Origin of the sequence: Streptomyces humi (assembly GCF_001005085.2) — a bacterium.
GTDB classification, from domain to species: domain Bacteria; phylum Actinomycetota; class Actinomycetes; order Streptomycetales; family Streptomycetaceae; genus Streptomyces; species Streptomyces humi.
In genome coordinates this window covers 1-216,268 of sequence record NZ_LBMU02000016.1, presented here as the reverse complement: position 1 = coordinate 216,268, position 216,268 = coordinate 1, and the positions used below count along the sequence as shown (strand labels likewise).

Annotated in this window: 199 protein-coding genes, 7 tRNA genes and 2 pseudogenes; 142 read left to right on the top strand and 66 right to left on the bottom strand. The window is 71.0% G+C overall.

Annotated elements, in window-relative coordinates:
* Nucleotides 1-124: 124 nt before the first annotated feature.
* A complete protein-coding gene (locus AAW13_RS06460) occupies nt 125-706 on the top strand; it encodes a hypothetical protein (protein ID WP_046734847.1) in 582 nt (193 codons plus the stop codon).
* Between the two features lie 45 nt (nt 707-751).
* On the opposite strand, the gene AAW13_RS06455 is transcribed toward AAW13_RS06460, so the two are convergent.
* Nucleotides 752-1,057 carry a ferredoxin gene (locus AAW13_RS06455; RefSeq protein WP_046734848.1) on the bottom strand — a complete coding sequence of 102 codons (306 nt, stop codon included), beginning with the start codon at nt 1,055-1,057 and terminating at the stop codon, nt 752-754.
* 535 nt (nt 1,058-1,592) lie between these two features.
* Here AAW13_RS06455 and arc point away from each other — a divergent pair.
* The 6 genes from arc (at nt 1,593) to prcA (ending at nt 7,525) form a co-directional block, all read left to right on the top strand.
* Nucleotides 1,593-3,359 carry a proteasome ATPase gene (arc, locus tag AAW13_RS06445; RefSeq protein WP_071659450.1) on the top strand — a complete coding sequence of 589 codons (1,767 nt, stop codon included), beginning with the start codon at nt 1,593-1,595 and terminating at the stop codon, nt 3,357-3,359.
* A gap of 244 nt (nt 3,360-3,603) precedes the next feature.
* Nucleotides 3,604-5,115, top strand: a complete 1,512-nt coding sequence (gene dop, locus AAW13_RS06440) for a depupylase/deamidase Dop (protein ID WP_338059040.1) — start codon at nt 3,604-3,606, stop codon at nt 5,113-5,115.
* Nucleotides 5,116-5,303: 188 nt separating this feature from the next.
* On the top strand, nt 5,304-5,522 hold the full coding sequence (locus tag AAW13_RS06435; protein WP_046726768.1) for a ubiquitin-like protein Pup: 219 nt from the start codon (nt 5,304-5,306) through the stop codon (nt 5,520-5,522).
* Nucleotides 5,512-5,907 carry an endonuclease domain-containing protein gene (locus tag AAW13_RS47735; protein WP_079178722.1) on the top strand — a complete coding sequence of 132 codons (396 nt, stop codon included), beginning with the start codon at nt 5,512-5,514 and terminating at the stop codon, nt 5,905-5,907. The genes AAW13_RS06435 and AAW13_RS47735 overlap by 11 nt, the downstream gene beginning before the upstream one ends.
* Nucleotides 5,859-6,704 (top strand): proteasome subunit beta, encoded by an 846-nt coding sequence (gene prcB / locus AAW13_RS06425; RefSeq protein ID WP_046726742.1) that lies wholly within the window; start codon nt 5,859-5,861, stop codon nt 6,702-6,704. Before AAW13_RS47735 ends, prcB begins: the two co-directional genes overlap by 49 nt.
* 71 nt (nt 6,705-6,775) lie before the next feature.
* Nucleotides 6,776-7,525 (top strand): proteasome subunit alpha, encoded by a 750-nt coding sequence (prcA, locus tag AAW13_RS06420; RefSeq protein ID WP_046726741.1) that lies wholly within the window; start codon nt 6,776-6,778, stop codon nt 7,523-7,525.
* 65 nt (nt 7,526-7,590) lie between these two features.
* On the opposite strand, the gene AAW13_RS06415 is transcribed toward prcA, so the two are convergent.
* The gene (locus tag AAW13_RS06415) at nt 7,591-8,607 is read right to left on the bottom strand and encodes a LacI family DNA-binding transcriptional regulator (RefSeq protein ID WP_046726740.1); all 1,017 of its coding nucleotides are present in this window, start codon (nt 8,605-8,607) and stop codon (nt 7,591-7,593) included.
* A gap of 88 nt (nt 8,608-8,695) precedes the next feature.
* Here AAW13_RS06415 and AAW13_RS06410 point away from each other — a divergent pair, with 88 nt between their 5' ends.
* The 11 genes from AAW13_RS06410 (at nt 8,696) to AAW13_RS06360 (ending at nt 20,098) form a co-directional block, all read left to right on the top strand.
* Nucleotides 8,696-9,955, top strand: coding sequence for an MFS transporter (locus AAW13_RS06410; protein WP_046726739.1), 1,260 nt, complete (start codon nt 8,696-8,698; stop codon nt 9,953-9,955).
* Nucleotides 9,956-9,964: 9 nt separating this feature from the next.
* The gene (gene pafA / locus AAW13_RS06405; RefSeq protein ID WP_028801611.1) at nt 9,965-11,326 is read left to right on the top strand and encodes a Pup--protein ligase; all 1,362 of its coding nucleotides are present in this window, start codon (nt 9,965-9,967) and stop codon (nt 11,324-11,326) included.
* Nucleotides 11,327-11,440: 114 nt separating this feature from the next.
* A complete protein-coding gene (locus AAW13_RS06400; RefSeq protein ID WP_046726738.1) occupies nt 11,441-12,442 on the top strand; it encodes an FKBP-type peptidyl-prolyl cis-trans isomerase in 1,002 nt (333 codons plus the stop codon).
* 74 nt (nt 12,443-12,516) lie between these two features.
* A complete protein-coding gene (locus tag AAW13_RS06395; protein WP_046726737.1) occupies nt 12,517-12,888 on the top strand; it encodes an FKBP-type peptidyl-prolyl cis-trans isomerase in 372 nt (123 codons plus the stop codon).
* A 202-nt stretch (nt 12,889-13,090) separates the two neighbouring features.
* Entirely contained in the window at nt 13,091-14,044 is a 954-nt protein-coding gene (locus AAW13_RS06390; protein WP_046726736.1) for a helix-turn-helix transcriptional regulator, read from the top strand.
* A 19-nt stretch (nt 14,045-14,063) separates the two neighbouring features.
* Entirely contained in the window at nt 14,064-15,074 is a 1,011-nt protein-coding gene (locus AAW13_RS06385; RefSeq protein ID WP_046726735.1) for a helix-turn-helix transcriptional regulator, read from the top strand.
* Between the two features lie 55 nt (nt 15,075-15,129).
* Nucleotides 15,130-15,423: a hypothetical protein gene (locus AAW13_RS06380; protein WP_071659449.1), complete on the top strand. Its 294-nt coding sequence runs from the start codon at nt 15,130-15,132 to the stop codon at nt 15,421-15,423.
* A gap of 9 nt (nt 15,424-15,432) precedes the next feature.
* Entirely contained in the window at nt 15,433-15,627 is a 195-nt protein-coding gene (locus AAW13_RS06375; RefSeq protein ID WP_046726734.1) for a hypothetical protein, read from the top strand.
* A 260-nt stretch (nt 15,628-15,887) separates the two neighbouring features.
* The gene (gene tatA, locus AAW13_RS06370; protein ID WP_046726733.1) at nt 15,888-16,166 is read left to right on the top strand and encodes a Sec-independent protein translocase subunit TatA; all 279 of its coding nucleotides are present in this window, start codon (nt 15,888-15,890) and stop codon (nt 16,164-16,166) included.
* Nucleotides 16,167-16,213: 47 nt separating this feature from the next.
* On the top strand, nt 16,214-17,158 hold the full coding sequence (gene tatC / locus AAW13_RS06365; RefSeq protein WP_071659448.1) for a twin-arginine translocase subunit TatC: 945 nt from the start codon (nt 16,214-16,216) through the stop codon (nt 17,156-17,158).
* An 84-nt stretch (nt 17,159-17,242) separates the two neighbouring features.
* Nucleotides 17,243-20,098 (top strand): DEAD/DEAH box helicase, encoded by a 2,856-nt coding sequence (locus tag AAW13_RS06360; protein ID WP_046726731.1) that lies wholly within the window; start codon nt 17,243-17,245, stop codon nt 20,096-20,098.
* On the opposite strand, the gene atzF is transcribed toward AAW13_RS06360, so the two are convergent.
* Genes atzF through AAW13_RS06340 form a run of 4 tightly spaced genes read right to left on the bottom strand, consistent with a single transcriptional unit; the run spans nt 20,080 to nt 26,785 of the window.
* Nucleotides 20,080-21,825 carry an allophanate hydrolase gene (atzF, locus tag AAW13_RS06355; RefSeq protein ID WP_079178721.1) on the bottom strand — a complete coding sequence of 582 codons (1,746 nt, stop codon included), beginning with the start codon at nt 21,823-21,825 and terminating at the stop codon, nt 20,080-20,082. The two genes, AAW13_RS06360 and atzF, sit on opposite strands and share 19 nt — an antisense overlap.
* A gap of 18 nt (nt 21,826-21,843) precedes the next feature.
* Nucleotides 21,844-25,353: a 5-oxoprolinase/urea amidolyase family protein gene (locus AAW13_RS06350; RefSeq protein ID WP_046726730.1), complete on the bottom strand. Its 3,510-nt coding sequence runs from the start codon at nt 25,351-25,353 to the stop codon at nt 21,844-21,846.
* On the bottom strand, nt 25,350-25,964 hold the full coding sequence (locus AAW13_RS06345) for an urea amidolyase associated protein UAAP2 (RefSeq protein WP_046726729.1): 615 nt from the start codon (nt 25,962-25,964) through the stop codon (nt 25,350-25,352). Before AAW13_RS06345 ends, AAW13_RS06350 begins: the two co-directional genes overlap by 4 nt.
* On the bottom strand, nt 25,961-26,785 hold the full coding sequence (locus AAW13_RS06340; RefSeq protein ID WP_046726728.1) for an urea amidolyase associated protein UAAP1: 825 nt from the start codon (nt 26,783-26,785) through the stop codon (nt 25,961-25,963). Before AAW13_RS06340 ends, AAW13_RS06345 begins: the two co-directional genes overlap by 4 nt.
* Before the next feature lie 294 nt (nt 26,786-27,079).
* On the opposite strand from AAW13_RS06340, the gene AAW13_RS06330 reads away from it, so the two are divergent.
* The 6 genes from AAW13_RS06330 (at nt 27,080) to AAW13_RS06305 (ending at nt 32,675) form a co-directional block, all read left to right on the top strand.
* Nucleotides 27,080-27,754, top strand: a complete 675-nt coding sequence (locus AAW13_RS06330) for a TetR/AcrR family transcriptional regulator (RefSeq protein ID WP_046726727.1) — start codon at nt 27,080-27,082, stop codon at nt 27,752-27,754.
* A gap of 322 nt (nt 27,755-28,076) precedes the next feature.
* The gene (locus AAW13_RS06325) at nt 28,077-29,699 is read left to right on the top strand and encodes a sensor histidine kinase (protein WP_079178720.1); all 1,623 of its coding nucleotides are present in this window, start codon (nt 28,077-28,079) and stop codon (nt 29,697-29,699) included.
* Nucleotides 29,696-30,103 carry a roadblock/LC7 domain-containing protein gene (locus tag AAW13_RS06320; protein ID WP_046726726.1) on the top strand — a complete coding sequence of 136 codons (408 nt, stop codon included), beginning with the start codon at nt 29,696-29,698 and terminating at the stop codon, nt 30,101-30,103. The genes AAW13_RS06325 and AAW13_RS06320 overlap by 4 nt, the downstream gene beginning before the upstream one ends.
* A complete protein-coding gene (locus AAW13_RS06315) occupies nt 30,100-30,528 on the top strand; it encodes a DUF742 domain-containing protein (RefSeq protein WP_046726725.1) in 429 nt (142 codons plus the stop codon). The genes AAW13_RS06320 and AAW13_RS06315 overlap by 4 nt, the downstream gene beginning before the upstream one ends.
* On the top strand, nt 30,509-31,129 hold the full coding sequence (locus AAW13_RS06310; protein WP_046726724.1) for a GTP-binding protein: 621 nt from the start codon (nt 30,509-30,511) through the stop codon (nt 31,127-31,129). The genes AAW13_RS06315 and AAW13_RS06310 overlap by 20 nt, the downstream gene beginning before the upstream one ends.
* Nucleotides 31,130-31,151: 22 nt before the next feature.
* Nucleotides 31,152-32,675: a cytochrome P450 gene (locus AAW13_RS06305; protein ID WP_046726723.1), complete on the top strand. Its 1,524-nt coding sequence runs from the start codon at nt 31,152-31,154 to the stop codon at nt 32,673-32,675.
* On the opposite strand, the gene AAW13_RS06300 is transcribed toward AAW13_RS06305, so the two are convergent.
* Together AAW13_RS06300 and AAW13_RS06295 are read right to left on the bottom strand one after the other, a co-directional pair.
* Entirely contained in the window at nt 32,672-33,616 is a 945-nt protein-coding gene (locus AAW13_RS06300) for a pseudouridine synthase (protein ID WP_046726722.1), read from the bottom strand. The genes AAW13_RS06305 and AAW13_RS06300 overlap by 4 nt on opposite strands.
* Before the next feature lie 105 nt (nt 33,617-33,721).
* Entirely contained in the window at nt 33,722-35,251 is a 1,530-nt protein-coding gene (locus AAW13_RS06295) for an amino acid permease (protein ID WP_046726721.1), read from the bottom strand.
* Nucleotides 35,252-35,461: 210 nt separating this feature from the next.
* On the opposite strand from AAW13_RS06295, the gene AAW13_RS06290 reads away from it, so the two are divergent.
* The 3 genes from AAW13_RS06290 (at nt 35,462) to AAW13_RS06280 (ending at nt 38,060) form a co-directional block, all read left to right on the top strand.
* Nucleotides 35,462-36,094, top strand: a complete 633-nt coding sequence (locus AAW13_RS06290) for a PadR family transcriptional regulator (protein WP_046726720.1) — start codon at nt 35,462-35,464, stop codon at nt 36,092-36,094.
* A gap of 179 nt (nt 36,095-36,273) precedes the next feature.
* On the top strand, nt 36,274-37,287 hold the full coding sequence (locus AAW13_RS06285) for an ABC transporter ATP-binding protein (RefSeq protein WP_046726719.1): 1,014 nt from the start codon (nt 36,274-36,276) through the stop codon (nt 37,285-37,287).
* On the top strand, nt 37,284-38,060 hold the full coding sequence (locus tag AAW13_RS06280; protein ID WP_046726718.1) for an ABC transporter permease: 777 nt from the start codon (nt 37,284-37,286) through the stop codon (nt 38,058-38,060). Before AAW13_RS06285 ends, AAW13_RS06280 begins: the two co-directional genes overlap by 4 nt.
* 60 nt (nt 38,061-38,120) lie before the next feature.
* On the opposite strand, the gene AAW13_RS06275 is transcribed toward AAW13_RS06280, so the two are convergent.
* A complete protein-coding gene (locus AAW13_RS06275) occupies nt 38,121-38,966 on the bottom strand; it encodes a siderophore-interacting protein (protein WP_046726717.1) in 846 nt (281 codons plus the stop codon).
* A gap of 126 nt (nt 38,967-39,092) precedes the next feature.
* Nucleotides 39,093-40,022, bottom strand: coding sequence for a 5'-3' exonuclease (locus AAW13_RS06270; RefSeq protein ID WP_240528547.1), 930 nt, complete (start codon nt 40,020-40,022; stop codon nt 39,093-39,095).
* Nucleotides 40,023-40,232: 210 nt separating this feature from the next.
* Here AAW13_RS06270 and AAW13_RS06265 point away from each other — a divergent pair, with 210 nt between their 5' ends.
* The 3 genes from AAW13_RS06265 (at nt 40,233) to AAW13_RS06255 (ending at nt 44,002) form a co-directional block, all read left to right on the top strand.
* A complete protein-coding gene (locus AAW13_RS06265) occupies nt 40,233-41,306 on the top strand; it encodes a quaternary amine ABC transporter ATP-binding protein (RefSeq protein WP_046726716.1) in 1,074 nt (357 codons plus the stop codon).
* Nucleotides 41,299-43,086, top strand: coding sequence for an ABC transporter permease/substrate binding protein (locus AAW13_RS06260; RefSeq protein ID WP_046726715.1), 1,788 nt, complete (start codon nt 41,299-41,301; stop codon nt 43,084-43,086). The genes AAW13_RS06265 and AAW13_RS06260 overlap by 8 nt, the downstream gene beginning before the upstream one ends.
* Before the next feature lie 343 nt (nt 43,087-43,429).
* On the top strand, nt 43,430-44,002 hold the full coding sequence (locus AAW13_RS06255; RefSeq protein WP_046726714.1) for a helix-turn-helix domain-containing protein: 573 nt from the start codon (nt 43,430-43,432) through the stop codon (nt 44,000-44,002).
* A 27-nt stretch (nt 44,003-44,029) separates the two neighbouring features.
* On the opposite strand, the gene AAW13_RS06250 is transcribed toward AAW13_RS06255, so the two are convergent.
* The gene (locus tag AAW13_RS06250; RefSeq protein WP_046726713.1) at nt 44,030-45,145 is read right to left on the bottom strand and encodes a TDT family transporter; all 1,116 of its coding nucleotides are present in this window, start codon (nt 45,143-45,145) and stop codon (nt 44,030-44,032) included.
* A gap of 70 nt (nt 45,146-45,215) precedes the next feature.
* Between AAW13_RS06250 and AAW13_RS06245 the strand changes: the two genes are divergently transcribed.
* The 3 genes from AAW13_RS06245 to AAW13_RS06235 all read left to right on the top strand — a co-directional run bounded on the left by AAW13_RS06245 (nt 45,216) and on the right by AAW13_RS06235 (nt 47,799).
* Nucleotides 45,216-46,136, top strand: coding sequence for a LysR family transcriptional regulator (locus tag AAW13_RS06245; protein ID WP_046726712.1), 921 nt, complete (start codon nt 45,216-45,218; stop codon nt 46,134-46,136).
* Nucleotides 46,137-46,171: 35 nt separating this feature from the next.
* Entirely contained in the window at nt 46,172-46,771 is a 600-nt protein-coding gene (locus AAW13_RS06240; protein WP_240528545.1) for a hypothetical protein, read from the top strand.
* Between the two features lie 71 nt (nt 46,772-46,842).
* Nucleotides 46,843-47,799, top strand: coding sequence for an aminoglycoside phosphotransferase family protein (locus AAW13_RS06235; RefSeq protein ID WP_046726710.1), 957 nt, complete (start codon nt 46,843-46,845; stop codon nt 47,797-47,799).
* Here AAW13_RS06235 and AAW13_RS06230 read toward each other — a convergent pair.
* Both AAW13_RS06230 and AAW13_RS06225 read right to left on the bottom strand, forming a co-directional pair.
* On the bottom strand, nt 47,783-48,472 hold the full coding sequence (locus tag AAW13_RS06230) for a gamma-glutamyl-gamma-aminobutyrate hydrolase family protein (RefSeq protein ID WP_046726709.1): 690 nt from the start codon (nt 48,470-48,472) through the stop codon (nt 47,783-47,785). The genes AAW13_RS06235 and AAW13_RS06230 overlap by 17 nt on opposite strands.
* Nucleotides 48,473-48,530: 58 nt before the next feature.
* A complete protein-coding gene (locus tag AAW13_RS06225) occupies nt 48,531-49,265 on the bottom strand; it encodes a FadR/GntR family transcriptional regulator (RefSeq protein ID WP_046726708.1) in 735 nt (244 codons plus the stop codon).
* Between the two features lie 107 nt (nt 49,266-49,372).
* On the opposite strand from AAW13_RS06225, the gene AAW13_RS06220 reads away from it, so the two are divergent.
* Genes AAW13_RS06220 through AAW13_RS06210 form a run of 3 tightly spaced genes read left to right on the top strand, consistent with a single transcriptional unit; the run spans nt 49,373 to nt 52,907 of the window.
* Nucleotides 49,373-50,731 carry a glutamine synthetase family protein gene (locus tag AAW13_RS06220; RefSeq protein WP_046726707.1) on the top strand — a complete coding sequence of 453 codons (1,359 nt, stop codon included), beginning with the start codon at nt 49,373-49,375 and terminating at the stop codon, nt 50,729-50,731.
* Nucleotides 50,732-50,739: 8 nt separating this feature from the next.
* Entirely contained in the window at nt 50,740-52,119 is a 1,380-nt protein-coding gene (locus tag AAW13_RS06215; protein WP_079178719.1) for an aldehyde dehydrogenase family protein, read from the top strand.
* Nucleotides 52,116-52,907 carry a 3-oxoacyl-ACP reductase gene (locus AAW13_RS06210; RefSeq protein ID WP_046726705.1) on the top strand — a complete coding sequence of 264 codons (792 nt, stop codon included), beginning with the start codon at nt 52,116-52,118 and terminating at the stop codon, nt 52,905-52,907. Before AAW13_RS06215 ends, AAW13_RS06210 begins: the two co-directional genes overlap by 4 nt.
* Nucleotides 52,908-52,970: 63 nt before the next feature.
* Here the strand turns inward: AAW13_RS06210 and AAW13_RS06205 are convergent, their stop codons facing one another.
* Nucleotides 52,971-54,173, bottom strand: coding sequence for an amino acid deaminase/aldolase (locus AAW13_RS06205; RefSeq protein WP_046726704.1), 1,203 nt, complete (start codon nt 54,171-54,173; stop codon nt 52,971-52,973).
* Between the two features lie 1,989 nt (nt 54,174-56,162).
* Between AAW13_RS06205 and AAW13_RS06200 the strand changes: the two genes are divergently transcribed.
* Together AAW13_RS06200 and mycP are read left to right on the top strand one after the other, a co-directional pair.
* Nucleotides 56,163-56,915, top strand: a complete 753-nt coding sequence (locus AAW13_RS06200; protein WP_338059039.1) for a hypothetical protein — start codon at nt 56,163-56,165, stop codon at nt 56,913-56,915.
* Nucleotides 56,912-58,084, top strand: a complete 1,173-nt coding sequence (gene mycP / locus AAW13_RS06195) for a type VII secretion-associated serine protease mycosin (protein WP_046726703.1) — start codon at nt 56,912-56,914, stop codon at nt 58,082-58,084. The genes AAW13_RS06200 and mycP overlap by 4 nt, the downstream gene beginning before the upstream one ends.
* A gap of 152 nt (nt 58,085-58,236) precedes the next feature.
* Here mycP and AAW13_RS06190 read toward each other — a convergent pair whose 3' ends face one another.
* A complete protein-coding gene (locus tag AAW13_RS06190) occupies nt 58,237-59,271 on the bottom strand; it encodes a serine hydrolase (protein WP_046726702.1) in 1,035 nt (344 codons plus the stop codon).
* Nucleotides 59,272-59,421: 150 nt separating this feature from the next.
* On the opposite strand from AAW13_RS06190, the gene AAW13_RS06185 reads away from it, so the two are divergent.
* Nucleotides 59,422-60,153, top strand: a complete 732-nt coding sequence (locus AAW13_RS06185) for an SseB family protein (protein ID WP_046726701.1) — start codon at nt 59,422-59,424, stop codon at nt 60,151-60,153.
* An 8-nt stretch (nt 60,154-60,161) separates the two neighbouring features.
* On the opposite strand, the gene AAW13_RS06180 is transcribed toward AAW13_RS06185, so the two are convergent.
* Nucleotides 60,162-60,536: a DUF1844 domain-containing protein gene (locus AAW13_RS06180; protein ID WP_046726700.1), complete on the bottom strand. Its 375-nt coding sequence runs from the start codon at nt 60,534-60,536 to the stop codon at nt 60,162-60,164.
* Nucleotides 60,537-60,935: 399 nt separating this feature from the next.
* On the opposite strand from AAW13_RS06180, the gene infC reads away from it, so the two are divergent.
* The 10 genes from infC to AAW13_RS06130 all read left to right on the top strand — a co-directional run bounded on the left by infC (nt 60,936) and on the right by AAW13_RS06130 (nt 72,012).
* Nucleotides 60,936-61,592 carry a translation initiation factor IF-3 gene (gene infC / locus AAW13_RS06175; protein ID WP_079178725.1) on the top strand — a complete coding sequence of 219 codons (657 nt, stop codon included), beginning with the start codon at nt 60,936-60,938 and terminating at the stop codon, nt 61,590-61,592.
* Nucleotides 61,593-61,727: 135 nt separating this feature from the next.
* Nucleotides 61,728-61,922, top strand: coding sequence for a 50S ribosomal protein L35 (gene rpmI / locus AAW13_RS06170; RefSeq protein ID WP_046726698.1), 195 nt, complete (start codon nt 61,728-61,730; stop codon nt 61,920-61,922).
* Between the two features lie 100 nt (nt 61,923-62,022).
* Complete coding sequence (gene rplT, locus AAW13_RS06165; RefSeq protein ID WP_020938960.1) at nt 62,023-62,406, top strand: 50S ribosomal protein L20; 384 nt, start codon at nt 62,023-62,025, stop codon at nt 62,404-62,406.
* Between the two features lie 179 nt (nt 62,407-62,585).
* On the top strand, nt 62,586-63,440 hold the full coding sequence (locus AAW13_RS06160; RefSeq protein ID WP_046726697.1) for a TrmH family RNA methyltransferase: 855 nt from the start codon (nt 62,586-62,588) through the stop codon (nt 63,438-63,440).
* A gap of 54 nt (nt 63,441-63,494) precedes the next feature.
* Nucleotides 63,495-64,640, top strand: coding sequence for a sensor histidine kinase (locus tag AAW13_RS06155; protein ID WP_046726696.1), 1,146 nt, complete (start codon nt 63,495-63,497; stop codon nt 64,638-64,640).
* A 135-nt stretch (nt 64,641-64,775) separates the two neighbouring features.
* A complete protein-coding gene (gene pheS, locus AAW13_RS06150) occupies nt 64,776-65,897 on the top strand; it encodes a phenylalanine--tRNA ligase subunit alpha (protein ID WP_046726695.1) in 1,122 nt (373 codons plus the stop codon).
* Nucleotides 65,897-68,410: a phenylalanine--tRNA ligase subunit beta gene (gene pheT, locus AAW13_RS06145; RefSeq protein ID WP_046726694.1), complete on the top strand. Its 2,514-nt coding sequence runs from the start codon at nt 65,897-65,899 to the stop codon at nt 68,408-68,410. Before pheS ends, pheT begins: the two co-directional genes overlap by 1 nt.
* Before the next feature lie 321 nt (nt 68,411-68,731).
* On the top strand, nt 68,732-69,856 hold the full coding sequence (locus tag AAW13_RS06140) for a PP2C family protein-serine/threonine phosphatase (protein WP_079178724.1): 1,125 nt from the start codon (nt 68,732-68,734) through the stop codon (nt 69,854-69,856).
* Between the two features lie 204 nt (nt 69,857-70,060).
* On the top strand, nt 70,061-71,410 hold the full coding sequence (locus AAW13_RS06135; RefSeq protein ID WP_046726693.1) for an NsdA family TPR-like regulatory protein: 1,350 nt from the start codon (nt 70,061-70,063) through the stop codon (nt 71,408-71,410).
* 56 nt (nt 71,411-71,466) lie between these two features.
* On the top strand, nt 71,467-72,012 hold the full coding sequence (locus tag AAW13_RS06130) for an NUDIX hydrolase (protein ID WP_071659445.1): 546 nt from the start codon (nt 71,467-71,469) through the stop codon (nt 72,010-72,012).
* On the opposite strand, the gene AAW13_RS06125 is transcribed toward AAW13_RS06130, so the two are convergent.
* Together AAW13_RS06125 and AAW13_RS06120 are read right to left on the bottom strand one after the other, a co-directional pair.
* A complete protein-coding gene (locus AAW13_RS06125; protein ID WP_046726691.1) occupies nt 72,009-72,266 on the bottom strand; it encodes a hypothetical protein in 258 nt (85 codons plus the stop codon). The genes AAW13_RS06130 and AAW13_RS06125 overlap by 4 nt on opposite strands.
* Nucleotides 72,267-72,485: 219 nt before the next feature.
* Entirely contained in the window at nt 72,486-73,346 is an 861-nt protein-coding gene (locus AAW13_RS06120; RefSeq protein ID WP_046726690.1) for a 3-hydroxybutyryl-CoA dehydrogenase, read from the bottom strand.
* Between the two features lie 166 nt (nt 73,347-73,512).
* On the opposite strand from AAW13_RS06120, the gene AAW13_RS06115 reads away from it, so the two are divergent.
* Entirely contained in the window at nt 73,513-74,742 is a 1,230-nt protein-coding gene (locus AAW13_RS06115) for a glycoside hydrolase family 10-like protein (protein WP_046726689.1), read from the top strand.
* Between the two features lie 21 nt (nt 74,743-74,763).
* On the opposite strand, the gene AAW13_RS06110 is transcribed toward AAW13_RS06115, so the two are convergent.
* Both AAW13_RS06110 and AAW13_RS06105 read right to left on the bottom strand, forming a co-directional pair.
* A complete protein-coding gene (locus tag AAW13_RS06110) occupies nt 74,764-74,964 on the bottom strand; it encodes a DUF1918 domain-containing protein (protein ID WP_046726688.1) in 201 nt (66 codons plus the stop codon).
* 13 nt (nt 74,965-74,977) lie between these two features.
* The gene (locus tag AAW13_RS06105; protein WP_046726687.1) at nt 74,978-75,919 is read right to left on the bottom strand and encodes a DMT family transporter; all 942 of its coding nucleotides are present in this window, start codon (nt 75,917-75,919) and stop codon (nt 74,978-74,980) included.
* Here AAW13_RS06105 and AAW13_RS06100 point away from each other — a divergent pair.
* From AAW13_RS06100 to AAW13_RS06090, 3 genes are all read left to right on the top strand, one after another.
* A complete protein-coding gene (locus tag AAW13_RS06100) occupies nt 75,918-77,363 on the top strand; it encodes an aminotransferase-like domain-containing protein (RefSeq protein ID WP_206306160.1) in 1,446 nt (481 codons plus the stop codon). The two genes, AAW13_RS06105 and AAW13_RS06100, sit on opposite strands and share 2 nt — an antisense overlap.
* Nucleotides 77,364-77,414: 51 nt before the next feature.
* Entirely contained in the window at nt 77,415-77,861 is a 447-nt protein-coding gene (locus AAW13_RS06095) for a GNAT family N-acetyltransferase (protein WP_046726685.1), read from the top strand.
* Between the two features lie 116 nt (nt 77,862-77,977).
* Nucleotides 77,978-78,571 (top strand): histidine phosphatase family protein, encoded by a 594-nt coding sequence (locus AAW13_RS06090; protein WP_046726684.1) that lies wholly within the window; start codon nt 77,978-77,980, stop codon nt 78,569-78,571.
* 64 nt (nt 78,572-78,635) lie between these two features.
* Here the strand turns inward: AAW13_RS06090 and AAW13_RS06085 are convergent, their stop codons facing one another.
* Nucleotides 78,636-79,079, bottom strand: a complete 444-nt coding sequence (locus AAW13_RS06085) for a DUF6314 family protein (RefSeq protein WP_046726683.1) — start codon at nt 79,077-79,079, stop codon at nt 78,636-78,638.
* 163 nt (nt 79,080-79,242) lie between these two features.
* Between AAW13_RS06085 and AAW13_RS06080 the strand changes: the two genes are divergently transcribed.
* Complete coding sequence (locus AAW13_RS06080) at nt 79,243-81,738, top strand: alpha-L-arabinofuranosidase C-terminal domain-containing protein (protein ID WP_046726682.1); 2,496 nt, start codon at nt 79,243-79,245, stop codon at nt 81,736-81,738.
* On the opposite strand, the gene AAW13_RS06075 is transcribed toward AAW13_RS06080, so the two are convergent.
* On the bottom strand, nt 81,725-82,165 hold the full coding sequence (locus AAW13_RS06075) for a carboxymuconolactone decarboxylase family protein (protein WP_046726760.1): 441 nt from the start codon (nt 82,163-82,165) through the stop codon (nt 81,725-81,727). The genes AAW13_RS06080 and AAW13_RS06075 overlap by 14 nt on opposite strands.
* 241 nt (nt 82,166-82,406) lie before the next feature.
* Entirely contained in the window at nt 82,407-83,315 is a 909-nt protein-coding gene (locus tag AAW13_RS06070; protein ID WP_046726759.1) for a LysR family transcriptional regulator, read from the bottom strand.
* Nucleotides 83,316-83,396: 81 nt separating this feature from the next.
* Here AAW13_RS06070 and AAW13_RS06065 point away from each other — a divergent pair, with 81 nt between their 5' ends.
* The 11 genes from AAW13_RS06065 to AAW13_RS06015 all read left to right on the top strand — a co-directional run bounded on the left by AAW13_RS06065 (nt 83,397) and on the right by AAW13_RS06015 (nt 95,020).
* Nucleotides 83,397-84,308: a DMT family transporter gene (locus AAW13_RS06065; protein ID WP_046726758.1), complete on the top strand. Its 912-nt coding sequence runs from the start codon at nt 83,397-83,399 to the stop codon at nt 84,306-84,308.
* Between the two features lie 195 nt (nt 84,309-84,503).
* Nucleotides 84,504-87,140 (top strand): YfhO family protein, encoded by a 2,637-nt coding sequence (locus tag AAW13_RS06060; RefSeq protein WP_079178718.1) that lies wholly within the window; start codon nt 84,504-84,506, stop codon nt 87,138-87,140.
* Nucleotides 87,141-87,165: 25 nt separating this feature from the next.
* Nucleotides 87,166-88,140, top strand: coding sequence for a glycosyltransferase family 2 protein (locus tag AAW13_RS06055; protein WP_046726680.1), 975 nt, complete (start codon nt 87,166-87,168; stop codon nt 88,138-88,140).
* Nucleotides 88,140-88,559, top strand: a complete 420-nt coding sequence (locus AAW13_RS06050; protein WP_046726679.1) for a GtrA family protein — start codon at nt 88,140-88,142, stop codon at nt 88,557-88,559. Before AAW13_RS06055 ends, AAW13_RS06050 begins: the two co-directional genes overlap by 1 nt.
* A gap of 203 nt (nt 88,560-88,762) precedes the next feature.
* Nucleotides 88,763-89,791, top strand: coding sequence for an N-acetyl-gamma-glutamyl-phosphate reductase (argC, locus tag AAW13_RS06045; RefSeq protein ID WP_046726757.1), 1,029 nt, complete (start codon nt 88,763-88,765; stop codon nt 89,789-89,791).
* A complete protein-coding gene (gene argJ / locus AAW13_RS06040) occupies nt 89,788-90,939 on the top strand; it encodes a bifunctional glutamate N-acetyltransferase/amino-acid acetyltransferase ArgJ (RefSeq protein WP_046726678.1) in 1,152 nt (383 codons plus the stop codon). The genes argC and argJ overlap by 4 nt, the downstream gene beginning before the upstream one ends.
* Nucleotides 90,936-91,838 (top strand): acetylglutamate kinase, encoded by a 903-nt coding sequence (argB, locus tag AAW13_RS06035; RefSeq protein WP_046726677.1) that lies wholly within the window; start codon nt 90,936-90,938, stop codon nt 91,836-91,838. Before argJ ends, argB begins: the two co-directional genes overlap by 4 nt.
* Complete coding sequence (locus AAW13_RS06030) at nt 91,835-93,031, top strand: acetylornithine transaminase (protein WP_046726676.1); 1,197 nt, start codon at nt 91,835-91,837, stop codon at nt 93,029-93,031. Before argB ends, AAW13_RS06030 begins: the two co-directional genes overlap by 4 nt.
* A 7-nt stretch (nt 93,032-93,038) precedes the next feature.
* Nucleotides 93,039-93,584 (top strand): arginine repressor, encoded by a 546-nt coding sequence (locus AAW13_RS06025; RefSeq protein ID WP_046726675.1) that lies wholly within the window; start codon nt 93,039-93,041, stop codon nt 93,582-93,584.
* Between the two features lie 109 nt (nt 93,585-93,693).
* Nucleotides 93,694-94,281: an RNA polymerase sigma factor gene (locus tag AAW13_RS06020; protein ID WP_046726674.1), complete on the top strand. Its 588-nt coding sequence runs from the start codon at nt 93,694-93,696 to the stop codon at nt 94,279-94,281.
* Nucleotides 94,271-95,020 carry a zf-HC2 domain-containing protein gene (locus AAW13_RS06015; protein ID WP_046726673.1) on the top strand — a complete coding sequence of 250 codons (750 nt, stop codon included), beginning with the start codon at nt 94,271-94,273 and terminating at the stop codon, nt 95,018-95,020. The genes AAW13_RS06020 and AAW13_RS06015 overlap by 11 nt, the downstream gene beginning before the upstream one ends.
* Nucleotide 95,021: 1 nt before the next feature.
* On the opposite strand, the gene AAW13_RS06010 is transcribed toward AAW13_RS06015, so the two are convergent.
* The 8 genes from AAW13_RS06010 to AAW13_RS05975 form a co-directional block, all read right to left on the bottom strand.
* Nucleotides 95,022-95,843, bottom strand: coding sequence for a serine/threonine-protein kinase (locus tag AAW13_RS06010; protein ID WP_046726672.1), 822 nt, complete (start codon nt 95,841-95,843; stop codon nt 95,022-95,024).
* Nucleotides 95,840-97,618 carry an ABC transporter ATP-binding protein gene (locus AAW13_RS06005; protein ID WP_046726671.1) on the bottom strand — a complete coding sequence of 593 codons (1,779 nt, stop codon included), beginning with the start codon at nt 97,616-97,618 and terminating at the stop codon, nt 95,840-95,842. The genes AAW13_RS06010 and AAW13_RS06005 overlap by 4 nt, the downstream gene beginning before the upstream one ends.
* Nucleotides 97,619-97,687: 69 nt before the next feature.
* Nucleotides 97,688-97,879, bottom strand: a complete 192-nt coding sequence (locus AAW13_RS06000; RefSeq protein WP_046726670.1) for a hypothetical protein — start codon at nt 97,877-97,879, stop codon at nt 97,688-97,690.
* Nucleotides 97,880-97,983: 104 nt separating this feature from the next.
* Nucleotides 97,984-98,724, bottom strand: coding sequence for an FAD:protein FMN transferase (locus tag AAW13_RS05995; protein WP_420855438.1), 741 nt, complete (start codon nt 98,722-98,724; stop codon nt 97,984-97,986).
* 55 nt (nt 98,725-98,779) lie between these two features.
* Nucleotides 98,780-99,607, bottom strand: a complete 828-nt coding sequence (locus tag AAW13_RS05990; RefSeq protein WP_206306159.1) for an FMN-binding protein — start codon at nt 99,605-99,607, stop codon at nt 98,780-98,782.
* A 46-nt stretch (nt 99,608-99,653) separates the two neighbouring features.
* Nucleotides 99,654-101,036 carry a ferredoxin reductase family protein gene (locus tag AAW13_RS05985; RefSeq protein WP_046726668.1) on the bottom strand — a complete coding sequence of 461 codons (1,383 nt, stop codon included), beginning with the start codon at nt 101,034-101,036 and terminating at the stop codon, nt 99,654-99,656.
* 59 nt (nt 101,037-101,095) lie between these two features.
* Nucleotides 101,096-101,626, bottom strand: coding sequence for an FMN-binding protein (locus AAW13_RS05980; RefSeq protein ID WP_046726667.1), 531 nt, complete (start codon nt 101,624-101,626; stop codon nt 101,096-101,098).
* Between the two features lie 10 nt (nt 101,627-101,636).
* Complete coding sequence (locus tag AAW13_RS05975; protein ID WP_046726666.1) at nt 101,637-102,992, bottom strand: ferredoxin reductase family protein; 1,356 nt, start codon at nt 102,990-102,992, stop codon at nt 101,637-101,639.
* Nucleotides 102,993-103,142: 150 nt separating this feature from the next.
* On the opposite strand from AAW13_RS05975, the gene AAW13_RS05970 reads away from it, so the two are divergent.
* A complete protein-coding gene (locus AAW13_RS05970) occupies nt 103,143-103,883 on the top strand; it encodes a response regulator transcription factor (protein WP_046726755.1) in 741 nt (246 codons plus the stop codon).
* Nucleotides 103,880-105,373, top strand: coding sequence for a sensor histidine kinase (locus AAW13_RS05965; RefSeq protein ID WP_046726665.1), 1,494 nt, complete (start codon nt 103,880-103,882; stop codon nt 105,371-105,373). Before AAW13_RS05970 ends, AAW13_RS05965 begins: the two co-directional genes overlap by 4 nt.
* Nucleotides 105,374-105,451: 78 nt before the next feature.
* On the opposite strand, the gene AAW13_RS05960 is transcribed toward AAW13_RS05965, so the two are convergent.
* The 3 genes from AAW13_RS05960 to AAW13_RS05950 all read right to left on the bottom strand — a co-directional run bounded on the left by AAW13_RS05960 (nt 105,452) and on the right by AAW13_RS05950 (nt 107,733).
* Entirely contained in the window at nt 105,452-106,156 is a 705-nt protein-coding gene (locus AAW13_RS05960) for a L,D-transpeptidase family protein (RefSeq protein WP_046726664.1), read from the bottom strand.
* A gap of 3 nt (nt 106,157-106,159) precedes the next feature.
* Nucleotides 106,160-106,747 (bottom strand): pyridoxamine 5'-phosphate oxidase family protein, encoded by a 588-nt coding sequence (locus AAW13_RS05955; protein ID WP_046726663.1) that lies wholly within the window; start codon nt 106,745-106,747, stop codon nt 106,160-106,162.
* A gap of 119 nt (nt 106,748-106,866) precedes the next feature.
* On the bottom strand, nt 106,867-107,733 hold the full coding sequence (locus tag AAW13_RS05950; RefSeq protein WP_046726662.1) for a hypothetical protein: 867 nt from the start codon (nt 107,731-107,733) through the stop codon (nt 106,867-106,869).
* A 189-nt stretch (nt 107,734-107,922) separates the two neighbouring features.
* Between AAW13_RS05950 and AAW13_RS05945 the strand changes: the two genes are divergently transcribed.
* The 5 genes from AAW13_RS05945 to AAW13_RS05925 all read left to right on the top strand — a co-directional run bounded on the left by AAW13_RS05945 (nt 107,923) and on the right by AAW13_RS05925 (nt 113,955).
* Complete coding sequence (locus AAW13_RS05945) at nt 107,923-109,119, top strand: argininosuccinate synthase (RefSeq protein ID WP_046726661.1); 1,197 nt, start codon at nt 107,923-107,925, stop codon at nt 109,117-109,119.
* Nucleotides 109,120-109,218: 99 nt separating this feature from the next.
* Nucleotides 109,219-110,652, top strand: coding sequence for an argininosuccinate lyase (argH, locus tag AAW13_RS05940; RefSeq protein WP_046726660.1), 1,434 nt, complete (start codon nt 109,219-109,221; stop codon nt 110,650-110,652).
* Nucleotides 110,653-110,824: 172 nt separating this feature from the next.
* Nucleotides 110,825-111,796, top strand: a complete 972-nt coding sequence (locus AAW13_RS05935) for an aldo/keto reductase (RefSeq protein WP_046726659.1) — start codon at nt 110,825-110,827, stop codon at nt 111,794-111,796.
* 87 nt (nt 111,797-111,883) lie between these two features.
* On the top strand, nt 111,884-112,435 hold the full coding sequence (locus tag AAW13_RS05930) for a TetR/AcrR family transcriptional regulator (RefSeq protein ID WP_046726658.1): 552 nt from the start codon (nt 111,884-111,886) through the stop codon (nt 112,433-112,435).
* Nucleotides 112,432-113,955: an MFS transporter gene (locus AAW13_RS05925; RefSeq protein WP_046726657.1), complete on the top strand. Its 1,524-nt coding sequence runs from the start codon at nt 112,432-112,434 to the stop codon at nt 113,953-113,955. Before AAW13_RS05930 ends, AAW13_RS05925 begins: the two co-directional genes overlap by 4 nt.
* 70 nt (nt 113,956-114,025) lie before the next feature.
* Here the strand turns inward: AAW13_RS05925 and AAW13_RS05920 are convergent, their stop codons facing one another.
* Nucleotides 114,026-115,666: a multicopper oxidase family protein gene (locus AAW13_RS05920; RefSeq protein WP_046726656.1), complete on the bottom strand. Its 1,641-nt coding sequence runs from the start codon at nt 115,664-115,666 to the stop codon at nt 114,026-114,028.
* A gap of 191 nt (nt 115,667-115,857) precedes the next feature.
* Nucleotides 115,858-116,529, bottom strand: coding sequence for a 1-acyl-sn-glycerol-3-phosphate acyltransferase (locus AAW13_RS05915; protein ID WP_046726655.1), 672 nt, complete (start codon nt 116,527-116,529; stop codon nt 115,858-115,860).
* A gap of 321 nt (nt 116,530-116,850) precedes the next feature.
* Between AAW13_RS05915 and AAW13_RS05910 the strand changes: the two genes are divergently transcribed.
* From AAW13_RS05910 to AAW13_RS05900, 3 genes are all read left to right on the top strand, one after another.
* A complete protein-coding gene (locus AAW13_RS05910) occupies nt 116,851-118,032 on the top strand; it encodes a glycerophosphodiester phosphodiesterase (protein ID WP_046726654.1) in 1,182 nt (393 codons plus the stop codon).
* 74 nt (nt 118,033-118,106) lie between these two features.
* Nucleotides 118,107-118,613 carry an RNA polymerase sigma factor gene (locus AAW13_RS05905; RefSeq protein ID WP_046726653.1) on the top strand — a complete coding sequence of 169 codons (507 nt, stop codon included), beginning with the start codon at nt 118,107-118,109 and terminating at the stop codon, nt 118,611-118,613.
* Between the two features lie 44 nt (nt 118,614-118,657).
* Nucleotides 118,658-119,155, top strand: a complete 498-nt coding sequence (locus tag AAW13_RS05900) for a GNAT family N-acetyltransferase (RefSeq protein ID WP_046726652.1) — start codon at nt 118,658-118,660, stop codon at nt 119,153-119,155.
* A 117-nt stretch (nt 119,156-119,272) separates the two neighbouring features.
* On the opposite strand, the gene AAW13_RS05895 is transcribed toward AAW13_RS05900, so the two are convergent.
* Complete coding sequence (locus AAW13_RS05895) at nt 119,273-119,692, bottom strand: hypothetical protein (protein WP_046726651.1); 420 nt, start codon at nt 119,690-119,692, stop codon at nt 119,273-119,275.
* Nucleotide 119,693: 1 nt separating this feature from the next.
* A complete protein-coding gene (locus tag AAW13_RS05890) occupies nt 119,694-120,053 on the bottom strand; it encodes a hypothetical protein (protein ID WP_046726650.1) in 360 nt (119 codons plus the stop codon).
* Between the two features lie 69 nt (nt 120,054-120,122).
* On the opposite strand from AAW13_RS05890, the gene AAW13_RS05885 reads away from it, so the two are divergent.
* The 9 genes and pseudogenes from AAW13_RS05885 to AAW13_RS05845 all read left to right on the top strand — a co-directional run bounded on the left by AAW13_RS05885 (nt 120,123) and on the right by AAW13_RS05845 (nt 132,775).
* Nucleotides 120,123-120,770: an HAD family hydrolase gene (locus tag AAW13_RS05885; protein ID WP_046726649.1), complete on the top strand. Its 648-nt coding sequence runs from the start codon at nt 120,123-120,125 to the stop codon at nt 120,768-120,770.
* Nucleotides 120,771-121,143: 373 nt separating this feature from the next.
* Nucleotides 121,144-122,178 carry a methionine ABC transporter ATP-binding protein gene (locus AAW13_RS05880; RefSeq protein ID WP_046726648.1) on the top strand — a complete coding sequence of 345 codons (1,035 nt, stop codon included), beginning with the start codon at nt 121,144-121,146 and terminating at the stop codon, nt 122,176-122,178.
* A gap of 20 nt (nt 122,179-122,198) precedes the next feature.
* Nucleotides 122,199-122,909, top strand: coding sequence for a methionine ABC transporter permease (locus tag AAW13_RS05875; protein ID WP_046726647.1), 711 nt, complete (start codon nt 122,199-122,201; stop codon nt 122,907-122,909).
* A gap of 65 nt (nt 122,910-122,974) precedes the next feature.
* Entirely contained in the window at nt 122,975-123,811 is an 837-nt protein-coding gene (locus AAW13_RS05870; RefSeq protein WP_046726646.1) for a MetQ/NlpA family ABC transporter substrate-binding protein, read from the top strand.
* Nucleotides 123,812-124,015: 204 nt separating this feature from the next.
* Entirely contained in the window at nt 124,016-124,645 is a 630-nt protein-coding gene (locus tag AAW13_RS05865; RefSeq protein ID WP_046726645.1) for a GNAT family N-acetyltransferase, read from the top strand.
* 114 nt (nt 124,646-124,759) lie between these two features.
* Nucleotides 124,760-125,986, top strand: a complete 1,227-nt coding sequence (cbiE, locus tag AAW13_RS05860) for a precorrin-6y C5,15-methyltransferase (decarboxylating) subunit CbiE (RefSeq protein ID WP_046726644.1) — start codon at nt 124,760-124,762, stop codon at nt 125,984-125,986.
* Between the two features lie 344 nt (nt 125,987-126,330).
* Entirely contained in the window at nt 126,331-130,326 is a 3,996-nt protein-coding gene (cobT, locus tag AAW13_RS05855; protein ID WP_046726643.1) for a nicotinate-nucleotide--dimethylbenzimidazole phosphoribosyltransferase, read from the top strand.
* A gap of 258 nt (nt 130,327-130,584) precedes the next feature.
* Nucleotides 130,585-131,805: pseudogene (cobA, locus tag AAW13_RS05850) on the top strand (uroporphyrinogen-III C-methyltransferase); the annotation flags it as partial.
* A gap of 151 nt (nt 131,806-131,956) precedes the next feature.
* On the top strand, nt 131,957-132,775 hold the full coding sequence (locus AAW13_RS05845; protein WP_046726642.1) for a TrmH family RNA methyltransferase: 819 nt from the start codon (nt 131,957-131,959) through the stop codon (nt 132,773-132,775).
* Between the two features lie 14 nt (nt 132,776-132,789).
* On the opposite strand, the gene AAW13_RS05840 is transcribed toward AAW13_RS05845, so the two are convergent.
* Complete coding sequence (locus AAW13_RS05840) at nt 132,790-134,103, bottom strand: serine/threonine-protein kinase (RefSeq protein ID WP_046726641.1); 1,314 nt, start codon at nt 134,101-134,103, stop codon at nt 132,790-132,792.
* Between the two features lie 196 nt (nt 134,104-134,299).
* Here AAW13_RS05840 and AAW13_RS46555 point away from each other — a divergent pair.
* From AAW13_RS46555 to AAW13_RS05825, 4 genes and pseudogenes are all read left to right on the top strand, one after another.
* Nucleotides 134,300-134,618, top strand: a pseudogene (locus AAW13_RS46555) (hypothetical protein).
* A gap of 198 nt (nt 134,619-134,816) precedes the next feature.
* A complete protein-coding gene (locus tag AAW13_RS44715; RefSeq protein WP_046726640.1) occupies nt 134,817-134,993 on the top strand; it encodes a hypothetical protein in 177 nt (58 codons plus the stop codon).
* Nucleotides 134,994-135,491: 498 nt separating this feature from the next.
* A complete protein-coding gene (locus AAW13_RS05830; RefSeq protein ID WP_046726639.1) occupies nt 135,492-136,415 on the top strand; it encodes a phosphotransferase in 924 nt (307 codons plus the stop codon).
* Nucleotides 136,416-136,558: 143 nt separating this feature from the next.
* Nucleotides 136,559-136,861 (top strand): TFIIB-type zinc ribbon-containing protein, encoded by a 303-nt coding sequence (locus tag AAW13_RS05825; RefSeq protein WP_071659444.1) that lies wholly within the window; start codon nt 136,559-136,561, stop codon nt 136,859-136,861.
* Between the two features lie 52 nt (nt 136,862-136,913).
* Here AAW13_RS05825 and AAW13_RS05820 read toward each other — a convergent pair.
* From AAW13_RS05820 to AAW13_RS05800, 5 genes are all read right to left on the bottom strand, one after another.
* Nucleotides 136,914-136,985, bottom strand: a tRNA-Val gene (locus tag AAW13_RS05820).
* 34 nt (nt 136,986-137,019) lie between these two features.
* Nucleotides 137,020-137,091, bottom strand: a tRNA-Val gene (locus tag AAW13_RS05815).
* A 19-nt stretch (nt 137,092-137,110) separates the two neighbouring features.
* Nucleotides 137,111-137,182, bottom strand: a tRNA-Val gene (locus AAW13_RS05810).
* A gap of 1 nt (nt 137,183) precedes the next feature.
* A tRNA-Cys gene (locus AAW13_RS05805) sits at nt 137,184-137,257 on the bottom strand.
* A 38-nt stretch (nt 137,258-137,295) separates the two neighbouring features.
* Nucleotides 137,296-137,368 (bottom strand) — tRNA-Gly (locus AAW13_RS05800).
* A 178-nt stretch (nt 137,369-137,546) separates the two neighbouring features.
* Between AAW13_RS05800 and AAW13_RS05795 the strand changes: the two genes are divergently transcribed.
* From AAW13_RS05795 to AAW13_RS05785, 3 genes are read left to right on the top strand one after another with little or no spacing between them, the layout of a single operon-like run.
* Entirely contained in the window at nt 137,547-138,590 is a 1,044-nt protein-coding gene (locus tag AAW13_RS05795; protein WP_046726637.1) for a chorismate-binding protein, read from the top strand.
* A complete protein-coding gene (locus AAW13_RS05790) occupies nt 138,587-139,408 on the top strand; it encodes an aminotransferase class IV (RefSeq protein WP_046726636.1) in 822 nt (273 codons plus the stop codon). Before AAW13_RS05795 ends, AAW13_RS05790 begins: the two co-directional genes overlap by 4 nt.
* 54 nt (nt 139,409-139,462) lie before the next feature.
* Complete coding sequence (locus tag AAW13_RS05785; RefSeq protein WP_046726635.1) at nt 139,463-140,287, top strand: GNAT family N-acetyltransferase; 825 nt, start codon at nt 139,463-139,465, stop codon at nt 140,285-140,287.
* A 142-nt stretch (nt 140,288-140,429) separates the two neighbouring features.
* Here the strand turns inward: AAW13_RS05785 and AAW13_RS05780 are convergent, their stop codons facing one another.
* The gene (locus AAW13_RS05780) at nt 140,430-140,948 is read right to left on the bottom strand and encodes a DsbA family protein (protein WP_046726634.1); all 519 of its coding nucleotides are present in this window, start codon (nt 140,946-140,948) and stop codon (nt 140,430-140,432) included.
* Between the two features lie 491 nt (nt 140,949-141,439).
* On the opposite strand from AAW13_RS05780, the gene AAW13_RS05775 reads away from it, so the two are divergent.
* Together AAW13_RS05775 and AAW13_RS45770 are read left to right on the top strand one after the other, a co-directional pair.
* Complete coding sequence (locus AAW13_RS05775; RefSeq protein ID WP_046726633.1) at nt 141,440-141,886, top strand: hypothetical protein; 447 nt, start codon at nt 141,440-141,442, stop codon at nt 141,884-141,886.
* 236 nt (nt 141,887-142,122) lie between these two features.
* A complete protein-coding gene (locus AAW13_RS45770) occupies nt 142,123-142,275 on the top strand; it encodes a hypothetical protein (protein WP_167391682.1) in 153 nt (50 codons plus the stop codon).
* Between the two features lie 96 nt (nt 142,276-142,371).
* On the opposite strand, the gene AAW13_RS05770 is transcribed toward AAW13_RS45770, so the two are convergent.
* Both AAW13_RS05770 and AAW13_RS05765 read right to left on the bottom strand, forming a co-directional pair.
* Nucleotides 142,372-142,932: a CGNR zinc finger domain-containing protein gene (locus tag AAW13_RS05770; protein ID WP_046726632.1), complete on the bottom strand. Its 561-nt coding sequence runs from the start codon at nt 142,930-142,932 to the stop codon at nt 142,372-142,374.
* A 314-nt stretch (nt 142,933-143,246) separates the two neighbouring features.
* Nucleotides 143,247-143,660 (bottom strand): SsgA family sporulation/cell division regulator, encoded by a 414-nt coding sequence (locus tag AAW13_RS05765; RefSeq protein WP_004002642.1) that lies wholly within the window; start codon nt 143,658-143,660, stop codon nt 143,247-143,249.
* Between the two features lie 191 nt (nt 143,661-143,851).
* Here AAW13_RS05765 and AAW13_RS05760 point away from each other — a divergent pair, with 191 nt between their 5' ends.
* The 9 genes from AAW13_RS05760 to AAW13_RS05720 all read left to right on the top strand — a co-directional run bounded on the left by AAW13_RS05760 (nt 143,852) and on the right by AAW13_RS05720 (nt 152,535).
* A complete protein-coding gene (locus AAW13_RS05760; RefSeq protein WP_046726631.1) occupies nt 143,852-144,313 on the top strand; it encodes a TIGR02611 family protein in 462 nt (153 codons plus the stop codon).
* Between the two features lie 75 nt (nt 144,314-144,388).
* Nucleotides 144,389-144,460: transfer RNA gene (locus AAW13_RS05755), tRNA-Val, on the top strand.
* Between the two features lie 837 nt (nt 144,461-145,297).
* Nucleotides 145,298-146,584, top strand: coding sequence for an ABC transporter substrate-binding protein (locus AAW13_RS05750; protein ID WP_046726630.1), 1,287 nt, complete (start codon nt 145,298-145,300; stop codon nt 146,582-146,584).
* 11 nt (nt 146,585-146,595) lie between these two features.
* Complete coding sequence (locus AAW13_RS05745; RefSeq protein WP_046726629.1) at nt 146,596-147,555, top strand: carbohydrate ABC transporter permease; 960 nt, start codon at nt 146,596-146,598, stop codon at nt 147,553-147,555.
* On the top strand, nt 147,552-148,427 hold the full coding sequence (locus AAW13_RS05740; RefSeq protein WP_046726628.1) for a carbohydrate ABC transporter permease: 876 nt from the start codon (nt 147,552-147,554) through the stop codon (nt 148,425-148,427). Before AAW13_RS05745 ends, AAW13_RS05740 begins: the two co-directional genes overlap by 4 nt.
* 7 nt (nt 148,428-148,434) lie before the next feature.
* Nucleotides 148,435-149,016: a hypothetical protein gene (locus tag AAW13_RS05735; protein ID WP_046726627.1), complete on the top strand. Its 582-nt coding sequence runs from the start codon at nt 148,435-148,437 to the stop codon at nt 149,014-149,016.
* 100 nt (nt 149,017-149,116) lie between these two features.
* Entirely contained in the window at nt 149,117-151,855 is a 2,739-nt protein-coding gene (locus tag AAW13_RS05730) for an exo-rhamnogalacturonan lyase family protein (protein ID WP_046726626.1), read from the top strand.
* Between the two features lie 119 nt (nt 151,856-151,974).
* Nucleotides 151,975-152,421 (top strand): SRPBCC family protein, encoded by a 447-nt coding sequence (locus AAW13_RS05725; RefSeq protein WP_046726625.1) that lies wholly within the window; start codon nt 151,975-151,977, stop codon nt 152,419-152,421.
* A gap of 39 nt (nt 152,422-152,460) precedes the next feature.
* Nucleotides 152,461-152,535, top strand: a tRNA-Val gene (locus AAW13_RS05720).
* Here the strand turns inward: AAW13_RS05720 and AAW13_RS47730 are convergent.
* The 3 genes from AAW13_RS47730 to AAW13_RS05705 form a co-directional block, all read right to left on the bottom strand.
* A complete protein-coding gene (locus tag AAW13_RS47730) occupies nt 152,492-154,207 on the bottom strand; it encodes a recombinase family protein (RefSeq protein ID WP_420855437.1) in 1,716 nt (571 codons plus the stop codon). The genes AAW13_RS05720 and AAW13_RS47730 overlap by 44 nt on opposite strands.
* Nucleotides 154,208-154,391: 184 nt before the next feature.
* A complete protein-coding gene (locus AAW13_RS05710; protein ID WP_046726623.1) occupies nt 154,392-155,243 on the bottom strand; it encodes a replication-relaxation family protein in 852 nt (283 codons plus the stop codon).
* 306 nt (nt 155,244-155,549) lie between these two features.
* Nucleotides 155,550-156,248 carry a hypothetical protein gene (locus AAW13_RS05705; RefSeq protein WP_240528543.1) on the bottom strand — a complete coding sequence of 233 codons (699 nt, stop codon included), beginning with the start codon at nt 156,246-156,248 and terminating at the stop codon, nt 155,550-155,552.
* A gap of 125 nt (nt 156,249-156,373) precedes the next feature.
* Here AAW13_RS05705 and AAW13_RS05700 point away from each other — a divergent pair, with 125 nt between their 5' ends.
* Nucleotides 156,374-156,799 (top strand): hypothetical protein, encoded by a 426-nt coding sequence (locus AAW13_RS05700; protein ID WP_206306158.1) that lies wholly within the window; start codon nt 156,374-156,376, stop codon nt 156,797-156,799.
* Here the strand turns inward: AAW13_RS05700 and AAW13_RS05695 are convergent.
* From AAW13_RS05695 to AAW13_RS05685, 3 genes are all read right to left on the bottom strand, one after another.
* Nucleotides 156,796-157,611 carry an alpha/beta hydrolase gene (locus AAW13_RS05695; RefSeq protein ID WP_046726622.1) on the bottom strand — a complete coding sequence of 272 codons (816 nt, stop codon included), beginning with the start codon at nt 157,609-157,611 and terminating at the stop codon, nt 156,796-156,798. The genes AAW13_RS05700 and AAW13_RS05695 overlap by 4 nt on opposite strands.
* 68 nt (nt 157,612-157,679) lie before the next feature.
* Nucleotides 157,680-159,302, bottom strand: coding sequence for a hypothetical protein (locus AAW13_RS05690; RefSeq protein ID WP_052768415.1), 1,623 nt, complete (start codon nt 159,300-159,302; stop codon nt 157,680-157,682).
* 7 nt (nt 159,303-159,309) lie between these two features.
* Nucleotides 159,310-159,570, bottom strand: a complete 261-nt coding sequence (locus tag AAW13_RS05685) for a helix-turn-helix domain-containing protein (protein WP_046726750.1) — start codon at nt 159,568-159,570, stop codon at nt 159,310-159,312.
* Between the two features lie 280 nt (nt 159,571-159,850).
* On the opposite strand from AAW13_RS05685, the gene AAW13_RS05680 reads away from it, so the two are divergent.
* The 4 genes from AAW13_RS05680 (at nt 159,851) to AAW13_RS05665 (ending at nt 163,915) form a co-directional block, all read left to right on the top strand.
* Nucleotides 159,851-160,969, top strand: a complete 1,119-nt coding sequence (locus AAW13_RS05680; RefSeq protein WP_046726621.1) for a hypothetical protein — start codon at nt 159,851-159,853, stop codon at nt 160,967-160,969.
* Nucleotides 160,970-161,147: 178 nt separating this feature from the next.
* Entirely contained in the window at nt 161,148-162,053 is a 906-nt protein-coding gene (locus tag AAW13_RS45495) for a nucleotidyltransferase-like protein (RefSeq protein WP_071659443.1), read from the top strand.
* Nucleotides 162,029-162,697 (top strand): Cap15 family cyclic dinucleotide receptor domain-containing protein, encoded by a 669-nt coding sequence (locus AAW13_RS05670; RefSeq protein ID WP_240528542.1) that lies wholly within the window; start codon nt 162,029-162,031, stop codon nt 162,695-162,697. The genes AAW13_RS45495 and AAW13_RS05670 overlap by 25 nt, the downstream gene beginning before the upstream one ends.
* Before the next feature lie 108 nt (nt 162,698-162,805).
* On the top strand, nt 162,806-163,915 hold the full coding sequence (locus AAW13_RS05665) for a hypothetical protein (protein WP_046726620.1): 1,110 nt from the start codon (nt 162,806-162,808) through the stop codon (nt 163,913-163,915).
* A 232-nt stretch (nt 163,916-164,147) separates the two neighbouring features.
* Here AAW13_RS05665 and AAW13_RS45490 read toward each other — a convergent pair whose 3' ends face one another.
* Together AAW13_RS45490 and AAW13_RS46335 are read right to left on the bottom strand one after the other, a co-directional pair.
* The gene (locus AAW13_RS45490) at nt 164,148-164,330 is read right to left on the bottom strand and encodes a hypothetical protein (RefSeq protein ID WP_143144981.1); all 183 of its coding nucleotides are present in this window, start codon (nt 164,328-164,330) and stop codon (nt 164,148-164,150) included.
* A 143-nt stretch (nt 164,331-164,473) separates the two neighbouring features.
* Entirely contained in the window at nt 164,474-164,710 is a 237-nt protein-coding gene (locus AAW13_RS46335) for a hypothetical protein (protein WP_206306157.1), read from the bottom strand.
* Nucleotides 164,711-165,603: 893 nt separating this feature from the next.
* On the opposite strand from AAW13_RS46335, the gene AAW13_RS45765 reads away from it, so the two are divergent.
* Nucleotides 165,604-166,086 (top strand): DUF2207 family protein, encoded by a 483-nt coding sequence (locus AAW13_RS45765; protein ID WP_046726619.1) that lies wholly within the window; start codon nt 165,604-165,606, stop codon nt 166,084-166,086.
* A 36-nt stretch (nt 166,087-166,122) separates the two neighbouring features.
* Here AAW13_RS45765 and AAW13_RS05650 read toward each other — a convergent pair whose 3' ends face one another.
* Complete coding sequence (locus AAW13_RS05650; RefSeq protein ID WP_046726618.1) at nt 166,123-166,848, bottom strand: 3'-5' exonuclease; 726 nt, start codon at nt 166,846-166,848, stop codon at nt 166,123-166,125.
* A 169-nt stretch (nt 166,849-167,017) separates the two neighbouring features.
* On the opposite strand from AAW13_RS05650, the gene AAW13_RS05645 reads away from it, so the two are divergent.
* The 3 genes from AAW13_RS05645 (at nt 167,018) to thrS (ending at nt 170,904) form a co-directional block, all read left to right on the top strand.
* On the top strand, nt 167,018-167,584 hold the full coding sequence (locus tag AAW13_RS05645; RefSeq protein ID WP_046726617.1) for a DUF4365 domain-containing protein: 567 nt from the start codon (nt 167,018-167,020) through the stop codon (nt 167,582-167,584).
* Nucleotides 167,581-168,816 (top strand): hypothetical protein, encoded by a 1,236-nt coding sequence (locus AAW13_RS05640; RefSeq protein WP_046726616.1) that lies wholly within the window; start codon nt 167,581-167,583, stop codon nt 168,814-168,816. Before AAW13_RS05645 ends, AAW13_RS05640 begins: the two co-directional genes overlap by 4 nt.
* A 111-nt stretch (nt 168,817-168,927) precedes the next feature.
* The gene (gene thrS / locus AAW13_RS05635; RefSeq protein WP_046726615.1) at nt 168,928-170,904 is read left to right on the top strand and encodes a threonine--tRNA ligase; all 1,977 of its coding nucleotides are present in this window, start codon (nt 168,928-168,930) and stop codon (nt 170,902-170,904) included.
* A gap of 31 nt (nt 170,905-170,935) precedes the next feature.
* Here the strand turns inward: thrS and AAW13_RS05630 are convergent, their stop codons facing one another.
* A complete protein-coding gene (locus AAW13_RS05630; RefSeq protein ID WP_046726614.1) occupies nt 170,936-171,595 on the bottom strand; it encodes a potassium channel family protein in 660 nt (219 codons plus the stop codon).
* Nucleotides 171,596-171,662: 67 nt separating this feature from the next.
* Here AAW13_RS05630 and AAW13_RS05625 point away from each other — a divergent pair, with 67 nt between their 5' ends.
* Nucleotides 171,663-172,223, top strand: a complete 561-nt coding sequence (locus tag AAW13_RS05625; protein WP_071659441.1) for an HIT family protein — start codon at nt 171,663-171,665, stop codon at nt 172,221-172,223.
* A 163-nt stretch (nt 172,224-172,386) separates the two neighbouring features.
* On the opposite strand, the gene AAW13_RS05620 is transcribed toward AAW13_RS05625, so the two are convergent.
* Both AAW13_RS05620 and AAW13_RS05615 read right to left on the bottom strand, forming a co-directional pair.
* Nucleotides 172,387-174,030: a hypothetical protein gene (locus tag AAW13_RS05620; RefSeq protein WP_046726612.1), complete on the bottom strand. Its 1,644-nt coding sequence runs from the start codon at nt 174,028-174,030 to the stop codon at nt 172,387-172,389.
* A gap of 150 nt (nt 174,031-174,180) precedes the next feature.
* Nucleotides 174,181-176,379, bottom strand: coding sequence for an elongation factor G-like protein EF-G2 (locus tag AAW13_RS05615; protein ID WP_046726611.1), 2,199 nt, complete (start codon nt 176,377-176,379; stop codon nt 174,181-174,183).
* A gap of 280 nt (nt 176,380-176,659) precedes the next feature.
* Between AAW13_RS05615 and pgsA the strand changes: the two genes are divergently transcribed.
* The 15 genes from pgsA to AAW13_RS05530 all read left to right on the top strand — a co-directional run bounded on the left by pgsA (nt 176,660) and on the right by AAW13_RS05530 (nt 192,017).
* Nucleotides 176,660-177,337: a phosphatidylinositol phosphate synthase gene (pgsA, locus tag AAW13_RS05610; protein WP_046726610.1), complete on the top strand. Its 678-nt coding sequence runs from the start codon at nt 176,660-176,662 to the stop codon at nt 177,335-177,337.
* Nucleotides 177,334-178,242 carry a phosphatidylinositol mannoside acyltransferase gene (locus AAW13_RS05605; protein ID WP_046726609.1) on the top strand — a complete coding sequence of 303 codons (909 nt, stop codon included), beginning with the start codon at nt 177,334-177,336 and terminating at the stop codon, nt 178,240-178,242. Before pgsA ends, AAW13_RS05605 begins: the two co-directional genes overlap by 4 nt.
* Complete coding sequence (locus AAW13_RS05600) at nt 178,239-179,399, top strand: glycosyltransferase family 4 protein (protein WP_046726608.1); 1,161 nt, start codon at nt 178,239-178,241, stop codon at nt 179,397-179,399. The genes AAW13_RS05605 and AAW13_RS05600 overlap by 4 nt, the downstream gene beginning before the upstream one ends.
* A gap of 116 nt (nt 179,400-179,515) precedes the next feature.
* Nucleotides 179,516-180,058, top strand: a complete 543-nt coding sequence (locus AAW13_RS05595) for a membrane protein (protein WP_046726607.1) — start codon at nt 179,516-179,518, stop codon at nt 180,056-180,058.
* Nucleotides 180,059-180,164: 106 nt separating this feature from the next.
* Complete coding sequence (gene pdxS, locus AAW13_RS05590; protein WP_046726606.1) at nt 180,165-181,070, top strand: pyridoxal 5'-phosphate synthase lyase subunit PdxS; 906 nt, start codon at nt 180,165-180,167, stop codon at nt 181,068-181,070.
* A gap of 6 nt (nt 181,071-181,076) precedes the next feature.
* Nucleotides 181,077-181,679 carry a pyridoxal 5'-phosphate synthase glutaminase subunit PdxT gene (gene pdxT / locus AAW13_RS05585; protein ID WP_046726605.1) on the top strand — a complete coding sequence of 201 codons (603 nt, stop codon included), beginning with the start codon at nt 181,077-181,079 and terminating at the stop codon, nt 181,677-181,679.
* A 51-nt stretch (nt 181,680-181,730) separates the two neighbouring features.
* The gene (locus AAW13_RS05580) at nt 181,731-182,483 is read left to right on the top strand and encodes a YebC/PmpR family DNA-binding transcriptional regulator (protein ID WP_046726604.1); all 753 of its coding nucleotides are present in this window, start codon (nt 181,731-181,733) and stop codon (nt 182,481-182,483) included.
* Between the two features lie 125 nt (nt 182,484-182,608).
* Nucleotides 182,609-183,148, top strand: coding sequence for a crossover junction endodeoxyribonuclease RuvC (gene ruvC, locus AAW13_RS05575; protein WP_046726603.1), 540 nt, complete (start codon nt 182,609-182,611; stop codon nt 183,146-183,148).
* On the top strand, nt 183,145-183,750 hold the full coding sequence (ruvA, locus tag AAW13_RS05570) for a Holliday junction branch migration protein RuvA (protein ID WP_046726602.1): 606 nt from the start codon (nt 183,145-183,147) through the stop codon (nt 183,748-183,750). The genes ruvC and ruvA overlap by 4 nt, the downstream gene beginning before the upstream one ends.
* Nucleotides 183,751-183,777: 27 nt before the next feature.
* Complete coding sequence (gene ruvB / locus AAW13_RS05565) at nt 183,778-184,851, top strand: Holliday junction branch migration DNA helicase RuvB (protein WP_046726601.1); 1,074 nt, start codon at nt 183,778-183,780, stop codon at nt 184,849-184,851.
* Nucleotides 184,852-185,103: 252 nt separating this feature from the next.
* A complete protein-coding gene (gene yajC / locus AAW13_RS05560) occupies nt 185,104-185,628 on the top strand; it encodes a preprotein translocase subunit YajC (RefSeq protein WP_046726600.1) in 525 nt (174 codons plus the stop codon).
* 144 nt (nt 185,629-185,772) lie between these two features.
* The gene (secD, locus tag AAW13_RS05550) at nt 185,773-187,572 is read left to right on the top strand and encodes a protein translocase subunit SecD (protein ID WP_167391681.1); all 1,800 of its coding nucleotides are present in this window, start codon (nt 185,773-185,775) and stop codon (nt 187,570-187,572) included.
* 3 nt (nt 187,573-187,575) lie between these two features.
* Complete coding sequence (secF, locus tag AAW13_RS05545) at nt 187,576-188,679, top strand: protein translocase subunit SecF (RefSeq protein WP_046726598.1); 1,104 nt, start codon at nt 187,576-187,578, stop codon at nt 188,677-188,679.
* Nucleotides 188,676-189,224, top strand: coding sequence for an adenine phosphoribosyltransferase (locus AAW13_RS05540; RefSeq protein ID WP_046726597.1), 549 nt, complete (start codon nt 188,676-188,678; stop codon nt 189,222-189,224). The genes secF and AAW13_RS05540 overlap by 4 nt, the downstream gene beginning before the upstream one ends.
* A 228-nt stretch (nt 189,225-189,452) precedes the next feature.
* Nucleotides 189,453-192,017, top strand: coding sequence for a RelA/SpoT family protein (locus AAW13_RS05530; RefSeq protein WP_046726596.1), 2,565 nt, complete (start codon nt 189,453-189,455; stop codon nt 192,015-192,017).
* A 73-nt stretch (nt 192,018-192,090) separates the two neighbouring features.
* Here AAW13_RS05530 and AAW13_RS05525 read toward each other — a convergent pair whose 3' ends face one another.
* A complete protein-coding gene (locus AAW13_RS05525) occupies nt 192,091-193,320 on the bottom strand; it encodes a DUF349 domain-containing protein (RefSeq protein WP_046726595.1) in 1,230 nt (409 codons plus the stop codon).
* A gap of 135 nt (nt 193,321-193,455) precedes the next feature.
* Nucleotides 193,456-194,277, bottom strand: a complete 822-nt coding sequence (locus tag AAW13_RS05520) for a peptidylprolyl isomerase (protein ID WP_046726594.1) — start codon at nt 194,275-194,277, stop codon at nt 193,456-193,458.
* 178 nt (nt 194,278-194,455) lie between these two features.
* Here AAW13_RS05520 and AAW13_RS05515 point away from each other — a divergent pair, with 178 nt between their 5' ends.
* Together AAW13_RS05515 and hisS are read left to right on the top strand one after the other, a co-directional pair.
* The gene (locus AAW13_RS05515; protein WP_046726593.1) at nt 194,456-195,169 is read left to right on the top strand and encodes an MBL fold metallo-hydrolase; all 714 of its coding nucleotides are present in this window, start codon (nt 194,456-194,458) and stop codon (nt 195,167-195,169) included.
* 13 nt (nt 195,170-195,182) lie between these two features.
* Nucleotides 195,183-196,445, top strand: a complete 1,263-nt coding sequence (gene hisS, locus AAW13_RS05510) for a histidine--tRNA ligase (RefSeq protein ID WP_046726592.1) — start codon at nt 195,183-195,185, stop codon at nt 196,443-196,445.
* A gap of 30 nt (nt 196,446-196,475) precedes the next feature.
* On the opposite strand, the gene AAW13_RS05505 is transcribed toward hisS, so the two are convergent.
* Genes AAW13_RS05505 through AAW13_RS05490 form a run of 4 tightly spaced genes read right to left on the bottom strand, consistent with a single transcriptional unit; the run spans nt 196,476 to nt 200,009 of the window.
* Nucleotides 196,476-197,099, bottom strand: a complete 624-nt coding sequence (locus AAW13_RS05505) for a response regulator (RefSeq protein ID WP_046726591.1) — start codon at nt 197,097-197,099, stop codon at nt 196,476-196,478.
* Nucleotides 197,096-198,331: a sensor histidine kinase gene (locus AAW13_RS05500; RefSeq protein WP_079178716.1), complete on the bottom strand. Its 1,236-nt coding sequence runs from the start codon at nt 198,329-198,331 to the stop codon at nt 197,096-197,098. Before AAW13_RS05500 ends, AAW13_RS05505 begins: the two co-directional genes overlap by 4 nt.
* Nucleotides 198,289-199,146: an ABC transporter permease gene (locus AAW13_RS05495; protein WP_046726590.1), complete on the bottom strand. Its 858-nt coding sequence runs from the start codon at nt 199,144-199,146 to the stop codon at nt 198,289-198,291. The genes AAW13_RS05500 and AAW13_RS05495 overlap by 43 nt, the downstream gene beginning before the upstream one ends.
* Nucleotides 199,143-200,009 carry an ABC transporter ATP-binding protein gene (locus tag AAW13_RS05490; protein WP_046726589.1) on the bottom strand — a complete coding sequence of 289 codons (867 nt, stop codon included), beginning with the start codon at nt 200,007-200,009 and terminating at the stop codon, nt 199,143-199,145. Before AAW13_RS05490 ends, AAW13_RS05495 begins: the two co-directional genes overlap by 4 nt.
* 145 nt (nt 200,010-200,154) lie before the next feature.
* Here AAW13_RS05490 and AAW13_RS05485 point away from each other — a divergent pair, with 145 nt between their 5' ends.
* The 3 genes from AAW13_RS05485 (at nt 200,155) to rpsD (ending at nt 203,146) form a co-directional block, all read left to right on the top strand.
* Complete coding sequence (locus AAW13_RS05485) at nt 200,155-200,811, top strand: vitamin K epoxide reductase family protein (RefSeq protein WP_046726588.1); 657 nt, start codon at nt 200,155-200,157, stop codon at nt 200,809-200,811.
* A gap of 55 nt (nt 200,812-200,866) precedes the next feature.
* Complete coding sequence (locus AAW13_RS05480; protein ID WP_046726587.1) at nt 200,867-202,222, top strand: replication-associated recombination protein A; 1,356 nt, start codon at nt 200,867-200,869, stop codon at nt 202,220-202,222.
* A gap of 309 nt (nt 202,223-202,531) precedes the next feature.
* Complete coding sequence (rpsD, locus tag AAW13_RS05475; RefSeq protein WP_046726586.1) at nt 202,532-203,146, top strand: 30S ribosomal protein S4; 615 nt, start codon at nt 202,532-202,534, stop codon at nt 203,144-203,146.
* A 27-nt stretch (nt 203,147-203,173) separates the two neighbouring features.
* Here rpsD and AAW13_RS05470 read toward each other — a convergent pair whose 3' ends face one another.
* Nucleotides 203,174-205,339, bottom strand: coding sequence for an ATP-binding protein (locus AAW13_RS05470; protein ID WP_206306156.1), 2,166 nt, complete (start codon nt 205,337-205,339; stop codon nt 203,174-203,176).
* 151 nt (nt 205,340-205,490) lie between these two features.
* Between AAW13_RS05470 and AAW13_RS05465 the strand changes: the two genes are divergently transcribed.
* The 10 genes from AAW13_RS05465 (at nt 205,491) to AAW13_RS05420 (ending at nt 216,063) form a co-directional block, all read left to right on the top strand.
* Nucleotides 205,491-205,931: a DUF948 domain-containing protein gene (locus AAW13_RS05465; protein WP_107483241.1), complete on the top strand. Its 441-nt coding sequence runs from the start codon at nt 205,491-205,493 to the stop codon at nt 205,929-205,931.
* 12 nt (nt 205,932-205,943) lie between these two features.
* A complete protein-coding gene (locus AAW13_RS05460; protein WP_046726584.1) occupies nt 205,944-206,318 on the top strand; it encodes a hypothetical protein in 375 nt (124 codons plus the stop codon).
* Entirely contained in the window at nt 206,318-208,990 is a 2,673-nt protein-coding gene (gene alaS, locus AAW13_RS05455) for an alanine--tRNA ligase (RefSeq protein WP_046726583.1), read from the top strand. The genes AAW13_RS05460 and alaS overlap by 1 nt, the downstream gene beginning before the upstream one ends.
* A gap of 14 nt (nt 208,991-209,004) precedes the next feature.
* Nucleotides 209,005-209,469: a Holliday junction resolvase RuvX gene (gene ruvX / locus AAW13_RS05450; protein WP_046726582.1), complete on the top strand. Its 465-nt coding sequence runs from the start codon at nt 209,005-209,007 to the stop codon at nt 209,467-209,469.
* A 122-nt stretch (nt 209,470-209,591) separates the two neighbouring features.
* Nucleotides 209,592-211,322 (top strand): endolytic transglycosylase MltG, encoded by a 1,731-nt coding sequence (gene mltG / locus AAW13_RS05445; protein ID WP_071659439.1) that lies wholly within the window; start codon nt 209,592-209,594, stop codon nt 211,320-211,322.
* Nucleotides 211,303-212,142 (top strand): shikimate dehydrogenase, encoded by an 840-nt coding sequence (locus AAW13_RS05440; RefSeq protein WP_046726580.1) that lies wholly within the window; start codon nt 211,303-211,305, stop codon nt 212,140-212,142. The genes mltG and AAW13_RS05440 overlap by 20 nt, the downstream gene beginning before the upstream one ends.
* Before the next feature lie 163 nt (nt 212,143-212,305).
* Nucleotides 212,306-213,490, top strand: a complete 1,185-nt coding sequence (gene aroC / locus AAW13_RS05435) for a chorismate synthase (RefSeq protein ID WP_046726579.1) — start codon at nt 212,306-212,308, stop codon at nt 213,488-213,490.
* An 11-nt stretch (nt 213,491-213,501) separates the two neighbouring features.
* Complete coding sequence (locus AAW13_RS05430) at nt 213,502-214,005, top strand: shikimate kinase (protein WP_107483247.1); 504 nt, start codon at nt 213,502-213,504, stop codon at nt 214,003-214,005.
* Entirely contained in the window at nt 214,002-215,093 is a 1,092-nt protein-coding gene (gene aroB, locus AAW13_RS05425) for a 3-dehydroquinate synthase (protein WP_046726577.1), read from the top strand. The genes AAW13_RS05430 and aroB overlap by 4 nt, the downstream gene beginning before the upstream one ends.
* Before the next feature lie 142 nt (nt 215,094-215,235).
* Entirely contained in the window at nt 215,236-216,063 is an 828-nt protein-coding gene (locus tag AAW13_RS05420) for a Pro-rich N-terminal domain-containing protein (RefSeq protein ID WP_071659438.1), read from the top strand.
* Nucleotides 216,064-216,268 lie beyond the last annotated feature (205 nt).

Here is a 216,268-nt window from a genome sequence, read left to right as displayed (position 1 = left end):
CGGCGGCGCTCACGCGTTGCGGCCGCCCGAGGAAGAAGCACACCCCGCCGTTCCCACCCACTGTGACGTGTGGCACCATGCGAGCCATTCCCCACCGGCACAGGCCTCACAGGAGACACTCCTAGTGCAGCAATCCGTGGTCCCGGAGCTCGCTCACACCGACACCCGCCCCATGCACTGGCTCGCCACCGCCGCCGCGGTGGCCGGCGTGGTGGCCCTGTCGTCCCTCTTCCAGCCGGGCTCGGCCAAAGCCGCCCAGCCCGAGGCCGGGACCGGGACGAAACCCGCCCCCGCGGCCGCCGCGCCGCCCAGTACCACCGGCGTGGACTTCCCCCTCGACTGCGGCCCGGTGAAGGAGCTGGTCGTCAAGAAGGCCACCGGCGACCTCGACGGCGACGGCAGACCGGAAACCGTGGCGGTGGTCCACTGCGACTCGGCCATGGGCACCCCGCCCGACGGCGTCTACGTCCTCACCCAGGCCGCCGGCGCCACCGCGCCGCGCGTCGTCGCCACCCTCGTCGATCCCAAGGACCGGTACACGGTGACCGACTTCGCCCTGGCCGCGGGGACGGTCACCGCGACGCTGCTCGGCTACTCCTCGGACGACGTGCCCAGTTGCTGCCCGGACGTGAAGACCCGGGCCGGCTGGCACTGGAACGGCCACGCGTTCGTCCGCTCCACCCCGGCGGCCACCGGCGACGTCTGACGGCCGCCCCGGCGCGGGCCCGCCGCACGCGGGGTGGCCGGAAAGTCACTCCGCGTCCGGCCCGAACACCTCGACCCGGTCCGCGACCCGGCGCACGTGGATGCACTCGCCCGGACACTCCTTCGCCGAGTCCACCACGTCGGTGAGCAGCGGCAGCGGCACCGGGACCGTCGCCCCCTTCGCCTGGAGCAGTTCCTCGTCCGGGCCCTTCACATAGGCCAGGCCGTCGATGTCCAGCTCGAACACCTCCGGGGCGTACTGGGCGCAGATCCCGTCGCCCGTACACAGATCCTGGTCGATCCAGACCTCCAGCGCCTCACCGTCGGCCAAGGCCTCCTGCTGCACGGTCATCTCTCCTGCCGTCGAAAGCGCCGGACCACCGGCCCCGGGACCACCCGGACCCGCCCCGGCGGATGTTGAACGCCCTCGACCCTACCTCCGCGCCCGGGACCCCCACCCCTGCCCCGCGCTCCTCCCCAGGCGCACCCCGCACACCCCCGCGCCCGCGCACACGGCGCGTGCCGCCACGCGGGACGGCGGCGCTCGGCCACCGGACCGATCGACTTGAGCCAACCCACGGCCACCGCGCGCGATCACCCGCACCACCTGTCCGGTTGCTCTGTGTAAGGAAGGCCTCACCGGGGCACAACACCTGAACCGGCACCTGAGCGGACAACTCCGGTCAGTCACGAAGGGTTTTGACCGCTCCAGACCCGGAACACGCCGCTTCTGAATCGCGTTGAGTGGGTATCCACCCGGCACGAGCAAGAACGCAACGGGTGACCGACGACACACCTTGACAGTCTTTGTGATCTAGGGGTTTCAATCGACACCCACCCAGGTAGGGTCTGGAAGCGTCCAGCTCCCCTTGGAGGAGGTGAGGACCGTGGCAGCCCACGACGACGACATGAACCGCGGCATCCGCCCGGGACGAGGGTCCGACGACCCGTCCGGGCAGATCGCCTACCTTGAGCAGGAGATCGCCGTCCTGCGACGCAAGCTCGCCGACTCTCCGCGACACACGAGGATTCTCGAAGAGCGGATCGTCGAGCTACAGACAAACCTGGCCGGCGTGTCCGCCCAGAACGAGCGACTCGCGAACACCCTCCGCGAGGCCCGCGACCAGATCGTGGCCCTCAAGGAGGAGGTCGACCGACTCGCACAGCCGCCGGCCGGCTTCGGTGTCTTCCTGCAAGCCAATGAGGACGGCACCGCCGACATCTTCACCGGCGGCCGCAAACTGCGGGTGAACGTCAGCCCAAGCGTCGACCTGGACGACCTCAGGCGCGGCCAGGAAGTCATGCTCAACGAAGCGCTCAACGTGGTCGAGGCCATGGAGTTCGAGCGCGCCGGTGACATCGTCACCCTCAAGGAGATCCTGGAGGACGGCGAGCGGGCCCTGGTGCTGGGCCACACCGACGAGGAGCGGGTGGTGCGGCTCGCCGAGCCGCTGCTGGACGTGAACATCCGCCCCGGCGACGCCCTGCTCCTGGAGCCGCGCTCCGGCTACGTCTACGAGATCGTGCCCAAGAGCGAGGTCGAGGAACTCGTCCTCGAAGAAGTACCCGACATCGGTTACGAGCAGATCGGCGGCCTCGGCGGCCAGATCGAGGCCATCCGCGACGCCGTCGAGCTCCCCTACCTCTACCCGGACCTGTTCAAGGAGCACGAACTGCGTCCGCCCAAGGGCGTCCTGCTCTATGGGCCGCCCGGATGCGGCAAGACGCTCATCGCCAAGGCCGTCGCCAACTCGCTGGCCAAGAAGGTCGCCGAGGTCACCGGCCAGGCCGCGGGCAAGAGCTTCTTCCTCAACATCAAGGGCCCCGAGCTCCTGAACAAGTACGTCGGCGAGACCGAGCGGCAGATCCGCCTCGTCTTCCAGCGTGCCCGGGAGAAGGCCAGCGAGGGCACCCCCGTCATCGTCTTCTTCGACGAGATGGAGTCCCTCTTCCGCACCCGTGGCTCCGGGGTCAGCTCGGACGTCGAGAACACGATCGTCCCCCAGCTGCTCGCCGAGATCGACGGTGTCGAGGGCCTTCAGAACGTGGTCGTCATCGGTGCCTCCAACCGCGAGGACATGATCGACCCCGCGATCCTGCGCCCCGGCCGGCTCGACGTGAAGATCAAGATCGAGCGTCCCGACGCCGAGGCCGCCAAGGACATCTTCGGCAAGTACCTCACCGAGCGCCTCCCACTGCACTCCGACGACCTCGGAGAGCACGGCGGCAGCAAGGCCACCACCGTCGAGAGCATGATCCAGACGGCCGTGGAACACATGTACGCCGAATCCGAGGAGAACCGCTTCCTGGAAGTCACCTACGCCAACGGCGACAAGGAAGTCCTCTACTTCAAGGACTTCAACTCGGGCGCGATGATCGAGAACATCGTCGGCCGTGCCAAGAAGATGGCGATCAAGGACTTCCTCGACCACAACCAGAAGGGTCTCCGCGTCTCCCACCTCCTCCAGGCCTGCGTGGACGAGTTCAAGGAGAACGAGGACCTGCCCAACACCACGAACCCCGACGACTGGGCCCGGATCTCCGGAAAGAAGGGCGAACGGATCGTCTACATCCGTACCCTCATCACCGGAAAGCAGGGTGCCGACACGGGGCGCTCCATCGACACGGTGGCGAACACCGGGCAGTACCTGTAAAACACAGGGCGGCTGCGGGTGCCCTCACCGGGTACCCGCAGCCCACTGTTTTTCCGGCCAAAACCGGAACCGAGGCGAGCAAGGCAATGACGCAAATGATCTCCCCACCAGCGCAAAGGCGTTCTAGGCTCTTTCCTACCGCCGAATCGCGCAGTGCGGGGACGGGCACCGCACACGCACCGGAGCGCCAGCGGTACGCGAGCGCAGCCCACGACCGAGGGCTCCGCCGGGCAAGGAGGGCCGCATGACCGTACGGCGAGTAATGGGCATCGAGACGGAGTACGGCATCTCCGTGCCCGGCCACCCCAACGCCAATGCCATGCTCACCTCATCCCAGATCGTCAACGCCTACGCGGCGGCGATGCACCGGGCCCGACGAGCCCGCTGGGACTTCGAGGAGGAGAACCCGCTGCGGGACGCCCGAGGCTTCGACCTCGCCCGCGAGGCCGCCGACGCCAGCCAGCTCACCGACGAGGACATCGGCCTCGCCAACGTCATCCTCACCAACGGCGCCCGCCTCTACGTCGACCACGCGCACCCGGAATACAGCGCCCCCGAGGTCACCAACCCCCGCGACGCCGTCCTCTGGGACAAGGCCGGCGAACGCATCATGGCCGAGGCCGCCGAGCGGGCCGCCCAGCTCCCCGGTGCCCAGCCCATCCACCTCTACAAGAACAACACCGACAACAAGGGCGCCAGCTACGGCACGCACGAGAACTACCTGATGAAGCGGGAGACCCCGTTCTCGGACATCGTGCGCCACCTCACGCCCTTCTTCGTCTCCCGGCAGGTCGTCACCGGCGCCGGCCGCGTCGGCATCGGCCAGGACGGCCACGAGCACGGGTTCCAGCTCAGCCAGCGCGCGGACTACTTCGAGGTCGAAGTGGGCCTGGAGACCACGCTCAAGCGCCCGATCATCAACACCCGCGACGAGCCGCACGCGGACGCGGAGAAGTACCGCCGGCTGCACGTGATCATCGGCGACGCGAACCTGTCGGAGATCTCGACCTACCTCAAGCTCGGCACCACGGCCCTGGTCCTCTCCATGATCGAGGACGGCTTCATCGCGGTGGACCTGGCGGTCGACCAGCCGGTACGGACGCTGCACCAGGTCTCCCACGACCCGACGCTCAAGCGTCTCGTCACCCTCCGCAGCGGGCGCACGCTCACCGCCGTCCAGCTCCAGATGGAGTACTACGAGCTCTCGCGCAAGTACGTGGAGGAGCGTTACGGCGCCGACGCGGACGAGCAGACCAAGGACGTCCTCGCCCGCTGGGAGGACACCCTGAACCGCCTGGAGAACGACCCCATGAGCCTCGCCGGGGAACTCGACTGGGTGGCCAAGAAGGAGCTCATGGAGGGCTACCGACGCCGCGACGACCTGGACTGGGACGCCGCCAAGCTCCACCTCCTCGACCTCCAGTACGCCGACGTGCGCGCCGAGAAGGGCCTCTACAACCGCCTCGTGGCCCGGGGCCGCATCAAGCGTCTCCTGACGGAGACCGACGTCGAGCGGGCCCGTACGAACCCGCCCGAGGACACCAGGGCCTACTTCCGGGGCCGCTGCCTCGAGCAGTACGCCGACGACGTCGCCGCGGCCAGCTGGGACTCGGTCATCTTCGACCTCCCCGGCCGCGACTCCCTCCAGCGCGTTCCAACCCTGGAACCGCTACGCGGAACGCGAAATCACGTCAAGGAGCTCCTGGACCGCTGTCGCACCGCAGAAGACCTGGTCAGGGTCCTCTCCGGCGGCTGAGCGGGCCCACGGGCCGTACCGGGCGGACGGGTCAAAATCCCGCCGCCCGGGAATCATCGAGATGGCCCCCGTACGTTGGAGAAACTGCGGGGCCGATGTCGGATCCGGCTTGTAGGGTCTGATCATCACCGATCGGCAGGAAAGCCGACCTGTCGACCATGTCGGGCGAACTGAGCGGGGTGAGGGTTATGGCAACCAAGGACACCGGCGGCGGGCAGCAGAAGGCGACGCACTCCACCGAGGAGGTCGAGGAGCAGGCGCCGGAGGCGCAGGCTTCCGAGGACCTCAAGGAGCGGCACGAGAAGCTGAGCGACGACGTCGACTCGGTGCTCGACGAGATCGACGACGTGCTCGAGGAGAACGCGGAGGACTTCGTGCGGTCCTTCGTTCAAAAGGGTGGTCAGTAAGCCCCTTCCCCTTCGATTCGAGGGGCGAGCGAGGAACCGGGGTGTCGGGGGAAGACGGGTGCGAAGCGCTGCGCGCGGTGCGGGGAGCAGAGCCGCGCGCAGCCTTCGTGGTCACAGGTGCGGCCCGGCCGGGAAGCCGGGGAAGGCGCACTCGCCGGGGGCCGTGTGCGGACCCGGCGCGATCCGCTTCGATGCCTCGCCCGTTCATGTGGATCACCGCCACCGGGCGGGTAGGGTCCGAGACGTACTGTGCTCCAACCGCAATTCGGCCATCGGCACACTGAGGGACACGCCCGACGCCGCTCGCCGGGCCGCTGCCTATCCGGAAGGAAACTTGTGGAAGCCAACACTCGTAGCACCGGGCGTCTGCCAGCTGCCTTCCTGACGCCTGGGTCCTCCTCGTTCATGGACTTTCTCGGCGAGCACCAGCCGGAGCTGCTGCCCGGCAAGCGGCAGTTGCCGCCCACCCAGGGCGTGATCGAGGCGCCGCACGGGACGACGATCGTCGCGGTCACCTTCCCCGGGGGCGTCGTCCTGGCCGGTGACCGCCGGGCCACCATGGGCAACGTGATCGCCCAGCGCGACATCGAGAAGGTTTTCCCGGCCGACGAGTACTCGGCCGTCGGCATCGCCGGCACCGCCGGTCTCGCCGTGGAGATGGTGAAGCTCTTCCAGCTGGAGCTGGAGCACTTCGAGAAGGTCGAGGGCGCCCAGCTGTCCCTCGAGGGCAAGGCGAACCGCCTGTCGACGATGATCCGCTCCAACCTCGGCATGGCCATGCAGGGACTGGCCGTCGTCCCGCTGTTCGCCGGGTTCGACGTGGACCGGGCCAAGGGCCGGATCTTCTCGTACGACGTGACGGGCGGCCGTTCCGAGGAGCACAACTTCGCGGCGACGGGCTCCGGCTCGATCTTCGCGCGCGGTGCGATGAAGAAGCTGTTCCGCGACGACCTGTCCGAGGAGCAGGCGACCACACTGGTCGTACAGGCCCTGTACGACGCGGCTGACGACGACTCGGCGACGGGTGGTCCCGATGTCGCCCGCCGGATCTACCCGATCATCACCGTGATCACCGAGGACGGCTTCCGCCGGCTCACCGAGGACGAGGCCTCCGAGCTGTCCCGTGCCGTGCTGGCGCGCCGTCTGGAGGAGCCGGACGGCCCGCGCGCGGCGCTGCTCTGAGGCGCTCGGCGCTTGTTGTGAAGGTGATCCCAGTGACTTCGACGGAACCCTAAGGAAGGGGACGGATACCGGTGTCGACGCCGTTCTATGTCTCACCTCAGCAGGCCATGGCGGACCGTGCCGAGTACGCCCGCAAGGGCATCGCGCGCGGTCGCAGCCTGGTGGTGCTCCAGTTCGCCGACGGCATCGTGTTCGTCGGTGAGAACCCGTCCCGCGCGCTGCACAAGTTCAGCGAGATCTACGACCGGATCGGCTTCGCGGCCGCCGGCAAGTACAACGAGTACGAGAACCTGCGGATCGGCGGCGTGCGGTACGCGGATCTGCGTGGTTACACCTATGACCGTGACGACGTGACGGCGCGTGGCCTCGCCAACGTGTACGCGCAGACGCTGGGCACGATCTTCTCGTCGGCGGCGGAGAAGCCGTACGAGGTGGAACTGGTCGTGGCCGAGGTCGGGGAGACCCCGGAGGGCGACCAGATCTACCGGCTGCCGCACGACGGTTCCATCGTGGACGAACACGGTTCGGTGGCCGTCGGTGGCAACGCGGAGCAGATCAGCAGCTACCTGGACCGTGAGCACCGGGAGGGCATGACCCTCGCCGAGGCCCTGAAGCTGGCCGTGACGGCGCTGTCGCGCGAGTCGAACGGCACGCAGCGGGAGATCCCCGCCGAGCGTCTGGAGGTGGCGGTCCTGGACCGTACGCGTCCGCAGCAGCGCAAGTTCAGGCGGATCGTCGGCCCGCAGCTGTCCCGGCTGCTGGAGGCCGCGGGCCCGGCGACGGCCGCCGAGGCGGAGGAGTCCGGCGGGGACGTCGAGTAGCCCTCCGAACCGTTTCGCGCTCCGCGCCCCGTCCGGGGAGTCCCCGGGCGGGGCGCGGGCGTGTGTCAGGAGGCTCGTGGGGGCGCTGTGGAGCCTCGTACGACGAGTTCCACGGGGATGTCCCCGGCCTCGGGGTCACGGCCTTCCAGGACGGCCAGGAGGGCCCGCATGCCGTGTTCGCCGAAGCGTTCCGCGTCGAGCCGCACGGTGGTGAGCTCGGGGTCGATGGCGGTGGCGAGGGCGAGGTCGTCGAGGCCGGTGACGGAGATGTCGTCGGGGACGCGCAGGCCGAGGCGGCGCAGGGCCTTGTAGGCGCCGGCGGCCAGCTTGTCGTCGTCGCAGACGAGGGCGGTGGGATGGAGGCCGGGAGCGGCGAGGGCGGCCTCGGTGGCGGCCAGCGCCCCTTCGATGGAGATGGGGGCGCGGACGGTCCGTACGGTGGCGCCCGGGACCCGGGCCGTGTGCGCCGCCAGTTCCCGGGCGCGCACCTCGAAGGTCCAGGAGGCGACGTCCGCGGCGAGGTGCAGGAAGCGCCGGTGGCCGAGGCCCAGCAGGTGCTCGGCGACCTGGCGCACGCCGTCGGCGATGTCCAGGTTCACCGTGGCGGCGCCGAGGCTGCCCGCCGGATCGCTGTCGAGCATGACCAGCGGGAGCTGGTCGCCGCGGATCGCGGTGAGGGCGTCGGCGGCCATCGAGGAGGCGATGACGCCGTCGAGGGCGGCCTGGGCGGAGGCGAAGGGGTCGCGGGCCGGGCCGATGCCCTCGGGGGAGGGGTAGAGGACGACTCCGAAGCCGTGCTCGGCGGCCACCCTGGCGGCGCCGGTGTAGACGCCCGCGAAGAACTCGGTGGTGAGCGCGGGGACGACGAGGAGCACCGTGCGGGTGTGGCCGAGGCGGAGGTTGCGAGCGGCCAGGTTGGGGCGGTAGCCGAGGTCGCGGGCGGCCTCGCGGACCCGTTCGGCGGTGGTCTCGGAGACGCGGCCGCGCCACTTGTCGCCGAGCACCAGGGAGACGGCGGCCTGGGAGACGCCGGCGGCCTGGGCGACGTCGCGGCTCGTGGGGCGCGTACTGCTGCGTGCCACCGGGGGTGCGCTCCTTCGTCTGGACGTGTGAACAGCGCACATGGTACGTATGGGCGAAGAGGTTATACGTAAAACTTGGAGGCGGGTCATGGCCGCGGGGTACCTGGAGATCCTCAGGGCGAGGCACGCGGCCCGGCTGCTGACGGGGACGCTGGTGGGGCGGTTGCCGAACGCGACCGCGGCCCTCGCGATCGTGCTGTTCGTGCGGGCGCAGGGCGGCACGTACAGCCTCGCCGGGGCGCTGGCGGCGGTGTACGGCGTGGCGAACGCGGTGGGGCAGCCGGTGCTCGGACGGCTGGTGGACCTGTACGGGCAGCCGCGCGTCCAGTTGCCCGCCGCCCTCGCGTCGGCGCTCGCGATGGCCGGGTTCGCCTTCGCGGGCACCGGGACGCTGCCGCTCGCCTACGCGGCCGTCGCGACGGCCGGGCTGTTCACCCCGCCCCTGGAGGGCGGCCTCCGGGCCCTGTGGCCCCAGGTGCTCGGCGGCGAGGAGCGCGTGCACACGGCGTACGCGATGGACGCGGTGGCCCAGGAAGTCATGTTCACGGCCGGGCCGTTGCTGGTGACGTTGTGCGTGTCGCTGTGGTCGGCGCAGGCGGCGCTGCTGGTGGTGAACGCGGTGGGGGTGCTGGGGGCGCTGTCCGTGGTGGTCTCCGCGCCTTCGCGGACGTGGCGTTCGGCGCCGCGCGAGGCGCACTGGCTGGGGGCGCTGCGCTCCCGGGGGCTGCTGGCGCTGCTGGCCGCGTTCTTCTTCGTGGGCATGGCGCTGGGCTCCATCACGGTGGCGTCGGTGCCGTACGCCGACGACCACGGCGGTGCCGCGGTCTACGGCTGGCTGATGGCCGCCCTGGGGCTCGGCGCGCTGCTCGGGGGCGCGGTGTACGGGGCGCGGCAGTGGCCGGGCGAGCCGGCCCGGCGACTGCGGGTCCTGGTGGCGCTTCTGGCGGTGTGTTACCTGCCGCTGATGCTGATGCCCGGCGCGGTGGCCATGGTGGCGCTCACGGTGCTCGCGGGCGTGTTCCTGGCCCCGGCCATCGCGTGCGCGTTCGTGCTGGTGGACCGGCACGCGCCGAGCGGCACGGTCACCGAGGCGTTCTCCTGGCTCGTGACGACGTTCACCGTGGGTTCGTCGGTGGGAACGGGCCTCGCGGGGCCGGTCGTCGAGGCGGGCGGGGCGCTCTGGGGGTTCGCGCTGCCGGCGGTGGCGGGGGGTGTGTCGTTGCTGGTCCTGGTGGTCACGGGGCGGGTCCTCGCAGCTCCCGGTGGGGGCGCGGTGGTTGCCGCCGGTTCGGAAAATGATCCAAATCGTGCTGCCGAACCCCGTTTCAGCTCGGGGGATCGGGCGTAATGTTCAGTCATGGACCGCCGCATTTTCGGGCTGGAGAACGAGTACGGCGTCACGTGCACGTTCAGGGGACAGCGCCGCCTGTCGCCTGACGAGGTGGCGCGGTACCTCTTCCGCCGTGTCGTGTCATGGGGCCGTAGCAGCAATGTCTTTCTGCGGAACGGCGCCCGGCTGTATCTCGACGTGGGCTCACATCCGGAATACGCGACACCCGAATGTGACAACGTGACCGAACTGGTCACTCACGACAAGGCCGGCGAGCGCATTCTCGAAGGGCTGTTGGTGGACGCCGAACGACGCCTGCACGAGGAGGGAATCGCGGGCGACGTCTACCTCTTCAAGAACAACACGGACTCGGCGGGCAACTCCTATGGTTGCCACGAGAACTATCTGGTGGCGCGGCACGGGGAGTTCTCCCGCCTCGCGGACATCCTCATCCCGTTCCTGGTGACCCGGCAGCTGCTGTGCGGCGCGGGGAAGGTGTTGCAGACCCCGCGCGGTGCGGTGTACTGCGTGAGCCAGCGGGCGGAGCACATCTGGGAGGGCGTGTCGTCGGCGACGACACGTTCCCGGCCGATCATCAACACGCGGGACGAACCGCACGCGGACGCCGAGCGGTACCGCCGGCTGCACGTCATCGTGGGCGACTCGAACATGTCCGAGACGACGATGCTGCTGAAGGTCGGCGCCACCGACCTGGTGCTGCGCATGATCGAGGCGGGCACGGTGATGCGTGACCTGACCCTGGAGAACCCGATCCGGGCGATCCGCGAGGTCAGCCATGACATCACGGGCCGGCGCAAGGTGCGTCTCGCCAGCGGCCGGGAGGCCTCGGCGCTGGAGGTGCAGCGGGAGTACTACGAGAAGGCCGTGGACTTCTGCGAGCGGCGCGGTATCCGCACCGGCACCGTCGAGCAGGTGCTGGAGCTGTGGGGCCGCACCCTGGACGCGATCGAGGCGGAGGATCTGGACCGGATCGGCACCGAGATCGACTGGGTGATGAAGTACAAGCTCATCGAGCGGTACCGGGCCAAGCACAACATGACCATGTCCCATCCGCGGGTGGCGCAGATAGACCTCGCTTATCACGACATCCACCGTCGTCGGGGTCTGTATTACCTCCTGGAGAAGAAGGGACAAGCCGCGCGGATCTGCAATGACTTGAAGATCTTCGAGGGTAAGTCGGTGCCGCCGCAGACGACTCGGGCGCGGCTGCGCGGGGACTTCATCCGGCGGGCCCAGGAACAGCGGCGGGACTTCACGGTCGACTGGGTGCATCTGAAGCTCAACGACCAGGCGCAGCGCACCGTGTTGTGCAAGGACCCGTTCCGTTCCGTGGACGACCGGGTGGAGAAACTCATCGCCGGTATGTGATCGGAAGCCGTGGAACGCCACACGGGCGCCGTACGTTTCCCGTACGGCGCCCGTGTCGCGTCGTAGAGTTGCGCGCACGCCATCCGCAAGATCGACCGATTACGAGGCTCTTCCGTGCGCCGACGCTCTCTTCTCCTTGCCGCCGTTCCCGCAGGACTGGTCACACTCGCCGGGTGCGGTGACGACTCGTCCTCCTCCAGCAAGGCCACTGCGTCGCCGTCGGCCTCCGCCTCCTCGGTGCCGCCACCGAAGATCGTGGACGGCCCGCTGCCGGCGATCACGGCGGGCACGAAGTTCGACGAGAAGCCGACGGTGTCCAAGGGCAGCGGTGATCCGTCGGAGAACCTGGCGGTGAAGACCGTGATCGCGGGGGGCGGCAAGGCCGTCGCGGAGAACGACTTCATCCAGGCCAACTACCTCGGGCAGATCTGGTCCACGGCGAAGGTCTTCGACCAGTCCTACGACCGTACGCCGCTGGTGATGCAGCTGGCGCAGGGCAGCATCATCGACGGCTGGCGGTACGCGCTGGCCGGGAAGAAGGTGGGCAGCCGGGTCCTGATGGCGGTGCCGCCCAAGTGGGGATACGGCACCTCGGGCAACTCCCAGGCGGGCATCAAGGGCACGGACACGCTCGTGTTCGTGGTGGACGTGCTGGCCTCGTTCAACTCCCGGAGCTCCAGCACGGGCAAGGAGGTCGCGCAGAGCGACGCCGCGCTGCCGAAGGTGGGCACGAACACGGACGGCAAGGCCCCGTCGATCGAGATCCCCAAGGCCGACCCGCCGAAGAAGCTGGTGTCGGCCTACGTCCTGGAGGGCGACGGGCCGCAGGTGCAGGCCTCGCAGACGATCCTGTGCCAGTTCAAGGGCGTGGTCTGGGACGGCGGCAAGACCTTCGAGCAGACGTACGACAGCGGGCGGCTGAGCCAGTTCTCGGTGGCCCAGATGCAGGAGGTCGTCAAGGGGCTGGCCCAGGGGATCACCGGGAAGAAGGTGGGCAGCCGGGTGCTGGTCGTCGTACCGCCGGACCTGGCCTACGGGAACAACCCGCCGAGCGGTGGTGTCGTGAAGAAGGGGTCCACGCTGGTGTTCTCGGTGGACATCCTGGCGGCGATGTAGTCGGGCGGGCACCGGGGCGGCGGGGATGAAAGACTGTCCGGGTTCCGTGTCGTACACAAGCAGGAGCTAGAGACGTGAGCATCGACAAGCCCGAGATCGACTTCCCTGGCGGCGAGCCCCCGGCCGACCTGGAGATCAAGGACATCTGGGAAGGCGAGGGCGAGGTGGCCCAGGCGGGCCAGACCGTCACCGTGCACTACGTGGGTGTCGCGTTCAGCACCGGCGAGGAGTTCGACGCCAGCTGGAACCGTGGCACGCCGTTCCGCTTCCCGCTGGGCGGTGGCCGGGTCATCAAGGGCTGGGACCAGGGCGTGCAGGGCATGAAGGTCGGCGGCCGCCGCCAGCTGACCATCCCGGCCCACCTCGCCTACGGCAACCAGAGCCCGACGCCGGCGATCCAGCCCGGCGAGACGCTGATCTTCGTCGTGGATCTGCTCGGGGTCTGATCTTCCCTGGTCGGCGCCCTCGGGCGCGGACCGTTTCCGGCCGGACACCGGCCGGTCGAGGGCTCGCGCCGTCCGCGCGGGCCCTCGTTTCTGTCATGTCCTGTCCGTTTCGGTCCTGGATGTTCGGACTGGCTTTTGCCGTGACGCTCCGGAGCGGTACGGTCATCGGTCAGGAGCACCATAGGGAAGGCGAAGGGCGTCGATGGCCATTGCCAAGGCCGAGCGGCTGATGAACCTGGCGCTGTGCCTGCTGGGGACGCGGCGACCGCTCAGCAAGCGTGAGCTGCGGGAATCCATCGAGGCCTACCTCGAAGCGGGATCGGACGACTCCTTCAACCGGATGTTCGAGCGGGACAAGGACGATCTCCGTGAACTCGGCCTGGTGATCGAGACCGTCGAGAACCTGGACGGCGAGGTCGGCTACCTCGCGCGCCGCGACAGCAACCGGCTGCCCCCCATCACCCTGGACGCCGAGGAGGCCGCCGCCCTCGGGCTGGCCGCCAAGGTCTGGCAGCAGGCCCGGCTGGCCGGCGCGGCCAGCGGCGCACTACAGAAGCTGCGGGCGGCGGGGATCCCCGAGGACGTCGACCCGTACGAGGCGCACGGCGCCCTGGAACCGCGCATCCCCGTGCACGAGGCCGCCTTCGAACCGCTGATGCTGGCCTGCCGCGACCGCCGCCCGGTCGTCTTCGACTACCGCAAGGCCACCGCCGCCCACCCCGAGCCCCGGCATGTGGAGCCCTGGGCCCTGGAGTGCTGGCGCGGCCACTGGTACCTGGCGGGCTGGGACCGGGACCGCGGCGCCGAGCGGGTGTTCCGGCTGTCGCGGATCACCGGACGGGTCCGTTCCCGGGGCACCGGCTTCACCGTGCCGGTCCCGGACGTCGTCACCGTGCGCGAGACCGTCGCGAGCTGGGCCGGGGAGATCGCCGACCGCTCCGCCCTGATCCGGCTGCGGTCCGGCGCCGGCTACCCCCTTCGGGCGAAGGCCACGGCGGTGCGGGAACTCGGTGACGGGTGGGACGAGTTGGAGATTCCGTACGGGCACGGTCTGGACGCCTGGCTGGTCGAGTTCGCGGCGGACGTGATGGTCCTGGAGCCGGCCGAGCTGCGTGCGGACGTGGTGGACCGGCTGCGTGCCGTGGCCAAGGGCTGAGGGGGAGCGGAGCAAGACAGTGGCAGGCAAACCGGTCAGGCCCGTCAGCGCCATCGACCAGACCCGGCGGATGCTGTCCCTGGTGACCTATCTGCGCGAGCGCCCCGGCGCCCGGATCGCGGACGTCGCCCGGGCGTTCGGCATCACGGAGGACGAGCTGGTCTCCGACCTCGACGTGCTGCCCATGTGCGGCACCAGCTTCCGGGGCGGTGACCTGCTGGACATCGACACCGACGGCGAGCGGATCTGGTGGCACAACGCCGCCGCGCTCGGCGAGGAGGCCGCCGAACCGCTCCGGCTCGCCGCCGACGAGGCGACCGCGCTCCTGGTCGCCGCCCGCGCCGTGGCCACCCTGCCCGGACTGCGCGAGGGCGACCGGCAGGCGCTGCTGCGGGCCACCGCCAAGGTGGAGACCGCGGCCGGCGAGGCGGGCGACGCCAGCGCCCGGCTGTCGGTGACCTTCGAGTCCGAGGGCGGCGTCTTCGCCGACGTCGACCGGGCGATCTCCGAGCGCCGCCGGCTGTGGATCCGCTACTACTCGCCGGCCCGTGACGAGGTCACCGAACGCGAGATCGACCCCATCCGCCTGGTCAGCGTCGGCCACACCTATGTGGAGGCCTGGTGCCGGCGCTCCGAGGCCCGCCGCACCTTCCGGCTCGACCGGGTGGCGGAGATCAAGATCCTGGACGAGCCGTCCGCGCCCCCGGAGATCGAGCTGCGCGACCTGTCCGAGGCGCTGGTGCAGCCGGCCGCCGAGGACCCCGAGGTGGTCGTGGAGGTCGGCCCGGGCGGCCGCTGGGTCGCCGAGTACTACCCGCACGACAGCGCGGATGAGCTTCCCGACGGCGGACTGCGTATTACTCTGCGCACCCCCGATCCGGCCTCCCTGCGCCGGCTGGCGCTCAGGCTCGGCGGCGACGGCCGGATCGTGGCACCGCCCGAGCTGGCCGAGAGCGCCAGCCGGGCGGCCCGCGAGGCACTGGCGGCGTACGACCGTGGCGTGGTCGCCGATCAGCAAGGGCGTGAGTGAGCCGCAGGGCGAGGGCGCCCCGGAGGCGAACGACCAACATGGAGGGGCGAGGGATTTGAGCGAGTCTTCGGGTTCCGGCGCGGGGGAGATCACGGTCGCGGCCGCATTCGCCGGGATGAGAAGAGTGGTCCCCGTGGTGTTCCGGGCCGGCTGCCCGGACTGCCGGGGCAGCTTCGAGCTCGCCGCGAGCGCCCTGCGCCTGGCCATCGGAGCCACCAGCAAGACGACGTTCTACTCCTTCACGTGCCCCGACTGCGGGGCCGCCGTCCGCAAGCCCGCCGGCGAGCGGATCGTCGAGCTGCTCACCGGCGGCGGGGTCAAAACCCTGCGGCTGCACCCCACGGTCTAGGCTCGGGGCATGTTCTGGGCGATGATCGCGGTAGCCGTGGGGTTCGTGGGTCTCGCCGTGCTCGGCGTCCTGGCCGTGCGGGTCTTCCTGGAGGCACGGCGGCTGGGAGCGCAGGTCACGGAGTCGGCGCGGCGCATCAACCGGGCCGCGGAGGACCTGGAGCGGGCGGCCGAGAGCGCCGCCCGGACTGTCGACGCACTGTGACGCCCCCTGTGAAGGCGATGTGAGTAGTGGGCCTGAAGCGGTTTGCGTCACTTCGCCCTGTCATGCCGAGCACCCCGACGGGTACGCTGCTGCTCGCGGCACGGAGAACGAGGCCCGTTCCGCGGACCGGGAGTACGCACGGGGATTGCCTCACGTTTACCCCTGAGCGTTACGATCGCTGAGAGCACGATCACTCGGACGTATGTCCGACCGATCGGACAGCACCCCACCCAGCCGCCTCGGTGAGAAGGTAAAGACTTATGTTCGGAAGGCTCGGAGCCCCCGAGATCATTCTCATCCTTGTCGTCGTCATCCTGCTGTTCGGCGCGAAGAAGCTTCCGGACATGGCCCGCTCGCTCGGCAAGTCCGCGCGCATCCTCAAGAGCGAGGCCAAGGCGATGAAGGAAGACGGCAGCACCACTTCCCAGGCGCCCGCCTCCGGCGAGCAGCCCCCGGCCCAGCGCACCATCCAGGCGTCCCCCGGTGACGTGACCAGCTCCCGCCCGGTCAACGAGCCGTCGGACACCACCCAGCGCTGACGCAAGGCCGGTAACCCCCGGCCTGCCGCATGAGATGAGGACGTGGGTTGCCCAAGTCTGCCCGCAAACAGGAGAAGGATCCCGAGGGGCGGATGCCTCTCGCGGATCACCTTCGCGAGCTCCGCAACCGGCTCGCGAAGGCCATGCTGGCCATCATCGTCATCACGGTGGTCGCCGCCTTCTTCTACAACAACATCATCGACTTCCTCACCAAGCCGATCCTCGAATCCGTCGGTTGCGCGCACACCTTCTCGGAGATGAACAAGACCACCGGTGACGAGCAGTGCGCCCAGATCACCATCAACGGTCTGCTCGCGCCCTTCACGCTCGCCCTCCAGGTCTCCCTGATGGCCGGCGTGGTCTTCGCCTCCCCGGTCTGGCTGTACCAGCTGTGGGCCTTCGTCGCCCCCGGCCTGCACCGGCACGAGAAGAAGTACGCCTACGCGTTCGTCGGCACCGGCGTCCCGCTCTTCTTCGCCGGCGCCTTCTTCGCGTACAAGGTCCTGCCGACCACCGCGAAGGTGCTCATCGGCTTCACCCCGCACGGGGTCAGCAACCTGCTGCCGCTCGACGACCTGCTGCAACTGGTCACCCGCATGGTGATCGTCTTCGGTCTCTCCTTCGAGCTGCCGCTGCTCCTGGTGATGCTCAACCTCACCGGCATCATCACCGGCAAGCGGATGCTCGGCTGGTGGCGCGCGATGATCCTCGGCATCACCGTCTTCGCCGCCGTCGCCACCCCGAGCACCGACCCGCTCTCCATGCTGGCGCTCGCCGGGCCGATCTGGGTGCTGTACTTCGGCGCGGTCGCCTTCTCCCTCCTCAACGACCGGCGCAAGCGCCGTCGCGACGAGGACGGACTCGACGACGACGAGGCCTCCGACCTCGACCTCACACCCGAGGACGTCGGCGAGATCGAGACCGTCACCGCGAGCCGCGCCCTCCCCGAGGCCGGACCGGACCGGGTCAACGGCTATGACGACGTGACCTGACGGACACCGTCACCAGCACCAGGAGGTGCCCGCGTCCCAGGACGCGGGCACCTCTTCGTCGTCCGCTGTCCCATGTTCCGGATAATGATCGTCCTGTTGTCAGTGGGGACCGGTACGCTCGAAAGCACGATGACAGAGGATCTCTCACCGGCCGAGCGGTATGCGGCGGCCCGCAGGCGGGCCGCCGAGCAGGCCACCGCGCTCGCGTCGTTCCGCGAGATGTACGACTTCGGCCTCGACCCCTTCCAGATCGAGGCCTGCCAGGCCCTGGAAGCCGGAAAGGGCGTCCTGGTGGCCGCCCCCACCGGCTCCGGCAAGACGATCGTGGGCGAGTTCGCCGTCCACCTCGCCCTCATGCAGGGCAAGAAGTGCTTCTACACGACACCCATCAAGGCGCTGTCCAACCAGAAGTACGCAGACCTCTGCCGCCGCTACGGAGACGGCATGGTCGGCCTGCTCACCGGCGACAACAGCATCAACCCGGACGCCGCCGTGGTCGTCATGACCACCGAGGTCCTGCGGAACATGCTGTACGCGGGCTCCGGGACGCTCATCGGCCTCGGCTACGTGGTCATGGACGAGGTCCACTACCTCTCCGACCGTTTCCGCGGCGCCGTCTGGGAAGAAGTGATCATCCACCTCCCGGAGTCCGTGACGCTGGTGTCGCTGTCGGCGACCGTCTCCAACGCCGAGGAGTTCGGCGACTGGCTCGACACCGTCCGCGGTGACACCGAGGTCATCGTCTCCGAGCACCGCCCCGTCCCGCTGTTCCAGCACGTCCTCGCCGGACGCCGGATGTACGACCTGTTCGAGGAGGGCGAGGGGCACAAGAAGGCCGTCAACCCCGACCTCGCCCGGCTGGCCCGGATGGAGGCACAGCGTCCGTCGTACCAGGACCGCAGACGTGGCCGGTCCATGCGCGAGGCCGACCGGGAGCGGGAACGCCGGCAGCGCTCCCGGGTGTGGACCCCGGGCCGCCCCGAAGTCATCGAACGGCTCGACAACGAGGGCCTGCTGCCCGCCATCACCTTCATCTTCAGCCGTGCCGCCTGTGAGGCCGCCGTCCAGCAGTGCCTGTACGCGGGGCTCAGGCTCAACGACGACGAGGCACGGGAGAGGGTGCGGGAACTCGTCGAGGAGCGCACCTCGTCCATCCCGCCCGAGGACCTGCACGTCCTCGGCTACTACGAATGGCTCGAGGGCCTGGAGCGGGGCATCGCCGCCCACCACGCAGGCATGCTCCCCACCTTCAAGGAGGTCGTCGAGGAACTCTTCGTACGCGGCCTGGTCAAGGCCGTGTTCGCCACCGAGACCCTCGCGCTCGGCATCAACATGCCCGCCCGTTCGGTGGTGTTGGAGAAGCTCGTCAAGTGGAACGGCGAGCAGCACGCCGACATCACCCCCGGTGAGTACACGCAGCTGACGGGCCGTGCGGGCCGGCGGGGCATCGACGTCGAGGGCCATGCGGTGGTGCTGTGGCAGCGCGGGATGAGCCCCGAGCACCTCGCCGGACTCGCGGGCACCCGCACCTATCCGCTGCGGTCCAGCTTCAAGCCCTCGTACAACATGGCGGTCAACCTGGTCGAGCAGTTCGGGCGGCACCGCTCCCGGGAACTGCTGGAGACCTCGTTCGCGCAGTTCCAGGCCGACAAGTCGGTCGTCGGGATCTCCCGGCAGGTGCAGCGCAACGAGGAAGGGCTCAGCGGCTACAAGGAGTCCATGACCTGCCACCTCGGCGACTTCGAGGAGTACGCGCGCCTGCGGCGCGAGCTGAAGGACCGGGAGACCGAACTGTCCCGGCAGGGCGCGGCCCAGCGGCGCGCCGAGGCGGCCGTGGCCCTGGAGAAGCTCAAGCCGGGCGATGTCATCCACGTGCCGACGGGCAAGTACGCCGGGCTCGCGCTGGTCCTCGACCCCGGGCTGCCCGCCGGCCGGTCCAACGGCCACCGCGGCTTCGAACAGCACGACGGGCCGCGCCCGCTGGTGCTGACCGCCGAACGGCAGGTCAAGCGGCTGGCGTCGATGGACTTCCCGGTGCCCGTCGAGGCGCTGGAGCGGATGCGGATCCCCAAGTCCTTCAACCCCCGTTCCCCGCAGTCCCGTCGGGACCTCGCCTCCGCACTGCGCACCAAGGCCGGGCACATCCCGCCGGAGCGGGCCCGCAAGAAGCGGTCGCAGGCGGCCGACGACCGCGAGATCGCCCGACTGCGCACGGCGATCCGCGCCCACCCCTGCCACGGGTGCAACGACCGCGAGGACCACGCCCGTTGGGCGGAGCGCTACCACCGGCTGATGCGGGACACCTCACAGCTGGAGCGGCGCATCGAGGGGCGGACCAACACCATCGCCCGGACCTTCGACCGGATCGTGGCCCTGCTGACCGAGCTGGACTACCTGCGCGGGGACGAGGTCACCGAACACGGCAAGCGGCTCGCCCGGCTCTACGGCGAACTGGACCTGCTCGCCAGCGAATGCCTGCGGGCGGGTGTGTGGGAGGGGCTCGGCCCCGCCGAACTCGCCGCGTGTGTCTCCGCGTTGGTGTACGAAGCGCGCGCCGGGGACGACGCGATGGCCCCGAAGGTGCCGTCCGGCAAGGCCAAGGCCGCGCTCGGCGAGATGGTGCGGATCTGGGGGCGCCTCGACGCCCTGGAGGAGGAGTTCCGCATCAACCAGACCGAGGGCGTCGGGCAGCGCGAGCCCGACCTGGGCTTCGCCTGGGCCGTGTACATGTGGGCCTCCGGCACGGGACTGGACGAGGTGCTGCGCGAGGCCGAGATGCCCGCGGGGGACTTCGTGCGGTGGTGCAAGCAGGTCATCGACGTGCTGGGGCAGTTGTCCGCGGCGGCGCCGGCGGGTGAGGGGTCGACGGTGGGGAAGACGGCGCGCAAGGCCGTCGATCTGGTGCTGCGGGGGGTTGTGGCCTACTCGTCGGTGGGGTGATCGCCGAGCGGTGCGTGCGGGTGCGTGGGGGCTGATCGCGCGGTTCCCCGCACCCCTGACGGGGCGCTGTCCTCGGCTCCTGCCAAGAAGGCGCGCCAGCCTCCGTACCGGGTGATGTCCTCGGCGTCCGTCAGCGCGTCCGGTTCGCACAGGAAGCCGGCGGCGGTGGTGCCGTCCGCCAGTTCCACCGTGCCCAGGGTCATCGGGCGGGGGAGACTCGCCAGCAGGCGGCCCAGGCCCTCCGCCGGGAGGGTCCACACCTCCGTCTCGATCGCCGCGCCGCCCCCGCCCACGTGCACCAGGCCGGGCTTGGGCGGGTCGGTCCGCAGGGCGTGGAAGCGGTACGCCGGGGCCGTGGTCGTGGTGCCGTCCAGTACCGCGCCCTGCGCCAGCAGCTGGGAGTTGAGGGGCTGGCCCGTCAGATGGGCGCCCAGGACCGCCAGCCGCACCCGCGGCTCCAGGGAGCGGGCGATCGCGGCCAGGCGCTCGTCCGTGAACGCCGGGCCGATCAGCATCACGCCGAACGGGAGACCGTTCACCTCGCCGGCCGGAACCGCCACCGCCGCCAGGTCGAAGAGGTTGGTCGAGTTGGTGAAGCGGCCCAGGCGGGCGTTGGCGCCCAGCGGGTCGGCCGCCACCTCCGCCAGGGTCGGGTGGCCGGGGGCGGTGGGGAGAAGAAGGGCGTCCGCGTCGGACAGCTCGGCCAGGGCACGGGCGCGCAGGTCCGCGAGGCGCTCCTGGTCGGCGAAGAGCCGGTGCGCCGGGATGTCACGGGCCCGGGTGATGATGCCGGCCACGGTGGGATCCAGACCCTCCCCGCCCGATGAGATCAACTTGTCGACAAAGGGACCCACTGCCGTGTAGCGCTCCGCGACGAACGCGCCCTCGTAGAGCATCGCCGCCGCCTCCGTGAAGGGGGTGAGATCGAGGGTGCGGACCGAGGCGCCCGCGGCGGTCAGGCGGGCCACCGCCGCCTCGTAGGCCGCCACCCAGCCCTCGTCGAGCTCACCGAGCTGTCCGATCGGCGGGACGGCGACGCGCCAGGGGCCTGGACGGCGCCGGGGGAGCGGCGGGAGCGCATGCTCCGGCCCGGCCGCGGCATGGCTCAGCGCCTGCTCGGCCTCCGCCAGGGTGCGGGCGAACACCGTCACGCAGTCGATCGAGGCGCAGGCCGGCACCACCCCCGCCGTCGGCACCAGGCCCCGGGTGGGCTTGAGGCCGACGATGCCGTTGAAAGCGGCCGGGATCCGGCCCGAGCCCGCCGTGTCCGTGCCCAGGGCGAAGTCGACGATCCCCAGGGCGACCGCCACCGCCGAACCCGAACTGGAACCGCCGCTGATCCTCGACGGGTCGATCGCGTTGCGCACGGCGCCGTACGGGGAGCGGGTGCCCACCAGGCCGGTCGCGAACTGGTCGAGGTTGGTGGTGCCGAGCACCAGCGCGCCCGCCGCTCGCAACCGGGCCACCACGGGGGCGTCGGCCGCCGGCTCGTACGCGTACGCCGGACAGCCCGCCGTCGTGGGCAGCCCACGGACGTCGATGTTGCCCTTGGCGGCGAACAGGCGCCCCGCCAGGGGGAGCCGCTCCCCGGCGGCCACCCGTTCGTCGATCGCGCGGGCCTCCGCCTCGGTCTCCTCCCGCGGGCGCAGGTCGATCCAGATCTCGGGGCGGCCGACCGCTTCGACGCGCGCGTAGGCGGCCCGGACACGGGAGAGGGTGCTGGACATGTTGTTCGCTCCTCGGGGTCAGTTCGCGGCCGGGGCGAGGACGAGCAGCGCCGTGCCGGCCTCCACCTGGTCGCCGGGCCGGGCCAGGATCTCCGTCACCACACCGGCCATCGGCGCGTGCACCCTGGACTCCATCTTCATCGCCTCCAGGGCGAGCAGCGGCTGACCGGAGGTCACCTCGTCGCCCGGCCGGACGTTCAACTGCCATACGGAGGCGGCGAACTCGGCCTCTATCAGCCGGCCGCCCGGCGGTACGGACACCTCCGTCGGCGCGGCGGCGGGGGCCGTGGCCGCGGCCGCCCGTGCGAACTCGCCCGCCGCCTCCCAGGCATCGCGTTCCCCGGTGAACGCCTTCTGCTGACGTGACCTGAACTCCGCGATCGCGTCGGCGTGTTCCGCGAGGAAGCCCTGGTATGACGCCAGGGAGAAGGTCCCCTCCTCGACGCGCGGCACGAACCTGCCGGAGGTGATGTCGGCCCGCAGGTCGAGGAGTTCCTCCGCGGTCACCGGATACCACCTGATCCGGTCGAAGAACCGCAGCAGCCACGGCGAGCCCGGCTCGAACGCGCCCCGCTGCTGCCACCCCGACCAGACCTGGGTGGTGCGGCCCACGAACTGGTAGCCGCCCGGGCCCTCCATGCCGTAGACGCAGAGATAGGCGCCGCCGATGCCGACCGAGTTCTCGGCGGTCCAGGTGCGGGCCGGGTTGTACTTCGTGGTGACCAGGCGGTGGCGCGGGTCGAGCGGGGTGGCGACCGGGGCGCCCAGGTACACGTCGCCGAGGCCCAGCACGAGGTACTCCGCGTCGAAGACCGTGCGGTACACGTCCTCGACCGAGTCCAGGCCGTTGATCCGGCGGATGAACTCGATGTTCCACGGGCACCAGGGCGCGTCGTCGCGGACCCCCGCCATGTAGCGGGCGATCGCCTCCCGGGTCGCCGGGTCGTCCCAGGAGAGCGGGAGGTGGACCGTGCGGGAGGGGACCACCAGTTCGGCGGTGGGCGGCAGGCCCGAGACGATCTCCCGGATGACGGGCAGGAGTCCGGACTGGGGCAGGACGGCCGGGTCCGTCCGGATCTGGAGCGAGCGGATACCGGGGGTGAGGTCCGTGACCCCGGGCAGGGCCGCCGCCGTCACCGCCTCCATCAGCGCGTGGACGCGCATGCGGAGCGCCAGGTCCAGCTGCATCGGGCCGAACTCGACCAGCAGGTTGTCGTCGCCGCTGCGCCGGTAGGTGACGTCCCCGTCGCGGGCCAGCACACCGCCGTCGACGATCTCGGGGCGGGGCGCTCCCGTCACGTCGACCGGGGTGAAGCGGACCGTGTCGCCGGGGCGGAGCTGGCCGAGCTTCCAGCGTTCGCCGCTCAGGACGGTCGCCGGGCACACGAAACCGCCCAGCGAGGGACCGTCGGGGCCGAGCAGGACCGGCATGTCGCCGGTGTAGTCGACGGCGCCGACCGAGTACGGGGTGTCATGGATGTTGGACGGGTGCAGGCCCGCCTCTCCGCCGTCGGTGCGCGCCCAGCGCGGCTTGGGCCCCACCAGCCGGACCCCGGTGCGCGCCGAGTTGAAGTGCACCTTCCACTCGGCGGCGTAGAAGTCACGGATGTCGTCCTCGGTGAAGAACTCCGGTGCGGCGTGCGGGCCTTCGACGGCCGCGAGGTGCCAGACGGTGGTGAGGCGCGGGCGTTCGGCCACCGGCTCGCCCGCTGTCACGGCGCCGCCGTGCAGGACGTCACCCGTGCGCAGCGCCCGTCCGCCGTGCCCGCCGAACCGGCCCAGCGTGAAGGTGCTCGCACTGCCCAGGAAGGCCGGGACGTCCAGGCCGCCGCCGGCGAACAGCACGTAGGTGCGCAGGCCGTGCCCGGCGGGGGCGCCGACCTCCAGCAGCCCGCCCGCCGGGACCGTCACCGGTTCCCACTGGGCGACGGGGATGCCGTCGACGGCCACCGGCGCCGGGGCGCCGGTCACACAGACGGTCGTGGCGTGGGTGAAGCGCAGCGACGGGCCCTGGAGGGTGCACTCCAGGCCGGGCGCGCCTTCCGGGTTGCCGAGCGCACGGTTGCCGAGGCGGAGGGAACGGTCGTCCATCGGGCCGCTCGGGGGCACGCCCACCTGCCAGTAGCCGGTGCGCCCCGGCCAGTCCTGGACCGTGGTGACGGTGCCGGCCGAGACGACCTCGATCCGCGGGGTGGGATCGGTGACCGTGGCGAGGGTCGCCGTGGAGTGGGCGGCGGCGCGGAAGCCGGGTTCGGTGAGCGCGGCGCGCACCAGGCCCAGGTTGGTCTCGATGCCGTCGACCCGGGTGCGGGCCAGCGCCTCGTCCAGCTTGCGCAGCGCCCCCGCGCGGTCGGGGCCGTGCGCGATCACCTTCGCGAGCATCGGGTCGTACGACGTCGTCACCTCGGTGCCGGTCTCCACCCAGCCGTCGACGCGTACGTCCTCCGGGAACTCCACCCGGGTCAGCAGCCCGGCGCTGGGCCGGTGTTCCCGGGACGGGTCCTCGGCGTAGACCCGGGCCTCGACGGCGTGCCCGCGCGGTGCGCCCGGGTCGCGCACGACCTCGGACTCGCCCCGCGCCAGGCGCAGCATCCAGGCGACCAGGTCGACGCCGTAGATCTCCTCGGTGACCGGGTGCTCCACCTGGAGGCGGGTGTTGACCTCGAGGAAGTAGGCCTCCTCGCGGGCCGCGTCGTACACGAACTCGACCGTGCCCGCGGAGCGGTAGCCGACCGAGGCGCACAGTCCGCGGGCGGCGGAGGCGAGCCGGGCACGAACGTGGTCGGGCAGGCCGGGGGCCGGGGCCTCCTCGACGACCTTCTGGTTGCGGCGCTGGAGCGAGCAGTCCCGGTCGCCGAAGGTGACGACCCGGCCCGCGCCGTCGCCGAACACCTGCACCTCGACATGGCGGGCGTGCTCGACCAGGCGCTCCAGGAACACTCCGGCGGAGGAGAAGGAGGCGGCGGCGACCCGCTGCACCCGCTCCCAGGCCTCGGTCAGTTCGGCGGCCGACCGGCAGGCCGACATGCCGATGCCGCCGCCACCGCCGGTGGCCTTGAGCATGACGGGATAGCCGATGGCGGCGGCTGCCCGAAGGGCCTCGTCCGGACCGGAGAGGAGGCCGGTGCCCGGGGCCAGCGGTACCCCGGCCGCCTCGGCCGCCGCCCGTGCCGTGTGCTTGGCGCCGAACAGCTCCAGCTGTTCCGGGGTCGGGCCCACGAACACGATCCCGGCCTCCTCGCAGCGCCGGGCGAACCCGGCGTCCTCGGAGAGGAAACCGTAGCCGGGGTGGATCGCGCCGGCGCCGGTGTCCTTCGCCGCCTTCAGGACCAGGTCGGCGTCGAGGTACGACTCCTTCGCGGGTGCCGGGCCGAGCCGGACCGCCTCGTCGGCCAGGCGTACGTGGGGGGCGGCCCGGTCGGGGTCGGAGTACACGGCGACCGTGCGCAGGCCCAGTTCGCGGGCGGTGCGGATGACGCGGACGGCGATCTCGCCGCGGTTGGCGACGAGCAGGGTGTCGAAGGTCATCCCGCGGCTCCGGTGGTCGTCATCCGCACGGCGGTCGGGTCGAAGCCGTTGCAGGGGTTGTTGATCTGGGGGCAGTTGGAGACCAGGACCAGGACGTCCCGCTCGGCGCGCAGGGTCAGCTTCAGGCCGGGTGCCGAGATGCCGTCGACGATGCCGAGGGTGCCGTCCTTCTCGACGGGCACGTTCATGTACCAGTTGATGTTGGAGACCAGGTCGCGTTTGCCGAGGCCGTGCTTCGCGCCCTCGGCGAGGAAGTTGTCCACGCAGGCGTGCTGGGACCAGGTGTGGTGGCCGTAGCGCAGGGTGTTGGACTCCTTGGAGCAGGCGCCGCCGACCGTGTCGTGCCGGCCGACCTCGTCCTCGGTCACCGTCATCAGCGCGGTGTGCTCGTTGGAGAGCAGGACACTGCCGGTGGTGAGGAAGATGCCGCCCTGGGCGTGGATGGTGTCGGGCGCGCTGTAGCGGACGGCCGTGTCGTGGGCGTCGTAGGCGAGGAAGTCGACGGCCTGGTTGCCGTGCAGGTCGGTGATGGTCAGGGTCTCGCCCGCGCGGATCACGGCGGACCAGGCGGCACGGGCCGGGACGACGGCGGTCTGCGTGCTCGTGCTCATGCGAGCCCCCTGGCGGCGAGGAATCCGGTGGTGTTGAGGAAGGCGCGACGGCCCTCGGGGGTGGCGTCCCACAGGGGGTCGCCGGGTGACGTCGGGGCGGCGCGCCAGGCCAGGATCTCCAGAGGGGTGCTGACGTAGTCGGGGCGCGGGTCGGCCGGGTGCGGCACGTTGGCGATCAGTACGGTCAGGTCCTGCTCGGCGCGGAGCGTGACGCTGCCGCCGGGACCGGCCGAGCCGGTGAAGTCCAGCGTGCCGTCGTCGCGCACCTCCACGCCCTGGAAGAACGACAGGGACGGCGGCAGGTCGCGCGGTTCCAGGCCGTTCTTGGCCGCCGCCAGCTTGAACAGCTCGCGGCCGGCCGGGGACGGCGACTGCGGGGTGCCGTCGCCGTACCGGTCGGTGTTGCGGACCAGGGTGGAGGTGCCGCACAGGGCGTCGTGCCGGCCGGAGGTGTCGGCGACGACGGAGGCCAGGACCCGGCCCTGGTCGGACAGGAGCAGCACGCCCTCGCCCAGGTAGGCGTTCCACTGGACCTTGACGGTGTCGGCGACGTTCAGGCGCTCCCAGGGGCGGCCGTCGGCGTACAGCAGCAGGTGGGCGCAGGCGTCGCCGCGCAGGTCGGTCAGGCGCAGCTCGGTGCCGCGGGCCAGGACGCGGTGCGTGTAGTTGCCGCCCGCCACCGTCTCGGCCCACACCAGGTGGCCGGCCTCGCAGGGCGGGTCGGGCCAGTCGGCGGCCGGTACGACCGGCATCGCGTCGGCGCGGGTGCCCTCCTGGGCGCGGGCGTGCGCCCGGGCTCCGTATGTCGTCGCTGTCGCCATCGCTCGGCCTCCGGTCGCTCGGGCTCGGTTGTTTCTGTCGCCCGACAGAAATTAGGGGCGGGGCGCGTCGGCGGCGTTGCGCGGGCGTTCCGGCCCGGTTACCGAGGGCTCACGGGGGGTGTGCGCGACGGGCCGCAGGAGCGGGCCGCCGCCCTCCGGCCTGCGCCGCCTGCGCCGCCTGCGCCGCCTGTGCCGCCTGTGCCGCCTGTGCCGCCTGCGCCGCCCGCGCCGCCCGCTCCGTGTCGGGTGCGGCGGCGTGATCGTCGTGCGGGGCCGTGTGCGAGGATCGAACGCATGGGGACGAGCAGTGGTGGCCGTCGGGTCGGTCGCCCGCGGGTCGTGCAGCGGCCGGACAGCGGCCTGGAACCGCGGGCCGAACTGCTCGCGGCGGCGGCCGAGTTGTTCACCACCCACGGCTACGCGGCCACCACCACCCGGGCCGTCGCCGAGCGGGCGGGCATGCGGCAGGCGTCGATGTACCACTACGTCTCCGGCAAGGAGGAACTCCTCGCCGAGCTGCTGGAGTCCACCGTCACCCCGTCCCTGGCCTACGCGCGTGAGCTGCTCGCGGACGACGCGACACCGGCCGCCGAGCGGCTGCGGGCCCTGTGCCGGGCCGACGTGGAGCTGCTGTGCGCGGGACCGCACAATCTGGGCGCGCTCTACCTGCTGCCCGAGGTGCGGGCGGAGCGGTTCGCCGCCTTCCGCGCCGTACGTGCCGAACTCAAGGACGCCTATCGGCAGTTGATCGCCGCCTCGGTGTCCGCCTCGGTGTCCGCGACGGCTTCCGCCGCGACAGCGGGCGCCGCCGGCGGGGCGTCGGCCAAGGGTGAGCTGGAGCTGCGGACCGACCTCGTCTTCGGGCTGATCGAGGGCGTCATCCTGGTCCACCGCTCCGAACCGGAGCGCCCCGCCCGCGAGTTCGCCAGCGCCACCGCCGACGCGGCGCTGCGGATCGTCGGCGTCTGAGACCCCCCGGGGTTTCGCTCCGCGGCGCGCTTTCACCCGTCACGGTGAGTCACTTTCGCACGCGCACGGCTCGTCACGCCACGTGTTCGAATGAATGCCCTGTGTGCAAATTGACCGAGGGTACTCCAGTGGTTCCGGCGTTTTCAGGTGCTTGCCGAATATGACACGGCGTTGATCCGGTCGGACTAAGCTCGCCCGCGGCGCACCGAGTTGAGGTGAATTCGTGCGCCTGTTCCCAAACATACGGAAGATCCGACTGCTCCATGAACCTTCCCCCCACGAAGTCCCCCGACACCCAGCCGATTCGTCTCAGAAGGCATACATGGTGAGTGTGCAATCGCCTCCCGAGGGCCGAGAACTTTCCCTGGCGCGCGTGCTGTTGCTGCCCGCCATACTGATGGCCGCGGCGACCGCCGCCGCCGTCGTCGTGGTGGCGGCATCCGCCCGGACCGCCGTCGGCGTGTGCGGTGCCGTCGGCACGCTGCTGGTGCTCGCGACGGCGGCGGAAGCGGTACGGCGCGGCCGCAGGCTCCGGGACGCCCGGGCCGAGCACCACCGTCACAGCGCGTATCTGGAGCGGCGGCTCGCCGCCGGTCAGGAGGAGATCGAACGCCTCGGCAACGAGGTGTTCCCGACCGCGCTCTACCGGCTGAAGGCGGGCGAGTCGCCCAAAGAGGTGATCCGCCAGGTCTTCGACCGCGACCCCCATCTGCGCGCCGCCCCCGAGTCGCAGCGCCGGCTGATCCGCAGCATGCTCGACATCGTCGACGAGGAGGACCTCCAGCGGGACTCCCTGGAGCGCTCGTTCGTCAGCGTCGCCCGGCGCGTCCAGGCCATCGTCCACCAGCAGGCCCACGAACTCCGGGAGATGGAGGAGGACCACGGCCGCAACCCCGAGGTCTTCGACGACCTGCTGCGCATCGACCACGGCACCGCGCTGATCGGACGCCTCGCCGACTCGGTCTCCGTCCTCGGCGGCGGCCGGCCGGGCCGCCAGTGGCCCAACCCCGTCGCCCTCTACAGCGTGCTCCGCGGCGCCATGTCCCGGATCCTGGAGTACCGGCGCATCGAGCTGCACTCCATCTGCCAGGTCAACATCAAGGGCACCTCGGTCGAGCCGATCATCCACGCGGCCGCCGAACTCCTCGACAACGCCACCCGCTACTCGCCGCCCTCCACCAAGGTGCACGTCACCGCCGTCGAGGTGCAGTCCGGCGTGTGCATCGAGATCGAGGACGCCGGTGTCGTACTCAACGAGGAGGCCCGTGGTCGTCTCGAGGGTCTGCTGGAGAAGGCCAAGCAGGGCAAGGACATCCAGGTGCTCGGCGAGAACCCGCGTCTGGGCCTGTCCGTCGTCGGCCGGCTCTGCACCACGTACAACATGGACGTCTCGCTGCGCGCCTCGGCGTACGGCGGGGTGCGGGCCGTCCTCATCGTCCCCAGCGACATGATGACCACCGACCCGGCGCCCGGCATCGCCCACGGCATCGGCGCCACCGGCATCCCGAAGCCCGAACTCGGCGCTCTCGAGGGCCCCAAGCGGCCGCCCAAGAAGCGGCGCCCCACCAGCCCCCGCATCCCCGCCGGGATCTCCATGGAGGACGACGTCCCCGAGGTCACCGAGTGGACCGCGGGCGGACTGCCGCAGCGGCGCAGCCGGATGAAGACGCCGCTCAGCCGGCGGCTCGCCGAACAGGCCGCCATCGAGCGCGCCGAACGTGAGGGCAACCCGACCGTCTGGTCGCAGCACAAGGAGCCCGAGCCCGAGCAGCCGGAGCCGGAACGCCGCGAACCCGGACTGTGGGTCGAGGCCTTCTGGGAGGGGCTCAAGAAGAACAACCCGGGTGTCCACCCCACCGACTTCACCCGGAACCCCACCAAGTACCTGCACCTGATCAACGACCCGGCCGGCCCCGAGGCCGACGACGAGGGGGACCTCAAGTGATCCAGCAGCGAGGCAACTTCGACTGGATGCTCAAGCAGCTCGCCGACGGAGTACCGGGCGTCGAGATGATCGTCGTGCTCTCCGCCGACGGACTGCGCATCGCCCGGCACGGCGGTGACCCCGACGCCGCCGACCGGCTGGCCGCGGCCTGCGCGGGCGTACAGAGCCTGGCCGGCGCCGTCGCCCAGGAACTCCCGATCAGCAACGGGGACATGAACCTCGTCCTCATCGAGATCGACCGAGGCTACTTCTACCTGATGTCCGCCGGCGCCAACGCCTACCTCGCGGTGCTCGCCGACGTGACCTGTGAACCCGGCCGGATGAGCGAGATGATGCGCGACCTCGTCGTGCGCATCGGCGCCCACCTGACCAGCCCGCCACGGCGCAACGGGCAGACCGTATGACTCCTCCGCAACGCAAACGGCGCCTGCCCAGGCCGGAACTCGTCCAGCCGCCGCTCCCGTCCGTGCCGCCGGCCCCCGAGAACGGCGGAGAGGACGGCGACAACAAGAACCCCGAGCGGCTCTACGTCATCAGCGGCGCCGACGGCGCCCGGGCCGAACTCGACCTGGTCACCTTAATCGTGGCGCGTGCCGACCCCCCGCCCTCCGTCACGCCGGAGCAGGCGGTGCTGCTCAGGCTCTGTCTCGCGCCCCTGTCCGTGGCCGAGCTCTCGGCCTACCTCAACCTGCCGTTCAGCGCGATGACGGCACTGATCACCGAGTTGATCACGGCCGAACTGGTGCAGGCGCGCGCCCCGATCGTCCGCCAGGCGCTCCCCGACCGTTCCCTTCTCGAAGCGGTGATGCATGGACTTCAAAGGCTCTGAGATGATCCCCGGCCCCCGCACCGAGGACCACCTCCCGCACACCGCACTGGCCGCGGTGAAGATCGTGATCGTGGGCGGCTTCGGAGTCGGCAAGACCACCATGGTCGGTTCCGTCAGCGAGATCAGACCGCTGACCACCGAGGAGACCATGACCCAGGCCGGCATCGGGGTCGACGACAACTACGGCTCCGACTCCAAGACCGCCACCACCGTGGCCATGGACTTCGGCCGGATCAGCATCACCGACCAACTGGTGCTCTACCTCTTCGGCACCCCCGGCCAGGAACGCTTCTGGTTCCTGTGGAACGGCCTGTTCGAAGGAGCCCTCGGCGCGGTCGTCCTCATCGACACCCGGCGCCTGGAGGTCAGCTTCGACGTCATGGGTCGCCTGGAGGAGCGCGGTGTGCCGTTCGTCGTCGCCGTCAACTCCTTCCCGGACGCGCCCCGTTACCCCATCGACGAACTGCGCACCGCCCTGGACCTGTCGCCCGAGATCCCCATCATCGAGTGCGACGCCCGCCGCCGCGCCTCCAGCCGGGACGTCCTGATGACGCTGATGCGCTTCCTGCACTCGCTCGCCATGTCCGGCGCGCTCACCTGACACCTCTCCCGGAGCGATCACTGTGACGCCAGAATCCCCCCGACCCGCCGGTCCCAGCACCGAGCCGGCCCCACCGCCCGGCTGCCCGGCCCACGACCGCGGCTCCGCCCACGGCGGCGCCCCCGCCGCCGACCGCGGCCCCGGCGGACTGCACCGGCTCTTCGGCGCCGACGCGGACCACCTGGGTGAGCTCTACGAGCAGCTGCGCGAGGAACACGGCGCCGTGGCGCCCGTGCTGCTCCACGACGACGTACCGGTCTGGGTGGTCCTCGGACTCACCGAGAACCTCCAGATGGTCCGCACCCCGGCCGTCTTCACCCGGGACAGCCGCATCTGGACCCCGCTGCGCGAAGGGATGGTCAAGCCCGACCACCCCCTGATGCCGCACATCGCCTGGCAGCCCATCTGCTCGCACGCCGAGGGCGACGAACACCTGCGCCTGCGTGCGGCGGTCCAGGGCGCCATGACCACCATCGACCACCGCAGCATCCGCCGCCTCATCGGCCGCTACACCCAGCTGCTCGTCAACGAGTTCTGCGAGAAGGGCCACGCCGAACTGGTCTCGCAGTACTCCGAGCACCTGCCGATGGCGGTCATGTGCGAACTGCTCGGCATGCCCGAGGAGTACAACGACCGGATCGTGGAGGCCACCCGGGACGCGCTCAAGGGCACCGCGACCGCGATCGCCAGCAACGAGTACGTCATGAGCTGCCTGACCCGGCTCACCGCGCGCCGCCGGGCCCGTGCCGAGGACGACTTCACCAGTCACCTCGTCAACCACCCCGCCCGGCTCAACGACGACGAGGTCGCCCAGCACCTGCGGGTCGTCCTCTACGCCGCCTACGAGACCACCGCCAACCTCCTCGCCAACGCGCTGCGGATGGTCCTCACCGAGCCCGGCTTCCGCGCCCAGCTCAACGGCGGCCAGATGACGGTGCCGGAGGCGATCGAGCAGTCCCTGTGGGACGAACCCCCGTTCAGCACGGTCTTCGCCTACTTCGCCAAACAGGACACGGAACTCGGCGGCCAGCGCATCCGCAAGGGCGACGGCCTGCTCTACGCACCCGCGCCCGGCAACGTCGACCCGCGGGTCCGCCCCGACCTCAACGCCAACATGCAGGGCAACCGCTCCCATCTGGCCTTCGGCGGCGGCCCGCACGAATGCCCCGGCCAGGACATCGGCCGTGCCATCGCCGACGTCGGGGTCGACCAGCTGCTGACCCGCCTCTCCGACATCCAGCTCGACTGCGAGGAGGAGGAACTGCGCTGGCGCGCCTCGATCGCCTCCCGCCACCTGGTGGAACTGCCGGTGCGCTTCGACCCGAAGCCCAAGCAGGACGTCACCCTGATGCCGAGCCCCGCCCTGGTCCCGCCGCAGCGCACCGACTGGCAGGCCGCTCCCACCCGGCCGGCGCCCGTACCGCCCGTCCCGCCCGCGCCGGAGCCGTCGGCTCACCCGGCACCCGTCGCGCCGCCCGTGCCGGAACCCGGGACCGCCCCACGCGGCATCTGGCCGCGGCTGCGCCGCTGGTGGCTGGGGCGCTAGCCGGCCCAGTCCTGGTACGACTCCCAGGCGCGCAGCGTCCGCCCGCTGCGCAGCCGATGCTCCACCCCCGTGACCGGATCGGTGAACTCCAGCCGTCGCGCCAGCAGTTGCAGCGGGCGCCGGAAGTCGCCGGCCGGCACGGGGCCGGTCACGACCGGATACAGCGGATCTCCGAGGATGGGCACGCCCAACGCGCTCATGTGGACGCGCAGCTGGTGGGTCTGTCCGGTGCGCGGGGTGAGCCGGTACCGCCCCAGCCCGTCCTCGTGCCCGACCAGTTCGACCAGGGTCTCGGCATTGACATCCCCCTCGACCTCGCGCGCCGCGGGCACCCCGCGCTCCTTGAGGATCCGGCTCCGCACGGTCCGGGGAAGCGCGAGCGAGGCATCGTACGGCGCGATCGCCTCGTACTCCTTGCGCACCCGGCGCTCGCCGAACAGGGTCTGGTAGGCGCCACGCTCCTCGGGCCGTACGACGAACAGCACCAGCCCGGCGGTGAGCCGGTCCAGCCGGTGCGCCGCCCCCAGCTCGGGGATGCCGAGTTCCCGCCGCAGCCGCGCCAGAGCGGTCTCGGTGACATGACTGCCACGCGGGGTGGTGGCGAGGAAGTGCGGTTTGTCGGCGACGACGACATGGTCGTCCCGGTGGACGACTTCGAGCGGGAAGGGGACCGGAACCTCGGCGGGCAGGTCGCGGTGGAACCAGAGGTGGAGACCGGGGGTGTACGGGGCGTCGGCGGCGACCGGTTGCCCGTCGGCACCGACGACGAGCCCCGAGTCCAGCATCTCCGCGACGACACCGGGGGCGGCCCCGGAGAGCCGGGCCACCAGGTACTCCCCGACGGTGGCCCACTCCCCGGAGAACGGCAACCGCACCCGAACGGCGTCCACCCCGTGTCGCTGAGGGAGGGGAGAGGCCGGGGCAGGGGTCTTACGTCTCATGTGCAGCCAAGGGTAAGGGGAGCGTCCCGTCAGGGGCGCGGGGCCGTGTCGACACGGCCCCGCCGCGTGGGCGCGACCGTCTCCCGCGCACCCGCACCCGACCGACTACGCCACAGGTTCCGGCACGGGGACGGCCGCTCGCGCTTCCGACCGGGTGAGCCGCCACACCGCGCCCAGCCCCACGGTCACCGTCAAGAACAGCACCGTGAACCACCGGAAGTACCAGTGACCCCCCGCCGGGTCGTACACCGCTCCGCGGGGCCACGCCAGGTTCACGGTCATCACCAGTCCGTAGAGCAGCGCGACCACGTTCACCGGTACCCCCCACCGCCCCAGCGAGAACAGCGGCGCCCCGGTCTCGTCCGCCCCCTCGGCGCGGAACTCCCCACGCAGCCGCCGCACCAGCAGTGGCCCGGTGACCATGGCGTACGCGAGATACAGCATCACGATGCACGTCGTCCCGATCGCCAGGAAGGCGTCGGGTGAGACGAAGTTCAGCAGCAGGAGCACGGCGGCGAGCACCCCCACCACGACGGCCGGCGCGCCCGGCATCCCGGTGCGGGGGTTCACCCGCGCCAGCCGCTCGGCGAACGGCAGCTGCCCGTCCCGCGCCATGGAGAACAGCATCCGGGAGGCCGCGGTCTGGATGGCGAGCGTCGCCACCGCGATCGCCACCACCACGTCGGCCAGCAGCACCCGCCCGACCCCGTCCCCGAGGCTGCTGGTCAGCACGTAGCTCAGCCCGTCCACCCCCAGGTGCCCGTCGGTGAGGCTGGGCGCGGCCAGCAGGCCGCCGAGGATGACCAGCCCGCCGAGCAGGCCCGCGGCGGTCAGCGCGGTGAGGATGGTGCGGGGCGCCGTCCGGCGTGGCTGGTGCGTCTCCTCGCTCATCTCGCCCGCGCTGTCGAAGCCGATCATCACGTACGCGGCCGTGAACGAGCCGACCAGCAGCGCGCCCAGCAGGCCTCCCTCGGCGGCCGTCCCGGTGTGGAACGTGATGCCGGGGGAGCGCTTGGAGTGGGTGAGCAGCAGCACGACGATCAGCACCGCGCCGATGATCTCGGCGGTCACCCCGACCCGGTTGATCACGGACATCACCCGGTTGTCCACGATGTTCACGAGGGTGGTGAGCACCAGCAGGACCACCCCGAGGACCGCCGCGTTGGCCGCGCCGTCGGCCGAGGTCGGCGTGGGGTCGGTGCCGATCAGCTGGAAGCCGGACCAGAGCGCCGGCAGCACCATTTGCAGGGCGAGCGCGGCCGCCGCGACCACCACGATCTGCCCGATCACCATGATCCAGCCCGCGAACCAGCCGAAGGACGGGTTGGAGAGGCGTGAGGACCACTGGTAGATCGCGCCCGAGATCGGGTAGCGCCCGGCCAGTTCGGCGAAGCAGGCGGCGACCAGCAACTGGCCGGCCAGCACGGCCGGCCAGGCCCAGAAGAAGACCGGGCCGCCGAACGCGTACCCGAAGGCGAAGAACTGGAAGACGGTGGTCAGTACGGAGATGAAGGAGAACCCGGCGGCGAACGAGGCGTACCGGCCGAGGCTGCGATGCAGCTCCTGGCGGTAGCCGAACTCCTCCAGGGAGTGGTCGGCGGTCTCCTTCAGCGAGCGGTCGTCGGTGGTCGTCACGGCGCTACCTGCCTGTCAGGGCGGATTTCCTGTCGGGCGACAGAAATTAGGGAAGCGCTGTTTCGGCCGCGTCACACCGGCATGTCCGGAGCGGGCCCAAGTCCTCACGCCCTTGCGCGGGCCGCCGCAACGCGATACATCGTGTGTATTGACGCCTCCGCGAACTCGCGATATGTTCTGTCACGGATATTCGGAGGCGAGGGGGTCGGTATGGCTGCGCAGCGGCGCAAGCTCGGCAATCCCCTGGCGCTCGTCGTGCTGTCGACCCTGTGGCAGAAGCCGATGCATCCGTACGAGATCGCCCAGACCATGCGCCGTCAGGGCAAGGACACCAGCACCCGGATCAACTACGGCTCGCTCTACACGGTCATGCGGAACCTGGAGAAGCACGGCTTCGTCGAGGTGGCCGACGTGGAGCGGCAGGGTAACCGCCCGGAGCGCACGGTCTACGGCATCACGGACGCCGGGCGCGAGGAGATGGTCCACTGGCTGTCCGACCTGATGGCCGTCCCGGCCAAGGAGTACCCGATCTTCGAGACGGCGCTCTCGCTGATGGGGGCCCTGCCGCCGGACGAGGTCGAGCGCCTGCTGGCGGACCGGCTGAGCTCCCTGGAGGTGGAGGTCGCCGGCGGCCGGGCGGTGCTGGAGAAGCTGCACGAGACGCTGCCCCGGCTGTTCGTCGTCGAGGTGGAGTACCACCTGCACATGCTGGAGGCGCAGACCGAGTGGGTCCGCGGTCTCGTGCGGGAGATACAGGACGGTTCGCTGCCGGGCGTCGAGGGCTGGCGCCGGTTCCATGAGACCGGTGAGTTGCCGCCGGAGTTCACGGAGGCGGACCGGTAACGGAAACAGACCCCGGCAGAGCTGTTGCAGCAGCCCCGCCAGGGTCTTCGAACCCCGAGCTGAACCCGCCGTGAGGCAGATCCGGGCGATCGAGGTGCGGCACACCCAGGATAGCCCGGCGCTCCTCATGCGGATCAGCTGTCATTCGCTGTCATCCGCTCATTCAGGAGAGCCCTGTCATGAACACCCGTGCGCCCGCAGTGCAGGCGCGCCAACTGATCAAGACCTACCCCGGTGACGTCACCGCGCTGAACGGCATGGACGTCACCGTCGAGCCGGGCACCGTCTTCGGGCTCCTCGGGCCCAACGGAGCCGGCAAGTCCACCACCGTCAAGATCCTCACCACCCTGGCCCGCCCCGACTCGGGATCCGCCGCCGTGGCCGGTCACGACGTGCTGCGCCACCCCGACCGGGTGCGCCGCGCGATCGGGGTGGTCGCCCAGAACTCCGGCGCCGACCCGGTCGCCACCGGCCGGGAGAACCTCCGGCTCCAGGGCAGGCTCTACGGCCTGCGCGGCGCCGCCCTCGGCCGCCGGGTCGACGAACTGCTGGCCCGCTTCGGTCTTACCGAGGCCGCCGACCGCCCGGTCAAGGGCTACTCCGGAGGCATGCGGCGCCGCCTCGACGTGGCCCTCGGCCTGGTCCACCGCCCCGAGGTGCTCTTCCTCGACGAGCCCACCACCGGTCTCGACCCGGAGGCCCGCACCGCGATGTGGGAGGAGATCGGCCGGCTGGCCGGCGAGGAGGGGCTGACGATCCTGCTCACCACGCACTATCTGGAGGAGGCCGACCGGCTCGCCGAGCGGATCGCGATCATCGACCGCGGCCGGGTCGTGGTCGAGGGCACCCCCGACTCCCTCAAGGGCGAACTGCGCGGCGACGCGGTGCACGTGGAGCTGCGCGAGGCGCCCGGGGAGGCCGGCCGCACCCTGCTCGCGGGCGCCCTGACCGGGCTGCCGGGTGTGCACGAGGCGTTGTTCGACGGCCGCCGGATCAGCGCCCGCGCCGACGACGGGGCCGCGGCCATGCCCGCGCTGCTCGCCGCCCTGGAGCGGTCCGGGGTGACCGTGGTGGCCGCGACCGTCGCCCGCCCCTCCCTCGACGACGTCTATCTGCGCTACGCGGGCCGCCGGTACGCGGAGGCCGAGGGCGCCGCCGAGTCGTCGCTCGCCCTGGCCGGAGGTGCCCGATGAGCCACGCCGTGTCCCAGACCTGGTACATGACCCAGCGCCAGCTGCTGGTGTTCGCACGTCAGCCCGCCTACGCGGTCATCACTCTGATCCAGCCGGTGATCTGGCTGTTCCTGTTCGGCAACCTCTTCAGGAAGGTCGTCGAGCTGGGCGGCTTCGGCACCACGTCCTACCTGGACTACCTGGTGCCGGGGGTGGTGGTGATGAGCGCCCTCAGCTCCAACATGTGGGCCGGGATGGGGACGCTGGAGGAGATCCAGCGCGGCACCCTGAACCGCTTCCTGACCACCCCGGTCAGCCGGGCCGCGCTGATGAACGGCAACGTGGTGAACAACGGGCTGGTCACCGCCGGCCAGTCCCTGATCATCGTGCTGCTCGGGCTGCTGGGCGGCGCCGACTACCCGGGCGGGGTCGCGGGTGTCGCGGTCCTGGTGGTCGCCGCCGTACTGCTCGGCACGGTCTTCGGGGCGCTGTCCAACGCGCTTGGCATGCTGGTGCGGGAACGGGAGTCGATCATCGGGATCAACACCTTCCTGCTGCTGCCGCTGACGTTCCTGTCCAGCGCCTTCATGGCGCCGTCCCAGATGCCCGGCTGGATGCGGCACATCGCCGACTTCAACCCGCTCAACTGGGCGATGGTGGCGGGCCGTTCGGCGATGTCGGCGGACCCGGACCGGGCTGTGGTGCTCGGCCGGGGCGGGGCGCTGCTGGCCCTCGCGGTCGTGGCGGTGTGGCTGTCGATCAGGACCTTCAGGTCGTACCAGCGGTCGGTGTGATCCGACCGGGTCGCCCGCGTGGCGGCGGCACCCGCTCGCGGCGGGGTGCCGCCGGCCGCCTCAGGCCGCGGCCGCGCCGCCCTCCTGCTCCGCCTCGATACGGGCGTTCCAGTCACGCTTGGAGGCCTGCCAGCCGTCCTCGTTGTGGCCCAGGCGCCAGTAGCCGGAGATCGACAGGTCGTCGCGCGGGATCTGGCGCTCGACCCGCAGCAGGGCCCGCAGTTCCTTCACGAAGCTCGCCTCGCCGTGGACGAAGGCGTGCACCCGGCCCGCCGGGAACTCCAGCGCCCGTACGGCGGCGACCAGGGCCTCGCCGACCGGCCGGTCGCCCCGGTGCAGCCAGACGACCTCCACATCGGAGTCGATCTTCTGCTCCTCCTCGGGGCCGGACACCTCGATGAAGGCGAAGGCCGTCGCGCCGGCGGGCAGCGACTCCAGGGAGCGGGCGATCGCGGGCAGCGCGCTCTCGTCGCCGGCCAGCAGGTGCCAGTCGGCGTCCGCAGCGGGGGAGTAGGCGCCGCCGGGACCCATGAAGTGCACCGTCTCACCGGGCTGGACGCGGCAGGCCCACGGTCCGGCCAGGCCCTCGTCGCCGTGCACCACGAAGTCCAGGGCCAGTTCCCGCAGCTCGGGGTTCCAGGACCGCACGGTGTAGGTACGGGTCACCGGCCACTGCTCGCGCGGGAACTCGGCGCGGATCCGCTCCAGGTCGAAGGGGGCCGGGTAGCTGACGCCCTCCGGTCCGAAGAGGAGTTTCACGTAGTCGTCGGTGCAGGTGTCCGCGGCGAAGTCGGCCAGCCCGTCGCCACCGAGAACCACACGCTGCATGTGCGGGGTCAACCGCTCGGTGCGCACGACCTGGGCGGAATGGGGCTTGCGCGGCTTACGTCCCGGGCGCTCTGCCATGACCGGCCTCCTGCTCCATTGGTTAGGTTTACCTAAGTTAGCACCTCTTTCCGGGTGGACACCTCTTCCATGAACACTCGCCGACGGTGTTTTGCCGGTGTTTTGCCGGAGCGGGGCTCCCCTGGATCAGGCGTCCAGCGTCGCCAGCAGGCGGTTCAGGGATCCGCCCAGGCCCCAGCGGGCCGCCAGCCTGTTCAACTGCTCCGGGTCGCGCGGCGCCTTCGGCAGTGCGGTGTCGACCTCCGGCAGCGGGACGTCACCCGCGACCCTCACCACCTTCGGCGCCACCGCGACATACGGCCGGGCCTCGTCCAGCCGCTTGCGCTGCGACGGCGTGAGCTTCGCCTTCGGGTCGTCGACCGCGGCCATGATCCCCGCCAGGTCGCCGAACTCGGCGAGCAGCTTCGCGGCCGTCTTCTCGCCGATGCCCGGCACACCCGGCAGGCCGTCGCTCGGGTCGCCGCGCAGCAGTGCCAGGTCCGCGTACCCCGGTCCGTCCACCCCATACTTCTCACGCAGCCACGTCTCGTCGGTGGTCTGAAGGGTGCCGACACCCTTCAGCGGGTACAGCACCCGGACCCCGCGCGCGTCGTCCACCAGCTGGTACAGGTCGCGGTCGCCGGTGACGATGTCGACCGGGCCGCCGGCGCGCGCGGTGAAGGTGCCGATCACGTCGTCCGCCTCGTACCCGGCGACGCCGACCCGGGCGATGCCGAGCGCGTCCAGCACCTCCTCGATGACCGGCACCTGCGGGGAGAGGGTGTCCGGCACCTCCTCCTGGTCCGGTCCCGCCGCCCGCTCCTCGGCCACCCGGTGCGCCTTGTAGGAGGGGATCAGGTCCACCCGCCACCGCGGCCGCCAGTCGGCGTCCATGCAGGCCACCAGCAGGTCCGGCCGGTGGTCCTTCACCAGCCGGTCGATGAAGTCCAGCAGCCCGCGCACGGCGTTCACCGGAGTGCCGTCCGGGGCCTTCACGGAGTCCGGGACGCCGAAGTAGGCGCGGAAGTACAGCGAGGCGGTGTCGAGAAGCATCAGTCGCGCGGTCACGCCACGCATCATGCCGTACACCGCTGACAGCGCCCGAGCGGTGCGCCGCGGGCCGCCCGCTCGTGGAGAACCCGTGAACCCGTGAACCCGTGAACCCGTGAACCCGTGACCTGGCCCACGTGCGCGTTTGACCTGCGCCGATCCGGGCAGGGGCGGCTCCTGCCCCATGGCCGGAGGCACCGCGCCTTCGAGGTTCGGGGGCCCGAGAGAGAGGTCCGCGTGTCACCCAGGCTTGAGACCGAGCACCTGTACAAGGTCTTCGGCAGACGAACCGACGACTCGGTGGAACGGCTCCGGCAGGGCGCCGACCGGGAGGAACTGCGCGCGGACGGCACCACCGCCGCCGTCATCGACGCGTCCGTCCGGGTCGAGGCCGGCGAGATATTCGTCGTGATGGGCCTGTCCGGCTCCGGCAAGTCCACCCTGCTGCGCACCCTCAACGGCCTGCTGGAGCCGACCGCGGGCCGGGTCCGGTTCGACGGCCAGGACCTGGGCGAGCTCACCGACCGCGAACTGCGCGAGCTGCGCTCGAAGAAGATCAGCATGGTCTTCCAGCACTTCGCGCTCTTCCCGCACCGCAGCGTCCGTGACAACGCCGCCTACGGCCTCGCCGTGCAGGGCGTGCCCCGCGCCGAGCGCGACCGCCGCGCCGGCGAGGCGCTCGCCCTGTGCGGTCTGGCCGGCTGGGAGGACTCCTGGCCCGACGAGCTGTCCGGCGGCATGCAGCAGCGCGTCGGCCTCGCCCGCGCCCTGGCCACCGACGCCGACCTGCTCCTCATGGACGAGTCGTTCAGCGCCCTGGACCCGCTGATCCGCCGCGACATGCAGGACCAGCTGCTGGAACTCCAGAAGACCCTGAAGAAGACCATCGTCTTCATCACCCACGACCTCAACGAGGCGATGCGCCTGGGCGACCGCATCGCCGTGATGCGCGACGGCCGGATCGTGCAGACCGGCACCGCCGAGGACATCCTGCTGCGTCCCGCCGACGACTACGTGGCCTCCTTCACCCAGGACGTCGACCGCTCCCGGGTGCTGACCGCCGCCGCCGTCATGGACACCGACGTGCAGGGCGACGAGGCGGACTGCGGCTGCGCGACCGCGGCCCCCGGCACGCCGTTCACCGAACTGTGCGCGCTCAGCGCCCGGTTGCCGCACCCGGTCGCCGTGCTCGACGCGAACGACGGCGTCGTGGGGGTCGTACCGCGACAGCGGCTGGTCGGCTTCCTCGCGGAGGAAGCGGGCGAACCCCTTGAGTGCGACGGCGGAAGGAAGGTGACCGCCCGTGCCTAGGCTGCACCTCGGCGACTGGGTCGACTCCGGCGTCGACTGGCTCGTCGCGCACATGTCCTGGCTCTTCGACGCGGTCCGAGCGGTCGTCGAGGGCATGTACGACGCCATCGACGGCGTCCTCACCGCACCCGCCCCCCTGCTGCTCGCGGGCATCCTCGCGGTCCTGGCCTGGTGGCTGCGGGGCGTCGGCGCGGGCGTCCTCGCGTTCGCCGGGTTCGCGCTCGTCGACTCCCTCGCCCTGTGGGACCGCGCCATGTCCACCCTGGCGCTGGTCCTGGTCGCCACCGTGATCGCGCTGGCGGTCTCGGTGCCGCTGGGTGTCTGGGCGGCCCGTTCCAGGGCCGTCAGCGCGGCCGTCCGCCCGGTCCTGGACCTGCTCCAGACCATGCCCTCGATGGTCCTGCTGATCCCCGCGATCCTCTTCTTCGGCCTGGGCACCGCCGCCGGTGTCATCGCCACCCTGATCTTCGCGCTCGCTCCCGGTGTCCGCATGACCGAGCTGGGCATCCGCCAGGTCGACGCCGAACTGGTCGAGGCCGCAGAGGCGTTCGGCACCACCCCCCGGGACACCCTGCTGCGCGTCCAGCTGCCGCTCGCGCTGCCGACCATCATGGCCGGGGTCAACCAGGTCATCATGCTGGGCCTGTCGATGGTCGTCATCGCCGGCATGGTCGGCACCGGCGGCCTCGGCGGCGCGGTCAACGAGGCCATCGGACAGCTCGACATCGGCTTCGGCTTCGAGGCGGGCGTCGGCATCGTGGTCCTCGCCATCTACCTCGACCGCATGACCAGCGCCCTCGGCACCCAGCTCTCGCCGCTCGGCCGCCGGGCCGCCGCCAAGGTCCGCCCCACTCCCTGGACCTACCGCCCCCGGCCGGCCGTCGCCGTCATCGGCGTGGTGGTCCTGGCCCTGGTCGCCGGCGGCACGGGGATCTTCGGCCCCTCCTCCGGCACCACCCAGGCCTCCGCCACGGACGTCGGCAAGGGCAAGGAGATCAAGATCGGCTACATCCCCTGGGACGAGGGCATCGCGTCCACCTTCCTCTGGAAGGAGATCCTGGAGGAGCGCGGCTACAAGGTCACCACCACCCAGTACGCGGCCGGCCCCCTCTACACCGGACTCGCCACCGGACAGCTCGACTTCGAGACCGACTCCTGGCTGCCCACCACCCACGCCGAGTACTGGAAGAAGTACGGCAAGCAGCTCGACGACCTCGGCAAGTGGTACGGCCCCACCTCCCTGGAGCTCACCGTCCCGTCGTACGTGAAGGACGTGAACTCGCTGGCGGACCTGAAGGACCACGCCGGGGAGTTCGGCGGGAAGATCGTCGGCATCGAGCCCAGCGCCGGAATGATGGGCCTGCTCAAGTCCAAGGTGCTCAAGGAGTACGGCCTGGACGGCAGCTACCAGGTCGTCGACGGCTCCACGCCCGCGATGCTCGCCGAGCTCAAGCGGGCCTACGCGAGGAAGCAGCCGATCCTCGTCACCCTGTGGTCGCCGCACTGGGCCTACAGCGACTACGACCTCAAGAAGCTCAAGGACCCCGAGGGTGCCTGGGGCAGTGGTGACGGCGTGCACACCCTGTCCCGCAAGGGGTTCGCCGACGACAACCCGCAGGTCGGCAAGTGGCTCCGGGACTTCTCCATGACGGAGAAGCAGCTCACCGGCCTGGAGGCCGCGATCCAGAAGGCCGGCCAGGGCCGCGAGCAGGACGCCGTGCGAACCTGGCTCCAGGGGCGTCCCGGCCTCGTCGACCAGTGGGCGCCGGTCCACAAGTGACCAGGTGGTGAGCGTGCGTCCGGCCTCGCCTACGAGAAGGATCCGGCCAACCACATAGCGTCAGGGTATGCCCCAGGCCTCGGCGGACACCGGCCGGAACGGCTGACCGGCCCTCCGGTCGGTGTCTTCATCCCGACGGGGGAGTCCGCGCACGCCGAGTCGGGGGAGCCCGCGCACTGGCGTGAACCGTGAGGGTCGCACCGCTTCGGCGTGACAGGGATGTGACGGCCGCCTGAAACGGTTTGCCGAACATGCGTAGGGTGCAGAGAACCCCTCAGGAGGGGCCCGGCCGCGGCCGGGGCACCCTGAAGGCGGACGACGAGCGAAGGAGGGAGCCGGAGCGATGGGCGACCACAAGGACCAGCAGCCCGTGCGGGTGGGCGCGGCAGTCCGGCGGCGCCGCCGTGCGCTGGAGCTCACCCTCGCCGTCGTGGCCGAGCGCAGTGGCCTGTCGGTGCCCTTCCTGAGCCAGATCGAGAACGACAGGGCCCGGCCCAGCCGCGCCTCCCTGGAGAAGGTCGCCGACGCCCTGCGCACCACGGCCGTAGAACTCCTCGCCGCGGCCGACCCGGCGTGCAGCGTGGACGTCGTCCGCGCCGACGACGCCGTCGACCCGGACTTCACGCCCAGGGTCCGGTCCCTGGTCAGGGGCCACCACCAGCTGCACGCCTCCGAGTTCACCGGCGACCACGACGCGGGCCGCGAATTCCAGCACCGCAACGACGAGTTGATGTACGTAGCCGACGGCGCGGTGGAGATCGAGGCGGAGGGCCGCGCGTACCGCCTCGGTCGCGGCGACACCCTGTACCTCACCGGTGGGGTCCGGCACCGCTGGCGCGCCACGGTCCCCGACACCAGGGTCGTCGTGGTGGCGGTGGCGGAACACATCGAGGCGGTCCAGGACCGCTCCCGCTGAGCCGCCCGGGTCCGAGCCGCGTGCGGGTCAGCGGACGGCACCCGACGTCGTACGGCCCGTCACCGGCGGCGGCGCCACGGGTACCCGTCGGGGGCCGGCGAGCAGCTCGCCGCTGAGCAGCCCGCGCACCGTGCCGGAGGCGGCCGCCAGCCAGCCGGCGACGAGGAGGCCGTACAGAGCCGTCGCCAGCCAGTCGTACACGGCGAGCCCGGTGTGCCGGCCCAGGGCGGCGGCGCCCGTGACACAGGTGCCCACCGGGAAGGTGAACGCCCACCACGTCATGGCGAACCGCATGCCCTGCCGCCACGCCCGCACCGCGTGCGCGCCGGCCAGCGCCAGCCACAGCACCGCGAACCCCATCACCGGTACGCCGTACAGCACGGCCAGGAGGCCGAACCCGGCGGCGTAGGGGGCCGGTACGGCGCCGGGCGCGACGTCGGCGAAGGCGCCCACCGCGGTCGTGGACTGCCCGAGCGGGCCCAGCACCAGGAAGAGCGCGGGCGTGAGGGCGACGGGCGGCGGACCGCCGGTGACCAGCCGGGCGAAGACGAGCGTCAGCATCAGCAGCGTGGCCAGCAGGCTCAGCCCGAAGAGGGCGAAGCAGCCGTAGAGCAGGGTCGCCCGCGGCTGGCCGGGCGGCAGGTGCGGCACCAGCCGCGGGCCGAGCGCCGCCGACACCATCGGCGCGACCAGCGGCAGCAGCCACACGGGCGAGGCCTGGCCGGGCTCGACCCGGTGCCGTACGGCCATGAGGTACGGCACGGCGACGGCCGCCGCGAGCCCCACGGCCGTACCGGCGGCGAACAGCACGGAGTCGAGTACGACCGCGGCCGGCTCGCCGATCCAGTCCCGGCCGAGGGTGAGGCCACCGCCGCCGACGGCGAGCAGGGCCATGGACAGGCAGCCGTAGAAGGGGGCCACGGCGGGGTCGCGCAGGTGGGCGCGGGCCTGGTCGGCGTGGTGGATCCAGTGCAGGGCGCGGGCGGTCAGCAGCACCAGGAGCTGGAGCAGGGACAGCGCCCAGACGCCGGCGAAGAGCGCGCGCGGGCCGCCGCCGAGCGCGGCGCCGCCGAGGGCGAGGGCGGCGGTGCCCATCACGGATGCGTACCAGTGGGGGCCCAGTTGACGGACTGCGATGACCATGGGACCACGGTCCCGCGGCCCCGGGCCGGCAACCAGGGAGCCTGTCTCTATGAGGGCATAAGCTGGTCTTATGAGCGAGACGGCGGGACGGGTGGGCGGCGGCATGCTGGCGCACCGGGTACCGGACCTCGGCGCGCTGGAACTGCTGCTCGCGGTGGCGCGGCTCGGCAGCCTCGGGGCGGCGGCGCGGGAGGTCGGGATCAGTCAGCCGGCGGCCAGCAGCCGGATCCGCTCGATGGAACGCCAGCTGGGCGTGGCCCTCGTCGACCGCTCACCGCGCGGCTCCCGGCTCACGGACGCCGGGGCGCTGGTGACCGACTGGGCGCGGCGGGTGGTGGAGGCGGCGGAGGCGTTCGACGCGGGGGCGCAGGCGTTGCGGGACCGGCGGGACTCACGGCTGCGGGTCGCGGCGAGCATGACGATCGCCGAGTACCTGCTGCCGGGCTGGCTGCTGGCGCTGCGCGCCCAGCGGCCGGACACGGCGGTGTCGCTGCTCGCGGGCAACTCGACGGCCGTGGCGGAGCGGCTGCTCGCGGACGAGGCCGACCTGGGGTTCGTGGAGGGGCTGACGGTCCCGCCGGGGCTGGACTCGACGGTGATAGCGCACGACCGGCTGATCGTCGTCGTCGCCCCCGCCCACCCCTGGGCCCGCCGCCGGCGCCCGCTGGCCGCGGCGGAACTGGCGGCGACCCCGCTCATCCTCCGCGAACGCGGTTCCGGCACCCGCCAGGTCCTCGACGCGGCCCTCGGTGGTCTGGCCCGCCCGCTGATCGAGCTGTCCTCGACGACGGCGGTGAAGGCGTCGGCGGTCGGCGGCGCGGGCCCGGCGGTCCTGAGCGAGCTCGCCGTGGGCGAGGAACTGGCGATGCGCCGCCTGGTCAGCATCCCGGTGGAGGGGGCGGCGTTGCGCCGGGACCTGCGAGCGGTGTGGCCGACCGGCCACCGCCCGACGGGCCCGGCCCGCGAACTGCTCTCCCTCACCCGAGGCTGACCGCCGCGCGGGGGCACCGGCTACCTTTCTCCCCGGTGACCGCGAACGGCGGAGGGGGCGCGCTGGTGTGCAAGGTGGATCACGGGGCGGCGGCGGTGGCCGCGGCGACGGCTCTGACGGCGTCCCATCCGCACCTGGCGCGGGCGGCCGCTGCCCATCCGGCGCTCGCCGGCTGCGAGGACGTGGAGTGGGCGTCCGTCACCGGCTGCCCGGTCGACGTCCCGGTCGTCCTGCGGGGGCTGCTCGATCCCGACGCGGCCGAGCCGGCCGAACGGGCCCTGGACTGGCTCGTGATGTCGGGGCCGATGGCCATCAGCGCAGCGATGCCCGCCGTCGTCCCGTACCTGCTGCGGCTGACCGCGGATCCGTCGGTCCCGCGCCGGACCGAACTGCTCGGGATCCTGCTGGTGGCCGCCGCTCTGTCCGCACCGACCGACCCCGCGAACGCCTGGCACATGGCGATCGGCGGACTCGAACAGGACCACCCTGAACGGGCCCGCTGCCGGGCGGCGTTCGCCGCCGACGCGGCATGGGTACGACGGCTGCTGGCCGACGAGGAACTGCTGGCCGGCGCCGAGCTGGGCACGGACGACCGGGAGTCACTGGCCGAGGCGGCCGGCCTGCGCCACCCCTGAGAGCGGGAACGGTCCTGGCGTGGGGTGAAAAGGCGTGGCGGTGGCGGGGTCCCGACCGGCACCATCCGTTCATGTCGACCCCCACCGCCCCGCCGGCCGAAGGGGCCCGCATGCCCTGGGAGGCGTTGCCCGCCGCCGTCCGTGGCGCGGTCGCCGATCTCCTCGGCGGCGCCCCCGTCACCCACGCCGTCACCCAACCCGGTGGCTTCTCCCCGGGGGTCGCCGCCAGAGTCCGCACCGCCGCCGACCGGGCCGCGTTCGTCAAGGCGGTCAGCGCCGACAGCAACCCGCACAGCCCCGCCCTGCACCGCGCGGAGGCCCGCAACGCCGCCGCCCTCCCCGCCACCGTCCCCGCACCCCGGCTCCTCGGCAGCTACGACGACGGCACCTGGGTGGTCCTCGTCTTCGAGGAGGTCGACGGGCGGCAGCCGCACGTCCCCTGGCGCCCCGGGGAGCTGTGCCGCGTCCTGGACGCCGTGGCCACCCTCGGCCGTGCCCTCACCCCGTCCCCGGTCGACGCCCCGCCCGCCGCGGAGCACCTCGCGGACTCCTTCGACGGCTGGCGCCAGTTGGCCGAGGGCCCCGCGGAAACCCTCGACCGCCTGGACGAATGGACCGTCTCGCACCTCGCGGAACTGGCCGGACTCGCCGCCCCCTGGCCCGAGGCCGTCGCCGGTGACACCCTCGCCCACGCAGACCTGCGGGCCGACAACATGCTGCTCACCGCCGACGGCGCGGTGGTCTTCGTCGACTGGCCACACGCCGTGCGCGCCGCCCCCTGGTTCGACCTCCTCGTGATGCTGCCGTGCGTACGGGCCCAGGGCGGCCCTGACCCGGAGCGGGTCTTCACGGCGCATCCGCTGGGACGGGACGCCGACCCCGCCCGGGTCACCGCCGTCCTGGCCGCGCTCACCGGGTTCTTCCTCGCGCACTCGGTGCGGCCGGCGCCGCCCGGTCTGCCCGCGCTGCGCCCGTTCCAGCGCGCCCAGGGCGACGCGGCTCTGGCCTGGCTCAGGACGCGGCTGTGACCAGCGCCCGCATCACCCGCAGGTCCTCGCCCATCTCCGGATGCCACTGCACGCCGAGGACCCAGCCGCGTTCGGCGGGGAGTTCGACCGCCTCGACCGTGCCGTCGTCCGTCGCGAGGGCCGAGGCCACCAGTCCCGTCCCGAGGCGGTCCACCGCCTGGTGGTGGAAGGTGGGGACCGACGTCTCCTCCGGGACCGCGCCGGCGTACAGCGTGCCGGGGACCGGCTTGACGGGGTGGTGGCCGAAGACCCCGGGTGTCTCCGCGTGACCGTCGATGTGCTGGACGAGGGTCCCCCCGAGGGCGACGTTCAGCAGCTGCATGCCCCGGCAGATGCCGAGGAGCGGGAGCCGCGCCGCCAGGGCCGCGTCGATCAGGGCCAGTTCCCACGCGTCCCGGGGGCGGTCGGGGCGGCCGGTGCGGGGGCCGGGCTCGGCACCGTAGCGGACCGGCTCGACGTCCGGGCCGCCCGCGATCACCAGACCGTCCAGGCGGGCCACCGCGGCCGCCGCGTGCTCGGGGGCGTCCGGGGGCAGCATCGCGGCCAGGCCGCCGGCCCGCTGGACCAGCCGCGGGTACCCGGCGGGCAGCAGGGCCGCCGGCAGCTCCCAGACGCCCCAGCGCGTGCCGGCCTCCAGATACGTGCTCACGCCGATCAGCGGCCGTCCGGCCATGGGACCCTCCCGAAGATAAAGGTGTCTGCGCATACCTTTATGGCACGGGGGTCGGTCGTCACGCCAGAAAGCCGCGCAGCAGGGCCGCCGTGCCCGCGCAGTGCTCCCGCATCATCTCCCGGGCGCCGTCGGCGTCCCCGTCCAGCACCGCCTCCACCAGCGCGATGTGCTGGCGCTGCGAGTGCTCCAGGTTGCGGACCAGCAGCGGGATGCAGTCCAGCAGGTCGTTGACCGTCGCCCTCACCGCCGCGTACTGGGCGGTGAGGGAGGGCGAGCCGCACAGCTCGGCGACCGTCAGGTGCAGCAGCGTGTCCAGGCGGCGGTAGTCCGCGAGCGGTGCCTCGTGGGTGCGGGCCAGGGCCTCCCGGAGGCGGTTCGCCTGGTCGGGCGGCAGGCCGTGCGACGCGCACAGTCCGGCCGCCCCCACCTCCAGCACCTCGCGGAACCGCAGCACGTCCTCGATGTCGACCTCGGCGACCCGGCGGCGCAGCTCGTCCTCGCCGCCCGCGTCCGTCCGCGGCAGCACGAACGTGCCGCCGTACCGCCCCCGGCGGGACTCCACCAGACCCTGGTCCTGGAGCACCTTCAGCACCTCGCGCAGCGTCACCCGGCTGATGCCGAGGCGTTCCGCGAGCTCCCGCTCGGCGGGCAGCCGTTCGCCGCCCGGGACCAGGCCGAGACGGACGACCTGGAGGATCTGCTCCAGCGCCTCCTCGAAGCCGTTGCCCGCCCGTACCGGCCGCAGCACCGGGGTCAACGGGTCGTCGAGGGCGCCGTCCGCATCCAGCGACATAGGGCCGTACCCCCTTCCCAAGCAATGGTTCTCACCCATACCTTAGAGCTCCCGGCCCGGCCGCAGCAGTGCAGTACCGACGTGAGAGAAGCCGAAGGAGCTCCCCCGTGGCAGACCGCACACCCCCGCTGAGCGTCGAGGAACTGCACGCCCTCGTCGCGGGCGGCGAGATCGACACTGTCGTCCTGGCCTTCCCCGACATGCAAGGGCGGTTGCAGGGCAAGCGGTTCGCCGCCCGGTTCTTCCTCGACGAGGTCCTCCGCCACGGCACCGAGGGCTGCAACTACCTCCTCGCCGTCGACACCGAGATGAACACCGTCGACGGCTACGACATGTCCTCCTGGGACCGCGGCTACGGCGACTTCGCCATGCACCCCGACCTCGCCACCCTCCGTCGCGTGCCCTGGAACCCGGGCACCGCGATGCTCGTCGCCGACCTCGCCTGGAACGACGGCTCCCCGGTCGTCGCCGCCCCCCGCCAGATCCTCCGCCGCCAGCTGGAGCGCCTCGCCGAACTCGGCTACACCGCGCAGGTCGGTACGGAGCTGGAGTTCATCGTGTTCAAGGACACGTACGAGGCCGCCTGGGACGCGAACTACCGCGGGCTGACCCCGGCCAACCAGTACAACATCGACTACTCGGTGCTGGGGACCGGACGGATCGAGCCCCTGCTTCGCCGGATCCGCAACGAGATGGCGGGCGCCGGACTGACCGTCGAGTCCGCCAAGGGCGAGTGCAACCCCGGCCAGCACGAGATCGCCTTCCGCTACGACGAGGCCCTGGTCACCTGCGACCAGCACGCGATCTACAAGACCGGCGCCAAGGAGATCGCCGCCCAGGAGGGCGTCTCCCTCACCTTCATGGCCAAGTACAACGAACGCGAGGGCAACTCCTGCCACATCCACCTGTCGCTGACGGACACGGACGGCCGTAACGTGTTCGCGGCCGAGCACGGCATGTCCGACGTCATGCGGCACTTCCTCGCCGGACAGCTCGCCGCCCTCCGGGACTTCTCGCTCCTCTACGCCCCCAACATCAACAGCTACAAGCGGTTCCAGCCGGGCTCCTTCGCCCCGACCGCGGTCGCCTGGGGCCACGACAACCGCACCTGTGCGCTCAGGGTCGTCGGCCACGGCCGCTCGCTGCGCTTCGAGAACCGGCTGCCCGGCGGCGACGTCAACCCGCACCTCGCCGTCGCCGGACTGGTCGCGGCCGGCCTGTACGGCATCGAACAGAAGCTGGAACTTCCCGAACCCTGCCCCGGCAACGCCTACGCCGCCGACTTCGCGCACGTCCCGACCACCCTCCGCGAGGCCGCCGAACTCTGGGAGAACAGCCCCGTCGCCAAGGCCGCCTTCGGCGACGAGGTCGTCGCGCACTACCGCAACATGGCCCGCGTCGAACTGGAGGCCTTCGACGCCGCGGTGACCGACTGGGAGCTGCGCCGCTCCTTCGAACGCATGTGAGGCACCACTTGTCGCAACAGTACGAACTCGACGTCCTCAACCCGGCCACGGAGGAGGTGATCGCGACCGTCGCGGGGGCCGTGGAGCAGGACGTGGACACCGCGGTGCGCCGGGCCGCACGGGCCCAGGCCGAGTGGTCCGCCCTCACGCCCGCCGAACGGGCCCGGCTGCTGCGCCGGTTCGCGGTCGTCGTGGACGAACACCGGGAGGAGCTGGCCCGGCTGGAGGTCCGGGAGGCCGGGCACACCATCGGCAACGCCCGCTGGGAGGCCGGCAACGTCCGCGACCTGCTCGACTACGCGGCCGGCGGAGTGGAACGCCTGACGGGACGCCAGATCCCGGTTCCCGGCGGCCTCGACGTCACCCTCCTCGAACCCCTCGGGGTCGTCGGCGTCATCGCCCCCTGGAACTTCCCGATGCCCATCGCCGCGTGGGGCACCGCACCCGCCCTCGCGGCCGGCAACGCGGTGATCCTCAAGCCCGCCGAGACGACCCCGCTCACCGCGCTCCGGCTCGCCGAACTCGCCCTGGCGGCAGGCCTGCCCGAGCACCTCTTCCAGGTTCTGCCGGGCCGCGGCGACATCGCGGGCGAGGCGCTGGTGGGACACCCGGGCGTCGCCAAGATCGTGTTCACCGGCTCCACCCGCGTCGGCAAGCGCATCATGGCGCGCTGTGCCGACCAGGTGAAGCGGGTGACCCTCGAACTCGGCGGCAAGAGCCCCAACATCGTCTTCGCCGACGCCGACCTCGAGGCGGCGGCGGCCGCCGCCCCGATGTCCTTCCTGGACAACTCCGGGCAGGACTGCTGCGCCCGCACCCGCATCCTCGTCCAGCGGACGGTCCACGACCGCTTCCTGGACCTCCTCGCGCCCGCGATCGAGTCCGTCACCGTGGGCGACCCGGCGGACGAGAAGACGGACATCGGCCCGCTGATCTCCAAGTCCCAGCTCGAACGCGTCCGTTCCTACGTCGACGCGGACGCGCCGGGGATCCGCGGCACGGCCCCCGGGGGCCCCGGCTTCTGGTTCCCGCCGACCGTGCTCACCGACGTCGACCCGCGGGCGCGGGTGGCCGTCGAGGAGGTCTTCGGACCGGTCGCCGTCGTCATCCCCTTCGAGGACGAGGCCGACGCGATCCGGCTCGCCAACGACACCGAGTACGGCCTCTCCGGTTCGGTCTGGACCCGGGACGTGGGCCGCGCCCTGCGCGTCTCGCAGGCCGTCAAGGCCGGCAACCTGTCCGTCAACTCCCACTCCAGCGTCCGCTACTGGACCCCCTTCGGCGGCTTCAAGCAGTCGGGGATCGGCCGCGAACTCGGCCCGGACGCCCTCACCGCCTTCACCGAGACCAAGAACGTCTTCATCAGCACGGAGGGCCCCGCACAGTGACCGCATCCACCGAAGAGATCGTCTGCCGCCGGCTCGTCGGCCGTACCGCCGTCATCACCGGCGCGGGCAGTGGCATCGGCCTCGCCACCGCGCGGCGGCTGGCCTCCGAGGGCGCGCACGTCGTCTGCGGCGACGTCGACGAGACCCGCGGCAAGGCCGCCGCCGAGGAAGTGGGCGGGATCTTCGTCAAGGTCGACGTCACCGACGCCGAGCAGGTCGAGGCCCTGTTCAAGACGGCCTACGACACCTACGGCAGCGTCGACGTCGCGTTCAACAACGCCGGTATCTCCCCGCCCGACGACGACTCCATCCTGGAGACCGGGCTGGAGGCCTGGAAGCGTGTCCAGGAGGTCAACCTCACCTCCGTCTACCTGTGCTGCAAGGCCGCCATCCCCTACATGCGGCGGCAGGGCAAGGGCTCCATCATCAACACGGCGTCCTTCGTGGCCCGGATGGGCGCGGCCACCTCGCAGATCTCGTACACCGCCTCCAAGGGCGGAGTTCTGGCCATGTCCCGTGAACTCGGCGTGCAGTTCGCCCGGGAGGGCATCCGCGTCAACGCGCTCTGCCCCGGCCCGGTCAACACCCCGTTGCTCCAGGAGCTGTTCGCCAAGGACCCGGAGCGGGCCGCCCGCCGCCTGGTGCACATCCCGCTCGGCCGGTTCGCCGAGGCCGAGGAGATCGCCGCCGCCGTCGCCTTCCTGGCCAGCGACGACTCCTCGTTCGTCAACGCCAGTGACTTCCTGGTGGACGGCGGGATCTCCGGGGCGTACGTCACGCCCCTGTAGGCGTCCGAGGGGGCCGGGCACCGGCACAGCCGGCCCGGCCCCCACGGAGGGCAGGCCCCGAGGTCAGAGGAAGGTGTGACCTTCGCCGCGGTACGTCGGTACGGTCGCCGTCACCCGGTCGCCCTCGACCAGTTGCAACTCGGCGAACCGCTCGCACAGTTCGCCCGCCTTGGCATGCCGGAACCACACCTTGTCGCCGATCAGCAGATCGTCCGCCGCCGAGCCGAGCAACGGGGTCTGCACCTCGCCCGGGCCCTCCTGCGCGTCGTACGACAGCCCCTCCGGGAGGTACGGCACGGGCAGCCGGTCGGTGCCCGCGACGCCCGAGGCCGGGTAGCCGCCGCCGAGCACGGTGACCACCCCGACGCCGGGCCGCCGTACCACCGGCATGGCGAAGAGCGCGGCCGGCCGGCCGGTGAACGACGTGTAGTTGTCGAAGAGCCGCGGCACGTACAGGCCCGAGCCCGCCGCGATCTCGGTGACCGCGTCCTCCGCCGCCGTGGTCCCCACACTGCCCGTGCCGCCGCCGTTGACGAACTCCAGGTCCGGCGCGACCGCCCGGACCGCCCGCACCACGGCGGCACGCCGCTCCGCCAGCTCGCGACGGGCGGTGGCCTGCATCAGCCGCACCGCGCGGGACCGCAGGGGCCGGCCGGCGACGTCGTCCCCGACCCCGGCGATGTGCCCCTCGTACCCCATGATCCCGACCAGCGTGAAGCCCGGCCGCCGGGCCACCGTCCGCGCCAGGTCGGCGAGCTGTGCGGGGGAGTGCAGCGGCGAGCGCCGGGCCCCGACCCGCACCCGGCCCCCGAGCAGCTTCAGCGAGGTGTCCAACTCCAGGCAGACCCGGACCACTTCGGTGCCGCCGTCACGAGCCGCGTCGATCAGGTCGAGCTGCGCCGGATCGTCGATCATCACCGTCACGGCGGCGGCGAGCTTGGGATCGGCGGCCAGCTCCGCGAACCGGGCCCGGTCGGCGGACGGGTAGGCGAGGAGGACGTCGTCGAACCCCGAACGCGCGAGCCACAGCGACTCCGCGAGCGTGAACGACATGATCCCGGCGAACCCGTCCTTCGCCAGGACCCGTTCCAGCAGGTGGCGGCAGCGCACGGACTTGCTCGCGACCCGGATCGGCTTGCCGCCGGCCCGGCGTACGAGATCGTCCGCGTTGGCGTCGAAGGCCTCCAGGTCCACGATCGCGAGGGGGGCGTCCAGGTGGGCGGTGGCCCGGTCGTAACGGGCCCGGTCGGCGGCGCGCGCAGTCATGGACGCAGCCTGCCAGACAGGATTACCGCAGGGTAGGGGGACGATCCGGGCAGATGCCGCCGGGGCGTGGACTGGTTCCCGTTCGCCCTCGTACAACCCGTAGAGTGACGCGCACGTACGACGGAGCCGGCTCCGGTCGCCCGACCCGCGCCGGGATGATGATCCGCGGGCAGGGGTATGCCTGCCGGGGGCGGAGGTCTCCGCGCCGGGGAGCACGACGGCCCGTACGAGAAGTTGGCCCGGGTACGAGGAAACGGGGGGCGCATGAGCAGGGAAGCGCGGCACGCCCCGATCCCGCGACGCCCTTCGCCGGACCCGGCGCCGGCGCCGGACGAGCCCGCGCCCACGGCCGACGGTGGCGGCGGTCACGTACCGGGTTTCTTCGAGCGTCCCCACCGGGTGAATGGCTCGCGCCGGTCCGACGTATTCACCGGTGGGGCCGATGACGCCGGGCAGCAGGACCAGCTGCCGGGCCGGCCCGGCGGGCAGCGGAGTCGTGATGACCGGACGAGTCGGGGCGGTGCGGTGGGGCAGGGCGAACAGGGCACGGGGGACCGGACGGCCGACGGCCCGACGCCCACCGAACGCGTCACCCGCCCCCGCTACCCCAACCTCCGCCCGCCCCGGACCACACCCCCGAGCCGGGAACCCACCGGCCGATCCGCACCTACGGCCCCTACGACGCGGGAGCCCACCGGCCGATCCGCACCTACGGCCCCTGCGACGCGGGAGCCCACCGGCCGATCCGCACCTACGGCCCCTGCGACGCGGGAGCCCGGCGGCCGTGCCGTACCGACGGCCCCTGCGACGCGGGAGCCCGGCGGCCGTGCCGTACCGACGGCCCCTGCGACGCGGGAGCCCGGCGGCCGTGCCGTACCGACGGCCCCTGCGACGCGGGAGCCCGGCGGCCGTGCCGTACCGACGGCCCCTGCGACGCGGGAGCCCGGCGGCCGAGCTGTACCGACGGCCCCTGCGACGCGGGAGCCCTCGTGGGACGAGCGATCGTCGTCGAGTGACGGGGCCGGAGGCTCCGCGGGGGCGACCGGACCCGCGCGGGTCGAGCAGCCCCGCGGTGACTTCCCGACCGGCCTCGGTGCGCCGGTGTCGGGCAGCGCGTGGAGCCCCCACATGCGGACGTTCCCGGTGCCCACGGCGCCGCCCCGCCCCACGACGCCCCCGAGGACCACCCCGCCGTCGCAGCGCACGGCCCAGTCGCCGACGCCCGCCGTCCCACCCCGCCCGTCCGAGCCCCCGACGCCCGGCGGTGCCCCGCGTCCGGCCTCCGGACCCGCCACCCCGCCCCGCCCGACGGCCCCTCCGACGGCCGTCACCCCCGCACGACCGGGCGGCACTCCGATACCCCGTAGCACCCCGACGCCCGACGGCACCGCACGTCCCGACCGCGCGCCGGCATCCGGCGACGCTCGCGCCGCCGACGGCACTTCGACGTCCGGCCGCGTGCCGCGTCCCGGCGCCGCTCCCGCTTCCGGTGGTGCGTCGCGCCCCGGTGTCGCACCGGCTTCCGGTGGTGTGTCGCGTCCCGGTGGTCCCTCGGCACCGGGGGGTGCCGCCCGTCCGGACGGCGTCCCGGCAGCCGGAGGTGCCATACGTACCGGCGGCGCACCGGCGTCCGGCGGCGGGCCGCGTTCCGGCGGTGCCTCCGCGGGCGGTGACGGGTCGGGGGCCGGGGCTTCTCGGCCTTCCGTTCAGTCCCCCGTTCAGTCCCCCGTTCAGTCCTCCGTCGTGCCGCCGCCGGTGCGGTCCGCGGTCGTCGATGCTCCGCCGCGCCCGACGGTGCCCCCCGTGACGGCTCCCGTGACGGCCGTCGGTCACGGTGGTTCCGTCGGCGCCCACGGCGGTCCCGTGCCGGACCCCGCCATGTCGTGGAGCGCCGCCGCGGGAACTCCCGGCCGGGACCGGCCCGTTGTCACGTTCGCTGAACCGGAGGGGTACGACGAGCGTGGTCGGGGGCTGTCGTTGGTCGGTCGCGTGGCCCCCCGCACCGCCGCTGCCGCCGCCTGCATGGTGCTCGGCCTCGGCCTCATCGGAGGCGCGGTGACCGGCAGCTGGATCATCGACGACGGCGGTGACGCGACCGCGGCCGGCAGCTTCAGCTCCGCCGCCGACCTGTGGCACAACGTGCCCGTCGACGAACTGTTCCCGCCCACCGTGCTCGGCACCGGCGCCGGCCCCGGCGGAGCCGACCGCAGCTGGACCCGGATCGCCGTCGCACCGGACACCGGCTGCGCGGACGCCTTCGACCCCCTGCTGCGCAAGGTGCTCGCCCCGGTCGGGTGCCGGCGCCTGATCCGCGCCACCTACACCGACGCCACCCAGAGCTACGTGACGACCGTGGGGCTGCTCTTCACGAAGGCCGACCCGGCCGGCATGACCGCCCTCGCCAGGCGCTTCGCCGACGAGCACCTGGACCGCCGCACCGACCTGATGCCCCAGCCGTACGCCGCGAAGGGCACCGCGGCCGAGCGGTTCGGCCCGCACCAGCGCGCCTCCTGGGCGATCTCCGTGCTCACCGACTCCCCGGTCGTCGCCTACGCCGTCTCCGGCTGGGCCGACGGCCGCACCGTCGACACCCCGCAGGCCGCCGCCGACGCCGAGGCGTCCGGCGCCACCACGGCCGCGGCCCAGGCCGGCCTCGGCAACGAGGCACAGGGCCTGGCCGACCGCGTCGAACGGCGACTGCGCCAGACCATCACCGGCCCGGCAACGGAGAAGCCCTCATGAAGCGCCGCGCAACCGGGGCCGCGGTGAGCCTGCTGCTCGCCGGTGCGGTCGCCCTCCTGCCGTCCACCACCGCGTACGCGGACAGCATCCGCGCCCAGCAGTGGGGCCTGTCCGCCCTGCACCTCGACGAGGCCTGGCAGACCACCAAGGGCAAGGGCATCACGGTCGCGGTCCTGGACACGGGTGTCGAGGCCGACCACCCCGACCTGGTCGGCAACGTACTGGCCGCCAAGGACATGATCGGCTTCGGTGCCCGCCAGGGCCAGCGCGACTGGGCCCGGCACGGTACCGCCATGGCCGGCATCATCGCCGGTCACGGCCACGGGATCGGCGACGGCGACGGCGTGATGGGTGTGGCGCCCGAAGCCAGGATCCTGCCGGTCCGGGTGATCCTCGAGGACGGCGACAGCGCCCGCGGCAAGGCCCGTTCCACCCGGGGCGACGCCCTCGCCGAGGGCATCCGCTGGGCCGCCGACCACGGCGCCGACGTCATCAACCTCTCCCTCGGCGACGACTCCGACTCCGCGCATCCCGAACCCAGCGAGGACGAGGCCATCCAGTACGCCCTGAAGAAGGACGTCGTGGTGGTCGCCTCGGCCGGCAACGGCGGCGACAAGGGCGACCACATCTCGTACCCGGCCGCCTACCCGGGTGTCATCGCGGCCACCGCCGTGGACAAGTTCGGCACCCGCGCCTCCTTCTCCACCCGCCGCTGGTACGCCACGGTCAGCGCGCCCGGCGACGACATCGTCATCGCGGACCCGGACCACAGGTACTACGAGGGCTGGGGGACCAGCGCGGCCTCCGCCTTCGTCTCAGGAGCCGTGGCCCTGATCAAGGCCGCCCACCCCGGGCTCACCCCGGCGCAGGTCAAGAAGCTCGTGGAGGACACCGCCCGTGACGCCCCGTCCGGCGGCCGCGACGACTCCCGGGGCTTCGGCATGATCGATCCGGCGGCGGCCATCAAGGCGGCGGCCAAGCTGCGGACGGAGAACCTGACGGCGGCGTCGTACGGGAAGAAGTACTTCGGCCCGGGCCCGGACGAGGAGAAGAGCACGACGAGCGCCTCCGACTGGGCGGCCCCCCTGGCCGGCGGCGCCGGCGGCGTCCTCCTGGTGGCCGCGACAGTCCTGTGGCGATCCCGCCGCCGCTCCCTCGAAACCCCCTGACCTTCTGAGACACCCGAGGCCAGGGGCTCCGTCCGGGGCGCTGGGGATACCCCCGGCCGAAGGCCGGGAGAGAAACCGCGCGACAAGCCCCCACCGGACCTGCCCACGCCGGCGAACCCCCGCACCCGCCGGCGAACCCCCGCACCCGCCCCCTACTGCGAAGCCGAAGCCGAAGCCGAGGCCGAGGCCACGGCCGAAGCCGAAGCGGACCGGGAAGAAGAGTCAGCCCCCGCGAAGGAACCGACCGCCGCCTTCGCCGCCGCCTCCACCAGCGAGATCCCCTTCGCCTGGCTCACGGTCCCCTTCGACAGCACGGCCACCAGGTAGTCCGTCCCGCCCACCGTCACCCGTCCGATGCTGTTGACGTCCCACAGCCCGGTCGTGCTCCGCGCCAGCCACCCGTTCTTCAGCGCGGACCCGGAACCGTCCGCCGCCGCGGAAACCCCCCACCGCTGGTCGGACTCGACCGTCTTCATCAGCCCCTGGACATAGGCCCGCGAGGCCTCGCTCAGCTTCGAACCGTCGCCGAACACCTGCCGCAGCAGGACGAGCTGGTCCGCCGCCGTGGTCTGGGTCAGACCCCACAGCGCCCCGTCGCCCCCCTCGGTGGACGTCAGCCCGAACCGCTTGTTCGCCGCGTCCAGCCCCGCCGCCTGCCCGATCTCGTCCCACAGCTGGGACGCCGACGTGTTGTCGCTGTTCTCGATCATCTTCGTGGCGTACGCCTGCTCCGTCGCCGTCAGCTGACGCCCCGCGTCCTGCGCCTGGAGCAGCAGCGTCGCCAGGATGTCGACCTTGACGATGCTCGCGGTGTCGAAGGCCGCGTCGCCGTACACCGCGCTGTCACCGGAGTCCAGGTCCAGCACCGCCGCCGACACCTTCGCCCCCGCCGGCACGGTCACCTTCGCCATCGCCGTGCTCAGCAGCGCGTCCCGGTCCACGGCCGCCGGTTCCGTCACGGGTTCCACCGATGCCTCCCCGTCCGCCGAGGCCGAGAGGGAGGGCGACGGCGACGCGGACGAGGATACGGCCCCGTCACGGGCGTGCGCCTGCACGTACACGGTCCCCGCCGCCGTCGCGCCGACGACGGCGACCGTGGCGAGGGAGACGTAGAGAACGGCCCGGCGCCGGGGCCGGGCGCGGCGCCGGCCGCGGCGGGAACCGGAGGTGGCTCTGGGGGACTCCATGCCCGTGATGCTCGGGGCGGGGACTGTGTGAGCCGTTTGCTGGAAGTTAGAGGACGGTCAGGGAATTCTGAGATTCGTGTGAAAGCCGTGTCGCTCCGGTTTCGGGGGCCGCACAACCGCAGCAGCATCCCCCCGATAGGGTCGGGGACCGTGGCGAACAAGAACATTCCCGACTCCGGCTACTCCGACGACGACGGCTCGGCCGACCCCCGGCTGGCCGCCGCGCTGGCCGCCTGGGCCGAGGACCGTACGGCCGTGGGCCCCGTCCTGGAGGCGCTGAAGGGCGCCCGGCTGCTGGTCCCCGTCGTCGCCGTGCTCGGCGAGGTGGAGGAGGACGAGAACGGACTGCGCCGCGAGAAGACCAGTGACATGGCGGTCCCCACCCTGAAGGCCGGCGGGCGCACCGCCCTGCCCGCCTTCACCTCCACCGAGTCGCTGGCCCGCTGGGACCCGGCGGCCCGCCCCGTCGCCGTACCCCTGCACCAGGCGCTCCAGGCCGCCGCCCACGAGAAGGCGGACACGGTGGTGCTGGACCTGTCGGGGCCGGTGCCGTTCGAGCTGACCGGTGCCGCGCTGCTCGCCCTCGCCGAGGGCCGGACGAGTACCGACCCGCTCGCCGATCCCGCCGTGCTCGACGCCGTCCGTACGGCCGTGGCCGCCGAGCCCGCCGTGCTCCGCGCCCATCTCGGGCCGGGGCGGGCCGACGGCGTCCTCGCCCTCGTGCTGGACCCGGCCGCGCCCCCCGCCGACGCCGCCCGCTCCGTCGCCGAGCGGCTCGCCGCCGACGGAACACTGCGGGCCCGCCTGGTGCGCGGTCTCGACCTGGCACTGCTGCCGGCCGGGACCACGCCTCCGGGCGAGCCCTTGTTCGTACGAGGGTGAGCCGCGGCCTAGCCGTAGATGGGGCCGGTGTACTTCTCGCCGGGGCCCTGGCCGGGCTCGTCGGGGACGAGGGAGGCCTCGCGGAAGGCCAGCTGGAGCGACTTCAGGCCGTCCCGCAGCGGGGCCGCGTGGAAGGAGCTGATCTCGGTCGCGGACGCGTCGAGCAGCCCGGCGAGGGCGGTGACCAGCTTGCGGGCCTCGTCCAGGTCCTTGTACTTGTCGCCCTCCTCGGTCAGACCGAGCTTCACGGCGGCCGCGCTCATCAGGTTCACGGCGACCGTCACGATCACCTCGACGGCGGGGACCTCGGCGATGTCGCGGGTCATCTCGTCGAAGTCGGGCTGCTCGGCGGAGCCGGGGCCGGAAAGGGGCGTCTCACTCATGCCCCACACGATAGGCGTACCGGCGCGGGTCGCCGACCGCGGTCCGCCTCGCCCCGATTAGCCCTCTCTCCGCTCAGCTGCTAGCCTGGTGTGACGACCGGCCGGACAGGTATGCCAACGGCTCACCGACTCGGCCCACAAGTGGAGGCTTCGAACTCCCACCCGACCACCCTCAGGGCGGCGGGTCACCGGTCAGACGGGTCGCTCTCGCCGTTTCGGCGAACGCGTTCCGTCCGATAGTGCGCCCCGCGATCCTCGCGGCGGTGTTCCGGTAGTTCGAGGAGCCCCGCCTGTGATCGTCCGGGGCATTTTTTGTGCTTCGGCGCGGTTAGGTCTTACGAAAACAGACGTTACGCGGCTGTCCGCCAGACCGTCGCGTGGTGCTACCGAGGAGGATCCATCAGCGCCGAGCCCCGCATCAACGACCGGATTCGCGTTCCCGAGGTGCGACTTGTCGGTCCCAGTGGCGAGCAGGTGGGCATTGTCCCGCTCGCTAAGGCCCTGGAGCTTGCGCAGGAGTACGACCTGGACCTGGTCGAGGTCGCGGCGAACGCCCGTCCGCCCGTGTGCAAGCTCATGGACTACGGGAAGTTCAAGTACGAGTCGGCCATGAAGGCCCGTGAGGCGCGCAAGAACCAGGCGCACACGGTCATCAAGGAGATGAAGCTCCGGCCGAAGATCGACCCGCACGACTATGACACCAAGAAGGGTCACGTCGTCCGGTTCCTCAAGCAGGGCGACAAGGTCAAGATCACGATCATGTTCCGTGGTCGCGAGCAGTCCCGGCCCGAGCTGGGCTACCGACTGCTTCAGCGGCTCGCGGAGGACGTCCAGGACCTCGGTTTCGTTGAGTCGAACCCGAAGCAGGACGGCCGGAACATGATCATGGTTCTCGGTCCGCACAAGAAGAAGACCGAGGCCATGGCCGAGGCCAGGCAGGCGCAGGAAGCCCGCAAGGCGGATGCGAAGGCCAACCCCGGCCGCTCGCAGAACGCCGCCGACGCCGAGGTCGAGGTCGAGTCCGAGGCGCCCGCCGAGGAGCATGTCGAGGCGTGATCCCGGGGTAACCCGCCCCAGGTCAGCACCCCGGGGCGCGAGTCCCAGGATGTAACCGATACAAGAGCGACGTTCCACCGTGCCCGGTTTCGCGACCGGGCACCGGAACGCCACCGACGAGGAGATAACGGCGCTATGCCGAAGAACAAGACGCACAGCGGTGCCAGCAAGCGCTTCAAGGTCACCGGCTCCGGCAAGGTGCTGCGTGAGCGCGCCGGCAAGCGCCACCTGCTCGAGCACAAGTCGTCCCGCGTGACGCGTCGCCTGACCGGCAACGCCGAGATGGCCCCGGGTGACACCGCGAAGATCAAGAAGCTTCTCGGCAAGTGACACGCGGGCGCCTCGCCGCGCCCTGAGTCAGAGCAACCGGGACCCAGTCGTTTCCGGGCCGCGTGAGTCCAACCGCGGCCCCGCTACAAGGAGTTAACAAGTGGCACGCGTCAAGCGGGCAGTCAACGCCCACAAGAAGCGCCGGGCGATCCTCGAGGCGGCCTCCGGCTACCGCGGTCAGCGCTCGCGCCTGTACCGCAAGGCCAAGGAGCAGGTCACCCACTCGCTGGTCTACAACTACAACGACCGCAAGAAGCGCAAGGGCGACTTCCGTCAGCTGTGGATCCAGCGCATCAACGCCGCTGCCCGCGCCAACGGCATCACCTACAACCGCTTCATCCAGGGTCTGAAGGCCGCGAACGTCGAGGTCGACCGCAAGATCCTGGCCGAGCTCGCGGTCAACGACGCGAACGCGTTCGCCGCGCTCGTCGAGGTGGCCCAGAAGGCGCTGCCGTCGGACGTCAACGCCCCCAAGGCGGCGTGACGCTGCGCTGGCTTCGGCCGACGTGACTTGAGGACCCGCAGGCTGAAAAGCTTGCGGGTCCTGTTGTTGAGGCCCGCGGTTCGTTGTTCGGCCGCGGGCCGGTGGGGGGCTTGTCGCGCAGTTCCCCGCGCGCCTGAAGGGGCGCCGTTCCGCCGCGTTTCCTTGAAAGTGACGACACGATGTCCAGCCCTGAGCTGATCTCCCCCCGGTCCGCGCGGGTCGCCGCTGCCCGGCGGCTCGCGAAGCGAAACTTCAGGGGGAAGGACCGGCTGTTCCTCGCCGAGGGCCCGCAGGCCGTGCGGGAGGCGGCCGGGCATCGGGTCGCCGGCCTGCCGACGCTCGTCGAACTGTTCACGACCGTCGAGGCAGCCGAGCGGTACGCCGACATCATCGGAGCGGCCAGGACCGCCGGCGCCCGGATCCACCTCGCCGCAGAGGACGTCATCGCCGACATCTCGACCACCGTCACCCCCCAGGGGCTGGTCGGAGTGTGCCGGTTCCTCGACACCCCCTTCGAGGACATCCTGGCCGCCCGGCCCCGGCTCGTCGCCGTCCTCGCCAACGTCCGGGACCCCGGCAACGCCGGCACCGTGCTGCGCTGCGCCGACGCCGCCGGCGCCGAGGCGGTCGTCCTCACCGACGCGTCCGTCGACCTCTACAACCCGAAGGCCGTGCGCGCCTCCGTCGGCTCCCACTTCCACCTGCCCGTCGCCGTCGGCGTCCCCGTCGAACAGGCCGTCGCCGGGCTCAAGGACGCCGGCGTGCGGATCCTCGCCGCCGACGGAGCCGGTACCGACGACCTCGACGACGAGCTCGACAAGGGGACCATGGGCGGGCCGACGGCCTGGGTGTTCGGCAACGAGGCGTGGGGGCTCCCGGAGGAGACCCGCGCGCTCGCGGACGCCGTCGTGCGCGTCCCGATCCACGGGAAGGCGGAAAGCCTGAACCTCGCCACCGCCGCCGCCGTATGTCTCTACGCATCGGCCCGTGCACAGCGCGCCTCCGGAGGATGCCGCTCCGTCACCAGGGGCTAGTAGGGTGACGAGCTCGGGGGCCTGCTGCGCCGTCTGAGAGGTGGAGTACGGGGTATGAGTGTCGGCACCAGCAACGCGCCGGGGGGCCGCGGTACCGGCCGCGTGCCCGCGCCCCGGCACGGCGACCTCACCGGGCTCGCCGTCGACCCCGACGAACTGCCCGACGGCCTGGTGGTCGCCGACGAGCACGGCATCGTCGTCTGCTTCAACGCCGCCGCCGCCCGGATCACCGCCACCGCCCCCGCCGACGCCCTCGGCAGGCGCCTGGAGAAGGCGCTCCCCTTAGAGGACCTGGAGGGCAGGCGCTGGTGGCAGCTCACCGACCCCTACGGCGGCCTCGCCATCCGGGTCGGCCAGCCCGAGCGCAACCTGCTGCTGCCCGGCGGCCGTGAGGTCCTGGTGTCGGCCCGCTACGTGCGCGCCGAGCCGACCGGGCCGGTGCGCCGGGTCGTCGTGTCGCTGCGGGACACCGAGGCCCGACGCCGTACCGAACGCAGCCACGCCGAGCTGATCGCCACCGTCGCCCACGAGCTGCGCTCGCCGCTCACCTCCGTCAAGGGGTTCACCGCCACCCTGCTCGCCAAGTGGGAACGGTTCACCGACGACCAGAAGCGCCTGATGCTGGAGACGGTGGACGCGGACGCCGACCGGGTCACCCGGCTCATCGCCGAGCTGCTGGACATCTCGCGGATCGACTCCGGACGGCTGGAGGTGCGCCGCCAGCCCGTGGACATAGGTGCCGCCGTCGGACGGCACATCCAGGCCTACGTCGCCGCCGGGCAGCCCGCCGACCGGTTCCTGCTCCGCATCGAGCAGCCGCTGCCCGCCCTGTGGGCCGACCCGGACAAGGTCGACCAGGTCCTCAGCAACCTCATCGAAAACGCCGTGCGGCACGGCGAGGGAACTGTCACCATCGACATCACGGCCACGGCGTCCCCGCGGGACGGGGAAAGCCCTGAGAACGCGGCTACGTCGGTCACGGTGAGCGACGAGGGGCCAGGCATCCCGGAGGAATCCATGAACCGCGTCTTCACCCGCTTCTGGCGGGGCAGCAAGCGCGGTGGCACCGGCCTCGGGCTGTACATCGTCAAGGGCATCGTCGAGGCCCACGGCGGCACCATCACCGTCGGACGCGCCCCCGGCGGCGGCGCCGAGTTCCGATTTACGTTGCCCGTGAGCACGCCGGCGTATCTCACCTGAGAGCGGCCGGGCGGCCCGCGGGCGCATTCGTACACCTCCACCCCGTTAGACTCGGCCTTTGGCACCTTTGTGTCCTGCACACGGCCACCGACGGTCACGGGGACCATCCGCCAGTAATCGGAAGCACGGGAAGAGATGTCGGCACCGAATAAGTCGTACGACCCTGTAGAGGTCGAGGCGTTGAAACCGGAAGAGATCGAGCGCATGCGGGACGAGGCGCTCGCCGCCTTCGCCGCCGCGGACTCCCTCGACGCGCTCCAGGAGGCCAAGGTCGCCCACACCGGCGGCACCTCCCCGCTGGCCCTCGCCAACCGCGAGATCGGCGCCCTGCCCCCGCACGCCAAGGCCGCCGCGGGCAAGCTCGTCGGCCAGGCCCGCGGCGCCGTGAACAAGGCGCTCGCCGGCCGCCAGGAGGAGCTGGAGGCCGAGCGCGACACCCGGGTGCTGGTCGAGGAGGCGGTGGACGTCACGCTGCCCTACGACCGCGTCCCGGCCGGTGCCCGGCACCCGCTGACCACGCTCTCGGAGCGCATCGAGGACATCTTCGTGGCCATGGGCTACGAGGTCGCGGAGGGCCCCCAGGTCGAGGCCGAGTGGTTCAACTTCGACGCCCTGAACATCGGCCCGGACCACCCGGCGCGCGGCGAGGCGGACACCTTCTTCGTGCAGGGTCCCGAGGGCGGCACGGAGTCCGGTGTCGTGCTGCGCACCCACACCTCGCCGGTCCAGATCCGCTCGCTGCTCGACCGCGAGCTGCCGGTCTACGTGATCTGCCCGGGCCGGGTCTACCGCACCGACGAGCTGGACGCCACCCACACCCCGGTCTTCCACCAGGTCGAGCTGCTCGCCGTGGACGAGGGCCTGACCATGGCGGACCTCAAGGGCACCCTGGACCACATGGTCCAGTCCCTGTTCGGAGAGGGCATGAAGACCCGGCTGCGGCCGAACTTCTTCCCCTTCACCGAGCCGTCCGCCGAGATGGACATGCTCTGCTACGTCTGCAAGGGCGAGTCCGTCGGCAACCCCGACCGCCCCTGCCGTACCTGCTCCTCCGAGGGCTGGATCGAGCTGGGCGGCTGCGGCATGGTCAACCCGAGGGTGCTCACCGCCTGCGGTGTCGACCCGGAGAAGTACAGCGGCTTCGCCTTCGGTTTCGGCATCGAGCGGATGCTGATGTTCCGCCACAACGTCGAGGACATGCGAGACATGGTCGAGGGTGACGTCCGGTTCACCCGGCCGTTCGGGATGGAGATCTGATGCGGGTCCCGCTTTCCTGGCTGCGGGAGTACGTCGACCTGCCGGCCACCGAGACCGGCCGCGACGTGCAGGCCAAGCTCATCTCGGCCGGCCTCGAGGTCGAGACCGTCGAGCAGCTCGGCGACGGCCTCAAGGGCCCCCTGGTCGTCGGTCAGGTGCTGACCGTCGAGGAGCTGGAGGGCTTCAAGAAGCCGATCCGCTTCTGCACCGTGGACGTCGGCTCCGCCAACGGCACCGGTGAACCGCAGGAGATCGTCTGCGGCGCCCGCAACTTCGCGGTCGGCGACAAGGTCGTCGTGGTCCTCCCCGGGGCCGTGCTCCCCGGCGGGTTCTCGATCAGCGCCCGCAAGACCTACGGCAAGACCTCCCACGGCATGATCTGCTCCAGCGACGAACTGGGCATGGGCGACGACGGTACCCACGGCATCATCGTGCTGCCGCCGGAGACCGAGGTCGGCAAGGACGCCATCGAGCTGCTCGAACTGGTCGACGAGGTCCTGGACATCGCCGTCACCGCCAACCGCGGCGACTGCCTGTCCATCCGCGGCGTGGCCCGTGAGACCGCCATCGCCTACGGCCTGCCGCTGAGCGACCCGGCCCTCCTCGACGTGCCCGGCCCGAACGCCTTCGGCTACCCGGTCCAGGTCTCCGACCCGCTCGGCTGCGACCGCTTCACCGCGCGCACCGTCGTCGGCCTGAGCCCCGAGGCCCGCTCGCCGATCTGGCTCCGGCGCCGGCTCCAGAAGGTCGGCATGCGCCCGATCTCCCTCGCGGTCGACGTCACCAACTACGTGATGATGGAGATCGGCCAGCCGCTGCACGCCTACGACCGCAACCTGGTCCAGGGCACCGTCGGCGTCCGCCGCGCGGCCGAGGGCGAGAGGATCGTCACCCTCGACGGCGTCGAGCGGAAGCTGCACGCCGAGGACCTGGTCATCACCGACGACCGCGGCCCCATCGGCCTGGCGGGCGTCATGGGCGGTGCCAACACCGAGATCGCCGACCACGAGGACGTCCAGAACGCCACGACCGACGTGGTCATCGAGGCGGCCCACTTCGACGCCGTCGCCATCGCGCGCACCGCCCGCCGGCACAAGCTGTCCTCGGAGGCCTCGCGCCGCTTCGAGCGAGGTGTCGACCCGCAGGCCGCGGCCGCCGCCGCGCAGCGCACCGTCGACCTGCTGGTGCTGCTCGCCGGCGGTACCGCCGAGGCCGGCGTCACCGAGGTCATCGCGCCGTCCGCGCCGCACACCATCACGGTCGCGGCGAACCACCCCGACAAGGTCGCGGGTGTCGAGTACGGCCGGGAGACCGTCGTCCGCCGCCTCCAGGAGGTCGGCTGCGACGTCTACGGGCAGGACGAGCTGATCGTCACCGTGCCGTCCTGGCGGCCGGACCTGTTCGAGCAGAACGACCTGGCCGAAGAGGTCATCCGGCTGGAGGGCTACGAGAACCTGCCCTCCACGCTGCCCAAGCCGCCGTCCGGCCGGGGCCTGACCGCCCGGCAGCGCCTGCACCGCAGGGTCGGCCGCGCGCTCGCCGGGGCCGGCTACGTCGAGGCGCCGAACTACCCGTTCGTCGGCGAGGGCGTCTTCGACCAGCTCGGTCTGGCCGCCGACGACCCGGCCCGCCGTGTCGTGAAGCTCACCAACCCGCTCAACGACGAGGAGCCCGCGCTCCGTACCTCGCTGCTGCCGGGCCTGCTCGGTGCGCTCCGGCGCAACGACGGACGTGGTGCGCACGACCTGGCGCTGTTCGAGACCGGCCTGGTCTTCCTGCCGCGCGAGGAGCAGGGCATCGCCGGTCACCTGCCGGTCGACCGGCGTCCGACCGACGCGGAACTCGCCGCGCTGGACGCCGTGCTGCCCGAGCAGCCGCGCCATGTCGCCGTCGTCCTCTCGGGCGCCCGCGAGCAGGCCGGCTGGTGGGGCCGGGGCCGGCCCGCCGACTGGGCCGACGCGGTCGAGGCGGGGCGGGCGGTCGCCCGTGAGGCCGGGGCCGAGCTGACCGTGCGGTCCGGCCAGTACGGACCGTGGCACCCCGGCCGGTGCGCCGAGCTGGTGGTCGTCGCCGACGGCACCGAGCGGGTCGTGGGCCACGCCGGTGAGCTGCACCCGCGTGTCGTGAAGGCGCTGGGGCTGCCCGCGCGCACCTGCGCGATGGAGCTGGACCTGGACGCGGTGGAGCGGGCCGGGGACGGCACCCCGCAGGCGCCGGGCATCTCCACGTTCCCGGTGGCCACGCAGGATGTCGCCCTCGTGGTCGACAAGCCGGTGCCGGCGGCGGAGGTCGAGGCGGCCCTGCGCGAGGGTGCGGGTGAACTCCTGGAGGCCATCCGGCTGTTCGACGTGTATGTCAACGACGAGCAGCTGGGCGACGGGAAGAAGTCGCTGGCGTACGCGCTGCGCTTCCGCGCGGGTGACCGGACGCTGACGGTCGACGAGGCGTCGGCGGCTCGTGACGCCGCGGTCGCCCTGGCGGGGGAGCGGACGGGAGCGGTACTGCGCGGCTAGGTGCCGTGGGGGGCCGCGCGTTCGGGCCGGGTGCGGGTCTCGTCCTGGCCGGTCGCGCGGTTCCTCCCCCAGCCTGCGGCCGGGGGTGCCCCCAGCGCCCCTGTCGGGGCGCCGCCCTCCGCGGCTGTCGGGGCGCCGCCCTCTGCGGCGTGAAACACGCGCTGCCACCTGCATAAATGCGGGCGCCTGGTTGATCGTCACTCATTTGGGTGAGATCCAATCCAGATGTGGCGCTATCGGGGCGTCCCGTCGACAGAATCGGACCGGCCTTTCGGGGTCGGTCCGATTCTGTCTGTCAGGGCCTACATGGGGGCCATCGGCATGATCCGCATCAAGGCTGGGGTTCCCCGCAGCGGGTGGCCCCGGACGAACTCACGGCCCAGGCGCCGTGCCCACGCCCTGGCGTTGCCCACGGCATGGGGCGCCGTCGCGGTCGGCTACAAATTCGGTTGCCCGCTGGCCGAGCAGAACGGGCTCGGCGCGCGGATCGTCACCAGCGCCGTGTTCTTCGCGGTCGGCACCGGTCTCATACTCCATGTCCGCCGAGCCCTGCTCAGGGAGTTGCGGCAGGCCCGCAAGGTCGCCGGGGTCGCGCAGAGCGTGCTGCTGCGGCCGTTGCCGCCGCGCCTGGCCGGGCTGCACGTGGCCGCCGCCCAGCTCTCCGCCGACCGGGGCGCGAGCATCGGCGGTGATCTCTACGAGGCCGTCGCCACCGAACACGGCGTCCGGGTCGTGATGGGTGACGTCCGCGGACACGGGCTGGCCGCCGTCGGCACCGTCGCCGCCGTCCTCGGCAGCTTCCGTGAGGCGGCCCATGACGAGCCCGAACTGGGCCGGGTGGTCGGCCGGTTGGACCGCGCCCTGGCCAGGCACCTGCGCGAACGAGCCAGGGCCGAGCATCCGGCCTGCGGCGGCCAGGACCCGGACAGCCCGGTCGCCGAGGAGTTCGTGACCCTGCTGCTCCTGGAGATCGCGGGGGACGGCGAGCTGCGGGCGATCAACTGCGGCCATCCGTGGCCGTACCTGCTGAGCGGTGCCCGCGTCGAGCCGCTGTCGCCGGCCGATCCGCTTCCGCCGCTCGGGCCCTTCCCCCTGCCCGCGGACCTGGCTGCCACGCCGTGCGGCCACCTGCTCCCCGACGAGTCCCTGGTCCTCTACACGGACGGCGCGGAGGACGCGAGAGACACGCGAGGCCGCTTCTTCTCCCTGCGCGACGCACTCGCGGAAGCGGTACGGAACGGCCCGGCCGTCCCCCAGACCATCCTCCGCACGGTCTTCACCGCCCTGCTCCACCACACCGACGGCCGCCCGACCGACGACATCGCCCTCCTGGTGCTCCACGACGATCGCACGCATCAACGCGCCCCCCTGGGGGCGCGGGGAACCGGGCGAGCAACCCCCGTGCACCCGCAGTCGACGACCTGCCTTCACCGGCCCCTTCCCTAGCCGTCGGCCCAGCCGCCGGCCAGGCCACCGCACTGTACGAGGGGGAGCCGGCGGCCCGGCCGGCCTCTTGCGAGGCAGTTCAGTCAACCGGACCGACACTCTCCGCGACAGCGCGCACACCCTACGGATCCGCGCACTCGGTTCACACCCCGTGTGAACGCACCCGCACTACGCTGACGGCACCAGGCCACCCGGGGGGCATCCATGCAGCCCAACTCACTGCTCGACGCGATCCTGGACGAGGCGGGGATCTCGCACGCCGGACTCGCCGCCCACGTCAACCAGGCGGGCCGGGCCCGTGGACTCTCGCTACGCTACGAACACACCGCCGTCGCCCGATGGCTGAAGGGGCAGCGGCCCAGGGGCCAGGTGCCCGACCTGATCTGCGAGGTGCTCGCGGGCCGGCTGCACCGTCCGGTCACCCTCGACGACATCGGCCTCGGTGTCCCGGGCCAGCCCGGCGTCCCGCACGCCACCTCGCTCTCCGGTTTCGTCGAACGGGCCACCGCGCTGTGGCGCTCCGACGAACAGCAGCGACCGCACATACTCGGCGCCCCCGCCGTCACCGGCACACCCGCCGTGATGCCGGTGTGGGAGTGGGAGAACCCGCCCGAGGACGTGGACGTCTCGCGCGGCGGACGGCACCGGGTCACCCACGCCGACCTGGAGATGCTGCGCGCCGCCCGCGCCCACTACGAGCAGATGTACCGCAAGGCCGGCGGCATGGCGACCCGCACCCGGATCGTCGGCTTCCTCAACGCCGAGGCGGCCCCGCTGCTGCGCGGCGGCTACACGGACGCCACCGGGCGCCAACTGCACCGCGCGACGGGCGGTCTGGTCGCCATCGCGGGCATCTGCGCGTACGACTCCGACGCCCACGGCCTCGCGCAGCGCTACTTCCACCAGGCGCTGCGGCTGGCGAAGGCCAGCGGGGACCGCGGACTCGGTGCCTACGTCATCGCGCTGCTCGTCAACCAGTCGCTGTTCATGCGGGAGTTCCGGCAGGCCGTCGCCTTCGCGGAGGCCGCGCTGCGGACCGCGGGCAAGCACATCACCCCGGCCCTCGCCTCCGACCTCTACGCGATGCAGGCCAAGGCGTACGCCCACCTCGGCGACGGCACGAGCGCGCTGTCCTGCATCCGGCGGGCCGAGACGGCCGCCGACCGCATCCGGCGCGGCCACGAACCGGACGAGACCGGCTATGTCCAGCCGGGACTCGTCAACGTACAGGTGGCCGAGGCGCTGCTCAGCCTCGGTGAACTGGCCGCCGCCCGGGAGCACGCCGCGGCCGCCGTCGACAACCCGGCGCACGACCGGGGGCGGGTGCACCGGCTCGCCATGCTGAGCACCATCGAACTGCGCCAGGGAGACGCCGACAACGCGGTGGCCACGGCGGTGCAGATGGCCGAGCAGGCCCGCGGAATGGAGTCCCAGCGGCTGCGTGACAGACTCCGCGCGGTACGCGAGCACCTGGTGCGCAGCGGCGGCGCCGGAACCGCCGAGGCCGCCGAACTCATCGACGGCGCACTGCGCGTACCGCTCCAGGTCCGGTAGGCCTGAGGAGTCCCTGCTGCGATATTGCCACTTACTCGGCGGAAGGTGGCAGAACCGTGCAGTGGACGAAACAGAACGAACAAACTGTGTATGAAAACCGCTGGTTCAGCGTCAATCTCGCAGATGTCGAGCTGCCGGACGGCCGGCACCTCGACCACTTCCTGATCAGGCTGCGGCCCGTTGCCGTGGCGACGGTGGTCAACGAGGCGGACGAGGTCCTCCTCCTGTGGCGCCACCGTTTCATCACCGACAGCTGGGGCTGGGAACTCGCGGCGGGAGTCGTGGAGGACGGCGAGGACATCGCCGTCGCGGCCGCCAGGGAACTGGAGGAGGAGACCGGCTGGCGGCCGGGAACCCTGCACCACCTCATGACCGTGGAGCCGTCCAACGGCCTCACCGACGCCCGGCACCACATCTACTGGTCCGACGAGGGCGAGTACGTCGGACACCCCGTGGACGACTTCGAGTCGGACCGCCGGGAGTGGGTCCCCCTCAAGCTCGTCCCGGACATGATCGCCCGCGGGGAGGTCCCGGCCGCCAACATGGCGGCCGCGTTACTCCTGCTGCACCACGCGAGGCTCGCCGACGACCGGGGAGCCTAGTGGGCCAGCGCCTGCCAGACCGTGACGACCAGGGCGCCCAGCGCGGTGAGCGCGGCGAGTGAGGGCAGCGGCCAGCGGGCGTGCTCCAGCGAGGACAGGCGGGTGTTCAGCTCGTCCAGTTCCTTGGCCGTCTCCTTGGTGCGGTGACTGAGCAGGTTCAGTCCTCCCTCGACCTGCGCGTAGGCCACATCGAGGCGACGACGTAACTCTGCGAGTTCTCCTTGGACCACGGGATGCTCCGGTTCGGTGGTCACGAGTCCGCTCCTTTGCGTAGTCGAAGGCGTTGTTCCGCATCCCTTTGCATGCGCATGAAGAGTGAACTCGCCTGGTGAGCGCGTGGGGAGAGTGTGCGAAGGGCATATGCGTGCCCGGAGTGCACACGGAGTGTGAAACACACGGGCCCGGCACCGATGACGGTGCCGGGCCCGTGGAGCATCGCTCCCTGTAGCCGACCGGGGAGGGCGGGGTGGCGCTCAGCCGTACGCGTAGAACCCCGAGCCGGTCTTGCGGCCCAGCCGGCCCGCCTCGACCATCCGCTGGAGCAGCGGGGGAGCGGCGTACAGCGGCTCCTTGTACTCGGCGTACATGCTGTTCGCGATGGAGACGATGGTGTCCAGGCCGATCAGGTCGGACAGCCGCAGCGGGCCCATCGGGTGTGCGCAGCCCATCTCCATGCCGTTGTCGATGTCCTCGCGGCTCGCGATGCCGGACTCGAACATCCGGATGGACGAGAGCAGGTACGGCACCAGCAGCGCGTTGACCACGAAGCCGGAGCGGTCCTGGGCGCGGATCGCGTGCTTGCCGAGCACCTTCTCGGCGAACATCTGGGCGCGGCTGAGCGTGCCCTCGGAGGTGGTGAGCGCGGGGATCAGCTCGACCAGCTTCTGCACCGGCGCCGGGTTGAAGAAGTGGATGCCGATCACGTGGTCGGGACGGGAGGTCGCGACCGCCAGCTTCACCAGCGGGATGGAGGAGGTGTTGGAGGCCAGGATCGCGTCCGGGCGGGTCACCACCTGGTCGAGCACCTGGAAGATCTCCGTCTTCACCTGCTCGCTCTCCACGACGGCCTCGATCACCAGGTCGCGGTCCGCGAACTCGCCGAGGTCCGTGGTGAAGCTCAGCCGCGCCAGCGTGGCGTCCCGCTCCTCGGCGGAGATCTTGCCGCGTTCGGCGGCCTTGCCCAGGGAGTTGTACAGCCGGGTGCGGCCGATCTCCAGGGCCTCGCCGGTGGTCTCGGCGACCCTGACGTCCAGACCCGCGCGGGCGCACACCTCGGCGATGCCCGCGCCCATCTGGCCGCAGCCCACGACTCCGACCTTCTCGATGTCGGTCACATCGTCCCTTTCGCTGATCCACGGCCGGCAGGACCTCCGGATCCGGTGCCTGCTCCGTTCGTGCACGTTACCCGTAAGTATCGATGATCGATCGTGCGGGTGGGGGCATCCTGTGCCGCGGAGGCGATCCGTGACCGCGCGGATCCGCAGAGTCAAAGGGGCTCACATGGCACGGTTGTCCCGCAGGGCGTTCGCGTGGGCGGCGCTGTCCACGCTGACGTCGGCTGCCCCGGGCGCGGCGGCCGCCGCGCGACGCCCGCACCGGACGGCCACCGAGATGCGGGGCATGTGGCTGGCGACCGTCTCCAACCGTGACTGGCCCTCGCGGGCCGGCCTCACCGCCGCGGACCAGCGCAGGGAGCTGACCGACCTCCTCGACCGGGCGGTCCACTTCCGCCTCAACACGGTGATGCTCCAGGTACGGCCCACCGCCGACGCCCTCTGGCCCTCGCCGTACGAGCCCTGGTCGCAGTACCTCACCGGCACCCAGGGCAGGAACCCCGGCTGGGACCCGCTGGGTGTCGCCGTCCAGGAGGCCCACGCCCGGGGCCTGCGGCTGCATGCCTGGTTCAACCCGTACCGGATCGCCAACCACACGGACCCGGGCCGACTGGTCGCCTCGCACCCGGCGCGCAAGCACCCGGACTGGGTGGTGCGCTACGGCGGCAAGCTCTACTACAACCCGGGCCTGCCGGCCGTCCGCGCCTTCGTGGAACAGGCGATCCTGGACGCGGTCGCCCGGTATCCCGTGGACGCCGTCCACTTCGACGACTACTTCTACCCGTACCCGGTGGCCGGCCAGACCTTCGACGACGACGAGGCCTACGACGCCCATGGCGCCGCCTTCTCCTCCCGGGCGGCCTGGCGGCGGGACAACATCGACAAGCTGGTGACCGGGACCGCCGCCGGGATCAGGAAGCTCCGCCCGGGCACGCGGTTCGGGATCAGCCCGTTCGCGGTGTGGCGCAACGCCGCCACCGACTCCCGCGGTTCGGACACCAGGGCGGGCGTCGAGACGTACGACGACCTGTACGCGGACACCCGGAAGTGGGTCCTGAAGAACTGGATCGACTATGTCGTGCCGCAGGTGTACTGGCAGATCGGCAACTCCGCCGCCGACTACGCCAAGGTCGTCGACTGGTGGGCGGGTGTGGCCAAGGGGACCGGCACCCGGCTGTACATCGGCGAGGCCCTGTACCGGGCCGGCGCCGCCGGCGCGCCCGCGGCCTGGCAGGACCCGGCCGAACTGTCCCGGCATCTCACCCTCGCAGGCAGGTACGCGGAGGTCGGCGGGCACGTCTACTTCGCGGCCAAGGAGGTGGCCGCCGACCCCGTCGGGGCCCTGTCGCGGGTGGTCGCCGACCACTACAAGCAGTCGGCGACCCCGCCGGACTGACCCGCGGGCCCCGTTCGGATCTCAGAACTGTTGGTGGGTCTCCTGGTGCCTGACCTGGCAGTCGGGACCGGGGGACATGATGGCCTCGTGGCCGTCCTCGAAGCGGACCCGGTAGGGCGGGTTGCCCTCGGGGCCCAGTACTTTGACGACGGTCGAGACCTGGTCGTGCTGTCCGACCACCCTGCCGTGCTGGACAAGCTGGTCGCCCTCGGATGCACGCATCTCCAGGGCCTCCTCACGATCGCGATCGTTGGGTGACGGCGATGCACACGAGCACGGCGGCGGCCGTGAGTGGAGCGGCCGCGGTGAGGTGCTCGCCCAGCAGCAGCACCGACCACACCAGTGTGAGCAGCGGCTGCGCCAACTGCAACTGGCTGGCCTTGGGGATGCCGACGGCCGCCATGCCCCGGTACCAGACCACCAGACCGAAGAACTGCGAGCCGACCGCAACCCACAGCAGACCGGCCACCCCGTGCACGTTCCACACGACCGGCTCGTACGCCAGCGCGACCGCCGCGACCGGCACGGTCAGCGGCAGACAGCACACCAGCGCCCAGCCGATGACCTGCCACCCCGGCATGACCCGGGCCAGCCGGCCGCCCTCGGTGTAACCGGCCGCGCACACCACCAGCGCGCCGAACAGGTAGCCGTCGGCGGCCGTGAGTGCCCCGCCGCTCTGGGCGACCGTGAACGCCAGCACGGCCACCGCACCCGCCAGGGCCGCCGCCCAGAAGGTGCGGGACGGGCGGACGCCCATGCGCAGGGCCGAGCAGAGGGCGGTGGTCAGCGGGAGCAGACCCACCACCACGGCCGCGTGCGAGGTCGTGGAGGTCTCCAGGGCGAGCGTGGTCAGCATCGGGAAGCCCAGCACGACGCCGAGCGCGACCACGGCCAGCCCCGCCCAGTGCCGGCGCTCGGGCAGTCGTACCCGCAGGACCAGCAGACAGGTACCCGCCAGGGCCGCCGCGAGCACGCTGCGCACCGCCACCAGGGCCCAGGGGCCGAAGCCCTCCAGGCCCCAGGCGGTGGCCGGAAAGGTGAGGGAGAAGGTGACGACACCGAGGGCCGCCTGCGCGGTGCCCAGCCGCTGGGAGGAGGGAGCGGCAGCCCCGGGAGTCACCGGGGAGGTGCTGACCGCTATCGAACTCGGGCCGGTAGCGCTACTCTGTGCTCTCATGCAAGAGCGTAGCAGCGTGGCTGAACTGGCGGAACAGCTGCGACAGGATCTGGACCGCTACTCACCTGGTGGAAAGCTCCCGTCCAGCCGGGCCCTCGTGGAGCGGTTCCGGGTGAGCCCGGTGACCGTCTCGCGGGCACTGGCCCAGCTGGTCGCGGAGGGCCTGGTCGTCACCCGGCCCGGCGCCGGCGCCTTCCGGGCCAGGCCGCGCACCACGCCCGAGCCCGCCGGGGACACCTCCTGGCAGGAGGTCGCGCTCAGCGCCGAGGGCGCCCTCGACGTGGTCCCGCGCACGGTCGACGTCTCCGGTGTGACGGTCTGCCTGGCCGCCCCGCCGCCCGGCGTCCTGGAACTCAGCGGCGGCTACCTGCACGCCTCCCTGGAACCGGAGCGCGCCATGGCGGCGGCGCTGGCGCGGGCCGGCCGGCGCCCCGGCGCCTGGGGACGGCCGCCGCTCGACGGACTGCCGGAGCTGCGTGAGTGGTTCGCCCGCGACATCGGTGGCGCCGTCACCGCCGCCGAGGTGCTGATCGCGACCGGCGGCCAGTCCGCCCTGGCCACCGCGCTGCGCGCGCTCGCCCCGCCCGGCGCCCCGGTCCTCGTCGAGTCACCCACCTACCCCGGCATGCTGGCCATCGCCCGCGCCGCCGGCCTGCGCCCGGTCCCGGTACCCGTCGACCCCGACGGCGTGAAACCGGAACTGCTCAGCGACGCCTTCCGCGCGACCGGCGCCCGGGTCTTCGTCTGCCAGCCCCTCTTCCAGAACCCGACCGGTGCCGTGCTCGCCCCCGACCGCCGCGCCGAGGTGCTGCGCATCGCCCGTGCGGCCGGTGCCTTCGTCGTCGAGGACGACTTCGTACGACGGCTGGTGCACACGGACGCGGGCCCGCTGCCCCGCCCGCTGGTGGCCGACGACCCGGACGGCGTGGTCGTCTACGTGGGCTCGCTGACCAAGGCGACGTCCCCCAGCTTCCGGGTGGCCGCCCTGGCCGCCCGCGGCCCGGTCCTGGAACGGCTGCGCGCCATCCAGATCGTCGACACCTTCTTCGTCCCGCGCCCGCTCCAGGAGGCCGCCCTCGAACTCGTCGGCTCCCCGGCCTGGCCCCGCCACCTGCGCAGTCTGTCGGCCGAGCTGAAGACCCGCCGGGACACGCTCACCGGCGCCGTCGCCCAGCACCTCCCCGAACTCGCCCTCCCGTACATCCCGTCCGGGGGCTACCACCTCTGGCTGCGCCTGCCCGACGGCACCGACGACGCGGCCCTGACCGGCGCGGCGCTCCGCGCGGGCGTCGCCATCACCCCCGGCCGCCCCTACTTCAGCGCCGAGGCCCCGGCCGCCCACGTCCGGCTGAGCTTCGCGGCGGTCGCCGGAGCGGGCGAGCTCACCGAGGGCGTACGACGACTGCGCACGGCCTGCGACGAGGTGCTGCGCCCCGGAACCTGAGACCCGGAAATCCGATCGACACCGGCGCGCGCGACCGGCGAGGATCCCCGCATGAACGATGCGCCCGGCCTCCCCGAGGGCTACGAGTTCTCCGCCGACACCGACCGGGTGGACGTCGAACGCGTCCACCGCTGGCTGTCCACCGACGCCTACTGGGCGACCGGCCGTCCACTGGACCAGCAGCGGCGGGCGATGGCGGGTTCCCTCAACTTCGGGGTGTACGACACCGTCACCGGGGAGCAGGTGGCGTACGCGCGCGTGGTGACCGACCACGCGCTGTTCGCCTGGCTCGCCGACGTGTACGTCGACCCGGTGGCGCGCGGCAAGGGTGTGGGCACCGCCATGGTCGGGGCGATCCGTGAGCACCTGCGGCCGTCCGGGGTGCGGCGGGTCCTGCTGGCCACCCACGACGCGCACGGCGTCTACGAGAAGTTCGGATTCGCCCCGCTCGAACACCCGGACCAGTGGATGGCGTTCTACTACCCCGCACCGGAGTGACATTCAGGCCGACTTGTCGGACACCTCCGGACCATTGAGTAACATTTCCTCCACCTCCGCCAAGTCGCAGCCCGAACGCTCTTGACCTGCGCACATGGGCGTCACACCATCGCCGCATGTCACTTCGGGTCACGTTCGTCGCAGCCGCGCGCAGCTCACCGCTGCTCGCCGAGCGTTTCGAGGACGACCGCCCGCTGGACCAGGCGGGCTGGCAGGAGGTGCAGCGCGTCATCGGCGAACTGCTGCCGCTGGCGGCGGCCGAGCTGCGCTACTGCTCGCCCACCCCGCGCAGCCGGGCGACCGGGGAGGGCCTGGGCTACGCCCCGCTGGTCCAGCTCGCCCTGCGCGACTGCGACATGGGCCGCTGGCGCGGGCTGACCCTGGGCGAGGCGATGGCGCGGGAACCGGACCTGGTGGACGCCTGGCTCGCCGACCCGCGCGCCACCCCGCACGGCGGCGAGTCGCTGCTCGGGTTCATCGCCCGGGTCGGCGGCTGGCTGGACACCCGTCCGGTCGGTGACGGTGGCCGGATCGTCGCCGTCGCCGAGCCCTCGGTGATCCGCGCCGCCGTCGTCTACGCCCTCAAGGCGCCGCCCTCGACCTACTGGAACATCGACGTGCGCCCGCTGTCGACGACCACGGTCACGGGCCTCGCGGGCCGCTGGAACCTGCGCTTCGACGCCGTTCCGGCCCAGTCCACGCGCCCTTGACCGCGCCCCCTGGCCGGATCGACGCGACGACGGCCGGTCCCGGCGCCCCCGGGGCCCGTCACGGTCAGCCCTCGCGCGTGTAGTCGGTCGTGAGGACCAGGTCCTTCGCCGGGCCGCCCACCCGCCACACCGTCCGCCAGCGGTCGGCGTCGCGGACCGTGAACTCGCCCCGGTAGAGGTCCGCCGCGCAGGGATGGTCGGCGACGTACCGCCCCGACGTCAGATCCAGGTCGTGGAAGAACCGCCCGTCGGCGAACCGCACGTCCACGGTTCCCGGCCGCGCGCCCGGCAGGAACCGCAGTGTCCGCTCGGCGGGCCGCGCCACGCCCTGCCAGGTGAACGTCCCCGACTCCTCGTGCAGCAGCCCGCCCCCGTCCAGCGGCCGGAACGCGGTGGTCCCCTCGAACCGCCCCGTGTCCCCGCCCGCCAGGTCCCGCACGGTCCGCTCGACCCGCCACCGCCCGGCCAGATGGGCCAGTGCGTCCGGCACCGGCCAGAACCCGTCCATGTCCCTCACCTCACCGACCCTACGCCCGCCCCATTGACGCGCTCATGCCCCGTACCTATCTTTCCGTTCGAAGTGCTGACCAGTGTCCGATATTTCGAACGAGAATGAGCGACTCCCCCAACTCCTCCAACTCCCTCACTCCTTCACGAGCCGCGGAGTACTTATGTCACGCACCAGCCGCACCCGGCCGCGCCGCCTGAGATACAGCCTCGGGGCGAGCGCCTTCCTGCTCGCGGCCGGCCTCGTCCCGGCCCCCGCCCACGCCGAGGACGCCACCGACTACGCGATCACCGTCGACCCCACGGCCCGGGGCGCGGAGATCGACAAGACGATGTACGGCGTCTTCTTCGAGGACATCAACCGTGCCGCCGACGGCGGTCTGTACGCGGAACTGGTCCAGAACCGGTCCTTCGAGTACACGACCGACGACAACAAGTCGTACACCCCGCTCACCGCGTGGACGGTCACCGGCACCGCCCAGGTCGTGAACGACGCCGGCCGCCTCAACGACCGCAACCGCGACTACCTCGCCCTCGCCGCCGGTTCCGCCGTCACCAACTCCGGCTACAACACCGGCATCCGCGTCGAGGACGGCAAGAAGTACGACTTCTCCGTCTGGGCCCGCGCCGACGCCGGCACCACCCTGACCGTCAGCCTCCAGGACGCCGGCGGCACGCTCACCACCGCCCGCCGGGTGGCCGTGCGGAAGAACGGCTGGGCCAGGTACCGGGCGGCCTTCACCGCGACCCGCACCAGCTCCACCGGCCGCCTCACCGTGGCCAGTTCGGCCGCCGCCGCGCTCGACATGGTCTCGCTCTTCCCCCGCGACACCTACAAGCACGAGCCCAACGGCCTGCGCAAGGACCTCGCCGAGAAGATCGCCGCCCTGCACCCCGGCTTCGTCCGCTTCCCCGGCGGCTGCCTGGTCAACACCGGCTCCATGGAGGACTACAGCGAGGCCTCCGGCTACCAGCGCAAGCGGTCGTACCAGTGGAAGGACACCGTCGGCCCGGTCGAGACCCGCGCCACCAACGCCAACTTCTGGGGGTACAACCAGAGTTACGGCCTCGGCTACTACGAGTACTTCCGTTTCGCCGAGGACGTCGGCGCCATGCCGCTGCCCGTCGTGCCGGCCCTGGTCACCGGCTGCGGCCAGAACAAGGCGGTGGACGACGACGCGCTGCTGAAGCGGCACATCCAGGACACCCTCGACCTCATCGAGTTCGCCAACGGCCCGGCGACCTCGAAGTGGGGCGGCGTGCGGGCCCGGATGGGCCACCCCGAGCCGTTCCACCTCACCCACATCGAGGTCGGCAACGAGGAGAACCTGCCCACCGAGTTCTTCGCCCGCTTCACGCAGTTCCGGTCGGCCGTCCAGGCGAAGTACCCGTACATGCGGGTCATCTCCAACTCCGGCCCCGACGACTCCGGTACGACCTTCGACACGGCCTGGCAGCTCAACAAGGACGCCAAGGTCGACATGGTCGACGAGCACTACTACAACAGCCCGCAGTGGTTCCTACAGAACAACGACCGCTACGACTCCTACGACCGCAGCGGCCCCAAGGTCTTCGTCGGCGAGTACGCCTCCGGCGGCAACGCCTTCAAGAACGGCCTCGCCGAGGCCGCCTACATGACCGGCCTGGAACGCAACGCCGACGTCGTCGCACTCGCCTCCTACGCCCCGCTGTTCGCCAACGAGGACTATGTCCAGTGGAGCCCGGACATGGTGTGGTTCAACAACCACGCCTCCTGGGGTTCGGCGAACTACGAGGTCCAGAAGCTCTTCATGAACAACGTCGGCGACCGGGTGGTGCCCTCCACCGCGACCGGCACACCGTCACTGCTCGCCCCGATCTCCGGCGCCGTCGGCCTGTCCACCTGGAACACCAGCGCCGCCTACGACGACGTCAAGGTGACCGGCGCGGACGGCGCTACCCTGCTCAGCGACGACTTCTCCGGCGACGCCGCACAGTGGACGCACACCGGCGGCGGCAGCTGGGCGGTCCAGGACGGGCAGTACGTCGAGACCTCCGACACCGCCGAGAACACCATGGTCCAGGCCGGCGACCCGAGCTGGCACGACTACGACCTGCACGTGAAGGCCACCAAGAAATCCGGCAAGGAGGGCTTCCTGGTCGCCTTCGGCGTCAAGGACACCGGGAACTACTACTGGTGGAACATCGGCGGCTGGAACAACACCCAGACCGCCGTCGAACAGGCCGTGGACGGCGGCAAGTCCACGCTGGTCGCCAAGGCCGGGTCGGTCGAGACCGGCCGGACCTACGACGTCGACATCAAGGTGCGGGGCCGACAGGTCACCCTCTACCTCGACGGCCAGGAGTGGGGCAGCTTCAAGGACGACAAGCCGGCCGAGCCCTTCCGGCAGGTCGTCACCGAGGACCGGAAAACCGGCGACCTGATCGTCAAGGTCGTCAACGCCCAGTCCACGGCAGCCCGCACGGCCGTCGACCTCGGTGACGCCGAGGTGTCGCGAAAGGCGCGGGTGACCACGCTCGCCGCGGCGCCGGACGCGGTGAACACGGAGACGTCCACCGCGGTCGCCCCGGTCACCTCCACCTTCACGGGGGTCGCCGACCGGTTCACGTACACCTTCCCGGCGAACTCGGTCACCTTCCTGCGGATCAGGCAGAAGTAGCGTCAGGACCGGGCGCGGGCCGCTCCTGGACCGGGAGCAGCCCGCGTTCGGCGAACACCTTCCTCGCGACCAGCGTGGCGTTGAGCGCCTTCGGGAAACCGCAGTACCCGGCGGAGTGCAGCAGCGCCTCCACGATCTCCTCGGGGGTGAGGCCGGCGTTGAGGGAGAAGTCGACGTGCACCTCCAGCTGGGGCTCGCAGCCGCCCAGCGCGGTGAGGATGCCCAGTGTCACCAGCTGCCGCTCCCTGGGCGGCAGCTGGGGCCGGGAGTAGATCTCCCCGAAGCCCCAGGCGACCACTTGGTGGCCCAGTTCGGGACTGACGTCGGCCAGGGCGTCGAGGACCTGCGGCGCGGCGCCGCCGGCGACCTGGCCCAGAACCTCGAGACCTCGCGCGAAACGCTCTTCACGGGTCGTGCTCTCGCTCATGCCGGCTCTTCCGTTCTCCTCGGCGACGGTCACGACGAGAACGCTAGGAGCTGGAGCGCGCTCCAGGTCAAGCCGGTCCCACGGTCGACCCGGCCGCCGCGGCACGGCAACCCGCTCCGGCGGACGGCCGGCGCCTGGTCAGGCTCCGCACAGGCGGCTCGCCTTCGTCCGGGGCGGGTCGGGAGAGCCCCCGAAGCCGCGGGATCCGCTCGGCAGGCAGGCCCCGAAGACCGGGGTCCGCTCAGCCGGTGTCCCGGCCTCGGATGACCCGCGCGGCGGCGAGGAGTTCACCCAGGACCGTCCGCACCGCTCCGCGCGCCGCGCTCTCGGGGCGGTGGAGGACGTCGACGTGGCGGTGGGCCCCGATACCGCTGAGCGGTCTGAGCACCACGCCGGGGTGCGGACGGGACGTCCAGCGGGGCATCAGGGCGATTCCGCCGCCCGCGGCGACCACCTCGGCGACCACCGAGATCTCGTTGACCCGGTGGACGATCTCGACCCGGCGGCCGGCCGCGGCGGAGACGGCGTCGACGGTCGCGAGGAGCGGGAAGCCGTCGTGCACGCTGATCCAGGGCTCGTCGGCGACGTCCTGCGCGGTCAGGGCGGACCGGTCGGCCAGCGGGTGGCCGACGGGCAGCGCGATGTCCAGCGGCTCGCGCAGCAGCGGCGTGACGACGGTGGTCCGCGGCCAGGGCGGGGCGTGGTCGAGGCGGTGGGCGACGACCAGGTCGTAACCGCGGGTCAGGGGCGGGAAACCGGCCTGGGGCACGTCCTCGTCGTGCAGGGTGAGGCGCGGGGAGCCCGGGGCCCGCAGCCGGCGCAGCAGCAGCGGGTAGAAGGCGGCGGCCCCGCTGTGGAAGGCGGCCAGCGACACGGTGCCCGCCGGTTCGTCGACGTACTCCTCGACGGTGTGGCGGGCCCGGGCCAGCGCCGTCTCCACGCCGATCGCCGCCTCGGCCAGGGCCTGTCCGGCCGCCGTGAGGACCAGCCTGCGCCCGGCCCGCTCGGTGAGCGGGACCGGGACCGAACGCTGGAGCAGGCGCAGTTGCTGCGAGATCGCCGAGGGCGTCACGCGCAGCGCCTCGGCGACCGCCGTGACGCTGCCCAGTTCGCCCAGCTCCCGGAGGACCCGCAGCTGCCGTTCGTCCACCACGTCAGTGTAGCTTCGCTAAAGGATCGGTTGAGCAAGTCGTCGTTTACTTCAACGTGCAGCTCCGCGATGGTGGACGGCATGCCTGCCACCCGCCGTACCGATGGAGTGCTGCTGGCCGTCGCCGTCGTCTGGGGCTCCAGCTATCTGACGGCGAAGACGGCCACGGACGCCCTCCCCGTGCTCACGGTCCTCTTCCTGCGCCACGCGATCGCCGCGGTCGCCTGTGTCCCCGTGCTCCGCGGAGCCGGTGCCCCGAGCCGCGACGAGAGGCGCTACGGCGGGCTGCTCGGCCTCACCCAGGCCGCCGTCCTGGTCCTGGAGACGTACGGCGTCGCCCACACCAGCGCCGGGAACGCGGGCCTGATCATCAGTCTCACCCTGGTGCTCACCCCGGTCCTGGACCGCGCGCCACTGCCGGGGAGGTTCTTCCTGGCCGCCGGGGTCTGTCTCGCCGGGGTCGCGCTGCTGGTGTCCGGCAACGGGCTGCACGCCCCCGGCGCCGGTGACCTGCTGATGCTCGCGGCGGCGGTGGCCCGGGCCGGTCATGTGGTGCTGGTCGGACGGGTGACCGCGGGCCGGTCCCTGCGCCCGCTCCCGCTGACGGCCGTGCAGAGCGTGGTCGGCGCGGTCCTCTTCCTCGGGCCCGCGGCGCCCGGTCTGCCGGCGCTCTCCCGGACGGCCCCCGGCACCTGGGCGCAGCTTCTCTACCTCGCCCTCTGCTGCGGTCTGTTCGCCTTCCTCGCCCAGACCTGGGCGATCCAGCGCACCTCCGCGACCCGGGCCGGGCTGCTCCTCGGCACCGAACCGGTCTGGGCCCTGCTGGTCGGCGTCGGGCTCGGCGGCGAACACCTCACCGTGCTCGCCGCGCTGGGAGCCGCACTGGTCGTGGCGGGGACGTACTGGGGCCGATCCATCGAAAGCGCCCGGCGGCCAGGAGCCGTGACGGCGGCACCGCTCGGCGCCGCCACCGACCTCTCGCAGGCGCGTTAACCTGAAAAACATTCCCCGGAAAACTTTCGTTTCCCTTGAAGTCGCGAATTCTTTCCGTATCGCACGTGGATTCGGAATTCGGCTTATTACTTCATAGGCGAGACACAACCGTCAGGTACCTCTCCCCGTCTAAGTCGGCGAAACGCAGACCATCGGGGAGTAACACCCCCGGTTTTTCTCTGGGGGCCGCACAGAATGATTCGCACTACCCTGACCGGGCGTGAACAGGGGGTGAAACCGGCGGGGGAGACAAAGCAGGAGTCCGGTCCTGCGGGGCGGCTCGGTGCCCGCCCCCGGACGGCCGCCGCCCTGCTCGCGGCCCTGCTCACGACCGTCGCCTTCTGTGCCGCCGACGCCGCCGCCCGCAGCTACCCGTTCGGCCCCCGTACCCGCAGCGTCAACGACCTCGGCAACCAGTACGTGCCCTTCCACGCCCACCTGTGGGACCTCCTGCACGGCAGGGCCGACGGCGGGCTCCTCGTCAACTGGCAGTCCGGCTACGGCTCCAGCTTCCTGCCGGACGTCGGCACCTATCTCAGCAGCCCGTTCGCCCTGCTGGTCGCGGTGTTCCCGCGCGACGAGATCGACCTCGCGGTGTACGCGATCACCGTGCTGAAGACGGCGACGGCCGGTGCCGCCATGGCCTGGCTGCTGCTCAGCCTGCGCCCTGGCCGCTGGTGGGCGGCCGGCCTGCTGGGCGCCTCCTACGCCCTGTGCGGCTGGAGCCTGGCGCTCGCCTCGTACAACCCGATGTGGCTCGACGGCCTGATCGCGCTGCCGCTGCTCTGCCTGGCCGGCGAGTGGATCATGGCCGGCCGGCGCCCGCTGCTCGGCGTGGTGATCGTCGCGCTCGCCTGGATCGCCAACTTCTACACCGCCTACATGGCCACCCTGGGCGCCGCCCTGGTGCTGCTGCTCCGGCTGGTGCTGGCCGGACTGCCCTGGCGGCGCGCCCTCGCGGTCGTGGGCCGGGCCGCGGTCACCGTCGGGCTCGGCATCGGACTGGCCGCGCCACTGGTGGTCGTCGTGTACTCCGGCACCAAGCACGCCTACCCGGGCCGCGAGGGCCACTTCGCCCCGGTCGGCACCGAGGACCTGCTCGCCCGGCTGCTGCCGACCACCTACAGCTACAGCTCCCCGGCCCTCTACGTCGGTGTCACGGCCCTGCTGCTGGCCCTGGCCCTGCCGTTCCACCGGGCGGTCCCCGTCCGGGTACGGGCCGGCTGGACCGTGCTGGTACTGGCGGTCGGCCTCTCCTTGCAGTGGGCGCCGACCAGCCTGGCCTGGCACGCCTTCGCCGCCCCGAACGGCAGCTCCTACCGCCAGGCCTTCGTGTTCTGCGCCCTGCTGGTCATCGCCGCCTGGCACGCACTCGCCCACGGCCTGCCGGACCGGCGGGCGCTGGGCGCGGCGGCCGTGCTGCTGGTCCTGGTCGCGGCGGTCGCGAGCCGCAGCTCCCTGACCCAGCGGCACTCCCACCTCACCTGGCCGGTCGTGGCGCTCGCCGCCGTGGGCGCCCTCGGCGGGCTCGCCCTCCTCGCCCGCGGGAACGGGCGGCCCGCGCTGGTCGGACTCGCCGCGCTGCTGCTGATCGGCGCGCAGTTCGGCGAGGCCGCCGCCACCTCCGCCGTGGCCACCCACCGGCGCCTGAGCGAGATGGACGACTACGCCCCCTGGGGCGACCGCCAGCAGCGCGAGGCGGACGCCGTGGCCCGGGCGGACGCCTGGCCGAGGTACCGCACGGAACCCGGCCGGGAGCAGACGGTCGCCAACGACCCGATGACGGTCGGCGGCCAGGGCGCCCAGTACTACAGCAGCCTCACCTCCGACGTCCTCGGCCGCACCCTCACCGCGCTCGGCGACGGCTGGACCTCGCGCGGCCGCAGCTTGCAGAGCCTCGACAACCCGGTCACCGACGCGGTGTTCTCGGTGGGCGCCCGGGTGCACAACCCGCCGGATCCGCACCAGAAGTGGCTGCCCCAGGGCGGCGGCCCGTCGACCCTGACCCGGGAGGACGTCCCGCCGCTGGTGACCGTGCGGCCGGCCGCGGCCCGGTCCACGCCCGCCGCCTTCGGTCCCTCGCCCTACCGCAACCAGGAACTGCTGCTGGGCGCCCGCGTCTACACGCTGCCCGCCACCACCCTCAGCGGCGACCGGAGAGGCGACGAGGCACGGGGGCTGCTGGTGGACGGGGAGCGGACGCTCACCGCGCGCTGCCGGCCCGGGAACTCGGTCTTCCTGTGGGCGCCGCACTACTCCGGTACCGCCCGACTCCCCGGCGACGGCGGACAGCGGCTCTACCGGTCGGACGCCGAGGGCACCAAGATCGCCGCGATGCAGCCGCTCGGCACGGTCCCCGCCGCCGGGCAGGTCCGCATCGAGCTGAAGCCGAACCGGCTCAGCCGGGTTCCGGCGCGGGGTGCCGTCGGCTGTCTCGACACGGCGCGACTGCGGGACGCCGTACGGCGGTTGACGGCGTCCGCCGCGACGGAGGTGACCGTCTCCGACGGCACGCTGCACGCCCGGCTCCCCGCCGGCAGCAAGGGCACCGCCGTGGTGGCCGCCCCCCGGATCGCCGGCTGGCGCTGCTCCGCCGGCGGCGACGAGGCCCCGGCGGGCGAGTACCACGGCCTGATCGCCGTTCCCCTGCACGGCTCCGCCACCAGCCTCACCTGCACCTTCCACCCGCCCGGTCTGCGCCTGGGCACCGCCGTCGGCGGCGCCTCGCTGCTGGCCCTGCTGCTGCTCGGCGCCGGCACGGCCGTACGCCGCAGATCCGCCGCCCGCTCCGGCGAGCCGCCGGCCACCGAGCCCACGACCACCGCTCACTGACCCGTCCCCAGGGGGAGAGGAACCCATGCTGATATCGATCGTGGCGCCCTGCTACAACGAGGAAGACGTCATCGAGCGCTTCCACGAGCAGGTCCAGCGGATCGCCAACGAACTCCTGCCGCTCGGCCACGACATGGAGTTCGTGTACGTCGACGACGGCAGCCGCGACCGCACGCTGACCCTGCTGAGCCGGATCGCCGACGGTGACTCCCGCGTCCGGTACGTCTCCTTCAGCCGCAACTTCGGCAAGGAGTCGGCCCTGCTCGCCGGTCTGAAGCACGCCACCGGTGACTGCGTGATCGTCATGGACGCCGACCTCCAGCACCCGCCAGAGCTGATCAAGCGCATGGTCGAACTGCGTGCCGAGGGCTACGACCAGGTCATCGCCAGGCGGACCCGGCAGGGCGACCGCTTCACCCGGACCCTCACGGCCCGTCTCTACTACCGGCTGATCAACCGGCTCGTCGACGTCGAACTCGTCGACGGCGTGGGCGACTTCCGGCTGATGTCACGCCGGGTGGTGGACGCGGTCGTGGACCTCACCGAGTACAACCGCTTCTCCAAGGGCCTGTTCGCCTGGGTCGGGTTCCCCAGCACCACCTTCGAGTACGAGAACGCGGTGCGCGAACACGGCACCAGCTCCTGGTCGTTCCGCAGTCTGCTCAACTACGGACTGGACGGGCTGCTCTCCTTCAACAACCGCCCGCTGCGCGCCGCGCTCTACCTCGGTATGACCCTGCTGGCCCTGGCCGGCGTGTACACGGCGTGGATCGTGGGCGCGGCGATGATCCACGGTGTCCAGACGCCCGGCTATGTCACCATCATTACAGCCGTCACCGCCCTGGCCGGCGTCCAGATGATCATGCTCGGGGTCATCGGGGAGTACACCGGCCGGATCTACTACGAGGTCAAGGGGCGCCCGCACTTCCTGGTGAAGGCGACGAACGTGGACCGTACGGAAGACCGCACCCGCGGCACGACGAAGGACCTCATCCCCTGATGCCGAACGCCACCCTGTCGACCACCACAGGACCCACCCGCCCGATATCGGGGCAGATCGTCACCTTCGCGGTGGTGGGTGTCGTCAACACGGCCACGTACTACGGCCTTTACCTGCTTCTTCTCAGGTATTTGCCGTACCTTGCGGCGCACGTTGTCGCCTTTGTGCTGAGCATGATCGGCTCGTTTTTTCTCAATGCCCGGTTCACTTACCGGATCCGTCCCACCTGGCGGAAATTCCTGCTTTTCCCGCTGACCAACGCGACGAATTTCGTGATCACCACGGTGGGTGTGTACGTGATCGTCGACGTACTCCACGTGGGCAGCAAGTTCGCGCCGCTGATGGCGTCGGCGGCGGCGATTCCGGTGACGTTCGTGGTGTCGCGGTGGGTCATGCTGCCGAAGGTCGAGGCGGCCTAGCCCGCCGCGTCGCCGAGGCCCGGCTCGCCGCGGCCTCCGCGCGACCGGCGCGGGACTGACGAGCGACGGGGCGGGGCAGCTCTCGGTCGGGGTGTGCGGAGCGGGCGTCAGCCCCGTCGCGCCTCCCGCCCGCCCCTCCCTCCGCATGCATTGCATAAAAGTGCAGCGAACCGTATAGTCATGCCATCAGGAGGAGGATGGACATGGCGGTACGTGCGGCGGTGGCCGGAGCGAGCGGGTACGCGGGCGGAGAGGTCCTGCGGCTGCTCCTCGCGCACCCCGAGGTCGAGATCGGCACCCTGACCGGCAACTCCAACGCGGGCCAGCGCCTCGGCGCACTCCAGCCGCACCTGCTGCCGCTGGCCGACCGCGTGCTCGCGGAGACCACCCCCGAGGCCCTCGCCGGGCACGACGTCGTCTTCCTCGCGCTGCCGCACGGCCAGTCCGCCGCCGTCGCCGAGCAGCTCGGCCCGGACGTCCTCGTCGTCGACATGGGCGCCGACTTCCGCCTGAAGGACCCGGCCGACTGGGAGCGCTTCTACGGCTCCCCGCACGCCGGCACCTGGCCCTACGGCCTTCCCGAACTGCCGGGTGCCCGCGCCGCGCTGGAGGGGTCCAAGCGCATCGCGGTGCCCGGTTGCTACCCCACCGCCGTCTCCCTGGCCCTGTACCCGGCCTACGCCGCGCAGATCGCCGGGCCCGAGGCGGTGATCGTCGCCGCGTCCGGCACCTCCGGCGCGGGCAAGGCGCCCAAGCCGCACCTGCTGGGCAGTGAGGTCATGGGCTCCATGACGCCGTACGGCGTCGGCGGCGGCCACCGGCACACCCCCGAGATGATCCAGAACCTCAGCGCGGCGGCCGGGGAGCGGGTCGCCGTCTCCTTCACGCCGACGCTCGCGCCGATGTCCCGGGGCATCCTCGCCACGTGCAGCGCCCCGGCGAAGGACGGCGTGACCGCGGAGTCCGTCCGCGCCGCCTACCAGAAGGCCTACGCCGACGAGCCCTTCGTTCATCTGCTCCCCGAGGGCCAGTGGCCCGCCACGGCGTCCGTCCACGGTTCCAACGCCGTTCAGGTGCAGGTCGCGTACGACGAGGCGGTGCACCGCATCATCGCGATCAGCGCCATCGACAACCTGACCAAGGGCACCGCCGGCGGTGCCGTCCAGAGCATGAACCTCGCCCTGGGTCTCGCCGAGACCACCGGGCTGACCACGATCGGAGTTGCGCCGTGAGCGTGACGGCAGCGAAGGGATTCACGGCGGCGGGCATCGCCGCCGGGATCAAGGAGAACGGCAACCCGGACCTGGCCCTCGTGGTCAACACCGGACCCCGCCGTGCCGCCGCGGGCGTCTTCACCTCCAACCGTGTGAAGGCCGCGCCGGTCCTGTGGTCCGAGCAGGTCCTCAGGAGCGGCCAGGTCTCGGCCGTCGTCCTCAACTCCGGCGGCGCCAACGCCTGCACCGGCCCCAAGGGCTTCCAGGACACCCACGCGACCGCCGAGAAGGCCGCCGAGGTGCTCGGGCGCGGTGCCATCGAGGTGGCCGTCTGCTCGACCGGTCTGATCGGCGTGCTCCTGCCCATGGACAAGCTGCTGCCCGGCGTCGAGACCGCCGCCGGCCAGCTCTCCGAGCACGGCGGCGAGAAGGCCGCCATCGCCATCAAGACCACCGACACCGTGCACAAGACGTCGGTCGTCACGAAGGACGGCTGGACCGTCGGCGGCATGGCCAAGGGCGCGGGCATGCTCGCCCCCGGCCTCGCCACCATGCTGGTCGTCCTCACCACGGACGCGGTCGTCGAGAGCGAGGACCTGGACAAGGCGCTCCGGGCCGCCACCCGCACCACCTTCGACCGGGTCGACTCCGACGGCTGCATGTCCACCAACGACACCGTGCTGCTGCTCGCCTCCGGTTCGGCCGACGTCACCCCGGAGTACGCGGAGTTCGCCGAGGCCGTCCGCGCCGTCTGCGACGATCTCGGGCAGCAGCTGATCCGGGACGCCGAGGGCGCCAGCAAGGACATCAAGGTCGAGGTGGTCAACGCGGCCTCCGAGGAGGACGCCGTCGAGGTGGGCCGGTCCATCGCCCGCAACAACCTCCTCAAGTGCGCCATCCACGGCGAGGACCCCAACTGGGGCCGCGTGCTCTCCGCGATCGGCACCACCCAGGCCGCCTTCGAGCCCGACCGGCTGAACGTCGCCATCAACGGCGTCTGGGTCTGCAAGAACGGCGGGGTGGGCGAGGACCGCGAGAAGGTCGACATGCGCTACCGCGAGGTGCACATCGTCGCCGACCTCGCCGCGGGCGCCGAGACCGCGACGATCTGGACCAACGACCTGACCGCCGACTACGTCCACGAGAACAGCGCGTATTCGTCATGAGCACCACGCGTAAGCACACCGCGCTGCCCAAGGCGCAGACCCTCATCGAGGCGCTGCCCTGGCTGGTCCGGCACAACGGCAGGACCGTCGTGATCAAGTTCGGCGGCAATGCCATGATCGACGAGGACCTGAAGGCCGCCTTCGCCCAGGACGTCGTCTTCCTGCACCACGCCGGTCTCAAGCCGGTCGTCGTGCACGGCGGCGGCCCGCAGATCAGCGCCGCCCTCGACAAGCACGGCATCGTCAGCGAGTTCAAGGCCGGCCTCCGGGTCACCACCGAGGACGCCATGGACGTCGTACGGATGGTGCTCGCCGGGCAGGTCCAGCGCGAGCTGGTCAACCTGCTCAACCAGCACGGGCCGCTCGCCGTCGGACTGACCGGCGAGGACGCCCACACCATCACCGCGACCAAGCACCAGCCCACGATCGACGGCGAGTTGATCGACATCGGGCGGGTCGGCGAGATCACCGCGATCGACACGGGCGCGATCGAGGCCCTGCTCGCCGACGGCCGGATCCCGGTCGTCTCCTCCATCGCCCGCTCGCAGGACGACGGGCATGTCTACAACGTCAATGCTGATACGGCGGCTGCGGCACTCGCTGCTGCTCTGGGCGCCGAAACCCTCATGGTCCTCACCGACGTCGAGGGCCTCTACGAGGACTGGCCGAACTCCGACGAGGTGATCAGCCGCCTCACCGCTTCCCAACTGGAGAAGCTGCTGCCGGAGCTGAGCGCCGGCATGGTGCCGAAGATGGAGGGCTGCCTGCACGCCGTGCGCAACGGCGTACAGACCGCCCGGGTCATCGACGGCCGGGTCCAGCACTCGATCCTGCTGGAGATCTTCACGGACGAAGGCATCGGCACGATGGTCGTGCCGGATCCGGAGGGGGAGTCATGAGCAACCAGGAACTGACCTCGCGCTGGCAGGGCGCGCTCATGAACAACTACGGCACCCCGCGGCTGCCCCTGGTGCGCGGCGAGGGCGTCAAGGTCTGGGACACCGACGGCCGGGAGTACCTCGACCTCGTCGCCGGCATCGCCACCAACGCGCTCGGCCACGCCCACCCGGCGATCGTCGAGGCCGTGAGCGGCCAGATCGCCTCCCTCGGCCACATCTCCAACTTCTTCATGGCCGAGCCCACCGTCGCCCTCGCCGAACGGCTGCTCCAGCTCTTCGGCCGGGACGGCAGGGTCTTCTTCTGCAACTCCGGCGCCGAGGCCAACGAGGCCGCCTTCAAGATCGGCCGGCTGACCGGGCGGACCCACATGGTCGCCACCGACGGCGGCTTCCACGGCCGTACGATGGGCGCCCTCGCGCTCACCGGCCAGCCCGCCAAGCAGGACCCGTTCCGCCCGCTGCCCGCCGACGTCACCCACGTGCCCTACGGGGACGCGCAGGCGCTGGCCGCCGCGGTCACCGAGGAGACCGCCCTCGTCGTCATCGAGCCCGTCCAGGGCGAGAACGGCGTGGTCGTCCCTCCGGCCGGCTACCTCAAGGCGGCCCGCGCGATCACCGCCGCCACCGGCGCCCTGCTCGTCCTCGACGAGGTGCAGACCGGCATCGGCCGCACCGGCACCTGGTTCGAGTACCAGGCCCACGAGGGCGTGCTGCCCGACGTCGTCACCCTCGCCAAGCAGCTCGGCGGCGGACTGCCGCTGGGCGCCACCGTGGCCTTCGGCCGCGCCGCCGAACTGCTCCAGCCGGGCCACCACGGCACCACCTTCGGTGGCAACCCGGTCGCCTGCGCAGCCGGGCTCGCCGTCCTCGACACCATCGAGAACGAGGGGTTGCTGGAGAACGTCAAGCGGCAGAGCGGCAGGTTGCGGGACGGAATCGAGGGTCTCGGTCACGGGTTGATCGATTATGTCCGGGGGGCGGGTCTCCTCCTGGGTATCGTGCTCACCGAGCCGCGCGCGGTACAGGTGCAGCAGGCGGCTCAGGAGGCCGGGTTCCTGGTGAACGCGCCCGCTCCCGACGTCGTACGGCTGATGCCGCCGCTGAACCTCCGCGACGCCGAGGCGGACGCCCTGCTCGGGGCCCTGCCCGGCATCCTCGACGCAGCGAGCGGGGACGGACGATCCGGAGAATGAGACGACGATGAGCCACGCGCAGGAGTTCGACCAGTCCGGCGGGGCGGGGCCCGCGGTGCCGCAGACCCGGACCGCCCGGCACCGCCGGATCGTGGACATCCTCAACCGGCAGCCGGTGCGCTCACAGAGCCAGCTCGCCAAGCTGCTCGCCGACGACGGGCTCACGGTCACCCAGGCCACCCTCTCCCGGGACCTCGACGAGCTGAACGCGGTGAAGATCCGCAACACCGACGGCGAGCTCATCTACGCGGTCCCCAGCGAGGGCGGCTTCCGCACCCCCCGCGCCCCGCTCGGGGAGTCGGCCAAGGAGGAGCGGATGCGCCGCCTCTCCCAGGAGCTGCTGATCTCGGCCGAGGCGTCCGCGAACCTGGTCGTCCTGCGCACCCCGCCCGGCGCGGCCCAGTTCCTCGCCTCGGCCATCGACCAGGCCGAGCTGCACGACATCCTGGGGACCATCGCAGGCGACGACACCCTGCTGCTCATCAGCCGGGAGCCGACCGGCGGCCAGGCCCTCGCGGAGCATCTGCTGCGCCTGGCCCAGAACGGCCACTGACCCGCGTGCGGGGCCCGGCCCGCCGACGGAGAATGGGTATGTGATCTTCCGCGGCGAGCGGTCAGGCGGGCGGGCAATCCCCTGGCGGCCGTCGAACGTATACAGAGGTGTGACGGGCTTCCGGTTCCCTGTCGGCCGCCTCCCGGACGAAGCTCTGCTGTCCGGGCTGGCCACCGGAGACCCGGAGCTCGCGGTGATCTTCGTACGGAGGTTCCAGCACCGGGTCTTCGGGGTCGCGATGGCCGTCACCGGGGACCAGCAGCTCGCCGAGGACATCGCCCAGCAGACCTTCGAGCGTGCCTGGCGGCACGCCCAGATCTACGACTCGCGCCGTGGCTCCGTCACCACCTGGCTGACGACCATCGCGCACAACCTCGCCGTCGACGCCGTCCGCGCCCGCCGGACGGAGCCGATGGCACCCGAGGACCTCGACCCCCTCCTCGACGCCGTCACCGAGACCCCCGAACGGTGGGCGCTGGCCGACGAGGCCTCCACCCAGCTCCGGGCCGCACTCGGCCGGCTGCCCAGGGAACAGGCGCGGGCCCTGTTGATGGCGGGCATCCACGGCATGACGGCCCAGCAGGTCGCCGACGTGGAAGGGATCCCGCTGGGCACCGCGAAGACCCGGATCAGAACGGCGATGGCGAGGCTCCGCACCGCACTCACGGCTCCGGAGGGAGGCGACCATGTCCGGTGACCCACACTGCGAGAAGCTGCGGGAGGCCGGTGCCGAACTGGCCCTGGGCGTCCTGCCCGGCCGCGAGCGGGCGGAGGCCGTCGCCCATCTGGACGGGTGCGCGGACTGCCGGGAGTACGTCCGTCAACTGACCGGCATCGGCGACCGGCTGATCGGCCTGCTGCCGGAGAGCGAGCCACCGCCCGGCTTCGAGACCCGGGTGGCGCGCAGCCTCGGCGAGCAGGCGGCGGGGCCCGAGGGGGCCGGCCGGCGCGCCTCCCAGCACCTGCGCGGCCGCGCCCGGCGGGCCCGGCTGCGGCTCGCGGCGGCCTGCGCCGCCCTCGCCGTCGCGGTCGGCTTCGCCGGCTGGGGGATCGGCACCGTCGTCGAGGGCGCCACCGCCTCCCCGCCGGCCGCCGTCGAGTCCGAGCCCGTACTGGTCGGGGACATGATCCCGGCCGGCGGCGGGCAGCCCGTCGGCGAGGTCTACGCCCACCCGGGCAGCCCCGCCTGGATGTTCGTGTCCGTCGCCCTTCCCGGCACCCCCTACAACGGCAGGATCACCTGCCTCCTGGAACGCGCCGACGGCAGGACCACCCGGGTCGGCGACTTCCCCGTACGGGACGGACGCGGCAACTGGGGGGTGGCGGTCCCCGTCGACCTCACCGGGTACTCCGGCACCCGTCTGACCACCGCCGACGGGACCGTGCTCGCCACCGCCCGGCTTCAGCAGGGCAGGGTGGTGACACCCGAGACGTGACTCACCGGCCGGGGACCGGGGCGGGCAGCGCGGCCTCCAGGGCGCTGACCAGACCGGCGACGGTGGGACGGGCCGCGGGATCCTCCCGCAGACAGCCGTCCACGGCGGCGGCGAGCGCGCGAGGTAGCCGCCGCCGGGACGAGAGGGGCGGCGCCCGGTGCTCCGCCACGGCCCCGCCGTCGCCGAACGGCCCGGCCCCGTACGCCGCTTCGAACAGCGTGACGCCGATGCCCCACACATCGGCGGCGGCCGTGAGCGTCCCGCCGCGGGCCTGCTCGGGAGAGCGGTAGCCACGGGTGCCGAGCCCGGCGGGGGCGGGGCCGGGCCGCCGGGCCACACTCAGGTCGAACACCTTGACGTGCCCGCGGTCCACCACCACGTTGGCCGGCTTGAGGTCCAGGTGCAGCAGGCCCCGGCCGTGCAGGTAGTGCGCCACCGAGCACAACTGCACGCCGAGCAGCGCCACATCGGCGGCGGCCGGCCGCCGCCGCAGCCGGTGCAGCAGATGGGAGAGCGTCTCACCGGTCAGCGTCTCCAGGACGATCAGCGGTCGGGGGGAGCCGAACACCTCGTACCCGCGGACCAGATGCGGGTGGCTGAACTCCCGCAGCCAGCGGCCCTCCCGCAACAGCCGCGCCGCCAGCGCCCGCTCGCCCCGCCGGTCGGGACGCACCACCTTGATCACACAACGGCAGTACCGCTCCCGGCTCCAGGCGTCGTGGACGTCCAGCCACCCGGTCCGCGTGAGATGCGCCAGCACCTCGTACCCCGGGACCGGTTCCGTGCCCGGCGCCAGCGGCGGCACCCGGACCGCGGGACTCATGACAGCACCGCTCCCGCGTGCAGCCGGTGCAGCCGCGCGTACGGCCCCTCGCGCCCGAGCAGATCGGCGGGCGCGCCGTCCTCCACGACCCGGCCGTGGTCGAGGACCACGATCCGGGTGGCGTCGCGCACGGTCAGCAGGTTGTGGGAGATGACCACGGTCGTCCGGCCCGCCATCAGCCGGCGCAGCGGCTCCATGATCCGCCGGCCCGACCGGATGTCGAGCCCGGCGGTCGGCTCGTCCAGCAGCAGTACCGGAGCGTCCCGGATCATCGCGCGGGCGATCGCCAGCCGCTGGCACTGGCCCCCGGAGAGCGTCCGGCCGCGCTGGCCCACGAGGGTGTCGTAGCCCTCCGGGAGCCGTTCGACGAACTCGTGCGCGTCCGCGGCCCGGGCCGCCGCGACGATCTCCGCCTCGGTGGCCGACGGTCTGCCGTAGGCGATGTTCTCCCGCACGGTGCCGTGGAAGACGAGCGTCTCCTGGAGCAGCACCGCCACACTGTCGCGTACGTCGGTCAGACACAGCTCGCGCAGGTCGGTCCCGTCGAGGCGGACCGCGCCCCGGTCGGGGTCGTAGAACCGCAACTGGAGCTTCGCGACCGTGGACTTGCCCGCCCCGCTCGCCCCGACCAGCGCCAGCGTCTCGCCGGGCGCCACCCGGAAGGACACGTCCGACAGCGCGGGGGCCGCCGCACCGGGATAGCCGAACCACACCCCGTCGAACTCCACCGCGCCGCGCGCCCGCCGGATCCGCCGGGCGTGCGGCGCCTCGGCCACCTGGGGCCGCTGGTCGAGGAGTTCGATGATCCGTTCCGCCGAGGCGGAGGCCGCGTAGAAGGTGGTGCCCAGCCCGGACAGACCGTGGACCGGGCCGTACAGCTTCCCGATCAGGGCGAGGAAGACCAGCAGCCCGCCGAGCGTGAGCCGGCCCCTGGCCAGCTCCCAGGTGCCCAGGCCCAGTACCGCGAGACCACCCGCCACCTCGACGAACTCGACCACGGGCGCGTACACGGCCCGGATCCGCGCGGCGGTCATCGTCGCCCGGAACCTGCCGACGCTCTCCCGCTCGAACCGGTGCGCCTCCCAGCCCTGCCGGTTGTACGCCTGCACCAGCACGACATTGCCCAGGGACTCCTCGGCGATCGCGCTGAGCGAGCCGGTGCGCTGTCTGCGCTCCCGTGACGCGTCCTTGATCAGGCGGGAGAAGTGCCGGGCGCAGCCCCAGAAGAGCGGTACGACGGCGAGGGAGACCAGCGTCAGGTCCCAGCGCAGGTAGCAGAGCAGACCGAGGAAGACGGCGAGCCGGATCACGTAGTAGAGGGCGTCGGCGACGCCGGAGAGCAGGAACGTCTCCACCGCGTCGACGTCACCCGTGACGCGGGACAGCACGTCCCCCAGCCGGCGGCGCTCGAAGAAGCCGAGCGACAGGCCCTGGACATGCCGGAAGACGTCGCAGCGCAGCGCGAGCAGGAAGCGCTCGCCGACCCAGGTGGAGGTCACCTCGTCGGCGAAGCCGAGCACACCGGAACAGACGACGAGGCCCAGGAAGGCGGGCGCGATCCACAGGAACGGCCGCAGCTCCCGGGTGACCAGCACGTCGTCGACGAGGATCTTGAAGAGCCAGAGCTCGGCCGCGTCCACGGCGGGCGCGGTCAGGCTCAGCAGCACGACGGGCACGAGCCAGCGGCGTCCCCCGCGGGTGTACGGCCAGAACCGCCGGAACACCTCACGCGGGGAGACCGGGGGCGCGGCCGCCACGACGGGCACCTGTCCCATGGCACGGGCTCCTCAGACCGAGCGGACCGGCCGCTCCGGTTGCCGGTCCGCTCACCCTTCCCTCTGTGGTCAGTAGCCGCCGTGGCCGCCGTGGCCGCCGTGGCCGCCGTGGTCGTGACGGTCGCCGTGGCCGTGGTGGTCGCCGCCGAAGTGGTCGTGGTCGTGACCGTGCCGGTCCCCGAACCGGTCGTCGCCGTGGCCGGACGAACGGTCGTCGCGGTCGCGATGCATGGCGGGCAGGAGATTGCTGAAGATGGCCATGGTGTGCCTCCCGAAACTCGCTTCACACGGGATACGGGGGAGGAGGGAATATGGATGGCGGTCCGGGGGAGAAAAGTGGAAAAACTTCGCGTCCGGTCCCCGTCTCAGCCCAGCCGCGACGCGAGACCCCCGGTGCACCGCACCTCGTCACCCGCCGTGATCAGCAGCCCTTCCACCTCGGGCAACGACTCCAGGAAGGCCAGCCCGGCCCGCGACCCCATCGCGAACGCCGCCGTGGCCCAGCAGTCCACCCACGTCAGCCGCGGACCCACCACCGTCACCGCCACCAGGTCCGTCACCGCCGACTTGCCGGTCCGCGGATCGACGATGTGCGCGCCCCGTTCCGCCGTTCCCGACGTCGCGACCGACAACTCGGCCACGCCCGCCGCCGAGATCACCGCCGCCAGCCCGCCCGGCCGCAGCGGATCCGCGATCCCCACCCGCCACGCCCGCGTCGGCTCCGGCGCGCCGAACATCTGGACGTCGCCGCCTCCGTTCACGCTGACGCCGCTCACCCCGGCCACCCGCGCCAGCGTCCGCGCCGCCCGCTCCGCCGACCAGCCCTTGACGATGCCGGTGGGGTCGAGCCGCCCGCGGTAGCGCGTGCTGAACCAGCCGTCGCTCACCCGCTCCGCCTCGGCCGCCAGTCCCAGCACCTCGGCGACCTCGGGATCGCACTCCGAGACGCCGATCTCCTCCCGTGCCAGCCGGGACACCTGGCTGTTCTCGCGGTAGGTGCTGAACACCTCGTCGACCCGGTGCAGCCCGGCGACCGCCTCGTCGAGGGCCGCGCGCACCGCGTCGGGATCCCCGCCGCGGACGTCGAAGGAGAAGACGGTCCCCATGACCTCCTCCGCGTGACGCACCGCGGCCGGAGCCTCCGCGGACTCCGCCACCGCCTCAGCCACCTGCCTGGTCCAGTGCCGACTGAAGGGACTGCTTGTAGCCGGTACTGGTGTAGGTGGCTCCGGAGACCGAGTCGATGTTCGCGTTGCCGGCCGCCACCGCCTCCTGGTTGAGCTTCGGCACCGCCAGTGCCGTCTTCTGGTCGCTGAGGCCGCCCTTGGGCGCCTGCACCGCCTCCGCCTTGGTGATCTTCCCGCCCGCGACGGTGATCCGGACCTGGACGGCCCCGTACTGGGTCTGCGCGACCTGCCCGGTCACCGTCTTGGCCTGCGCGGACCCCGACGAGGAGGACCCAGACGAACCCGACGAAGAGGACCCCGACGAGCCCGACGAGGATGACGAGGACGACGAGGACGACGAGGACGCCGCCTCCTTCATCTTGTCCAGCGCCGACTGGAGCGACTGCTTGTACCCGGTACTGGTGTACGTCGCCCCGGACACGGCGTCGATGTTCGCGCTCTGCGCCGCCACCGTCTCCTTGTTGAGCTGCGGCACCGACAGCGCGGTCTTCTGGTCGCTGGTGCCGCCCTTGGGTGCCTGGATCGCCTGGGCCTGGGTGATCTTCCCGTTCGCCACGGTCAGCCGGACCTGCACGACCCCGTACTGCGTCTGCGTCGCGTCCCCGTCCACCGTGGTGGTCCCGGCCGCGCCGGTGCCGCCCTGCGGCGACTCCTGCCCCGCCGCCGCGGCCGACGGAGCCGCGCCCGCCGCCGACGCGGAAGCCGGGTCCGACGTCGGCTTGAGCGACAGCAGCAGCACGACACCGGACACGGTCGCCGCGGTGGCCAGCACCACACGCCTGATGGGGTGACTCTTCCTCATCGTTCCCGAACTCCCGATTCCCTGGATTCCCGTGTGGTCCCGTCGCTCACATCTCGAACGACTCGTGATGGATGCGGCGGGCGGGGACCCCCGCGCCGCGCAGCGCTTCGTACACTCCCTGCGCGAACCCGGGCGGGCCGCACATGAAGACGTCGTGGTTGTCGATGTCCGGGATCTTCCGCTGGAGGTTCTCCGCGGAGATGTCAGGACGCTCGCCCTCCGGGCTGTTGACCGCGTACATCAGCCGGGCCCCGCGCTCGTCGGCGATCTTCGCGAGCTCGTCCCAGAGCGCCAGGTCCTGGGTGGTGTTGGCCCGGTAGAGCAGGGTCAGGTCGCCCGCGGCGCCGGGCAGCGTCTCGAACAGCGCCCGCATGGGCGTGATCCCGACGCCGCCCGCCACCAGCAGGACCTTGCCGCGGCTGCGCCGGGACGCGGTCATCGCCCCGTACGGCCCTTCGGCCCACACCTTGGTTCCGGGCCGTAGTTCGCGCAGCCGCGCGCTGTGGTCGCCGATCGCCTTCACGGTGATCCGCAACATGTCGGGGCGGGGGGCCGCCGACAGGGAGTACGGGTGCGAGCTGAACCGCATCCCGGGGGCCAGGAACCGCCAGCGGAAGAACTGGCCGGCCTCCGCGCCCATCCGGTGCAGCCTGCGCCCGCCGATCAGCACCGACACGATGCCGGGCGTCTCCTCGATGACCGCCTCGACCCGCATCCGGTGCCGCAGGTTGAGCCGGATCGGGGTGAGGATCCGGTACCAGACGACCAGCGCGGTGACGGCGCCGTACAGGCCGTACCAGAAGGTCTTGGCCATCGGGGTGAGGGCGAAGTCGTTGCCGGTGGTGATCTGGTGCCAGAACGTCAGGAACACCGCCGCGTACGTGAGCACGTGCACGTGGTACCAGGTGTCGTACGGCAGCCTGCGCCGGACCGGGCCGATCGAGGTCAGCCCGATGACGACGAACAGGCCGGTGCCGATGGCCGCCTTGCCCATGTCGGGCAGCTGGTTCACGGAGTCGATGGTCTGCTGGACGATGTCGTTCAGCGTCTTGCCGGCCTGGAGCGCGTAGCCCCACATGATGAGGAAGACGTGCGCGAAGACCAGGCAGAGCGTGTAACGGCCGCTCATCGCGTGCCAGCGGGCGACGCGGTCGGAGCCGACCCGCCGCTCCAGCGCGGGCACCCGGGCCATCTGGAGCACCACGAGGGCCATCAGATAGCCGGCCAGCAGGCCGGTGATGCGGCCCGCGTTGAGGATCTTGCCGTTCTGGTCGGCGATGGACGGGGTGTTGTGCCACCACAGCCAGAGCACGGCCGCCGCGCCCGCCCACACGGCGAGCAGCAGCGGTACGGCCGGGGAGCGGCGCGGGCGGATGCGGCGCATCGTCTGGCGGCGGGCGGCACGTCCGCCTGCGAGCGTGGTGGTCACGGTTCCTCCGTAGGGACTTGACCCTTGGCCCACAGGTACGTGCCGTGATGCCCGAGCGTTCAGAGTCCCGCGGAGTCCAGTGCGGACTGGAGTGACTGCTGGTAACCCTCGCTGGTGTAGGTGGCCCCGGAGACGGTGTCGATGCTCGCGCTCTGCGCCGCCAGCGCCTCGCTGCGCAGCTGGGGGATGGCATAGCTGTTGATCTGCTGGTCCCGGGGGTTCTCCGTCGGGTACTGCACCGCCGTGACGTCGGTGATCTTGCCGTTCTTGACGGTCACCTTCACCTGGACGGGACCCCAGCGGGTCTGGACGGTGTCCCCGGTGACCGTCCTGGTGCCGGTGCTGCTGCTCCCGGACTTGCCGGACTTGCCGGAGCTGCCGGAGCCGCTGGAGCCGCTGGAGCCGCCTGAGCCGCTGGTCGCGCCCGGTGAGGCGCTCGCGCTCGCCGACGGCGCGGGAGCCGCCGAGTCGGTGATCACGGTCGGGGCGGTGTGCGGCTTCAGCGCCAGCAGCATCACCATCCCGGAGACGGTCGCGGCGCTCGCCAGCACGACGCGGCGCAGGGGACGGTTCTTGTTCAGTGCGTGCACGGCAGGGGCCTCACAGCTCGAAGGACTCGTGGTGGATACGGCGGTCGGGCACCCCGGCGGCGCGCAGCGCCCCGTAGAGCTCCTGGGCGAAGCCGTGCGGACCGCAGATGTACACGTCGTGACCGGCGAGGCCGGGGAAGGTCGCCCGCAGCGACTCGGCGGTCAGCGCGGGGCGCTCGCCCCGCGGGCCGTTGAGGGCGTACAGCACCTGGGCCCCGCGCCAGCGCGCGACGGCCTCCAGCTCGCCGCCGAGCGCCAGGTCCTCGGCGGTCCGCGCCCGGTAGAGCAGCGTGACCTCGCCGGGCAGGGTCTCGAAGAGCGCCCGCAGCGGGGTGACGCCGACGCCGGCCGCGATCAGCAGGGTCCGGTGACCGCTCGCCCGGTCCGCGGTGAGGCCGCCGTACGGGCCCTCCGCCCACACCCTGGTTCCCGGGCGCAGCAGCGCCACCGCCGCGCTGTGGTCGCCCAGCGCCTTGACGGTGATCCGCAGCAGGTCGCCGCGTGGCGGCGCCGACAGGGAGTACGGGGTCGACGTCCAGCCCATGCCGTCACCGCCGAAGAACCGCCAGCGGAAGAACTGCCCGGCCCGCGCGCCCAGCTCCCCGATCCGCCGGCCCTGGACGACGACCGAGAACACGCCGGGCGCCTCCTGCTGCACCGACTGCACCCGCAGCCGGTGCCGCAGGTTGAGCCGCACGGGAGCCAGGATCCGGAACCACAGCACCAGCGCCGCGACCCCCAGGTACAGGGCGTACCAGAAGGCGGTGGCGACCGGCTTGCCGTTGAGGTCGTTGCCCAGCGTCAGCTGGTGGAAGAAGGCGAGGAAGACGGCCGCGTAGGTGAGCAGGTGGACGTAGTACCAGAACTCGTAGCTGGTCCTGCGGCGCGCGGCGCGCACCGAGGTGATGCCGACGGCGAAGAGGATCACCGTGCCGGCGGTCGCCTTGAGCATGTCGGGGTAGTTCAGGACGACGTCCAGCGTCTCGTGGACGACCGAGGCGTGGTCCTGGGCCGCGTACCCGGTGAGGATCAGCACCACGTGCGCGACCAGCAGGCAGACCGTGTACCGGCCGGCCATCGCGTGCCACCGCGCCACCCGGTCCGAGCCCACCCGGACCTCCAGCAGCGGCACCCGTGCCATCAGGCCGACGAGCACCGCGCAGGAGTATCCGCACAGCAGACCGGCGATCCGCCCGGCCCCGGTCAGCCAGCCGGCCGCACCCACGACGGAACCGGTGTCCGACCACCACAGCAGGACCACGGCCGCCGCACCGGCCCACAGCGTGGTGAGCACGGCGCCCGCGGGGGAGCGGCGCGTGGCCACGGGCACGGCGGGTGCCGTGCGCCGTTCGTCCACGGTCGTCATGAGTCGTGTCCTTTCTCCGGTCAGGACGCCACTGTGCAACCCGAACCTCTGAGCACCTTCTGAACCGGGACCCTCTGAGCCGGCTCAGAGGAAACTCAGAGCGCCCGGGGCCACTGGTCGCTCCCGGGAGGAGGGATGCTGGTAGGCGCGATGAACACGACCCGCTCCGGCCGCCCCGCCCTCACCCGCCCCGACGGCACCCCGCTCCGCGTCCTCGTCGTCGACGACGACCCCGACCTCGCGGAGGTCCTCACGGGTGCCCTGCGCTACGAGGGCTGGGAGGTCCGCGCGGCCGGCGACGGCGCGGGCGCGCTGGCCGCGGCCCGGGAGCTGCTGCCGGACGCGGTGGTCCTGGACGTGATGCTCCCGGACACCGACGGCTTCGCGGTCCTCCGCTCCCTCCACCAGGTCAAGCCGGACGTCTGTGTGCTCTTCCTCACCGCCCGGGACGCCGTCGAGGACCGCATCGCCGGCATCACCGCGGGCGGCGACGACTACGTCACCAAGCCCTTCAGCCTGGAGGAGGTCGTCGCCCGGCTGCGCGGCCTGCTGCGCCGCGCGGGCATGGCCCGCCAGCAGGAGGACGGCCCCAGACTGACGGTCGGCGATCTCACCATGGACGAGGAGGCCCGCGAGGTGACCCGGGCCGGCGAGCTGATCGAGCTCTCCCCGACCGAGTTCGAACTCCTCCGCTTCCTGATGCGCAACCCGCGCCGCGTCCTCAGCAAGGCACAGATACTCGACCGGGTGTGGTCCTACGATTTCGGCGGCCGTGCCCACGTCGTCGAGCTGTACATCTCCTACCTGCGCAAGAAGGTGGACGCGGGCCGCGAACCCATGATCCACACGGTCCGCGGCGCCGGTTACGTCCTCAAACCGGTGACCAAATGAACCTGCTACGACGCCTCGGGCACCTGCTCCGCCGCCTGCCCCGCCCCCGCACCCTCCGGGCCCGCCTCACCGCGGGCCTGGTGGTGCTGCTCGCGGTGAGCTGCGCGGCGGTGGGTGTCGCGGCCGTGGTCGAACTGGACGGCTTCCTCACGGGGCGCCTGGACCAGCAGCTCCAGCAGACCGGTCCGAGCTTCCCGCAGTCCCTGGAACACGGGAATTTCAAGCCCAGCGACCGGGACGGCGACGAGCACGGCGACACCCGCCGCCAGGCCTCCGGTACCTTCGGCGCCCGCCTCCTGGGGGGCCGGGTCACCAACGCGGCCCTGATCCCCTCCGGAGCCGACCCTGACCTCACCGTCGCCCTCACGGACCGCGACCGTACGACCCTCGCCGGACTGCCGGTGGACGGCCGCAGCCACACGGTCCACCTCGCCTCGATCGGTGACTACCGGCTGCTGGTCTGGCCGGGCCGCGACGGCGACGTCCTGATCACCGGCCTGCCCCTGGAACCGGTACGCGCCACCGTCCACCGCCTGGAAGCGGTCGCCGCCGCCGTCTTCGGCCTCGCCCTCGCCGCGGCCGGGGTGGCCGGCGCCCTCTGGGTCCGCTGGTCCCTGCGCCCGCTGAGCCGCGTCGCGGACACGGCCACCCGGGTCAGTGAACTCCCGCTCGCCAGCGGCGAGGTGGCGCTGCCGCCCCGCGCCCCCGAGTCCGACCCCCGCAGCGAGGTCGGACGGATGGCCGCCGCCTTCAACCGTATGCTCGGCCATGTCGAGGACGCCCTCACCAAACGCCATGCCAGCGAGGAACGCCTGCGCAGCTTCGCGGCCGACGCCAGCCATGAACTGCGCACCCCGGTCGCCACGGTCCGCGGCCACGCGGAGCTGGCCCTGTTCCACCCGGGCCCCCTGCCCCCCGAGATCACCCGGGCCCTGGAGCGCATCGCGGCCGAGTCCTCCCGCATGGGCGAGATGGTCGACGACCTCCTCCTGCTGGCCCGCCTGGACGCGGGCCGCCCCCTGGAGAGCCACCCGGTCGACCTCACCCGTCTGGTCCTGGACGCGGTCACGGACGCCCGCGCCGCGGGGCCCGGCCACCGCTGGACCCTGGACCTCCCCGAGGAACCGGTCACGGTGACCGGGGACACCCACCGCCTCCATCAGGTGCTGGCCAACCTGCTGGCCAACGCGCGTCTGCACACACCTGCCGGCACGAAGGTGACGGTGACCCTGGAGACGGACGGCGCGGCGGCGGTCCTCCAGGTCCACGACGACGGCCCGGGCATCCCACGGGACATCCAGCCCGGCGTCTTCGAACGCTTCACCCGGGCCGAACACCGCCGCCGCGCGGACGCCCCCGGCGGGGGAGCGGGCCTGGGCCTGTCGATCGTGGCGGCGGTGGTGGAGGCACACAGAGGAACAGTGGCCGTGGAGAGCCACCCGGGTTCGACGACGTTCACCGTGCGGCTCCGGCCAGGGTCACCCACCTAGGGGCGCGGCGAACTGCGCGACCAGCCACGACACACCCGCACGTGCCGACGGCCCGCACCCTTACGGCGCAACGCAACCTCAGTACCGGGTGAGAGCCGTGTCCCCGCCCACCGTCCCGATGGCGATATGCGGCCCCTTCCTCGGATCCGCCCACTGAAGAATCCGCCGCATCGCGTCCTCCGGCACCGACACGCACCCCGCCGTCGCCCCCGCCCCGTTGACGTGCAGGAAGATCCCGGCCCCCCGCCCCCGCACCGGCTTGTCGTAGTTGAACCCGATCACCAGCGCGTACCCGTACTGCGTCGTGTACGACGACAGCTTCTCCGACTCCGCGGCCCGGCAGTCGGACGGCAGCGGCTGCACCCAGCGGTTGTAGGAGGCCGAGTCGTTGTCCTGGCACCACCAGGAGTCCGCGGTCACCGGCCGGTACTCGACGGCGGTCCCCGCAGGCGCCGCCTGGAGGCCGAACCCGAACGGCAGGTCGTACAGTCCCGTCGGCGTCGTGTTCGTACCCTGCTGCCGCCCGGCCCCCTCGACCAGCCCCTTCGCGCCGAAGCGGGCATCGGCGGACCCCGCCTTCACCCACGCCCCGTCCTGGCGCTCCCACCAGGTGAGCGTTCCAGACGTCGAGCTCAACGCCGACGCCTCCGCGGTGATCAGCTGGCTGCCGCCACCGGTGTCGGCCATGCTCGCGGGCAGCGGTGCGGGGTCCCCGCCCCCCGGTGCCGCACCGAGCAGCAGCAGGGACGCGGAGACGAGGGTGACGACGACGCCTGGACGCATGGCTCAGACGCTAGACGGAGGCAGCGGCAACGGCAGCCCGGGTAGGCCGTCCAGGCTCACCGCGATGTGTTCCTTCTTCTCGAAGTACGCGCTCAGCGAGGCGTCGTCCTCGCGCGCGAAGCGCTTCTCGTGCAGCTCGCGGTCGGCGTCGTAGGCCATGTAGGGGACCGCGTAACCACAGCTGTCCCGGACGAGTTCGGCGTGCACGACGATGACGGCGCGGGGGCCGTGCCGGGTCGGGTCGATGTCCGGGAAACGGGTGAGGAGGTCCCCGAAACGGGGATCGTCACGGAAGACCGGCTCACCGCGGCCATGCACCCGCACGATGTTCGGCGGACCCTGGAACGCGCACCACATCAGGGTGATGCGGCCGTTCTCCCGCAGATGGGCGATGGTCTCCGCGTTGGAGCCGGCGAAGTCCAGGTAGGCGAGGGTGAGTTCGTCGAGTACGACGAAGGAGCCCTTCAGTCCCTTGGGTGAGAGGTTGACCGTGCCGTCGCCCGCGAGCGGGGCGGTGGCGGTGAAGAACAGGGGCTGTTCCTCGATGAACGTGCGGAGCCTGCCGTCGATGCGTTCGTAGGTCTTTCCCATACCCGGGAATTATCGGCGCGGTTACTTCGCGCGTCTAAGGGTTTCCGGGATCCGGACGGGTTCCACCGTGGCCGCCCCGGCCGGCGCTGTACACGGGGCGGCCACGGCTGCCTGTCACGTCACTTGGTGAGCGTGCAGGCGGCCAGGGAGTCGAGGCCGGTCGGCTTGGTGGAGGTCCGGCCGATCGCGATGGCGATCCGGTCGATGGTCGACTTCCGCTTGTCCGCCAGCGGACCGAGGATCGCGTTCTGCACGAAGTTCGGGCCGCCCTGGCCGACCGTGCTCTGGAGCCGGTTGTTGGCCTCCTGGATCTGCGTCTGGAGGAGTGTGAGGTTGCGGGTGACCTCCGCCTGCGCGGTGGCGGGGATCGCCGGCAGCTTCGAGGCGACGTCCGGGCAGGTGATCGTACCGACGGCGGTGCTGCCCGTGTTCGTGCCGGTGCCGCCGGTCGACTGCTGCTGGGTGGCCGCCGTGCTGGGCGCCGCGGAGGCCGCCCCCGTCGCCGTACCGCTGCCGGTGTTCGTGCCGGTCCCGCTCGCGTTCAGGGTGCACGGCGCCAGCGAGTCCAGGCCGGTCGGCTTGGCGGCGGTGCGGCCGATCGCCGTCGCGATCCGGTTGACGGTGGCGACGCGCTTGTCCTTGAGGGGACCGAGGATCGCGTTGTTCACGAAGTTGGGCCCACCCTGGCCCACGGTGTCGACCAGCCGCTTGTTGGCCTCGTCGATCTGCGTCTGGAGGAGTGTGAGGTTGCGGGTGACCTCCGCCTGCGCGGTGGCGGGGATCGCCGGCAGCTTCGAGGCGACGTCCGGGCAGGTGATCGTGCCCGGCGAGGCGGCGAGGGTGCGGGCATTGCTGGTGTCGCTGCTCTTGTCCGGCGTTCCGGCGAGGGCCGAACCGGCGATGACCGCACCGGACAGCGCCACGGCGGCAGCGCCGCCGATGAGCGCGACACGACGCTTGTTGTACTTCGGAAGAGCCCTGGACATGCGGATGCCTCACTTGGGTCAGAGGTGGGTTTACAAACGCGGCGCCAGCGTTCAGGGATGGGTACGGGAAAGCGGTTTCGTTTGTTCAAACCTCTTTCGGAATCTTCTCCGCGGTCCCGACGGATTGACGAATCATGCAGAGCTCTGCATACTCATGCATAGCAAGCGGATGTACGAGAGGAGGGACCCATGACCGAGCGCGTCGTACTCGCCTACTCGGGCGGTCTCGACACCTCCGTCGCCATCGGCTGGATCGCCGAGGAGACGGGCGCCGAGGTCATCGCCGTCGCGGTGGACGTCGGCCAGGGCGGCGAGAACCTGGACGTCATCCGCAAGCGGGCCCTCGCCTGCGGTGCGGTCGAGGCCGAGGTCGCCGACGCCAGGGACGAGTTCGCCGACGAGTACTGCCTCCCGGCGATCCGTGCCAACGCCCTCTACATGGACCGCTACCCGCTGGTCTCCGCGCTCTCCCGGCCGGCGATCGTCAAGCACCTGGTGGCCGCCGCCCGCAAGCACGGCGCCTCCACGGTCGCCCACGGCTGCACCGGAAAGGGCAACGACCAGGTCCGCTTCGAGGCCGGCATCGTCGCCCTCGCCCCCGACCTGACCTGCATCGCCCCGGTCCGCGACTACGCGATGACCCGGGACAGGGCCATCGCCTTCTGCGAGGCGAAGAAGCTCCCGATCGCCACCACCAAGAAGTCCCCGTACTCCATCGACCAGAACGTCTTCGGCCGAGCCGTCGAGACCGGCTTCCTGGAAGACATCTGGAACGGCCCGATCGAGGACATCTACGAGTACACGCGGAACCCGGCCACCCCGCGCGAGGCCGACGAGGTGGTCATCACCTTCGAGGCGGGCGCCCCGGTCGCGATCGACGGCAGGCCGGTCACCGTGCTCCAGGCGATCCAGGAACTCAACGAGCGCGCGGGTGCCCAGGGCGTCGGCCGGATCGACATGGTCGAGGACCGCCTGGTCGGCATCAAGTCCCGCGAGGTGTACGAGGCCCCGGGCGCGATCGCGCTGATCACCGCCCACCAGGAGCTGGAGAACGTCACCGTCGAGCGCGAACTCGCCCGCTACAAGCGGCAGGTGGAACAGCGCTGGGGCGAACTCGTCTACGACGGCCAGTGGTTCTCCCCGCTCAAGCGCGCCCTGGACGGCTTCGTCAACGAGGCGAACCAGCATGTCACCGGCGACATCCGGATGACCCTGCACGGCGGCCGCGCGGTCGTCACCGGCCGCCGCTCGGCGTCCTCCCTCTACGACTTCAACCTCGCCACGTACGACACCGGCGACACCTTCGACCAGGCCGCGGCCAAGGGCTTCATCGACATCTACAGCCTGTCGTCGAAGATCGCCGCACGGCGTGATCTGCGGGCGTAGCCCGACGTGACCTGTCCTGAGCAGTAACGTGACGACCGCCTCCCCGTTCATGGCCGGGGAGGCGGTGCCACATCCGTATCTCTTCTAGGAGCAACGCAAGTGAGCAGCAACAGCGGTGACGTACGGCTCTGGGGCGGCCGTTTCGCCGACGGTCCCGCCGAGGCCCTGGCGAAGCTGTCCGCGTCCGTCCACTTCGACTGGCGGCTGGCGCCCTACGACATCGCCGGTTCGCGTGCCCACGCGCGCGTGCTGCACAAGGCGGGCCTGCTCACCGAGGACGAGCTCCAGCGCATGATCGCCGGCCTCGACCAGCTGGAGGCCGACGTCTCCGACGGCTCCTTCGTGGGCACGATCGCCGACGAGGACGTGCACACCGCCCTGGAGCGCGGCCTCCTGGAGCGCCTCGGCGCGGACCTCGGCGGCAAGCTGCGCGCCGGCCGTTCCCGCAACGACCAGGTCGCCACGCTCTTCCGGATGTACCTCCGCGACCACGCCCGCGTCATCGGCGGCCTGATCGCCGACCTCCAGGACGCCCTGATCGGCCTCGCGGAGACCCACCCGGACGTGGCGATGCCCGGCCGTACCCACCTCCAGCACGCCCAGCCGGTGCTCTTCGCCCACCATGTCCTGGCCCACGTCCAGTCCCTGTCCCGGGACGCGGAGCGGCTGCGCCAGTGGGACGACCGCACGGCCGTCTCCCCGTACGGCTCCGGCGCGCTCGCCGGCTCCTCCCTGGGTCTGGACCCGGAGGCGGTGGCGGCGGACCTCGGCTTCGAGCACGGCAGCGTCGGCAACTCCATCGACGGCACGGCGTCCCGCGACTTCGTCGCCGAGTTCGCCTTCATCACCGCGATGATCGGCGTGAACCTCTCCCGGATCGCCGAGGAGGTCATCATCTGGAACACGAAGGAGTTCTCCTTCGTGACCCTGCACGACGCGTTCTCCACGGGCTCGTCGATCATGCCGCAGAAGAAGAACCCGGACATCGCGGAGCTGGCGCGCGGCAAGTCCGGCCGTCTGATCGGCAACCTCACCGGCCTCCTCGCCACCCTCAAGGCGCTGCCCCTCGCCTACAACCGCGACCTCCAGGAGGACAAGGAGCCGGTCTTCGACTCCTGCGACCAGCTGGAGGTCCTGCTCCCCGCCTTCACCGGCATGATGGCCACCCTCACCGTCAACCGCGAGCGTATGGAGGAACTGGCCCCGGCCGGCTTCTCCCTCGCCACCGACATCGCCGAGTGGCTGGTCAAGCAGGGTGTGCCGTTCCGGGTCGCCCACGAGGTGGCCGGCGAGTGCGTGAAGGCCGCGGAGGCCGAGGGCAAGGAACTCGACGAGCTGACGGACGACCAGTTCGCGAAGATCTCCGCCCACCTGACCCCCGAGGTCCGCACGGTCCTCGACGTCCCCGGCGCCCTCGCCTCCCGCAACGGCCGCGGCGGCACGGCCCCGAGCGCGGTCGCCGTCCAGCTGGCGGAGGTCAAGGCGAACGTGGCTGAGCAGCACGACTGGGCCACGGCGAAGGCGCCCCTCTAGGGGCGCTGGGGGGGGGACCCCCGGCCGAAGGCTGGGGGAGGAACGGCGCGGTCGACCACGACGCGCCCGCACCCGTAAACGCACCGAACCCCCGAGCTGAACGGCGGACCAAAGGTCATCGCGGGTTACGTTGGTCGACAGACCGACGCAGCCGACCGAAACGGAACCCGCGATGCCCTTCGCCCGACTGGCGACAGCGACCACCCCCACCTGCCACATCGGCCTCGGCCTCGCCGCGGTCGGCCGCCCCGGCTACATCAACCTCAACCGGGAGGAGGACCTCGGCGAGAACCGCAGCGTCGAAGCCCTCCGCACCCGCACCCACGAACTCCTCGACGCCGCCTACGCCCAGGGCGTCCGCTACTTCGACGTGGCCCGCTCCTACGGCCGCTCCGAGGAGTTCCTGGCCGACTGGCTCACCGCGAACCCCGGCGTCGACGACGTGGTCATCGGCAGCAAGTGGGGCTACACCTACACCGCCGACTGGACCACGGACGCCGAGAAGCACGAGGTCAAGGACCACAGCGTCCAGACCTACGACCGCCAGCGCGCCGAGACCGCCGAGCTCCTCGGCGACCGCCTCGACCTCTACCAGATCCACTCGGTGACCCCGGACAGTCCCGCCCTCACCGACAAGGAACTCCACGCCCGGCTCGCCGAAGCCGCGGCCACCGGCGTCACCATCGGCTTCTCCACCAGCGGCCCCGCCCAGGCCGACGCCATCCGCGCCGCCCTCGCCGTGACGGTCGACGGCGAGCCCCTGTTCCGTACCGTCCAGTCGACGTACAACGCCCTGGAGACCTCGGCGGGCCCCGCCCTCGCCGAGGCGCACGACGCCGGACTCACGGTGATCGTGAAGGAGGGCATGGCCAACGGCCGGCTGGCCGCCCCGCATGCCCCCGACGCCCTCAAGGCGGTGGCCGGACAGACCGGCCTCGGCTGCGACGCCGTGGCCCTCGCCGTCGTACTGCGTCAGCCCTGGGCCGGGGTCGTCCTCTCCGGAGCCGCCACGCTCACCCAGCTCGCCTCCAACCTCCACGCGGCCGTCATCGACCTGGACGAGGACCAGCTGACCCGCCTCGCCGCGCTCACCGAGGACCCGCACGTCTACTGGGAGCGCCGGGGCAGCCTGCCCTGGCACTGAGCGCCGGAACCACCGCTGACCACCCCTTCATGAAACACCCACGCCCATGGTGAGACAAAGATGTCTCATGTGGGCTACCCTTGTCTCATGGCCCTCGACCGTGACCACGTCCTCCGCAGCGCCGCCGCCCTGCTGACCCGCAAGTCCACGGCGACCATGGACGAGGTCGCCAAGGCGGCCGGCATCAGCCGGGCCACCCTGCACCGGCACTTCGCGGGGCGCGACGCGCTGGTCCGCGCGCTGGAGGCGCTCGGTATCGCGGAGTGCGAGGCCGCCCTGGCCGCGGCCCGCCTGGACGAGGGCCCGGCGGCCGACGCCGTGCACCGCCTGGTCCGCGAGATCGAACCGGCCGCCGGTCTGCTGGCCTTCCTCTACACCGAGAACCAGCTGTTCGAGGGCGAGGGGCAGAACCAGGGCTGGACCAGGATCGACGACCGCGTCGCGGCCCTCTTCCGGCGCGGACAGCGCAGCGGCGAGTTCCGCATCGACCTCACGCCCGCCTGGCTCACCGAGGCCCTGTACGGCCTGCTGGCCTCCGCCGCCTGGGCGGTCTCCGAAGGCCGCGTCGCCCCGAAGGACTTCACCCACATGATCGTCGAGCTGTTGCTCGGCGGCGCACGAAGAAGAGAGGAATCATGACCAGCGCCCTGCGGCCGGCGGTCACCACGGAGACGGAGCAGCGCCCGGGCCGGTGGCTCGCGCTCTCCGTCCTCGTGCTCGCCGTGCTGCTGGTGGCCGTCGACGCCACCGTCCTCGGCCTCGCGACCCCTTACATCAGCGAAGACCTCGACCCGTCCGGCACCCAGCTGCTGTGGATCGGTGACGTCTACTCGTTCGTCATCGCGGGTCTGCTGGTCTCCATGGGCAGCCTCGGCGACCGCATCGGCCGCAAGCGGATCCTGCTCGGCGGCGCGACGGCGTTCGGCGCGATATCCGTCCTGAACGCGTACGCGACGACACCGGAGATGATGATCGCGGCCCGTGCGCTGCTGGGCGTCGCCGGTGCCACCCTGATGCCGGCGACCCTCGCCCTGATCCGCAACCTCTTCCACGACCCGCGCGAGCGCAGCCTCGCCGTCGGTGTGTGGGGTGCCGCGGCCTCGGCCGGTACCGCCGTCGGTCCGATCGTGGGCGGCTTCCTGCTCGAACACTTCTGGTGGGGCTCGGTCTTCCTGATCAACCTGCCGGTCATGGTGGTCCTGGTCCTGGTCGGCATCCGGACGCTCCCCGAGTCCCGCAACCCCGACCCCGGCCCTTGGGACCTGGCCAGTGTCGTCCTGTCACTGGTCGGCATGATCGCGCTCGTGTACGCGGTGAAGGAGGCAGCGGCGCACGGCCTCACCGCGGTGACCGCGGCCGCCGCGCTGTTCGGGGCCGCGGCCCTCCTCGGGTTCGTCCGCCGTCAGCTCACCATGCCCAAGCCCCTGCTGGACATGCGGCTGTTCCGCAGCCGTGGCTTCAGCGGCGCGGTCCTGGCCGACCTGCTGACCGTGCTCGGCATGTCGGGCCTGGTGTTCTTCCTCTCGCAGTACCTGCAACTGGTCCAGGGCAGGCCCCCGTTCGAGGCGGGCCTGGCCGAACTTCCCGCCGCCGTCGGCGCGGTGGCGGCGGGCCTGGTGGCCGGCCGCGCGGCCCGCCGCCACTCGGTCCGGGCGGTGGTCTCCGGCGGTCTGGCGGCCGTGGGCGTGGCCCTCGCGGCCCTGACCACCCTCTCGCAGTCCACCGGCTACCCGATCCTCGGCGCCGCCCTCCTGGTGGTCGGCGTGGGCGCGGGCTTCTCCTTCACGGTCACCGCGGACGTCATCCTGTCCAGCGTCCCCAAGGAGCAGGCGGGCGCCGCCTCGGCGGTCTCCGAGACCGCGTACGAACTCGGTGCGGCGCTCGGCATCGCCCTGCTCGGCTCGATCGTGATGGGCGTCTACCGCGACTTCGCGTCCCCGGCGGGCACCCCGGCCGCCGCCCACGAGTCCCTCGGGGCGGCGACGGAGGCGGCCAAGGCGATGCCGGCCGACGCGGCGGCGCAGATGCTGACGGCGGCCCGGGACTCCTTCGTCCACGGCCTCCACCTGGCCTCGGGCGCGGGCGCGGCGGTCCTCCTGGTCACGGCGGCGGCAGCGTGGTTCCTGCTCCGGGACCAGCGGCTGGAGAGCGCCCCGTGAGGGGCGCGGGGAAGGGCGCGGGGAACCGCCACGCACCGGCGCGCGGACCACTGCGGAACCACCCCGGACGTCACCTCTTGTAACCCAGCACCGTCATCATCCCGCTCTCCGAGTGGTACTGGTTGTGGCAGTGCAGCATCCACAACCCGGGGTTGTCGGCGTCGAAGTCGAGCACCAGCTTGCGGTGCGGCAGCACGATCGTCGTGTCCTTGCGCGCCCCGGTCGAGCTGATGCCGGTCACCGCGAACGTGTGCCCGTGCAGATGCATCGGGTGCCACATGTCGGTCGCGTTGATGAGCGTCAGCCGCACCCGCTCCCCGGCCCGCACCGCGTGCCGTTCCCGCACGTCGTACGTCTTGTGGTCGAACCCCCAGTCGTACCGCTGCATGGTGCCGGTGATCCTGATGCGCAGCTCGCGGTCGGGGTGCCGGTCGTCCATGGCGACGGACTCGGCCGGCTCCAGCCGGCGCGCCGGCACGATCTCGCGGTCCAGCTCGTTCGGGCGGGCATCCGGCGCCGGAAGGTTTCTGCCCTTGTCGGTCCGGAGGATCGCCACCCCCTTGCCCTTCTTGCCCTCGGCGAGCGCGACCAGGGGGAAGACGCCGTCCTTGGCGGTGACCAGCACGTCGTACCGCTCGGCCATGCCGACGAGCAGCGCGTCGGTCCTGCGGTGCCGCACGGGATAGCCGTCGGTGTGGGTGATGGTCATGGGGTGGTCGCCGAGCGCGACCCGGAAGGCCGTCTCGGAGCCCGCGTTGATGATGCGGATCCGGATGCGGTCGCCGGGGCGGCAGCGGAAGACGGAGGGGTCGGTGCGCAGCCGCCCGTTGATCAGGTAGTGCGGATAGGCGACGTTGCCGCCCTCGCCGTGCAGCATGCGGCTGTGCGAGTCCCGCAGCACCCGGTCGGGACCCAGCGCCTTCTTCGCCCCGGGCGAGGACTTGGACCGCGGCGCGGCGGGACTCGCCGACCCGTGGTGACCGGGCCCGTCGCGGCCCGGGCCCATGCCCATCCCCATCTTCATCCCGCCGCCCGGCTTGAGCTGTTCGAGCACCTGGTCGGGGGTGGAGCCCTCGATGTCGTCGACCCAGTCGTCCAGGACGACGACCCACTCCTTGTCGTACTTCAGCGGTTCCCTCGGGTCGTCGACGATGAACGGCGCGTACAGGGCACGGTCGGGCTGCATGCCGACGTGCGAGTGGAGCAGGTACGTGCCCGGGTGGGCGGCGGTGAACCGGTAGACGAAGTCCGTGCCCGGCGCGATGGGCGCCTGGGTCAGGTCCGGGGCACCGTCCATGTCGCAGCGCAGCCGCACCCCGTGGGCGTGCAGTGTGGTCTTCTCGATCAGCCGGTTGCTGAGCGTCAGGCTGAGGACGTCACCGGCGGTGACCCGCACCAGCGGCCCCGGCACCGACTCGTTGTACGCCCAGCTGTGCACGGACCGCCCGCCCAGGTCCAGCATGCTCTCGGCGGCCGTCAACGTGACCATGCGCACCGGGCCGGAGCCACGCCTGCGTTCGGTCGCGAGCACCTCCGGGTCCGACGGGTTGACGTACCCCTTGGGTCCCTGGGGGACGAACGCTGCGGTGCCGGCCGTGTGCTGTGGGCCGGAGCGGGGTTCGGAGCCGGAGTCGGAACATGCCGCCAGGAGTCCCGCGCCCGCGGCGGCGAACGGAGCACGGAGCAGGGTACGCCGAGAAGGTTTCTGCATGTCTGAATAAGACATGCTGTGTGCTCATATGGCCGGTAAATGCGAAGGAACGACCGAAGTGTCGGGCCAGATTCCACCGGCAGGCGGACCCCGGACGGGGGCGCCCGGATGTCAGGCGGATGGCAGACAAAAGGGCACGGACCGACGGTCCGTGCCCATCCCCCGAAAGAGTGTCAGAAGCTCACCCGTGCTCAGGCGGCCTTCGCCTTCGTGGCGTACATGTCCACGTACTCCTGGCCGGACAGCCGCATGACCTCGGCCATCACCGAGTCGGTGACCGCCCGCAGCACGTAGCGGTCCCGGTCCATGCCCTCGTACCGGGAGAACTCCATGGCCTCGCCGAACCGGACGGTGACCTTGCCGGGCCGCGGGATGCCCTTGCCGCCCGGCTGGAGCTTGTCCGTGCCGATCATCGCGAACGGCACCACCGGGGCACCCGTCATCAGCGTCAGCCGCGCGATGCCGGTACGGCCCCGGTACAGCCGGCCGTCGGGGGAGCGGGTGCCCTCCGGGTAGATACCGAAGATCCGGCCCTCGTCCAGGACCCGCTTGCCGGTCATCAGCGCGGCGACACCGCCGCTGGCGCCGTCCCGGTCCACCGGGATCATGCCGACTCCGGTGAAGAACCAGGCCATCAGACGGCCCTTGACACCCTTCCCGGTGACGTACTCGTCCTTGCCGATGAAGAACACCTGCCGCTTGTTGACCAGCGGCAGGATCATCGAGTCGATGAAGGTCAGGTGGTTGCCCGCGAGGATGACCGGACCGTCCCCCGGGATGTGCTCCACGCCCTCCACCTGGGGGCGGAACATCAGGCGCATGATCGGTCCGAGCACTGCCTTGATGAGCGCGAAGCGGGACAACGGGTCCTCCGATGTCGAGGGGCGGTATGAGTCTGTGCAGGTGAGGACATTACTCGCGGCTGTGTGGGAAGCGCACATCGGGTACGGCCGGTTCACCGAGGTCTTACGTACTGTTGACGCTGGTTTACCTGCGGTGGCGTCCCGGAGACAGCCGGTGACCGGACTCGGCCATGTGACGGAAATCGCCGACGGACCGTCACCGGGCGCCGTCCAGCAGCCATGCGGAGTCACCCGGCCGTTGGGCCGGCGGTCTCCCTCCGGCCACGTCCGCACCCCTACGATCGGCCCGCATTCGACAGCGCGGACGGCAGGAGAGCGCTCATGGACAACAACGACTCGAACGAGCGGACCCAGGTGAACGGCACGACCGGGCGGCGGGCGCTGCTCGGCGCCGCGGTGCTCGGCGCCGGCGGAGCGGTCCTCGGACTGTCGGGCACGGCCAGAGCGGCCGAGGCCAGGCAGGCCGGACACGGCGGCGGCCTCAAGAGCCTCCCGAAGCCGACGATCATCGGCCACCGTGGCTCCAGCGGCTACCGCCCGGAGCACACCTTCGGCTCCTACGACCTGGCCCTCGACCTCGGTGCCGACATCGTCGAGGCGGGCGACCTGGTCCCCACCAAGGACGGCCACCTGGTCTGCCGTCACGAGCCGGAGATCGGCGGCACCACGAACGTCGCGGACCACCCCGAGTTCGCCGACCGCAGGACCACCAAGACCCTGGACGGCGTCCCCACCACCGGCTGGTTCACCGAGGACTTCACGCTCGCCGAGCTCAAGACGCTGCGCGCGATCGAGCGCATCCCGGCCAACCGCCCGCACAACACGCTCTACAACGGCCGCTGGGAGATCCCCACCTTCGAGGAAGTCCTCAAGTGGCAGGACGAGCAGACCCGCAAGCGCGGCAAGCAGGTCTGGATCTACCCCGAGACCAAGCACCCCACCTACTTCCGCAGGCTCGGCCTGGGGCTCGAGGAGCGGGTCGCCAAGCTGCTGCGCAAGCACGGCAAGGACAAGCGGAACTCGCCGGTCATCCTCCAGTCCTTCGAGCCGACCAGCATCCAGCGTCTGAACACGCTGGTCGACAACCCGCTGGTCGTGCTGCTGTCCGCGGCGAACACCCAGCCCTACGACTTCGTCGCCACCGGTGACCCGCGCACGGTCGCCGACCTGATCACGCCGAAGGGCCTGCGGGAGATAGCCGGTTACGCGCAGGGCATCGGCCCGACCCTCGACCTGGTCATCCCGAAGGACGCGAACGGCGACCTCACCAAGCCGAGCACGCTGGTCGCGGACGCGCACAAGGTGGGTCTGATCCTGCACCCCTACACCATGCGCAACGAGAACCCGTTCCTGCCGCCGGCCTTCCGCAAGGGCAGCGCCGCGGACGCCTACGGCAACGTCTTCCCGGTCTTCCAGGCGTACTTCGAGACCGGCATCGACGGTGTCTTCACCGACAACGCCGACACCGCCCTGCTGGCCCGCGCCGACTTCGTCAACGGCTGAGCCACCGCACCCCGTTCGGGGTGTCTCCCGGCCGCCCCGGCAACCTGCCCCGGGGCGGCCGCGTCGTTCCGCGTATGACGTACGACCTGGTCACCGCCCTGCGCCCACTCCTCAGCGCCGAGGCGTCCGCCGAGGCGCATGCCGCCGGGAGCGATCCCGGCGACCTGGAGCAGAGCGTCTGGCTCCGCCTCCTGGAGCGCCTGGAGACCCACGGCCCGCCGCACGCCCCCGAGGACTGGCTGCGCCGCGCCGTCCGCGCGGAGTCCCGCCGCGCCCGCCGTACCGCCCGGAACGAACGCCCCTACGGCACCGAACCCGCCGACGCCGCCGTGGCCGGCCCGGAACAACTCGTCCTGGCCACCGCCCGGCACCGCGCCCTGCGGGCCGCGGTCGCCCGCCTTCCCGGCCGCTGCCCCCGGCTGCTCCAGGCCCTGTTCTTCGCACGTGACCTGACATACCGGGAGATCGCGGGGGAGTTGGGTATCTCACAAGGCAGCCTGGGACCGGAACGCTCCAGATGTCTGGGATGTCTGCGCCGATTGTTGACGCCGGAGGTTGCGTCCCACGAAGTGCGGGGATAGGAGTGAGAACGACAGGCGATCAGGTGAGCGGGAGGCGTGCGCACATGGGCATGAGCGTGACCATCTCGGTGGCGACCGAGCAGGATGCAGAGCAGATCTTCAGGCTCCAGTACCTGTGCTTCCAGAGCGAGGCGGCGCTGTACGGGAACTACCGCATCGACCCGCTCGTCCAGAGCCTCGACTCGGTCCGCCAGGAGCTCGCCTCCGACTGCGTCTTCGTGGCCCGCCTCGGCGAGGAGGTCGTCGGCTCGGTCCGCGGCGCGCTCACCGAGGACGGCGCGGCCGCCATCGGCAAGCTCTGCGTCCATCCCCGGCTCCAGGGCCACGGCATCGGCGCGAGGCTGCTGCGCGCGGCCGAGTCGGCACTGGCCGAGGAGCGCGGCGCCAAGAGGTTCCGCCTGTTCACCGGCCACCGCAGCGAGGGCAACCTCAGGCTGTACCGCCGAGTCGGCTACGAGACCGTGGGCACGTCGAAGGGCGCGGACGGCGTCCCGATGATCGTCCTGGAAAAACCGGCCAGCACGTACGCGACAACGGCCTAGTTCTTCAACGCCCCACGCTGGAGCGCCCCGAAAGGGGCGCTGGGGGTACCCCCCGGCCGAAGGCTGGGGGAGGAACTGCGCGACAAGCCACATCGGACCCGCGGGCGCGCACAGGGCTCAGGCCCCTGTCTCCTGGGCGCCCTTCCGCAACCAGTACAGAGCGGAGAGCGGCAGCAGCACAGGAATGAACACGTACCCCATCCCGTAGTCCGACCACACGGTCGCGTCCGGGAACGCGGAACCGTCGACGACGGTCCACGTCCCCACGATCAACACCCCCGCGAGCTCGGCGGCGCAGCACACCTGCGCCACCCTGCGGGCCGTCTCGCCACCCCGCACCAGCGTGTACGTGATGAACGCGTACACCACCCCCGCGACAGCGGACAGCGAGTACGCGAGCGGCGCCCGGTCGAACTCCGTCGCGATCTGGTAGACGGACCGCGACACCGCCCCGACGACCATCACCCCGTAGAACCACACGAGCAGCGTGCCCGGCCCACTGGTCAGCCGCTTCGGCTTCTCTTCCACGGCCGTCATCTCAGCCTCCCCAGATGTCATAGAGCCGCACCTCCAGCACGGCCAGCACCACTCCGCCCGCGGCGACCGTCACGGAACCCCACCGCGTCCGCTCGGCGAGCGACATGAACCCCGCGGCCGGCACACACGCGAACGCGCCCAGCAGATAGGCGACGAAGATCGTCGTCCCCTGGTCCGGCTTGCCGCCCCGCGCCAGCAGCACGATCCCGGCCACCAGCTGGACCAGCGCCAGCACGGTCACCACGGCCATCCCGATGAAGTGCCAGTCCTTGGTCGGCTGGTCCCGGTACGCCGCCCACCCGCACCACACGGCGAGCAGCAGCGCGGCGACACCGGTCACCAGCAGCAGGGCATTGAGCATGCGGTGACCTTATTACGGCCGAAAGGGCGCGATGCCGTCGCCCCTGCCGTACGCCGTAGGGTCAGGACCATGACGATCCACGCACAAGCCCTGCTCTTCGACAACGACGGCACCCTCGTCTCCTCCCTCGACTCGGTCGACCGCTGCTGGACCCGCTGGGCCGTCGAGTACGGGATCACCCCCGAGGAGTTCGCCCGCGTCGAACTGCACGGCCGTCCCGCCGCCGAGATCGTCGCCGACCTGCTGCCCACGGCCCGCGTGCCGGAGGCCGTCGCCAGGGTCGAACAGCTGGAGGTGGAGGACGTCCCGGGCGGCGTCCACCTGCTCCCCGGCACCGCCGCCCTGCTCGACGCCCTCCCCGCCGACCGCTGGGCCGTCGTGACCTCCGCCACCCGCCGGCTGGCCGAGGCCCGCCTGGACGCGGTGGGGATACGGCCGAAGACGCTGGTCTCCGCCGACGACATCACCCGCGGCAAGCCGGACCCCGAGCCGTACCTCCTCGCCGCCCGGCAGCTGGGCGTCGACCCGGCCCACTGCGTCGTCTTCGAGGACGCCCCGGCCGGACTCCAGGCGGGCCGCGCCGCCGGGATGAGGACCGTGGCGTTGACCACAACCCACCAGCGGCACGAGCTGGTCGCGGACCTCGTGGTGAAGGACCTCTCGGCCTTGTCGGTACTGGTCACCGCCCGGGGCGTGGAGATCGCCGAGCGCGTCTGACGGCTGTCCGCCGCTGTCCAGGATGCGGACAGCGGCGGCCTGTCAGGACCGTAGGTCTGGTTTACTGATCGCATGACCACGACGAGCGACCGCACCCCTGCGACCGAGGCGACCATGACGCCCGGTGCTCGTTGTATGTGTCGAATGTGCGCCTTCTAGAGGGCCCCCGCACCACCCCCGAGCTCGCGCCCCGAAGCGAGACAGGTGGCATGTCCGTACGGCGCCACGACGCCCGTACGTGACGCAAGCCGCCCCGCGCACATGTTCTCCCCGGTTCAGCGCCTCCGCGAGAACCGTGCCGCGTCCCTGCACGAACGCATCCGTGCGCCCGGGCACACCCACGCCCGCGCACTCGACAGTGACGGAAACCCACGTGATCACCACAACGGGCCTGACCAAGGTCTATCGCACCCGCGGCCGCGAGGTGACCGCCCTCGACGGCGTCGATCTGCACGTCCGCGAAGGCGAGGTGTACGGCGTCATCGGCCAGTCCGGCGCCGGCAAGTCCTCGCTGATCCGCTGCGTCAACCTGCTGGAGCGCCCCACCGCCGGCACGGTCACCGTCGCCGGCCAGGACCTCACCGCCCTCGCCGGGCGCGGTCCCCGGGCCGGCCGGGAACTGCGGCAGGCGCGCAGCCGTATCGGCATGGTCTTCCAGCACTTCAACCTGCTGTCCTCCCGGACCGTCCAGGACAACGTCGAGCTGCCCCTGGAGATCCTCGGAAACTCGGGCAGGGAACGTTCCCGCAAGGCGCTCGAACTGCTCGACCTCGTCGGGCTCGCCGACAAGGCGAAGGCCTATCCGGCGCAGCTCTCCGGCGGCCAGAAGCAGCGCGTCGGCATCGCCCGCGCGCTGGCAGGCGACCCCAAGGTGCTGCTCTCCGACGAGGCCACCAGCGCCCTCGACCCGGAGACCACCCGCTCCATCCTCCAGCTGCTGCGCGACCTGAACCGGCAGCTGGGCCTGACCGTCCTGCTCATCACGCACGAGATGGACGTCGTGAAGACGATCTGCGACTCCGCCGCCCTCATGGAGAAGGGGCGGATCGTCGAGTCCGGGACCGTCAGCGAACTGCTCGGCACCCCCGGGTCCGAACTCGCCGCCGCGCTCTTCCCGGTCGGCGGCGAGGCCTCCGGCGACGACCGCACCGTCCTCGACGTCACCTTCCACGGCGAGGCCGCCACCCAGCCCGTCATCTCCCAGCTCTCCCGCACCTACAACATCGACATATCGATCCTCGGCGCCGCCATCGACACCGTCGGCGGCCTCCAGATCGGCCGGATGCGCATCGAACTGCCCGGCCGCTACGAGGACAACGTGGTGCCCATCGGCTTCCTGCGCGAGCAGGGTCTCCAGATCGACGTACTGGGCCGGGAGGCCCTGCTGGTGAAGGACGGTGCCCAGTGACCTGGACTGACTGGTCTGCGATGCAGCCGCTGCTGTCCCAGGCGTGTTGGGACACCCTCTACATGGTCGGCTGGTCCACGCTGATCGCGGTCGTCGGCGGACTCCCGCTCGGCATCCTCCTGGTCCTCACCGACCGCGGCGGACTGCTCCAGAACGTGCTGGCCAACAAGGTCATCGGGCAGATCGTGAACATCGCCCGCTCGATGCCGTTCATCATCCTGATGGTCGCGCTGATGACCTTCACCCGCTGGATCACCGGCACCACCATCGGCCGTGAGGCCGCCATCGTGCCGCTCGCCATCGGCGCCATCCCCTTCTTCGCGCGCCTGGTCGAGACGGCCGTCCGCGAAGTGGACGGTGGGCTCGTCGAGGCCGTGCAGGCGATGGGCGGCAACACCTGGACCGTCGTACGCAAGGTCCTCGTACCGGAGTCGCTGCCCTCGCTCATCGCCTCCACCACGACCACGATCGTCGCCCTCATCGGCTACTCCGCCATGGCCGGCACGGTCGGTGCCGGCGGTCTCGGCGACATCGCCATCCGCTACGGCTACCAGCGGTTCGAGACCGAACTGATGTGGATCACCGTGGCGATCCTCGCCGTCGTCATCTCGCTCATCCAGTTCGCCGGCGACTACGCGGCCCGCTCGCTGCACCGCCGCGGCGGCCGCTCGGGCCCGGCCCCGAAGCTGCGTCTGCTGAAGGCCTCGACAGCCACGAGCAAGACCGTCTGACGCTCCCCGATTTCCCCGCACCACCCTTCGCGGGGTCGCTCCACCCTTAAGGAAAGGCACTTTTCGTGCGTAACACCGCCAAGCTCACCACCGCCGTCCTCGCCGCCGGAGCCCTCACCTTCGGGATCACCGCCTGCGGCTCGGACAAGGACTCCGCCTCCGGCTCCTCCGACCACAGCGGACCGCTGGTCGTCGCCGCGAGCCCGACCCCGCACGCCGAGATCCTGGACTACGTCAAGGACAACCTGGCGAAGAAGGCCGGACTCGACCTGGAGGTCAAGGAGTTCACCGACTACATCACGCCGAACACGGCGACCGAGGACGGCTCGGTGGACGCCAACTACTTCCAGAACCAGCCGTACCTCGACGACTTCAACAAGAAGCGCGGCACCCACATCGTGCCCGTCGTCACGGTGCACCTGGAGCCGCTCGGCCTCTACTCCCACAAGGTCAAGAGCGCCGACGCGCTGAAGAGCGGTGCGACGATCGCCGTCCCCAACGACGCCGTGAACGAGGCGCGCGCCCTCAAGCTGCTGGCCGCCAACGGACTCATCACCCTCAAGGACGGCGCCGGCAGCGAGGCGACCCCGCAGGACATCGCCAAGAACCCGAAGAACCTCAAGTTCAAGGAGGTCGAGGCGGCCCAGACCGCGCGCTCCCTGGACGACGTGGACGCCGCGGTGATCAACGGCAACTACGCCATCTCGGCCGGCATCAAGCCCGCCAAGGACGCCCTCGTCCTGGAGTCCGCGAAGAACAGCCCGTACGGCAACTTCCTCGCGGTGAAGAAGGGCAACGAGAAGGACCCGCGCGTGAAGAAGCTCGCGAAGCTCCTCACCTCGCCCGAGGTCAAGAAGTTCATCGAGGACAAGTACCAGGGCTCGGTCATCCCGTCCTTCTGACCGTCCTTCTGGCCGTCCTGTCGGTCGTTCTTCCGGCCGTCCCTCCGGCGGCACGTATACGGCGTATCGCCACGCACGGGGTCCACTCGCTCACCGCGGGTGGACCCCGTCGTGCGGTTCAGTGGTTTCATGCTGCATGCTGGGCAGTTCGCGGGCTCTCAAGGTCTGGGCCCGGAAGTGTTTCCGAAGGTTACGGAGCGGCGCATGACTAGCACCTTCCCCAACATCTCCATCAGCACGGAGCGGTTGGTGCTGCGTCCCCTCGACGAGGACGATGTGCCCGCCCTGGCGGAGATGATGAACGACGAGCAGGTGGCCGCCTGGACCGACGTCCCCCAGCCGTTCACCGAGGCCGGCGCCCGGCACTGGATCACCGCCTACGCCCCCGCGGAGCGCACCTCCGGCCGGGGTCTGGACCTCGCCGTCACCGAGTTCCTCACCCAGCGCCTGGTCGGCGTCATCCAGCTGACCAAGACCAACTGGCACATCCGCGCCACCGAGTTGTCGTACATCGTCGCCCCCTGGGCGCGCGGCGAGGGCTACGCCTCCGAGGCCGCGCTGGCCACCGCCCAGTGGCTCTTCGGCGACCAGAAGTTCGAACGTATCGAGTTGCGCACGGCCGCCGACAACACCGCCTCGCAGCAGGTGGCCCAGAAGATCGGCTGTATCAGCGAGGGCGTCCTGCGCAACGCCTGCATAGCCCACGTCCGCACCGAGGACGGCACCTGGACGGACATGCGCACCGACTTCATCGTGTGGAGCCTCCTCCCGGAGGACCTGATGGGCGCCGGCGAGGAACTGGCCGGGAGCGACGGCTTCACCTCCTGGAACTGACGCCGACGGCACCCGCCCCGTCGCGCGCCCGACACCTCCACCAGGTACCCTCACGGAGCCCGCGCACGGGCACCGGACCCTGACGACCTGCGAAAACCCTGGAGACTTACGACGATGGCCGACCGGGTCACGGTGATCGGCTGGGACGGCTCGCCCCTGACCGCGGCGGCACGCGGCGCGCTGGGCGCCGCCACCCTCGTCGCGGGCGCGGCCCACCATCTAGCCCTGCCCGAAGTCCCGCCGCGCGCCGAACGCATCCGCCTCGGCAGCGTCGCCCTCGCCGCCCGCCGGATCGCCGGCCACCGCGGCACCGCCGTGGTGCTCGCCGACGGCGACCCCGGCTTCTTCGGCGTCGTACGGACCCTGCGCGCCCCCGAGTTCGGCCTGGAGGTCGAGGTCGTCCCCGCCGTCTCCTCGGTGGCCGCGGCCTTCGCCCGCGCCGGCATGCCCTGGGACGACGCACAGGTGGTCGTCGCCCACCGGCGCACCCTGCGACGCGCGGTGAACGTGTGCCGGGCCCACACCAAGGTGGCCGTCCTCACCTCGCCCGGTGCCGGCCCCGCCGAACTCGGACTGCTCCTGGAAGGCGTCCACCGCACCTTCGTCATCTGCGAGGAACTCGGCACCGAACGCGAGCAGGTCCACATCGTCACCTCCGACAAGGCCGCCGACCACGCCTGGCGCGACCCCAACGTCGTCATCGTCATCGGCGGCACCGGCGGACCGGTGACGGCACCCGAGGGCGGCGGCTGGATCGCCGGCCGCGATCCGGCGACCGGCCCGCGCGGCTGGGTGCAGCCCGACGCGGAGTACGGCGACGGCGCCCCGCTCGGCGAAGGGGAAACGGATCTGCTCCGGGCCGCCCAACTCGCCCGCCTCGGGCCCCGGACCGGCGACCTGGTCTGGGACATCGGCTGCGGCAGCGGCGCGTTCGCCACCGAGGCCGCCCGCGCCGGAGCCGCCGTCATCGCCGTCGACCAGGACCTCGCGGCGTGTGTGCGCAGCGAGACGGCCGCCCGGAAGTTCGGCGTCCAGCTCCAGATCGTCCACGGCGCCGCGCCCCACGTACTGGAGAACCTGCCCGAACCCGACGTCGTCCGGGTCGGCGGCGGGGGAGCCGCCGTGGTCACCGCGGTCGCCGACCGCCGTCCCCAGCGCATCGTCACCCATGCCGCCACCCGCGACGCGGCCGAACTCGTCGGCCGCGACCTGACCGAGCACGGATACCAGGTCGAGTGCGCCCTCCTACAGTCCGTCGAACTCGACACCAGGGCCTGGACGGAGACCGAGCGGAACGTCGCGTTCCTGCTCAGCGGTGTTCTCCCCGAGCGCGCCCCGTGATCCTGTTGTCATACTGCGCGCTGTAGGCTGGCCGATCGCTGCACTGCACCGGTGACCCGGAAATTCGTTCGCCAATATCCGGAAAACGCGCTTCTTTTGGGGCGGGTGTGGTACGGCAGAACCGGGGACGCGCAACGTGGCGCAGTCCACAGCGGACTGTCGCGGATCACGCTGTCGCGACGGCCGAACGGCCGGGACAATGCCACTGAATGGCTTTGTCGCCTTTTCCGGCGGGTCGTTCGTGCCGCTGGGCACGCACGCTCGTTCTTCACAGTGGGGCGGTCGGTGCGCCGCCCCGGGTGAGCTGGTCGTAGAAGGCACTAACCGATGGGCGAGGGGTACGCATGACGGACACCGGCCAGGTCCCGGGCGAGGGACTGCCGGAGAGCGCAGGCATGGTGGAACAGCCGGGCGCTCCCGCGCACGGCGCGTACACCTACCTCTCCGAGTCGCCCGCCGAGGACGAAGAGCTGCTGCTGCCCGGCGCCCAGGGGGCCTGGGGCAACGAGGTGCCGCCGCCGGCCCCCGAGCCGGTCGTCGAGGCCGTCCACGAGCCCGGCCCGCACGAGACGGGCGGCCGGGACAGCGGACAGGTCGACCTCACCGCCGTCCGGCTGCCCAACTCGGTCCCGGCGTCCCCGATCCTCTCGGTGCCGCACGACCCCGCGACGGCCCCGGCCCCGCGCCGCCCGCTGCACCTCGGCCCGCCGATCCCCGACGCCTCCGCCAGCCCGGTCCGCTCCCTCGCCGACCGCGGCCCCGCCGGTGCGCCGGTCCGGCAGCCGGGCGTGCCGTCGGCCGGCCCGGAGTACCTGGACGCCCAGCCGCTGCGGGAGGCCGCGCCGCAGTCCGCCGCGCCCTGGGGCGCGCCGCAGGCCGTCTCGCCTGCCGTGGCGCAGGCGGTTCCGGTGGCACAGGTGGCCGCACAGGTGTCGGCCGCCGAAACGGTTGTTCCGGTTCCGGAGCCCGTGGCGGCGCAGGCCGTGGCGCAGACCCCTGACATGTCCGGCGCCGTCCCGCCCGCCTTGGCGGGTGTGGACGCGTACGGTCCGCAGGGCGCGGCCCAGCCGGCGGCGCAGGCTTCGGAAGGTGCCCAGGGGCCGGTGACGGGAGCCCAGCCGCGGCCCGTGCCGGTCGCGGAGGTGCCGCAGCCGCCGCACGTGCTGCCCGGACAGGGGGCGGTGCCGACGCAGGCCGCCGCACCGACGGGCGGGGGACCGGTGGACGTCCAGGGCGCCGGGGGTGTTCCGGCCGAGACGGTCGTGGTCCCGGCCCCGGGGACGGAGGGAAGCGCTCCCGAGGCCGCCGCCGTGGAGGGCGCAGTTCCTCAGCCGGTGGGTCCGGAAGCGGTGGGTCCGGAAGCGCCGGGTTCAGAGGTACCGGGTCCGGAAGTGGCGGCTCCGGAAGTGGTGGTTCCGGCGGTCGTGGCCGAGGACGCGGACGCCGTGGCTCCTGCGGGCGTGGCCCCGGCGGACGTGACCCCGGTGGTCGTCACCCCGGAAGGCGTGGCTCCCCAGGCGGTGGCCGAGACCGTGGCCGCCGAGGTGGCGCCGCCCGGGCAGCAGCCGGTGCCGGGCGCCGCCGAGCCGGGCGCCGCCGAGTCGGGCGCCGCCGAGTCGAACGTGCCGGATCCGCAGGCTGTTGAGCAGGTGCCGGCCGAGCAGGTCGTGCCGGAAACGGTCGTTCCCGAGCAGGCCGTGGCAGAGCAAGCCGTTCCCGAGCAGGCCGTGGCAGCGCAGGCCGTGGCAGCGCAGGCCGTGGCAGAGCAGGTCGTCGCTGAGCCGGGCGTCGCCGTGGAGGCCGGCGTGCCCGAGGCCGCCGCGGAGCCCGTGGTCGCCGAGGCCGTGGTGCCCGAAGCCCTCGTACCCCCGGCCGTCGCGGTGGAGGCCGTCGTGCCGGAGTCCGTTCCCGTGTCGGAGGCCGTCGTGCCCGAATCCGTGCCGGTTCCGGAAGCCGTGGCGGCCGAGCCCGGGCAGCCGCAGATCGTCGACCCGGCCGCACCGGCCCCGGTCGCGGAGCCCACCGCCGTCACCGAGCCCCCGCAGGCTCTCGCCGCCGTCGCCCCCGAGGCCGGACAGCCCGCGCCCGACGCCGTACCGGCCGAGGACGCTGCCGCGGCGGCCGCCGTGCCGCAGGCCGAGACCGTCACCCCCGGGGGCGTCGACGTCCCGCGCCCCCTCGCCGGTCCCGACGCCCCCGCGACGCAGCCCGTGCCGTCCGTCGAGGTACCCCTCGCGGGCCCCCAGATCCAGAGGACCGCGCCCACCGAACCCGCGGCGGCCCAGCAGCCCCCGGCCGCGGACCGCACGACGCGGGCGGCGGAGCCGGAGCAGCCGGCCCTCGGCGAGTTCGTGGCCGTCGACGGCCAGGTGCCGACCACCCCGCACCTCGCCCCGACCCCGCCGCACCCCCTGGTCCTCCCCGCGCAGGACCAGGGCGAGCCGGTCACGGAGCAGGCCGCGACGGTCCCGGCGCCCCGCGAGGCCGAGTCCGGCCCGGCGGCGGAGGCCCACCCCGATGTCGTACAGCAGGCGGCGGACCTGGAGACCAGGGTCGCCGAGCAGGAGGAGAGCACGGCCCCCGTGGCAGAAGCACGACAGTCCACCGGTCCGGCCGCGCCCGCCTACGACGACGCCGAGCGCGAGGCCGTCCTCAAGGTCATGCGCGAACGCCGTGACATCCGCAACGGCTTCCGCAGCGACCCCATCCCGCACGAGGTGCTGCTGCGCGTCCTGGAGGCCGCCCACACCGCGCCCTCCGTCGGCCACTCCCAGCCCTGGGACTTCGTGGTCATCCGCTCCGCGGACACCCGCCGCTCGATGCACGAACTGGCCATGCGCCAGCGCGACGCCTACGCCAAGTCCCTCCCCAAGGGCCGCGCGAAGCAGTTCAAGGAACTGAAGATCGAGGCCATCCTCGACACCCCGGTGAACATCGTCGTCACCGCCGACCCGACCCGCGGCGGCCGCCACACCCTCGGCCGGCACACCCAGCCGCAGATGGCGCCGTACTCCGCCGCGCTCGCCGTGGAGAACCTCTGGCTCGCCGCCCGCGCCGAGGGCCTCGGCGTCGGCTGGGTCAGCTTCTTCGACGAGCGCGAGATGGTCCGCGCACTGGGCCTGCCCGAGCACCTCGAGGTCATCGCCTACCTGTGCGTGGGGTACGTCGACGAGTTCCCGGACGAGCCGGAGCTGATGCAGGCCGGCTGGTCCAAGCGGCGCCCGCTGTCCTGGGTCGTCCACGAGGAGACGTACGGCCGCCGAGCGCTGCCCGGCGAGGACCCGCACGATCTGCTGGCCGAGACCGTCGCCAGCGTCCGCCCGCTGGACGCCAAGGCGCTCGGCGAGGCCTGGGAGCGGCAGAAGCGGATGACCAAGCCGGCCGGTGCGCTCGGCATGCTGGAGATCATCTCCGCCCAGCTGTCCGGCCTGTCCCGGCAGTGCCCGCCGCCGATCCCGGAGCCCGCGGCCGTCGCGATCTTCGCCGGTGACCACGGGGTGCACGCCCAGGGCGTCACACCGTGGCCGCAGGAGGTCACCGCGCAGATGGTGGCGAACTTCCTCGGCGGGGGAGCGGTCTGCAACGCGTTCGCCGGCCAGGTGGGCGCCGAGGTGTGTGTGGTGGACGTCGGTGTCGCCTCCGAACTGCCGGCCACGCCGGGGCTGCTGCCCCGCAAGGTCCGCGCGGGCACGTCCGACATGACGACCGGTCCCGCGATGACCCGCGAGGAGGCTAAGCAGGCCATCGAGGTCGGCATCGAGACCGCCCGCGACCTGGTCGCGGCCGGCAACAAGGCCCTCCTCACCGGTGAGATGGGCATCGCGAACACGACCGCGTCCGCCGCGCTGATCTCGGTCTTCACGGGCGCCGACCCCGCCGAGGTCACCGGCCGGGGCACCGGCATCAACGACGAGACGCTCGCCCGCAAGACCGAGGTCGTCCGCCGCGCCCTGGAGCTCCACCAGCCGGACCCGGCCGACCCGATCGGCGTCCTCGCGGCGGTCGGCGGCTTCGAACACGCGGCGATGGTCGGCCTGTTGCTCGGCGGCGCCTCCCTGCGCACGCCGGTCATCCTGGACGGCGTCAGCGCCGGCGCCGCCGCGCTGGTGGCCCGCGCCATCGCCCCCGAGGTCCTGGCCGCGTGCATCGCGGGGCACCGCAGCGCGGAACCGGGCCACGTGGCGGCCCTGAACAAGCTGGGCCTGCGCCCCCTGGTCGACCTCGACCTCCGCCTCGGCGAGGGCACCGGCGCCCTGCTGGCCCTCCCGCTGGTCCAGAGCACGGCAAGGGCGATGCACGAGGTGGCCACCTTCGACTCGGCAGGCGTGACGGAGAAGTAGGCGCCTGCGGTTCCGGGGCGTGGCAAAGGGGTTCCGGGGCGTGGCAGAGGCCGGCGATTGCCCGCCTGTTCCTCCCCCCCCAGTGCCTCAAGGGACTGGGGGACCCCCATGGGGGAACGGGTGGGCGCAACCACCCACAGCCGTGCACCCGGCCCGCGACGCCCAGCCACTGGACAGCCCGAGCCGCCGAAACCCCCGCCCGGTAAAATCCGCACGTCAGGGCCACCGCACCGCCGCCGAAAGAGGAGCCGCCACCTCATGGCCGAACACCCCGCCTACCCCGTAGGCCTCCGCCTCACCGGCCGCAAGGTGGTCGTCCTGGGCGGCGGCCAGGTCGCCCAGCGCCGCCTTCCCGCCCTCATCGCGGCGGGCGCCGACATCACCCTCGTGTCCCCGGAAGCGACCCCCTCGGTCGAGGCGATGGCGGACACCGGAGAGATCACCTGGGCCAGGCGCCCCTACCAGGACGGCGACCTCGCGGACGCCTGGTACGCCCTGATCGCCACCAGCGACCCCGCCGCCAACACGGCCGCCTCCGCCGAGGCGGAGCGCCACCGCGTCTGGTGCGTCCGTTCCGACGACGCCGACCAGGCCACCGCCTGGACCCCGGCCACCGGCCACAGCGAGGGTGTCACGGTCGCCGTCCTCACCACCGACGCGCGCGGCCGCGACCCCCGGCACACCGCCGCCATCCGGGACGCGGTCGTCGAGGGCCTGCGCGACGGCACCCTCGTCGCCCCGCACCACCGCACCCGTACCCCCGGTGTCGCCCTGGTCGGCGGCGGTCCCGGCGACCCCGACCTGATCACGGTGCGCGGCCGCCGCCTGCTCGCCGAGGCCGACGTGGTGATAGCCGACCGTCTCGGACCCCGTGACCTGCTCGCCGAACTCCCGCCGCACGTCGAGGTGATCGACGCGGCGAAGATCCCGTACGGCAGGTACATGGCGCAGGAGGCCATCAACAACGCCCTGATCGAACATGCCAAGCAGGGCAAGTCGGTCGTACGGCTGAAGGGCGGCGACCCCTACGTCTTCGGCCGGGGCATGGAGGAGGTCCAGGCGCTCGCCGAGGCCGGTATCCCGTGCACGGTCGTCCCCGGCATCTCCAGCTCGATCTCGGTGCCGTCCGCCGCCGGGATCCCGGTCACGCACCGGGGCGTGGCGCACGAGTTCACGGTGGTCAGCGGCCATGTCGCACCCGACGACGAGCGCTCGCTGGCCGACTGGCCGTCGCTCGCGAAACTCACCGGAACCCTCGTGGTCCTGATGGGCGTCGACAAGATCGGGAAGATCGCCGAGACGCTGGTCGCCCACGGCAGGTCGCCGGGGACCCCCGTCGCCCTGGTCCAGGAGGGCACCACGGCCGCGCAGCGCCGGGTCGACGCGACCCTCGCCACCGTCGCGGACGTCGTCCGCACGGAGCAGGTGAAGCCCCCGGCGGTCATCGTGATCGGCGAGGTCGTCAACGTGGGCCCCCGGACGGCACCCGGAGCGGCACCTGGAACCGCACCTGGAACCGCACCTGGAACGGCACCTGGTTCGGCACCCGGAGAGGCACCCGCGTAACCCCGGGTAACACAACCCGTTCCAGACCATTGGCACCCCACCCAGGACAAGGCAGTATCACCCTGTGGCCGATCTCATCACCGTCGAGGACCCCGACGACCCGCGCCTCCGCGACTACACAGGCCTGACCGACGTCGAGTTGCGCCGCAAGCGCGAACCGGCCGAGGGCCTGTTCATCGCCGAGGGCGAGAAGGTCATCCGAAGGGCGAAGGACGCGGGCTACGAGATGCGTTCGATGCTGCTGTCCGCCAAGTGGGTCGACGTCATGCGCGACGTCATCGACGAGCTCCCGGCCCCCGTGTACGCGGTCAGCCCGGAGCTCGCCGAGAAGGTCACCGGCTACCACGTGCACCGTGGCGCGCTCGCCTCCATGCAGCGCAAGCCGCTGCCGACGGCGACCGAACTGCTGCGCACCACGCGCCGGGTGGTCGTCATGGAATCCGTGAACGACCACACCAACATCGGTGCGATCTTCCGCTCGGCGGCGGCCCTCGGCATGGACGCGGTCCTGCTGTCCCCGGACTGCGCCGATCCCCTCTACCGGCGCAGCGTCAAGGTCTCGATGGGCGCGGTCTTCTCCGTTCCCTACGCCCGTCTCGACACCTGGCCCAAGGGGCTGGACTCGGTTCGCGAGGCCGGGTTCACCCTGCTCGCCCTGACCCCGGACGAGAAGGCGCGGAGCCTCGACGAGGCCGCCCCGCACCGGATGGACCGGGTGGCCCTGATGCTCGGCGCGGAGGGCGACGGCCTCTCCACCCAGGCGCTGGTCGCCGCCGACGAATGGGTGCGCATCCCGATGTCCCACGGCGTCGACTCCCTCAACGTCGGCGCGGCGGCCGCGGTCGCCTTCTACGCGGTGACCGCCGGCCGCCCCGAGGTCTAGCGCCCCGGTCCCCGCTACTCCCTGAGGGCGACGGCCTTCGCGGGTACGGCACCACCGGGCACGCCCATCCCGTGCGCCGGCCCGGAACAGCCCTGGGCCAGCGCGATCCCCAGCGCCACCAGCAGCGTCACGACGACGAACACGAACAGCCGCTGGCGCAGCAGCCGCGGATTGGCCGGCCGCCGGCCGGTACCCGTCGGGCGCGGCGCCGGACGTCCGGTACCGCTGCGCGGCGCGGGCCGGCCACCACTGCCGGATCGGGTGCCGCTGCCGCGCGGCGCGGGGGTGGGGCGGGCGCCGTTCGGCCGCGACGGCACCCCGCCGCCCGGCCGGGGACCGCTGCCGCCGCGCGAGGGGGCGTTGCCCCGGACCGGTGCGCCCGGTGCGGACTGCGTCCGGCGCTGGGTGCGCTGCGGCTCCGGATAGGTCTCGGCGAGCCGCCCGGTGGGCCGGTCGGCCTCCGCGGCCCGTGGCGCCGGCGGGCGTACGTCGCCCAGCCCGTGCGCCTCCCGCGCGGCGATCTCCTTGAGCCGCAACGACAGCTGGAGCGTGCTCGGCCGTTCCTCCGGGTGCTTCGCCAGACAGGCCCGCACCAGGGGCGCCAGCGCGTCCGGCACCCCGTGCAGCGCCGGCTCCTCGTGGACGACCCGGTAGAGCATCACCTCGGAACTGCCGTGCCCGAAAGGCGAGTCACCGGTCGAGGCGTACGCCAGGGTCGCGCCGAGCGAGAACACGTCGGTGGCCGGGGTGACGGCGGCCCCCCGCACCTGCTCGGGCGCGAGGAACCCGGGGGAGCCGACCGCGGTGCCGACGTGGGTGAGCGTGGACGCCCCGGTGGCCCAGGCGATGCCGAAGTCGATGATCCGCGGCCCCTTCGGGGACAGCAGGATGTTGGACGGCTTCAGGTCCCGGTGGACCACCCCTGCCTCGTGCACGGCGACCAGGCCCTCGGACAGGGCCGCCCCGACCGCGGCCGCCTCCGCGGCGTGCAGCGGGCCCTCGTCGGCGACCTTGTCGTGCAGCGAGGGCCCGGGTACGTACTGGGTGGCGAACCACGGCCGCTCGGCCTCCAGGTCCGCCGCGACGAGCCGTGCCGTGCAACCGCCCCTGATCCGTCGGGCCGCCGAGACCTCACGCGCGAACCGCGAACGGAACTCCTGGTCCTCCGCCAGATCAGGCCGGATCACCTTCAGCGCGACCCGCTGCCCCTTCTTGTCGGAGCCGAGGTAGACCACGCCCATCCCGCCGGCGCCGAGCCTTCTGTGAAGCCTGAACGAGCCGACGACGCGCGGGTCCTCGCGCCTCAGGCGCATCATCGCCATGTTCATCCCCGCTGCCCGGTCCGTCTGACGTGGCACAGCTTACGTTTACCGGGCCGCCCGTGCGCAGAGGCCGCGCCCTCTCGCCCCGATCGATTGTCAGTGCCGGGTGCGAGACTTGAGGAGTGGTCAGGAAGGCGCCGTAATCGGCGCCTTTGAGCACCCGTCCGCTCCAACAGGCCGTCACGGAAGGGGGATTGAACCCGTGAAAGGTGACCGGGTGGAGATGGTCGTGGACGCGGGTGACACGACCCGCACGTACGAGGTGGTGGCGAGCGGAGCGGGCCGCCGGGTGGAGACGGCGATACGGCGAGGGGTGGTCGAAGTGAGCGAAGTCACGCGGTGGGGGTCCCCCCACGCCCCGTAGGCAGTGGGGGAGGGACTGTGGTCCGCACGCCCGCTTCATGGCGACCCGGGTGCCGGCTCTCGTCGAGCAGCCGGTGCCGCGCGAGGACAGCTCGGAGAAACCGGGAAGGACCGGGCACCCCCTCCGGGAAGACCCCGAGCCGCAGGACGAGAGGTAGGGCTCCGTCTCCACCCAGGGGAGTAGTCCGCAGGTCACGGCTCATCCTCTCGGAGGCCCGCGATTCGGTACGAGGGCATGACGCCCGCCGGCGGCCGCGCGCCTAGATTTGAGGTCAAGCGGCGGGTGCAGCACTCGTCCCCCGAGGTCAGACACCCGCCGCTGCCAACCACAACCGAGCACGGTCAGGAGAGGGACCATGGCCCTTACGGCACAGCGGACACACACCACCCGTCCCCGCCGGCAGGGCCGCCGCCACCCTTTGGTGGCGACGCTGATGGCCCTTCCCCTGGCGGCCCTGCTCCTCCTGGTCTTCGACGGCTGGGAGACAGTGGCCACACAGGCGTCGTCCGTGGGAGTGATGCTGGGGCGCTGAGCGGCGACCCCAGGCCCGGAAGAGCGGTCCGGGCGGGGACATCCACCCATGAAACCCCGTGGGGACGGGGGTGCGGCGGACGGCAAAAATGCCGGCGCAGCTGGGGAGCTGCGCCGGCATTGCTTTTCCCGCGCGGCCCGGGAGCACCACACGTGCTCGTGCTGCGGGCAGTCGTGGGGAAGTCCGTCGGCCCCCTTCCGCGACCGCGGGCAGGCGCGCCGCGGACGGCACGGGTGAGCGCGACGGGACCTCGCAAGCGCGGGCGAGCGAGTCCCGGCGCCCCGGCCCGGCTCCACCTCCGGCGCCCCGGCTCCACCTCCGGCGCCCCGGCTCCACCTCCGGCGCCCCGGCCCGGCTCCACCCCCGGCGCCCCGGCTCCACCCGCGGCACCCCGGCCCCACCTCCGGCGCCCCGGCCCCATCCCCGGCTGACCGCGAGCCGCGGCCCGCCGCACCCACGTACCCTCACCGCAGCGCAGCCGCACCTCCCGGGGGACCCATGACCGCAGACGTACTGCCCCAGCTGACCGCCGAGGTCACCGCCGCCGCCCACCCGGACGCGGCCCCCTGTCGCTGCGGCACGGCCACCACCACCCTCGCCCACCGCCCCGACACCACGGTCCTCCGCCACGCGGAGACCGTCGCCAAGGCGCACGCCCCGGACACCGACCGGGCCGCCCTCGCCCGCCGCCTGGCCACGGCCGCCCGCCTCCCCGAGGTCTTCCTCCCGCCCCTCACCGCGGCCCCCGCCGCCTTCGTCGACGACCGCCCGGTCACCCTCTGGCCGTACGGCGCTCCCGTCGATCCGGACGCCCCGGCGGCCGCTCCCTGGGAGGCCGCCGCCGTCCTGCTCGCCCGCCTCCACCGCACCACGCCCACCCCGGCCGCACCGCCGATGCGCGGCCCCGCGAAGGCCGCCCTGGCGATGGCCCGCCTCCGGGCCACGCTGGCGGCCTCGCCCCCGCACCCCGCCGCCCCGCCCGTCCTCCGTGCCTGGTCCGCGCTGCCGGCCTGGGCCCGGGACGAGGCGCCCATGCCCGGCACCCCCGCCCTCTGCCACGGCGACCTGCACCTCGGCCAACTGGTCCGGCACCCGGCGCCGGACGGCCCGTGGCGGCTCATCGACGTCGACGACCTCGGCGCCGGTGTGCCCGGCTGGGACCTCGCCCGCCCCGCCTCCTGGTACGCCTGCGGCCTCCTCCCGCCGGACGAGTGGACCCGCTTCCTCACCGCCTACCGTGCGGCAGGCGGTCCCGCGGTACCGGCGGACGGCGACCCCTGGGCCGCCCTCGACGTCCCGGCCCGCGCGCTCACCGTCCAGACCGCCGCGCGCTACCTCACGAAGGCGCTGGCGGCGGACCGCCCCCTGGACGAGGTGGAGCAGTCCCTGATCGACGCATGTGCCCGGATGGCACCGGAATGACCCACGGTCCGGTCTGGAACGACCTCGGTGCCCGTCCGGTTGACGCACGGTTTCCCGAAGTAGGCTGCAACCGGCCAGGGTCGGACGGAGTCTGTCCTGGAAGAACGTGAAGCAGTTTTCACCGGCGAGGAGTTGAGCCGACCATGCAGTGTCCGAAGTGTCATGCGCCGATGCACACCTACAACCGCAACGGCGTCCAGATCGAGCAGTGCAGCGGCTGCCGGGGCATCTTCCTCGACTACGGCGAGCTGGAGGCGCTGACCCAGCTGGAGGCGCAGTGGGCGAAGCCGGTCCCGCCCGCCCCGCAGGCGTACCCGCCGGCCCCGCCGGCGCCGGCCTGGGGCGCCCCGCACGGCGGCGGTCACCACGGCGGCCACGGGCAGCACTACGGCGGCCACGGTCACCACGGCCACAAGAGCTGGGCGCACATGCTCTTCTCCAGCTGAGCCCACGAAGAAGCCCCCGGCCGTGCGAGACGGCCGGGGGCTTCGTGCGATGTGGACGATACTGGGATTGAACCAGTGACCTCTTCCGTGTCAGGGAAGCGCTCTCCCGCTGAGCTAATCGTCCTCGGGACCATGATCCGAAAACCACGGGCGGTGCGTGCGCGATACTGGGATTGAACCAGTGACCTCTTCCGTGTCAGGGAAGCGCTCTCCCGCTGAGCTAATCGCGCGGGGATCCTCGCGGATCAGTGGACGATACTGGGATTGAACCAGTGACCTCTTCCGTGTCAGGGAAGCGCTCTCCCGCTGAGCTAATCGTCCTTGGAGGTGGAGACGGGATTTGAACCCGTGTAGACGGCTTTGCAGGCCGTTGCCTCGCCTCTCGGCCACTCCACCAGGAGTGTAGGGGATCGGGAAGACCCCTGTTTCCTGCGAGCGGACGACGAGGCTCGAACTCGCGACCTCAACCTTGGCAAGGTTGCGCTCTACCAACTGAGCTACGTCCGCCTGTCGTTTCGGTCCGCTCTCGCGTCCCGGCGACGTGTTGAACTCTAGCGGATTCCCGGGCCAGCACAAAAACGCGTTTGCGCAGCGTGCTGCGCTGCACCCGGCGGACGACGTGGTCAGGGGCGCCTCGACGACATGCCCGGGTCACCCCGGGGACACCCGCCATAGACTCGACGACGTGCTCCATCACCCTCCGCTCGCCCGGTTCGGCGGCCGTGTCGCCACCGGTCTCGTCGACGTCACCAGCGACCCCGCGGCCCTCGACTCGACCGGCTTCTGGGCCGTGTGCGCAACCTTCGAAGGCGGGCTGACCTGCGCTCGCTTCCGTGACGTACGCGAGGAGCCGGTGCCCGCCCCGGCCCCGGGGGCGTGGCGTGGACCGGCCGCAGGTGACTGGACGTCGTCCCTCGACCGCACCGCGTACACGGCGGCGGTGGAGCGGATCCGTACCCGCATCGCGGCCGGCGAGGTCTACCAGGCCAACCTGTGCCGGGTGCTGTCCGCGCCGGTCGCCCCCGGTGCCGACGTGGACGCGCTGACCGCGCTGCTGGCCCGGGGCAACCCGGCGCCGTATGCCGGAACGATTCGGCTGCCGGAGCACGGCGTCGAGACCGCCACCGCCTCACCCGAGCTGTTCCTGCGCCGGACGGGGCGGACCGTGGAGAGCGGGCCCATCAAGGGCACCGGCCGTACCGAGGCGGACCTCCTGGAGAAGGACTACGCCGAGAACGTGATGATCGTGGACCTGGTCCGCAACGACGTCGGGCGTGTCTGCGCCACCGGCAGCGTGACCGTTCCCGACCTGTGCGCCGTGGAGAAGCACCCGGGTCTGGTCCATCTGGTCTCCACGGTCCGCGGTGAGCTGCGCCCGGACGCCGGCTGGCCCGAACTGCTCGCCGCGGCCTTCCCGCCCGGCTCGGTCACCGGCGCGCCGAAGTCGAGCGCGCTGCGGATCATCGCGGAACTGGAGACCGCGCCGCGCGGACCGTACTGCGGAGGCGTCGGCTGGGTGGACGCGGACCGCGGTGTCGGTGAGCTGGCCGTGGGGATCCGTACCTTCTGGATCGACCGCGCCGAGGGTGCGCTGCGGTTCGGCACCGGAGCCGGGATCACCTGGGGTTCCGACCCCGAGGGCGAGTGGCGGGAGACCGAGCTGAAGGCATCCCGGCTGCTCGCGATAGCGTCGGGCACGTACGACATGAACGAAGGGGGCCTCGGGTGAGGATCTGGCTGGACGGCCGACTGCGGGACGTGGACACCGCGCGTGTCTCCGTCTTCGATCACGGGCTGACCGTGGGCGACGGCATCTTCGAGACGGTCAAGGCCACCGACGGCAGGCCCTTCGCGCTCACCCGGCACCTCGACCGGCTGACCCGCTCGGCCCGGGGCCTGGGCCTGCCCGACCCCGACCACGACGAGGTGCGCCGGGCCTGCGCCGCGGTCCTGGAGGCCAACCCGATGCCGCTGGGCCGGCTGCGCGTCACCTACACCGGCGGCCACGGTCCCCTCGGCTCCGACCGGGGCGCGCACGGTCCCACCCTGATCGTCGCCCTCGGCGAGACCACCCGCCGTCCCGACGCCACCGCGGTCGTCACGGTCCCCTGGACCCGCAACGAGCGTGGCGCGCTCACCGGCCTGAAGACCACCTCGTACGCCGAGAACGTCGTCGCCCTGGCCCGCGCCCACGAACACGGCGCCACCGAGGCCCTGTTCGCCAACACCGTCGGACAGCTCTGCGAGGGCACCGGCTCCAACGTGTTCGTCGTCCTGGACGGCGAGCTGCACACCCCGCCGGTCGCCTCCGGCTGCCTGGCCGGCATCACCCGGGCCCTGGCCGTCGAGTGGACCGGCGCCAAGGAGACCGACCTGCCCATGGACGTCCTGGCGCGGGCCGACGAGATCTTCCTCACCTCCACGCTGCGTGACGTCCAGGCCGTGCACCGGGTCGACGCACGTGAACTTCCCGGCGCCCCGGGACCGGTGACCGCGAAGGCGATGCGGATCTTCGACGAGCGGTCCGGCGCGGACCTGGATCCGTAGGAGCCGGATCTATTCGGCTGACGTGCGCGTCCCCCGTGGGTAGAACACCCCTTGATGACCACGACCCTGCGGCCGACCGAGCCGCTCCAGCGCAGCGCCGACGGGGTGCTGTCCCGCCGCTTCCAGGTATGCGTGAACAGCCGGCCCGTCGGCATCCTCCGGCTGGGCAGTTCACGGGACTTCGGTTCCCTGACGGCCCGCATCGTCGAACTGGGCATCGAGGAGCCCGACCGCCGCCGCGGCCGGGGCACGGTGGCGGCGCTCGCCGCCGAGGAGGTGGCACGCGGCTGGGGCTGCCGGCAGATCGAGGTGCAGGTGCCCGCCGCCGCGGAGCCGGCCCTGCACCTGGTGCGGGCACTCGGATACGTCCTGCGCAACCGCGGCATGGAGAAGCAGCTCGGTGACACCCCGCCCGGACTGCCCGCGGGCAGCCGGGGCCGTGACATGACCGAGGCCGAGTACGAGGGGTGGCTCGCGCACGCCTCCGCGCGGTACGCGCGCGTGTGGCAGGAGCGGGGCGTGTCCGAGGCCGAGGCCCTGGAGAGGTCACGGCGCGACCACGCACGGCTGCTGCCGCGCGGCCTTGCCACGGAGGGGCTGCGACTCAGCGTCCTCGAACACGAGGGGTCGCGCGTCGGCGTCCTGTGGCTGGCCCTGCGGGCGGACGCCGCCTGGGTGTACCGGGTCGAGACCGACGCCGCCCACCGTGGCCAGGGGCACGGCCGCACCCTCATGCTGCTCGCGGAGGCCCAGGCGATCGCCGCGGGCGAGCGCGTCCTGAGCCTCAACGTGTTCGCCGGGAACACCCCGGCCGAGCGGCTCTACGAGTCGCTCGGGTACACCACCGTCTCGTACTCCCTGTACAAGGACCTGATCTGAGGGGAACGGGAACGCAGACGGTCCGCTCACACCGATCCGCTCACGCGGGCCCGATCATGCGGGTCCGCTCACGCCGGCCCGGCCAGCAGCCGGTCCGCTCACGCCGGTCTGCTCACGCGGGTCCGGCCAGCAGCCGGTCCGCTCACGCCGGCCCGGCCAGCAGCCGGTCCGCGATCTGCTCCACGCGCTCGCGCAGGCCCTCCTGGCTCTTGCCGCCGTCGAGGCGCTCGCCGTCGATGACATAGGTCGGGGTGCCGGTCACGCCGATGGCCTTGCCCTCGGCCTGATCGGCGTCGACGATCAGGATGTGCCGTCCGTCGACCAGCGCGGTGTCGAACTCCTCCGCGTCCAGGCCCAGTTCGCGGGCCACCTCGACCAGGAACGGCTCGCCCTCGCGGTCCAGCTCCTCGACCCGGCCGAGTACCGCCTCGACGTACTCCCAGCCCTTCCCCTGCTCCAGGGCCTCCTCGGCGGCCTGCGCGGCGGCGAAGGCGTGCTTGTGCTTCTCCAGGGGGAAGTGCCGCAGCCGCAGCTCCAGCCGGTCGCCGTACCGGGCCCTGAGCGCACGCAGGTCGTCCAGGGCGCTGCGGCAGTCGGTGCACTGGAGTTCGCACCAGACGTCCAGGACGGGGGCGCCGGCGGCGGGGGAGGAGTCGTTCATGGGCACCAGTCTTCCAGCCCGCGCTGTGTGCACCCAATCGAGACGGCGAGGAGGTACGAGGGGACGCCGCCGCCGGCTCCGCCTTCGGCCCGCCGCGGCCGTCTCTGTCTCGTCCGCGGCTCGCCGCCGTCCGTCCCGACTCCCACGTTCCCGCCGTCTGTCCCGCCCCCGGACCACCACCACCCGTCCTGCCTCCTCCGGCGCCGCCGGCCGCCCCGTCCTCAGACCGCCGCCGTCCGCCATCGGGCCGGTGCCGGCGGGCCACGGGTCCGACGGCGCCGGTGCCGCCGCCCACCGCCGGTGCCGCCGCCCGCACCGCCGGTGCCGCAGCTCGTACCTGGGGTGGAGGTGACCCGGAGTGGACCCCGAGATGCCCCTGATTGTCGGGCCTGGGCATGGATCGCACGGGCCGGACGGTGCACGATGGAAGGGGCGAAGCGCAGTGCGAGCCCTCGCCCCGCCCGCCGCCCGAGCCCGCCCAGGAGGACCGGATGATCGCCGAGACAGTCTGTTCCGCCGCCTCCGCGGCCGGCCTGGGCATCGCCGTGGTCACCGCCTACCGAAAGCGGTACCTGGCGGCGGCCCGCATCGCCGCCTACTCGCTCGTGCCCGTCGGCCTGGTGATGACGGGAGTGGTCGGCTGGCTGGCCGACACCGCGTTCAGTCCCACCGCCTGGGCGGGTTTCGTGGTGCTCGGCGTGGCCTGGGCCCTGTTCGCCACCACCCGTGCCGTTGAGCGGCGCCGCGGTGGCACCCGTGCCGAGCGCAAGGCGGCTGCCCGGGCCGGACAGCGCGACGCCGTCGCCCCCGCCGCCTCGGCACCGTCACTCAGCCCCGCCACCCGCCCGGCGGCCCGGCCCGCCGCTACGCCCCGCGGCGCCAACGCCGGCGACGACTTCAGCGACATCGAGGCCATCCTCAAGAAACACGGGATATGACCCGCGCGACGGCGGTCGGACGGGCGGTGCCGGACAGCCTGCGCATCCCCGCAGTCCACGTATGCATATGACAGTCACATAAGGCATTGAAACGACACAGTGCGCCCGCGGTACGCGCGGAAGCGTTCAGTGGGCGGGCGGAACCGAAACGGACATCGCGGAATTCGGCGAACTACCGCCTATTCCGGGCGTGTTGATCGCGGGGAGGGGTTCCACTAGGTCATCATCGCCGCGAGATGCCGGACACGAAACAGAGCGAGGCCGCGCCGCCGAAGGACGAGCCCCGCGGGTGCCTCTTCGCCCTTTCCCAGCCACCGCTGATGATCTTCCTAGCGGTGATCGGGTGTCTGATCCTCATGGCTGCGCTGCACGACCTGCTGTGGCTGTGAGCCGTACCCGCCCGTCCCGGCGCCACCCGCCGGGACCGGCGTCGGCATCGGCACTCCCGACCGCGGCCGCTCATGGGCCGGGCCGGCGACCGGCGGTCAGCCGGCGGCCTCCTTGCGGCGCGCCCGGTAGGCGGCGACGTGCAGACGGTTGCCGCAGGTCCGGCTGTCGCAGTAACGGCGCGAGCGGTTGCGGGAGAGATCCACGAAGGCGCGCCGGCAGTCCGGGGCCTCGCAGCGCCGCAGCCGCTCCTGCTCCCCGGCGACGACGAAGAACGCGAGCGCCATCCCGCAGTCGGCGGCGAGGTGGTCGGCCACCGAGGCGCCGGGCGCGAAGTAGTGCACGTGCCAGTCGTAACCGTCGTGATCCGTGAGGCGGGGGGTGGTGCCGGCGGCCGCCACCAGCTCGTTGATCATCCCGGCGGCGGTCCGGGCGTCCGGGGCGGCGAAGATCCCCGCGAACCGTCCGCGGATCTTGCGCACTGCCGACAGGTCGAACTCGGACAGCAAGCCGACGTCGCTCATGTCGTGCCTTCGTACGAAATTCTGGAGGGCCGGGACATCGGGCAGCCCGTCCACCGCCGTGTCGTCCTCCGGCGCGGTGTTCACCAGATCCACCACGGCGTCTAGCGAACACCGGGTGTCGTGGGTGATCAGCACGTTTCGCTCCCTGGCCTGAGGGTCGGGCGGGCGCCCGCCGATGGTGGCCGATGGTAGCGACATACGGCGGCCCCGCACCGTGCCCTGTCCCACTCGTGGCTGTCCGTACAACGGTCGCCACCCGACGGAGGTTCCCAATGGGCGCGGGCACGGACGCAGGCAGGGACCAGGCGCGGACGTGTGCGGACGCGCGGAGACACCGGAACCGTCCCGTGGCGATCACGGTGACGGCGCCGGTGCTGCCGTATGCGGTTGTCTAGGCCCGAGCCGTCTCCCCGAGTGGACGGCGCCGGGCGGCTTGGAGGCGATTCGCCCTAGCTCTCCGCCAGGATGTGCGAGAGCTCCTGATCGAGATCGAAGTGCCGGTGTTCCGTGCCGGGCGGCACGGCGGCGTCAGTTCGCTTCAGGAAGGATTCCAGGGCCCGCGCCGGGGCTTCGAGCAGTGCTTCCCCCTCCGGGGAGCTCAGGGCGATGCAGACGACGCCCTGACCGTGACTGCGGGACGGCCAGACGCGGACGTCGCCGGTGCCGGTGGGGCGATGCAGCCCTTCGGCGAGGAGGTCGCGGGCGAACACCCACTCGACGGTTTCCTCGGCTCCGGTGTGGAAGGTGGCGTGCACGGCGTAGGGGTCGGCCGTGTCGTACCGCAGGCCTGCGGGGACAGGCAGGGAGGACTCGCTCGACACAACGAGGCGCAGGTGCAGCTCGCAGCTGACCGTGGTGTTCATAAGCGCCAGGGCCTTTCGCTCAGTGTGCGCTCGGGGATTCGCACGTCGGCGAAATCGACATGCCACCTACGGTGCCGTTGTAAACCCCTCTGAGTGTTTTGCGTGTGTTTACGTAACTCTTCCGGCCGAGAAGCCGGGCGTGATCTACGACCATTCCGGTGACCTGAATCGCTCAGGTAGGGTTTGGTCGTATGAATACGGGGAGTAACGAACCGGGCGAGGCCGCCGTGGCCTCGGACGGGAGCGAGGTGGACGGAACCACGGACGGCGCGGCCGGTGAGCGGGGCCTCGGATCGCGGGCGCCCGAGTTCGTCAAGGCGCGCCGGATGCTGCACCTGAGCTGGCAGGTCGGGGTCTTCGCGGTCGGTCTCGCGGTGGTGGGCGTGGGTATCGTCCTGCTGCCGTTGCCCGGACCGGGCTGGGTGGTCATCTTTGCCGGCATGGCGATCTGGGCGACCGAGTTCGTCTGGGCCCAGCTGGTGCTCCGCTGGACGAAACGCAAGGTCACGGAGGCTGCCCAGAAGGCCCTCGACCCCAGGGTGCGCCGCCGCAACCTCACGTTGACGGCGATCGCCCTGGCGATCGCGGCCGGCGGGCTCGGGATCTACCTCTCCCGGTACGGCGTCGTGATGCCCTGGAAGATCGAGGAGTGAACAGGCCGTCGGCCGCACGCCCCGACGACTGGTCGGGGGCACCCCCTGACATGGGGTAATGTTCTTCCTGCGCCCGGGCGATTAGCTCAGTGGGAGAGCGCTTCGTTCACACCGAAGAGGTCACTGGTTCGAACCCAGTATCGCCCACCCAGAACTGCGGCCCACCTGCGAAACAGCAGGTGGGCCGCAGGCGTGCGTGCGGTGCCCTGTGCCACGGCGACGGCTGCGCGGAGCCGGTTCCGGGGCTCGTGGCGTGGGGCCCGGGCTCCGGCGCCAGGAGGGGGCCCGCGTCGGCTGACGGGGTTCCGTGACTCCTGAGGCTCGAAGGGACTCCTGTTGCCTCGTCGGCGTGGTGAACGCGCGCGCGGTATGAGGTCCGTCGTAACTCAGCGTGGATCTTCAGGGGCCTCGGGCATCGGACATCGGGCCGCGGTGCCGGGTGATCGGGCGAGCTGATTCCGATCGCAATCGTCGGAGGTGTGAGCGTGGCCGCCCCTCCGCGGGATCGCCGCTCGCCCCCGGCACGTCTCCCGGCCTTCCCTCGGCCGAGTCACGCCGCCCGGACCCGGCGGACCTCAGGTCGGACGAGCACCCGCGGCCCCGAGTCCCACCGAGCCGATCCGACCCGCCCACCCCACCCACTCGCACCACTCACCCCACCCACTGGCACCACTCACCCCACCCGCTCGCACCACTCGCGCCGCCTCACCCCACCCCGCCCGCCATCGAAGCCAACCCGTAACCGCCGTCGTCAGCCGCACGCCTGACGTTCGGTCACCCGACCGTGTGCTTCTCACCTGCGACGTCACTCGTCCTGCGGATGCCGGCCCACAGCTCCGCATGCCGTTCCGGCGTCCCCGGTCGCAAGAAAATCCTGTCCGAATCATTGACGCCCCACCGGCCCCTCCGTAACTTGTGCCAGCAAGCGCTTACTTGAAACGATTCATGCAAGCGGCGGCGACCGCTGCGGGGAGGGGCCCGACTGTGGGAACCAGCAGGAATGTGGAGAGGCGGACCATCCTGAAGGCGGCCGGAGCCTCGGCGGCCGCGCTCGGGCTCGCCGCGACGGCCGGTTGCGGAGGCGGCAGCGGCTCCGGGGACGGGACGGTGACGATCCGTTACTCGTGGTGGGGTGCCGAGGAACGCGCCAAGAAGATCAACCAGACCATCGCGCTCTTCGAGAAGAAGTACCCGAAGATCAAGGTCAAGACCGACTTTCAGACGTATGCGTCGTTCTGGGAGAAGTTCCAGACCCAGGCCGCCGGCGGAAATCCCCCGGATGTTTTCCAGAATGCCGTCACCTTTCTCCGGAAGTACGACAAGCGAGGAATTCTGCTCGATCTGAAGTCGCAGGTTCAGGCGGGAAATCTGAGCCTGGATCACTTCCGGGCCGGAGTCACGAAGGTCGGCCAGGTCGACGGCAAGCAGCTCGGAGTGCCGGTCGGTTCGAACACCATGGCGCTGGTCATCGACAAGAAGGTCTTCGCGAAGGCCGGGGTCGAGCCGCACGAGGGCTGGACCTGGGACGACTACTTCAAGGCCCTCAAGACCATCCACGACAAGACCAAGGTCGCGGGGGACACCGGCTACTTCGCGATCATGTACCTCTACGACCTCTACCTCCGTCAGAACGGCAAGGCGTTCTACACCGCCGACGGACTCGGCTTCGACAAGGCCGACCTGACGGAGTGGTGGACGGACGGCTACAACCGCGTCAAGGCCGGCCTGGTCACCGACCCGAAGGTCGTCCAGCAGGACGCGCCCAAGTCCTCCCTCTCCGCAGGCCACGGCGCCTCGGAGTTCACCTGGGACAACTTCACCGTCCGCTACACGGCGGAGGGCAGCAGCACCTACGGCCTCGCCCCGATCCCCACCATGGACGGCAAGCACACCGGGCAGTACCTCGCCTCCCTCATGCTCAGCGCCTCCGCCCGCACCGCGCACCCCAAGGAAGTCGCCCAGTTCATCGACTTCATGGTCCACGACCCCGAGGTCGGCAAGATCATGGGCTACGACCGGGGCATTCTCGCGAGCACCGAGCAGTACACCGCGTACAAGCCGACGGACCCGGTCAACAAGGAGATCGCGCAGTACGAGGACGACACCGCCAAGGCGGGCGTGCTCGGCACGATCACCCCGCACCCCTCCGGTGCCGACACCATCGAGGCCGCCTTCCTGCGCATCGGCGGCGACCTCGGCCAGGGCAAGACCAAGGTCGCGGACGCGGTGAAGCAGTTCTTCACCGAGTCCGAGGCCGCCTTCCAGGCCTGATGGGACCTGCCGTGACGCTCGTCAAGGACTCCCTGCCCGCGGCCCGCGAGCCGCGTCCGGTCGCCGCCGACGCGCGCCGGCGACCGGGCCGCCGGCGTGAGAACCTCGCCGGCTACCTGTTCATGTCCCCCTGGATCGCCGGCTTCCTGCTGCTGACCGCGGGCCCGATGGTCGCCTCGCTGTACTTCGCGTTCACCGACTACAACCTCTTCAACACGCCGAAGTGGGTCGGGTTCGACAACTTCACCAGGATGTTCGACGACCCCCGCTGGCAGAAGTCGGTGGAGGTGACCGCGAAGTACGTGGTCATCGGCACCCCGCTGAAGCTGCTGCTGGCTCTCGGGGTGGCGCTGCTCCTCGCCCAGAGCCGGCGCGGCCAGGCCTTCTACCGGGCCGCCTTCTACGCGCCCTCGCTGATCGGCGCGAGCGTGTCCGTCGGTTTCGTCTGGCGGTCGCTGTTCTCCGACGGCGCGGTGGTGGACCGTACCCAGTCCTTCTTCGGCTGGCACGTCGGCGGCTGGGTCGGCAACGCCGACTGGGTGCTGTACTGCCTGGTCGCGTTGACGGTGTGGCAGTTCGGCGCGCCCATGGTCATCTTCCTGGCCGGTCTGAAGCAGGTGCCCAGGGAGCTCTACGAGGCCGCCGAGATGGACGGCGCCGGGCCGCTGCGCAGGTTCTGGAACATCACCCTGCCGATGATCTCCCCGGTGCTGTTCTTCAACGTGCTCCTGGAGACCATCCACTCCTTCCAGATCTTCGGGTCGGCCTACGTCGTCTCCAACACGCAGTGCGGTCCGGCCGACGCCACGCTCGTCTACACCTGCTACCTGTACCAGCAGGGTTTCAAGAACGCCCAGATGGGCTTCGCGGCGGCGATGGCGTGGATGCTGCTGCTCGCGGTCGCGCTGGTGACGGCCGTCCTCTTCTGGTCCCAGAAGAAGTGGGTGCACTACGAGGAGGGAGCCCGATGAGCGCGATCACCACCAAGGTCACGGACACGGTCGGTCGTAAGCGAGCCGGATCCCTGGCCTGGCACCTCGGTGCCCTGCTGATCCTCGCGGTCATCCTCTACCCGGTGGCCTGGGTGATCGGCGCCTCGTTCAAGCCCAGCAAGGACATCATCAACAGCCTGCAACTGTTCCCCGGGCACCCGATCCTGTCGAACTTCAAGGGCCTCGCCGACGGCATCGCGGACATCGGCATCTGGACGTTCTTCGAGAACTCGCTGTTCTACGCCGTCGGTGCCGTCGTGGGCGTACTGGTCTCCTGCTCCCTCACCGCCTACGCCTTCGCCCGTATCCGGTTCGCCGGCCGCAACCTGCTCTTCTCCCTGATGATCGGGACCCTGCTGCTGCCGTACCACGTGCTGCTGATCCCGCAGTACGTGATGTTCCAGAAGCTGGGCTGGATCAACACCTACGCCCCGCTGCTGGTCGGCAAGTACCTCGCCACCGAGGCGTTCTTCGTCTTCCTGATGGTGCAGTTCATGCGCAACCTGCCGAGGGAGCTCGACGAGGCGGCCCGGCTCGACGGCTGCGGACACCTCCGCATCTACTGGTCGATCGTGCTGCCGCTGTGCCGGCCCGCGCTCATCACCAGCGCGATCTTCACCTTCATCAACGCCTGGAACGACTTCATGGGTCCGCTGATCTACCTCAACGAACCCGGCAAGTACACGGTGTCCCTGGGCCTGATGATGTTCCGCGACTCCGACGGCGTGGCCGCGAACTACGGCGGCATGATCGCCATGTCCCTGGTCGCGCTGCTGCCCGTGCTGTTGTTCTTCCTCGCCTTCCAGCGCTATCTGATCGACGGAATGGCGACCTCCGGACTGAAGGGCTGATGACGTCGTGGCCGACGTGCGCACCAAGCCGTCCGTCTTCGCGGAGCGGTTCGGCGTCTTCGCCGAGTGCCTGCTCACCGGGGTGTGGATCGCGGTCGCTTCGCTGGGGGTCGTCACCTATCCGGCAGCCTTCGCCGCCGGGGCCCGGCATCTGCGCCGCCGCACCGGTCAAGTAAGCGGTGGCTGGCGGGAGTTCGTCGCGGACTTCCGGGTCGCCGTGCGCGGCGGCTGGGTCGTAGGGCTCGCCGGCTGGGGTGCGGTCGCGGTCGCCTGGGTGGATGTCCGGGCCGTGCGCGCCGGGCTGCCCGGCGGACCGCTCGTCGGGGCCGTGGGCCTCTTCGCGGTGATCGGCCTGGCGGTCGCCGGGCTCCGCGCGGCGGCCGTCTGGACGCCCGGCGACCGCTGGCGCACCCTGCTGGCGGCGGCGGGCCGCCGTACCGTCCTCGACCCCGGCGGATCCTTCCTGCTCGTCGGGGGAGCGGTCCTCGTGATCTGTTCCGCCCTGCTCATCGCACCGCTGGCGGTGCCCGTGCTGGGCGCCGTCGCGGCGGCGGCCGTCGCCGTGGAGGAGCGCCACCGCCGCCGCTGACCGGCGGTGTCCCGTGCCAAGGGCGGCGCCACCGGCGCCGTATCAATCTCTGTCATGCCCCTGACCACCCTGCACTCGCACGGAAAGGAAAGGCGGAAACATGTCTCCCATCCCTCGCAGGTCCCTTCTCAAGGCGGCCGCCGTGGCCGGCGCCGCCGCCCAGTTCAGCTGGGCGCTGGGCGGTAGGGAAGCGCAGGCCGCGCCCAGAGCCGAGGCCGCCGACGAGGACCCGGTGACCCTGGACTGGCTGGAGGACGGCGGCCTCGGCGCCGCGCCCGGCTCGACCGTCGGCGTGCCCTGGCCGATGGGCGCCTTCCGGGAGGACCAGAACTTCGCGCTCACGGACGCGGACGGCAAGGACGTGCCGGTCCAGTCCTGGCCGATCGCCTACTGGCCGGACGGCTCCCTCAAGTGGACGGCCCACGCGGTGAGTTCGGGAAGCGGAAAACTCACCCTCGCGGCGGGCGACGCGGCCGCGCCCGACAGGAAGGTCACCGTCGACAGGAGCGGCGGCACGATCGACGTGTCCACCGGCGTGATCGCGGTGAAGATCGGCAAGAACGGCTCCACGATCATCAAGTCCGTCACCCGGGGCTCCACCGAGATCGCCAGGAACGGACGGCTGGTCCTCATCCGCCAGCCCGAGGTCGAGGACGAGGACCAGGGCACGGTCAAGACCGAGCGCTTCGACGGGGCCATCGACTCCGTCACCGTCGAACAGGACGGCCCGGTCCGCGCGGTCGTCCGCATCGACGGCAAGCACCGCAAGGGAAGCCGCAGTTGGCTGCCGTTCTCGATCCGCCTCTACTTCTACGCGGGCGCCGACTCCTTCCGCATGGTCCACACGATCACCTACGACGGCACCCAGGAGCCGGGCAAGGCGAGCGGTGACTTCATCCGCGGCCTCGGCGTCCGCTTCAGCGTGCCGATGCGCGACGAGGCGTACGACCGGCACGTCCGGATCGGGGGAGAGGGCACCGGTCTGCTGCGGGAGGCCGTCCAGGGCATCACAGGGCTGCGCCGCGACCCGGGCGCGGCCGTGCAGGCGGCCCAGTACGCGGGGGAGAAGCTGCCCGACCCGGCCACCTGGGACCAGCGCGTCACCACCCGCCTCCAGTACATCCCGCACTGGGGCGACTACACCCTCGCCCAGCTCTCCGCCGACGGGTTCACGCTGCGCAAGCGCACGAAGAAGGGGTACGGCTGGATCGCGGCCGGCGGCGGCAAGCGGGCCTCCGGATTCGGGTACGTCGGCGGCGCGAGCGGCGGACTCTCCTTCGGACTGAGGGACTTCTGGGAGAAGTTCCCGGCCCAGCTCGACATCCGCGACGCCCACACCGACAGCGCCGAGGTCACCCTCTGGCTCTGGTCGCCCGAGGCCCAGCCGATGGACCTGCGCTTCTACCACGACGGCATGGGCCAGGACACCTACGCCGAACAGCTCGAAGGCCTCAACATCACCTACGAGGACTACGAGCCGGAGTTCGGCACCCCCTACGGCATCGCCCGTACCTCGGAGCTGCTGTTCTGGGCCAACGAGACGACACCGACCCCCGAGGCGCTGGCCGACCAGGTCGAGGCCGTCCGGACGCTCCCGCAACTCACCGCACCGCCCAAGCAGTTGATCAAGGCCAAGGTCTTCGGACCCGGCCTGTACTCCGAGCCCGACCGCTCCACCGCCGCCAAGGCGAAGATCGAGGACCACCTCGACTTCCTCTTCACCTACTACAAGGACCAGGTGGAGCAACGCCGTTGGTACGGCTTCTGGGACTACGGCGACTTCATGCACACCTACGACACCGTCCGCCACCAGTGGCGGTACGACGTCGGCGGCTACGCCTGGGACAACTCCGAGCTCTCCCCGGACCTCTGGCTCTGGTACGCCTACCTGAGAAGCGGCCGCTCCGACATCTTCCGGTTCGCGGAGGCGCTGACCCGGCACACCGGCGAGGTCGACGTCTACCACATCGGCCAGTGGGCGGGCCTCGGCACCCGGCACGGTGTCCAGCACTTCGCGGACAGCGCCAAGCAGCAGCGCATCTCCAACACCACCTACCGGCGCTTCTACTACTTCCTCACCGCGGACGAACGCGTCGGCGACCTGATGGCCGCCAACGTCGACTCCGACGAGACCTTCCTCGTCCTCGACCCGCAGCGCAAGGTCCGCACCGACCCCTACACCCCCGACCGGCACGCCCTCTCCATCGGCTTCGGCACCGACTGGAGCGGCCTGGTGTCGGCGTGGCTGACCGAGTGGGAACGCAAGGGCCCCAAGTGGGAGAAGGCCAAGGCCCGCGTCCTGTCCACCATGCAGGGCATCGCCGCCCAGCCCAACGGCTTCGTCCAGGGCAGCGGCCTCTACGACCTCGACACCGGCAAGTTCGCCACGGCCACCACCGCGGTCGTCTCGGTCTCCCACCTCTCCGCCGTCTTCGGCCTCAACGAACTCTGCGCGGAGCTCATCCACCTGGTCGACATGCCCGAGTTCAACGAGGCCTACTTCGACTACTGCCGCTACTTCAACGCCACCAAGGCCGAACAGGCGGCACGCTACGGCTCCAACTTCGGCACCCTGCTGCTGTTCCAGGGCCACTCGCGGCTCGACGCCTACGCCGCCGTGCAGACCGGTGACGAGACGCTGGCCAAGCGCGCCTGGACGAAGTTCTACAGCTCCGACGGGTACACGGAGTCCTCGCCGTGGAAGACCGAGGCGCTGTCCGGTCCGGTCACGCTCGTCGCGGGCAGCGAGGCGAGCTGGGTGTCCTCGAACGACACCGCGCTGTACGGACTCGCCGCCATCGAGAACCTGGCCCTGCTCGGCGACAAGATGCCCTCGTAGGAGGGGTGGGGGAGCGCCGTCGCACGGGCGGCGGCGCTCGCACCCATGAGTGTGGTCCAGGTCACTTCGCGGGGCATGAGTACGCGTACTCAGACACGGCACGCGGGCAGACTCCGCCCATGGACTGGACCCACTACCGCTTCCTCAGCCGCTGGCCGCTGCCCTTCGGGGCCGCGGCCGTCTACCGGGCACTCGAACGAGTCGAGGACTACCCGCACTGGTGGCCACAGGTGCGCTCGGTGACCCGCCTGAACGACACCACGGGCATCATCACCATCCGCTCCGTCCTGCCGTACGACATCACCTTCACCGCGCGCGAGACGCGGCGCGATCCGGAGGCCGGGGTGCTGGAGACGGCCATGACCGGCGACATCGTGGGCTGGGCCCGCTGGACGGTCGTCGCCGACGGCGCCGGCGCGCTCGCCCGCTACGAGCAGGTCGTGGACGTCGACAAGGCGCTGTTGCGGCGGCTGGCCGTCCCCGGACGGCCGCTCTTCCGTGCCAACCACCGGCTGATGATGCGGTCGGGACGGCGCGGACTGCTCGGGCACCTGCAAGCGGTTTGAACGAAGCCCGCGGCTCCCTGTATCGTTCACTGCGTTCCCGGGCGATTAGCTCAGTGGGAGAGCGCTTCGTTCACACCGAAGAGGTCACTGGTTCGAACCCAGTATCGCCCACCATAAGAAGTTCATTGGAACCCGGTACCTTCCAGGGGCCGCCCACCAGGGCGGCCCCTGTTAGTTGCAGGCCAGCGCCCGTCCCCGGCTGGGGAGGGGCGCTTTGGCGTTTGGGGGCCGGTAGGACAGCTTGGAGGGTGGCCGGGGCTTGCGGCGGTCCAGTGGGGGCCTGGTGTTGGCTCTGGGCCGCGTGCAGGGCGTTGAACGGCTCCTTGAGCTTGTGGCCCACCCGAACGTTGCCGTCCAAGTCCTCGTCGATGTACAGCGCCTCGAAGAGCGCCTGGTTCAGCCGGCGGCGCTGCTGATCGTTGCAGCGCCGGTACAACGCTTGCGGATCTTGCAGAAGCTGCAAGCACGTCTCGATGATCTCTGCTCCTGTGCTGAGGTCTTCGTCGACGTCGTGGAGCCGGGTCGTCAGGCGATCCCGCTGCTTGGTGATGTCTCGCAGCTTGGCCTTGATCTTGCCCTGGGGCAGGCCGCCGTCGGCTGCCAGGTCGATGAGGTTGCTCTCCTTGGTGTCGAGCGCACGAAGCTGTTTCGTGAGCTGGGCTTGGAGGAGCTTGGTCGTGGTCTGTTGTTCGTCGACCATGGCGGTCAGATGCGAGCGCATGGCAGAGATGAACTCTGGTGTGAAGCGCACTGTGGCGTAGTGGTCTTCGACGGCTTCCTCGACCTGTTCGATCGGGACGTACGGCAGCTCACAAATGTGATCGAAGCGGCCGTTGCAGAAGAGGTACCGATAGACGTCGCCGTTCCGGTTGGTGGCGTGCTGGACGATCATGCGGCGCTGTTCGCCTCGGCGGCGACGACAGGAGCCGCAGAACAGCGAACCCTTCAGCTCGTGGTGATGCACGCGCCGTCTCTCACGAGCGTTGTTTCGGGAGTCGGCGATCTCCTGTACGCGGTCGAAGAGGTCTTGCGGGACAAGGGGAGTATGACGCCCCTTGTACTTCTCGCCCTCGTGGGTGATCCAGCCGCAGTAGTAGTCGTCGCGCAGGACGACGTGCAGTCGGTTGGTGGAGATCCCCCGTTCTTCGGGGTGCCGGGCGTTGCGGGGCATGCGCAGCCCACGGTCGTACAGTTCCTGCGCCACTTCTTCCACGGTGTACTCACCGGTGGCATACAGCTCGAACGCCAGGCGGATGAAGGGGCCGCGTACAGCATCGACGGCGACGGTGCGAACCCTGCGGTCGTCGACGAGTTCGATGGTGTTCAGGTACCCGACAGGGGTGCGGGTGATCGTGCCGCCGTTGCGAGCCTTGTTGGCCATTTTGGTCTTGACGTCCTCGCCGCTTTGGCGGACTGCAAGCCAGTTGAAAACATCGGTTACCGCCTCCATGGCCTCGGCCATATCGCCATCGCCGAAGTTCTCTTTGGTGGACACCAACTTGACGCCGAACTGCTCAAGCTGCCGCTTGGTGATGGCGGCGTCGATGTAGTTTCGGAAGACGCGTGAGCGCATGTAGATGATGACGCAATCGACGTCTCGCTGCTCGGTGATGCGTTTGAGCATCTGGCGAAAAACTGGCCGCTTGGCGATGGTTACTGCCGAGTTTCCTGGTTCGACGCACTCGTCGACGACGTCAACTCCGAGTTCTTTGGCTTTTTGCAGCGCATGTTTTCGCTGCGTGTTGATCGAGTTGCCCCCGGGGTCGAAGTCTGCGTCGGTGTCCATCTGACGCTTGGACGAAACGCGCAGGTATAGAACCGCCCGCTTCACTGCAACTTCTTCGCGGTGCTTACTTGATGTCCGAGAAGGCATTACATTCTCCTTTCCTGGTGCTATTACTGTTTTGGTAGCCCCATAGTAACTCCGTTATGGCCAATTGCCGAGGGCCATTTTGGCAGGCCAAGCCCGTTTACGGGCTGGCCTGGCCAGTGCCGGTGATAAGCCCCGGAAATTCCTTGGTCGTCACCACCTGGAACATTCTGTCGGCCGCAAGGTCCCGCAACTTTGGCTCGCTTTCCAACGCTGCCCGGATGGCTGCTTGCCGCTTGGAATCGGGCACCACCCACGCCACGATCGGGAACAGTCCGTGTGCCTGCTGGTGCGTGCCGGTTGCGGCGTACTGCTGGTATTGGAGTGCCTTGCGCACGATCACCGGCGCGTGCTCGGTGGCGTTGTCGGTCTCGATGAACCAGTGGTGTTCAAAGTCTCCGCCGGCCGTAATGGCGAACAGGTCGGGCTTGAGCCAGGCTCGTGCGCCGTGCGCTGACAGGAACGTCCGCCAACACTCCGGCTCAGCTTCAAGTCGCAGCAGCTCGATCGCTCCCGCACGGGCCAGCTCCTGGAGCTGGATTGCAAGATCAGCACTTGCCAATGTGTGGGCGACGAAGCTTGGTGACGGCTCGCTGTAGCGCCGCCGGGCAGTGTCACCGTGCTGGGCACGCAGCAGTCGCTCACCGCTCGCGCCGAGCTGCCACACAATGCCGGTGCTTCCTGCTCGCACTCCGCCAATGCGGCGGTGCAGCCGGGCGATCAGGCGGTGTGATTCCAACCGAGTCAGAACTCGGATAGTGGCAACAGCGGCGGCCATTTCCGTTGCATGACTCTTGCCGCTACCCACTTCCCGTGGCTCACCGCCAATCGGGAAGTGCAGCCGCCGGATAAGGATGGTGGTCAGTGCGCGGTGTACGCGCAATGATTCAAGGATGGCTAGATCGCGCTCGGAGAGCGCTTCAAGCAAGCTCGCTATGTCGTTGCACTTCATTCATTTCTCCCTTCTCTTAACACTAGGGCTTTGCGCATGGCGGCTGTTCCGGCTGGAGTGCTGCCGCTCTCTGGATGATGCGCGGGAAGATGGTTCGTTGGTCGGTTTACTCCTCGCCGAGGCTGCCGGGCCGGGGACGCGCATTGGACTGCTGGAGACGCAGTCAGTCCCTTCCCGCGCTGTGCCAGCGACCGTGGCTGTCCTGCGTGAATGTCCCGATGATCTCCGTCATGGAAATAGGGGCGAACAGAGGGGCGAGGACAGCACGGGCAATTCGCCCGGATATCCCTTGCGGGCCTTGCTTGTTCACGATGTGTCAGGTCGGCTGCGGCGTTTGTAGCCGAATTGCTGCGGGGCCGACCTGGGCACTTGTGGCAGGTCGCTGCCACTGGTCGCCGTGGGCGCTGGAGCGGTTTGCGCAGGCGCGTAATTGGCGCGGGCGATAGCCCGAACTGCCTCGGCATCGGCAATGACCGGCGGTGGCGGCAGGGTGCGCACCAGCCCCCAGCCAGAAGGCGCGCCATCCGCCACAAGATTCGCGTAAGCATGGAATCTGGGCAGGCTCATGAAGTCCGCAGGCTCCAACTCCGGGGCCAGTTTGGTCGCCAGGTCCCGGGCGTCTTCGGCCTCGGTTGCGAACACGACCTTGCTCCGCGCGTTGATATCCACAGCTGTGCGCAGCTCCGGCGGGAACTGGCTGCGGAACTGCGCGGCCAGGAACCAGCCCACCGACAGCGAGCGCGAGATGGCCAAAGCGTCCGCGAGGCTCGTTGGTAGGTGCACGAACCGGGGGGCCTCATCCACGTACACCGTGCCTGGCCGCAGGTGTGCGTTCGCCTCGCTGGCCCGCTCCTGCACGGCCTGCCAGCACTCGGCAATGATCAGACTCCCCAAAAGCGAGGCCACGCCAGGTCCCACCAGTCCCTCGTTGAGGGGCACGAGTACGACCTTGTTGGTCCGGAAGACATCCCGCAGCCGGAACCGCCCCGACCGCTGATCCAGCATCCGTAGTACCGCCGGCCGCAGCAAGAATTGGCGTAGTTTGTTCATGGGGGCTGCCAGGACAGCCGCCTGAGCGGCAGGCCCTTGCTCAGCAGCAGGCGCGGGGGTTCGCCATGCTCGGTGACCCGATGGACGACGTAGAACGCGCATTGGGCGAGGCTCACCAGTTGCTTACGCAGCACGAGGGGGCGAGCGACGACACTGCCCCGCACCTTAGCCCGCACTACAACCGCGCCAACTTGACGCTCCAGACGGCCAGTTGCTACATCGAGGCAGGACAGCCAGCACGGGCCGCCAACCTGTACGGCACAGTCTTGGAAGGTGACGCCCTGTCTCGCCGTGACCAGGGCTATTTCCTAGCTCGGCGCGCCTGCTCCCTGGCGCTGGCTGGACAACCGGATGACGCCGCGAGCGTTGGTCTGGCTGCCGTCGAGCTGTCCGACGCCACCAACTCACTGCGGACCAAGCGGGAGCTGACCCGGGCCATGACTACGCTCCAGCCCTGGGCGACGCGGCCCGGCCCCCGCGAGCTGCGTGAAGCGCTGCGGGCCTAGGGTTCGACCAGCCAGTCGGCCGTCGTGCGGATGACGAACGCCTGCCACTCTTGACTCTGGGGGTCGAGGTACTGCGGATCGTCGTGGACCGCGAAGCCGTGCTGTGCGCCCTCGATCTCCACCAGTCGGCAAGGCGCTTGGAACAGCGGTGCTGCTTTCCGGGACGCCTCCACCGGTACGAACGTGTCCTTGGTGCTGTGCACGATGAGCGTCGGGGCCTGGACCTCGCCGAGCGCCTCATGGGGCCGGAGCCAGAACACCTCGTTGTAGATGGCCCGCCCGTGCCTCAGCGTCGGCGAATGCGGCAGGTAGCCCTGTTCGGCGAGCTGGGCGGCGGCTTCGTCGGTCAGGTGATCGTCCACCCAGAACGGCCGGTTGTCGATGGTCCGCCGTTTGTAGTTGAGCTGCGGGTTGAAGAGCACCAGCCGCGTGATCTCCTGCGGCTGCTTGGCCGCGTAGTAGGCGCACGCGCCCCCGGTAAAGCTCGTGCCGAGCAAGGACAGCTCCCGCGCGCTGGTTGCCTCACGGAGGTAGGCCAGCACGACACGGATGTCGTTCAGGATGCTGGAGAGCGTGAGGTCCTCCTGACGACCCTCGCTCTGGCCGTGGCCGCGGAGGTCGAAACGCAGGGACGCAACGCCCGCATCGGCCAGCCCGTCAGCGAGCCGCGTGAAGAATCCGCCCTCTTCGCGGGTGACGCCTCCGCCATGTACAAGCACCACGGCCCGGGAGGTTGGCTGCTCCGGCGTCACCAGCGTGCCCGCCAGGTGGAGACCGTCGAGGGTGCGGACGCTCACGTCTGTAGTTGCCATGGTGGAAAGCGTAGAGCGGTCGGTCCGACGGCCGACAGAGGGCGACCACTGCTTCGGGAGTGGTACGGCTACATAAGAGAAACCGAGGCAGACGTGTCGTCGCCGGGCACGATCTTCACGGCAACCATATCGGCAGCGCCAGAGTCATCGGCAACATCGGTCAGGGATTCCAGTTTTGCCGAGGCGTACGTCCTGTTGAGGCATCCAAGGTTGAAGATGTCCTCGCCCAAGCGAAGGACTAGTTCATTCCGTAGAACAAGGTTGGGGACGCTGTCACCCTGTTGGAGCTGCTGAAGCTCGGGGCTATCCAAACTTGCCCGCGGGATCGTGAAAGACACGTAATCCCATCGCTCGATGTTTGTCTCGCTGGTTAGATACCGGTGCACTTCTTTGATCGACTCAAATTCTTCATCAGTCAGGGACTGGGGGATCGGGAAGTACACGCCGCTGATGCGCTGAATGTCGTCGAGGACGCGAAGAAGTTTGAGTGACTCCTCAACGTTTGGGGTTGAGGCGGGTAGATCCATTGGCGGACCGATTTCCTTGCCATTAAGCACCAAGGTCGCGCCACGGCCCTCCTTCGCCTCTGCTAGAAAACGGACGACTGGCAACAGGATGCAGGGCAGGCTGCGGTCGGGCATGTGGAACGAATAGTTGATCTTGGCGTGATGTGTAGACACGTCGAACCGCGTCACAACCTTCGCTACGCCGCCGAGGTCTTCGAGCTTCAGCTCGATGCCTCTCCTACCAGATGTCCGTTCTTTGGCTTCGAGTGGGAGGTGAGCTTTGATAGCCCCTTGGGCATCCCGAATACGGAGGGCGAACCGTGCGTCTGCCAGCGGGGTGTTGTCAATGGCACCGCCGACGCGAAGTTCACCACCATCGAAGTTTCCGCCAAACTCGGCAGGCGCATCGATGGAAAAATTCTTCACGAACTCGCTTGGAACAACCGTGGCTGTGCCATAGTCGAAACTGTCCTGAAGTGCCTGTGCGGCCTGCTTCCCGTCCTCAGTGTCGGGGAAGGTAAATACGCCACCGACCTGAATGGGGCGATCCTTCTCGGCGCCAGAGTATCGGGGATGAGTTGTGATGTTGACAGATCCGTTGGGTTGGATGCTGAAGCTAAACTCGTAATGCGGATCGAGGGAGTTGAGACGATCCTTGAGCGTGCGCACGCGATCTATTAGATCCGTAACCCCTCGGGTAAGGGCTGCTTGCTCTTGGTTAATCTCCCGCATCATGCCAACGATCTCGTCGTTGCTGCCCTCTAGGTAATAACGGGGCAGCTCCGGGTGGGAGGCCATCTGCCCATCGAGCCAATCCTTCCCATGCCAGATACAGGGGAACGGATACTTGGCAGCCAGATCATTGAACCACTTGAGTTCGCCATCAGTGTGATTGATGGGCACCACGAGGTACCAAGCCACGGGGTTGTGCTTGGCCGCATTTCTGAGCGAGTCGGAAACTTGCCGTCTTCTGCCGGACCTTTCATCAAGGCGTCCGGTAAAGCTCTTGAGTTCGAAGATTTCCAGGCCCGTAGGGAGCGGTACCTGGACGTCACGCCCCTTGTCTCCGCCCGCTCCGTCGATGCGCTGGGCCTGCGGATGCAGGCGACTGATGAGGACGGAGACCATGTCCTCGTAGACATTGGAGCCGAGTCGCTCGTCGGTCCAGTCGACCCTGTTCTTCATGCCGCCCTCAGTCCTTACTGCTCCCGGCCTCGCCCGGCGACTTCAGCCCCCGTACCAGCTCCGCCGCATCCACCCCGAGTGCCTCAGCCAGCTTCAGGATGTTGTGCAGGCTCACGTTGCGCTGGCCGCGCTCGACCTGCCCAATGAACGTCCAGTGCATACCACTGTCGTCGGCAAGGCGTTCCTGGCTCTTACCGAGTTCGTTCCTGCGGGCGCGCACCCGCGCCCCAAAGGTCTGGGCGGCGTCTGAGATGGGCTGTTTTGCCATGGCGAGCCCTAGCTCATATGTCCCAAGCCTCAAGATCCAGAGACTATATATCCCAACTCTCTGCATCCCATGACTATGTGTCCTATGCTGCCTCGCGTAGGTAGCTCCCGCAGCACGGAGGAGGTGGTGGTCATGCTGCGCAACAACGGTGGTGGTGGCGGTACCGGCGGCTGATAGCCCCGTGCCCCAAGAAGACCCCGGCTTGCATCTCCTGCGGTCCGGGGTCTTCGCATGTTCGGCATTGCTCTGAACTGGGCTTTTTTTATACTTGATCTTGTATATGGCTAGTCCGTTAGAGCGCCTCTACCAGACCAAACTCGCCCTGCTCGCCACCGTCGTCACGGTGGTCGGTATAGCTTTAATGCTCCTGGCCCACTGGGCGAGCGGCAGCCCCGCCGGCGCCTGGCTTGACGCACTTCCCGCGATGGAGGTCGGCTCGGCCCTCTTCACCACCGGCCTCATCGCGATCTTCTTTGAGTACATCGACCAAGCCGACGCTGAGGTTCGAGCAAACCAGCGCCTCCGCAAGGTGCTCTCGGAGGAAGCGCCAGCCATCCGGGACGCGGTGGTCGACGGCTTCGCCTTCTCGCCGGAGTCCCTGACGAACGTGGCCTCCACGAAGACCCTCGACCGGATCGTCGAGAACTGCCTGTCCATTCGGCTCGGTGACAAGGAACTGGCCGCCGACGCCTATCAGGACCTCCGGGAACAGATCTTCGGGGCCAAGCAGCGCTGGGAGGATGCCCATGTTGCGGTATCGCTCGCGCCCTGGAAGCAGGGGCCGACGGAGGGCCGAGGCGCGATGTTCGTCGCCACTGTCCGGTGGGAGTACCGCTTCGTGCCGACCAGTCCGCTGCTGCGCTTCTCCTGCGTCTCCGACCTTGACGCCTACCGGGAGCTTCTGGCCGACCCGTCGTCCACGGCCACGTGGTACTTCGAACCCATAGACGGCCACAACGCCTCGTCGCCCGAAGTCTTCGAGCTGGTGCAAGTCGCCGTGAACGGCAAGGCGCAGACGCCTCGGCGCAGCGTCCGCAAGGAGGGCCAGGTCTTCGCGGTGAGCCTCGGCGGCGACGTGAAGGCCGGGGAGCCGGTCACCGTCTCGTACACCTACCGCGTGCTCGTCCAACAGCACGGACATGTCCTGCACCTTGACCTCGCCCAGCCGACCAAGGACTTCCGGGCTGAACTCTGGTACGGCGATTGCGGTATCCGCTACATGAACGTCTTGGACTACCACTCTGGTCCACGTCAGGCGCGGTACACCGCGCTTGCTGCATCGGATCCGTCACCGAGCGTCGAAGTCGCTTACGAGGGCGGGACGTTCCCCAAGGGTGGCGTGGCGTTCGTGTGGGTGCTGGAGGGGGAGATGCGCACGGTCACCAGTCGACAGAAGTGATCACGTTCGGTCAGGAGTGTGGGTGCTCTACTCCCTTTGTCTGCCCCGAGCCTGACGGAGCGTGAGTGATTGTCAGTGTCACCGGCTAGCGTGTCGAGGTGCAGGGTACGAAGATCGTGGGGCTGTGGCGTATGAGGCAGCTCGCGACATGCAGTAAATGTAAGAACAGGGGTTGGCTATGACAGCACTGGAAGACAAGCTGACGCGCTACAAGGCGCCGTCCAGCAATACCGAACAGGATAAACAGGAACGAGCCGAGCGCATGGTGCGCAATGCGGTCAACGGATGGAGCGGCTTCAACGACATCCGTACCAGCTTCCTGCCCAAGGGGTCCTACAAGAACAACACCAACGTGCGAACTGACAGTGATGTCGATATCGCCGTGATTCATGAGGGATTCTTCTACTACGACGATAGTGCTTTGTATGAGGCTGACAAGATTCACGGTTCGGTGGCCATCAAGCATTTCGATGGTCCAGGTTTCCGGTCTGAACTTGAAAAAGCTATGCGCCATGCGTACGGAAGTGACTGCGACACGTCCGGTACCACGGCTATCGAGATTGCCGAGAATGGCGGGCGAGTTAAGGCGGATGTGGTGCCGTCCTTCCGTTACCGCTACTACCATTACGACACCCTTGGGAAAGTGGCATACCGCGAAGGTACGAAGACGTGGCGCACAAACGGCGAGTGGGTTATTAACTACCCTCAGCAGCAGTATGACAATGGCGTTGCTAAGAACAACCGTACGGGTACGCGCTACAAGCAAATGGTCCGTATTCTCAAGCGAGTGGAAAACGACCTGGTTGCAGCTGGGCAGATTGATGCGCTGCCGAGTTACTTCATGGAATGTCTTGTGTACTGCACGCCGGACGGGCACTTTAACCATGGAGGTCTGACGCCGCTGACCGATGACATCAGTGCCGTCATTGGCTACATCTGGAATCAGACTAAGCCGGGAGGCTCTGCGAAAGACTGGCATGAGCCGAACGGCATCAAGCCGTTGTTCGGTCCTGGACAGAAGTGGTCTATGGAAGATGCTCACGAACTTGCACTCAAAGCGTGGCGGAACCTGGGGCTGAACTGATGGAAGGAATCAAGGTTCGAGTAGGGATCGGCATTGCGGCGCTTGTCGGATTGGCGCTGGCGCTACTCGCAGGCCAAGGCCTCTCTCAAACACCGTTGCGCATCTATTCGATCGCCGGAACGCTCGCTGTGCTGGTGTTTGCTTTGTGGGAGCGCTTCATCTGGAAGTGGAAACTGGTGAGGTACTTCACGGGCGTACCATTGATTGCCGGGACATGGCGTGGCGAACTCGTCTCTTCTTACGTTCGCCCGGATGGTACTAACGTGCCTCCAATTCCCACGGTTGTATACGTCTCGCAGTCGGCGTCTAAGTGGACTGTCACGCTTTTCACTGGGGAGTCGAAGTCAATCTCGGAGCATGCCAAACTCATCCCTGATCCTGACGGTCGGTGGCGACTGAGTTGGCAATATGTCAATACTCCTCGCCCCGGTGTGCGTGACCGTAGTGAGCGACACAAGGGCGCAGCTGAGGTGTACATCGGTTCGCAGCCTGGTGAGGGCCTCGAAGGGGCGTATTTTACTGATCGGCGAACGGATGGCGAATTGCGTTTTACTGAATGGTCGCCTGAGCGTTACGGAAGTTCCGGTTCTGCTCTTGCCGCTGATAGCTTTAACCATGCGAGTCCATTCGTAGGTAAAAGGTGAGTGCGGCACGAGCGTGATGCACTATGGCCGTGAATGTACAGTTCATAAATGGGTTGCGACTGGTGTTGGGAAAGAGGATGATTTCAATCCGAACACCAAGGAGGCCATGTGTCCGTAAACGATGACGTCATCAAGGCTGGTATCGTGAGTGACGCCGACTACATGGGCCGCTTGTTTCGTGACCTTCAGAACGCCAATGATTCGAACCTGTTTGGCGTCGTGCCGTTGTGTATGGCCCCTTACTTCTCGCTGATCATTCACGAGGTGAAGGGGAAGCCGCAGGTGATTGACCCATCGGTGTTCGATGAGTTCTCCGCAGACGCTGCCGCAGTGAGTGCGCGCGCGAGGCACAGTCTCAAGCTCTTCGAGGATACCCAACGAGGTATTGAGGGGCAGTTGGAGTTCTTCAAGAACGACATCCTGGACAAGCATTCCGCGCATTTCCTTGGGAACACATGGTTCCCGCCTGCTCGTCGGTGGGAGAAGGATCTGGGGCTCTTCACCTACGGAGGCACTCTTCTCGCGACTTCTCATTCTGCTGCCTTCCATCTTGGAATCGAGCATGAAAGGATTTTTCGCAACGACGATGGTGCGTATGTGCGCGGCACCAATGAGCAGGTCGGTCGATGTTTCTACCGGCTTGGCGCCCGTCTCGATGCGACCGGTGGCGATACCTTCGTCCGTCATCTTTCAGGGAACTTCGTGAAGCGGAAGGACGTGCGGGCTTCGGGCTATTACCCACGGGCTTTCAACGGCAGCACAACCGAGGCGCTCAATGGTGTCTTGACAGACTTCCAGGTAATGATGAACTTCATCGACAAGGTCATCACGGCCGGTGCTGACGTTCTCAACCTTGAGTACACTGTGTTCAAGATTCGGTACATCACCGTGTACGCGGTGTTGCAGAGTCTCGCACTTCTCAAGGATGACGCTCGCTACCCGCTGTCTTCGGCGTCAACCGCAGTGATCGAAAATATCCTGGCTGCGCCCGCTGGCCGCGTTATCACGGACCGTTCCGTGCGGCATTTTCGAAACACCTTGATGCACTACAACCTGCTGCCTAGTGCTGATACTGCGCGGGTGGACCTAGGGCAGCCGGTCTTTGGTCTTGGGCCTCAATACTTTCCTGCGTACGACTTCGAGGGACTGAGCGGGTTGCTCGACACATGCATTCAGGAGACAGCCAACGCTTTGAACGAGTGGGCTGGGGGCGTGTAGCGAAGACGTTGGGCAGGACTCCAGCGATAGCTGCCATGGTCGCTCCACTTTTACGACTGCGGTCGTGCCTTCCGCGTCTGTTACTGCCGTCGGCTGCGGCTTCAGGTGCATCGGTCGCCGTAGCTGTCTGCCCGAGGATGCCCGCAATAGCGGCTCGCCGGTCTTGGAGCCACTTCTCCTCAGCATCTAACTCTGCCATGGCTTTTTGCTGGACCGTCTCGTCGGTGAGGGTCTACGCGACCCAGTCGTTGAGGGCTTCCACGCCAACGTCGTTCACGCTGTGCCCAGTTATGCCGCGTAGGCCCTCGATCTGCTCACGCAGGGTGGGATCAATTCTTACAGCAAAGGCCACGACCTTGCGTTCCTCTTCTGCCGCTGGTACCGGCGGTTGTGCATCTGGGTGGTGTTCGCTCATTTTGAAACTCCTTCCGTTTAGGGTTGCTGCTTTCTATTTATAGCTATCCGAGCGTAAGGTCTCGTCCATAATTGGAAAGAAATAGCCAGCCCCATCTGTCAAGTGACGACAGATGGGGCTGGCGTGACCGGCAAACCTTGTACCTACCGGCGCTCGTGCGGGTCGCGCATCTGCACACCGCGCTTGCGTAGGCGCAGGCGTACTGTTTCAGGGTCGACCTTCAGACGGTCGGCAACACGGGCTGTTGATAGGCCTGTGGCGTACAGCCGCTCGGCTTCGTCGACGTTTGCCTCGGTGAGCCGACGCCAGCGGGGTGTAACGCCGTTGCGCTTGAGGATGCTGCTCACTGTCTGCCGCTTGATGCCGAAGCGCTCGGCCAATTCATAGGTTGTAGCACCAGACTTGTATGCCTCGACCAGCTCCGTGACCTGTGCGGGCTTGAGCCGCTTGGCGACGCGACGTTGCGGCTTTGGCTGCTGCCGCTTGACTGGTGGGACTTCAGGCCCTGGCAGCGTGCCGAGGACGTGCCGGAGGTACTGGAGCTGGGCTTTTGTGTTCCAGTGGGGTCTACCGTCGCCCACCACCGGGAAGGCCGGTCTGCCTGTGCAGACCGGCCTTTTTCGTGTCTGCCGTGCGTCTTGAGGGGGTCTCATGAGCGAGGGTAAAGACAGCGAGAGGCGACGGAGAAGGGTTTCCGTGAGCCGGCGCAGGCTGTGGGCGCCGGGCGTCGTCACGGGCGTCATGGTGGTGCTCGCCGCGATGGTGGCCGGCGCCCAGGCCTTCGCGAACAAGGAACCGGTCACCTCGACGTAGGTGGGCGCGGTGATCCGGGCGGACGGAAGCGCCCGCGTCAACCGAGGTCATCGACTGCGACTTCGGGCACTCGGGATCCACCCACGGCATCTACCGTGACGTACCGGACGCGGACTTCTACGAGAACGTCCGCGCCACCATGGACGGACACAAGGTCCCCCCGGCGTCCGCTGCGAGCACGGCACCTGGGACGACGGGAAGCCCTGCACGGCCACCCGGAGCGAGCCGGGGCACCTGGTCGTCAAGCTCGGCAAGCTGAGCGGTCGTGAGGGCGTCACCCTCTACGGCACCACCGGGAAGACCAAGGCGGCGAGTGCGCCGGTACTGCCCGCGGCGCCCTCCGGCGGGGCCGTCGGTACGACTCTTCCGCACCCGCTGCACACCGGCGGCCTCTTCCTGGCCGCCGCCGTCGCCACGGTCGCGCTGACCTACTTTCTGCTGCGGTTCCGGCTTCGTCCTGGTGATCACCGGCGGTGCCCTCACCGGCCGCCGGTCCGGTGCCGGACGGCCCGTCGTACTGCTGGCCGCCGTCGCCGCGGGCATCGGTCTGACGCTCGTCGCCTGCGGATGGGAACTGGACCGGCGTACCGCGCGCGGCACCGCCCTCTGGCTCCGGGTCGAGGCCTTCCGGCGCTATCTGGCCGACCCCGGCACCGTCCCCGGTGAACTGCCCACCGGACGGCGGGCGGAGCTCTACGGGGCCTGGGCCGTGGCCCTCGGTGTGGAATCCGCCTGGGAGGACGCCGTGGGCGCCTCCGCGTCACCACCGGCACAGCGCGCGGACACCCGAGCCCTGTACCGCACCGACCTGCTGCTCGCCGCCGTGGTCTTCGCCGGCTCCAGCCCGGCCGCCGGCTCCGGTAATTCGGGCGGTGGCGGCGGCGGTTCCTCGTCCGGCGGCGTCGGTGGTGGCGCCGGCGGTGGTGGCGGCGGTTCCTGGTGAAGCGACGGGGCACCGGGATGCCCGGCGCCCCGCCCCTCACGCCGCCGTCGGCAGCTCCGGCCGCAGCGGCCAGTCCTGGTTCACCGTCTCCGGTGTGCCGCTGCGGGTGAACCAGGCCTGGAGGCCCCTGGCCTGCGCCGCGTGCCAGGTGGTCTGAAGCGTGTGCAGCTGGGCCGGGCTCAGACGCTCCAGGCGGGTCGCGAACCGGCGGCCCAGTGCCCGTACGACCTCCAGGGCCGCGAGCGCGTCCGCGCCCGCGTCGTGCGCGCCCTCCAGGGTGACCTCGTAGTGCGCGCACAGGTCGGTCAGGGTGCGGCGGCCCTTGCGGTACCGGTCCAGATGTTTGTCCAGGACCCGGGGGTCGAGGACGAGCAGCGGACTCGCCTCGAACCAGCGGTCCAGGGAGGATGCCCGATGACGGCGCAACTCCCGGTCCAGCAGGGTCAGATCGAACGGCGCGTTCATCACCACCAGCGGGCGGTGCATCGCCGCGTGCTCGGCCAGTTCCTCGGCTATCTCATGCATCACCGGCGCCGGCCAACGGCCGTTGCGCTGAAGGTGTTCGTCGGTCAGCCCGTGCACCGCCGTCGCCGCTTCCGGCACCGGCACGCCCGGGTTCACCAGCCAGCGGACCGCCCTCGGCCGGGTACCCGGGGCGTCCTGGACGACGACGGCGGCCGACACGATCCGGTCGGTCTCGACGTCAACGCCCGTGGTCTCCGTGTCGAAGGCGGCCAGGGGCCCTTCGTACCAGCACGTCATGCCTACACAACTCCTCGTTCACCCACGGCAGCTGACGTTCCGTCTTCTGCCTGTTTGGTGATACCCGGGCCGTTTGCGACGTACGCCGGAAGGACACAACAGGAGTGCGGGTCTTTGCAGTTCAGCGGCCCGCCACGGGGAAACACTCTGGCTGGGAAGGCTGTTGGTCATGGCGATAGCGCAGCCCGAACGGGGCGGGCTGCTGCCCGAGCGGACGGGCCCCCATCGCGGCACACTCGCGACCACCGCCTGCATGGAGACACTTCAGGTGGGCTACCTGCACGCGGTCGCGGCGGCGGCCGGCTGCTCGCTGTCGCAGCCGTTCCCGGACAACGGCATCGACTGGCACGTCAGCCATGGCTCGCCCGGTCACACCGTCGACGACGAGGTGACCATAAAGGTGCAGCTCAAGTGCACGTACCAGATCGCCCCCAATCCGCCGGGACGTTTCTTCTCCTTCACGCTCGACAACGACCACCTGCGCAAGCTCGCCCGCACACCGGTGTCGGTGCACAAGATCCTGGTGGTGATGCTGGTCCCGCGCTCCCAGAACGACTGGCTGCGCGCCAGCCACGACCGGCTCGATCTGCGCCACTGCTGCTACTGGGTCAACCTGGCAGGGCACCCGATCACCGGCCGGCACCGGACCACCGTGCGGGTCCCGACCTCGCGCATATTCGACGACCGGGCGCTCTGCGAGATCATGACGCGGGTCGGGACGGGAGGCAGACCATGAGGCACCGTCCGTACGAGGAGCAGCTGCGGGAGGTCCGGCCGCACCCCGACGACCTGCACGGCCCCCACTGGGGCCGTCCCCCCGAGCCCGCCGAGGTCGACCCCGCCGTGCTCGGCGCCCTGCTGCGCCGGCACGGCTGGCAGCGGCGCGGCGGAGCGCCCGGCCGGTACGGCCGCTGGACCCCACCAGGGCCGGGCGGCACCGGCACCAGCCTGCTCGTACCCGAGAGCCGCGCCTTCCCGGACAGTGACGACCTGCTCGGGGAGGCGCTCACGGCTCTGGCGCGCAGCGGGACGCCCGCCGCCCGCGAGGTGCTGGTCGGGCTCGCCGTGCCCAGCGACGAGATCCGCTGGTGGCGGGACGTGCCGAGCGGACCCGCGGACACCGCGTCCTGGACGGCCGAGGAACAACTGCGCACCGCCGCCCGGCAGACCCTGCTGGCCGGCGCCCTCGCCACCCGTGCGCGGGCCGGCTACCACGGCGCCCGGCACAAGCGGGCCGCCGCCGCCATGCTGGACTCCGTGCTCGTCGGCTCGGCGGAGGGCGGCCGCGGCCTGACCGCGTTCGTGCCCGTCGGAACCGGCCGGCCGCTCGCCGTACGCCTCCACCAGGCCCTGTACGCCGCCCGCGAGGCCATCGACTACCAGCGGGCCACCGGTGGCATGGACGCCTTCGACGGAGCCGTCGAGGCGGGCGTCAGCCGTGAACTGACCGACGCCCTCGTCACGCTCGTGCGCGGCACGGAAGGCGCCCGCGTCTCGGTGGACTGGGCACCGGGCGCCGGAGTGCCCGACGACTGCGCGTCGGCCCTGGACCCCGTCGAGTTCTCGCCCGGCGACCTGCCCGTGCTGCGCGAGGCCGGCGCCCGCTACCTGCGCGACGAACCCTCCGTGGCGGTCCGGGTCACCGGCACCGTGGTCCGGATGCGCCGCTCGGAGCCGCGCGGCGAGGGCGCGGTACGGCTGCGGGTGATCGCCGGCGCCGAGGTGCCGTACGTCCGGGTCACCCTCGACGAGGAGGACTACCGGATCGCCGGCCAGGCCCACCTCGTCGGACTTCCGGTACGGGTGCACGGCCGGCTGGAGAGCCGGGGCGGCTTCCGGCGGCTGTCCGGCGCCTCGGGGGTCGTACCCGTACAGGTGGACGACGAGGAGCGGGACAGCCTGATGAAATCCCTCCAGGAGAATCTCGACTTCTTCGAGGAGGCGTGCAGCGGCGACGACTGCGACTGACGGACGACTGTGGGTGACCGTTTCGCAGTCGGTGCGGCCGGGTCGGTACGATCCGGTATTGCGCGCGCTCCTGGTACGGCGCTCGCATCCGCCTTCAGTCAGGAGAGACCGGTGTCAGACGTCCGTGTGATCATCCAACGCGATTCCGAGCGGGAAGAGCGCGTGGTGACGACGGGCACTACGGCCGCCGAGCTCTTCGCCGGCGAGCGCGCGGTCATCGCCGCCCGGGTGGCCGGGGAGCTCAGGGACCTCGCGTACGCGCCCGCCGAGGGCGAGGTCGTGGAGCCGGTGGAGATCTCCTCCGAGGACGGTCTCAACATCCTGCGGCACTCCACCGCGCACGTCATGGCCCAGGCCGTCCAGGAGATCTTCCCGGAGGCCAAGCTCGGCATCGGCCCGCCGGTCAAGGACGGCTTCTACTACGACTTCGACGTCGAGAAGCCGTTCACGCCCGAGGATCTCAAGGCCATCGAGAAGAAGATGCAGGAGATCCAGAAGCGCGGCCAGCGTTTCTCGCGGCGCGTGGTGACCGACGAGGCGGCCCGCGAGGAGCTGGCGGGCGAGCCGTACAAGCTCGAACTGATCGGACTGAAGGGTTCCGCGTCCTCGGACGACGGCGCGGACGTCGAGGTCGGCGCCGGTGAACTGACGATCTACGACAACCTGGACGCCAAGACCGGCGAGCTGTGCTGGAAGGACCTCTGCCGCGGTCCCCACCTGCCCTCCACCCGCCTGATCCCGGCGTTCAAGCTGATGCGCAACGCGGCCGCCTACTGGCGCGGCAGCGAGAAGAACCCGATGCTCCAGCGCATCTACGGCACCGCCTGGCCGTCCAAGGACGAGCTGAAGGCGTACCTGGACTTCCTCGCCGAGGCCGAGAAGCGCGACCACCGCAAGCTGGGCAACGAACTCGACCTGTTCTCCATCCCGGAGCAGATCGGCTCCGGCCTCGCCGTCTTCCACCCCAAGGGCGGCATCGTCCGTCGCGTGATGGAGGACTACTCGCGCCGCCGGCACGAGGAGGAGGGCTACGAGTTCGTCTACACCCCGCACGCCACCAAGGGGAAGCTCTTCGAGACGTCCGGGCACCTGGACTGGTACGCCGACGGCATGTACCCGCCCATGCAGCTCGACGAGGGCGTGGACTACTACCTCAAGCCCATGAACTGCCCGATGCACAACCTGATCTTCGACGCGCGTGGCCGGTCCTACCGTGAACTGCCGCTGCGCCTCTTCGAGTTCGGGACCGTGTACCGGTACGAGAAGTCCGGGGTCGTGCACGGCCTGACCCGGGCCCGCGGCTTCACGCAGGACGACGCGCACATCTACTGCACCAAGGAGCAGATGGCGGAGGAGCTCGACAAGACGCTCACCTTCGTCCTGAACCTGCTGCGGGACTACGGCCTCACCGACTTCTACCTGGAGCTGTCCACCAAGGACCCGGAGAAGTTCGTCGGTTCCGACGAGGTCTGGGAGGAGGCCACGGAGACGCTCCGCGCGGTCGCCGAGAAGCAGGGCCTCCCGCTCGTCCCGGACCCGGGCGGCGCCGCCTTCTACGGCCCGAAGATCTCCGTGCAGGCCAAGGACGCGATCGGCCGCACCTGGCAGATGTCGACCGTCCAGCTGGACTTCAACCTGCCCGAGCGCTTCGACCTGGAGTACACCTCCGCCGACGGCTCCAAGCAGCGCCCGGTGATGATCCACCGCGCCCTGTTCGGCTCCATCGAGCGGTTCTTCGCGGTCCTCCTGGAGCACTACGCGGGCGCCTTCCCGGCCTGGCTCGCGCCGGTCCAGGCGGTGGGCATCCCGATCGGGGACGCGCACGTCGACTACCTGCACAAGTTCGCCGCCGAGGCCAAGAAGAAGGGCCTGCGCGTCGAGGTCGACGGCTCCTCGGACCGGATGCAGAAGAAGATCCGCAACGCCCAGAAGCAGAAGGTGCCCTTCATGGTCATCGCGGGCGACGAGGACATGGCGGCAGGCTCGGTGTCCTTCCGCTACCGGGACGGCTCGCAGGAGAACGGCATCCCCTTCGACGAGGCCATCGCCAAGATCGTGAAGGTGGTCGAGGAGCGGACCCAGGTCTGATCCGGCCCGGCATCGAAGGGGCCCCCGCGGATCACTTCCGCGGGGGCCCCTTCTCGTCCTGCCCCATGTCGAACCGCTGGAGCATCCAGGACGAGAACGATCCCGTGACCGTGCCCAGCAGCGCCAGACCGCAGGCCATCAGCCCCACCGCGATGAAACGCCCCAGGGTGGTGACCGGGACGTAGTCGCCGTACCCGACGGTGGACAGGGTCGAACAGGTCCACCAGAGGGAGTCGCCGAAGGTGCGGATCGTGGCGTTCGGGGCCGAGCGCTCGGCCTGGTAGACGGCGAGCGCGCCCGAGAACCCCAGCAGCGAGATCGACAGCGCCGAGTAGGCAGCCACGCGCGCGTGCAGTCCCATCCGGGGCTCACCGTGCCGGCGCTGCATCGCCTCGTACGTCCGCACCACCCGCACCGGGCGCAGCAGCGGCAGCACCAGCACGACGGTGTCCAGCCAGTGCCGCCGGACGAAGCCCGGACCCTCGCCGCTGAGCCGCCAGCGCACCGCGTAGTCGACGGCGAACATCGCCCACGTCAGATAGGTCAGCGACAGCAGGAGGACGTGGACGGCCTCGGGCAGGTCCGGCTCCAGCACGTGCACCGCGTACGAGCCCAGGAAGACCAGTGAAGCGATGCCGAGCGGCAGATCGGTGCGCTGCTCCCAGTCCTTCAGCCGGCTGTCGTCGTCCATCCGCCCAGCTTCGCCGCCGAGCGCCTCGGCCCGGCCCCGGCGACACGCCGCGAACGGGCGAAGCCATATGCTGCCTAGCATGACGAGTGAGCCGGAACAGCAGATCGGAGTGGGGACGCAGGACGCGTTCCAGCGCCTGTGGACGCCCCACCGGATGGCCTACATCCAGGGCGAGAACAAGCCGAGCGGCCCGGGCGCCGACGACGGCTGCCCCTTCTGCTCGATCCCGGCCAAGTCCGACGAGGACGGCCTGATCGTGCGGCGCGGTGAGCACGTCTACGCGGTGCTCAACCTCTACCCGTACAACGGCGGCCACCTGATGACGGTCCCGTACCGCCATGTCGCCGACTACACGGACCTGACCGGCCCGGAGACCGTGGAGCTCGCCGAGCTGACCAAGCAGGCCATGACCGCGCTGCGCACCGCGTCCGGCGCCCACGGCTTCAACATCGGGATGAACCAGGGCTCGGTGGCGGGCGCCGGCATCGCCGCCCACCTGCACCAGCACATCGTCCCGCGCTGGGGCGGCGACACGAACTTCATGCCGGTGGTGGGCCACACCAGAGTGCTGCCCCAGCTGCTGGCCGACACCCGCAAGATGCTGGCGGAGGCCTGGCCGGCGAGCTGACGCGGAACGGAGACGGAGGCCCGGCCGACGAGCCCGGCCTCAGCCTCAGGCTCCGTGTCCGCCTCCGCCGCCGGCTCAGCCATCGTGTCCGGCTCAGCCTCCGTTCCCGCCGCTGCCTCAGCCTCCGTGTCCGAGCCTCCGTGTCCGTCGCTGCCCGCGTCGGCTAGGCGTCGTACGTGTCCGCCTTCTTCGGTGCCGCGTCCTGCACGGACCCGCTGAGCGCGGACGCCCGGCTGCTGAACTTGTCGGTGTCGACGTCGTGTTCCCGGAGCACCCGCAGCGCCGCCCGGTGCACCGCCCGCAGTATCGGGGTGGCCGCGCGCAACGCGTCGTCGGCCATGAAGCGGTGCTTCCAGGGCTGGTCGGCCCACGCGTGCCGCAGACCGAAGGGCTCGGGCAGCCCTATGGAGCCGCCGAGCCACTTCAGCAGCGGCGGATACCAGCTGATGGTCGCCCGCGCGGCGAGCCGGACCACCTCGTCCGGGGTGACCAGCGGCAGTTTGACGGTCCGGGTCTCCCAGAACCGCACGGTCTTCGCGACCGTCTTCGTGGGAGCCGCGGGCTTGCCGCCGAACAGGCCGTTGACCGGACCGAGGGCGTGCCCGGTGACGTCGATCCGCAGCGTCTCCTTCAGCACGGTGACGGTGGCCATCATCGTGATGATCAGTTCGCCGTTCCACAGGTACGGCCACTGCACGCCCAGGTAGTGCCGGTCACCCTTGTCGAAGTGGTTGTTGTTGCAGATGTCCTCGACGTCCTTGGGCCCCACCTTGTAGTCGGTGCCCTCGGGCCGGGACACCGCCGTGGCACCCTCCCCGACATGGGTGACGATCCAGTGCCTGACCTGCGGTTCCGGGAAACCGCCGGTCTTCAGGTGCTGCCGGTGCAGCACGCTCAGTTCCTTCTCGATCTCGCGGACGACGGTCCAGGCCCGGAACTCGTGGACGCCCTTGACCGGGTCGAGCGGGACCAGTTCCTCCGCGAGGTGCCAGGAGCCCCAGCGAGTGCCCATGCCGAGTATCCCCTTGGGCCCCGCGTAGAAGACCGAGTTGGACTGCTGCTCGGCGCTGAGCCGGGCCAGCGACTGCCGCAGCTGCTCGGCAGCGGCCTGGTCCGGGCTGGTCGGCACCGCCTCGGGGACCTTAGCGCCGACGCTGCCGCCGGACAGCAGCCCGTCCCAGGCGGCGCGCAGGTCCTGCGCCGTCCTCTCGCAGAGCCGTTTGGCCAGATACCAGCCGATGACGGGGAGCACCACGCAGCCGCGCGCGTACCACCCCCAGAAGCCGGTGAAGGGGACCTTGACGATGAAGAGCACCGCGAGGACGCCGACCGCGGCCAGCAGGGCACTGCCGAGCCCGGAGACGCGCTTGTTGTCGGTCTTCAGCATGGTCGCCCGGAGCTGGAAGACCAGCAGCCACACCAGCAGGCCGGGCAGGAACAGCACGCCGGTCACGAACATGACGGCCGTCAGCCGCTGGTCGCGTTCCTTGCGGATGCGGTTGGCCGCGAGGCAGTGCTCCACGACCACCTGGGGTTCACTGCCGAAGGACTGGATGAGCGGCTTGCGGCCGACGCCCAGCATGCGGTCGATGATCGCCTGGGAGTACGCCTCACCGAAGTTCGGCCGGAAGATCTTCGCCCACTTGCGGCCCTCACTGACCGTGGACTGGTGCCACTCGTTGTCGGCCTTCTTGATCTCCTCCATCGGTGTGTCCCGGTAGGCCGCCGAGGCCAGGGCGTAGGTCGGGGCCTGCGCCTCGCCACCCGGCCTGGGCACCTGTGGCCCGAAGAAGTCCTCGAAGCTCATTCCCGCCCCCACTTGCCGCCGTCCCGCTTCTGCGGCCTTCCCGACTTCCGTACTCCGCACACCTGTTGATCAAGTACTCAGAGTATCCCCAGCCACTGACGCGTGTTCGGCGGACGGCCGAAGCCGCCCGCCGAACACCCATGGCACCACTCAGGAGGCTTCCTTGGCCTGTTCCCGGATCTTCTCGGCGATCTGCGGAGGCATCGGCTCGTGCCGCGCGTACGAGCGGCTGAACCGGGCCGTGCCGTGCGACAGGGAGCGCAGGTCGACCGCGTACCGGCCGATCTCGAACTCCGGCACCTCGGCCTTGATCAGGGTGCGCCCACCGCTGGTCTGCTCGGTGCCGAGCACCCGGCCGCGCCGTCCGGACAGGTCGCTCATGACCGCGCCCACGTAGTCGTCGCCGACCAGCACGGACACCTCGGCCACCGGTTCGAGCAGATGGATCCTCGCGTCGGCCGCGGCCTCCCGCAGCGCCAGCGCGCCCGCCGTCTGGAAGGCGGCGTCGGAGGAGTCCACCGAGTGCGCCTTGCCGTCGAGCAGGGTGACCCGCACGTCGACCAGCTGGTAACCGGCGGCGACCCCCTTGACGGCCTGGGCCCGGATGCCCTTCTCGACCGACGGGATGAACTGCCGGGGCACCGCCCCGCCGACCACCTTGTCGACGAACTCGATGCCGGAGCCGCCCGGCAGGGGCTCCACCTCGATCTCGCAGATCGCGAACTGCCCGTGCCCGCCGGACTGTTTGACATGCCGGCCGCGCCCGGCGGACCTGCCGGCGAACGTCTCCCGCAGGGACACCCGGTGCGGTACGACGTCGACCTGGACGCCGTAGCGGCTGCGCAGCCGTTCCAGGGCGACGTCCGCGTGCGCCTCGCCCAGGCACCACAGCACCACCTGGTGGGTGTCCTGGTTCTGTTCGAGCCGCATGGTCGGGTCCTCGGCGACCAGCCGGGCGAGGCCCTGCGAGAGCTTGTCCTCGTCGGCCTTGCTGTGTGCCTCGATGGCGAGCGGCAGCAGCGGGTCGGGCATCTCCCACGGCTCCATGAGCAGCGGGTCGTCCTTGGCGGAGAGGGTGTCACCGGTCTCCGCGCGGCCCAGCTTCGCCACGCAGGCCAGGTCACCGGCGATGACATGGGTGACCGGCCGCTGCTGTTTGCCGAACGGCGTGGACAGGGCGCCGATCTTCTCGTCGACGTCGTGGTCCTCGTGCCCCCGGTCGGCGAGGCCGTGCCCGGAGACGTGGACCGTCTCGTCGGGGCGCAGGGTGCCGGAGAAGACGCGCACCAGCGAGACCCGGCCGACGTAGGGGTCGGAGGCGGTCTTCACCACCTCGGCGACCAGCGGGCCGCCGGTGTCGCACGGTTTGATCTCGCGCGGCCGGCCGTCGACGGTGGTGACCCCGGGGGTGGGGTGCTCGAACGGCGTCGGGAAGCCGCCGGTGACCAGTTCGAGCAGTTCCACCGTGCCGAGCCCCTGGCGGGCGCCCTCGGCCGCGGGGGCGGCGGCCAGCACGGGGAAGAAGGTGCCGCGGGCGACGGCCCGCTCCAGGTCCTCGATCAGCGTCTTGAGGTCGATCTGCTCGCCGCCCAGATAGCGGTCCATGAGCGTCTCGTCCTCGCTCTCCGCGATGATCCCCTCGATCAGCCGGTTGCGGGCCTCGTCGATGTCCGGCAGCTGGTCGGGGCCCGGCTCGGACTCCTTGCGCTCCCCGGAGGAGTAGTCGAACAGCTTCTGCGTGAGCAGCCCGACGAGACCGGTCACGGGCGCGTGCCCGTCCGGGCCCTGCGGGCCGTGCAGCGGCAGGTACAGGGGGAGCACGGCGTCGGGGTCGTCGCCGCCGAACGCCTCGGCGCACACCCGGGTCATCTCCTCGAAGTCCGCGCGGGCGGCCTCCAGGTGCGTGACGACGATCGCCCGGGGCATCCCGACGGCCGCGCACTCCTCCCACACCATCCGGGTCGAGCCGTCCACCCCGTCCGAGGCGGAGACGACGAAGAGGGCCGCGTCCGCCGCGCGCAGACCGGCCCTCAGCTCCCCGACGAAGTCGGCGTATCCCGGGGTGTCCAGGATGTTGATCTTGATTCCGTTCCAGTCGACCGGTACCAGCGACAGCTGTACGGAGCGCTGCTGCCGGTGCTCGATGTCGTCGTAGTCCGAGACGGTGCCGCCGTCCTCCACACGGCCCGCCCGGTTCACCGCTCCCGCGGTCAGCGCGAGAGCCTCCACCAATGTCGTCTTGCCCGCTCCGGAGTGGCCGACCAGCACCACATTCCGTACGGACGCGGGGTGGTCGGCCGCCGTAGCCCTGCCGGCGGCTCCGGGGTGTTCCTTGACCTTGTCGCCCATGGTTATGCCTCCCGTGCACGGTGAGGTCTCGGTGGGCGCGGGCGAGCATGGCGGGCCGCGTGCGGTGGCGGCTCCGATGACGCCCGCGGTTATTCGAGCTTTCCACTCCCGTCACGGTGCGTCCATACGAACGACGTGATCGTGCCCGCGGGGCGCTTCCGGGCCGGCCGCCGGTCCCGTCCGAGAGTGCCCACCCGTCGCACACACGCGCGCGTGGCTACGATGGGCCAGCCGGGGTGGCCAGCAGGGGCCGCACGGCGCAACGACCGTCGGGAAGGCCATGCTGAACAAGTACGCGCGTGCATTCTTCACGCGTGTCCTCACACCGTTCGCCGCGTTTCTCATCCGCCGGGGCGTGAGCCCGGACACGGTCACGCTCCTCGGCACGGCCGGAGTGGTCGCGGGCGCGCTGGTCTTCTTCCCCCGGGGCGAGTTCTTCTGGGGCACGATCGTGATCACGCTGTTCGTGTTCTCGGACCTGGTGGACGGCAACATGGCCCGCCAGCTGGGCCGCACCAGCCGCTGGGGCGCCTTCCTGGACTCCACCCTCGACCGGGTCGCCGACGGCGCGATCTTCGGCGGCTTCGCCCTCTGGTACGCGGGCAACGGCGACGACAACGTCCTGTGCGCCGTGTCGATCTTCTGCCTGGCCAGCGGCCAGGTGGTGTCGTACACCAAGGCGCGCGGCGAGTCGATCGGGCTGCCGGTGGCCGTCAACGGCCTCGTGGAGCGCGCCGAGCGACTGGTGATCTCGCTGGTGGCGGCCGGGCTGGCCGGATTCCACAACTTCGGCGTCCCGGGCATCCAGATCCTGCTCCCGATCGCGCTGTGGATCGTGGCCGTGGGCAGCCTGGTCACCCTGATCCAGCGCGTGGTCACGGTGCGCCGCGAGTCCGCCGAGGCGGAGGCGGCGGCCGGGCACGAGAAGGCCGCACACGGCAGCGAGGCCCCGCAGTGACCGCCACGGAGCGGCTCACCGACGCCCTGTACGGACTCGGCTGGGGCACCGTGAAGAAGCTCCCCGAGCCGGTCGCCGTGCGGCTCGGCAACGCCATCGCGGACCTCGCCTGGAGACAGCGCGGCAAGGGCGTCCAGCGGCTCGAGTCCAACTACGCGCGCGTACGCCCCGACGCGAGTCCGGAGCGGCTGCGCGAGCTGTCCCGCGCGGGCATGCGGTCGTACCTGCGCTACTGGATGGAGTCCTTCCGGCTGCCCGCCTGGAGCGAGCAGCGGGTACGCACCGGCTTCGACGTCAAGGACGTCCACCACCTCACCGACGGCCTCGCCTCCGGCCGGGGCGTGATCATCGCGCTGCCGCACCTGGCCAACTGGGACCTGGCCGGGGCCTGGGTCACCACGGAGCTGAAGACCCCGTTCACCACGGTCGCCGAGCGCCTGAAGCCCGAGACGCTGTACGACCGGTTCGTCGCCTACCGCGAGGGCCTCGGCATGGAGGTCCTCCCGCACAGCGGCGGCACCGCCTTCGGCACCCTCGCCCGCAGACTCCGCGACGGCGGCCTGATCTGCCTGGTCGCCGACCGCGACCTGTCCGAGTCCGGCGTCGAGGTCGACTTCTTCGGCGACACGGCCCGGATGCCGGCCGGACCCGCCCTGCTGGCCCAGCAGACCGGCGCCCACCTGCTCCCCGTGACGCTCTGGTACGACGACACCCCCGTCATGAAGGGCCGCGTCCACGCCCCGGTCGAGGTACCCGAGTCAGGTGACCGGACCTCGAGGACGTCTGTCATGACACAGGCGCTGGCCGACGCCTTCGCCACCGGGATCGCCGACCATCCGGAGGACTGGCACATGCTCCAGCGCTTGTGGCTCGCCGACCTCGACCCCGCGAAGGGACCGTCGTGAGGATCGGCATCGTCTGCCCCTACTCCTGGGACGTCCCGGGTGGCGTCCAGTTCCACGTCCGCGACCTCGCCGAGTACTTCATCGGTCTCGGCCACGACGTCTCCGTGCTCGCCCCCGCCGACGACGACACCCCGCTGCCGCCGTACGTCGTCTCGGCGGGCCGCGCGGTCCCGGTGCCGTACAACGGCTCGGTGGCCCGCCTCAACTTCGGCTTCCTGTCCGCCGCGCGGGTCCGCCGCTGGCTGCACGACGGCGCGTTCGACGTGGTCCACATCCACGAGCCGACGTCGCCCTCGCTCGGCCTGCTGACCTGCTGGGCGGCGCAGGGCCCGATGGTGGCGACCTTCCACACCTCCAACCCGCGTTCCCGCGCGATGATCGCCGCGTACTCGATCCTCCAGGCCGCGCTGGAGAAGATCAGCGCCCGGATCGCGGTCAGCGAGTACGCCCGCCGCACCCTGGTCGAACACCTCGGCGGCGACGCCGTCGTGATCCCCAACGGCGTGGACGTCGACTTCTTCGCCAAGGCCGAGCCGCGCCCCGAGTGGCAGGGGGACACCATCGGCTTCATCGGCCGTATCGACGAGCCCCGCAAGGGCCTCCCGGTGCTGATGAAGGCCCTCCCCAAGATCCTCGCCGCCCGCCCGGGGACCAGGCTCCTGGTGGCCGGCCGGGGCGACGAGGAGGCCGCGGTCGAGTCCCTGCCGGCCGAGCTGCGCTCCCGCGTCGAGTTCCTCGGCATGGTCAGCGACGAGGACAAGGCCCGTTTCCTGCGCAGTCTCGACCTGTACGTCGCGCCCAACACGGGGGGCGAGAGCTTCGGCATAATCCTGGTCGAGGCGCTGTCCGCGGGGGCTCCCGTGCTCGCCTCCGACCTCGACGCCTTCGCCCAGGTCCTGGACCAGGGCGCGGCGGGCGAACTCTTCGCCAACGAGGACGCGGACGCGCTGGCGGAAGCGGCGGTACGGCTGCTGGCGGACCCGGAGCGCCGGGCCGAGCTGAGCGAACGCGGCAGCGTGCACGTGCGCCGCTTCGACTGGTCGACGGTGGGCGCGGACATCCTGTCCGTCTACGAGACGGTGACCGCGGGAGCGGCGGCGGTGGCGGCGGTCGAACGCCCGGGGCTGCGGGCGCGGTTCGGGCTGGCGCGGGACTAGGCGCTTCGCGGGGGGGTGCCGCTGTGTTCCGGGCGCGGCGCCGTCGTGGCCGGTCGCGCGGTTCCCCGCGCCCCTGACGGGGCGCTGCCGTGGGCGTTTCCTATAGCGTTCCGCCCGTGACCGCAACGCTCATCTGGATCCTCGCTGTTCTCGTGGTGATCGGCCTCTACCTGAGCTGGACCGCCGGGCGGCTCGACCGGCTGCACTCCCGTATCGACGCCGCTCGTGCCGCCCTGGACGCCCAGTTGCTCCGGCGGGCGTCGGTGGCCCAGGAGCTGGCGACCTCGGGGGTGCTGGACCCGGCCGCCTCGATCGTGCTGTACGAGGCCGCGCACGCCGCCCGGCAGGCCGAGGAGGAGCAGCGGGAGGTCGCGGAGAGCGAGCTGAGCCAGGCGCTGCGGGTGGTCTTCGAGGAGCCGCAGCAGGTGGAGGAGGTCCGCGAGGCGCCCGGCGGCGAGGCGGCCGCGTCCGAGCTGGGCGAGGCCGTGCGCCGGGTGCCGATGGCCCGCCGGTTCCACAACGACGCCGTCGGCGCGGCCCGCCGGCTGCGCGAGCACCGCAAGGTCCGCTGGTTCCGGCTGGCCGGACACGCCCCCTTCCCGATGGCCTTCGAGATGGACGACGAACCGCCCACGGCCCTGGCGGACCGCGCCGCCTAGCCGGGCAAAAGGATCCACGCCCTTCCCATTGGCCCTTGCTGTGGACTGGTCCGCTCGCGTTTCCTCGGTGTTTGCAGAAACCCTCTTTCAGCGAGTGAGGTCACCCGTGTCCACCACCGACAACCAGGCCCCCGAGACCGGCACCGCCCGCGTGAAGCGCGGCATGGCCGAGCAGCTCAAGGGCGGCGTGATCATGGACGTCGTCACGCCGGAGCAGGCGAAGATCGCCGAGGACGCGGGCGCCGTCGCCGTCATGGCCCTGGAGCGGGTCCCGGCCGACATCCGCAAGGACGGCGGCGTGGCCCGGATGTCCGACCCGGACATGATCGAAGGCATCATCGAGGCCGTCTCCATCCCGGTCATGGCCAAGTCCCGCATCGGCCACTTCGTCGAGGCCCAGGTCCTCCAGTCCCTCGGCGTCGACTACATCGACGAGTCCGAGGTCCTCACCCCGGCCGACGAGGTCAACCACTCCGACAAGTGGGCGTTCACCACCCCCTTCGTCTGCGGCGCCACCAACCTGGGCGAGGCCCTGCGCCGGATCGCCGAGGGCGCGGCCATGATCCGCTCCAAGGGCGAGGCCGGCACCGGCAACGTCGTGGAGGCCGTCCGCCACCTGCGCCAGATCAAGGGCGAGATCGCCAAGCTGCGCGGCTGCGACAACAACGAGCTGTACGCCGCCGCCAAGGAGCTGCGCGCCCCCTACGAGCTGGTCAAGGAGGTCGCCGAGCTCGGCAAGCTCCCGGTCGTCCTGTTCTCCGCCGGTGGCGTCGCCACCCCGGCCGACGCCGCCCTGATGCGCCAGCTCGGCGCCGAGGGCGTCTTCGTCGGCTCCGGCATCTTCAAGTCGGGCGACCCGGCCAAGCGCGCCGCCGCCATCGTCAAGGCGACCACCTTCTACGACGACCCGAAGATCATCGCGGACGCGTCCCGCAACCTCGGCGAGGCCATGGTCGGCATCAACTGCGACACCCTCCCCGAGACCGAGCGTTACGCGAACCGGGGCTGGTAGCCAGCGATGACCACTCCCGTGATCGGAGTGCTCGCACTCCAGGGTGACGTACGGGAGCACCTCGTGGCCCTGGCCGCGGCCGACGCCGTGGCCAGGCCGGTCAGGCGCCCCGAGGAACTCGCCGAGGTGGATGGCCTGGTCATACCCGGCGGCGAGTCCACCACCATCTCCAAGCTGGCCGTCCTGTTCGGCGTGCTGGAGCCCCTCCGCGCGCGCGTGCGGGCCGGCATGCCCGTCTACGGCACCTGCGCGGGCATGATCATGCTCGCCGACAAGATCCTCGACCCGCGCTCGGGCCAGGAGACCGTCGGCGGCATCGACATGATCGTGCGCCGCAACGCCTTCGGACGGCAGAACGAGTCGTTCGAGTCGGCGGTCGACGTGCGCGGGATCGACGGCGATCCTGTGGAGGGCGTGTTCATCCGCGCCCCCTGGGTCGAGTCCGTGGGCGCCGACGTCGAGGTGCTCGCCGAGCACGGCGGCCACATCGTCGCGGTCCGCCAGGGCAACGCGCTCGCCACCTCGTTCCACCCGGAACTGACCGGCGACCACCGTGTGCACGCCCTGTTCGTCGACATGGTGCACGCGAACCGGGCGACGGAGTCCTAGTAGGATCTCTGGCGTTCGTTGTTGGATGGGTTACGCGAAGGAGACAGGCAGATGTCCGGCCACTCTAAATGGGCTACGACGAAGCACAAGAAGGCCGTGATCGATGCCAAGCGCGGCAAGCTCTTCGCGAAGCTGATCAAGAACATCGAGGTCGCGGCCCGGATGGGCGGCGTCGACATCGAGGGCAACCCGACTCTCTACGACGCCATCCAGAAGGCGAAGAAGCAGTCGGTCCCGAACAAGAACATCGACTCCGCCGTCAAGCGCGGCGGCGGCCTCGAGGCCGGCGGCGCCGACTACGAGACGATCATGTACGAGGGCTACGGCCCGAACGGCGTCGCGGTGCTCATCGAGTGCCTCACCGACAACCGCAACCGCGCGGCCTCCGACGTACGCGTCGCCATGACCCGCAACGGCGGCTCCATGGCCGACCCGGGCTCGGTGTCGTACCTCTTCAACCGCAAGGGCGTCGTGATCGTCCCCAAGGGCGAGCTCTCCGAGGACGACGTCCTGGGCGCCGTCCTGGACGCGGGCGCCGAGGAGGTCAACGACCTGGGCGAGTCCTTCGAGGTGCTCAGCGAGGCCACCGACCTGGTCGCCGTCCGCTCCGCCCTCCAGGACTCCGGGATCGACTACGACTCCGCCGAGGCCAACTTCGTCCCGACCATGCAGGTCGAGCTGGACGAGGAGGGCGCCAAGAAGATCTTCAAGCTGATCGACGCGCTCGAGGACAGCGACGACGTGCAGAACGTCTTCGCCAACTTCGATGTCAGCGACGAGGTCATGGAGAAGGTCGACGCGTAGCGCCGCCACGGGTTGAGCCGACCGAGCGGGCCGACGGGACACACCCGTCGGCCCGTCGTCATGTCGGCCGATGTCGGTGGCACCCGCTAGCCTGCACGAACAGGTGGCCGAAGGGAGGGGGCGCGGTGCGCGTACTGGGGGTGGACCCCGGGCTGACCCGGTGCGGTGTCGGGGTCGTCGAGGGCGTCGCCGGGCGGCCGCTCACCATGGTGGGCGTGGGGGTCGTACGGACGCCCGCGGACGCCGAACTCGGCCATCGCCTCGTCGCCATCGAGCAGGGCATCGAGCAGTGGCTGGACGAGCACCGGCCCGAATGCGTCGCCGTGGAGCGGGTGTTCAGCCAGCACAACGTACGGACCGTGATGGGCACCGCCCAGGCCAGCGCCGTCGCCATGCTGTGCGCCGCCCGCCGGGGCATCCCCGTCGCCCTGCACACCCCCAGCGAGGTCAAGGCCGCCGTCACCGGCTCGGGACGCGCGGACAAGGCCCAGGTCGGCGCCATGGTGACCCGGCTGCTCCGGCTCAGCGCCCCGCCCAAGCCCGCCGACGCCGCCGACGCCCTCGCGCTCGCCATCTGCCACATCTGGCGGGCCCCGGCCCAGAACCGCCTCCAGCAGGCCGTCGCCCTGCACACCGCCAACGCAACGAAAGGCCGTACGGCATGATCGCCTTCGTCAGCGGCCCGGTCGCCGCCCTCGCCCCGGACTCCGCGGTCGTCGAGGTCGGAGGGATCGGCCTCGCCGTCCAGTGCTCGCCCAACACCCTGTCCGGGCTGCGGATGGGCCAGCAGACCAAGCTCGCCACCTCACTGGTCGTGCGGGAGGACTCACTCACCCTGTACGGCTTCGTGGACGACGACGAGCGCCAGGTCTTCGAACTGCTCCAGACGGCGAGCGGTGTCGGCCCCCGGCTCGCGCAGGCGATGCTCGCCGTGCACAGCCCGGACGCGCTGCGCCGCGCGGTCGCCACGGGCGACGAGAAGGCGCTCGTCGCCGTCCCGGGCATCGGCAAGAAGGGCGCGCAGAAGCTGCTCCTCGAACTGAAGGACCGGCTCGGCGAGCCCATCGGCGCCCCCGCGATCGGGGCCCCGGTCACCCAGGGCTGGCGCGACCAGCTGCACGCGGCCCTGATCGGCCTGGGCTACGCGACCCGGGAGGCCGACGAGGCCGTCACCGCCGTCGCCCCGCAGGCCGAGGCCGCGGGCGGCACCCCGCAGGTCGGCCAGCTGCTGAAGGCCGCCCTCCAGACCCTCAACCGCGCCCGCTGACCCCACCACCGCTGAGGCACATCACTTATGAACTGGGACGACACGACCGACACCGGCGCCGACGCGGAGCGGCTGGTGGGCGCCGTCGCCGACCGTGAGGACCAGGCCGTCGAGGCCGCCCTGCGCCCCAAGGACCTGGGCGAGTTCATCGGCCAGGAGAAGGTCCGCGAACAGCTCGACCTGGTGCTGCGCGCCGCACGCGCGCGGGGCGCCACCGCCGACCACGTCCTGCTCTCCGGCGCCCCCGGCCTGGGCAAGACCACCCTCTCGATGATCATCGCGGCCGAGATGGGCGCCCCCATCCGCATCACCTCCGGGCCCGCCATCCAGCACGCCGGCGACCTGGCCGCGATCCTCTCCTCCCTCCAGGAGGGCGAGGTCCTCTTCCTCGACGAGATCCACCGCATGTCGCGGCCCGCCGAGGAGATGCTCTACATGGCGATGGAGGACTTCCGGGTCGACGTCATCGTCGGCAAGGGCCCCGGCGCGACCGCCATCCCCCTCGAACTCCCCCCGTTCACCCTGGTCGGCGCCACCACCCGGGCCGGCCTGCTGCCGCCGCCGCTGCGGGACCGCTTCGGCTTCACCGCGCACATGGAGTTCTACGAACCGCACGAGCTGGAGCGCGTCGTGCACCGCTCGGCGAACCTCCTGGACGTAGAGATCGACCAGGCCGGCGCCGCCGAGATCGCCGGCCGCTCCCGCGGCACGCCCCGCATCGCCAACCGGCTGCTGCGCCGGGTCCGCGACTACGCGCAGGTCAAGGCGGACGGGCTGATCACCCGCGACATCGCGCACGCGGCGCTCGCCGTGTACGAGGTGGACGAACGCGGCCTCGACCGGCTCGACCGCGCGGTCCTCCAGGCGCTGCTCAAGCTGTTCGGCGGCGGCCCGGTCGGCCTGTCGACGCTCGCCGTCGCGGTGGGGGAGGAGCGCGAGACGGTCGAGGAGGTCGCCGAGCCCTTCCTGGTCCGCGAGGGCCTGCTCGCCCGCACCCCGCGGGGCCGGGTCGCGACCCCCGCGGCCTGGGCGCACCTGGGCCTGACGGCTCCGCGCGGAGCGGCGGGCGGAACCGGCCAGCAGGACCTCTTCGACGGCTGACCCGGCCCCGGCGGACCGGCCGCACACCGCGGACGGCTCCGCCGGTCGTCCGCCAGGCTCCGGCGGCAGACGTGATCGCTTCGTGACGGCGGGGCATTGGCCGGGGCAGGAACCCAGGTGCCATGCTGAACGTTGTTCCATGCGCGCGGACTCGCTTAGACTCCGCCGATGCCGCCTTCGCGGGCGGCGCAGACCACACCCCCATCATCCAGGCCGCTCACCGCCGCGGCTGCGCGAAGGAAACCCCGTCCCGTGAATAGCTTGCCTCTTCTCGTGTTCATCGTCCTCATCGCGGCCATGTTCCTGATGACGCGCTCCACCAGGAAGCGCCAGCAGCAGGCCAAAGACATGCGGAACGAGATCCAGCCCGGAAACGGTGTCCGCACGATCGGGGGCATGTACGCGACGGTCAAGGAAGTCAGCGAGGACACCGTCCTCCTCGACGCCGGCCCGGGCGTCGACCTTCTCTTCGCGAAGAACGCGATCGGCGCCGTTCTCACGGACGACGAGTACAACCGCATCGTGCACGGCATCGAGCACGACCTGAAGTCCGACTCCGACGTCGTCCCGGACGACGCCTCCTCCCTCACCGAGACCGACGAGCCCGCCGACGCTGCCGCCGCCTCCGACGACAAGGCCGTCGACCTCGGTAAGAAGGACGCCGCCGACGACACGGTCGAGAAGGACGCCGAGGACAAGGCCGAGGAGGCCGGTACCACCGAGGCGAAGGCAGGCGAAGAGCCGAAGAAGACCGACGGCGACTCCGACGCGAAGTAGTCACGCCCCGGGGAGCGGTGCGCGCGTCGTGCGCGTACCCCGCACCCCGGGCGCGTCTGTTTCCCGCACGGGATCCCGACACCATGTCATGGCCGACCGGGCCGCCGACCAGGCGCGCGGCGGCCCGAGAGGGAGTACGAGAAGGTGGCAGCACCTAAGAGGGGCCGGAGCGCGAGCGCCCAGAGCAAGCCAGGGCGCTCGCTGGCCCTCATCCTGATCGCCATCGCGGCGCTGACCGGGGGGATGTTCGCCTCCGGGCACACCACTCCGCGTCTCGGCATCGACCTGGCCGGCGGTACGAGCATCACGCTCCAGGCGCACAACGAGCCGGGCCAGCCGAACGCGATCAACAAGGCCAACATGAACACCGCGGTCGAGATCATGAACCGCCGTGTCAACGGCCTCGGTGTGTCCGAGGCGGAGGTGCAGACCCAGGGGACGAGCAACATCATCGTCAACATCCCCAAGGGCACCAACTCCGAGGAGGCCCGCCAGCAGGTCGGCACCACCGCGAAGCTGTACTTCCGCCCGGTCCTGGCCAGCGAGGCCAGCGCCGGTGCCGCGGCGAGCGCTTCTCCGAGCGCCTCCTCCAGCGGCAGCTCCAGCGCCTCCCCGAGCGCGTCCCCGTCGAGCAGCGCGTCCCAGAAGGCCACCGGGTCGTCCTCCGCGTCCCCGTCGTCCTCCGCCACCTCGCAGGGCCGCGCCGTCACCGACGCCCTGAAGGCCGACTCCACGCCCTCCGCGTCGGCGAGCGCCTCCTCGTCGGCCAAGGCGTCCGCGAGCCCCTCCGCGTCCTCCTCGGCCTCCGCGAGCGCCTCCGCCGCGGCGACCAAGCTGGAGGCCGAGTACACCGCGCTGGACTGCTCCAAGCCGGCCCAGCGCGCCACCGCCGGCAAGGCCGCCAAGCCCACCGACTCCACCGTGGCCTGCGGCAAGATCTCCGGCGTCTGGTACAAGTACGTGCTCGGCCCGGCCGCCGTCGACGGCACCGAGGTCAAGAAGGCCCAGGCCGTCTACGACACGCAGACCGCCGCCGGCTGGCAGGTCCAGATGACCTTCAACTCCAGCGGCGGCAAGAAGTTCGCGAACATCACCGCCGAGCTCGCCAAGAACCAGCAGCCCCAGAACGAGTTCGGCATCGTCCTGGACGGCGAGGTCGTCTCCAGCCCGTACGTCAGCCAGTCCATCACCGGCGGCCAGGCGGAGATCTCCGGCAGCTTCACCCAGACGGAGGCCCAGAGCCTCGCCAACATGCTGTCGTACGGCGCGCTCCCGCTCTCCTTCAAGGAGCAGAGCGTCACCACCGTCACCGCCGCGCTCGGCGGCGAGCAGCTGCACGCCGGTCTGATCGCGGGCGCGATCGGCCTGGCCCTGGTCATCATCTACCTGCTGGTCTTCTACCGCGGCCTGTCGGTCGTCGCGATCCCCTCGCTGATGGTGTCCGCGATCCTCACCTACGTGATCATGGCGCTGCTCGGCCCGGCGATCCACTTCGCGCTGAACCTGCCGGCCGTCTGCGGTGCGATCGTCGCGATCGGTATCACGGCGGACTCGTTCATCGTGTTCTTCGAACGCATCCGGGACGAGATCCGCGAGGGCCGCACCCTGCGCCCCGCCGTCGAGCGGGCCTGGCCGCGCGCCCGGCGCACCATCCTGGTCTCCGACTTCGTGTCGTTCCTGGCCGCCGCCGTGCTGTTCATCGTGACCGTAGGCAAGGTCCAGGGCTTCGCGTTCACCCTCGGACTGACCACCGTGCTCGACGTGGTCGTCGTCTTCTTCTTCACCAAGCCGCTGATGACGCTGCTCGCCCGGCGTAAGTTCTTCGCGAACGGCCACAAGTGGTCCGGGCTCGACCCGAAGGGCCTGGGCGCCAAGCCCCCGCTGCGCCGCACCCGCCGTCCCGCCGGCCCCGCCGCCGGCCCTGTCGACCCGAAGGAAGCGTGAGCGATGTCGAAACTCGGCAACCTCGGCGCCCGACTCCACCGCGGCGAGATCAGCTACGACTTCGTCGGCAAGCGCAAGATCTGGTACGGCGTCTCCATCCTGATCACCATCACGGCCATCCTCGGCCTGGCGGTGCGCGGCCTGAACATGGGCATCGACTTCCAGGGCGGCGCCGTCTTCACCACCTCGAAGACCAGCATCTCGGTGGCCCAGGCGGAGAGCTACGCGAAGGAGGCCTCGGGCCACGACGCGGTCGTGCAGAAGCTCGGCACGGGTGGTCTGCGCATCCAGATCGCGGGCATGGACACCGCCAAGTCGGACACCACCAAGGCCGCGCTCGCCAAGGACATGAAGATGGACCCGGAGTCCATCGCCGCCGACCTCGTCGGCCCCAGCTGGGGTGACGAGATCGCCAACAAGGCCTGGGAAGGCCTGGCGATCTTCATGGTCCTGGTGGTCGTCTACCTGGCGATCGCCTTCGAGTGGCGCATGGCGGTCGCGGCCCTGGTCGCGCTGATCCACGACATCACCATCACGACCGGTATCTACGCCCTGGTCGGATTCGAGGTCACGCCCGGCACGGTCATCGGTCTGCTGACGATCCTCGGTTACTCGCTCTACGACACGGTCGTCGTCTTCGACAGCCTCAAGGAGCAGACGAAGGACATCACCAAGCAGACCCGGTTCACCTACAGCGACATCGCCAACCAGTCGATCAACGGCACCCTGGTCCGTTCGATCAACACCACGGTCGTCGCGCTGCTGCCGGTCGCCGGCCTGCTGTTCATCGGCGGCGGCTTCCTCGGCGCCGGCACGCTCAACGACATCTCGCTGTCGCTGTTCGTCGGTCTCGCCGCCGGTGCCTACTCGTCCATCTTCATCGCCACGCCGCTCGTCGCCGACCTCAAGGAGGCCGAGCCGCAGATGAAGGCGCTGAGGAAGCGCGTCCTCGCCAAGCGGGCGCAGGCCGCCGCCGAGGACGAACTGGCCGACACCCGGGGCGACGAGGGACCCGAGGACGCCACCCCGGCCGTCGTCGGTCCCCGCAACCAGCCCGCGTCCCGCACCAACCGGGGCCGCGGCCGACCCTCGGGGAAGCGCCGGTGACCGAGCTCACTGACATCACGGAACTGCTGCTCAGCCGGATCCGGGACGTCGAGGACTACCCGGAGCAGGGCGTGATGTTCAAGGACATCACCCCGCTGCTGGCCGACCCGGCCGCGTTCACCGCGCTCACCGACGCCCTCGCCGGGATCGCCGAGCGCACCGGCGCCACCAAGGTCGTCGGGCTGGAGGCCCGCGGCTTCATCCTGGGCGCCCCGGTCGCCGTCCGCGCGGGCCTCGGCTTCATCCCGGTCCGCAAGGCGGGCAAGCTCCCCGGAGCCACCCTGCGCCAGGCCTACGAGCTGGAGTACGGCTCGGCCGAGATCGAGGTGCACGCCGAGGACCTGGGCAAGGACGACCGGATCCTGATCGTCGACGACGTGCTGGCCACCGGCGGCACCGCCGAGGCCTCGATCCAGCTCATCCACCGGGCCGGCGCCCAGGTCGCCGGTGTCGCGGTTCTGATGGAGCTCGGCTTCCTCGGCGGCCGCGCCCGCCTGGAGCCGGCCCTGGACGGAGCGCCGCTGGAGGCCCTTCTCCAGGTCTGAGCGTCCGTACGAGCGCCACGACGGCCGTCCCCATCCGGGGGCGGCCGTCCGCGTGCGTGCGGACCCCGCAACGCTTTCGACACCCCGCTGGAATCCCCCGGCAGCCTCCCGTGTTTCTCCTGTACACGGTCCTCCATCCGGCCCGCAGGCGATGACATGGCCCAGGATCGCTACCATGGGGTCTCCGGAACCTGACCGGGGGACCCGGATCGCGCACGAGGAGCCCTCTTGCCAGACGAGGCCCAGCCCCTGACCGCCGCAAAGCCCGAGCCCGCCTCGGCGCCCGCGGCGAAGCCCGCGCAGAACGTGTCTCAGACGAAGAACGACACCCGTGGGCCGGTCGAGCATGCCCAGTCCGCGCCCGCTGAGAAGTCGGCCGAGACCTCGCGTCCCAAACCGTCGCCCGCCCCGGACCCCGCCCCGGCAGGGGGATCGCCGTCCTCCGAGCGCCCGGTCGTGCGCCCCAACTCCGGCACGCCCCCGCGCTCCGGCTCCTCCAACCGCGTCCGCGCCCGCCTGGCCCGCCTCGGCGTCCAGCGCGCGAACCCGTACAACCCGGTCCTGGAGCCGCTGCTGCGCATAGTCCGCAGCAACGACCCCAAGATCGAGAACGCCACGCTGCGCCAGATCGAGCGCGCCTACCAGGTCGCCGAGCGCTGGCATCGCGGCCAGAAGCGCAAGAGCGGCGACCCCTACATCACGCACCCGCTCGCCGTCACCACCATCCTCGCCGAGCTGGGCATGGACCCGGCGACCCTGATGGCCGGGCTGCTGCACGACACCGTCGAGGACACCGAGTACGGCCTGGAGGACCTGCGCCGCGACTTCGGCGACGTGGTCACGCTGCTCGTCGACGGCGTCACCAAGCTGGACAAGGTCAAGTTCGGCGAGGCCGCGCAGGCCGAGACCGTGCGCAAGATGGTCGTCGCCATGGCCAAGGACCCCCGTGTCCTGGTCATCAAGCTCGCCGACCGGCTGCACAACATGCGCACCATGCGCTACCTCAAGCGCGAGAAGCAGGAGAAGAAGGCGCGCGAGACCCTGGAGATCTACGCGCCGCTCGCTCACCGGCTGGGCATGAACACCATCAAGTGGGAGCTGGAGGACCTCGCGTTCGCGATCCTCTACCCCAAGATGTACGACGAGATCGTCCGCCTGGTCGCCGAGCGCGCGCCGAAGCGCGACGAGTACCTGGCCATAGTGACCGACGAGGTCCAGTCGGACCTGCGCGCCGCCCGCATCAAGGCGACCGTCACCGGCCGGCCGAAGCACTACTACAGCGTCTACCAGAAGATGATCGTCCGCGGCCGGGACTTCGCGGAGATCTACGACCTGGTGGGCATCCGCGTCCTGGTGGACACCGTCCGCGACTGCTACGCGGCCCTGGGCACCGTCCACGCGCGCTGGAACCCGGTTCCGGGGCGCTTCAAGGACTACATCGCGATGCCCAAGTTCAACATGTACCAGTCGCTGCACACGACGGTCATCGGACCCAACGGCAAGCCCGTCGAACTCCAGATCCGCACGTTCGACATGCACCGCCGCGCCGAGTACGGCATCGCCGCGCACTGGAAGTACAAGCAGGAGGCCGTCGCCGGCGCCTCCAAGGTCCGCACCGACGTGCCGAAGTCGTCCGGCAAGGGCAAGGACGACCACCTCAACGACATGGCCTGGCTGCGGCAGTTGCTGGACTGGCAGAAGGAGACCGAGGACCCCAGCGAGTTCCTGGAGTCCCTGCGCTTCGACCTGTCCCGCAACGAGGTCTTCGTCTTCACGCCCAAGGGCGACGTCATAGCGCTCCCGGCCGGTGCCACCCCGGTGGACTTCGCGTACGCGGTGCACACCGAGGTCGGCCACCGCACGATAGGGGCCAGGGTCAACGGCCGCCTCGTCCCCCTCGAATCGACGCTGGACAACGGCGACCTGGTCGAGGTCTTCACCTCCAAGGCGACCGGCGCCGGCCCCTCCCGCGACTGGCTCGGCTTCGTCAAGTCACCGCGCGCCCGCAACAAGATCCGGGGCTGGTTCTCCAAGGAGCGCCGGGACGAGGCGATCGAGCAGGGCAAGGACGCCATCGTCCGCGCGATGCGCAAGCAGAACCTGCCGATCCAGCGCATCCTCACCGGTGACTCCCTGGTCACCCTCGCGCACGAGATGCGCTACCCGGACATCTCCTCGCTGTACGCGGCGATCGGCGAGGGCCACGTGGCCGCGCAGAACGTCGTGCAGAAGCTGGTGCAGGCGCTCGGCGGCGAGGAGGCGGCCACCGAGGAGATCGACGAGGCGGTCCCGCCGTCCCGCACCCGCGGCCGCAAGCGGCGCAGCAACCAGGACCCCGGTGTGGTCGTGAAGGGCGTCGACGACGTCTGGGTCAAGCTGGCCCGCTGCTGCACACCCGTGCCCGGCGACCCGATCATCGGCTTCGTCACGCGTGGCAGCGGTGTGTCCGTGCACCGCAGCGACTGCGTCAACGTCGAGTCGCTGTCCCGGGAGCCCGAGCGCATCCTCGACGTCGAGTGGGCGCCCACCCAGTCCTCGGTCTTCCTGGTCGCCATCCAGGTCGAGGCGCTGGACCGGTCCCGGCTGCTCTCGGACGTCACCCGCGTCCTGTCCGACCAGCACGTCAACATCCTCTCCGCGGCCGTGCAGACCTCCCGCGACCGGGTGGCCACCTCCCGCTTCACCTTCGAGATGGGCGACCCCAAGCACCTGGGCCACGTCCTGAAGGCCGTACGGGGCGTGGAGGGCGTCTACGACGTCTACCGGGTCACCTCGGCACGCAACCGGTCGTAGAGGACCGCGAGACACGACGAGAGGGGCCCCGTACGTCGCGTACGGGGCCCCTCTCGTCGTCGGTGGGCGGGGACTAGCCGCCGAACTCCTGGAGGCCCTTCAGAGCCTGGTCCAGAAGCGCCTGGCGGCCCTCCAGCTCACGTTGCAGCTTCTCCGCCTTCGACGTGTTGCCCTGGGCGCGGGCCTGCTCGATCTGCGCCTCCAGCTTGTCCACGGCGGCCTGAAGCTGCCCGGTCAGACCCGCGGCCCGCGCGCGGGCCTCCGGGTTGGTCCGGCGCCACTCGGCCTCCTCGGCCTCCTGGATGGCCCGGTCGACCGTGTGCATCCGGCCCTCGACCTTCGGACGGGCATCGCGCGGCACATGGCCGATGGCCTCCCAGCGCTCGTTGATCGAGCGGAAGGCGGACCGCGCCGACTTCAGGTCGGAGATCGGAAGGAGCTTCTCGGCCTCGGCGGCCAGCTCCTCCTTCAGCTTCAGGTTCTCGTTCTGCTCCGCGTCCCGCTCGGCGAACGCCGAGCCACGGGCCGCGAAGAACACGTCCTGGGCGCCCCGGAAGCGGTTCCACAGGTCGTCCTCGTGCTCGCGCTGCGCGCGGCCCGCGGCCTTCCACTCCGACATCAGCTCGCGGTAGCGCGCGGCCGTCGGACCCCAGTCCGAGGAACCGGACAGCGACTCGGCCTCGGCGACCAGCTTCTCCTTGGCCTTGCGGGCGTCCTCGCGCTGCGCGTCGAGCTGCGCGAAGTGCGCCTTGCGGCGCTTGGAGAACGCCGAGCGGGCGTGCGAGAAGCGGTGCCACAGCTCGTCGTCGGACTTGCGGTCGAGACGCGGCAGACCCTTCCAGGTGTCCACCAGCGCCCGCAGCCGCTCACCGGCGGACCGCCACTGGTCGGACTGGGCCAGCTGCTCCGCCTCGACGACCAGGTCCTCCTTGGCCTGCCGGGCCTCGTCGGACTGCTTGGCCCGCTGCGCGCGGCGCTCCTCACGACGCGACTCCACCGTCTTCACCAGCTCCGCGAGCCGGTTGCGCAGCGCCTCCAGGTCACCGACCGCGTGGTGCGCCTCCACCTGCTCCCGCAGGTGGTCGATGGCCACCTGGGCGTCCTTCGCGGACAGGTCGGTGGTCTGTACTCGCTTTTCGAGGAGGCCGATCTCGACAACCAGGCCCTCGTACTTGCGCTCGAAGTAGGCCAACGCCTCCTCAGGGGAGCCGGCCTGCCAGGAACCGACGACCTGCTCGCCGTCGGCCGTACGCACGTACACGGTCCCCGTCTCGTCGACGCGGCCCCACGGGTCGCTGCTCACAGCGCCTCCTCCACATGATGCCTGCGAAGGGCCTCAGCGCCCCCGGGCATCGTCCACAGTTTCGTCACGGCCAACATAGGCGACCGGCGGGTGGCCTGTCCGCATCCCGCGCGACCGAAATTTCGCAGTTGGTGGTCAGGATTTCGTGACCGTGGCCTTGTTGATCACGACCGTCGCGTTGGGCGCTCCGTCACCCTGACCGGTGTTCTCACCCGCCGCCGCGATTTTCTTCAGGACCTTCATTCCGGCCGCGTCGATCGTGCCGAACGGGGTGTAACTGGCCGGCAACTGGCTGTCCTGGTAGACCAGGAAGAACTGGCTGCCGCCGGTGTGCTTCTGGCCGGTGTTGGCCATCGCGACCGTACCCGCCGGGTAGACACCGCCCGTCAGGCTTTTGTCCTTCAGGTTCTCGTCCGGGATCGTGTACCCGGGACCACCGCTGCCGGTCCCCGTCGGGTCGCCGCACTGGAGCACGTAGATGCCGTTGGTGGTGAGCCGGTGGCACTTCGTGTGGTCGAAGAAGCCCTTCGAGGCCAGGAAGTCGAACGAGTTGACCGTGTGCGGGGCGGCCGCCGTCTTCAGCGCGATGCCGATGTCACCGCACGTGGTCGCCAGCTTCATCGTGTAGTCGGCCGACGTGTCGATCGACATCGCCGGCTCCTTCTTCCAGCTCAGCTTCTTCACCGAGCCGGCCGCGGCCTTGTCGCACGGGTCCGGTGCCTTGCTGGCGCTGGGCGTCGCGCTGGGCGTCGTCTCCGAGCTGGCGTTGGCCTTGTCGTCGTTCTTCAGCACACCGGTCGTGTACAGCGCGACACTGCCGATCACAATCACGCCGAGCACGGACGCGATCACGGAGTTGCGCATGCGTGCCCTGCGCCGTGCGCTGGTACGCCGCTGCTGCTGCCGCAAGAACTTCTCCCGGGCGAGCTGACGCCGCCGCTGCTCCTGGCTGACCACCGGGTTCTCTCCTCATGCGTGTCGAATGCCGACCGGTACGCGTGCGTGCTGTGCGTCTTGTGAGCCGACGACTGCGTGTAGCCCCGTACCGTATATGGGTTCGCTGAGGAAACGGCAGCGCCGGTAGGCTCTGGACCACAGCTGGTAGCCGCCCGAATCGACACAACGAAGGACGATCGTGCTCATTGCCGGGTTCCCCGCCGGGGCCTGGGGGACGAACTGTTATCTCGTCGCCCCCGCCGCCGGTGAGGAGTGCGTGATCATCGACCCCGGCCACCAGGCCGCCGAAGGTGTCGAGGAAGCGCTGAAGAAGCATCGACTCAAGCCCGTCGCCGTCGTCCTCACCCACGGCCACATCGATCATGTGGCCTCGGTCGTCCCCGTGTGCGGAGCGCACGACGTACCGGCCTGGATCCACCCCGAGGACCGGTACATGATGAGCGACCCGGAGAAGGCGCTCGGCCGGTCCATCGGAATGCCGCTGATGGGCGAGCTGACGGTGGGGGAGCCGGACGACGTGTTCGAACTGGCCGACGGCGCGCGGCTGGAACTGGCCGGACTCGGGTTCTCCGTCGCGCACGCGCCGGGCCATACCAAGGGGTCGGTGACCTTCCAGATGCCGGAGACGGCCGAGATCCCCTCGGTCTTCTTCTCGGGCGATCTGCTCTTCGCCGGCTCCATCGGACGCACGGACCTGCCGGGCGGATCCATGGACGACATGCTCGCCTCGCTGGCCCGCGTGTGCCTGCCGCTCGACGACTCCACCGTGGTGCTGTCCGGCCACGGGCCCCAGACGACCATCGGCCAGGAGCGCGCCACCAATCCGTATCTGCGGCAGGTGGCCGCCGGCCCGGGAGCGAACGCCGATGCCGCTCCCCGACGAGGAATGTGACGAGAGACCTTCCGTGAGCACCTTTCAGGCCCCCAAGGGCACGTACGACCTGATCCCGCCGGACAGCGCCAAGTACCTGGCCGTCCGTGAGGCGATCGCCGCGCCGCTGCGCAACTCCGGCTACGGCTACATCGAGACGCCCGGCTTCGAGAACGTCGAGCTGTTCGCGCGCGGTGTCGGCGAGTCCACCGACATCGTCACCAAGGAGATGTACGCCTTCGAGACGAAGGGCGGCGACAGGCTGGCCCTGCGCCCCGAGGGCACCGCCTCCGTGCTGCGCGCGGCCCTGGAGGCCAACCTCCACAAGACGGGCAACCTCCCCGTCAAGCTCTGGTACTCCGGCTCCTACTACCGCTACGAGCGTCCCCAGAAGGGCCGGTACCGCCACTTCTCGCAGGTCGGCGCCGAGGCGATCGGCGCGGAGGACCCGGCCCTGGACGCCGAGCTGATCATCCTGGCCGACCAGGCGTACCGCTCGCTGGGCCTGAGCGACTTCCGCATCCTGCTGAACAGCCTGGGCGACAAGGAGTGCCGCCCGGTGTACCGAGCCGCGCTCCAGGACTTCCTGCGCGGCCTGGACCTCGACGAGGACACCCTGCGCCGCGCCGAGATCAACCCGCTGCGCGTCCTGGACGACAAGCGCGAGTCGGTCCAGAAGCAGCTGGGCGACGCGCCCCTGCTGCGCGACTACCTGTGCGACGCGTGCAAGGCGTACCACGAGGAGGTGCGCGAGCTGATCACGGCCGCGGGCGTCTCCTTCGAGGACGACCCGAAGCTGGTCCGCGGCCTGGACTACTACACCCGTACCACCTTCGAGTTCGTCCACGACGGCCTCGGCTCCCAGTCCGCGGTGGGTGGTGGCGGCCGCTACGACGGCCTCTCCGAGATGATCGGCGGCCCCGCGCTGCCGTCCGTCGGCTGGGCTCTCGGCGTCGACCGCACGGTCCTCGCCCTGGAGGCCGAGGGCGTGCGGCTGGACATCCCGTCCGCGACCAGCGTCTTCGCGGTACCGCTCGGCGAGGAGGCCCGCCGGGTCCTCTTCGGCAAGGTCACCGAGCTGCGCCGGGTCGGCATCGCGGCGGACTTCTCCTACGGCGCCAAGGGCCTCAAGGGCGCCATGAAGAACGCCAACCGCAGCGGGGCCCGCTACGCGGTCGTCGCCGGCGAACGCGACCTCGCCGAGGGCGTGGTCCAGCTCAAGGACATGGAGTCCGGGGAACAGACCGCGGTGGGCGTGAACGAGATCGTGGCCGAGCTGGAGTCGCGGCTGGGCTGAGCCCCCGGAGTGAGGGGGCGCGCGGCCCCCTCACTCCAGCAGGCCCAGCCGCATCGCGCAGGTGACCGCGGCGGTCCGGTCGTCCACTCCGAGCTTGGCGAACGCCCGCAGCAGATGGGTCTTCACCGTCGACTCGCCGATGAACAGCCGCCGTCCCGCCTCCGCGTTCGTGCAGCCCTCGGCGACCAGCCGCAGCACCGCCACCTCCCGCTCGGACAGGCGCGGGCGCTCCGGCCTGACCCGCAGCCGGTCGACCAGGCGGGCCGCCACCGACGGCGCCAGCACCGTCTCCCCGCGCGCCGCGGCCCGTACGGCGTCGGCCAGTTCGTCCCGGGGCAGGTCCTTGAGCAGGTAGCCCGCCGCGCCCGCCTCCACCGCCCGCAGGATGTCCCGGTCGTTCTCGTAGGTGGTCAGCACGACGACCCGGCAGCGCAGGCCCGCCGCGGTCATGCGGCCGATCGAGTCGACGCCCCCGCCGCCCGGCATGCGCAGGTCCATCAGCACGATGTCAGGGTCGAGTTCGGCCGCCAGCGCCTCCGCCCGCGGCCCGTCGGACGCGTCGGCGACCACCTCCAGGTCCGGCTCGGCGCTCAGCATCGCGCGCAGTCCCTCCCGTACGACGGGGTGGTCGTCGGCGAGCACGATCCGGATCACGGCGGACCACCTCCGAGGGGCAGTCGTACCGTCACCGTCGTACCGTCGCCCGGCGCGCTGCGGACCGTCGCCGTACCGCCCGCCTCGGCGGCCCGGGCCCGCAGCCCCGCCAGACCGTAGCCGGAGCACGCGGCGGCCGGGTCGAAGCCGCGGCCGTCGTCGTGGACGGCGACGGTGAGCGCCTCGTCCGTGTAGCTGAGGCGGATGGCGACGGGCACGGAACTCCCCGCGTGCTTGCGCGCGTTGGTCAGGCCCTCCTGGCAGGAGCGCAGGGCGACCACCTCGGCGCCGGCCGGCAGCGGCCGTACCGGGCCGGTCACCTCCAGCGTGGCCGCACCGTGCCGGTCGACCAGCCGGCGCAGCGCGTCCGGCAGCGACGCCCCGGCCAGGTCCGCGGGTGTGCCCCCGGCCACGAGGGCACGGGCCTCGGCGAGGTTCTGCCTGGCCGTCCGGTCCATCAGTGCCAGGTGACGGCGGGCCTGCGGCAGATCGTGGCCGAGTTCCGCCTCCACCGCCTGCACCAGCATCAGCAGACTGGTGAAGCCCTGCGCGAGGGTGTCGTGGATCTCGCGCGCCATGCGTTCGCGTTCGGCGAGCGCGCCGTGCGCCGCCGACAGCCGCGCGACCTCGTGCCGGCTCGCGTCCAGTTCCGCGATCAGCGCGGCCCGTTCCTCGCTCTGCTCGATGATGCGGATGATCCAGCTGCCGATGACCACGGAGAAGACCAGAGTCACCACGGCGAACAGGGAGTTGGCGAACAGCTCCGGCGGCTGCGGGCGCCACAGCAGCGCCCAGCCCACCACCGGAGCCAGGTTGATCACGGTGACCGCGATCAGCGCCCTGCGCATCCGCAGGGTCATGAAGCACTGGGGAATCAGCGCGAACGCCATCAGCCGGGTCTCGCCGACCAGCACCGCCGACGGCAGGAACAACGCCATCGCCCCGGCCAGATAGCGCACGGCCTGCGACTCGTCCGGCTCCTCCTGCTGGATCAGTGCCCGCCCGACCGCCGTGTACCACGGCACGAGCGGTACGAGCAGCAGTGCCGCGACCACCCGGACCGGCGACCCCGCGTGCTCCGCGCCGAGCACGAAGGCCAGGGTGGCCGCCCAGGCGACCGCGAAGTACGCGTCCCAGACCCGGATGGTGCGGTCCCAGGCGTGCTCGTCACGGGCCGCCTGCCATCGGGTCACCCGTCGCGTCGGTTCGTCCAGCGGAAGGTCAGCAGACACAGCACCAATCCTCCGACGCACCAGGCGGCCAGCACCAGGGCGATCCGGCCGAACTCCCAGGCGCCCGCCTGCTCCAGGACCTTCGCCGAGTCGGGCAGGAACACCCCGCGCAGCCCCTGGCACAGCCACTTCAGCGGGAACAGGGCGCCGACGTCCAGCATCCAGCCGGGGATCGTGTCGATCGAGATGTAGACGCCGGAGATGAACTGGAGGATCAGGAAAGGGAGCACGACCACCGATCCGGCGCTCTTCGCCGACTTCGGTACCGAGCTGATCGCGATGCCGAGCAACGCGCACCCGGCCAGCCCGAGCACGAAGATCCACGCGAAGTCCAGCCAGCGGGTCGTGGAAGAGGGCAGCGAGACGTCGTAGCACGTGGTGCCGACGGTGAGCAGGACCGCCGTCTCCAGCATCCCCGTGAAGAGAACCAGCCAGATCTTGCCCAGGAAGTACGCGGCCGGCGGCAACGGGGTGCCGCGCAGCCGGCGCAGCGCCTTCTCGTCGCGTTCGACCGCGATCGAGATGCCGAGCGACTGGAAGCTCGTCGACATGATCCCCGAGGCCATCATGGCCGGCACGTACAGCTGGGAGGCGGTGACCCCGCTGCCCTTGACGTCGTCGTGGAAGATCGACGCGAAGAGGAAGAGGAAGACGACCGGGAAGGAGAAGGTGAAGACCACCTGGTCGCGCTGGCGGAAGAACTGCCGGATCTCCAGGGCGCCCCGGCGCAGTCCGGTCGTCCAGGCGCCCGGCAGGCGTTCCGCGCCGTCACGGGTCCGCGCGGGCGCGGGGGCCCCGGTGGCCGTCGTGGTCATCGTGCGGCCTCCTGTCCGGTCAGACGGAGGTACACGTCCTCCAGGGAGGGGCGGCTCACCCGCAGCCCCGGTATCTCGCCGTCGAAGCGGCCCATGAGTCCGGCGACCGTCTTCGTCGGGGTCTCCGTGTGCTCCGCGCGCGCGGAGCCGTCCGGTTCCGTCCACTCGACGGTGGCGCCGGTGCCGTGGCGGTCCCGGAGCGTCCCCGGCTCGCCCTCGGCGACGACCCGGCCGCGGGCGACGATCGCCAGCCGGTCGGCGAGTGCCTCCGCCTCCTCCAGGTAGTGGGTGGTCAGGAGGATCGTCGTGCCCTCGTCCGCGAGCAGCCGGATCAGGTCCCAGAAGCGGCGCCTGGCGGCCGGGTCGAAGCCGGTCGTCGGCTCGTCCAGCAACAGCAGCTCCGGATCGCCGATCACACCGAGCGCCACGTCCAGGCGGCGGCGCTGGCCGCCCGAAAGGGCCCTGATCCGGCTGTCCGCCTTGGCCTCCAGGCCGACCAGGCCGATGACCTGCTCGGGGTCGCGCGGCCGCGGGTAGTAGTGCGCGAAATGCCGTACGGTCTCGCGGACCGTCAACTCGGCGGGCGCCGATTCGTCCTGCCAGACGATTCCCACCCGGGACCGCCAGGCGCGCGTGCCCGTCGCCGGGTCGGCGCCCAGGACCGAGACCTCGCCCGCGTCCCGGGACCGGTAGCCCTGGAGGATCTCCACCGTGGTGCTCTTGCCCGCGCCGTTGGGTCCGAGCAGGCCGAACACCTCGCCGCGCCGGATGCCCAGATCGATGCCGTCCACCGCGGTCACGTCGCCGTACCGCTTGCGCAGCCCCCGGACGTCCACCGCGAGTTCGTTCGCGTGTGCTGTCATGACCCGAGCGTCGGCCGGAACCGAGCGTTCCGGGACGACCGTGCGTACTTCCTTATGTCCACCGAACGGTGGACAGGGCGTCCCGTGCGGCACAATGGCCCCTGCCCGAAGAAGTTCCAACTCTCAAACAGACGGAATCGGCGTGATGAGCAAGACGACAGTCAAGGACGTCTCCACGGAACCCGAGCCCGAGAACACCACCGCGGCACCCCGTACGGAGGGCGGCAGTCTCGCCTTCGCCCTGCTGCTGGTCATCACGGGCGCCGCCGGGCTGCTGGCCGCGTGGGTCATCACGATCGACAAGTTCAAGCTGCTGGAAGCCAAGGTCGAGGGCAAGACCTTCACCCCCGGGTGCAGCCTCAACCCGGTCGTCTCCTGCGGCAGCGTCATGCAGTCCAAGCAGGCCGCCGCCTTCGGCTTCCCGAACCCGATGCTCGGCCTGGTCTGCTACGGCATCGTCATCTGCGTCGGCATGAGCCTGCTGACCAGGGCCCGCTTCCCGCGCTGGTACTGGCTCACCTTCAACTTCGGCACCCTCTTCGGTGTCGCCTTCTGCACCTGGCTTCAGTTCCAGTCCCTGTACCGGATCAACGCGCTGTGCCTGTGGTGCTCGCTGGCCTGGGTCGCCACGATCACCATGTTCTGGTACGTGACCTCCTTCAACGTCCGCAAGAGCTTCCTGCCGGCCCCGAACTGGATGAGGTCCTTCTTCGGCGAGTTCACCTGGGTGCTGCCGGTCCTGCACATCGGGATCATCGGCATGCTGATCCTGACCCGCTGGTGGGACTTCTGGACCAGCTGACGGCCCGGCCACCGGCCCGGCGGGGATTGTCAGTGGCGTGATTTAGGGTTTCAGCGTGGAACCCGACCTGTTCACCGCAGCCGCAGAGGAACGCCAGGAGAAGGAGCCGTCCGGCAGCCCCCTGGCGGTGCGGATGCGCCCGCGCTCGCTGGACGAGGTGGTGGGCCAGCAGCACCTGCTGAAGCCGGGATCCCCGCTGCGCAGACTGGTCGGCGAGGGCAGCGGCGGCCCCGCCGGACCCTCGTCCGTGATCCTCTGGGGGCCGCCCGGCACCGGCAAGACCACCCTGGCGTACGTCGTCTCCAAGGCCACCGACAAGCGGTTCGTGGAACTCTCCGCGATCACCGCCGGGGTCAAGGAGGTCCGCGCGGTCATCGACGGCGCCCGCCGCGCCACCGGGGGATACGGCAAGGAGACCGTCCTCTTCCTCGACGAGATCCACCGCTTCAGCAAGGCCCAGCAGGACTCCCTGCTCCCCGCGGTCGAGAACCGCTGGGTCACCCTGATCGCGGCCACCACCGAGAACCCGTACTTCTCGGTGATCTCCCCGCTGCTGTCCCGCTCCCTGCTCCTCACCCTCGAACCGCTCACCGACGACGACCTCCGGGGGCTCCTGCGCCGGGCCCGCACCGACGAGCGCGGCCTCAAGGAAGCCGTCACCCTCCCGCCGGACACCGAGGAGCACCTGCTGCGCATCGCAGGCGGCGACGCCCGCCGGGCCCTGACCGCCCTGGAGGCCGCCGCCGGGGCCGCCCTCGACAAGGGCGAGGCGGAGATCGCGCTGCGGACCCTGGAGGAGGTCGTCGACCGGGCCGCGGTCAAGTACGACCGTGACGGCGACCAGCACTACGACGTCGCCAGCGCCCTCATCAAGTCCATCAGGGGCTCCGACGTGGACGCGGCCCTGCACTACCTGGCCCGGATGATCGAGGCCGGTGAGGACCCCCGGTTCATCGCCCGCCGGCTGATGATCTCGGCCAGCGAGGACATCGGCCTCGCCGACCCGAACGCCCTGCCCACAGCCGTGGCCGCCGCCCAGGCCGTCGCCATGATCGGCTTCCCCGAGGCCGCCCTCACCCTCAGCCACGCCACCATCGCCCTCGCCCTGGCCCCCAAGTCCAACTCCGCGACCACCGCCATCGGCGCCGCCCTGGAGGACGTCCGCAAGGGACTGGCCGGCCAGGTGCCCCCACACCTGCGCGACGGCCACTACAAGGGCGCCGCCAAGCTGGGGCACGCCCAGGGGTACGTGTATCCGCACGACCTGCCCGAGGGCATCGCCGAGCAGCAGTACGCCCCGGACACCGTCCGGGACCGCGAGTACTACACCCCGACCCGGCACGGTTCCGAGGCGCGGTACGCCGACGCGGTCGAGTGGACCAGGAAGCACCTCGGTCGCAGGCGGTCCTGAGCAGCCTGTAGACTGCCCCGAAGTGCCGAGTCCCGCGCAGTCAGAGCGGGACAACCGGCCGGAACCCCCGCGAGGGGGCTCCAGGAGCGTCGCGCACCGTCGAACGGTGTCGCGGGCAGCCCACCACCATCCGTCGGCTTGAGGCGACGGTACCGGCCGGTGGGCCACTCGCGTGCTGCACGTTTGTGCCCAGACCAGGGGAGCGGCTGCCCACCAGACCCGGCAACGGGCTCCGGCGGGTTTCCCCGGCTGCGGATTGCGACCTCCCTCAACCCTGACGAGCCGAATACCAGAAGGAAGAAAGAGACAGTGGCGAACCAGTCCCGCCCCAAGGTCAAGAAGTCGCGTGCCCTCGGCATCGCGCTGACCCCGAAGGCCGTCAAGTACTTCGAGGCCCGCCCCTACCCGCCGGGTGAGCACGGCCGCGGCCGCAAGCAGAACTCGGACTACAAGGTCCGTCTGCTGGAGAAGCAGCGTCTGCGCGCGCAGTACGACATCTCCGAGCGCCAGCTGGTCCGCGCCTACGAGCGTGCCTCCAAGGTGCAGGGCAAGACCGGTGAGGCGCTGATCGTCGAGCTGGAGCGCCGCCTCGACGCGCTGGTCCTGCGTTCGGGCATCGCCCGCACGATCTACCAGGCCCGCCAGATGGTCGTCCACGGCCACATCCAGGTCAACGGCCAGAAGACCGACAAGCCGTCCTTCCGGGTCCGTCCGGACGACGTCGTGCAGGTCCGCGACCGTTCCAAGGACAAGACGCTCTTCCAGGTCGCCCGCGAGGGTGGCTTCGCCCCCGACGGCGAGACCCCCCGCTACCTTCAGGTGAACCTCAAGGCCCTGGCGTTCCGCCTGGACCGCGAGCCGAACCGCAAGGAAGTTCCGGTCATCTGCGACGAGCAGCTCGTCGTCGAGTACTACGCCCGCTGATCCCAGCCCCGGCGTAGCACCTCAGCGTCAGCCCGCCGTCTCCCCGCCCTTCCGGGTGGGCGAGGCGGCGGGTTTCTGCGTGTCGGAGCCGTCCCGCCGCTGCCGTACCGGCCCGCGCGGCGCAGGCATGGCCGCCGGTGGCCGCGCCCCGAAGTACTCCAGCGCCCGGGCCACCGCCCCCTCCCGGTCGAGACCGGCCCCCTGCCGTACGCACTCCGCGTACCGCTCGTCGCCCAGGGCCCGCCGGGCCGCCTCCTCGCACAGCTCGTGCGGGGCGTTGTAGTGGGCCGAGCCGAACAACGGCAGCCCCACCGCCGGCCACATCCGGCCGGCCGCGCCCTGTAGCACCGCCGCCTCGGCCGGATCGCCCTGCCCCGCCGTCACCAGGGCCAGCAGTTCGATCGACAGGACCGAGCCCAGCAGGTCACGGAAACCGTGCGCGTGGAACAGGCAGTCGGCGAGCAGCGCGCGGGCACCCGGGTGGTCGCCGTCCCGCCAGGCCGCGTACGCCAGCACGTACAGCGCGTACGACCGGGCCCAGCGCTCCCCGTGGTCCTCGCAGACCCGGCGCACCTGCTCGCACAGCCGGACCGCGTCCGCCAGATCGCCCTGGAACGCCCTGGTCATCGCCAGCTCGACCTGCCCCATCAGGACGTTGCTGTTCAGCTCGCCGATCTCCTGGTAGCGCGCCAGCGCAGAGCGCAGCAGCGTCTCCGCGCGTGCCATGTCGTCCGTGACCAGGGCCAGACAGCCGGTGCGGTGCTCCGCGTACGCCACCGCCATGGGATCGGCGACCAGCTCGGCCTCCGCGCGGCAGGCCTGGAGCGCCGCCAGCGCCGGCACCGTGTCTCCCTGGAGGATCGCCACGTAGCCGAGCACCCACAGCGCCTTCAGCCGGGACTGCGGATACCCCGAGTCCAGCTCCAGGCTCCGTTCCAGCCAGCGCCGCCCCTCCGCGAGACGGCCGCAGCCCGCCCAGTAGAACCAGAGCGAACCCGCCAGGCACTGGCCCAGATGAGCCTCGTCCGGCTCGGTCAGGCAGTGGTCCAGGGCGGTCCGCAGGTTCGGCAGCTCGGCCTCCACCCGCTCGGCCACCTCGCCCTGCCGGGGCGAGAACCAGTCCAGCTCGCACCAGGTCGCCAGGCCCATGAACCAGTCCCGGTGCCGGCGCCGCAGCCGTCCCGCGTCCCCGGCCCCCGCCAGCCAGTCGGCGCCGTACGCCCGCACGGTGTCGAGCATCCGGTAGCGCACGCCCCGCGGGGTCTCCTCCCGGGACACCACCGACTGGGTGAGCAGCTCCGTCAGCACGTCCAGGACGTTCTCGGGCGACAGCCCGTCCCCGCTGCACACGTACTCGGCGGCCTCCAGGTCGAAGGTCCCCGCGAACACCGACAGCCGCGCCCACAGCAGGCGCTCGGCGGGCGTGCACAGTTCATGACTCCACCCGATCGCGGTACGCAGCGTCCGGTGGCGGGGGAGACCGTCCCGCCCGCCGCCGGTCAGCAGCCGGAACCGGTCGTCGAGCCGCTCCAGCAGCTGCCCGGGCGACAGCGCCCGCAGCCGTCCCACCGCGAGCTCGATCGCCAGCGGGATGCCGTCCAGCCGCCGGCACACCTCCCGCACCTCCGCGTGGCCCCGCACGTCCAGCCCCTGCCGCTCGGCACGCTCGCTGAACAGCTCCACCGCCTCGTCCTCGCCGAGCGGCGCCAGCGGGAACAGCCGCTCGCCCGCCACCCCCAGCGGCCGCCGGCCCACCGCCAGCACGGCCAGGTCGGGCAGCCGCCGCAGCAGCTCGGCCACCAGTTCCGCGCACGCCTCCACCAGGTGCTCGCACCCGTCGAGGAGCAGCAGGATCCGGCGGCCGGTGAGCTGCTCCAGGAGCGTCTCGCGCGGCGGCCGGACGGTGTGGTCGGTCAGGCCCAGCGCCTCCACGACCGCGTAGGCCACGAACTCCGGATCGCGCACCGGCGCCAGCTCCACCCGCCACACCCCGTCCCGGGGCGCCGCGCCGGCCGCCGCGCGGGCCGAGAGCCGGGACTTGCCGACCCCGCCGGCCCCGGTCACCGTGACCAGCCGGTCGGACGCCAGAGCCCGGGCGAGTTCACCGAGTTCGGCCGTGCGGCCCACGAAGGCGGTCAGTTCCAGGGGCAGATTGCCGTCCGCCGGGGGGCCGGGGCGCTGAGGACCTCGCATGGGACACGGAGCGTACTTAACCGTGTTCGTTCCGTACAATCCGTTCTGGCGACTCCACCCTCCGCGCCCGGTAATCCGGTACGGAGCCGCACCGGCGGCGCGATAGGCTCGGTGCAGACTTTTCGATGTTCAGGCACGTTTCAGGGAGCGGGTGCGCGCAGTGTCCGGTGGAGAGGTGGCCGGGATCCTGGTGGCCGTCTTCTGGGCGATCCTGGTCTCCTTCCTCGCCGTCGCACTGGCGAGGCTGGCCCAGACGCTCAAGGCGACCACCAAGCTCGTGGCGGACGTGACCGACCAGGCCGTCCCGCTGCTCGCCGACGCCTCCGCGGCCGTACGCTCCGCGCAGACCCAGATCGACCGGGTCGACTCGATCGCCTCCGACGTCCAGGAGGTCACGTCGAACGCCTCCGCGCTGTCGACCACGGTCGCCTCCACCTTCGGCGGCCCGCTGGTCAAGGTCGCGGCCTTCGGCTACGGGGTGCGGCGGGCGCTGTCCGGCCGTAAGGCGGACGTGCCCGTGAGGGAGCCCAGGCGTACCGTGATCGTGGGCCGGACGGTGCCCGCCGCGCGGCGGAAGAACCGGGGAAAGTAGGAGCCAGGCCATATGTTCCGCCGTACGTTCTGGTTCACCACCGGTGTCGCCGCCGGCGTCTGGGCCACCACCAAGGTCAACCGCAAGCTCAAGCAGCTGACCCCGGAGAGCCTGGCCGCCACCGCCGCGAACAAGGCGCTGGAGACCGGCCACCGGATCAAGGACCGGGCGGTCGGCTTCGCGCTCGACGTCCGCGACAACATGGCCCAGCGGGAGGAAGAGCTGGGGGACGCGCTGGGCATCAACACGGACCCCGGACTGCCCGCACCCCGGCGGCTCGCCGCCATCGAGAACAACCGCAACGACCCGAAGTACATCGAGAACAGCAGGATTTCGAAGCACGTCGATCCCACGACGTACTCGTACGACCGGAATGAGGACCACTGATGGAGTCGGCAGAGATCCGCCGCCGCTGGCTGAGCTTCTACGAGGAGCGCGGTCACACCGTCGTCCCTTCGGCGTCGCTCATCGCGGACGACCCGACTCTGCTCCTCGTCCCGGCCGGCATGGTGCCCTTCAAGCCGTACTTCCTCGGTGAGGTCAAGCCGCCGTGGGCGCGCGCCACCAGCGTGCAGAAGTGCGTGCGCACCCCCGACATCGAAGAGGTCGGCAAGACCACCAGGCACGGCACCTTCTTCCAGATGTGCGGCAACTTCTCCTTCGGCGACTACTTCAAGGAAGGCGCCATCAAGTACGCCTGGGAGCTGCTCACCACGCCCCAGGACAAGGGCGGTTACGGCCTGGAGCCGGACCGTCTGTGGATCACCGTCTACAAGGACGACGACGAGGCCGAGCGCCTCTGGCACGAGGTCATCGGCGTGCCGAAGGAGCGCATCCAGCGCCTCGGCATGAAGGACAACTACTGGTCCATGGGCGTCCCCGGCCCCTGCGGCCCGTGTTCCGAGATCAACTACGACCGCGGCCCCGAGTTCGGCGTCGAGGGCGGCCCCGCCGTCAACGACGAGCGGTACGTGGAGATCTGGAACCTGGTCTTCATGCAGTACGAGCGCGGCGAGGGCATCGGCAAGGACAACTTCGAGATCCTCGGCGAGCTGCCCAGCAAGAACATCGACACGGGCCTCGGCCTGGAGCGTCTCGCCATGATTCTCCAGGGCGTGCAGAACATGTACGAGATCGACACCTCGATGGCGGTCATCAAGAAGGCCACCGAGCTGACCGGCGTCCACTACGGCGACGCCCACGCCTCGGACGTCTCGCTGCGCGTGGTCACCGACCACATGCGCACGTCGGTGATGCTCATCGGTGACGGCGTCACCCCGGGCAACGAGGGCCGCGGCTACGTCCTGCGCCGCATCATGCGCCGCGCCATCCGCAACATGCGGCTGCTCGGCGCCACCGGTCCGGTCGTCCTCGACCTGATCGACACCGTGATCCGGATGATGGGCCAGCAGTACCCGGAGCTGGTCACCGACCGCGAGCGGATCGAGAAGGTCGCCGTCGCCGAGGAGAACGCCTTCCTCAAGACGCTGAAGGCGGGCACCAACATCCTCGACACCGCCGTCACCGAGACCAAGGACTCCGGTGGCACGGTCCTCGCCGGCGACAAGGCGTTCCTGCTCCACGACACCTGGGGCTTCCCGATCGACCTCACCCTCGAGATGGCCGCCGAACAGGGCCTCTCGGTGGACGAGGAGGGCTTCCGCCGCCTGATGAAGGAGCAGCGGGAGCGCGCCAAGGCCGACGCCCAGGCCAAGAAGACCGGCCACGCCGGCGCCGGCGCCTACCGGGAGATCGCCGACCGCACCGGCGCGACCGACTTCATCGGCTACTCCGACACCGAGGGCGAGACCACGATCGTCGGCATCCTCGTCGACGGCGTCTCCTCGCCGGCCGCCATCGAGGGCGACGAGGTCGAGGTCGTCCTCGACCGCACCCCGTTCTACGCCGAGGGCGGCGGCCAGATCGGCGACACCGGCCGGATCAAGGTCGACACCGGTGCCGTCATCGAGATCCGCGACACCCAGAAGCCGGTGCCCGGCGTGTACGTCCACAAGGGCGTCGTCCAGGTCGGCGAGGTCACCGTCGGTGCCAAGGCGCACGCCTCCATCGACTCCCGTCGCCGGACCGCCATCGCCCGTGCCCACTCGGCCACCCACCTCACTCACCAGGCGCTGCGCGACGCCCTCGGCCCGACCGCCGCCCAGGCGGGTTCGGAGAACCAGCCCGGCCGCTTCCGCTTCGACTTCGGTTCGCCGTCCGCGGTTCCCACCGCCGTGATGACCGACGTCGAGCAGAAGATCAACGAGGTGCTGGCCCGCGACCTCGACGTGCGCGCCGACATCATGGGCATCGACGAGGCCAAGAAGCAGGGCGCCATCGCCGAGTTCGGCGAGAAGTACGGCGAGCGGGTCCGCGTGGTGACCATCGGCGACTTCTCCAAGGAGCTGTGCGGCGGCACCCATGTGCACAACACCTCCCAGCTGGGCCTGGTGAAGCTGCTCGGCGAGTCCTCGATCGGCTCGGGTGTCCGCCGTATCGAGGCCCTCGTCGGCGTCGACGCCTACAACTTCCTCGCCCGTGAGCACACGGTCGTCGCCCAGCTCCAGGAGCTGATCAAGGGCCGTCCGGAGGAGCTTCCGGAGAAGGTCTCCGCCATGCTCGGCAAGCTGAAGGACGCCGAGAAGGAGATCGAGAAGTTCCGTGCGGAGAAGGTGCTCCAGGCCGCCGCCGGTCTGGTCGAGTCCGCCAAGGACATCCGCGGGATCGCCGTGGTGACCGGGCAGGTCCCGGACGGCACCACCCCGGACGACCTGCGCCGGCTGGTCCTCGACGTGCGTGGCCGCATCCAGGGCGGACGCGCCGCCGTGGTCGCCCTGTTCACGGTCAACAACGGCAAGCCGCTGACGGTCATCGCCACCAACGACGCCGCCCGTGACCGCGGTCTCAAGGCCGGTGACCTGGTCCGCACCGCCGCCAAGACGCTCGGCGGCGGCGGTGGCGGCAAGCCGGACGTCGCCCAGGGCGGCGGTCAGAACCCGGCCGCGATCGGGGAGGCCGTCGACGCCGTCGAGCGCCTCGTCACCGAGACCGCGAAGTAAGGAAACGGTCGGAGATGCGCAGAGGACGTCGACTCGCTATCGACGTCGGGGACGCCCGGATCGGGGTCGCCTCGTGCGACCCCGACGGGATCCTCGCCACCCCGGTCGAGACGGTTCCCGGCCGGGACGTCCCGGCGGCCCACCGCCGGCTGCGGCAACTGGTCGAGGAGTACGAACCGATCGAGGTCGTCGTCGGACTCCCGCGTTCCCTCAAGGGGGGCGAGGGCCCGGCGGCGGTCAAGGTCAGGGCGTTCGCCCAGGAGTTGGCCAAGGGTGTCAAACCGGTGCCGGTCCGGCTGGTCGACGAGCGGATGACGACCGTGACGGCCAGTCAGGGACTGCGGGCCTCGGGAGTGAAATCGAAGAAGGGCCGTTCGGTCATCGACCAGGCCGCCGCAGTGATCATCCTTCAGCAGGCGCTGGAATCCGAACGGGTGTCAGGTAAACCACCCGGCGAGGGCGTCGAAGTGGTCATCTGATCGCGATACGGTAACGTTCCGCGCGATGCGATGGTTTTCGAACAGCCACCGCACAGCAAGAGGCGGAACGGCAACCGGCCCACCAGCCGCGTGACGTGCCGCCTCGCGGCTCTAGGGGATCGATGACTGAGTATGGCCGGGGCCCAGGCTCCGAACCGTGGCATCCGGAGGACCCGTTGTACGGGGACGGCGGATGGGGCGGACAGCAGGCCCACGCGGGCCAGCAGTCCCCCTACGGCGGCCAGCCGCAGCACTACCCGCAGCAGTCGCAGCAGCAGTACGGCGACTGGGAGCAGCACCCGCAGGGCGGGTACGAGCAGCACCAGGGCCAGCAGCAGTACGCGTACTACGACGAACAGGGCCAACTCCGTTACGCCGACGGGCATGCGCAGCAGCAGTACGACCAGCAGTACGCCGGCCACGCTCCGCAGCAGTACCACCAGGGCACCTGGGACGCGGCCGGCACTCACGGCGAGGTGCCGTACGCCGCCGACCCGGGCGACCCCTACGGCCAGCAGCCCGTCGCCTACGGTGGTGAGCAGCCCGACTTCTACGGCACCGAGGACGCCTACCCGCCGCCGGAGCCGCCCGGCCGCAGGCGTGAACCCGAACCTGCACCGCAGCAGGACGCCGTGGCCGAGGAAGAGGAGCAGCACCCTTTCTTCACGGGTGCCGACGACGAGGACGACGAGGACGACGACGATCCGAAGGGACGCCGCGGTGGTGGCCGCGGCAAGGACGGCAAAGGCAGCAAAGGCGGCAAAGGAGCCAAGAAGCGCCGCAACGGTTTCGCCTGCCTGGTGGTCTGCCTGGTCTTCGGCGGGGGTGCGGCCACCGTCGGCTACTTCGGCTGGCACTTCGTCCAAAATCGTTTCGGCGCGTCCCCGGACTACGCGGGCAGTGGCAACAGCGAGACCGTGACCGTCCAGATCCCCAAGGGCGCGGGCGGCTACGAGATCGGCCGACGGCTGAAGGAGGCCGGCGTCGTCAAGAGCGTCGACGCCTTCGTCCACGCGCAGTCGCAGAACTCCAAGGGCGACACGATCCAGGCGGGCGCCTACACACTCAAGAAGGAGATGTCCGCCGCCAGCTGCGTGCTGTTGATGCTCGACCCGAAGAGCCAGGCCAACGTGGTGGTCACCCCTGGCGAGCGCGCGGCTTCCGTCTACGTGGCCCTCGACAAGAAACTCGGCCTTTCCGCGGGCAGCAGCAAGAAGATCGCCAGAGCCGAGTACAAGAACCTCGGGCTGCCGAGCTACGCGAACACCAACAGCAAGATCATGGATCCGCTGGAAGGGTTCCTCTATCCGGGCACCTATCCCGCGGCCAAGGGTATGAAGCCCGACGCGATCCTGAAGCAGATGGTCGCGGCGGCCAAGGAAGAATACGCCAACTACGACCTGGTGGCCGAGGCCAAGAAGTTCGACCTGGAAAATCCGTTGCAGGTCATCACGGTCGCGAGCCTCGTCCAGGCCGAAGGAAAGACCCACGACGACTTCCGCAAGATGGCGGAAGTGATCTACAACCGTCTCAAGCCGACGAACACCGAGACGAACCGTTTGCTCCAATTCGACTCGACCTTCAACTACTTGAAGGGTACGAGCAACATCCACATCAGTCTGGCGGAGATCAACAGCAACCAGAACCCGTACAACACGTACACCCAGAAGGGCCTTCCGCCCGGCCCGATCGGCAACCCCGGTGAGGACGCGCTGAAGGCGGCGCTGAATCCCACCGACGAAGGCTGGATCTACTTCGTGGCGACCGACGGCGTCAACAACACCGAATTCGCCAAGACCAACGCTGAATTCGAAAAGCTCAGGGAAAAGTTCAATGCCACCTCGGGCCACTGACGCCCGCCGGGCCGCCGTGCTCGGTAAGCCCATCGCCCACTCCCTCTCCCCGGTGCTGCACCGGGCCGCGTACGACGAGCTCGGGCTCGCCGACTGGTCGTACGGGCGCTTCGAGGTCGACGAGGCCGGACTGCCCGGCTTCGTCGCGGGGCTGGGGCCGGAGTGGGCGGGGCTGTCGCTGACCATGCCGCTGAAGCGGGCGGTCATACCGCTGCTCGACGGCATCAGCGAGACGGCCGCCTCGGTGGACGCGGTCAACACCGTCGTCTTCACGGAGGACGGGCGCAGGCTCGGCGACAACACCGATATTCCAGGCATGGTCGCCGCGCTCCGCGAGCACGGCATCGAACAGGTCGAATCCGCCGCGGTCCTGGGCGCCGGCGCCACCGCCTCCTCCGCGCTGGCCGCACTCGCCCGGATCTGCACCGGCGAGGTCGTCGCCTACGTCCGCAGCGCGGCCCGTGCCGCCGAGATGCGCGAGTGGGGCGAGCGGCTCGACGTCGAGGTCCGCACCGCCGACTGGGCCGACGCGGCCGAGGCGCTGCGTGCTCCGCTGGTCGTCGCCACCACGCCGGCCGGCACCACCGACGCGCTCGCCGCAGCCGTGCCGGAGCGGCCCACGACGCTCTTCGACGTGCTCTACGACCCCTGGCCGACCGAACTCGCGGCCCGCTGGTCCATGTTCGGCGGTGCCGTGGTGAGCGGCCTCGACCTCCTGGTGCACCAGGCCGTGCTCCAGGTCGAGCAGATGACCGGCCGCACCCCGGCCCCCCTGGACGCCATGCGCCGGGCCGGGGAGAAGGCCCTCGCCGAGCGCTGACCCGTCCGTGCGTCCGTCTGCTGGACCGGCGGCCGGGTCCGGTGCCCGGACGTGGGAGGATCGGAGGTGGCGGACCGGGGCCGCGCACCCGGTCGGGCCGTCGCCGTACGCGAGGACACGCGTACCCAGGGCAGTACCAGGGCGCGAGCACTGAGGAGCATCGTTGAGCAGGCTGCGTTGGCTGACCGCGGGGGAGTCCCACGGTCCCGCACTTGTCGCGACGCTGGAGGGCCTTCCCGCCGGCGTGCCGATCACGACCGAGATGGTCGCCGACCACCTGGCGCGGCGGCGGCTCGGCTACGGCCGCGGTGCCCGGATGAAGTTCGAGCGTGACGAGGTCACCTTCCTCGGCGGTGTCCGGCACGGCCTGACCCTCGGCTCCCCGGTCGCGATCATGGTGGGCAACAGCGAGTGGCCCAAGTGGGAGCAGGTCATGGCGGCCGACCCGGTCGACCCGGAGATCCTCGCCGGCCTCGCCCGCAACGCCCCGCTGACCCGGCCCCGCCCCGGCCACGCCGACCTCGCCGGCATGCAGAAGTACGGCTTCGACGAGGCCCGTCCGGTCCTGGAGCGGGCCTCCGCCCGCGAGACCGCGGCCCGCGTGGCGCTCGGCGCCGTCGCCCGGTCGTACCTCAAGGAGACCGCGGGCATCGAGATCGTCTCGCACGTCGTCGAGCTGTGCTCCGTGAAGGCCCCGGCGGGTACCTACCCCACCCCGGCCGATGTCGGGAAGCTGGACGCCGACCCGCTGCGCTGCCTGGACGCGGACACCTCGAAGGCGATGGTCGCGGAGGTCGACCAGGCCCACAAGGACGGCGACACCCTGGGCGGTGTGGTCGAGGTGCTGGCGTACGGCGTGCCGGTCGGCCTCGGCTCGCACGTCCACTGGGACCGCAAGCTGGACGCCCGTCTCGCCGGTGCCCTGATGGGCATCCAGGCGATCAAGGGCGTCGAGATCGGGGACGGCTTCGAGCTGGCCCGGGTGCCCGGCTCCAAGGCCCATGACGAGATCGTCGGCACGCCCGAGGGCATCCGGCGCGTCTCCGGCCGGGCCGGCGGTACCGAGGGCGGCCTGTCCACCGGTGAGCTGCTGCGGGTGCGGGCCGCGATGAAGCCGATCGCGACCGTGCCGCGCGCCCTGGGGACCGTGGACGTGGCGACCGGCGAGGCCGCGCAGGCGCACCACCAGCGCTCCGACGTCTCCGCCGTCCCGGCGGCCGGCATCGTCGCCGAGGCGATGGTCGCGCTCGTCCTCGCGGACGCGGTCGCGGAGAAGTTCGGCGGCGACTCCGTCCCCGAGACCCGCCGCAACGTGCGGTCGTACCTCGAGAACCTGGCCATCCGGTGAGCACCGCGCCGATGGTGGTGCTGGTCGGGCCGATGGGCGTGGGCAAGTCCACGGTCGGGCAGCTGCTCGCCGAGCGGCTCGGCGTCGGCTACCGGGACACCGACGAGGACATCGTCGCCGCCGAGGACCGCACCATCGCCGACATCTTCGTGGCGGAGGGCGAGCCGGCCTTCCGCGCCATCGAGAAGCGGGCCGTGCGGGACGCGCTGGCCGAGCACGAGGGCGTCCTCGCACTCGGCGGCGGCGCGATCCTGGACGCGGACACACGGAGCCTGCTCGCCGGGCAGCGGGTGGTCTACCTCTCGATGGACGTCGAGGAAGCCGTCAAGCGCACCGGCCTGAACGCGGCCCGTCCGCTGCTCGCCCTGAACCCGCGCAAACAGTGGCGCGAGCTGATGGAGGCGCGGCGGCACCTGTACGAGGAGATCGCCACGGCCGTCGTGGCGACCGACGGCCGTACCCCCGAAGAGGTCACCCAAGCAGCCCTGGACGCACTGGAGTTGAAGGAAGCATGAGCGAGGCAGTCACCCGGATCCAGGTCGGCGGCACGGCGGGCACCGAGCCGTACGAGGTCCTGGTGGGCCGTCAGCTGCTCGGTGAACTGGGCGGGCTGATCGGCGAGAAGGCCAAGCGGGTCGCCGTCGTCCATCCCGAGGCGTTGGCCGAGACCGGTGACGCGCTCCGCGCCGACCTGGCCGGGCAGGGCTACCAGGCCGTCGCCATCCAGGTGCCGAACGCCGAGGAGGCCAAGACCGCCGAGGTCGCCGCCTACTGCTGGAAGGCGCTCGGCCAGTCCGGCTTCACCCGCTCCGACGTCATCGTCGGCGTGGGCGGCGGCGCCACCACGGACCTGGCCGGTTTCGTGGCCGCGACCTGGCTGCGCGGGGTGCGCTGGATCGCCGTCCCGACCACCGTGCTGGCCATGGTGGACGCGGCGGTCGGCGGCAAGACGGGCATCAACACGGCCGAGGGCAAGAACCTCGTCGGCGCCTTCCACCCGCCGGCGGGCGTGCTGTGCGACCTGGCCGCCCTCGACTCCCTCCCGGTCAACGACTACGTCTCCGGGCTCGCCGAGGTCATCAAGGCGGGCTTCATCGCCGACCCCACGATCCTGGAGCTCATCGAGTCCGATCCGGAGGCCGCGCGCACCCCGGCGGGCCCGCACACGGCCGAGCTGATCGAGCGGTCCATCCGGGTCAAGGCGGAGGTCGTCTCCTCCGACCTCAAGGAGTCGGGCCTGCGGGAGATCCTCAACTACGGCCACACGCTCGGCCACGCCATCGAGAAGAACGAGCGCTACAAGTGGCGGCACGGCGCCGCGGTCGCCGTCGGCATGCACTTCGCCGCCGAGCTGGGCCGCCTCGCCGGCCGTCTGGACGACGCGACGGCGGACCGCCACCGCACGGTCCTGGAGTCGGTGGGCCTGCCGCTGCACTACCGCTACGACCAGTGGCCCAAGCTGGTCGAGACCATGAAGGTCGACAAGAAGTCCCGCGGCGACCTGCTCCGCTTCATCGTGCTGGACGGCCTGGCCAAGCCGACGGTCCTGGAGGGCCCGGACCCGGCGGTGCTGCTCGCCGCGTACGGCGAGGTCGGGAGTTAGGTCCGCGGGCGTTCCTTCCGCCCGGATCGCCTCGCGGCGCGGGCACTTCCGGCTGTCCCCGGCCGTTTCACCAATCGACGACCGGGGACGGTACCGTTCGGTAACGAGCGCGGCCGAACATGACGAGACGGAGTGGCACCGGATGCAGCACGCAGTGGGATCTCCGCTGCCGCCGCCCCATCAGCCGGGGCAGGGACCGACCGGCTGGCAGCCGGCCGCACACCATCCGGGAGCGCCCCAGGGCCCCGCGCCCGTGCCGCCGCCACCGGTCGCGCCGCCGCAGCCCTCGGTCCCACCGCTGCCCTCGACCCCACCGCCCCCCGACACCACGGGCCATGTCCCGCTGCCGCCGGGCGCCCCGGTCGGCTTCCCCGCCGTGCCCCCGGCCGCCACCTCCGCGCCCGACCCCGCGGGCACCACCCTGGCCGTGCTCCTCATCGGCCCGGCCGGAGCGGGCAAGACGAGCGTGGCCAAGTACTGGGCGGACCACCGCCGGGTCCCCACCGCCCACATCAGCCTCGACGACGTCCGCGAGTGGGTCCGCGCCGGCTTCGCCGACCCCCAGTCCGGGTGGAACGACAACTCGGAGGCGCAGTACCGCCTGGCCCGCCGCACCTGCGGTTTCGCCGCGCGCAACTTCCTGGCCAACGGCATCTCGTGCATCCTCGACGACGCGGTCTTCCCGGACCGCCCGGTCGTCGGGCTCGGCGGCTGGAAGCGCCACGTCGGCCCCGGGCTCCTGCCCGTTGTCCTCCTGCCCGGCCTCGACGTCGTCCTGGAACGCAACGCGGAACGCACGGGCAACCGCCGCCTCACCGACGAGGAGGTGGCCCGCATCCACGGCCGCATGGCCGGCTGGTACGGCTCGGGCCTCCCGATCATCGACAACTCCCAACTGGACGTGCCCACCACGGCCCACGTCCTGGACGAGGTCCTGGCCAGGGCGATAGCGAGCCCTCCGAACTGGTGACCAAGCAGCCTGAGTCGAACTGGTGACCAAGCAGCCGGAGCCGACCTTCTCGGAACGTCAGGCGGCCTGAACCACCTTCTCGGAACGCCAGGCGGCCTGAACCACCTTCTCGGAATGCCAGGGGGCCTGAACCAGCTTCTCGGAACGCCGGGGGGACTGAACCGACCTGGTTGAGGGCGCGGGGAACTGCGCGACCAGCCCCCAC

Coding starts and splice junctions, on each gene's coding strand:
- AAW13_RS06135 (WP_046726693.1), top strand. CDS start 70,061: ATGCAGCCCAACTCACTGCTCGACGCGATCCTGGACGAGGCGGGGATC.
- AAW13_RS05900 (WP_046726652.1), top strand. CDS start 118,658: ATGGGCATGAGCGTGACCATCTCGGTGGCGACCGAGCAGGATGCAGAG.
- mltG (WP_071659439.1), top strand. CDS start 209,592: ATGACTGAGTATGGCCGGGGCCCAGGCTCCGAACCGTGGCATCCGGAG.
- AAW13_RS05895 (WP_046726651.1), bottom strand. CDS start 119,692: ATGACGGCCGTGGAAGAGAAGCCGAAGCGGCTGACCAGTGGGCCGGGC.
- aroB (WP_046726577.1), top strand. CDS start 214,002: ATGAGCGAGGCAGTCACCCGGATCCAGGTCGGCGGCACGGCGGGCACC.
- AAW13_RS06110 (WP_046726688.1), bottom strand. CDS start 74,964: ATGCGTGCATCCGAGGGCGACCAGCTTGTCCAGCACGGCAGGGTGGTC.
- AAW13_RS05640 (WP_046726616.1), top strand. CDS start 167,581: ATGAGGCACCGTCCGTACGAGGAGCAGCTGCGGGAGGTCCGGCCGCAC.
- AAW13_RS06115 (WP_046726689.1), top strand. CDS start 73,513: ATGGCACGGTTGTCCCGCAGGGCGTTCGCGTGGGCGGCGCTGTCCACG.
- AAW13_RS05865 (WP_046726645.1), top strand. CDS start 124,016: ATGACTAGCACCTTCCCCAACATCTCCATCAGCACGGAGCGGTTGGTG.
- AAW13_RS06225 (WP_046726708.1), bottom strand. CDS start 49,265: ATGTCGCTGGATGCGGACGGCGCCCTCGACGACCCGTTGACCCCGGTG.
- pafA (WP_028801611.1), top strand. CDS start 9,965: ATGGACCGCCGCATTTTCGGGCTGGAGAACGAGTACGGCGTCACGTGC.
- AAW13_RS06290 (WP_046726720.1), top strand. CDS start 35,462: ATGGCTGCGCAGCGGCGCAAGCTCGGCAATCCCCTGGCGCTCGTCGTG.
- AAW13_RS05685 (WP_046726750.1), bottom strand. CDS start 159,570: ATGGCAAAACAGCCCATCTCAGACGCCGCCCAGACCTTTGGGGCGCGG.
- atzF (WP_079178721.1), bottom strand. CDS start 21,825: ATGTCCAGCACCCTCTCCCGTGTCCGGGCCGCCTACGCGCGCGTCGAA.
- AAW13_RS05945 (WP_046726661.1), top strand. CDS start 107,923: ATGACCGAGCGCGTCGTACTCGCCTACTCGGGCGGTCTCGACACCTCC.
- AAW13_RS05430 (WP_107483247.1), top strand. CDS start 213,502: ATGGTGGTGCTGGTCGGGCCGATGGGCGTGGGCAAGTCCACGGTCGGG.
- AAW13_RS06065 (WP_046726758.1), top strand. CDS start 83,397: ATGCCTGCCACCCGCCGTACCGATGGAGTGCTGCTGGCCGTCGCCGTC.
- AAW13_RS05470 (WP_206306156.1), bottom strand. CDS start 205,339: ATGCGAGGTCCTCAGCGCCCCGGCCCCCCGGCGGACGGCAATCTGCCC.
- AAW13_RS05995 (WP_420855438.1), bottom strand. CDS start 98,724: ATGGGGACCGTCTTCTCCTTCGACGTCCGCGGCGGGGATCCCGACGCG.
- AAW13_RS05710 (WP_046726623.1), bottom strand. CDS start 155,243: ATGAAGTGCAACGACATAGCGAGCTTGCTTGAAGCGCTCTCCGAGCGC.
- AAW13_RS06330 (WP_046726727.1), top strand. CDS start 27,080: ATGGGGACGAGCAGTGGTGGCCGTCGGGTCGGTCGCCCGCGGGTCGTG.
- pheS (WP_046726695.1), top strand. CDS start 64,776: ATGTCGGCACCGAATAAGTCGTACGACCCTGTAGAGGTCGAGGCGTTG.
- AAW13_RS05650 (WP_046726618.1), bottom strand. CDS start 166,848: ATGACGTGCTGGTACGAAGGGCCCCTGGCCGCCTTCGACACGGAGACC.
- AAW13_RS05695 (WP_046726622.1), bottom strand. CDS start 157,611: ATGGCAACTACAGACGTGAGCGTCCGCACCCTCGACGGTCTCCACCTG.
- AAW13_RS05785 (WP_046726635.1), top strand. CDS start 139,463: ATGACCACGACCCTGCGGCCGACCGAGCCGCTCCAGCGCAGCGCCGAC.
- AAW13_RS06205 (WP_046726704.1), bottom strand. CDS start 54,173: ATGACTGCGCGCGCCGCCGACCGGGCCCGTTACGACCGGGCCACCGCC.
- pdxT (WP_046726605.1), top strand. CDS start 181,077: ATGACCACTCCCGTGATCGGAGTGCTCGCACTCCAGGGTGACGTACGG.
- AAW13_RS06455 (WP_046734848.1), bottom strand. CDS start 1,057: ATGACCGTGCAGCAGGAGGCCTTGGCCGACGGTGAGGCGCTGGAGGTC.
- AAW13_RS05620 (WP_046726612.1), bottom strand. CDS start 174,030: ATGAGCTTCGAGGACTTCTTCGGGCCACAGGTGCCCAGGCCGGGTGGC.
- AAW13_RS06435 (WP_046726768.1), top strand. CDS start 5,304: ATGGCAACCAAGGACACCGGCGGCGGGCAGCAGAAGGCGACGCACTCC.
- AAW13_RS06275 (WP_046726717.1), bottom strand. CDS start 38,966: ATGGCAGAGCGCCCGGGACGTAAGCCGCGCAAGCCCCATTCCGCCCAG.
- AAW13_RS05775 (WP_046726633.1), top strand. CDS start 141,440: ATGATCGCCGAGACAGTCTGTTCCGCCGCCTCCGCGGCCGGCCTGGGC.
- AAW13_RS06350 (WP_046726730.1), bottom strand. CDS start 25,353: ATGACCTTCGACACCCTGCTCGTCGCCAACCGCGGCGAGATCGCCGTC.
- argB (WP_046726677.1), top strand. CDS start 90,936: ATGAGCACCACGCGTAAGCACACCGCGCTGCCCAAGGCGCAGACCCTC.
- AAW13_RS06375 (WP_046726734.1), top strand. CDS start 15,433: ATGTTCTGGGCGATGATCGCGGTAGCCGTGGGGTTCGTGGGTCTCGCC.
- AAW13_RS06280 (WP_046726718.1), top strand. CDS start 37,284: ATGAGCCACGCCGTGTCCCAGACCTGGTACATGACCCAGCGCCAGCTG.
- rpmI (WP_046726698.1), top strand. CDS start 61,728: ATGCCGAAGAACAAGACGCACAGCGGTGCCAGCAAGCGCTTCAAGGTC.
- AAW13_RS05495 (WP_046726590.1), bottom strand. CDS start 199,146: ATGACCACGACGGCCACCGGGGCCCCCGCGCCCGCGCGGACCCGTGAC.
- cobT (WP_046726643.1), top strand. CDS start 126,331: ATGACGGACACCGGCCAGGTCCCGGGCGAGGGACTGCCGGAGAGCGCA.
- AAW13_RS05930 (WP_046726658.1), top strand. CDS start 111,884: ATGGCCCTCGACCGTGACCACGTCCTCCGCAGCGCCGCCGCCCTGCTG.
- AAW13_RS05830 (WP_046726639.1), top strand. CDS start 135,492: ATGACCGCAGACGTACTGCCCCAGCTGACCGCCGAGGTCACCGCCGCC.
- AAW13_RS05975 (WP_046726666.1), bottom strand. CDS start 102,992: ATGACGACCGTGGACGAACGGCGCACGGCACCCGCCGTGCCCGTGGCC.
- AAW13_RS06080 (WP_046726682.1), top strand. CDS start 79,243: ATGTCACGCACCAGCCGCACCCGGCCGCGCCGCCTGAGATACAGCCTC.
- AAW13_RS05420 (WP_071659438.1), top strand. CDS start 215,236: ATGCAGCACGCAGTGGGATCTCCGCTGCCGCCGCCCCATCAGCCGGGG.
- AAW13_RS44715 (WP_046726640.1), top strand. CDS start 134,817: ATGGCCCTTACGGCACAGCGGACACACACCACCCGTCCCCGCCGGCAG.
- AAW13_RS06095 (WP_046726685.1), top strand. CDS start 77,415: ATGAACGATGCGCCCGGCCTCCCCGAGGGCTACGAGTTCTCCGCCGAC.
- AAW13_RS06000 (WP_046726670.1), bottom strand. CDS start 97,879: ATGGCCATCTTCAGCAATCTCCTGCCCGCCATGCATCGCGACCGCGAC.
- AAW13_RS05965 (WP_046726665.1), top strand. CDS start 103,880: ATGAACCTGCTACGACGCCTCGGGCACCTGCTCCGCCGCCTGCCCCGC.
- AAW13_RS05925 (WP_046726657.1), top strand. CDS start 112,432: ATGACCAGCGCCCTGCGGCCGGCGGTCACCACGGAGACGGAGCAGCGC.
- AAW13_RS05725 (WP_046726625.1), top strand. CDS start 151,975: ATGGACTGGACCCACTACCGCTTCCTCAGCCGCTGGCCGCTGCCCTTC.
- AAW13_RS06270 (WP_240528547.1), bottom strand. CDS start 40,022: ATGCGTGGCGTGACCGCGCGACTGATGCTTCTCGACACCGCCTCGCTG.
- dop (WP_338059040.1), top strand. CDS start 3,604: ATGACCGTACGGCGAGTAATGGGCATCGAGACGGAGTACGGCATCTCC.
- ruvX (WP_046726582.1), top strand. CDS start 209,005: ATGCGCAGAGGACGTCGACTCGCTATCGACGTCGGGGACGCCCGGATC.
- AAW13_RS06410 (WP_046726739.1), top strand. CDS start 8,696: ATGGCCGCGGGGTACCTGGAGATCCTCAGGGCGAGGCACGCGGCCCGG.
- AAW13_RS05890 (WP_046726650.1), bottom strand. CDS start 120,053: ATGCTCAATGCCCTGCTGCTGGTGACCGGTGTCGCCGCGCTGCTGCTC.
- AAW13_RS06285 (WP_046726719.1), top strand. CDS start 36,274: ATGAACACCCGTGCGCCCGCAGTGCAGGCGCGCCAACTGATCAAGACC.
- AAW13_RS06250 (WP_046726713.1), bottom strand. CDS start 45,145: ATGGTCATCGCAGTCCGTCAACTGGGCCCCCACTGGTACGCATCCGTG.
- AAW13_RS06060 (WP_079178718.1), top strand. CDS start 84,504: ATGATTCGCACTACCCTGACCGGGCGTGAACAGGGGGTGAAACCGGCG.
- AAW13_RS06030 (WP_046726676.1), top strand. CDS start 91,835: ATGAGCAACCAGGAACTGACCTCGCGCTGGCAGGGCGCGCTCATGAAC.
- pheT (WP_046726694.1), top strand. CDS start 65,897: ATGCGGGTCCCGCTTTCCTGGCTGCGGGAGTACGTCGACCTGCCGGCC.
- AAW13_RS06105 (WP_046726687.1), bottom strand. CDS start 75,919: ATGAGAGCACAGAGTAGCGCTACCGGCCCGAGTTCGATAGCGGTCAGC.
- mycP (WP_046726703.1), top strand. CDS start 56,912: ATGAAGCGCCGCGCAACCGGGGCCGCGGTGAGCCTGCTGCTCGCCGGT.
- AAW13_RS06050 (WP_046726679.1), top strand. CDS start 88,140: ATGCCGAACGCCACCCTGTCGACCACCACAGGACCCACCCGCCCGATA.
- AAW13_RS05485 (WP_046726588.1), top strand. CDS start 200,155: ATGAGCAAGACGACAGTCAAGGACGTCTCCACGGAACCCGAGCCCGAG.
- AAW13_RS05490 (WP_046726589.1), bottom strand. CDS start 200,009: ATGACAGCACACGCGAACGAACTCGCGGTGGACGTCCGGGGGCTGCGC.
- AAW13_RS05955 (WP_046726663.1), bottom strand. CDS start 106,747: ATGGGAAAGACCTACGAACGCATCGACGGCAGGCTCCGCACGTTCATC.
- AAW13_RS05875 (WP_046726647.1), top strand. CDS start 122,199: ATGCAGCCGCTGCTGTCCCAGGCGTGTTGGGACACCCTCTACATGGTC.
- AAW13_RS06100 (WP_206306160.1), top strand. CDS start 75,918: ATGCAAGAGCGTAGCAGCGTGGCTGAACTGGCGGAACAGCTGCGACAG.
- AAW13_RS05625 (WP_071659441.1), top strand. CDS start 171,663: ATGCTGCCTAGCATGACGAGTGAGCCGGAACAGCAGATCGGAGTGGGG.
- AAW13_RS05580 (WP_046726604.1), top strand. CDS start 181,731: ATGTCCGGCCACTCTAAATGGGCTACGACGAAGCACAAGAAGGCCGTG.
- AAW13_RS06180 (WP_046726700.1), bottom strand. CDS start 60,536: ATGAGTGAGACGCCCCTTTCCGGCCCCGGCTCCGCCGAGCAGCCCGAC.
- AAW13_RS05740 (WP_046726628.1), top strand. CDS start 147,552: ATGAGCGCGATCACCACCAAGGTCACGGACACGGTCGGTCGTAAGCGA.
- AAW13_RS05920 (WP_046726656.1), bottom strand. CDS start 115,666: ATGCAGAAACCTTCTCGGCGTACCCTGCTCCGTGCTCCGTTCGCCGCC.
- AAW13_RS06325 (WP_079178720.1), top strand. CDS start 28,077: ATGGTGAGTGTGCAATCGCCTCCCGAGGGCCGAGAACTTTCCCTGGCG.
- ruvB (WP_046726601.1), top strand. CDS start 183,778: ATGAACTGGGACGACACGACCGACACCGGCGCCGACGCGGAGCGGCTG.
- AAW13_RS06025 (WP_046726675.1), top strand. CDS start 93,039: ATGAGCCACGCGCAGGAGTTCGACCAGTCCGGCGGGGCGGGGCCCGCG.
- AAW13_RS45490 (WP_143144981.1), bottom strand. CDS start 164,330: ATGAGCGAACACCACCCAGATGCACAACCGCCGGTACCAGCGGCAGAA.
- AAW13_RS05950 (WP_046726662.1), bottom strand. CDS start 107,733: ATGTCCAGGGCTCTTCCGAAGTACAACAAGCGTCGTGTCGCGCTCATC.
- AAW13_RS06090 (WP_046726684.1), top strand. CDS start 77,978: ATGTCACTTCGGGTCACGTTCGTCGCAGCCGCGCGCAGCTCACCGCTG.
- AAW13_RS06155 (WP_046726696.1), top strand. CDS start 63,495: ATGAGTGTCGGCACCAGCAACGCGCCGGGGGGCCGCGGTACCGGCCGC.
- AAW13_RS05765 (WP_004002642.1), bottom strand. CDS start 143,660: ATGAACACCACGGTCAGCTGCGAGCTGCACCTGCGCCTCGTTGTGTCG.
- AAW13_RS06055 (WP_046726680.1), top strand. CDS start 87,166: ATGCTGATATCGATCGTGGCGCCCTGCTACAACGAGGAAGACGTCATC.
- AAW13_RS45495 (WP_071659443.1), top strand. CDS start 161,148: ATGACAGCACTGGAAGACAAGCTGACGCGCTACAAGGCGCCGTCCAGC.
- AAW13_RS05825 (WP_071659444.1), top strand. CDS start 136,559: ATGCAGTGTCCGAAGTGTCATGCGCCGATGCACACCTACAACCGCAAC.
- AAW13_RS06255 (WP_046726714.1), top strand. CDS start 43,430: ATGGGCGACCACAAGGACCAGCAGCCCGTGCGGGTGGGCGCGGCAGTC.
- AAW13_RS05705 (WP_240528543.1), bottom strand. CDS start 156,248: ATGCTGGATCAGCGGTCGGGGCGGTTCCGGCTGCGGGATGTCTTCCGG.
- AAW13_RS06340 (WP_046726728.1), bottom strand. CDS start 26,785: ATGGCGACAGCGACGACATACGGAGCCCGGGCGCACGCCCGCGCCCAG.
- AAW13_RS05630 (WP_046726614.1), bottom strand. CDS start 171,595: ATGGACGACGACAGCCGGCTGAAGGACTGGGAGCAGCGCACCGATCTG.
- ruvA (WP_046726602.1), top strand. CDS start 183,145: ATGATCGCCTTCGTCAGCGGCCCGGTCGCCGCCCTCGCCCCGGACTCC.
- AAW13_RS05960 (WP_046726664.1), bottom strand. CDS start 106,156: ATGCGTCCAGGCGTCGTCGTCACCCTCGTCTCCGCGTCCCTGCTGCTG.
- AAW13_RS06015 (WP_046726673.1), top strand. CDS start 94,271: ATGTCCGGTGACCCACACTGCGAGAAGCTGCGGGAGGCCGGTGCCGAA.
- AAW13_RS06315 (WP_046726725.1), top strand. CDS start 30,100: ATGACTCCTCCGCAACGCAAACGGCGCCTGCCCAGGCCGGAACTCGTC.
- tatA (WP_046726733.1), top strand. CDS start 15,888: ATGTTCGGAAGGCTCGGAGCCCCCGAGATCATTCTCATCCTTGTCGTC.
- AAW13_RS06075 (WP_046726760.1), bottom strand. CDS start 82,165: ATGAGCGAGAGCACGACCCGTGAAGAGCGTTTCGCGCGAGGTCTCGAG.
- argC (WP_046726757.1), top strand. CDS start 88,763: ATGGCGGTACGTGCGGCGGTGGCCGGAGCGAGCGGGTACGCGGGCGGA.
- AAW13_RS05935 (WP_046726659.1), top strand. CDS start 110,825: ATGCCCTTCGCCCGACTGGCGACAGCGACCACCCCCACCTGCCACATC.
- AAW13_RS05970 (WP_046726755.1), top strand. CDS start 103,143: ATGAACACGACCCGCTCCGGCCGCCCCGCCCTCACCCGCCCCGACGGC.
- alaS (WP_046726583.1), top strand. CDS start 206,318: ATGGAGTCGGCAGAGATCCGCCGCCGCTGGCTGAGCTTCTACGAGGAG.
- AAW13_RS05990 (WP_206306159.1), bottom strand. CDS start 99,607: ATGAGGAAGAGTCACCCCATCAGGCGTGTGGTGCTGGCCACCGCGGCG.
- AAW13_RS06005 (WP_046726671.1), bottom strand. CDS start 97,618: ATGGGACAGGTGCCCGTCGTGGCGGCCGCGCCCCCGGTCTCCCCGCGT.
- AAW13_RS06235 (WP_046726710.1), top strand. CDS start 46,843: ATGTCGACCCCCACCGCCCCGCCGGCCGAAGGGGCCCGCATGCCCTGG.
- pgsA (WP_046726610.1), top strand. CDS start 176,660: ATGCTGAACAAGTACGCGCGTGCATTCTTCACGCGTGTCCTCACACCG.
- AAW13_RS05645 (WP_046726617.1), top strand. CDS start 167,018: ATGGCGATAGCGCAGCCCGAACGGGGCGGGCTGCTGCCCGAGCGGACG.
- AAW13_RS05730 (WP_046726626.1), top strand. CDS start 149,117: ATGTCTCCCATCCCTCGCAGGTCCCTTCTCAAGGCGGCCGCCGTGGCC.
- AAW13_RS06190 (WP_046726702.1), bottom strand. CDS start 59,271: ATGGAGTCCCCCAGAGCCACCTCCGGTTCCCGCCGCGGCCGGCGCCGC.
- AAW13_RS45770 (WP_167391682.1), top strand. CDS start 142,123: ATGCCGGACACGAAACAGAGCGAGGCCGCGCCGCCGAAGGACGAGCCC.
- AAW13_RS05840 (WP_046726641.1), bottom strand. CDS start 134,103: ATGAACATGGCGATGATGCGCCTGAGGCGCGAGGACCCGCGCGTCGTC.
- AAW13_RS06140 (WP_079178724.1), top strand. CDS start 68,732: ATGATCCGCATCAAGGCTGGGGTTCCCCGCAGCGGGTGGCCCCGGACG.
- AAW13_RS06010 (WP_046726672.1), bottom strand. CDS start 95,843: ATGAGTCCCGCGGTCCGGGTGCCGCCGCTGGCGCCGGGCACGGAACCG.
- AAW13_RS05440 (WP_046726580.1), top strand. CDS start 211,303: ATGCCACCTCGGGCCACTGACGCCCGCCGGGCCGCCGTGCTCGGTAAG.
- AAW13_RS05885 (WP_046726649.1), top strand. CDS start 120,123: ATGACGATCCACGCACAAGCCCTGCTCTTCGACAACGACGGCACCCTC.
- AAW13_RS06245 (WP_046726712.1), top strand. CDS start 45,216: ATGAGCGAGACGGCGGGACGGGTGGGCGGCGGCATGCTGGCGCACCGG.
- AAW13_RS05780 (WP_046726634.1), bottom strand. CDS start 140,948: ATGAACGACTCCTCCCCCGCCGCCGGCGCCCCCGTCCTGGACGTCTGG.
- AAW13_RS05700 (WP_206306158.1), top strand. CDS start 156,374: ATGGACGACGTAGAACGCGCATTGGGCGAGGCTCACCAGTTGCTTACG.
- AAW13_RS05910 (WP_046726654.1), top strand. CDS start 116,851: ATGGACAACAACGACTCGAACGAGCGGACCCAGGTGAACGGCACGACC.
- cbiE (WP_046726644.1), top strand. CDS start 124,760: ATGGCCGACCGGGTCACGGTGATCGGCTGGGACGGCTCGCCCCTGACC.
- AAW13_RS06230 (WP_046726709.1), bottom strand. CDS start 48,472: ATGGCCGGACGGCCGCTGATCGGCGTGAGCACGTATCTGGAGGCCGGC.
- AAW13_RS06360 (WP_046726731.1), top strand. CDS start 17,243: ATGATCGTCCTGTTGTCAGTGGGGACCGGTACGCTCGAAAGCACGATG.
- AAW13_RS05680 (WP_046726621.1), top strand. CDS start 159,851: ATGGCTAGTCCGTTAGAGCGCCTCTACCAGACCAAACTCGCCCTGCTC.
- AAW13_RS06345 (WP_046726729.1), bottom strand. CDS start 25,964: ATGAGCACGAGCACGCAGACCGCCGTCGTCCCGGCCCGTGCCGCCTGG.
- AAW13_RS47730 (WP_420855437.1), bottom strand. CDS start 154,207: ATGGACACCGACGCAGACTTCGACCCCGGGGGCAACTCGATCAACACG.
- secF (WP_046726598.1), top strand. CDS start 187,576: ATGTCGAAACTCGGCAACCTCGGCGCCCGACTCCACCGCGGCGAGATC.
- AAW13_RS05460 (WP_046726584.1), top strand. CDS start 205,944: ATGTTCCGCCGTACGTTCTGGTTCACCACCGGTGTCGCCGCCGGCGTC.
- AAW13_RS06160 (WP_046726697.1), top strand. CDS start 62,586: ATGTCCAGCCCTGAGCTGATCTCCCCCCGGTCCGCGCGGGTCGCCGCT.
- AAW13_RS06300 (WP_046726722.1), bottom strand. CDS start 33,616: ATGAGACGTAAGACCCCTGCCCCGGCCTCTCCCCTCCCTCAGCGACAC.
- AAW13_RS06310 (WP_046726724.1), top strand. CDS start 30,509: ATGGACTTCAAAGGCTCTGAGATGATCCCCGGCCCCCGCACCGAGGAC.
- AAW13_RS05905 (WP_046726653.1), top strand. CDS start 118,107: ATGACGTACGACCTGGTCACCGCCCTGCGCCCACTCCTCAGCGCCGAG.
- AAW13_RS05760 (WP_046726631.1), top strand. CDS start 143,852: ATGAATACGGGGAGTAACGAACCGGGCGAGGCCGCCGTGGCCTCGGAC.
- AAW13_RS05615 (WP_046726611.1), bottom strand. CDS start 176,379: ATGGGCGACAAGGTCAAGGAACACCCCGGAGCCGCCGGCAGGGCTACG.
- AAW13_RS06085 (WP_046726683.1), bottom strand. CDS start 79,079: ATGGACGGGTTCTGGCCGGTGCCGGACGCACTGGCCCATCTGGCCGGG.
- AAW13_RS06390 (WP_046726736.1), top strand. CDS start 13,091: ATGGCCATTGCCAAGGCCGAGCGGCTGATGAACCTGGCGCTGTGCCTG.
- AAW13_RS05690 (WP_052768415.1), bottom strand. CDS start 159,302: ATGAAGAACAGGGTCGACTGGACCGACGAGCGACTCGGCTCCAATGTC.